Genomic DNA, 230,686 nt, shown 5'->3' with positions numbered 1-230,686 from the left:
GTACGTCGGGCCAGACCGCCTGCGTTTTGACTTCTCCCATTTTGGGCAAGTAACAAAAGAAGAGCTGGAGCAGATCGAACAAATCGTCAACGAAAAAATTTGGAACGGCATCGATGTGAAGACCGGCTACCATAACCTGCAGGAAGCGAAAGACATGGGAGCGATGGCATTATTCGGTGAAAAATACGGCGACGTTGTGCGCGTGGTTGAAATTGGCCGTTATTCACTTGAACTTTGCGGCGGTGTCCATGTCGTCAATACGTCGGAAATCGGCGTCTTCAAGATTGTGTCGGAAAGCGGCATTGGTGCCGGCATCCGCCGCATCGAAGCGGTCACTGGCAAAGGGGCTTATGAGAACTTCAAAGACAGCGAGCGGACGCTTGAAGAAGCAGCTAGCCTGTTGAAATCTTCTCCTAAAGACCTTGTCCAGAAAGTCCAGACGTTCCAACAGGAAATGAAAGGGCTGCAGCGTGAAAACGAATCACTGATGGCGAAAATTTCGAATGCCCAGTCTTCTGAATTATTAAGTTCCGCACGCCAAGTCGGCGATATTACAGTGCTTTCTACGAAAGTGGAAGCGAAAGACAATAACCAGCTGCGCCAAATCATGGATGACTTGAAGCAGAAATTTGAAAAGGCAGTTATCGTTCTTGGTGCGACAGATGGAGAAAAAGTGATGCTGATTGCTGGTGTCACAAAAGATTTGGCAGGCGGGAACTATCATGCTGGACAAATCGTCAAACACGTAGCAGAACAGTGCGGAGGCAAGGGCGGCGGCCGTCCGGATATGGCGATGGCAGGCGCGAAAAACCCGGAAAAACTGGACGAAGCCTTGGAATCTGTCTACAACTTGCTCAAATAGGTTTAATAAATACCCAAAATCGTTTATAATATAATTCAGACAGCGAGAGCGGTTTTCTCCTATCTAGATCCGAAAGCGAGGTGCTTGTCGTGAGTTCATTTGATCAAACTATGAAATTCAATCCGTCTGATGAATCGATGGAGCAGGAAGTGAAGCAAGTGATGCTTCAAGTCCATGCTGCACTCGAGGAAAAAGGCTATAACCCGATCAATCAGATTGTCGGATATTTATTATCAGGTGATCCGGCTTATATTCCTCGCCATCAGGATGCACGCAATATGATCCGCAAACTCGAACGGGATGAAATTCTGGAAGAGCTTGTAAAGTTCTATATCAAAAAGAATAATGAGGAATAAGCATGAGAACAATGGGACTGGATGTCGGTTCAAAAACAATCGGAGTTGCCATCAGTGATGCGCTTGGCTGGACAGCCCAAGGCATCGAGACGGTGAAAATCAACGAGTCTGCGGGAGATTTTGGATTAGCGCGCTTAGGCGAATTAATCAAGTCATACGAAGTCACCCAAGTCGTGGTCGGTTATCCGAAAAACATGAACAATTCAATTGGTCCGCGAGCCGAAGCGTCGGAAAAGTTTGCAGCATTGCTTGAAGAAGCGTATGATATACCGGTGGTCCTTTGGGATGAACGTCTGACGACAATGGCAGCGGAAAAGATGCTGATTTCAGCTGACGTCAGCCGGAAAAACCGCAAAAAAGTGATCGACAAGATGGCAGCGGTCATGATTTTGCAAGGCTATCTTGATTTTAAAAAATAATGAGGTGACGCAAATGGAACACGGACAAGAACACATTACAGTCGTTGATGAAAACGGCAACGAGCAGCTTTTTGAAGTACTATTCACATTTGAATCAGAAGAATTCGGGAAATCGTACGTATTGTATTACCCGGTAGGCGCTGAAGAAGATGAGGATGGCGAAATTGAAATCCAAGCTTCTTCATTCACTGAAAATGAAGACACAGACGGCAAAATTGCCGGCGGCGAATTACGCCCTGTTGAAACTGATGCCGAGTGGGACATGATCGAAGAAATGCTGAACACGTTCCTTGAGGAAGAAGAAGAGAACGAAGAGCTTTAATTTAATGGAGTAAGGGCGGAATTGAAAGCAGATTCCGCCTTTTTCTTTTGTCAGGAATTAGGTATACTGATAATGTGAAACTTCATCCAATGAGGCTTATTTACCTCCAGCGGGAGTTAAATCAACCAATCGGGTTTTTATGACCAGTAGCTATTTCCATCCGAAAGGCTTACTGGCCATTGAAACGGGATAAAGCAAAAAGCTAAGGGGGGGAACCCGTGGACAAGCAGTCGAAGAAAGATATCATGTTCGAACGGATGAGTGAAAAGAAAAAAGAAGTGAAAATTGTCCGTCGAATTGTGTTCATCATCACATTGGTCCTATTGATCGTAGTGGGCATTGCAGGGTTTCAAGCCTATAACTATGTGACGAATGCACTGAAACCGGTAGATCCGGATTCGGAAAAAGTGGTGAACATTGAAGTGCCGATCGGCTCAAATCTGGACAGCATCTCCGCATTGCTGGAAGAAAACGGATTGATCGCCGATGCACGCATCTACAAGTATTATGTGAAATTTAAAAATCAAGCTGATTTCCAAGCCGGGACATATGGGCTGTTGCCTTCAATGACGCTTGATGAAATTACCGAAAGCCTGAAAACCGGGAAAGTTTACCGCGAACCGCTTTTCAATATTACAGTGCCAGAAGGCTTGACAATCGACCAGATTGCTGAAAATGTCATAGCCAAAAAGACGAAATTCACAGCAGAAGAATTTTTGGCAAAAGTACAGGATCCGCAATACATTGATGAATTGATGGTCAAGCATCCTACTTTGCTGACGGATGAAATCAAAGGCGAAAATGTCCGCTATGCTTTAGAAGGATATTTATTCCCTGCGACTTACGCGTTTTATGAAGAAGATCCTTCTTTGGAATTAATTATAGAGCAAATGCTTGAGGCGACAGAGGCAAATGTCGTACAATATCAAGCGGTACTTGAAGAGATGGGGAAAACGCCGCACTGGCTTCTGACCTTCGCTTCATTGCTTGAAGAAGAAGCGACAGCACAGTCTGACCGGCAGACGATTGCCAGCGTGTTTTATAACCGCCTGGAAGCGGATATGCCGCTGCAGACAGACCCTACGGTCATTTATGCGATGGGCGAACACAAAAAGCGCTTATTTAACAAAGACTATCAATTCGAGCATCCTTACAGTACCTATACCAACAAAGGATTGCCTCCTGGCCCGATTGCTTCTGCTGGAGCGTCATCTATCCAGGCAGTACTAGATCCAGCGGATACGAAATATATGTATTTCCTGGCAGATTCCACTGGGAAAAATCATTTTGCCATAACGTATGAAGAGCATTTGGCGAACCGCGATAAATATATCGGCCAATAAAGTGAAACTGTAACCAGCGGGAGTATCATCCCCGCTGGTGAACAGCAGAACATAGGCTAAGAACGCCGCGTCCTGCGGCAACGCCTATGTGACCGACATCCTATCGGCCTCAATCGGGCTTTTACGGACAGTGGTTTTCCGTTCGAAGAAGCGGAAACCTTACTGACCCGTTAAAGCGGGATAAAGTGAAACTCCCGCTGCTATGACGCAGTGATGAAGAACCGCAAAAGCACGGTGAATAAAACAAGAAGGAAGCGGTCTCGCTTTCCTTCTTGTTTTATGTTAGTATAGGAAGTAATTTTTGCGGCAGGTAAAAAGGAGCTTTTGGAAATGGAAGATCAAGATCGACTGCCGAAGACATTAGCGGCAATAAAAAGCTACGCGGAAGAGCATCACGTTCCGATTATGGAAGAGAAAGGCATTAGCGAGCTTGTTGAACTTTTACAGAGCCAGCAGCCAAAATCGATTCTGGAAATTGGTGCAGCAATTGGATTTTCCGCTATCAAGATGGCTTCTGAATTGCCGGATTGCCAGATTGATACCATCGAACGCGATGATGGCCGGTATAGTAAAGCCGTGGAATTCATCGGACAATCCGGTCTGGAAAAACGAATACGGATTTTTCACGGAGATGCGCTTGAGCTGGATCTGGATATTCTGGAACCGGCATATGACGCTATTTTTATAGATGCCGCTAAAGGCCAGTACGAGCGGTTTTTTGAAAAATACGAACCTCTTTTGTCTGAACGGGGAACCGTTTATTGTGACAATATGCATATGCATGGTTTGGCAGAACAGGAAATACAGGATGTTCCGAGAAGAAAACGGACGATGATCCGGAACTTAAGAAAATTTAAAGAACGAATGTTAAATCATCCATCTTATGAAACGACGCTGCTGTCTGCCGGAGATGGAATCATGATTTGCAGAAAAAAGACGCAGGAAAAATAATGAAGTTTGCAAGGAGCTTGAAAGAATGTCTAAAAACCGTCCGGTCGTAATCGGAATCGCAGGTGGTTCGGGCTCAGGTAAAACGAGCGTTACGAATTCCATTTATGAAGTATTCAAGGATCACTCAGTAGTAGTGATCGAACAGGATTATTACTATAAAGACCAAAGTCATTTAGCGTTTGAAGAACGTTTGAAAACCAACTATGACCATCCGCTGGCGTTTGATACAGATTTACTGATTGAACATATCAATAAGCTGCTGCAGCGGCAGCCAATCGAAAAACCGGTTTATAATTATGCGTTACATACGCGTTCAGATGAAAAGGTGCTGATTGAACCGAAAGACGTCATCATCCTAGAAGGAATCCTGGTTCTTGATGACCAGCGCCTCCGTGATTTGATGGATATCAAATTATTTGTGGACACGGATGCAGATTTGCGCATCATCCGCCGTTTGCTGCGGGATATTAATGAGCGTGGACGGACCATTGATTCCGTCATTGAGCAATATTTGAAAGTTGTGCGCCCTATGCATAACCAGTTTATAGAGCCGACCAAACGATATGCCGATGTGATCATTCCAGAAGGCGGGCAAAATGAAGTAGCAATCGATTTAATGGTTACAAAAATTAAAACAATTCTTGAATAGATTGACAGTTTATAATATGATGAGACCAGACTGACGGAGGTTTCCAAAAATCATCCAAAGTCAGCAGTTTAAGGAGTGGGGAATAATGGCGAACGAAAAACAATTTCCAATGACAGCTGCAGGAAAGCAGAAGTTGGAGGAAGAACTGGATTTCTTAAAAACTGTAAAACGGAAAGAAGTCGTTGAGCGGATTAAAATAGCTCGCAGTTTTGGGGATTTATCCGAGAACTCTGAGTATGATTCGGCTAAAGAAGATCAAGCATTTGTCGAAGGCCGTATTTCTACTTTGGAATCGATGATCCGAAATGCAGTTATCATAAATGAAAATGAATTAGATAAAGATATCGTCCGTTTAGGGACAACTGTAACTTTTGTAGAAGTCCCGGACGGCGAAGAAGAATCATATACAATTGTCGGATCAGCAGAAGCGGATCCTCTTGAAGGCCGCATTTCCAATGATTCGCCTATTGCCAAAAGCATGATTGGACGTACAATTGGCGAAAACGTTAAAGTTCTGACTCCAGGTGGCGAAATGGAAATTAAGATCGTTTCAATTACCTGATTTGGACAGCCATTCTTTGTGAGAATGGCTGTTTTTTTAAAAAAGGCCGAAATGAAACATTTCTTTTGTTAAAACGTCAAATTTGTAACATAGCATTATGCTAAAATAATTTGAAGAGGGGGCAAGAATATGAATGATGAAAAAAAACCTTATCCTTCTCGTTTGAATAAAAAGAACCGGTCGAATTCCATTCTTAATATGATGATTGGGTTGGTATTTACATTAATTCTAATAACCGGGGCTTTTATCTTCCTGGATAATGGCGAACAAAACGCCCAAGAGCCGGAATCTGTGCAAATCACCACAGACACTGAACAGCAAACGAGTGGAGAAGAAAGCAATACAGAAAAAGCAGACGCCACGGAAGATGCAGGACAGGATTCTGAAGCTCAAGAAGAAGAAACAGATGAAGCAGCTGAAAATGAAGATGAAAAAACATCAGAAGCTGAAAAAACAAAAGAAGGCAAAGTAACAGTCGGCGGCAAGATTACACGCGAAGCGTCAAATGATCCCATCGTGGCAGAATCGGTCATCAATACGAGCTGGGAGCCAATCGGTACAACTCAAACCGGCGATCATGTGTCAATTTATGAAAAAGATTCAGTTGACTGGAATGAAAAAATCAAAGCTATTACATATGCGACAGGTTTAGCTGAAGACAATATGTATGTTATGATGATAAAAAATGGCGGTGGCCCTCAAAAGTCGATTGGTGTTGTCCAGTCTAAAGATCAATCTCAAAAATACCGTGTCCATTTAGAATGGATTGACGGCAAAGGCTGGAAACCCGTGAAAATGGATGTATTGAAAACACTGGAAGGCGCCTATTAATAAGGCGTCTTTTTTTTGAATAAAATTCATTGGCGAGAGGAAGTTGGAAAAATGAAAATTGGTGTAATTGGTGCAATGGAAGAAGAAGTGGAATTATTAAGAGGAAGCTTGGAAAATGCCCAAAATGAAGAAATTGCAAATTGCGAATTTACTTCAGGTACATACAAAGGCCAGGAAGTCGTTCTGTTGAAGAGCGGCATCGGCAAAGTAAATGCGGCAATGTCGACAACTCTTCTTCTTCAGCAATTTAAACCGGATATCGTGATCAATACCGGATCTGCCGGAGGATTCGACCAAGACCTTGAAGTCGGCGCTATTGTGATTTCAGACGAAGTCCGCCACCACGATGTTGACGTAACGGTCTTCGGGTATGAAATGGGCCAAGTGCCGCAATTGCCTGCCGCATTCCGTTCAGATGAAAATTTGATATCCATTGCAGTTAAAGCAGTTGAGGAATTGGGAGAACATCCCTATGCAGTCGGATTGATTGCTACCGGAGATTCCTTTATGAACGATGCAGAGCGTGTGGAGAAAGTGCGTGGATTCTTTCCGGACATGAAGGCATCCGAAATGGAAGCTGCTGCAGTTGCACAGGTATGCCATCAATTTAATGTGCCATTTGTGGTGATCCGGGCGTTATCTGATATTGCCGGCAAAGAATCGAATATTTCCTTCGACGAATTTTTGCCAGTGGCTGCGAAACATTCTACAGAAATTGTTTTAAACGTTGTAGAACGTTTGGCTGCCAAATAAAAAAGCTGGAAGCGTTGTATCCAACGCTTCCAGCTTTTATACTTTTCGAAGAGTAAAAGTGCTGATCATTAATAAAGAACAAATAATAAAAAGAAACATATAAGCAACAGGCGGAATTACTGAAATACCGAAATAAGATAAAGTTACGACAGTTCCGGCTGCTGTTATCGGCAAGCCGATAAAGAAACCGGTTGTTTCAGAGATATTGAAGCGTGCAAGACGGAAAGCGCCGCTGGCGATATAGATGACCGTGAACACCATGCCGGTTACTCCGAAATCAACCAGCACAAGCTCATAAATTAAAATGGCCGGTGCTATACCAAACGATATGATGTCGCTCATGGAATCCAATTGTTTACCGAGTTCCGATTCCTGGTTAAGTTTCCTGGCAACCATGCCATCAAAACGATCCAAAAATGCGGCAATAAAAATAAATAGCACACTATAGCTGTAAAACTCGTTGAGTGCCGCCATTAAGGAAGCGCCGCCGAAAGCCATATTGCCTATTGTCAGCACGTTTGCTGCCTGTGATCTTAATTTTTTAATTGTGTGATCCATTCGTTCCAATATCAGCAATGGAAGACACTCCTTTTTTTTGTAAACTTCTTCACTTCATTATACTGTGAAAGAACAAAAAATGGTAGACTATTTTAAGCAATGGAGGTGTCTGTGTGAAAAAAAAGCTTTATCAGAGATCGATTGAACTAACAAACGGGCCGATTACATCAGGCTTGATACGTTCTTTCGCCCAATCTGCTGCAAGCAGATGGGTGATTCCAAATTATATCAAAACTTACAAAATACCAACGGCCGATATTGAAAATCAATTGAATTCTTTTCCGACGCTGCATGATTTCTTTATCCGAAAGCTGAAAGCGGAAAGCAGGCCGACCGCCGGCGTACCAGTGGTTTCCCCAGTAGATGGCAAAATAGAGATTTCAGGGGATATGCATGAAGGAATTCGCTTTCTCGTGAAAAATCAGCAATATTCGTTGACTGATCTGCTGGGCCATCGTGGGCTCGCTGAGGCGTATCAAAATGGCAAATATATTGTGCTTTACCTTTCACCAGCGGATTATCACCGAATTCATAGCCCCGCATCCGGGAATATCCTCAAACAATATGTGCTGGGAAAAAAATCTTATCCCGTCAACGGACCAGGGCTTCTGTATGGCAAATCTCCGATCAGCGGCAATTACCGTATGATTACGGAACTTGAAACGGCTTTTGGCAATATGCTTGTTGTGAAGGTTGGCGCGATGTTCATCAATTCCATTGAGCTGACTAACAATCAGAAAGCATGGGAAAAAGGCGATGAAGTGGCTTATTTCAGTTTTGGCTCTACCGTGGTCCTGTTCTTTGAAGAAAACCGCATCGATTTTTGTGAAAATGTGAAAGGCGGAGAACAGATCAAGGTGGGAGAAGCCCTAGCACGTATGGTATAATCAATAGAATTAAGTTCGGAAAACGGGAGTGGTTTGTGATGTATCGATATTTTATACCGAGTCAGTACGTAAAGAGTGTTTTTGACATTTCCCCTGAAACGCTGATTGAAAAAGGAATCCGGGGAATTATTACAGATTTAGACAATACATTGGTTGAATGGGACCGTCCAGATGCGACCCCGAAATTGATTGATTGGCTGAGATCCATGAAAGTTGCGGGAATCCAAGTGATTATCGTATCGAATAATAACGAATTGCGGGTTAAATCATTTGCAGATCCGCTCGGTATCCCTTTTATTTTCCAAGCGCGCAAACCGATGGGCCGGGCATTCCGCAAAGCGCTAAAGCTGATGAATGTTAAGCGTGACCAAGTTGTAGTGATCGGCGATCAAATGATGACTGATATTTTCGGCGGAAATTTGAACAAATTGCACACGATCCTGGTTTTGCCTGTCGCCCAATCAGACGGGTTTTTCACTCGCTTTAACCGATTAATGGAACGCCGTATCATGAAGAAGTTAAAAGAAAAAGGACAATTGACATGGGAGGAAGAAAATTGAACGAAATGCCAACATGCATCGGCTGCGGAGCCCAGATTCAAACAGATCGGCCAGGGGAACTTGGTTACGCACCGGTATCATCATTAGATAAAGAAGAAATTATTTGTCAGCGCTGCTTCCGGTTGAAAAATTACAACGAACTACAGCCGGTATCTCTTACCGACGACGATTTTTTAAGAATTTTAAACGGGCTAGGGGAACGCAAAGGGCTGATTGTGAAAATCGTCGATATTTTCGATTTCAACGGCAGCTGGATTCCAGGGCTTCACCGATTTGTAGGCCAAAACGACATTTTATTGATTGCCAACAAGGCAGACCTTTTGCCGAAATCGGTCAAACAGTCCAAGCTCATCAACTGGATGAAACAAGAAGCGAAAAAACTTGGACTAAAGCCGGTTGATGTATTGACGGTAAGTGCGCACAAAGGAACCGGCGTCTTAGAAGCGATGCAGGCGATAGACCTCTACCGCAAAGGCGAAGACGTCTACGTGGTAGGTTCAACGAATGTCGGGAAATCGACTTTCATCAACCGTATCATTAAACAAGCGACCGGCCAGTCGGATATCATCACCACTTCCCATTTCCCTGGAACGACACTCGATATGATTGAGATACCGTTGGATGATGAAAAATCACTTTACGACACGCCAGGGATTATTAATCATCATCAATTAGCGCATCATTTGCACTCTTCGGAGCTGAAAATGATTATGCCGAAAAAAGAGCTGAAGCCGCGGGTATTCCAATTGAACGCAGAACAGTCCCTGTTCATCGGTGGCCTTGCCCGTTTTGACTTTATCCAGGGAGACCGCTCTTCGTTCACGGTTCATGTAGCGAACGACCTGCAAATTCATCGGACCAAATTGGAAAATGCGGATGCACTGTACGAACAGCACCTTGGCGGAATGCTGGCACCGCCTACAGCGGAGTACAAAGACGACTTTCCAGAGTTAGTACGTCGCGAATTTCGGGTAAAAGAAGGTAAGACAGATATTGTCTACTCAGGCTTAGGCTGGATTACTGTACAGCATCCGAACGTAGTCATCGCTGCTTATGCTCCTAGAGGAGTAGAAGTGTTTTTAAGACCATCACTGATCTAGGGGGATTTTGATGAAGAAATGGTACGCGGTCATCGGCGACCCGATTGCGCATTCCCTGTCGCCGTTCATGCATGATTTTTGGTTTGAAGAACATGGAATTGACGCCACATATATACCGGTTCATGTCCAGCCTTTTGAACTGGAAAATGCTTTCAATGCAATGAAGACTTTAGGGGTCAGCGGCTTTAATATTACGTTACCGCATAAACAGTCCATCATTCCTTTTTTGAACAAACTTGATGAAACCGCCGTCGTGATGAATGCGGTCAATACGGTTACGTTCAACGGACGCCAATATATCGGCTGGAATACTGATGGGGATGGTTTTGTGCGTTCCTTGTCTGCACAGCCCATTACCCTTAATGAAAATATATTGATCATTGGAGCAGGCGGAGCTGCAAGAGGCATTGCTTTTGCTTTAAAACGCGCCAATTTCAAAAATGTTACCATCACCAACCGAACGTATCGTCGGGCAAAGGAACTGGCGGAAGCGTCCGGCAGTTCTGCTTTGACTTTGAAAGATGCAGAAATGACGCTCGCGGACTACAGCATCATCATCCAGACCACTTCAGTCGGCTTAGCGAAAGATGAGGCTCTTCCAATTTCATTGGAAAACTTAAGCACGGGATCCCTTGTAGCGGATATTATTTATAATCCGCTGGAAACTCCCTTTTTGAAAGCGGCACAAGAAAAAAATTGTACGGTATTGAACGGTGTCGGAATGTTCGTCTATCAAGGCGCCATCGCTTTTGAAAAATGGACCGGCATTAAACCGGACACTGAAAAAATGATTGAAATCATTACAGATAAATTAGGAGGCAATTATGTTAACAGGTAAACAAAAACGCTTTTTGCGAAGCGAAGCTCATCATCTAGATCCAATTTTTCAAGTCGGTAAAGGCGGAGTCAGCGGAACTATGCTGCGCCAGATCGAAGAAGCGTTAGAAGCAAGGGAATTAGTGAAAATCAGCATTTTGCAAAATAACGAAGACAATAAACACGATGTCGCCAACCAGCTGGCCGAAGGCACTTACGCGGAACTTGTCCAATTGATTGGCCACACAGTGGTTCTATATAAGCCATCAGTAAACAATAAAAGAATTGAGTTGCCGGTAAAAAGATGAAAAAAGTCGGGATTTTAGGCGGGACATTTAATCCTCCTCATCTCGGCCATCTTATTATGGCCAATGAAGCGCTCCATGCCACAGGGCTGGATGAAGTCCGCTTTATGCCCAATTACATTGCTCCTCATAAAGAAGTCAGCGGCGCAACTGCAGCTCATCGCCTTGAAATGACGCGGCTTGCCGTCAATGGACATGATAAGTTTTTGGTTGAGGATTTTGAGATCAAGCAAGGCGGCGTTTCCTATACGTTCGATACAGTGAAAAAGCTGATTCAACGGGAACCGGATACCGATTTCTATTTCATTATTGGCGGGGACAGCATTGAAGGGCTGCCGACTTGGTACCGGATCGACGACTTAGCGAAAATCATCCGGTTCATCGGCATCAGGCGTCCAGGTTATTTGCACGATACCATGTACCCTGTACTGTTAATCGACTCGCCAGAATTGCATCTATCGTCGACAATGCTCAGAGACCGCGTGGCAGAAGGTGGAACCATTTCTTTTTTAGTGCCGGAAAAAGTGGAAGCTTTTATTCGAAAGGAGCGGTTATATGGATCAAAGCATGATGATTGAGAAAGTGAAAGAACGGCTGCCTGAAAATCGCTATAATCACGTGAGAGGGGTAGTCGAAACGGCCATCGCCTTGGCAGAAAAATTCAATGTGCCGGTAGATAAAGCGCGGGTCGCTGCTATTTTGCACGATGTCGCGAAGTTTTCAGACCGGGAATGGATGAAATCGATCATCATTTCCGAGAACATGGATCCGTTACTGCTCGAATACCACGCAGAATTATGGCATGCCCCTGTAGGAGCTTACGTCGCCCGGACAGAATTCGGCATTGAAGATGAAGATGTACTGAACGCCATCAAGTACCATACGACCGGCCGGCCAGGCATGTCAGATCTGGAAAAAATCATTTATATTGCTGATCTTATCGAACCGAACCGCAAATTTTCAGGAGTTGAAGAATTGCGACAATTACCAGAACAGGGATTGGATGTTATGATGGAAGCCAGCGTTAAACATACCATTGAGTTCCTGGTATCAAAAAATCAACCGGTTTATCCGGATTCACTGAAGTGTTACCAATACTTCGTGCAACAGAAAGGGAAAGTGAAAGAATGAATAAACAAACTTTATTACAAATGGCATACAATGCTGCCGAGGATAAAAAAGCAGAGGACATCGTTGTCTTGAATATGGAAGGCATTTCATTGCTTGCTGACTATTTTATTATTTGCAGCGGTAATTCTGATCGCCAAGTGCAAGCAATTGCCAGAGAACTGATCGACCAATCCAACAAAGCCGGCAATACGGTGAAAAGCGTTGAAGGATTTGATGCAGCACGCTGGATTTTAGTCGATTTAGGAGACGTTGTCGCTCACGTATTCCATAAAGATGAGCGTTCTTATTATAATTTAGAGCGCCTCTGGAGAGAAGCGCCGACAATGGAAATATGAGATATGGAAAATTTGCATCAGTTTATGATGAACTGATGGAAGATATTCCGTATGAAAAATGGGTGGAATGGGTTGCTTCCCATATCCAATCCGGAAGAATTCTGGACTTGGCATGCGGGACAGGAACCCTTTCCCAGCTTTTCAGCGAAGTGGGATTTGAAGTGACAGCGAGCGATTTATCAGAGGAAATGCTGACAATTGCCAGCCAACGCTTCGGGGAAGCAGGCCAGCACATTCCAGTGCTGCAGCTGTCCATGGACAATCTGGAAGGGCTCTCCGGATTTGATGCTGTGACGATTGCGATCGATTCACTTAACTATCTGGAGACGGAAAAACAAGTGCAGCAGACATTCAAAGAAGTGTTCGATGCTTTGAATGAAGGCGGGCATTTTTTCTTTGACATTCATTCTGTTTATAAAGTGGACCATGTTTATATGGATGGCCCATTTGTTTTTGATGGGGAAGATGTCGCCTATATTTGGCACACCGAGCCTGGAGATCACGCACACAGCATTGTCCACGACATCACGTTTTTCATTCAGCAAGGCCAGTTGTTTGAACGCTTCGAGGAAACACATGAGCAACGCACTTTTGAAGTTGCTGACTATGTGGCTTGGCTTGAAGCGGCTGGATTTTCGGTGGAATCAGTCACTGCCGACTTTACCGGTGAAGCACCGGATGAAGAAAGCGAACGGATTTTTTTCCATGCAAAGAAAAAAGAAAACTAAATCAATCCAAAAGCTGTCCGCAATTTTGCGGACAGCTTTCTTATTTCAGAATCGTTTTCGATTGACAAGCAAGTTTCCTTGGAAACTTGCATAGACAAAAAACTTCAGTTAATGTACAATTCAGACAGCTTCTTATCTAATTGCTTTCTGAAGAAAAGAGGAATGTCCGCTGAATTTTTCAGAACTTCGAAGCAAACTTGGCTGGCTGCTGATTCCAGCCGTGGCCATTGTCTTATTGCTTGTTTATTTTTTATTTCCTCAACAAGAACCAGATTCTGATCTGGAAACATCTCTTGAGTTAATCCAAGCTGAACCCCCTCAGCAGACGGAAACCCCCACCCAAAATCCTGTTCCAACAGATTTGATGGTCGACATAAAAGGCCAAGTTGCAAAGCCCGGAGTATATGAATTGCCTGCAGATTCCCGAATAAAAGACGCCATCGAAGCAGCTGGCGGTTTTTTGGTCACGGCAGAATCGAAAGCCATTAATCTGGCCATGAAAGTTCAAGATGAAATGGTGATTTATGTACCGGAAGTCGGAGAAGAAGTTGTTTTACCGGCGGCTCAGGCAGGCGCTGCTACTTCTGCCGGGGCTGCAGCAGCATTGGTGAACTTAAATACCGCTACAGAAACAGAGTTAATGACATTATCCGGAATCGGCCCCTCCAAAGCGGCTGCCATCATCGCTTACCGGACGGAAAATGGCAATTTCCAGAAAATCGAAGATTTAAAGAATGTCACGGGCATTGGCGATAAAACCTTTGAAAAATTGAAGGACAGCATTACGGTAAACTGAAAGGCAGATGAGTCAAACGGACGGTTGACGAATATTTCCTCTCTGCTACACTTATTTTAGACGAAATAGCAGGAGGCAATTAGATGAAGCGAATAACTTGGGATCAATTCTTCATGGCGCAAAGCCATTTACTGGCACTCAGAAGCACCTGTACCCGGCTTGCCGTAGGCGCTACCATTGTGCGGGACCGGCGGATTATGGCAGGCGGCTATAACGGATCCATTTCCGGCGGCGATCATTGTATTGACAAAGGCTGTTACGTGGTCGACGGGCATTGCGTCCGTACCATCCATGCGGAGATGAATGCTCTTTTGCAATGTGCCAAATACGGCGTAAGCGTCAATGGCGCTGATATGTACGTCAGCCATTTCCCGTGTCTGCAATGCTCGAAATCGATTATCCAAGCAGGGATTTCCCGTCTTTATTATGCAGCGGACTATAAAAACCATGCTTATGCCATCGAATTGTTTGAACAGGCTGGAGTCGAAGTGGTCCAAGTCATTTTCGATGAACGGAAAATTGACTTTTTAAGTGCTGAAAAAGCAAACCTATACATGGAAATGCTGGAGACATTGCGGGAAAAAGGCGGCACCGAAGAAGAATTGGCCTATTACACTAAGCGGGTGGATCAATTATTCGGAGAAGTCGAAGTTTAAACGACAATAGTTGGATTTATATAGCAACGGCAATCGCAATTGCCACTTTTGCAGCGCATGATACACCGGTTCAGCTCGTGTTCATGGCGCTGCTTTTTTGTTGGATGGGCTGGAAAAGAGAGTCGTATTCGCACATGGCGATTATCGCTTTAATTGCCATGAGTTGTTTTGCATGGCAGGATTTGCGGATGCAGGATGCATTTGATTACTCAAAGCCTTATGCAGGTGAATTAACGTTTAATGGGAATTATGTGATCGACGGTGACGGCTTAAGAGGGTTTGCCCGTCTGGCAGATGGCACAGTCGTTTACGCAAAATACCAGCTGAAATCTCCGGAAGAAAAAGAAGCCATGGAAGAAAAACTGTATGAATCCAAGCTTTATATTGAAGGGGTTTTCGAAGAGCCGTCTCCGCCTTCCCATGAATACTCTTTTGATATGCAAAAGTATTTGGACCATAATGAATCACGCTATATTTTAGCCATCCAGACGGTCAATGCGGTAAAATCGGCCCCGACAGTAATCAGCAAGCTGTATGAGCGCAGACAATGGCTTAAACGGCATATACAAGCTGCTTTTCCTCCATCTTTAACCGCCGAAGCGGAAGCATTGCTGATCGGTGAGCAGGAAAATATGACAATTGAAGACCGCCAGATGTATCAGACGCTTGGAATCACCCATTTATTTGCCATTTCGGGTCTCCACGTCGCCATTATAGTCGGTATCGGTTATTTTATACTGATTCGCCTGCGAATACGGAAAGAAACGGCTTTATTGCTGTTATTGGCCATTTTGCCGATGTATGGGGTGCTTGCTGGAGGCGCGCCCTCGGTTCTGAGATCAATCCTTATGGTGAGCGTGGTGATGGCTCTTCGGCTTTTTCATATCCGACTGGCGATTGCGCATATTTTATTGGCCAGCTTTGTCTTGTTCATTTTGTGGGATCCCTTCATCATGTATGATATCGGCTTTCAATTGTCATACGGAGCTTCTTTTGGCATCATATACTCGAAGCCTTTTCTAAGCGGGGAAGGGACAGCCGTTAAAAAAGGGCTGATCATTACTGCCATTTCACAGTTGACTCTTTATCCTTTGCTGCTGCATCATTTTTATGAAATTTCATTGTCGGCTTTCCTCGTAAACAGCTTTTTTGTGCCCCTTTACACCTTATTCATTTTACCGGTGAATCTGATTTTGCTCGGCTTGACGTTTCTGTTTCAGCCCGCAGCCGAATTCTTTTTTTATTTCTATGTGCCGATTCGGGGCTTTATCGAAACAGTCATGCAGTGGCTTTCGGGGCTGCCTTACCAAATGTGGAATCCTGGGAAACCCGGTCCTGTAGCAATAGTGGTTCTATTTGTTAGTGTGTTCACTTTTTACATTCTGGCAGAAAGCGGTTTTCGCCTATGGAAATTGCTGGTGTTATTGGTCCCGGCGCTTTGCTTTAGTGCATTGCCTTATTTCGATCCGACTCTTAAAGTCACTTTTTTGGATGTCGGCCAAGGCGACAGTGCTGTGATTGAACTGCCTTATCGCAGTGGAGTTTATGTCATAGACAGTGGCGGTCTGCTTCGCTTTGATACGGAAGCATTCAGAAAACGAAACAAGCCGTATGAAGTCGGCAGACAAATAGTGGCTCCATATTTAAAAGGCAATGGCATTTCGAAAATCGATATTCTGGTGCTAAGCCATGCGGATGCTGATCATGCAGAAGGTGCAGAAGAATTGTTTCCGCTCTTTAAAATTGAGCAATTGCATTTATCGCCCGGCTCAGCGGCTACAGACATCATGCAAGCACTCGCGCCTTTTGCAGGAGAAGCGCCAGTGCTGTTTCCTGGGAAGGGGTCGGGATGGCAGGAGAGGGGCGTCAGCTTCCGCTATTTATCACCGAAGGATGCTGAATATGAAGGCAATAATGATTCGCTGGTGTTATTGATGGAGAGCGGGGGTTTCCGTGTATTATTTACAGGAGATCTGGAAGCGGCCGGAGAACATGACCTAGTGACAAGCTACGGCAACAGCCTGGCAGCTTTAAGCGTTTTAAAAGTCGGCCACCATGGCAGCAAGACTTCCAGCAGCCAAGAATTTCTGTCTCTCGTACGGCCTGGGGTGTCCATTTTTTCAACCGGCATTGATAACCGTTACGGCCATCCCAGCGAAGAAGTAGTAAAGCGCTTTGGTGAATTGGGGCTGCCGACTTTAAATACGGCAGAAACAGGAACCATCGAATTCGAATATCGTGACAGGAACTTGCAATTTCAGACCATGCGTTAAAATAAAAAAAAGTTCCTGCCAGTAAGCGGGAACCTTTTTTTCTATTTAGCGAGCTACAAATTGCACTACTGCCGCAATAATAAAGATAGCTGCAAAAAATACGAATGATACTACAAATCCCATTCCTGCGTCGATAGCGTCGTTACGCTTCGACTGTACATTCTGTTCAAATTCATTCATTGCTATCCCTCCTAATTCCTCCTTATTATAAGCGAATGAAAGTTAAAAATCTAGATTGAACTGAATATTATCGGCTGATATTCAAGGCCGACACAAAAATGTCGAAATACCAAACAGCAGTAAAATCCGATATAGTAGAGAGAGGAGGTGCGTTTCATGATCACTTCAGTATGGAAAGCCATTCGCAACGGACAAATAGACCCTGTCTATGTCATAACCGGAACGGAAAGTTATTTTATTGAGAAAACCCTGGATCTGTTAAAGTCAAAGATGACGGATGGAGAACCGGAATTCATCAATTTTGATTTGGAAGAGGTCCCGGTCGATTATGTGATAGAAGAAGCGGATACTATTCCGTTTTTTAGCGACAGAAAATTGATCATCGCTAAAAACGCTTCTTTCTTAAAAGCAGCTGAACGCGGAAAAGAAAAAATCGACCATAATTTAAAAGCCCTGGAAGCTTGGCTGGAAAATCCGCCTTCAAGTTCTGTCACGATTTTTGTAGCACCCTATGAAAAGCTGGATGAGCGCAAGAAAATCACCAAACTGGTCAAGCAGCACGCAGTAATGGTGGAAGCAAAAGCTTTGCAGGCCAATGATTTGGAGGTTTGGGTGCAGCATGAAGCGAAAAGTTTCGGGAAGCATATCGAGAAGCTGGCAGCACAGCGTTTGATTGAAATCGCCGGCACTAATTTAACGTTATTGTCTTCCGAAATAGAAAAAATGTCTCTTTATCTTGGCTCGGAGGAAGAAATTACGGAAAGGCTGATTGAGCAAATGACCGCGCGGACTCTTGAGCAGGATGCTTTTAAAATGCTTCAGGCTTATTTGGACGGAAATATCAGTGAAGCCCTGAGTGTTTATTACGATTTGATCCGCCAAAAAGAAGAGCCGGTCGCATTGACTGCGTTGCTTGCTTCACAAATCCGCTTTATGGTGCACGTCTATTATCTGCAAAAGAAAGGCTATCACGCCCAGCAGATTTCCAAACAATTAAAAGCGCACCCGTACCGGGTAAAACTTCTGGTCGAAAAGCGCCAGCAAATTTCCGAACAGCGTTTGCTCGAAGTGCTCAACGATTTGGCGGAAATCGATCTGCAGCTGAAAACTCAAAGCGGCAACCGCGAACGGATTCTGGAATTCTTTTTGATGAAACGGAAACAGGGAAGGAAAACGAATACGCCGGTCTAGCGGCAAGAGGGGATTTATTAGTTTCAAGCGATCACTTAGCTTTTTAGATTGTGGGGAATCTTTTGTTATATAAATTGAATTAAAGAATTATCCTTTTATCTGCCGCTAGGACCGCTTTGGGCAGGGCCAAGACTAGCGTTTCTGCATTGCACCTGCATCGCTGTGCTAATTCGGTGCATGAAAAAACGCCGCTACGCTAGCTTCGAGACATGAAAGTGCCTTGCAGCGCTGAGCGCTTCGTCGCAAACACTTGTCATCACAATCCTCGGCTTTTAAAACATGTGCTCCTGCGCAAGCTCGTCGCAAAGCTATCGGCCGAAATGATTCGGCCGATAGCTTGGCAACTGTTTAGCGGAATATCATAGAGTGATGAAAAATAATTGTCTCCAACTTATTAAGAACAAACCAAAAACATGATAACAAAGTAAAAAGGCCGATTCCATTAAGGAATCGGCCTTTTGCGTTTTACGCTTGTTTTTTCATCAAGCGAGATTTTTTGCGAGCTGCAGTGTTCTTGTGGATAAGACCTTTAGAAGCCGCTTTTTCCACTTGTTTGATTGCCGCTTTTACTGTATCGCTAGCGTTTTCTTCGTTGTTCAAAAGAGCTTGGTCAGCTTTTCTGACAGCAGAACGCATAGTCGATCTCACGTGTGAGTTTTGAGCGTTTTTCGTTTCATTCGTGCGGACACGTTTGATAGCAGATTTAATGTTTGGCATGTATTTCACCTCCTAGACAAATAGGAACAGAGATGGAATCATCTCAACTCTTTTATGTCTCTATACAACATCAGTTATTTTATCAAATCATGGAAAAGAATGCAATAGATATGTGCAAAGAAGTTTCCCTTGACAGTGAAACGATTTAAACAGCCCACGATTGCTCATTAGAAGCGGTGCTGTTATAATTCAGAGTAGTTTATATAGGAGTGAAGAGAATGAATCATGAGGAACGATTAACACGTCAAAGCAAAATACGCAACTTTTCCATTATTGCGCACATTGACCACGGAAAGTCTACGCTTGCCGACCGTATATTAGAAAAAACAGAAGCTCTGACTTCCCGGGAAATGAAAGCTCAATCTTTGGATTCAATGGACCTTGAACGGGAACGCGGCATCACAATCAAATTGAATGCCGTTCAACTGCACTATAAAGCAAAAGACGGAGAAACGTATATTATGCATTTGATCGACACTCCGGGACACGTCGATTTCACATATGAAGTATCCCGCAGCTTGGCAGCCTGTGAAGGCGCTGTCCTAGTCGTTGATGCGGCGCAAGGCATTGAAGCGCAGACATTGGCAAACGTGTATTTGGCGCTGGACAACGAACTTGAAATTCTTCCGGTCATCAATAAAATCGATTTACCGGCTGCTGATCCGGAGCGGGTAAGAGGCGAAATTGAAGAAGTGATCGGTTTGGATGCTTCTGAAGCCGTTCTTGCCTCTGCAAAAGCAGGCATCGGCATTGAAGAAATCCTGGAACAGGTTGTCGAAAAAGTTCCTGCACCGACCGGTGATCCAAGTGCACCTTTAAAAGCATTGATTTTTGATTCGTTATACGATCCATATCGCGGCGTAGTCGCGTATATCCGGATTGTAGAAGGAACTGTTAAACCGGGTGACCGCATCAAAATGATGTCTTCCGGCAAAGAGTTTGACGTGATTGAAGCGGGAGTTTTTACACCGCACACTGCACTTCAGGAAGAATTGACTGTTGGGGATGTTGGCTTTATAACAGCGGCCATCAAAAACGTCGGAGATTCTACCGTCGGTGATACCATCACACTGGCTAACAACCCGGCGACTGAAGCTTTGCCAGGATACCGCCGTTTAAACCCAATGGTGTATTGTGGGTTATACCCGATTGATACGTCTAAATACAATGATCTTCGGGATGCACTGGAAAAATTGGAACTCAATGACGCCGCTCTTCAATTTGAACCGGAATCTTCCCAGGCGCTTGGCTTCGGCTACCGCTGTGGGTTCCTTGGATTGTTGCATATGGAAATCATCCAGGAACGGATTGAACGCGAATTCAAAATTGATTTGATTACAACGGCGCCAAGCGTTATCTATGATGTGCATATGACGGACGGCGAAGTCCGGAAGATCGATAACCCCGCGTTGATGCCGGATGCTCAAAAAATCGAAAAAGTAGAAGAGCCGTATGTGAAAGCCTCCGTAATGGTTCCCAATGATTACGTTGGAGCAGTTATGGAAATCTGCCAGAAAAAACGCGGGAACTTCCTGACGATGGACTATATCGACGCAACTCGCGTCAACATCATCTACGAATTGCCGCTGGCTGAAATTGTCTATGATTTCTTTGATCAGCTGAAATCCGGCACGAAAGGCTATGCTTCGTTCGACTACGAGTTGATTGGCTATAAAGAATCCAGATTGGTCAAGATGGATATTCTTTTAAACAGCGAACAAGTAGATGCGCTTAGTTTCATCGTTCATAGAGACTTTGCCTATGAACGCGGAAAAGCCATCGTTGATAAATTGAGAACTTTAATTCCTCGCCAGCAGTTTGAAGTTCCAATCCAAGCTGCGATCGGACAGAAAATCGTTGCGCGCCAAACCATCAGTGCGATGCGCAAAAACGTTCTTGCTAAATGTTATGGTGGAGACATTTCCCGTAAACGGAAACTTCTTGATAAGCAAAAAGAAGGTAAGAAGCGCATGAAACAAGTAGGTTCAGTAGAAGTTCCTCAGGAAGCATTTATGGCCATCCTGAAAATGGATGACCAATCAAAATAAACAAAAAGAGGAGGCCTATTTTGCGCCTCCTTTTCTTATTAGAAAGAAGGAATAGTATGGTTAAAGGATTGTATATCCATATCCCATTCTGCCATCAGATTTGCCATTATTGTGATTTCAATAAAGTGTTTTTCAAAGATCAGCCGGTGGATGCCTATATCGATTCTCTCGGCAAAGAACTGGCACTATGGAAACAAGAAGGGGCATTGGATCAGCCGCTTGAAACCATTTTTCTTGGCGGCGGGACACCCACATCCCTGACTCCGGAACAATTGCAGAAATTGCTCGATTACATTCATCAATATGTGCCGATGTCTGAGAACCTGGAATGGACATCAGAAGCAAATCCCGATGAATTGACGAAAGAAAAAATGGAGGTCTTGTTCAAAGGCGGCGTCAACCGCCTTTCAATGGGCGTCCAGTCATTTGATGCCGATCTTTTGAAACGCTTGGGCCGTACCCATAGTAATGGAGACGTCAAAAGAGCGGTGGAAGAAGCGCGGGAAGTCGGCTTCACGAATTTGAGCTTTGATTTGATGTATGGTTTGCCTGGCCAGACGATGGCGCAATGGGAAGATACATTAGAACAGGCATTTGAATTTGGCCTGCCGCATTTCTCCGCTTACTCGTTGATCATCGAGCCGAAGACCGTCTTTTACAACTTGATGACGAAAGGAAAGCTCAATACCGTAACCGAAGACTTGGAAGCGGATATGTATGAAAAATTAATGCATGAAATGGAAGCCAGGGGCCTTCAGCAATATGAAATATCCAATTTTGGCCGTCCCGGTTTCGAGTCGCGCCATAATCTCTTGTATTGGGATAACGCTGAATACATCGGAGTCGGCGCTGGAGCCCATGGCTACGTGAATGGCGTCCGTTATTCAAACCATGGGCCATTGAAAAAATACATGGCGCCGCTGGATGCAGGCGTCCGTCCAATTTTGAATACGCATGATGTACCGGTCAACGAAAAGATGGAAGAAGAGATGTTCCTCGGCTTACGCAAGACAGCGGGTGTTTCCATCAGCGGCTTTCAGGACAAGTTCCAACAATCGCTGGAACAGGTATATGGAGCAATTCTGGCTAAGGAAGTGGCCAATGAAAACTTGGCTATTGAAGGCGATAGAGTGAAGTTGACAAAAAAAGGTCGTTTTGTCGGCAACGAAGTGTTTGAGCAATTTCTTCTAGGCTAATTGAAGGGGAAAGCGGGCATCCGGTCTGATAGGTAAATAAGTCTATACAAAAAAATGCGCATCCGTTGACAAGGGAAATGGAATTTGTTAATTTTAATGTAGTATTAGCACTCACCTATACAGAGTGCTAACAGAGGTGATGATCATGTTAACAGAACGGCAGTTACTCATTCTAAAAGTGACAGTAGATGATTATATTCAATCAGCTCAGCCGGTCGGATCGAACCAACTATCAAAAAAATCCGAACTTCCATTTAGTCCGGCAACGATTCGTAATGAAATGGCTGACTTAGAAGGACTGGGATTTTTGGAAAAAACCCATACTTCATCCGGGCGCATCCCTTCTGAAAAAGGGTACCGCTATTATGTTGACCATATGCTGACGCCGCGGCCGCTTCCGAAACAGGACATCCAGCAGCTTCGGTCCATTTTCGCAGATAAAATTGCGGAAACCGAAGAAGTCATCAAAAGGTCTGCGATGATTCTGTCTGAACTGACGAACTATACGGCCATTTTGCTTGGACCGGATGTCCGGAAGCACACAGTGAAGAAATTGTCGATTGTTCCATTGACCATGGATACTGCAGTAGCCATCATCGTCACTGACAATGGCCATGTGGAAAATCGGGTCTTCACGATTCCTGAGGGACTTGATCCTGCAGATATTGAGAAGATGGTTAATATTTTGAATGACCGTCTTGTTGGAGTGTCGCTGAATGACCTGCATCTGCGGTTGGAACAAGAAACTTTGACTGTTTTCAAACAGCATGTCAACCGTTATGGAGAACTGTTTTCCACTTTCAGGAAAGCGGTCATTTCCCCTCATGAGGACAATGTCTATTACGGCGGCAAGCTGAACATTCTGAAACAGCCTGATTTCCATGATCTCCATAAAATCAGGGATTTGATGAATGTCATGGAAGAATCCAAGCATATCCCGATGATTCTGCCGGTTGGCAGCCAAGGTCTCCATATTCGGATAGGCTCTGAAAACGCTCTTTCAGCAATGGAAGACTGCAGCGTCATCACCGTTTCATACGATATTGGAGAAGAACAGACGGGTTCAATCGCCATAGTAGGTCCAAAACGCATGGATTATAAGCGTGTCGTTACCTTATTGGATACACTGAGCGGCGAATTATCGAAAGAATTGACCCGTATGGTCCGGGGTAAGTGAAATAAAGGAGGAACAGATTTGTCTAAAGAAAAAGAGCCACAACAAACTGAAGATATTGTAACCGAAGTGGAAGTGGACGAGGAGTTTCAGGCGCAAACAGATCCTGAAACGGAAACTGCCAGAAGGCAAGCGTCTGAAGAAGCCACGGAAGCGCAAGTTGATGAAACGGCTGCTCTCCGTGAACAATTAGAAGCGGAACAAAATAAGTATCTTCGTCTATTGGCGGATTATGATAATTTTAAGCGCCGCGTCCAAAAAGACAAACAAGATGCAGAGAAATTCCGTGCTCAATCGCTTTTAACGGATATATTGCCGGTATTGGATAATTTTGACCGTGCGCTTGCCGTTGAAACGAAAAGCGAAGAAGCGGCTTCAATTCTGAAAGGGCTGGAAATGGTCCGGAATAACTTGCTGGAAGCTGTTAAACGCGAAGGCCTTGAAGAAGTCAAAGCGCTCGGAGAACCTTTCGACCCGAACTTCCACCAAGCAGTCATGCAAGAAAAAGACGAAAGTGCCAAGTCTGGTTCCGTGTTAATGGAACTGCAAAAAGGGTATACCCTTAAAGGCAGAGTGCTTCGTCCGTCAATGGTAAAAGTTAACGAATAATCAGGTAATGGAGGAATTTAAATGAGCAAAATTATTGGTATTGACTTAGGAACAACAAACTCAGCTGTCGCAATTTTAGAAGGCGGCGAACCAAAAATCATTCCAAATCCAGAAGGCAACCGTACAACACCTTCTGTCGTGGCATTTAAAAACGGCGAACGCCAAGTCGGCGAAGTTGCAAAACGCCAATCCATCACAAACCCGAATACAATCCAATCGGTTAAACGCCTAATGGGGACACAGGAAAAAGTAAGTGCTGAAGGCAAGGACTACACGCCTCAGGAAGTTTCTGCAATGATCCTTCAATATCTTAAAGGCTATGCCGAAGAATACTTAGGTGAAAAAGTAACGAGAGCGGTTATCACAGTTCCTGCTTACTTTAACGATGCACAACGCCAAGCGACAAAAGATGCTGGGCGCATCGCTGGACTTGAAGTGGAACGCATCATTAACGAGCCGACTGCAGCTGCACTTGCATACGGCCTGGATAAAACAGAAACTGACGAAACTATCCTTGTTTATGACCTTGGCGGCGGTACGTTCGACGTTTCCATCCTTGAACTTGGCGATGGCGTATTTGAAGTGAAATCAACTGCCGGCGACAACCGTCTGGGCGGAGATGACTTTGATAAACTCGTCATCGATTACTTGGTACAGGAATTCAAAAAAGACAACGGCATTGACTTGTCAAAAGACAAAATGGCAACTCAGCGCTTGAAAGATGCTGCTGAAAAAGCGAAGAAAGACCTTTCAGGCGTTGCTTCTACACAAATTTCGTTGCCATTCATCACTGCAGGAGAAGCTGGACCGCTTCACTTGGAAGTGACATTGACTCGGGCGAAATTCGACGAATTGACTCACTCTCTAGTTGAGCGTACATTGGGCCCAACTCGTCAGGCGATTAAAGATGCAGGCATTTCGCCTTCTGAACTTGACCGTGTCATCTTAGTGGGTGGTTCAACTCGCATCCCGGCTGTACAAGATGCAGTTAAGAAAGAAACTGGCAAAGACCCGCATAAAGGCGTTAACCCGGATGAAGTCGTAGCAATGGGAGCAGCAGTACAAGGCGCTGTCTTGACTGGTGACGTGAAAGACGTTGTTCTTCTTGACGTAACTCCACTATCGCTTGGTATTGAAACAATGGGCGGCGTGTTCACGAAATTGATCGAACGCAATACGACAATCCCGACTTCAAAATCACAAACGTTCTCAACTGCGGCTGATAACCAGCCAGCTGTAGATATCCATGTACTTCAAGGGGAGCGTCCGATGGCAGCAGCCAACAAAACGCTTGGACGTTTCCAATTGTCGGATATTCCACCGGCACCACGAGGCATTCCGCAAATCGAAGTGACATTCGATATCGATAAAAACGGTATTGTCAGCGTTAAAGCGAAAGACCTTGGAACACAAAAAGAACAGACAATCACAATTCAATCCAACACATCATTGTCTGAAGATGAAATCGAACGCATGATCAAAGAAGCGGAAGAAAATGCAGAAGCGGATGCGAAAGTGAAAGAAGAAGTTGAACTTCGCAACGAAGCGGACCAAGCTGTCTTCCAAACAGATAAAACGATCAAAGACCTTGGCGAAGTTGTAACTGATGAAGAAAAAAGCCAAGCTGAAGAAGCACGCGATGAATTGAAAGCTGCTCTGGAAAGCGACAGCATTGATACAATCCGTGAGAAAAAAGATAAATTGAACGAAATTCTTCAAGGATTGGCGATGAAAGCTTATGAGCAAGCTGCCCAAGCCCAGCAGGGAGCTGAAGGCGGCCCAACTGGTGGAGCTCCTGGAAGCGACGATATCGTAGACGCTGAATATGAAGAAGTAAAAGACGATAAATAAGCAGGAACCGAAAAAGTCAAAGCAAAGCAACATGCTTTGGCTTTTTCCCGCGTAAAAATGGTTTTTGTTTGGATGGTTTAAACGGTTTTATAATAGTGGATTTTTGTCTAGACTCCAGCGCCCAGATCCTTGGGTCATAAGCCACTCTGGTGTGTCCAGTCTCCAGTGCCTAGCTCTTCTGGACATAAGTGAGACCAGCTGTGTGGCAAATAGCGCCACTTCGCTGGTCTTCCTTATGCCTGTCAGAGCTGAACAGGCACTTCCGCATTTCGAGACTGTGTGGCTGAAAACACGCCACTTCGCCAAAGTGACTTATGCCCGTCGAATCTACATGGGCGCTTCCGCTTTTCTTAGAGTCTTTGCAAGCCTATTCTAAACCGTGTACAATTACAGTTGACTGTAAGAGGGAGAGTGACCTATGAACAAGCGAGATTATTATGAAGTGCTCGGTGTATCCAAGACCGCTTCTAAAGAAGAAATCAAAAAAGCTTACCGGACATTGTCAAAACAATTCCATCCGGATATCAATAAAGCAGCAGATGCTTCAGAGAAATTCCAGGAAGTAAAAGAAGCATATGAAGTATTGAGCGACGACCAAAAAAGAGCGCAATACGATCAGTTTGGCCATCAAGATCCAAACCAAGGATTTGGCGGTTTTGGTGCGGGTGGCGCTGATGGTTTCGGGTTTGAAGATATTTTCAGCACATTTTTCGGTGGCGGCACGAGACGCCGTGATCCGAATGCGCCAAGAAAAGGCGACGATCTGCAATACTCCATGACGATCGATTTTATGGATGCAGTTTTTGGGAAAGAAGCAGAAGTGGAAATTCCGAAAGACGAAACTTGCGGAACTTGCCATGGTTCAGGTGCAAAACCAGGAACCAAACCGAAAAGATGTCCGCATTGTGAAGGTTCTGGCCAGTTGAATGTTACCCAAGATACGCCATTTGGACGCATGGTCAACCGACGTGCCTGCCATTATTGCCAAGGTACAGGACAGATCATCGAAGAAAAATGTGCAACTTGCCGCGGTGAAGGCACAGTGCGCAAAATCAAAAAAATCAAAGTCACCATTCCGGCCGGTGTGGATGATGGCCAGCAACTGCGCGTCAGCGGACAAGGCGGTCCAGGAGTCAACGGCGGACCGGCAGGAGATTTATATGTAGTATTCCGTATAAAACCGCATAAGACATTTGAACGCGAAGGCGATGATATTTATCTCGATTTGCCGATCACGTTTGCCCAAGCGGCACTCGGCGACGAAATCGAAGTGCCGACTGTATCCGGTAAAGTGAAGTTGAAGATCCCAGCTGGAACGCAGAGCGGAGCCCGTTTCCGATTAAAAGGAAAAGGTGTCAAAAACGTCCATGGCTATGGAGTAGGCGATCAGCATATCATCGTGCGAGTGAAGACGCCGACGAAATTGAACGAAAAACAGAAACAGCTGCTCCGTGAATTTGCTGAAATCAGTGGAGATATTCCAGAAGAGCAAGGCAGTTCGCTGTTTGATAAGATCAAACGAACAATCAAAGGTGAGTAAAGGAGCCGGTTTTAAATGAAATGGTCAGAACTAGCGATCCGTACAACAAACGAAGCGATTGAACCTGTATCGAATATTTTGCATGAAGCAGGGGCTAGCGGCGTCGTGATAGAAGACTCGGAAGATTTGACGAAAGAACGTGAAGACCAGTTTGGAGAAATTTATTCGCTGGATCCAGATGATTTTCCGAATGAAGGAGTTATTTTAAAGGCGTATTTGCCCGTCAATAGCTTTTTGGGAGAAACGGTTGAAGCGATTAAATTGGCCATCAGTAATTTGGTGAAATTTGATATCAATATAGGATCCAACGTAGTGACAATCAGTGAAGTGAACGAAGAAGAATGGGCGACAGCATGGAAAAAATACTATCACCCAGTTAAAATTTCACAGCGCTTTACGGTTGTTCCGACTTGGGAAACTTATGAACCGGTATCAAGTGATGAATTGATCATCGAATTAGATCCAGGCATGGCATTTGGGACTGGCACTCACCCGACTACGGTGATGAGTCTTCAAGCGCTGGAAAAAACGGTTATTCCCGGACAACGCGTCATTGATGTTGGGACAGGATCGGGCGTATTGGCAATCGGTGCCGCCTTGCTGGGAGCGAAAGAAGTTCATGCTCTTGATTTGGATGAAGTTGCCGTGCGTTCTGCCCGCATCAATGTCAAACTGAATAAATTACAGGACAAAATCAATGTCGTCCAAGGGAATCTGCTGGATACGATTGATGAGCCAGGCGATGTAGTGGTAGCTAATATTTTGGCTGAAATCATCATTTCCTTCACGGACGATGCGTTCAATGTAGTTAAGCCAGGCGGCCACTATATTACTTCAGGCATTATTTCAGCAAAGAAAAATGATGTGAAAGAAGCACTGGAAGCATCAGGTTTTATCGTCGAAGACGTCATGATGATGGAAGACTGGGTAACGATCATATCAAAAAAACCGGAATAACGGGGTGCAGAGATGCAGAGATATTTTATTGAAGGCAAAGTACCCGAAAATCATAAAGTGACCATAACTGGCGATGATGCGAAGCACATCGCCAAAGTTATGCGTCAAGGTGAAGGGGATCAGTTAATTGTAGTGGCAGATGGAAAAGCGTTTCTTTCGACGATTCTTTCTGCAGAATTTGATGTAGACGTCCAAATTGAAACGGAAATCGAAGCAGAAGTGGAAATGCCGAAACAAGTGACGATTGCTTGCGGATTGCCAAAAGGCGATAAACTTGAATTGATTGCGCAAAAATCAACCGAGCTCGGTATGTATGCGTTGATCCCTTTTGCGGCAGAGCGTTCAATTGTTAAATGGGATGGCTCGAAAAGCGAAAAGAAACGCGCGCGGCTGCAGAAAATTGCCAAAGAGGCAGCTGAACAATCCCACCGGACCCATATCCCTGAAATACATAATACACAAACCTTCAAGCAGTTGATGGAAACGGCAAAAGGATTTGATGCCATCGTCGTAGCGTATGAAGAAGAAGCGCGCGAACAAAGCCGGAGGCGGTTTGCTGAAACCTTAAAATCATTGTATGATAAAGACTCAATCTTATTAGTGTTCGGCCCGGAAGGCGGGATTTCAGAAAAGGAAGTATCGCTTTTAAAAGAAAGCGGCGCTTTGTTCACATCACTGGGCCCTCGGATTTTACGGACCGAAACAGCTCCGTTATATGCATTATCTGCAATGTCCTATGAATTCGAATGAAAGAGGTGGGCACTTATGTCAACGGTAGCGTTCCATACCTTAGGCTGTAAAGTGAATCATTATGAAACTGAAGCAATCTGGCAATTGTTCAAAGAACAAGGCTATGAGCGCAGCGAGTTTGATCATCATTCTGATGTTTATGTCATTAATACGTGCACTGTAACCAATACAGGAGACAAAAAAAGCCGCCAAGTCATCCGACGGGCTGTCCGGCAAAATCCAGATGCTGTCATCTGCGTAACTGGATGCTACGCGCAGACTTCACCTGCAGAAATAATGGCGATTCCCGGAGTGGACATCGTCGTCGGAACACAGGATCGCACCAAGCTGATCGGTTATATCGAACAGTATAAGCAAGAACGGAAACCGATCAATGCTGTTGGCAACATCATGAAAAATCGTGTGTACGAAGAACTTGATGTACCGTCGTTCACTGATCATACGCGTGCATCATTGAAGATCCAGGAAGGCTGCAATAATTTTTGCACATTTTGCATCATCCCTTGGGCGCGTGGGCTTATGCGGTCGCGGGACCCGAAAGAAGTCGTCCGCCAGGCTCAGCAGCTTGTTGACGCAGGGTATTTGGAAATCGTTTTGACTGGCATCCATACGGGCGGCTACGGGGAAGATTTGAAAAACTACAATCTTGCCCAGCTCCTGCGCGACTTGGAAACGCAAGTCAAAGGGCTGAAGCGGCTGCGCATTTCATCCATTGAAGCGAGCCAGCTGACGGATGAAGTGATTGACGTGCTGCGCGATTCAAAAATCGTCGTCCGCCATTTGCATATTCCAATTCAATCCGGATCGAACACGGTCTTAAAACGGATGAGACGGAAATACACAATGGAATTCTTCGCTGACCGGCTGATTCAGCTTCGCAAAGCGCTTCCTGATCTGGCCATTACATCCGATGTCATCGTCGGCTTCCCAGGAGAAACAGAAGAGGAATTTATGGAAACGTTTAATTTCATCAACAGCCACAAGTTTTCAGAACTTCATGTTTTCCCTTATTCGAAGCGCACCGGCACTCCGGCAGCACGGATGGAAGACCAAATCGATGAAAATATTAAAAATGAACGCGTCCATCGGTTGATCGCCTTGAATGATCAACTGGCAAAAGAATACGCATCCCATTTTGAAGGCGAATTGCTGGAAATCATTCCGGAAGAGCGGTTCAAAGAGGATCCGGACAGCGGCTTGCTGGAAGGCTATACCGATAATTATTTAAGAGTGGTCATCCCAGGCGATGAGTCATTGATCGGCAAAATCGTCAAAGTAAAAATTACAAAAGCCGGTTATCCATACAACGAAGGGCAATTTGTCCGCGTCATGGAAGAGCTGGCCGTTTAATCAACTTATAATCAGAATGGAGTTTCTCAACATGGCAAACATTGCATCTTATATCGATCACACTTTATTAAAACCTGAATCTACAAAAGAACAAATCGTTCAAATCTGCAAAGAAGCGGCAGAATACAATTTCGCCTCAGTTTGTGTAAATCCGGCATGGGTCGCAACAGCGGCAAAAGAATTAGCAGACAGCACAGTAAAAGTGTGCACAGTGATCGGTTTCCCGCTTGGCGCTTCCACTACAGAAACAAAAGCATTTGAAACAACGGACGCCATTTCCAAAGGTGCAGGCGAAATCGATATGGTGATCAACATCGGCGCTTTGAAAAGCGGCGATACGGAATTGGTCAAAAACGACATCGTGGCAGTAGTAGAAGCGGCAAAAGGCAAGGCGATCGTTAAAGTCATCATCGAAACCAGTTTATTGACTGATGAAGAAAAAGTGACAGCTTCGCGCCTTTCAAAAGAAGCAGGAGCAGATTTTGTTAAAACTTCCACTGGATTTTCTACAGGCGGAGCAACAGTAGCGGATGTGAAATTGATGCGCGAGACCGTCGGACCGGACCTTGGAGTAAAAGCTTCTGGCGGAGTAAGAAGCCTGGAAGATGTAGAGGCAATGATCGAAGCGGGCGCTACGCGCATCGGCGCAAGTTCGGGTGTTCAGATCATGCAGGGGCTAACTTCAAATTCGGATTATTAACTGTTGACCTATACGAGGTTATACGGTATAATTTTTTAGTATATAACACTAGTTGTTATGTGCTTCAACGTGTGTTCGGAGGGAGGGAAAAAGAGATGACAAAAACAACTGTTCGTAAAAACGAATCAATTGAAGATGCTCTTCGCCGCTTCAAACGCACTGTTTCTAAATCCGGAACAATGCAAGAGGTAAGAAAGCGCGAGTATTATGATAAGCCAAGCGTAAAACGCAAATTGAAATCAGAAGCTGCGCGTAAACGTAAATTTTAATTGACTTTACTTTAAATCGACTTTTAAAAAATATGAACGACAGCTAGAACCGGCTATACGAGAAATCGTACAGCCGGTTTTTTATTGTTCAAATAGCGGCATAAGATGAACTAAGAATTTATTTCAGCAAATATTCCGCAAAGCAGCTCAGATTGCTGCGGGCGGATGCCAAGCCCCTTCGCACAGGAGTCCTGTCAACAGCGGCCGAAGCAGTATATGAAAAAAACGTCCTTTCAATCAACTCATATATAATACTAGGCATCATTGGTTTTCCAGCTGGCCGGCTGCGAAAAAATCCCTGGATGACATCGGGCTCAAATGTGTCGATCGTATGCAGGCACATAAAGTCTTTAATGAAAAATGTAAGCGCATTCTTTCTTTAATGGAAAAAAATCATTTATAATAAAAAGAGCGAGTATTTATGAAACCATTTGCTTAGTCATCCGTAAATAAAGTACCAGTAAAAACGAAAGGAGAGATTCCTTTGCGCAGCCTTAAGGGTTTTATAGCTTTCGGACTTTTGCTTTTGTCATTTTTGCTGCTGATACCCGCCATCCATGCGGCAGGAAGCACAGTTTATGTAATGCCCATAAAAGCGGAAGTCGAAAGAGGGTTACAGGCTTTTATCGAACGGGGTATTGAAGAAGCGGAGGCAGCCGATGCGGAAGCCATCATATTCGAAATTGATACCCCAGGCGGCTTCGTCAATGCAGCTGACGGCATTGCAAGGATGCTGAATGAGACTCCGATTGAAACCATCGCTTTTATCAATCAAGATGCCTTATCGGCAGGCGCGTATCTGGCTTTATACAATGACGAAATTTACATGCATCCGAATGGCCGGATGGGTGCTGCACAAGTAATTGACCAAGCGGGCAATGCGGCAGCTGATAAAGCGAATAGTGCCTGGCTGTCGGCGATGGAAAGTGCAGCTGTTTCTTCCGGACGGGATCCGCAGTATGCATTGGCAATGGCGAATGCCGATATTGATTTGCCGGAATATCAAGCCGGTGAAGGCCAATTGCTGACGCTAAGTGCCAACGAAGCTGAACAAGTCGGTTATTCAGAAGGGACTGTTTCTTCGCTTGAGGAATTGCTGGCATTGAAAAATCTCGATGAAGCTGAAGTCGTCAATGTCAATGAAACTTTCGCAGAAAAATTGGCGAGATTTCTTACCAACCCATTTGTTGTGCCGGTATTGCTGTCGATTGCCGGTCTTGGATTGCTGCTGGAAATGTTCACGCCGGGCCTTGGGATACCAGGGCTGCTCGGGCTCTCCTCGTTATTATTGTTCTTTTACGGGCATCTGGTCGCAGGTCTGGCAGGATATGAATCGATTGTGTTATTGATTATCGGTTTTGCTCTGTTGGCTGCTGAACTTATTGTGCCGAGTGGTATAATAGGATTTTTAGGGCTTGCCGCTATACTCGGCAGTGTGCTCTTGGCAGGAGGAGATTTGAAGACCACTGCCATAGCAATACTCATTGCATTAATTGTAGCTACAGCAGGGATGGTGATCATATTGAAATTTTTCGGCAAACGGCTTCACTTATTCAAACGGATTATTTTGACTGATGCCACGGATACGGCAAGCGGCTATGTCTCTGCTGTCAACCGTCCGGAACTGGTAGGGCAGATTGCTGTAACTGCAACCGCTCTTCGTCCATCCGGTACCATCAAACTGAATGATGAACGGATTGATGCCGTGTCAGATGGCCGTTTCGTGGATTTGGGTAAAAGCGTTAAAATCATTAAAGTAGAAGGTTCTCGTATCGTTGTTCGGGAAATTGACCAAGAAGGGGAGGAATAAGAAATGGGAATTGAAACACTTGGATTAGGCGCTGCAATAATCGCCATCATCGTCGTATTGGCAATTTTCTTCACGTTTGTTCCAATTACGCTTTGGATATCCGCTTTAGCGGCTGGCGTGCGATTAAGTATTTTTACATTGGTTGGGATGCGGCTGCGCCGCGTAATTCCGTCGCGGATTGTAAACCCGCTGATTAAGGCTTCAAAAGCGGGGCTGACAGTAACCATTAACCAACTAGAAAGCCATTATCTTGCAGGAGGGAACGTCGATCGCGTCGTTAACGCTTTGATTGCAGCTCACCGAGCAAATATCGAGCTGCCGTTTGAACGCGCAGCTGCGATTGATTTGGCGGGGCGTGACGTATTAGAAGCGGTTCAGATGTCCGTTAACCCGAAAGTCATTGAGACGCCATTTATAGCCGGTGTGGCAATGAACGGGATTGAAGTGAAAGCGAAAGCCCGCATTACGGTCCGGGCCAATATCGACCGGCTGGTCGGTGGTGCCGGTGAAGCAACAATCGTTGCCCGTGTTGGCGAAGGGATCGTTTCGACACTCGGTTCCAGTACAAGCCACGCGACAGTGCTTGAAAATCCGGATTTGATTTCTCAAACAGTTTTGGCGAAAGGGCTGGATTCCGGTACGGCATTTGAAATCCTGTCGATCGATATTGCGGATGTTGATATCGGCAAGAATATCGGTGCAGAGCTTCAGACTGAACAAGCGGAAGCGGACAAAAAGATCGCTCAGGCAAAAGCCGAAGAACGCCGTGCAATGGCTGTTGCAAGCGAACAGGAAATGAAAGCGAAAGTTGTGGAAATGAGAGCGAAAGTTGTGGAAGCGGAAGCAGAAGTGCCGCTCGCGATGTCAGAAGCCCTTCGCTCCGGTAATATTGGCGTCATGGATTACGTGAACTATAAGAATGTCCAAGCCGATACCGGCATGAGAGATTCAATTGCCCGTACAGGTGCCGAAAAAGCAGACGTTAAGTAAAGCCGGGCAGTAAAGGGAGGTTTTAAGCATGGAAGCTCTCATATTTGGTTTGATTGTGATGGCGATCGGAGCCTTTTTCAATAATAAAAAAGGCGGGGAAAGTTCTGATGCGCCTGCTAAACCCCAAATGCCTGGAAGAGAGGCCGGACAAAGGACTTTCAAACGGGCTGAGGATTATGCAAGAGAAGTATACGGGGAATTGCAGACCCAGATGAAAGAGCATCCGGAACGCACTCAGCAGGTCAAAAACGCTATTGAAAAAGCTGCTGAGAAAGCCCCGGTCAAGAAAGTACAGAAACAAGCAAAAGAAATGGTGTCTCCGGGCCGATTGTCAACGCATAATCCGTTGCCTCTTGTGAAAGAAAAAGAAAGCGAGAGCGAAGATTTGCTGCGGCTTGATGCAAATGACGTGCAGCGGGGGATTATATTGGCGGAAATTTTGTCTCCACCAAAATCTAAGAGATAAAATAAAACCGGTCAGCCGATGCTGTCCGGTTTTATTTTACATAAATATATTATGTAATCTAAATGCGCATAAAATGTTTTACAACTATTCACACTTAATGATACAGTGAATTTATAGTAAATTTGCGATTCCAAGGAGCGAGTACATGACAGAAAACCAATTACTTGAACTTCATGTGAAAGACCCGAATGAAGCGGTGATGCTGCTCGGGATATCTGATAGTCACATGACATTGATTGAAGAAGCATTCCAAATTCAAATAATTACTCGCGGTGATGTGATACGGTTGTCTGGCTCAGATGAAGGCAAACAAATCGGGAAACTGCTGATTGAACAAATGTTGAGAGTGATCCGTAAGGGGATTAATATTGACCAGCGGGATATCGTTTCTGCCATCGAAATGGCGCGAGCTGGCACTATTGAATATTTTGCTGAACTTTATGACGAAGAAGTTGCCCGCAACGCCAACGGCAAAGCGATTCGTGCTAAAACGATTGGGCAACGCCATTACATTCATGCGGTACGCAGCAAAGATCTGGTATTCGGAATCGGTCCAGCCGGGACAGGCAAAACTTATTTAGCGGTAGTTATGGCCGTGCAAGCCTTGAAAAATGGCCAAGTGAAGAAAATCATTTTGACGCGGCCAGCAGTAGAAGCCGGAGAAAGTCTTGGGTTTCTTCCAGGGGATTTAAAAGAAAAAGTGGATCCGTACCTGCGCCCCTTATACGATGCGCTGCATGACGTATTAGGATTGGAACAGACGAATCGCTTAATTGAACGCGGAACAATAGAAATAGCACCTTTGGCTTATATGAGAGGCCGTACGCTGGATGAAGCATTTGTCATTTTGGACGAAGCACAGAACACAACGAAAGCACAGATGAAGATGTTTTTGACCCGTCTGGGTTTTGGTTCGAAAATGATTATTACTGGAGACAAAACGCAAATCGATTTGCCTCGCGGTGCTGAATCCGGTCTGATTGCAGCAGAGACCATCTTGCAGAAAGTCCGCGGCATCCATTTCCAGTACTTGGAGCGCGGAGACGTTGTGCGACATCCGCTTGTGGCGAAAATTATTGAAGCTTATGAAGACCAGCCTTCTTAACGGCTGGTTTTTCTGTTTCAATAATGTAAATATTGGTAATTAATTTCAATAAATTTGAAATTGTCCGTGAAATACCTACTTATTATTGATATGATAGAAGTACTAGAAGTGGGGTGTTTCGATGCAAAAACGGGCAAAACAGCTTTATAATAAGGCCGGCTATAAAGTATTGGCTACGGTATTTATCTTTTTGATCGGCATCATCATATATGCTTTTTTATACAGCACAGTAAGGAATGAAACCCATTCCATTAACCTTTTCCAGCTTTCTGATGAAACGATCCGATCTGCAAAAACAGTAGAAGACCCAATCAAAACAGAGGAAGAGCGGCAACGGGCGGCAGCTGAAGTTCAGCCTAGTTACCAATTCAATGATGCCATTGCCAGCAATCAGACGGCTGTCATTAATTCATTGTTTGGCTATGTCATTGAAGCGAAACAGCCGACTGATAAAAAAACTGAGAAAAAACCGGAGCTTACCAAGATGGTTGATACGCTGCGTGAAAATTTAAGACTGATGGAAACCAGCGACAATGGGCTTAGACTGACTGATGAAATGCTGCAGGCCATATTGCTGCTGCCTGAAGATACTTTGCTTAAAGTCGAAAAAATTTTAACAAGTATTGTAGAAAGAGAATTGAAAGAACCGATCAGAGAGGATAGCGTTTCAGTTATCCGCAGCAAAGTCGAACAGCAATTAAGGGAAAATCAAACCATCCCGGCCTCTGTTCTTCAAGCGATGATTACCATTGGCCGTTTTAGCATTGTTCCGAATGAAGTGGTCAATGAAGCATTGACTAAAGCGCAGATTGAACAGGCAAAAGCCAGTGTAGAACCGACACGAATCTTGCAGGGCCAAGTGCTTGTTCAAGAAGGGCAAGTGGTGGATAAAGAAGTATACCGGCAGCTTGAACTGGCAGGGATGACCGAAGAACAGCAGGATTACAAACCTTTTATCGGTTTGTTAATGTTCGTCTTAATTGTGCTGGGAATACTGATGGTCGTCACTCACAAGGGAAACGCTGCTGACCAGAAAAAAACGACTGCGCTTCTCGTCATTATGGCAGTTCTCGCCATTTCCTTGACCATTATGAAGTTGTTGAGTGCTGTTAGCGGCAATTTTGACGTGATGATCGCTTTTCTATTTCCAACAGCTTTAGCAGGGATGATAACCCGGATGCTCTTGAATGAACGGACGGCGGTTTATATAACATTTCTAGTGGGGGCCGTCGGTGGGATGATGCTGCATGAGGGAAGTGCGGCAACGCTTCAGATGGATATCGCGTTATATATTCTTTTCAGCGGACTGACTGGGGTTTACATGATTGAGCAGGCCGACCGGCGAACCAGGCTTTTGCAGACAAGCCTAGCTGTCGCAGTGGTCAACGTCTTTTTTATCGGATTTTATCTGCTCATTGGCCAAAGCCAATACGATTGGGCGGAAATCGGTTTTTACTTGACGGCTGCTGTAATTTCCGGCCTTTTATCTGGAGCTATGACTATTGGGCTGCTGCCGTTTTTTGAATCGGCTTTCGGGTTATTGTCGACCATGAAACTGATTGAGCTTTCCAATCCGAATCATCCATTGTTAAAGAAAATCCTCACCGAAACTCCGGGAACGTACCACCATAGCGTGATGGTAGCGAATTTGGCGGATGCTTCATGCGAGGCGATTGGCGCAAATGGCTTGCTTGCGCGTGTCGGCTGCTATTACCATGATATCGGCAAGACAAAGCAGCCGCAGTTTTTCATTGAAAACCAAGTGAATATTAACAATCCACATGATACATTGCCTGTAGAAACAAGCAGTGCCATTATCTTGGCACATGGCATATACGGGGCGGAACTGTTGAAAAAGCATAAAATGCCGAAAGAAATTGTAGATGTGGCAGCTCAGCATCACGGCACCAGCCTACTGAAGTTTTTCTATCATAAAGCAAAGGAAAAGAATCCGGACCTTGAAGAGTCTTCATTTCGATATAGCGGACCTAAGCCGCAGACGAAGGAAATTGCAATTATTTCAATAGCCGACAGCATTGAAGCGGCGGTACGGTCAATGAAAGAACCAACATCAGAAAAAATAAAAAAATTGGTGGACGCGATTGTAGAGGATAAACTTAAAGATGGGCAATTTGATGAATGCGATTTAACGATGAAAGAACTGAAAACAGTAAAGCACATCATGTGTGAAACGCTAAATGGCATTTTCCATACGCGCATTGAATATCCGAAAGAAATAAGTTAAAAGGAGGAAATCGCGATGATGTCGATTGATTTGATGGATGAGACAGCTACATTAAGCGACAATGAGCTGCAATTTGTTGAACGAATATTGCAGCAAGCTGCCAAAGCAGAAAAAATTGGAGCTGCTGAAGTTTCAGTGACGTTTGTTACAAACGAGATGATCCAAGGCATTAATAAAGAATACCGGGGCAAGGATACCCCGACTGATGTAATCTCATTTGCAATGGAGGAAATGGGCGAAGGGGAAGTGGAAATCGTTGGATCGATGGAACCGCGCATGCTTGGTGACATCATCATTTCCATTGACCGGACCAAAGAACAGGCCGCTGATTATGGCCATTCGTTCGAACGGGAACTGGGCTTTTTGGCAGTCCATGGCTTTTTGCATTTGCTGGGCTATGACCATATGAATAAAGAAGATGAGAAGGAAATGTTTTCAAAACAAGAAGAAATTCTTTCTTCGCTCGGAATTACCCGGGACAATTATGAAGGCGAATAGATTTTTTAATTCGTTCAAGTTTGCAGTTCAAGGAATTGGGGCATCATGGAAAAAAGAGCAGAATATGCGGATCCATGTGTTGGCGGCCATAGTGGTCATAATAGCTGGCGCCTTGAGCGGGCTGTCAAAGGGCGAATGGATTATCATTATTTTATTGATCGGTGGAATGATTGCTTTGGAAGTCATGAACTCCGCTATTGAACGGGTTGTGGATCTGGCGTCACCAGCAATTCATCCGCTGGCAAAAGAAGCGAAAGACATGGCGGCGGGTGCTGTTTTGGTATTTGCCGCTGCAAGTGCTATAATTGGGTTACTAATCTTTATACCAAAATGGTTTTAACTTACAGAGGTGATTCGTAATGGAGAAAGAACAATTGATGGAAGAAGCAAAAACAGCACGCGAACGGGCATATGTGCCTTATTCGAAATTTAAGGTCGGAGCGGCGCTTCTTACGGCTGACGGCAAAGTATATCATGGCTGCAATATCGAGAATGCCGGCTATTCCATGACCAACTGCGCAGAGCGCACAGCGATGTTTAAAGCGGTTTCAGAAGGCGATAGAAAATTCACGGCACTTGCAGTCGTGGCAGAAACAAAAGGGCCGGTTTCACCGTGTGGCGCTTGCCGCCAAGTAATCGCGGAATTCTGTGCACCGGATATGCCAGTCTATTTAACAAATTTAAATGGTGACGTCCAGGAAACGACAGTCAGTGAACTGTTGCCGGGCGCGTTTTCAACGGAGGATTTAGAATATGCAGCTAGAAAATAACGGCTTTAAATCAGGATTTATTTCCATTATCGGCCGTCCGAATGTCGGCAAATCGACATTTTTAAACCGTGTAGTCGGCCAGAAAATCGCCATTATGAGCGATAAGCCGCAAACAACGAGAAACAAAGTGCAGGGGGTTGTCACGACAAATGACAGCCAGATGGTTTTCATCGATACACCCGGCATCAACGAGCCTCGCCATAAATTAGGCGATTTTATGCTGAAAGTGGCGAAAAACACCTTCCGCGAAGTGGACGTCCTGTTGTTTGTCGCGAGCGCAGATGACCGCATTGGCAAACAGGACCGTTTTGTCCTGGATATGCTGAAAGGCATCGACGTGCCGGTCTTTTTGGTATTGAACAAAATTGACCAGGTCCATCCAGACAATCTGCCAAAAATCATCGAAGGCTACCGCAACGAATTTGATTTCAAAGAAGCGATCCCAATTTCGGCGCTGCAAGGCAATAATGTAGAAAACCTGCTGGCAAAAATTACGGAATACTTGCCAGAAGGGCCTCAATATTATCCGGCCGACCAAGTGACGGACCATCCGGAACGATTTATCATTTCCGAGCTGATCCGTGAAAAGGCATTGCATTTGACGCGTGAAGAAATTCCGCATTCGATTGCGGTGGTTATTGAAAAAATTGCACCGGACAGCGACAACAAAGACATGATCCGTGTTCAGGCGACCATCATGGTTGAACGCGATTCCCAAAAAGGCATTGTCATCGGTAAAAAAGGTGCCTTGCTAAAAGAAATCGGCTCCCGTGCACGGGCAGATATTGAGAATCTGCTTGGTTCGAAAGTGTATTTGGAGCTATGGGTTAAAGTCCAGAAGGATTGGCGCAATAAAGCGATGCACTTGCGTGATTTCGGTTTTAGAGACGACGAATACTAAGGAGTCGGTTTCATGCTGAATCAATTGGAAGGTATTGTGATCCGGACACAGGCTTACGGGGAAAACAATAAAATTGTCACTTTGTTCACACGTGAAGCCGGCAAAATTACTTGCATGGCAAGAGGGGCTAAAAAGCCATCGAGCCGCTTGGCAGCAGTGACGCAGCAGTTTACGCATGGCAGCTATTCAATCTTCAAAGGCAAAGGCATGGGGACGCTGCAAAGCGGCGATCCGCTGGAGTCGCTCCGGCATATCCGGGAAGATATCATGAAAACTGCCTATGCCAGCTATATTGTCGAACTGATTGACCGGCTCACGGAGCAGGATGAACCGCAGCCGGCGATTTATGACATGCTGTTCCAAGCATTGCATGCCATCGAGGAAGGCTACGACCCGGAAGCAATTTCATTGTTTGTGGAATGGAAGATGCTGCCGAATGCCGGCTTGACGCCGACATTGCATCAATGTGCAAATTGCGGAGCGACAGATGGGGAGTTTGCTTTCTCTTTCCAGGAACTCGGATTTTTATGCCATCGCTGTTTCCATATCGACCGCTATATCATCCGGCTGAGTCCGGCACTCGTAAAATTGATCCGCACATTTTATTTTGTGCCGATTGAGCGTGTCGGCTCACTGAAACTGAAAAAGGAATCTAAAACGCTGCTGAAAGGGATTGTCCGGACGGTTTACGAAGAACAAGCCGGCATTCGCTTGAAATCACGTAAATTCCTGGAACAGCTGGAACGAACACCGGAATTTCTGCCTAAAAAGACAGTAGAAGACCCGCAACAGGATGAAATCACCTGAGCGGGTCTTTTTTTATTTCCAATTATTTCATTTACTATCCTTGGGATGCAGCATACTGTCCGTTTGAATTGAAATACTGTCCCAAGAGCTAAAATACTGTCCGGAATCAGCAAAATACTGTCCGGAACAAATTTTTAGCTTTCCTAACGAAAAAGCCGCAGCATCTTTGGATGCTGCGGCTTCTATATTATAATTTAAAACTCAATCTGTTTAGCAACATAAGCTTGAACGTCGCCGATCGGCATACGGATTTGCTCCATTGAATCGCGGTGGCGCACTGTTACTTGGCCATCTTCCACGGAATCAAAATCGTATGTGATACAGAACGGTGTGCCGATTTCATCCTGGCGGCGGTAGCGCTTGCCGATTGACTGGGATTCATCATAATCCACCATGAAATGCTTGGACAGCTCAGCGAATACTTCAGTCGCGCCGTCAGCTAACTTTTTCGATAATGGAAGAACCGCTGCTTTATAAGGTGCCAGTGCCGGGTGGAATCTCATGACAGTGCGTTTATCGTCGTTTTCAAGTTCTTCTTCATCGTATGCATCCACTAAGAAGGCAAGTGTCACGCGGTCAGCTCCTAGGGAAGGCTCGATGCAATAAGGAACATAACGCTCATTTGTAATCGGATCGATGTAATTGAAATCTTCGCCGGAATGCTCCATATGGCGCTTCAAGTCAAAGTCCGTACGGTCAGCGATGCCCCAAAGCTCGCCCCAGCCGAATGGGAATTTGTATTCGATGTCCACGGTGGCATTCGAGTAATGGGACAATTCATCTTTGTCGTGTTCGCGAAGGCGCATATTGTCTTCAGTCATATTCAACTCAAGCAGCCAGTTTTTGCAGAAGTCGCGCCAGTAAGCGTACCATTCCAAATCTTCTCCCGGCTTGCAGAAAAATTCCAGTTCCATTTGCTCGAATTCACGCGTGCGGAACGTAAAGTTGCCCGGAGTGATTTCATTGCGGAAGCTTTTGCCGATTTGGGCGATGCCGAACGGCATTTTTTTGCGCATCGAACGCTGTACATTTTTATAGTTGACGAAAATCCCTTGAGCTGTTTCCGGACGCAGGAAGATTTCGTTTGTTGAAGCTTCAGTAACACCTTGGAAAGTTTTGAACATCAAATTGAATTGGCGGATCTCTGTAAAGTCCTGAGCGCCGCAAGTCGGGCATTTGACTTCATGTTCTTGAATCAATTCAGCCATGCGGTCAAAAGACAAACCGTCGACGATCATTTCGATGCCTTTAGCATCCAATGCATCTTCGATCAGTTTATCAGCGCGGTGGCGCGTTTTGCAGCTTTTGCAGTCGATCATCGGGTCATTGAAGTTGCCCACATGGCCTGAAGCGACCCATGTTTTCGGGTTCATCAAAATGGCAGCATCAAGCCCCACGTTGTGGACCGATTCCTGCACGAATTTTTTCCACCAAGCTTTTTTAATATTGTTTTTCAGTTCGACACCAAGTGGGCCATAATCCCACGTGTTTGCCAAGCCCCCATAGATTTCAGAGCCTGGGAAAACAAATCCTCTGTGTTTTGCTAACGATACTACTTCTTCCATTGACATATAAAAACCTCCATAAAATAAAAAATCGTACACGTCCCGGACATAATGTCCGAGGACGAGTACGTTATGACCCGCGGTTCCACCCCGATTGGCTGCATATTGCAACCCGCTTAAAAGAAACTGACTCCAGAGTGCCTTTTCCTGTCCATACGGGCTTCCACTATCCCCGTTCGCTAAAGTAACAGTACTTATTTCTCCATCATTGTCTAATATTCGATTCGTTAGTATTGTAACATGGCAATCTTTTCTTCGCAATATAGCGGTAATTAGTATATAATAATCATCATTGAGTATAACATATTTTGAGGCGGTGAGTCCGATCGAACTCAATAAGCGACAAGAAGAGATTTTGCGAATCGTCAAAGGCAATGGCCCGATTACGGGCGAACAGATTGCTGACCGTTTGCATTTGACAAGAGCAACACTAAGACCCGATTTAGCCATCCTGACTATGGCCGGCTTTTTAGATGCCCGCCCCCGTGTTGGCTATTTTTATTCTGGAAAAAAACCAGGCCAGGATATTTCGGATACGATGAACAATATGAAAGTGAAAGACTTTCAATCGATTCCCGTTGTGGTACGAGAAGATGTCAGCGTCTATGACGCCATCAGCCAAATGTTTTTGGATGATGTCGGAACATTATTTGTCGTCGACAAAAACTCCTTTTTGACAGGAGTGCTGTCACGCAAAGACTTGCTTCGGACCAGCCTGGGCAACCAGGACTTGACCACCATCCCTGTACATATTATTATGACCCGGATGCCGAATATCACCTATTGTGTAAAAAACGAATCGTTGATTCAAGCGGCACATCGCTTGATTAATCAGCAGATTGACGCTTTGCCAGTAGTAGATGAACAACCCGAAGGATTCAAAGTGGTCGGCCGTTTAACTAAAACGAATATCACCCGGGCATTTTTATCTTTGTCGGAAAGCCATGAATTGTGAGGTGCATAGAATTGAAACAGCTTCGCTTGTTTATCGTCTCCGATTCAGTTGGAGAGACTGGTGAGCTTGTCGCAAAAGCGGCAATCAGCCAGTATTTGTATGCGGATCAAAATGCCGTCTTAAAACGGTTTCCCTATATCGATTCCGTCGAGCACCTGCAGGAAATCATCAAATTGGCTGCACAGCAAAAAGCATTTATTGTTTATACATTGGTATCTCGGGAATTGAGAAGCTATATTCTCACGGAAACCGAGAAACGCAACGTGACAGCTGTTGATTTGATGGGTCCCTTGATGGATGCATTGGAGAAAGAATTGGATTCGGTGCCGCTTGAAGAAGCAGGATTGGTCCGGAAATTGGATGACGACTATTTCAAAAAAGTGGAAGCGATTGAATTTGCAGTGAAGTATGATGATGGCCGGGATCCACGAGGCATTCTGATGGCTGACATTGTGTTGGTCGGCATATCGAGAACTTCGAAAACCCCATTATCCCAGTATTTAGCCCATAAACGGCTAAAAGTGGCCAACGTGCCGCTTGTACCGGAAGTGGATCCGCCGGAAGAGCTGTTTAAAGTTGATCCTGCCAAATGTTTCGGCTTGGTCATTTCTCCAGAAAAATTGAATCATATTCGAAAAGAGCGTTTGATTGCTTTAGGTTTAAATGACGACGCAAATTATGCTAAAATAAATCGAATACACGAAGAAATAAATCATTTTCAAAAAGTGGTCAGCAAAATCGGCTGTGAAGTTGTTGATGTGACAAACCGTGCAGTCGAAGAAACGGCCAACCTTATTTTAAATAAATTAAAATGATGGCGTTTGAAAAACCACCTGAAAAGGCGGTTTTTCTATTTTTAAATGTGGATTTTTCGACACAAACGTTTTATAATGAAGAATTGTGGATAAATTAAATTAAGGTCTATTTATTTGGCTCCATCTTTTTATGAAAAGATGAAGGAATTCGCCTGAATGTCACGAATTAAGTATGTTAAGCAGAAAAAGATGGTGATAAAGTGTCGAATCGAGTTCCTGAAAAAGTGATTGAACAAATCCGGTCAACGGCAGATATTGTTGATATAGTCGGTGAGTATGTCCAATTGACAAAAAGAGGCCGCAATTGGTTTGGCCTGTGTCCGTTTCATGGAGAAAGCACACCGTCATTTTCCGTCACTTCCGATAAACAGATTTTTCATTGTTTCGGATGCGGCGCCGGTGGCAACGTCATAACATTTCTTATGGATATTGAAAACATTACATTTCAGGATGCTTTATCTAGGCTCGGAAGCCGCGCCGGCATTGAAGTGGAAGTAAATACTAATGCTTCGTCGGAAGGGTCATCTGCGCTTTCAAAAAGCGATCAACAATTGATCATGATGCATGAATTTGCAGCCGACATGTACCACCACATTTTATTGAATACGGAAGAAGGACAAGCCGCTCTGGATTATTTGGAGAACAGGGGATTTACTCGGGAAATGATCGAGAAATACCGCATCGGTTGGTCGCTTCCTGAGTGGAATTACATGGCCACGGCTTTGCAAAGAAAAGGATATAGCGAGGAAGAACTGACAGCAAGCGGATTAGTGATTCAGCGGGAGCAGGGAAATGGCTATTTTGACCGCTTCCGAGGGCGAATCATATTCCCGATCATGAACGAAAATGGCAAGGTCATCGCGTTTTCGGGAAGGATTCTTGAAAACACAAAACAAGAAGCCAAATATATGAACAGCCCGGAATCACCGATTTTTCAAAAAAGCCAAGTGTTGTACAATGTCCACCAAGCCCGCAACGCGATCCGGAAAAACCGGAAAATCGTCCTTTTTGAAGGCTTTATGGATGTTATTGCTGCCGGCAAAGCAGGAGTTGACAATGCTCTTGCAACGATGGGGACATCATTGACTGCCCAGCATATAAGAGCAATGAAACGCTTTGCCCAGGAAATCGTCATTTGTTTTGATGGAGACGATGCTGGTTGGGAAGCGGCCAAAAAAGCCGCAATTGCGCTTAATGAAGAAAATTTCAAAGTGGAAGTTGCCGTGCTTCCAGGTAAGATGGATCCTGATGATTATGTTCGGGAACATGGCAATGACGCTTTTCGGGATCAGATTGTTGGCAAACCGCATGCTTTTATAGCGTTTGCGATGATGCATGCCCGCAGACATAAAAATTTTCAATATGAAAATGATCTACTGCAATACATTCAAGAAGTGCTACAATTGCTAGCCGGGCGTTCGTCGCCGATTGAACGGGATTTATACATCAAGCAATTATCAAATGAAACCGGTTTGTCAGAAGAAGCGATTCTCCAGCAATACCGAAAACTCGAAAATAAAACAATTGAACGCAGCCGTCCGGAAAGAGTTGCTAAAACAGTAAAACGTGAACCTAAACGGGTCACTTCACTGCATAGAGCTGAACGGCTGCTGTTCTCTCATGCCCTAGCTGATCGTGAAGTCATGAAGAAACTGGCTGATGTCCCATCCGGAATGCCTTTTATCAGTGAAGAGTTTCAAGCTCTTTATGTTCAGCTGCTCGGTTTCTATGAAGAATGGGATAAAGCAGACTTCCATAAATTCCTGGAAACTCTCCAGGATGCCGAACTCCGGAAACTGGTTTTAGAGACTACCCTCTCCGAACGCGATCCGGAACATGGCGATGAAGAAATTGCTGACTGCATCAAGCATCTTGAAAAACACCGTGTTGAGCAGCAGATAAGTTTAAAAATCCAGCAATCAAAAGAAGCGGAAAAACAGCATGATATAAAGCGTGCTTTACTTCTTGCACAAGAAGTGATTGCTTTACGGAAATCATTGTAAGTTAATTCCGGTTTTAAAAGGAGGAAGTCGTATGGCTGAGAAATCAGAACGCCAAAACGAAGTTGAAGCAAGCAACGTTTCATTAAGTTCAGAAGGTCCAGAAGTGTCAGTAGAGGAAGCAAAGCGCCAATTAATAGAAGCAGGTAAAAAAACCGGTGAACTTAACTACGAACAGATAGCCGATAAATTAGCGGTTTTTGAAATGGAATCCGATCAAGTAGAGGAATTTATCGATCAGCTTGAAGGCCATGGCATAGAACTTGAAAGAAAATCAGATGATGAAGAGCATTTGGACCGCCTTATGAAGCCTACTGAAGAAAAGTTTGATTTAAATGACTTGAGTGTTCCTCCTGGCGTTAAAATCAACGATCCGGTTCGGATGTACTTAAAGGAAATTGGCCGTGTCGATCTTTTGAAAGCGGAAGAAGAAGTCCGTTTAGCAAAACTGATTGAACAAGGCGACGAAGAAGCGAAAAAACGCCTTGCAGAAGCCAACTTGCGTCTCGTCGTCAGTATTGCAAAACGTTATGTCGGACGTGGGATGCTGTTCCTTGATTTGATTCAGGAAGGCAATATGGGCTTGATCAAAGCCGTTGAAAAATTCGATTACTCCAAAGGATTTAAATTCAGCACATACGCCACTTGGTGGATTCGCCAGGCAATTACGCGAGCAATTGCCGACCAGGCACGGACAATCCGTATTCCGGTGCATATGGTTGAAACCATCAATAAATTGATCCGTGTCCAGCGCCAATTGCTCCAGGATCTAGGCCGTGAGCCGTCTCCGGAAGAGATCGGGGAAGAAATGGATTTATTGCCTGAAAAAGTTCGGGAAATCCTTAAGATTGCCCAAGAACCGGTATCTCTGGAAACTCCGATCGGGGAAGAAGACGATTCACATCTTGGCGACTTTATCGAAGATTCGGATGCGCAATCACCATCTGATCACGCTGCCTATGAATTGTTGAAAGAGCAGCTTGAAGATGTGCTCGATACGTTGACAGATCGTGAAGAAAACGTGCTTCGTCTGCGCTTCGGACTAGATGATGGACGTACGCGCACACTTGAAGAAGTGGGGAAAGTGTTTGGTGTGACCCGTGAACGGATTCGCCAAATCGAAGCAAAAGCGCTTCGCAAGCTTCGCCACCCTTCACGCAGCAAACGCTTGAAAGACTTTTTGGAATAAAAAAGAGCAGTTATACCGTTCCTGTGTTCGTCACGGGAACGGTTTTTTATGTTTTTGGGGTTTTCAGTTGAGTTTGTCTAAATTTTTCCTATATAATGAATATTGAAAGCGCATTCAAAACAAAGGGGATGTAGTGAGATGAATTTTGACTTGACGCAAGAACAGCAGATGATTAAAAAGACAATTAAGGAATTTGCCGATAAGGTCGTCGCTCCTGGAGCGATTCACCGTGACCGGACAAATGAATTTCCGAAAGAAATCTTCAAACAGCTTTCCGACATGGGGATGATGGGATTGCCGTTTGACGAAAAATATGGCGGAGCAGGAGCGGACACCACCAGTTTCGCAATCGTTACAGAAGAATTGAGCCGCGCTTGTGCTTCAACGGGCATTACGTATTCGGCCCATATTTCTCTTGGCGGCGCACCGCTGAATTTATTCGGGACAGAAGAGCAGAAGGAAAAATATTTGACGCCGATCTGCACCGGCGAATCGTTCGGAGCTTTCGGATTAACGGAGCCAAATGCAGGATCGGATGCCGGCGGTACAGAAACCCGTGCAATCGAAGACGGCGATGACTGGGTCATTAATGGGTCCAAAGTATATATCACGAATGCCAGCTATGCGAAGCATTTAGCCATTACGGCAATAACGGGAATTGAAAACGGCAAAAAAGAAATCAGCGCCATTATCGTTCCAACAGATGCTGAAGGGTTCACCATCATTGATAATTACGAGAAAATGGGACTTCACGCTTCGAATACAACTGAATTGGTTTTGGAGAATGTCCGAGTGCCAAAGGAAAACCTTCTAGGCAAGCGCGGTGAAGGCTTTAAGCAGTTCATGGTAACTTTGGACGGAGGACGCATCGGAATCGCTGCAATGGCAGTTGGAATCGCTCAGGCAGCATACAACAAAGCATTAAATTATTCGAAAGAGCGCAAACAGTTCGGCAAGCCGTTATCCGAATTCCAAGTGACGCAGTTCAAATTGGCTGATATGGCATTGAAAATCGAATTGGCCCGCAATATGGTCTATAAAGCGGCATGGCTAAAAGATCAGGGCCGGCCATTTACAAAAGAAGCCTCAATGGCAAAACTCTATGCTTCTGAGATTTCAATGGAAGTGGCTGACGAAGCCATTCAAATCCATGGAGGATATGGCTATATGAAAGAATATGAAGTGGAGCGTTATATGCGGGACGCTAAACTGCTGGAAATCGGTGAAGGTACATCTGAAATTCAGCGCATGGTCATCGCTAGGCAAATCGGCTGTTAAATTGCTGAATTTGTCACAATCGCTTAAAAGTTACCCGATATTGCTTTTCGTTTTGTAAATAATACAGTACAATAATGAATGATACGAACAATATCATAAAGCAGAACTTAAAGAGGGAGGGGTAACGGATGCAAAAAAATGCAATTGTACCTTATATCTTAATCATGGCGTTCGGTATTGGTCTGATTTTCTTCTTATCATTGGAAGGCGTCAATAACGAAGCACAAATTGCTGAAGAGAATGCAGAAGAAGAAGGCGCAGGCGGAGAAGCACAAGGCGAAGACGGTGGCAGCACTGAATCAGCTGAGTTCGATCCCGAAGCACAAGCACAACAAAGCTGTGTATCTTGCCACGGTTCAAGCTATGAAGGCGGAGTAGGACCATCATTGGTTGATACTCAATTGGACCAAGCAGCACTTGAAGATATTATTGCAAATGGTAAAGGCGCAATGCCAGGTGGTCTTGTTGAAGGCGAGAACATCCCAGCTATGGCTGAGTGGATACTTTCGCTCGAATAGTATTAAAAACCCTTAGTTCACCAGAGCTAAGGGTTTTTCTTTAGATGCCGCGCTCGAGCGCTTGTGCTTTCCATGTCCAGCTGCAATGGCCGGATTCTTGGGGCATAAGCCGTTTCAGCTGCTGGCTGTCGAACCTTAAGGGCCATTTCCGCTTTTCTAAGTTAGGGGGATTTTAATGAATGCTCAACAATTATCAATTCGGCTGACCCGGGTAGCAAGCCATGTACCGAAAGATTCGGTGGTCGCGGATATCGGCAGTGACCATGCGTATTTGCCGTGCTACTTGGTTTCACAAGGGTTCGCTGAGCGGGCTGTTGCCGGAGAAGTCGTAAAAGGGCCGTACGAATCAGCAAAAAAACAAGTGATCCAGGAACAATTGGAGGATAAAATTGCCGTCAGGCTGGCAAGTGGATTAGAAGCGATCTACCCAGAAGATGGAATAACCGCCGTGACGATTGCCGGTATGGGCGGACCTTTGATCGTTTCTATCCTGGAACAGGGAAAAGACCGTTTATCAGGAATCCGTCGTTTAATCCTTCAGCCGAATGTCCATGCGATGGCAATCCGGGAATGGGCGGCTGCCAACCAGTGGGCGATTATTGAAGAAGAAATTATCAAAGAAAATAATAAAATTTACGAAATTATCGTACTTGAACCAAGCAGTCAGCCGGTAACTTTTACACCAGCACAACTGTTGATGGGCCCCATGCTCATGACAGAAAGACACGAAGCTTTCAAGGAAAAATGGCAAAGAGAAAGCGCGCAATGGAAAAATATTATCGCATCGGTAGAATCGACTGAACAGACGCTGGAAATTGTGGAAAAGAAACATGAACTGGTGAATAAAATACAACTAGTTGAAGAGGTGCTGAATCGTGAAAATTCCTAATGGCCAGCAAATCATCGAAGAGTTTGAGAAATGGTCACCGAAGTTTCTGGCGATGGAAGGTGACCCAATCGGGTTGCACGTTGGAACGCTGAATAAAAAAGTCGAACATGTACTGGTGACACTTGATGTCAATGAACAAGTGGTAGACGAAGCCATTGCCAAAGGGGCGGGGTTGATTATTGCTCATCATCCGCCGATTTATCGACCGATGAAAAACCTGCAGACGGATTATCCGCAGGGTCGCATGATTGAAAAGCTGATCAAACATGATATTGCGGTATACGCTGCACATACCAATCTGGATGTCGCCAAAGGCGGCGTCAATGATTTATTGGCAGAGGCACTGGGCCTTGCGGAAACCAAAGTGCTGGTCCCTACATACGAAGCGGAACTGGTCAAAATCGCGGTGTTCGTGCCGGAAAGCCACGAAGAACAAGTGCGCGAGGCACTTGGGAAAGCTGGAGCCGGAGCAATCGGCGACTATGAATCCTGCAGCTATACGATGTCGGGTACCGGCAGATTCCGTCCGACAGCCGCTGCCGATCCGTATATTGGTGAAGCGGGCAAAATGGAAGTCACAGCAGAATCGAAAATTGAAGTGGTCATCCGGAAATACGAAAAAGACCGTGCCATCAAAGCAATGATTGCTGCGCATCCATACGAAGAAGTGGCTTATGATGTGTTTACGCTGGAGAACAAAGAAGAAGCGATGGGCCTTGGGCGAGTCGGGACATTGCCGGAAGAAATGAGCTTGGAAGAGTTTACGGAGTTTGTAAAAGAACGGCTCGAAGTACCGGCAGCGCGAGTTGTGGGGGACCTTTCGAAAAAAGTCCGGAAAGTCGCGGTTCTTGGCGGAGACGGCAATAAATACGTCCAGGCAGCCAAGCGTTCAGGTGCCGATGTCTATGTGACAGGAGATTTGTATTTCCATGTCGCCCAGGATGCGGAAGCGATGGATCTGGCTGTAGTCGATCCGGGACATCATGTTGAGAAAGTGATGATCAAAGGCGTCGTCAACCATATGTCGAAGCTGCAGAACTGGCAATGCGAATTCTTGGCTTCGGAAGTGGATACAGAGCCTTTCCGATTCAGATAAAATAAATAAAAAACGAGGGCACCTACTAAGGAATAGTAACGGTGCTCTCGTTTTTTATATTGTCCAAGAATTGTTGAGCTTCTTTAGGAGATTTCAAAATAATGATTTCTTTTTTCCCTTGGAATTGTTCGAGCTTTTTCATGACACCGGGCCGTTTGTCAATCGGATACATCCACACCCATTTTAAAAAATTGAAATTAAAGCGTTCTTCACAGCCAGTGGCCATATCGGGCCGCTGCTGGTTGCGATATCGAACCATGCGCAATAGTACACGATACAGGCAAATCGAACGGGGAAAGTCCAAGAAAATGATACAGTCAGCGGCCCGAAGACGGATATCAAGAGTTCCGTTATAGTTGCCGTCGATAATCCATTGATCTTTGGCGATCAATTGGTGCTGGATCATCTTTTGCTGTTCTTTTGTAACAGCTTCCCAATCAGGTTTCCATAACACAGCGTCGAGATGGAATACTTCGATGGACAGCTTTTCGCCAAGTTTTTTTGAAAGAGTCGATTTGCCGGAGCCTCCGGAACCGATAACCGCAATTTTTTTCATCCTATCCACTCCATATCAAAGATGTAATGTACAGAAAAACCGCGAGACTTTTCTAAAGCTCACGGTTTACTTGTCGTCGGAGGCAGGGACAATTATTGTATAGTTTTGTCTTTAAGTATATGCCGGTTTCGGCAATATACTAGAGTCTAATTAATCATTGATTGGATACGGTTCAATGCGCTCAGAAGGTTTAGGGTGCTTGATTTTCGGCAAGATTTTGTTGAGTGGTACACTGCGTGCCAAATCATGTGTCGTTGGATCTTCCGGATCGTATTTATCAAGGAAGGTCATTACTTCTTTGACAATCGGCGTCGGAGTTGATGCACCGGCGGTAATCGCTACCGTTTCGATGCCTTCCAGCCATTCCAGTTTCAGCTCTGATAAGTCGGAAATCCGGTAAGCGGGAGTGCCGGCGATATCTTGTGAAACTTGAGCCAGCCGGTTTGAGTTATTGCTCATTGGGTCTCCGATGACAATCAGCAAATCAGCATCGGTAGCTTGTGTAGCGACCGCTTCTTGCCGTACTTGAGTGGCCAGGCAAATTTCTTTATGGACTTCTGAATGCGGGAATTTCTCTTTCAGACGCTTCATCATATCGACAACGTCCCATTGGCTCATCGTTGTCTGGTTCGTCACAATGATTTTTTCGGAATCAAGTTCCAGTTTATTGACGTCTTCCACCGTTTCGACTAAATGGACCATATCGGGAGCTACTCCGATTGCGCCTTCCGGTTCCGGATGGCCGCTTTTGCCGATATAGACGATCTGATAGCCTTCGGCTGTTTTTTCCCGGATCAAATCATGAGTGACCGTTACGTCCGGGCACGTTGCATCAATGGATACAAGGCCTTTCCGCTTTGCCAGTTCACGCACTTGCGGCGAAACGCCGTGCGCTGTGAAAATGACGGTTCCCGATTCGACTTTCTCCAGGATTTCAAGCCGGTTTTTGCCGTCCAATGTGATGATGCCGTCTTCTTCGAACGCATCCGTCACGTGTTTATTGTGCACAATCATTCCTAGTATATAAATAGGGCGAGGCAAAGTTTCGTCCATTGCCGCATTTTTTGCAATAACCATTGCGTCAACCACTCCATAGCAGTACCCTCTTGGAGATATTTTCATTACTTTCATAACCGCACTCCTTTCAAAAACATACTTTCATTATAACGGAGACGGCCCAGCTTTACAAAAGTTGCAATACGGAAAAGTCAATTTCATGCTATAATGTCAAGAGCATAAGGAGGGGATTCAATCCCATGACAAAATTTAGCGATTATAAATTGAAGCCGTTTATACTAGAAGCGGTAGAAAAACTAGGATTTACAGAACCGACACCGATTCAAAAAGAAATCATGCCCCATATATTGAAAGGCAGTTCAGCAATCGGGCAATCCCATACAGGCACAGGGAAGACACATAGTTTCATCATCCCGATAGCGGAACGCATCGATACGAGCAAACAGGAAGTGCAGGCGGTTATTTGCGCGCCGACACGCGAACTGGGAACTCAAATTTACGCAGAAATGATGAAGCTTGTTGAAGGATCGGACATCGAAGTGAAAAGCTTTATTGGCGGTACAGACAAGCAACGCTCCATCAATAAGTTAAAAACACAACCGCATATCGTCATTGGCACACCGGGACGTTTGAGAGATTTAGTAAAAGAAAACGCGCTTTTGGTCCACACTGGCAAAATCCTCGTAGTAGATGAAGCGGATTTAGCTTTTGACCTCGGATTTATCGAAGAAATCGACCAAGTGGCAGGCAAGATGCAAGACAAACTGGAGATGTATGTTTTCTCGGCAACGATTCCTGAGAAATTAAAACCGTTCCTGAAAAAATACATGGAATCTCCAGTACACATCAAAATTGGGGACAAACGCCCGACGGCTGAAGGACTGGATTTCTATTTGGTGCCGGCACGAAGCAAACGAAAAGTGGAGCGGCTGAAAGAAATCATGGGAATCATCAATCCGTATTTGGCCATCATTTTTGTCAATACGAAGACCAACGCCGATTACGTAGCAGAAGAACTTGGAAAAGCAGGCATCCGTGTAGGGCGAGTGCACGGCGACCTTGCTCCGCGTGAGCGCGTGAAAATGATGAAACAAATCCGCGATTTGGAGTATCAGTATATCGTTGCAACAGATTTAGCGGCACGCGGAATCGATATCCAAGGTGTCAGCCACGTCATCAATTACGAGCTGCCGGAAGACCTGGAATTCTTTATTCACCGTGTGGGCCGTACCGCCCGTGCAGGCATGAAAGGCCTGGCTATTACAATTTTTAATCCGGAAGAAGAAGATGCTATCGTCCGCGTTGAAAAAATGGGCATTCCGTTCCAGCAAAAAGACATCGTTAAAGGCGAATTTGTCGATTTGAAAGAACGCCACAGCCGCAAAACCCGTGTTAGAACACAAAACGAAGCAGATGCTAAGGCGAAGACAATGGTTCATAAGCCGAAAGCGGTTAAACCGGGCTATAAAAAGAAAATGAAGTGGAAAATGGATGAAATCAAAAAAGTGGAACGCCGTAAAAACCGCAAAAAGTAAGGAGTTTTTTTCATGTTATTAGGTTCACATGTGTCAATGAGTGGCAAGAAAATGCTGCTGGCAGCCAGTGAAGAAGCGAGCTCTTATGGAGCCAACACTTTCATGATCTATACAGGAGCACCACAGAATACGCGCCGTAAACCGATTGAAGAGCTGAATATAGAAGCCGGGCAAGCACATATGGCGGCCAATAATTTATCAAATATTGTCGTCCATGCCCCGTACATCATCAACTTGGCCAATTCGGTAAAACCGGAAACGTTTGAGCTGGCCGTTGAATTTCTGCAAAAAGAAATCGAACGCACTGCAGCAATCGGTGCAAAACAGATTGTTTTGCACCCAGGTGCGCATGTTGGAGCAGGAGTCGACGTTGGCATCAATAAAATCATTGAAGGCTTGAACGAAGTGCTGACGCAGGATTTTCCGGTCAATATTGCATTAGAGACTATGGCTGGAAAAGGCACTGAATGCGGCCGCAGCTTTGAGGAGATTGCCGCCATCATCAACGGCGTAACCCATAACGAGCGGCTGTCGGTTTGTTTCGATACTTGTCATACGCATGATGCCGGTTATCATATCAAAGAAGATTTTGACGGAGTACTGGCGGAGTTTGACCGTATTGTCGGCATTGAACGACTGCAAGTGCTGCATATCAACGACAGCAAAAACATCCGCGGGGCTGGAAAAGACCGCCACGAAAATATCGGGTTCGGTGAAATTGGCTTTGAAGCGTTGAATGGGATTGTCCACCATCCCGATTTGATGCATGTGCCAAAAATCCTGGAAACGCCTTATGTCGGCGCCGATGCGAAAAATAAAAAGCCGCCTTATGCATTTGAAATTGAAATGTTCAAAAGAGGGGTATTCACGCCTGGCGTGATAGAAGATATGAAAGCTCCGCTTTAATAGTAGAGTGTAATGACTGCAGAGGCCCATTGGCCCCTGCAGTCTTTCTCTTTTCTGGGGAGTTATAACTGTTATTCACAATGCTCATTGAGAGGATGAATGGCTGTAAAATTCCAGGCGCAATGAGTGAAATCGGGAGTAATCGAGTTTTTTCTATTTACAATGTGCCTGAAGTCATCTATACTTTTCTAATGGTTGTAAATCGTAATCATTATTAATTAGAAAAGAGGCGGCTTTATGGACGCGCCATTAATCAATATCAAAGATATCAGTTTTGAATATGAACAGACAAAAGCTCTGGAGAACATTTCACTCAAAGTGGAAAAAGGGGACTTTTTGGCAATCTTAGGACCGAACGGTTCCGGAAAATCCACGCTACTGAAAATCATGCTTGGATTGATCAAACCGACAAAAGGCAGTATTGAACTGTTCGGTGTAGATTCGAAAAATTTTAAAAACCGCGAATGGATCGGATATGTTTCGCAAAAGTCGAATTCCTTTAATTCAGGATTCCCAGCGACAGTTGAAGAAATAGTGGCAGGCGGCCTTGCGAAAAAGACCGGTTTGTTTCACCGGCTGCCGAAAAATTACAAAGAAGAAGTCCATCAAGCTTTAGTGGCGGTCGGCATGGAAGCTTTCACTGGCCGGAGCGTCAGTGAATTGTCCGGAGGGCAGCAGCAGCGGATCTTTATCGCCCGTGCTCTTGTCGCCAAGCCGAAAGTGCTGATCCTGGATGAGCCGACTGTCGGCATCGACCATCAGAACGTCCAGTCATTTTACAATATGCTGGCGTCGCTGAACCGCGATAAAAACATCACGCTTGTTTTAGTGACGCATGATGTTGATACAGTGACAGATAAGATTACGCATGTCGCGTGCTTAAACCAGACCATCCATTTCCACGGATTTAAAGATCAGCTCCATACAATGAGCGACGCTCAGCGAGAAGCATGGTATGGCCATTCCGTCCGGAAAATTCACCATATCGGGGGAGTCCATAATCATGATTAATGCTATTTTTACGTATGAGTTTCTGCAAAACGCTTTTGCAGCGGGAATAATTATCGGCGTAATTGCACCACTCCTCGGTGTTTTCATCGTAGTGCGCCGGTTGTCACTGATTGCTGATGCATTAAGCCATGTGACGTTAGCGGGAATCGCAGGAAGTTTGTATTTGAGCCAAAGCGTCGCCGCGTTTGCTTTATTGAATCCATTATTCCTTGGGATTGCAGCGTCGGTCGGCGGTTCAATTTTGATTGAGCGGCTGAGAAGTTTGTATAAGCATTACGAAGAGCTTGCCATTCCAATCATTCTTTCTGCCGGAATCGGATTCGGAGCCATTTTTATTTCATTGGCACAAGGTTTTTCGAATGATCTGTTCGGCTACCTTTTTGGTTCGGTTTCTGCGGTCAGCAGGGAAGACCTGCTGATCGTCACCGGCATCGCAGTTGTCGTGCTGCTATTCATCCTCTTGTTTTTTAAAGAATTATTTGTCTTGTCATTTGACGATGAATACGCAAAAGCTTCCGGCCTGCCGGCTAAATGGATCCATTTTCTTTTTATGATCGTGACCGCACTTGTCATTGCCGGTTCGATGCGGATCGTGGGAATTTTATTGGTTTCGTCATTGATGACCATTCCTGTAGCTGCCGCGATGCGCGTTTCGAAAAGCTTTAAACAGACCATATGGCTATCGATTCTATTTGGTGAAATTTCGGTCATTACCGGACTTGTAACAGCTTTCTATTTTAATTTGGCACCTGGAGGCACCATTGTTGTAACATCGATTTTATTGCTGTTAATCGTCATTGGCTATAAAAAGATCACTGTTTCAATGAAAAAGGGGGCAGTCGCATGAACATTTCAAAAGCATGGGAAATATTAAAGGAAAACGGCTATAAAGAAACATCCAAGCGGTCGCAAATTTTGGAGCTTTTTGCAAATGATGAACGCTATTTGACCGCTCGCGATCTTTTGGACGTGATGCAAAAAGATTACCCGAGCATGAGTTTTGATACGGTGTACCGCAATCTGGCAACTTTCGTTTCGCTTGGCATTCTGGAAGAAACGGAATTGTCCGGAGAACGCCATTTCCGCATGCAATGCGAAAGTGATCATCATCACCACCATTTCATCTGCATGGACTGCGGCAAAATCAAAGAAATTCCGGTATGCCCGATGGATATGCTGGGCGCTGCACTTCCTGCCTATGAAATTGCTAATCATAAATTTGAAATCTACGGGAAATGCCCGGAGTGTAAGTGAGGAAAGTGAAGGTGCCTATGTAGTCCCGACAAGCGCTGGAGGGATTGCAGTAAATGGCAGGTTTTAGCCATTTGCTGTAAGGCCGAAGCGACCTCGAGGGACTAGGCACCGTAACTGGACAGAAAAGCGGAAACGGCCGTTCAGCTCCGACTGGTATAAGACGAATCGGCGAAGTGGCTTCATTACAGCCACACAGCCAGACGGCTTATAACCCGAGGAGCTGGCCGTTGCAGCTGGACAAAGGAAAGCGAAAACGCAAGCAGAATTTCTTCTGCTTGCGTTTTTATTTTCTTTCGAAAAATGGTGAACGCAAATAAAATCATTTAAGCGCAAATAAATCGGCATCTCCATGAAAGCGAACCGGGAAAAGAGGGAGGTAGCCGCAAAAAAAGCCAACAGCAATCTTTGCTGTTGGCTTTCTATTTTATTATTTCATGCCCAAGCTGTTTTGAAGAGCAAATTCGTTCTTTACCCATTGTTCCGCTTCGAGCCAGTTGTAAACGCGGATGACGTTTTTCGGAATCGGCTGGCGGTTGTATGGAGTATCAAAAAGCAAGACTGGAATATCCAGCTCTTCTGAAATTTCCACAGCATTATCGTGCTTGTCTTCGAAAAACAGATGCACATTATGTCTCTTTGCCGTTTCAATTTTTTTATGTGTGCCGATCAACTCGATATGGTCGTAAGCAATAGCGTGTTCTGCAAACCAATCGATTGTGATGTCCCGGACGTTTTCACCGCGTGCCGAAATAAAATACAGTTCGTACTGGTCTTTCCATTTGTCGAGTATGCTTTTAGCGTTTTCCGATACCGGGGAAGCGGCGTAAATTTTCGCTTCCGAATCACGGAACCAGTTGTAAAACTCACCTTGCGGCAAATGGGGAAGGGCTGCAGTCAAATCGTATTCTTTTATATCGTCTAGCGTTAATGTACTATTGAATGCTTCATTGATATGTGGAATCAGCGACGTCGGAGACGTTACTGTTCCATCGATATCGATGCCAAAACGGTATCTCATAGTTTCACAACCTTATGCTTGTTGTTCAAGAGCTTCTTGTTCTGCTTTTTCCGCTGCTTGTTTGTCGAAATATTCTTGTGCAAGTTTATCAATTTCCACTTTCAGTTCATCTACCATTGTTTCTTCAGGCACTTTTCGCACCGTTTTGCCGTGCATGAACAGCAATCCTTCGCCGCGGGCACCTGCAATGCCGATATCCGCTTCGCGTGCTTCGCCCGGTCCGTTTACCGCACAGCCGAGTACTGCCACTTTGATTGGTGCTTTGATATGGGAGATGTATTCTTCCACTTCGTTGGCGATGCTGATTAAATCGATTTCGATGCGTCCGCAAGTCGGGCAGGATATCAAGGTAGCTGCGTTTGAGGACAAGCCGAATACCTTCAATAGTTCGCGTGCGACTTTTATTTCTTCAACAGGGTCAGCGCTTAAAGAAATACGTAATGTGTTGCCGAGCCCTTTTGCCAGAAGGGCGCCAAGGCCGGCAGAGCTTTTTACCGTACCGGTGAACAATGTGCCGGATTCAGTAATTCCTAAGTGAAGTGGATAATCAAAAGCTTTGGAAGCTTTTTCATACGCTTCGATTGCCAAGCTGACATCCGAAGCTTTCATTGAAACGATGATATCGTGGAAGTCCAGATCTTCAAGGATTTTAATGTGATGAAGGGCACTTTCGACCATGCCGTCTGCTGTCGGGTAGCCGTATTTTTCAAGAATTTTGCGTTCAAGTGAACCGGCGTTTACGCCGATGCGAATCGGGATGCCTTTTGCTTTCGCAGCATTGACGACCGCTTCCACTTTCTCGCGGCGTCCAATATTGCCCGGATTGATGCGGATTTTGTCCGCTCCCTGCTCGATTGCAATCAAAGCCAATTTATAATCAAAATGGATATCAACAACAAGAGGGATGTTAATGCGTTTTTTAATTTCTCCGATAGAGTAAGCAGCACGCTCATCCGGACAAGCTACACGGACGATTTGGCAGCCTGCTTCTTCGAGACGCAGGATTTCTGCAACTGTCGCTTCCACATCATGGGTTTTTGTTGTTGCCATACTTTGAATGAATAATTCATTGCTTCCGCCAACTGTCAGGTCTCCGACTTTAACGGGGCGTGTTTTCGTACGGTGAATACTTTCACTCATTAAAATTCTCTCCTTTTTGGGATGGTTGCCGTTTTCGGCCAGTTCCCATTTCTTCAACTAGTTCAAATGCTAGTTAGTTCAATTGCCTATTGCCATTTTAGCAGTGTCTTGATATAAAAGACAAGAAAGACGGTTATGCCGGCTTGTTTTTCGCTGGCGGCTGCTTCGGATAAAAATTGGTAGCCAGATGCAAATAGAGGACTGTCAGCAGGCTCAGGGCTGACGTAACCCATATCGAAACGCCGAAAAAGCTGAATGCGAACGATAATAGCGTCGGAAGGGTGACCGCTAATGCGGTTGTGCGCCAAAGATGGCGATACTCGCCTTTTCGTTTTTTCAAGCGGACAAATGCCACACCGATCAACGCAAAAAGACTGATTTTTACGAAATGATAAAGTGTCGTTGAGACAAATAGAAATACAAAGGCAAAAGGATACAGCAAAAACTGAATTTCTTTAACGAAATCCAAAAGACCTTCCATATCACTGGCTGTATCGCCCAGACCTGTTGCCAGCTCAATAAATGATACAAGGGTCATCAACAGAATTACCATAAAAACAAAACGAAGAATTTTACCGATGGTCATAATACGGACGGCTGCCTGTTTTTTAGGTTCCATCAAACTTGCTTTAAATAATTGAAATAAGTTCACAGCAATCTTCCTTTCAAGCTATAAGAGTATCGTAACATGCAAAAGCTGTTAAAAAAGAACGCTTTGTTACGGGATTGTAAATTTTTCTTAAAGCTATTTACAAGTTCTTATCATAGTCTTCATAATAGGTTAGGTGTGAAATTGTATATTTAGGAGTTGAATGAATATCGTGGAAACGAACTGGCAAGAAATGCTCTTTACCTTCTTTGGAGGGTTGGGTATCTTCCTATTTTCAATCAAGTACATGGGAGATGCATTGCAAAAGGCGGCAGGTGACAAGCTGCGTAGTATTTTGGATCGCTTTACGACCAATCCGTTCATGGGAGTACTCGTCGGTATTATCGTAACTGTTTTAATCCAGTCGAGTTCGGGTACGACCGTTATTGTTGTCGGCCTAGTAAGTGCAGGATTTATGACGCTTCGCCAAGCAATCGGCGTTATCATGGGAGCGAATATCGGTACAACCGTTACAGCGTTTATCATCGGCTTGGATGTCGGTGCTTACGCCTTGCCTATTATGGCACTTGGTGCCCTTTTGATTTTCTTCTTCAAGAAAAATCAGATCCAGAATTTTGGACAAGTAATTTTTGGATTCGGAGGCTTATTTTTCGGACTGGAACTTATGAGTGATGGAATGAAGCCACTGCGGGAATCAGCGACATTTATCGACTTAACCATCAGTTTGAGTGAATTGCCAATCCTGGGTGTGGTTGTCGGAACGGTATTTACGTTAATCGTTCAGAGTTCCAGTGCGACAGTCGCGATATTGCAAGGTCTGTATGATGAGAATATCTTGTCTTTAGGAGCTTCATTGCCAGTATTATTTGGTGATAACATCGGAACCACTATTACTGCAGTTCTAGCTTCATTAGGAGCATCGATTGCGGCACGCCGTGCTGCAGCAGTACACGTTCTGTTCAATGTGGTTGGATCCGTTATTTTCTTGATTCTGTTGACGCCATTCACTGCTTATGTAGCGTGGATTGCAGAAGTGCTGAATCTGGAACCGAAAATGCAGATTGCATTCGCCCACGGTACATTTAACGTAGCCAATACGATTATTCAATTCCCGTTAATTGGGCTTTGGGCATACCTGGTTACTAAAGTGATTCCTGGCCAGGATGTGACAATCGAATTTAAGCCAAAGCATTTGGATGTTCATTTCATTGAACAGTCTCCTTCAATTGCACTTGGCCAAGCAAAAGAAGAAGTACTTCGGATGGGCGCTTTTTCTGTCCAAGGACTTCAGGAAACGTATGAATACTTAAAAACAAAGAGCAAGAAACATGCGGAAACAGGATATCAAATAGAAGATGCCATAAATAATCTGGATCAGAAAATTACAGATTACTTAGTGTTAATTTCAGCAGAATCCCTTTCAGCAGCGGATTCCACACGCCATACAATGCTCATGGAAACGGTCCGCGACATTGAACGAATAGGCGATCATTTTGAGAATATTATCGAATTGATCGACTACCAGGAAAATAACCGCGTGAAAATAACTGAGGATGCGATGGACGACTTGGCTGAAATGTTCACATTGACCATCGCAACGGTGGAAAAAGCACTGAGTGCTTTGGACACCAACAGCCATGAGCTGGCGAGAGAAGTAGCAGCACAAGAAGATTTGATCGACAAAATGGAACGCAAATTCCGTAAAAGACATATTATGCGCGTGAACGAAGGCCAATGCTCTGCACAAGCAGGAATAGTCTTTGTTGACATGATCAGCAATTTGGAACGCATCGGCGATCATTCAGTGAATATTGCTGAAGCAATCCTCGGCAACCGCTCGTAAAAAGAAACGTCCAATGGGGAAGACACCACCATCCATTGACTGTTTTTAAGCGGGATATATGTTACTCCCTTTCATCGCTTTACATTTTTTAAAATGTAGGGCACGATGAAAGGGAGTTTTTATTTAGGAGGCTGAAAAATGGAAGTGATCGGCTGGATTGTCATTTTACTGTTTTTTGTCATTGGCTTTATTGGCCTGGTGTATCCGATTATACCGGCAGTGCTATTTATATTCGGCGGATTTCTGATGTATGGCTTATTTTTTGACTTTAGCGACTTGCCTTGGTGGTTCTGGGTAATTCAATCGCTGTTTGTCATTCTGTTGTTTGGCGCAGATGCATTGGCGAACGCTTTCGGGGTCAAAAAGTTCGGCGGTTCAAAAGCCGGGCTATGGGGAAGCACGATCGGGTTGATCATAGGCCCGTTCGTCATTCCGATTGTCGGCATATTAGTCGGCCCGTTTTTGGGAGCTATCATCGCGGAACTGATTTTCAATCGATCGACTATCAAACAATCGATCAGATCTGGGATTGGATCGGTTGTTGGGTTCATCACCTCTGTTTTTACAAAAGGAATTATCCAGATTGTAATGGTCACCTTATTCTTTTTCCTGGTTTAAATCAGTCAAAAGGCTGATTAAAGTATCAAGGTGTGCATATTAATTGTAACGCTTTGAAAACTTTGTTACGCTAAGAAAGTAGAACAATAGACTCAAGGAGGAATTTGATTATGGCATATGAATTACCAGAATTACCTTACGCGTATGACGCACTTGAACCACACATCGACAAAGAAACGATGAACATTCATCACACGAAACACCACAACACATATGTAACGAACGTAAATGCGGCATTAGAAGGCCACGAAGACCTAGCTTCAAAATCAATTGAAGAATTGATTTCTGATCTGCAGGCTGTTCCTGAAGACATTCGTACAGCAGTGCGCAACAATGGCGGCGGGCACGCTAACCATTCATTGTTCTGGCAATTGCTTACTCCAAATGGCACTGGTGCTCCATCAGGCGCTCTTGCGGACGCAATTAACAGCAAGTTTGGCAGCTTTGATGAGTTCAAGACAAAATTCGAAAACGCTGGCAAAACACGTTTCGGTTCTGGCTGGGCATGGCTGGTTGTCAACAATGGCGAGTTGGAAGTAACTTCAACTGCTAACCAGGATTCTCCTTTAATGGAAGGGCAAACCCCAATCCTTGGCGTAGACGTTTGGGAGCATGCTTACTACTTGAAATATCAGAACAAACGCCCTGACTATCTTGCAGCATTCTGGAACGTAGTCAACTGGGAAGAAGTTTCTAAACGCTTCGAAGCAGCGAAATAATTAAACACATATGAAACTTTACACACACTTTTTCGTCTGAAAAAGTGTGTGTTTTTTTAGTTTCGATGATATACTTACAAATGGTTATTTTGGTGGAAGGAGTGCAACAATAATGAATACCCCCCAGAAAAGACGTGTTTCTCTGGCGAAAGCTAAATTAAAGTCACATACCGTCTTTCGGATGAATATCCTCTTTTTCTCCATCTTCCTTTTATTCTCGGTATTGATTCTGCGGCTCGGCTATCTGCAAATTGTAAAAGGCGAGGATTTCACCCGTGCATTGGCCAGAACAGAAGAAGTTCCGGTTAACACAAGTGTGCCAAGAGGCCGCATTTTTGACAGTGAAGGCCGTGTTCAAGTTGATAATAATCCAGTCAATGCCATTACATATACTAAGATGCAGACAACCAAGCAGGAAGAGATGCTGGAAGTTGCCTCTGAACTGGCAAAATTGATCGAGAAAGAACCCGATAAAGTGACCTTGCGAGACAAGCAAGACTTTTATATTATGCTGAACAATGAAGAAGCAACTGCAAAAGTGACAGATGAAGAAAGAAAAGCGATTGACGATGAAGACATCACTGAAAAAGAAAAACAGCGGAAATTGGATGCTTTAATCCGCGAAAAAATTACGGATGAAGAATTGAGTAGTTTGACACCGCAAGAGCTTGAGGTTTTAGCCATCTTCCGTGAAATGACTTCCGGTTATGCTTTATCTCCTCAAATCATCAAAAACGAGAATGTCACGGACGAAGAATTTGCGCGTGTTTCGGAACGCTTGACCGACCCGAAACTAAAAGGCGTTAATACGGTAACAGACTGGAAGCGCGTCAAATCCAGCGACTTGACGATTCTTGGAAGCACCACTACACCGGAGCAAGGGATTCCGGCTAGCAAATTGGACTATTACCTGGCAAGGGATTACTCCCGAAATGACCGCGTCGGCACCAGTTTTTTGGAGCAGGAATATGAAGCAGTCCTTCAAGGGCAAAAATCGATGGTCAAAAACATTACCGATGGCCGCGGGCGTGTAATTGATACTGTGCCTGTAGACGAAGGCAAGCCGGGGAAAGATCTCATCTTAACGATCGACAGTGAAATTCAAAGTGCCATGGAAAAAATTGTTGCAGACAAATTGCTTGAGTTAAAAAGCGGGCCAAATTCCCAATTGGTCAAAGATGCTTACCTAGTCATGATGGATCCAAAAAATGGTGATATTATTTCACTGGTGGGCAAAAGGCTGGGAACAGACCGTAACGGCAAAACAGTAGTCAACGATTATGCCTTCGGTGCATTTACAGCCAGCCATGAAATGGGTTCTACAATCAAAGGCGCCACCTTGCTTACTGGATATGCACAGGATGTTGTCGAACTTAACGAAGTGATGATAGATGAACCGTTGAAAATTGCGGGTACGGCTCAAAAGAACTCGGTATTCAATACGATGTTATTCAATCGCATTCCCATGAGCGATCTGCAGGCCATCGAACGTTCATCAAACGTATATATGTTTAAAATTGCGCTGCGCATTGCAGGTGCCACGTACGAATACAATAGAGGCATTAAAATTCCGGAAGAAAGTTTTACGACGATGCGAAATTCTTATGCCCAATTTGGTTTAGGCGTGAAGACCGGCATCGATTTGCCGAATGAAGCAACCGGCTATGCCGGTGGATCAACAAACGGCGGTTCTTTGCTTGATTTATCGATAGGGCAGTATGATACGTATACGCCGCTGCAACTGGCACAATACATTGCAACAATCGCCAACAACGGCTACCGGATGAAACCTCATCTTGTCAAGGAAATCCGCCAAGCTTCTGAAGATGGAATGACTTTGGGGCCGATTGAAACGACTATAGAGCCGCAAGTATTAAACCGGATCAACAATTCCCAAGAGGAAATAAACCAAGTTAAAGAAGGCATGAAACGGGTTTACTCGGGTGCAAATGGATCGGCAAGAGCCTATTTCAAGGATGCTGAGTATGAAGCAGCCGGAAAAACCGGAACAGCAGAGGTAACCTATTATGAGAAAGGGCACCCATTCCATGGGAAATATTCCATTAATATTGCGCATGTCGGCTTTGCCCCGTTTGATAATCCGGAAATTGCCTATGCTGTCGTTATTCCGTATGTCACAACCAGTTCCAGTACAGTGCCAAAAGCAAATAACGAAATTGCGCGGGCTGCAGCTGATAAATATTTTGAACTGACCAACGCGAAGATAAACGATTCTACAAGTGAAATACTGCCTCCTTATACGGCTACAGAAGTGGAAGAAGGCGAAGAACAATAATAGAAACGGAAACCGGGCTTTTACTGGTTTCCGTTTCTTTTTTTACGTCCGGGAAGGTCCCGGGTTTTCTATATGAGGATAGTAATAGAGAAAATTATTTCATAGGACCAAAGAATTCGGTTTCTGAAGAAAATCCAGTGTTGATGCAAAATTCAAGCAAGCTTTCCGGAAAATTTAACAGTGTTTTTTTGGAAAAATGGCCGATTTACAATTTCTTAACATTCACTTTATATGTTCTCAATAATTTCTCTCTATAGTAAAGAGTGTAAAGCAAACATACATTAGGAGGAACTGCGAAATGAGAATCTGGAAATACGCATTGGCATCAACTATCCTTGGGTCGGCTTTAGTTCTTGGAGCTTGCGGAAGCAACTCAGAAGAAACGTCATCACAAACTGCCGGAGAAGAATCTGCACAAATAGAAGGATCTGTCTCAGGTGACGGTTCATCGACAGTAGCTCCGATCATGGAAGGCATTGTTGAGGAGTACGCAGGAGCTCAGCCGAATGTTCAAGTGACAGTAGGTGTTTCAGGTACAGGTGGAGGATTTGAAAAATTCATCCAAGGAGAAACAGCTTTCTCAAATGCATCACGTCCTATTAAAGAAGAAGAAGCAGCCAAGCTTAAAGAAGCAGGTATTGATTATACAGAATTCCAATTGGCATATGACGGATTGACAGTTGTAGTCAGCCAGGAAAATGACTGGGTGGAAGATTTATCAGTCGAAGATTTGAAAAAACTATGGGTGGAAGACGGAACAACTAAAAAATGGTCAGATATCAACCCTAAATGGCCAGATGAAGAAGTTGTCTTCTATTCACCAGGAACTGACTCAGGAACTTTCGATTATTTCAACGAAGTCATTCTTGAAGACGAAGATTTAGTGAAATCAGCAACATTGTCGGAAGACGATAACGTCTTGGTGCAAGGAATCCAAGCAGATCCAAATGCCATCGGATTCTTCGGTTTTGCATATTACATGGCTAACCAGGATACGTTAAAAGCAGTTACGATCGGTGGAGTTGAGCCGACGAACGAAACAATTGAATCCGGGGAATACGCTCCATTGTCACGCCCGCTCTTCGTTTATGCGAACAATAAAGCTCTGACAGAAGATCCAGCAGCTTATGATTTCATGCAATACACTCTTGAAAACGCAGGAGAAATGGCAGAAGCAGTCGGTTATGTAGCTCTTTCTGAAGAGGATTATCAACAGAATTTAGCAGACCTAGAAGCATTGAAAAAATAATTTTTAAAGTTCAAGTCTAAGGGTGAGCAGCCGCTGCTCGCCTTTTGCGGTTGAAAGGGGATTCCATATGCGTCCATCGGTGCAAGAAATGATCGCGCAGTCGAAAGGTAAAAAGAACAAAAAAATAATTGAAAAAATCATACCGGTAATATTATTTTTGATTGCCTCAGTCTCCGTACTGACGACAATCGGTATTGTTTTGACATTGATTATCGAAACCATCACATTCTTTACACGCGTGCCAATCACCGATTTCTTATTCGGTACAACTTGGCTGCCATTCTCCAATAAAGAAGCCCAGTTTGGTATTTGGCCGTTAATCATCGGTACATTGAAAGTAACGTTGATCGCAGTAATTGTTGCAGTACCAATCGGCATCGGAGCTGCAATTTACCTGAGTGAATATGCCAGCGAGAATGTCCGCCGCATTGTGAAACCGGTCCTGGAAGTCCTGGCCGGAATTCCAACAATCGTTTATGGTTTCTTTGCATTAACGTTTGTGACACCGGTATTGCAGAGCTTTTTCCCAGAAATAAAGATCTTTAATGCCATATCACCGGGGATTGTGGTTGGGATTATGATCATTCCGATGATTGCTTCTTTATCTGAAGATGCAATGAGCTCTGTGCCGAAACAAATCCGTGAAGGTGCTTTAGCGATGGGCTCCACAAAGTTCGAAGTAGCGATGAAAGTGACATTGCCTGCAGCATTATCCGGAATTATGGCTTCCGTCGTACTTGCTATCTCCCGGGCAATCGGAGAAACAATGATCGTTTCCTTGGCAGCAGGATCTACGCCTAAGATGGACGGAGATTTTACCGGTTCCATCCAGACGATGACAGCTTATATTGTCCAAGTTTCAAAAGGGGATGCCGGGTATGGCACCACCATTTACTATTCCATTTACGCAGTAGGATTTACACTTTTCGTCTTTACGATGGCTATGAATATCCTCGCGGGATACGTTTCAAAACGTTTCAGAGAGGAGTATTAAGATGAGATATATTGATGAAAAAGTAGTCCTTAAACGAATGAACGGAAGAAATGCAGTTAATACGATATTCAAAGGCATTTTCATGTTGGCGACTTTAGTATCCTTATTGGTTCTGGCGATACTTCTTTACCGGATCGTCTCTCAAGGAGCCGGTCATTTGTCACTGGATTTCCTGACTAACTTTGCTTCCCGGTTCCCTGAAAAAGCAGGTATTAAAGCAGCATTGGTCGGTTCTTTATGGTTAATGGCTGTTGTAGCCCCAACATCGATCATTCTAGGCGTCGGATCTGCCATTTACTTGGAAGAATACGCAAAGAAAAACCGTATGACCGCTTTTATCCGCACGAACATTTCTAACTTGGCGGGTGTTCCTTCAGTGGTATTCGGTTTGCTCGGATTAACGATTTTTGTCCGTGCACTTTCGCTTGGCAATAGCGTTCTTGCTGCCGGATTTACAATGAGTTTGCTGATCTTGCCGGTCATCATTGTGGCTGCCCAGGAATCCATCCGTGCGATTCCTGGAGAATTGCGAGATGCCTCTTACGGAATGGGAGCCACTAAATGGCAAACCATCGTCAAAGTGATTTTACCAGCGGCGATTCCGGGTATACTAACAGGGAGTATCCTTGCTCTGTCTCGTGCAATCGGAGAAACAGCCCCATTGATCGTTATCGGCGTACCGGTCATCATTCAGTTCCTGCCTTCAGGAGTTATGGATACATTTACCGCTTTGCCAATGCAGATTTATGACTGGTCAAGCCGTCCGCAGCAGGAATTCCAAGTTGTAGCGGCCGCGGGAATCATCGTTTTGATGGTTGTCCTTCTGTTGATGAATACAGTAGCTGCTTTGATCAGAAACAAATATCAAAAACGTTATTAATCTTATTTATGCGGAAGGGGATTCACAATGACAACAGCAAGCATACAGAAAGCAAAGAACAGTTTAAACATTAAAGAGGCTGACAATAAAAAGTCTGTATATCTGACTAAACAATTAAACTTATGGTATGGTGAAAATCATGCGTTGAAAAATATTGACCTGGATATTAAAGAAAATGAAGTGACAGCGATTATCGGGCCATCCGGTTGCGGGAAATCCACTTATATCAAAACCTTAAACCGCATGGTGGAACTTGTGCCAACAGTGAAGACTTCCGGAGAAATTCTGTACCGCGACCGCAACATCTTTGATTCGGACTATGGAGTAGAAGAATTGCGGACAAGAGTCGGCATGGTTTTCCAAAAGCCGAATCCGTTCCCGAAATCAATTTATGACAATATCGCTTACGGACCACGGATCCACGGCATTAAAAACAAAAAGATTCTGGATGAAATCGTGGAAAAAAGTTTGCGCGGAGCAGCTATTTGGGATGAAGTCAAAGATCGTTTGACTGAAAATGCTTATAGTATATCAGGTGGACAGCAGCAGCGGATCTGTATCGCCCGTGCTTTGGCGATTGAACCGGATGTCATCTTGATGGATGAGCCGACATCAGCACTTGACCCGATCTCGACTTTGAAAGTGGAGGAATTGGTCCAGGAATTGAAGAAAGACTATAGCATCATCATCGTAACCCATAATATGCAGCAAGCAGCACGTATTTCAGACAAAACAGCATTCTTTTTAAATGGCGAAGTTATTGAGTACGATAAAACAGATACTATTTTCTCTAATCCAGCAGATAAACGCACGGAAGACTATATCTCTGGCCGCTTTGGCTAAGAAAGTGAGGGTTCTTTATGTCTGTACGCGAAAAGTTCGATTCTGAATTGCATAATGTAGAAGAACAATTGATTTCACTCAGTACGATGGCAGTCGCTGCCTTAACGAAATCCATCGAATCATTGTTGAACCACGATTTAGAAGCAGCACGAGAAGTGATTGAAGACGATCAAAAGATTAATGACTTGGAAGAAGAGATTAATGACCATGTCATTTTGACGATTGCTAAGCAATCTCCTGTGGCTACAGATTTAAGACGCTTGATCGTCTCAATAAAAGTGGCTACTGATATGGAACGGGTTGGCGACTACGCGGTCAATATCGCGAAAGAAACCATCCGCATAGGCAGTGATGAATTGTTGCCGCATATCCAGCAGATCAAGCAAATGCATGATTTGTCTACGGCGATGCTGTTGCAAGTTATTGAAGCTTTTGTAGAAGAAGATGTAGTCAAAGCAAAAGAAGTTGCTGAACTGGATGACCAAGTGGACCATTTATACGGGGAAGTCATTACAAAATTGATGAAAGCAAGTGTGGATCATCCTGAAAAACTCAGCCAAATCACACAGCTTGCCTTTATTTCCCGCTATATGGAACGCTCTGCTGACCATGCCACCAACATTGCAGAACAATTATTTTATCTGGTGCGCGGACAGCATTTCGATTTGAACAAGTAAAATGGTTTTCGGCGGCTAATCGGCGCCGGAAATTTTTTATTCCAGACCCTTAAAAGTTGGATACAAGCGGTAGACTTTACAGCAGAATGTGCTATAATAATTAAGTCGTATAGATCAACCGCTTATTTACAAATGATCTTTGAAAGAATTAGGAGGGATACCGATGCGTGTTAACATCACTTTAGCTTGTACAGAATGTAGCGAACGTAACTACAGCACTGTTAAAAATAAGCGCAACAACCCTGAGCGTCTTGAAATGAAAAAATATTGCTCACGTGAAAAGAAAATGACTCTACACCGTGAAACAAAGTAATTCATTGACTGCCAAAACCTTGACGGGTTTTGGCTTTTTTCTTTATGCTTAAGATATGCCTTTTATTTTTTACATAAGCAAAACCCGCTAAAACGGCAACGAAGCAACTTGTGCGATCCAGCTTTTTGGAGGCATATGGGCAAGCCGGTTTATTACATAATTTATCGCTCCAAGTCCAAAATCCTGAAGGACTATTTGTTCTGCTGCTATTAAACAGGATAGCTCCACTCCTTACTTTACATCTTCGAAGTACACATAATTGCTTATTGAGTTGAACCAATGGTCTTCAGCTGCGGATTTCCCGCAAAACGGTTCTGCTGTTTTTATCCTTAATCTAAGGAAGCTATTATCAAAAAAACGTATTAATGATGCTCTCTTTTATAGAAGTTTATTCACCGCCGGCGCGTTTAAAGGCTGGACGGAGAAATAAGACGGCCGGTCTTTCCGGCTTATTGTGTAAGTCATGCCCTAAGCGAAAAAGGGGCATGCAGAGGATTATCCTTAGTTCAACTTACTTAATGAAAAGAAATTGCATTTTTTAATGCTATTGTATGAAAAGGCATTCAAGCAGACGAGAGGAGAACAATAAATGGATAAATCAATTCAGCGTAAAAATGTTTTAGATGAAATGAATAAAATGGATTACGAAGCACATCAGGAAAAATCCCGGCTTATAGTTGGCAGATTAATGGAAGATCCCGCTTTCATTAATGCCAAAACTGTTGGCGTGACGGTTTCTGCATTTCCGGAAGTGGACACCCATGAACTTATTAGACAATGCTGGAATGCCGGTAAAAAAGTGGCTGTTCCCAAATGCTTGCGAAAAAGCCGCCAAATGGATTTTTATATCATTACGGATTTTGAGCAGTTGGAAGTGGTCTATATGCATTTGCAAGAACCGAAAGTAGAAGAGACCGAGTACGTGAAGCCTGAAGACATTGATTTATTGATCGTGCCAGGCGTGGTGTTTTCGAAAACGGGTTACCGGATCGGCTTCGGAGGCGGTTATTATGACCGCTATTTAGTGGATTATGCGGGCCTGACCCGATCACTGGCATTCGATTTGCAGCTTGCAGACTCTGTTCCTGTAGAACTCCATGATATTCCAGTGGACGCCATACATACAGAAAGCCGGTTTATTGTAGCGGAGAAGGTGGGCAGATGAAGACATTATACGATGTGATGCAGCTGCTTAAGCGGTATGGCACTGTTATCTATACAGGAGATTACAAAGCGGACCTTGACCTGATGGAAGAAGAAATCCGGGAACTTTATCGCCTTCAGTTTATTAGTGCTAAGGAATTTTCTACAGCGATGCTGATTCTCCGCCAAAAGAAAAGTCGGTAATCGTAAGAAAATTCGGAAAAAGGAACCGTAAAGAGTTTCGTGCGTCTAATAATGGGTACACTTTATGTTGAGGAAACTATAAAAATATTACAAATTTGTGTAGTGGACATAAAGGATGATTTACGATATGGTAAATTATGATTTCGAAAAAGGAGGATGTAAAGGATGTTAAAAAAAGAATGGCCAAAACATTCTATCCTTGCAATCGCCATTATAGCTACTTGGCTAAAAACTTATATCACTTATAAAACTAGTTTTTCCATATCAATTGATAATGCATTGCAAGAATTTATTTTATTTATTAATCCATTAAGCATGCTCCTGTTCGCCTACGGCATTTCGATGTTCTTTAAAAGTGAAAAAGCAAAAAATCGGTATATTGTAGCAATAGCAATTATTTCTTCTATCATTCTTTACGCCAACGTGGCTTTTTACCGATTCTTTAGCGACTTTATCACATTGCCGGTATTGTTCCAAACAGACAATTTTGGAGATTTGGGATCGAGTGCATCCGAAAGTGTATTCCTGACAGACATTGTCTATTTTACTGACGTCCTTCTTATTTTGCTGGCTATGAAAATTGTCCGTACTGGACCTTCTGCATCAGTCGGTGCAGCGGCTCAGAGAAAAGCCTATTTCATCATCTCGGCAGCCGTGCTGTTCTTTAACTTGGGCCTCTCGGAAGCAGAACGTCCGCAATTGCTGACACGCAGTTTTGACCGTGAAATGCTTGTTAAAAACATCGGCATGTACAATTATCATCTATACGATATTTATATCCAATCAAAATCACAAGCCCAGCGAGCGCTCGCAAATGGCTCGGAATTGGTCGAAGTAAATAACCACATTCGTGCAAACCAGCCAGAGCCATCAGACGAAATGTTCGGAGCGGCAGAAGGCCGGAATTTGATTGTAGTTACACTTGAATCGCTGCAGTCCTTTACGATTAACGGTGAAATGAAAGGCGAGCCGATTACGCCTTTCCTAAGTGAATTGACAAAAGATGAAGATACAATTTATTTCCCTAACTTCTACCACCAGACAGGGCTTGGGAAAACTTCCGATTCAGAATTTATCCTAGAAAATTCTCTTTATCCTTTAAGCGGCGGGGCTGTATTCTTTACGCATAGCGGAAATACGTACAACTCGATGGCAGAAAGTCTAGGCAACAGCGGCTATCATACAGCAGTCCAGCACGCCAATACAAAGAGTTTTTGGAACCGTGATATGATGTACCAGTCCTTGAACATTGATCAATTCCTGGATGTGGAAAGTTATACGATTGAAGAAGGAGACGCTGTCAACTGGGGAATGAAAGACATTCCTTTCATGGAACAATCTGTGGAACAAATGTCTGAAATGCCGCAGCCCTTCTATACCCGTCTGCTGACGTTAACTAATCACCATCCGTTCTATTTGGATGAAGAAGATAAGATGATTGACGAGTTTGATTCCAGTTCAGGTACACTGAACCGCTATTTCCAGACGGCACGTTATTTGGATGAATCCATTAAAGTCCTGTTTGACGAATTAAAAGAAAAAGGCCTGTATGAAAACTCGGTTATTGTTATGTACGGGGACCATTATGGCATCTCTGAAAACCATAATGAAGCCATGGCACAATACCTTGGAAAAGAAATTACGCCTTATGAATCCGCTCAACTGCAGAAAGTCCCGTTCTTTGTCCATATTCCAGGATACGGTGAAGGGCATATAGATGAAGAAATCGGCGGACAGATTGATATTCGCCCGACCATCATGCATTTGATGGGCTTGGAAACTGGGAAAGATATCCAGTTTGGGGGAGACTTGTTCTCTAAAGAGCATGAAGAATTCGTCGTCTTCCGGGATGGCCGTTTTATTACTGATCAGCACGTATATGCTGGCAATACCTGCTACGACATTGAGACCGGCATAGAAGCCGATATGGCAGGCTGTGAGCCTTATATTGAGTCAGCACTGATCGAACTCGAGTATTCCGAGTCGATTATCAACGGTGACCTCCTGAGGTTCTATGATGAGAAAAATGGCCAGTTGATCCTTACTGAAGAAGAGCTGGAGAAACTTGAAAAAGAGCGTCAGCAACAACAAGAACTTGAATCAGAAATCCAGAAATAAAAAAAGGGTTCCGAAAAATTTCGGAACCCTTTTTATTTTGAAGAATGTGGAACTTTAAGGTGAACTTATGAAATCACTTATTAAAGGCTGATTCTGCCATTGAAGCCATTTGCTTAGTCCATAGCCGGAACGCGGTCAATAGAGGCGCTAAGCGAGAAAAAAGGCTATTAGAGCATGCCCCCGACAATAAAAAAAGCTGATGCACGAATGCATCAGCTTTTTTAGTGATTAGTGTAGGCTTGGCGGATAACCTTGCGTAATGATAGTCGCTACTGTGAAAGCACCGAAAATCAAAAACGTACCGAAATTAAAAATCAATCCTAAAAATTGTTTGTTTTTCAAGGTTTGCACAGTGCCTACTGCTGCTAAAATAGCAATCAGCCCAAAAATAACCATAAGTAAGTTCATCTATGACACTCCCTTCACCATTAACAGCCAGTGCCGTTGCGTTCTCTTTTATTGTAAAGAATTTGCCCATGTTTGTCGAGCTCTAAAAATGTCATTCCGTTGAACAGTTGGAATGCTATAATTTAAGAGAGGTGAACAGAATGTTGAAAATCAATCAAATGGAATTGGGGCCTGTCCAGACCAATTGCTATATCATTTCAAACAGCCAAAAAGAATGCCTGATTTTTGATCCAGGGGAAGAAAGCAAAAAAATCATCGACTTTCTGAAAAAGAAAGAGCTGGAGCCAATAGCAATTTTATTGACCCATGCCCATTTCGACCATATCGGTGCCATCGATGATTTAAGGGAAGCTTATCCAATTCCAGTGTATTTGCATCGCTTGGAAAAAGACTGGCTGGGAAAACCTAATTTGAATGGTTCCGGAAAGTACGGCATGCTGCCAGATTACCGGATGAAAGATGCGGATGTGTTGCTTGATCAAGAGAAAGTGCTGGAAATCAGTACCTTTAAAATGGATGTATTCCATACTCCCGGCCATTCTCCTGGGAGTGTGACGTATTCTTTCGGCGAAGAAGGGTTTGCGATTGTAGGGGACACATTGTTCCGGGGCAGCATCGGGCGCACCAATTTGATCGACGGCTCTGAGAAAAAGCTGTTGCAGTCAATTCATGATTCTCTGCTGACATTGCCGGAGCACATGATCCTTTACCCGGGACATGGACCGGAAACGACACCTGAACATGAAAAGATGAGCAATCCATTTTTGAACGGGTTTTAAGCAAGTAAAAAGGCGGCCATAGGGGCCGCCTTTTTTGTTTTGCAAAGTTGTTGATTAATGTCCAGCACCAGGAATATGGATGAACGTAGTGTAATAAGTAAAGCCGACGAAAAACACTGTCAAGTACGCACCAAAAATGTACATGTACATGCGCTCAGAAATATTTAAGAATCCAAGAAGTACAAAAAATCCAGTATTAGCAACCATTAGCAAGGCTACTTCTACCATATCGCCTACATAAAAAAGAACTGCAAAAATCCCAGTCCACCATCCCATTAATTTAAACATCTTGTCCATGGGTAATCCCTCCTTTGCCACAAAACAATAATCTCTTGTTTATTATATAGGAGATTAAGCGATTGTGTAAACTACGAGTTGGTCTTTCTTTGTGACAAACACGTGTATTGTTCCTTCAAGCTTAACAAAGTTTTCATTCTCCTACAAGGTGTTCTGGAAAAGCAGGTTCAAAAATGAGATTTGCCCCGAAAACCGGGGGTCAAATAATTATTTTGAGGGAAAGTATTCCAATTCTTAAACCCCCTGGGTATACTATGGGGGAACAAAAAGGCGGCTTTTGTTCAATTCAAAATGGAGGTGGCTATGCAAGAAATTATTGAACGCCGATGTGCCAGCCTGCTGCAGGATGCAGTGGAAAACAGTACGACCGATATCCATATCAAACCCGAACCTGCCTGCTACACGGTTTCTTACCGCTCGTTTCAATCTCTGCGGCAAGTGACAAAACTCCCCCTTGATCTTGGTGATCGCATGATTGCCTATTTCAAATATCTTTCCCTTTTAGATATGAGCGAAAAACGAAAACCCCAAACCGGTTCTTTCCATCTTCCAATTCAAAATCATCCTTATTATTTTAGAATATCAACTCTTCCTTCCGTTTTAACTAAAGAAAGCATTGTTATCCGCGTCATGGCTGATGAAGTCGCGGAGTCGATCCACCAGCTTGCCGCCTTCAGGGATTCCGCCCGCCTGCTGGAAAAATTGGCTGAAGCGCATCAAGGCCTGATTTTGTTGACTGGTCCGACCGGCTGTGGAAAGTCGACGACATTATACTCGCTTCTGAAGCATTGCAGCGAAAAATTAAACCGCAATATCATCACGCTTGAAGATCCGGTAGAACGGAAAAATCAATCCATTCTGCAAATTCAAGTCAACGAAAAAGCTGGCCTTAGTTATGCGGCAGGATTAAAGGCGATTTTGCGCCATGATCCCGATATTATCATGATCGGTGAAATCCGCGACGCTGATACAGCACAAATAGCGGTACGTGCGGCATTGACAGGGCATCTTGTGTTTTCAACGATTCATGCGCGGCATTCAGTAGGTTGTCTTCACCGGCTTCGTGATCTTGGCATTTCGTTCGAAGACATGGCTCAAACCTTAATTGCTGTTTCTGCACAGCGCATCATTCCGGTTTATCCCGACTTGCAGCAGCCGGAGACGGCGTACCGGGCGCTCTATGAAATCTTATACGGCGAACGCTTAAATGATGCCCTGCAATCCGCCAAGGAGCATAAGAGCTATTCTTTGCCTGAACATCTATCATTCGGCGGGCAAATAAGGGAAGGAGTAAAAATCGGTGCCATTGAATCATCGTTTGAAATCAAAGCGGATCCCTATTCGTGACCGTGAACATTTTCTTTCCCGGCTGGCCATCTTGATGAGGGAAGGATATCTGCTGCCAACCGCCTTGACTCTGTTATTGCCGATGCACACCAGCAAATTGGATGAAGCATTGTCCGGCATAACCTCAATCCTGAAAAGTGGCGGACACGCCGCTGAAATCTTAAAGTTTCTCGGCTTTAAAGATCCAGTGCTGTTTCCGGTTGAAATTGCAGAACACCATGGCCGGCTGGCAGAATCGATTGAAAGCATCGCTAAAAGTTTTGCGCGTACAGAACAAGTCCAGAAAAAGCTGAAGAATATCTTGATATATCCTGTTTCGCTTTTGCTATTTACATCTGCGCTGTTTTTATTTTTCCGCACGTCTTATGTGCCGAATTTAATGGAGTTGATGAATTCTCTCCAAACCGGTGAGAATTCCGGAAGCGTGCCCACCTATTTACTGAATTTGCCTGATTTGTTCATCGGGATATTCGCAGTTATCGGTGCGTTTTCGGCTGCTTTTTGGACATTGCTCAAAAAACAGGACGTGCACCGTCAGATCCGTTGGCTGCTCAACTTTCCGGTGCTCCGGAAATTTATGAAGCTGTACTGGTCCCATCTATTGGCAAGAGAGCTCGGCACACTTTTGCACAGCGGCATTTCGCTGCAGGAATCCCTTCATTTGCTGCAGCATCAAACTTACCATTCCATCATTCAATATATGGCGAGGTCCTGCCATGAAGAAGTGGTGACGGGCAATCTGTTGTCTACAGCCCTGTCCCGTCATGCTTTTTTCGCAGATGACATGACCTCGTTTGTCCAACATGGAGAAATGACGGGCTATTTGGGCAAAGAATTGATTCTTTACAGTGAAGTGCTGATGGAGCGCATGGAACAACAGACGTCCCGGCTGCTGCGCATTATTCAGCCATCCTTTTTTGTCATGATTGCCATTTGTATTGTCGGAGCCTATCTGGCGATTTTACTGCCCATGTACAATTTAGTCCATACTATCTAAGGAGGAAAATTATGCGTATTTTAAAAAGCCATAAAGGATTTACTTTGATTGAAATGTTGATTGTCATGCTCATCATCACGGTATTGATTGCCATCGCAATTCCGAATGTCACGAAACAGACGTCGTCCGTCGATGAAAAAGGATGCAAAGCGTTTGTGCATATGGTCCAAGGCCAAGTCGAGTCATATCGCATGGATGAGAAATCAGTTCCGACAATGGCAAATCTGGTGACAGGCGGGTATTTAAAAGCGAATGAAACCACATGTCCGAACGGTGACGCGGTGGAGATTTCGGTTGATGGAGTCGTATCATCAAAAGCCTCTTAAAGGAAAAGGGATTCACATTGATTGAAATGCTGCTCGTTCTGGCAGTGTTGATGACGGTTGTCGGCATTGCCATTCCTTCTTACCGGACATTTGAAATCGACAAAGAAGAAGATCGTTTTTTTGATTTGCTGCTCCGCGATATTTATTTTGCCCAAAGTGAAAGCTATCGAACCAAAGCTCCGGTCATGGTTGTATTTCGTGAGGCAGACCATGCCTATGAAGTCATTTGGAATCTTAAGAAAGGCTTGCCTCCACGGAAATTGCCGGAGTCGATACGGATTAAAAAAACGAGCAATATCAATGGCGTGTATTTTACCGCCAATGGTTCTGTATCAAGCGCAGGCACGATGCGTTTTTCAACAAGTACTGGAGAAAAGGCGATGGTGATCCATCTGGGAAAAGGAAGGGTGGTTTTTTCTGAATGAACAAGGATTTTCCTGGGCGGAAACAATGCTGAGCCTGTTTATGCTGTTTATGTTGTTCGGCACGTTGCTGCCTATGATGCATCAGTTGCAGCATTCTCTGCATTTGAAGAAAGAGCGGTTGATCGCTTATGAAACCTTGCATGAAGGTGCGAAAGAAATGCACTCGCTGAACATTTTGCAGGGAGAGAGGCGTGTGAACGGAGTGACTTACAGCTGGGAGATGGCTGACAAGCTTTGTGTCAGCTATCAAAATTATAAACAAACAAATGAAACGATATGCATCGAATAAAACGGCTTGATAACAAAGGGTTCGCGTTTCTTAATTCACTTTTTGAATTGCTGCTGCTCATGATTTTTTTACCGCTTATTGTGCTGTTTTTCAGTTATATGCTGACTTTCGGAAGAGAAACAGATGCCAAACTTGCGGAGTGGCATTTGTTCAGCGTGGATTTGCAAACATATCTGACAAGCATTGATTCGATTCAAACCATTAATAATGGGGGAGGGATCCGTATTGTTCAACAGGGCATTGAATACGATATTGAATCATTCGAATACTACGTGCGAAAGCAAAAGTTCAAGCAAGGACATGAGATCATGCTGACCAATGTAATGAAATGCCGTTTTGAAATCTCAGGGTCCAAGCTTTCCGTCCGGGCAGAATTTACAAATGGCATTGTTGAGGAGGCTGAATATGTGGTTACTCCTCCTTAAGTCCGATAAAGGCGCCTTGTATCCCACTTCTGCCGTCTTTTTCCTATCGGCTCTGCTCTTGCTTTCCCATGGATTGTCTGTCTATTCTATCCAATACAAAACATATGATGGATTGGAAAATATGCATAGACATGCTACGATACAACTACTAATGGTAATTGAGCAAAATAAAATGCCTGAGCAGTAGGGGAGTATTGGGTGGTAAGATGAAAAGAATATATTTAGTCGGATTTATGGGCTGCGGCAAAAGTGCGGTAGGCAGAAGGCTCAGTTTTTTATTGAAACTGCCCTTTTATGATATGGATAAGGAAATAGTCCGGCAGACCGGTAAAACAATACCGGAAATTTTTGAGCAATGCGGGGAAGCGTATTTTCGAGACCTGGAAACTCAGTTTTTGAAAAATCACAGCCATGATAATTGCATCATTTCTACCGGCGGTGGCGTGCCTTTGCGTGAAGTGAACCGCAAAATCATGCGCGAAACGGGATTAGTGCTCTTTTTAGATGCTCCTTTCAGGGAAATTTGGCGGAGGATCCACAAAGATGTTAACCGGCCGATTGTCAGAAATTCGACAAGGGAAGAAATAGAAGCCTTGTTCAAATCGCGCTACCGCCACTATAAAGCTGCTGCCCATATTACAATCCGAACGGAATTTCGTACCTTGCGGCAAATCACACAATATGCCGCTTTTCAAGTGAATCGGTTAAAAGGCGAACGATAAGAAGGGATACCGCGATATCGTTCGTATTTGTAATCGCAAAACAAAATTGATTGCGCTTCAAGTCTTTCAATGTTAGGATATAGTCAAAGTTATACTATTCTGTATAACGGTTTGGACCAAATGATTCGATTTGGGCGGATGATTGTACGGGGAGAGAACGCGAAAGCGTCGCCGAAGGAGCAAATAACAGGATGTTATGAATCTCTCAGGCAAAAAGACTCGTGCAGGACGCATCTCTGGAGAACGCTGCTGTGCAGCTACCAAAGAGGAAAGCCGTAAGGTAAACTTTCAGGTTCCAGGACAGAGATTTCCCTTTTTAAGGGGAATCTCTGTCTTTTTTTGTGGAATTTGATTATTGGAGGAGGAAAATGAATGAGTGAAATGACAGGGCAATTACAGCGTACACCTCTTTTTGAGGCATACTCGAAGTATGGCGGGAAGACAATCGATTTTGGCGGTTGGGAACTTCCGGTGCAATTTTCAAGCATCAAAGAAGAACATGAAGCAGTTCGGACAAAAGCTGGGCTTTTTGATGTTTCGCATATGGGCGAAATCATGGTGACGGGTTCTGGAAGCCTGGAGTTTTTGCAGTATCTGGTGTCCAATGATGTCTCTAAAATCAAAGACGGCCAAGCCCAATATTCGGCGATGTGCTATGAGAATGGCGGCGTTGTTGATGATTTGCTGGTTTATAAAATCAGTGATGAGCGCTATATGCTGGTTGTTAATGCATCTAATATCGAAAAGGATTTCCAATGGATGCAAGAGGCGGCATTTGGTGATGTCCAGCTTGATAACCAGTCCGATCAATTCGGTTTATTAGCTCTTCAAGGACCTTTGGCTGAAACGGTATTGCAGCGCTTAACTGAAGAAGACCTTACTGAAATCAAAGCTTTCCGCTTTAAAACGGATGTTTCAGTCGGCGGGTATCCAGTCATCGTTTCCCGGACCGGTTATACAGGGGAAGACGGTTTTGAAATTTACGCGGACGCGGAAGCTACAGTTGCGCTTTGGGACAAAATCTTATCCGAAGGCGAAAAAGACGGCGTTTTGCCATGTGGTCTGGGAGCACGGGATACCTTGCGCTTTGAAGCATGTCTGGCGTTATATGGACAAGAATTGTCTAAAGATATAACGCCGCTTGAAGCTGGCTTGAATTTCGTGGTGAAATTGAAGAAAGAGTCCGATTTCATCGGGAAGGAAGCTTTGGCCGCCCAGAAAGAAAACGGAGTACCTCGCAAGCTTGTCGGAATCGAAATGATTGATAAAGGCATCCCGCGCCACGGCTATCCGGTTTATGCAGATGGCAAACACATCGGGGAAGTTACGTCAGGCACACAGTCACCGACTCTTAAGAAGAATATCGGATTGGTTCTGGTTTCTACTGATTTTGCTGAACTTGGAACAGAAGTTGAAATTGAAATCCGCAATAAACGCCTGAAAGCGAAAATAGTTGAAACGCCGTTTTATAAACGCACTAAATAATCTTATTTGAAAAGGGGACCGCATTCCATGAAACATCGCTATCTACCCATGACGTCTCAAGACGAAAAAGACATGCTGGACGTAATCGGCATCGAGTCGATTGATGAATTATTTGCAGACATTCCTGAAAAAGTCCGTTTTAAAGGCGAATATAATATCAAAGCGGCCAAATCCGAATCTTCACTATTAAAGGAATTGGCGCAATTAGCAGCAAAAAACGCTGATTCAAACCGTTTTGCTTCGTTTTTGGGAGCAGGGGTTTACGACCATTACAAGCCGATCATTGTCGATCATGTCATTTCGCGTTCTGAATTCTACACGGCTTATACGCCTTACCAGCCGGAAATTTCCCAAGGAGAATTGCAGGCGATTTTTGAATTCCAGACGATGATCAGTGAACTGACTGGAATGGATCTTGCCAACTCTTCCATGTATGACGGTGGAACGGCATTGGCTGAAGCAGGGATGTTAGCTGCGGGGCATACTCGCCGCAAAAAAATCCTTGTGTCACGCGCTGTCCATCCGGAATCACGCGACGTAGTCCGCAGCTATGCTTTAGGGCAATCGATCGAAGTGGAAGAAATTCCATTGAAAGATGGCCATACAGATCTTGAAGCATTGAAAAACATGATCAATGATGATGTAGCGGCTGTTATGATCCAATATCCGAACTTCTTTGGACAAGTGGAAGACCTGGCTTCTTTTGAACCGGTTATCCATGAGGCAGGCGCATTGTTTGCGGTATCTGCCAATCCTTTGTCCCTGGGTGCATTGACTTCTCCAGGTGAACTTGGGGCCGATATCACAGTAGGGGATGCGCAGCCGTTCGGAATCGCAGAAGCTTTCGGCGGACCTCATTGCGGTTATTTTGCCGTAACTAAAAAGTTGATGAGAAAAGTTCCTGGCCGTTTAGTCGGGGAAACGGTTGATGAAGACGGTCGACGCGGTTTCGTATTGACATTGCAGGCGCGCGAACAGCATATCCGCCGTGATAAAGCGACTTCTAATATTTGTTCAAACCAAGCGTTGAATGCATTGGCTGCCTCTGTTGCCATGACAGCACTCGGAAAAGTCGGCACAAAGCATATAGCGGTACAAAACATCACTAAAACGTATTACATGAAACAGCAATTGAAAAAAGCAGGATTTGACATTGCGTTCGAAGGTGCTCATTTCAATGAAATCGTTGTGAAAACAAAAGCTCCGGTCAAAGAAGTCAATGCGGGATTGCTTGAAAAAGGTATTATCGGCGGCTATGATCTTGGCCGCAGTTACGAAGAATTAGAAGGACATATGCTTGTTGCTGTAACTGAGCAGCGCACAAAAGAAGAAATCGATGCATTCGTGCAGGAAGTTGCTGCATCAGTGCAGGAAATGGGGGCTACTCATGCATAAAGACAATCAACCGCTCATTTTTGAAATGACGAAAGAAGGCCGCATCGGCTATAGCCTGCCGGATCTTGACGTTCCGGAAATCGATTTGAACGACGTCTTGCCACAAGGCTTGATCCGCGAAAAAGCAGCTGAGCTGCCTGAAGTGTCGGAACTGGATATCATGCGCCATTACACGGCTTTATCAAAGCGTAACCACGGGGTCGATTCAGGTTTTTATCCGCTTGGCTCCTGCACGATGAAATACAACCCGAAAATCAACGAATCAGTTGCGCGGTTCCCTGGATTTGCGAATATCCACCCGCTGCAGGACGAATCAACTGTCCAAGGCGCAATGGAACTGTTATTCGATTTGCAGGAGCATTTGAAGGAAATCACGGGCATGGATGAAGTGACACTTCAACCAGCTGCCGGTGCACAAGGCGAGTGGACAGGCTTGATGATGATCCGTGCCTACCACGAGTCTAGAGGCGATCTCAACCGCACAAAAGTCATCGTTCCCGATTCTGCACACGGCACAAATCCAGCTTCTGCTACAGTTGCCGGCTTTGAGACGGTGACAGTAAAATCAAACGAACATGGCTTAGTGGACCTTGAAGACTTGAAACGCGTTGTCGGAAAAGATACGGCTGCCTTGATGCTGACCAATCCAAATACACTTGGCTTATTTGAAGAGCAGATTCTTGAAATGGCTGCCATTATCCACGAAGTCGGCGGCAAATTGTATTATGATGGCGCCAACTTGAACGCAGTTATGTCGAAAGCGCGCCCTGGAGACATGGGCTTTGACGTCGTGCATTTAAACTTGCACAAAACTTTCACTGGCCCACACGGCGGCGGCGGCCCTGGTTCAGGACCTGTAGGCGTTAAAAAGGATTTGATTCCTTACTTGCCGAAACCGGTTTTGGTGAAAACAGAAGAAGGGTTGACATTCGATTACAACCGCCCGGAATCCATTGGACGCGTCAAGCCATTCTATGGCAACTTTGGCATCAATGTGCGCGCTTATACGTATATCCGCTCCATGGGGCCGGACGGCTTAAAAGCTGTAACCGAATATGCTGTGTTAAACGCCAATTACATGATGCGCAGACTGGCACCACATTTCGACTTACCGTATGACCGCCATTGCAAACACGAATTTGTATTGAGCGGCCGCCGCCAGAAGAAACTCGGCGTGCGCACATTGGATATGGCCAAACGCCTGCTTGATTTCGGCTACCATCCGCCGACGATCTACTTCCCGTTAAATGTGGAAGAAGGCATGATGATCGAACCGACAGAAACCGAGTCAAAAGAAACCTTGGATGCGTTTATCGACGCGATGATCCAAATCGCTAAAGAAGTGGAAGACAATCCAGAAATCGTCCAGAATGCGCCGCATACGACGGTTATCAAACGGCTAGATGAAGCGCAGGCAGCCCGTAAGCCAGTGCTCCGCTACACGAAAGCTGAATAGAATAATGAAAAGCCCGCTTGAAAGTAATTACTTTCAAGCGGGCTTTTTTGTTTTGGCAATAGTTTTAAAATCCAATAGGCGAATCGGTTTCTTCCCAGTTGTTCTGCTCGGTCCGTTTGTTTTGCTTTTGGAGCTCGCGTATACGTTTCTCGTATCCTGAATCCCCTTCATAAAGCCAATTGAGGGCAGAGGACATATAAAGCTCATTGAGCTGTGAAATGGATAAGCCTTTTGTCAGTTTTGCCATTTCGTCGATTTCTTCTTCGGTGAAAATCGATTTGACATCAAGCTTCCGCAAATATTGCTTCCGCAGCTTTTTATCCGGCGCAGGAATTTCGTAAGCCCGGTCAAAACGCCCTGCACGATTGATTAATGCGGGGTCGATTCGTTCTGGATAATTCGTCGTTCCGATGATAAACAAGCCTTCGCGCGATTGTGTGCCGTCGAGCGTGTTGAGGAACACAGAGCGCATGAACTCCGGCATCGAATCGATATCTTCGATGACAAGAATGGCCGGAGCCAGCCTGGAGACGATGCCGAACACTTCCTGGACGGTGTAGCTATTTGTGTGTTCAGTAATCTGCCAGTAAACGACTGGCGCTTCAGTGGATCCGGTGATGGACTTGACCAGCGTCGTTTTGCCGTTGCCCGGTGAGCCATAAAGCAAAATGCCGCGTTTAAATGGCACACCGAAGTCTTTGAAAAACTGGCCGCCTTTTCTGAAAAATTCATCGATGGAACGGAATATGTCTTGTTTCACGCTTTCTTCGAGCATGACGTCTTGCCGGGAAACGATGGCCATCTCGCCGTAATTGCGCCGTTTGACGCCATCTTCAGCGTCTACCAGAAACGTGATGTTGTTCATCAGTGTCTGGCGCAGCATTTCATTTGTATCTTCGAGAAATTGGAAGGCGCCTTCAATGGACTTTGCAAAGCACTGAAATTCAGGCCAGCTATTGTCGGAGGTGGTGTAAAAAGGCAATTGCGTCAGCGCCACTTCATGCTTGGGAAAATAGATCAGCCGATTTTCAAAGGTCTCTTGGATCTTTAGGTTTCCACTATGCAAATCATCAGAGGTATTGCCGATTTTACCCATCGGACGTGCTTCGTATATGAAAGACAGTGTTTCATATACCAACTGGCCATTCTCCATCATATCAAGCAAGTATGTATAAAGCTGAGTGATGGTTTCAGTTATATCGATATGCATCCATGCCCCTGGCGACCGCTCGTCAAGCTGATCGAAAATACGTGCAGATACCGCGGCGACGTCAGCATAATGCGGCAAAGTTTCGCGGATTGTATGGTGATGCGGAAATAAGATCGTTGGTTTCATATCGGTCCCTCTTTTCATTTAATGGAGTTTGAATCAGGTAGAAAAAAAGTCTTTCCGATGTGGAAAGACTTATATTAGGCTGCTGAAGTTTCTGGAAAGTTTATTTATCCTGTCCATTTCACTATGCTTTGCGCTCAAGGCAGGCGTTTCCAGAGGGCGGTCCGGGAGAGTTTCCCCACCGGCTTCGAAAACATGGCGCTGCTGTTTCTGTATCGCGGGAGTCGCCGCCTTTTAAAAAGATTTTTAGTGTTGGTTCTTGCTCGCCGTATGTGGAGCAGAACGGCTCCGTTGGAATACCGGCTGCATAAATAAGTTAAAAATAGTCTCTCCTATATGGAAAGACTATTTAATATTATCCTTTTGATTTAATTTTTCCGGTCCATTGTTTGAACCCGCCTTGCAGCTGGTACAACTGAGTATAGCCTTTTTTCTTCAGGAACAATGCCACACGGCCGCTGCGCGCGCCGTTCTGGTCATACAGGTAAACCGGCTTGTCGGAACGGATTTCTTTGTAGCGCTGGCGCAATTGCGACTGAGGAATATTGCGCGCTCCTAAAATATGTCCGCCGGCAAATTCTTTTGGCTCCCGGACATCGATCAGCTGAGCTTTGCGATACCCTTCGATAAATTGTTCTTGTGTAAGATTTGTGACAGCTTTCTTAATCCGGAAATAAGAAATCAAACCGAATATAATGACGACGAGCAGTACGCCTATGGTGATATATAGAAAATCCAATGTTCTTCTTGCCCCTTTCTATTCTCTCTTTATTATAAAAGAAGGAGTGACGTTTGTTCAATGGCAATGTTACACTATTTAATGGATTTAGGGGGCGATCTTGTGAAAACTACGGAATGGTACTTTATAAATTCAGGGCGAAACAGCCCATCATTCAACATGGCAATGGACGAGGCATTATTGGATTGGCATAGCGAAGGGCTAATTCCGCCGGTAATCCGGTTTTATGGCTGGAATCCGGCTACCTTGTCGATCGGCTATTTTCAAAAAGTGGAAAAAGAAATCGATATGGATCAAGTCGGAGAGCTTGGACTCGGATTTGTCCGGCGTCCGACTGGCGGCAGGGGAGTGCTCCATGAGCACGAATTGACGTACAGCATCATCGTCAGTGAAGATTACCCGGAAATGCCGGAAACCGTTACACAAGCATATCGCGTGCTTAGTGAAGGCTTATTGAAAGGGTTTCAGAATCTTGGCCTTGATGCCTATTTTTCGGTTCCGGATACCGCTGAAAAGCGGGCGGATTTAAAGCAACCGAAAAGCGCTGTCTGTTTTGACTCTCCAAGCTGGTATGAAATGGTCGTTGAAGGAAAAAAAGTGGCCGGCAGTGCACAAACCCGCCAAAAAGGAGTCATCCTTCAGCATGGAGCCATCCTGCTGGATTTGGATATCGAAAAACTGCTATCCGTTTTCAAGTATCGCAAGCCGGAAATAAAAGAGGCGATGCGTGAGAAAATTCCTGAAAAAGCGGTTGCAATCAATTCTTTAAGAGATCAGCCTGTTTCGATTGAAGAATGCATAGAAGCTTTTAAGGCTGGTTTTCAGGAAGCTTTAGGCATCAGTTTGAAACCATACATATTGACCCAAGAACAGCTGGACTATATTAAAGCCGTTGAAGATAAAAAGTACGGCAATAATGAATGGAATTTTCGGACTTAAGGAGCCTTTTGGCTCATTTTCAAAACCGGGCCCACTGAAAAGCTTGATTCTATCGGTTTTATAATTGGTAAAAAATTCTGAGCAAAATTTTGTTATTTAAAAAAGTTTCAATATCTAGTATCATGGGAATTGTAATAATACTATATATAGTGTTTGACTCCATATAATACAAAGGAGGAATTGTCAAATGGTTTCTGTCACACAAACTCAATACACGCTTGATCCAAATTCTCTAAACGAAGATATCAAGGCATTCCCGCAAGTTCATGCGATTACTCCTGATATGAAAATTACGCACAAAGGGGTATCCCGTCTCGTAATGATTGACCGGTATTCTTTTAAAGATACGGAAAAAAAGACGCTTAAAGCCGGCGATTTCGTCGTTTTAACCGTTAAGGAAGATCCGAAATTCCCAGCTCGCGGCCTTGGATTTATCGTTTCAATCGATAAAGGGGCAAATACAGCGAAAATCTGGATTGAAGAAGATTATCGCAGTGCAATTGACAAGGAAAGCGAACAAGAAAGCGGAATCGTCAACCGTTCTTTAGATGTTATTGAAAAACCGCTCGAAGTTTATTACGAACAAATCGCAAAACGCAATGCAACCGGTCTGGCATCAGTGGAAACAACTCCGGAGAAACGCCAGCACTGGTTCCAAAAATTCTACGAACAGCTTGTCGGTCTGAAATTCATTCCAGCAGGACGAGTTTTGTACGGAGCGGGAGCAGATACAGATGTAACGTATTTCAACTGTTATGTCATGCCGTTTGTCGCGGATTCACGCGAAGGAATTTCGGATCATCGCAAACAAGTGATGGAAATCATGTCACGAGGCGGAGGCGTCGGAACAAACGGCTCAACTCTCCGTCCACGCAACACGCTGGCACGTGGCGTCAACGGCAAATCATCGGGTTCAGTTTCCTGGCTTGACGATATCGCCAAACTGACGCACCTTGTTGAACAAGGGGGTTCACGGCGCGGTGCACAAATGATCATGCTGGCGGACTGGCATCCGGATATTGCGGAATTTATCATTTCCAAAATGCAGAACCCGCGCATCTTGCGCTATTTGATTGAAAATTCACAAGATGAAACGATCAAAAAACTGGCGCATGATAAATTGAAATTCAAGCCCTTGACTGAACAGGAAGAAGCGATGTATCAGGGCATCCTGAACTACCGCGCAATTCCCGGAATGGGCGGCTTTAACGAAAAAATCATGCGTGACGCGGAAACAAAGCTGCGCGACGGCGGAACTTATTCAGTCCATAACGAAGAGTTCCTGACAGGCGCCAATATTTCGGTTACGCTGACAGATGATTTCATGCAAGCTGTCGAACAAGACGCCGATTTCGAACTGCGTTTCCCGGCAGTGGAATCTTACTCAAAAGAAGAAATGGCGATCTACAACGAACAATGGCACCAAATCGGCGATGTACGCGAATGGGAGAAATTGGGCCATAAAGTGCGCACGTACCGGACAATGAAAGCCCGCGAACTGTGGAACCTGATCAATGTCTGCGCCACTTATTCCGCTGAGCCCGGCATTTTCTTCATTGACAATGCCAATGAAAAAACCAATGCCAAAGCTTATGGACAAAAAGTTGTAGCGACCAACCCGTGCGGTGAGCAGCCGCTTGCTCCGTATTCCGTTTGCAACTTGGCAGCAGTCAACTTGGCGAGATTCGCAGACCCGGTGACGAAACAAGTCGATTTCCAAGCCTTGAAAGAAACTGTGCGCGTCGGGGTCCGGATGCAGGATAACGTCATCGACGCTACTCCTTACTTCCTTGAAGAAAACCGAGTGCAGGCTCTTGGGGAACGACGTGTCGGCCTTGGAGTCATGGGCCTTGCCGATCTTCTCATCTACTGCGATAAAGAATACGGTTCGCCGGAAGGCAATGAGCTGGTTGATGAAATCTTCAAGACGATTGCGATTGCAGCGTACGAGCAGTCCACGGATTTGGCAGTGGAACGCGGAAGCTTCCCGTTCCTGGTTGGCAATACAGAAGAAGAAACATCAGCACTCCGGAAAGCATTCACGGAAACCGGCTTTATGCAAGGCATGCCGGAAGAAGTGCGCCAAGGCATCCTGGAAAACGGCATCCGCAACTCACACTTATTGACAGTGGCACCGACAGGGTCAACCGGAACAATGGTCGGCGTTTCAACCGGTCTGGAACCTTATTATTCATTCACCTATTACCGCAGCGGCCGTCTCGGTAAATTTATCGAAGTAAAAGCAGATATCGTGCGCGAATATCTGAAAAACAATCCAGATACGGATGAAGAAAACCTGCCAAAAGCATTTGTGACTTCAATGGACTTAGCACCAGAAGCTCATGCTGATGTGCAGTGCATCATCCAGCGCTGGATCGACTCTTCCATCTCCAAAACAGTTAACGCACCACGCGGCTATACAGTAGAACAAGTAGAAGGCGTGTACGAACGCTTGTACAAAGGCGGAGCAAAAGGCGGCACGGTTTATGTCGATGGCAGCCGTGATTCGCAAGTATTGACGCTGAAAGCGGAAGAAAACACGTTTGAAGAAGAAAATCACCAAGCAGAAGTCAAAGGGAAACGCCCGATCGTCCTTATTGATACCATCCAGGATTTGCGTTCAACGAATGTAACAATCGGCTCGGAAGTGGGCAACACTTGCCCGGTCTGCCGAAAAGGAACCGTAGAAGAAATGGGTGGCTGCAATACATGCACCAATTGCAACGCTCAATTGAAATGCGGACTATAAGGTAATCAAAAACGCGACGGCTCCGGCCGCCGCGTTTTTTTATGCTTAATAATTTAGAGGAGAAGTCAATGCGTATAGAACATTGCACGAGAAAGCAAAGAATAAAACAAAACCCGTTTGATCCCATATTGATTTTCGCAACTCAAAAACACAAAAAGCCGCAAAAAGCTAATACATGTAAATTACTACATAAGGGTAATTTTAAAAAATCAAAAACCGGAACCAGGAAATAACAACGAAAAAGAAAATAAAAAGAAAAAGAATTTAAAAAACAAAACAGCTAATCAATTGAAGAAATTCCAATTATTCTTTTAATGGTTGCCCGATTTTTCCCGTGTGATAAAATAATGAAGAATGTGATTGAGAGGAGTGGGGAAATGAAGATATTGTGCCTGAATGGCCCAAACTTGAATCGCCTCGGAAAGCGTGAAAAAGAAGCATACGGTACTTTTACACTCGATGAGTTAGAAGCGGAATTGATGGAGTTTTCCGGGGAGAACGGCATCAATTTAATGTGCATGCAGTCGAACCACGAAGGTGAACTGATTGACTGGATCCACTTGGCTGCTGATGATGGCACAGAAGGCATTGTTTTAAATGCTGGCGCATTTACCCATACGAGCGTAGCCCTCAGAGATGCCATCGCTTCGATTCAGGTGCCTGTTATTGAAGTACATATCTCAAACGTTTATAAACGTGAGGAGTTCCGCCACCACTCCCATATCGCTCCAGTAGCAGCTGGACAGATAACGGGTTTTGGCCAGGACGTCTATAAATTGGCATTGCATGCACTGTTATTAAAACAAGCGAGAGGATGACCCCATTGAAACTTCAAAAATTGCGCACTGAAATGGAACAGCAGCAAATCGAAGCATTGCTGATCACAAGCCAGTACAATCTACGCTACATAACAGAATTTACAGGATCAGCCGGGCTGGCCCTCGTTACACAAGACAAAGCTTTTTTCGTGACAGATTTCCGCTACACAGAACAAGCTGGGAACCAAGTGAAAGAATTTGAAGTTGTCCAGGCCAAAACGAGTTTATTGGAAGAAGCTGCAGAGATTGCGAAGCAGTTGTCCTTGACATCACTGGCATTTGAACAGGATTATGTGACATATGCTTCTTATTTGGATTATCAGTCGAAGATGGAAGCGGAATTGAAACCGGTAAGCGGCCTCATTGAAAAAATCCGGATGATCAAAACACCTGAAGAAATCAGCATTTTAAAAGCGGCCGCTAAAATTGCCGATGATGCCTATGAGCATATTTGCAAATTTATCAAAGTCGGCCAGACAGAACTGGAAATTTCCAATGAACTTGAGTTTTTCATGAGAAAACAAGGTGCGGCATCTTCTTCTTTTCATATAATTGTCGCTTCCGGTGTACGTTCGGCTTTGCCGCATGGAGTGGCCACAGACAAAAGAATTGAACATGGAGATTTCATTACGCTGGATTACGGGGCTTTGTATAATGGCTATATTTCAGACATCACCCGGACTGTAGCCGTAGGTGACCCATCAGACAAGCTGAAAGAGATTTATCAGGTCGTCCTGGATGCGCAAGTAATGGCCGTTGAAAAAATCGGGCCGGGCATGACGGGAATCGAAGCTGATGCCATAGCACGTGATCATATCAAATCAAAAGGCTACGGTGAAGCTTTCGGCCACTCGACCGGCCATGGCATCGGACTTGAAGTGCATGAAGCCCCTGGGTTATCATTTAAATCGCAGACTGTTCTCGAACCGGGAATGGCGGTAACAGTGGAACCGGGGATTTATCTTCCGGGAATTGGCGGAGTTCGCATCGAAGATGATATACTGATAACTGAGTCAGGAAATGAACGATTAACTCACTCCACAAAAGAGCTGCGCATTTTATAACAAACGGAGGAACTAACATGATTTCAGTAAACGATTTTAAAACAGGTGTAACAATTGAAGTGGATGGCGACATTTGGCGCGTAATGGAATTCCAGCACGTAAAGCCAGGTAAAGGCGCTGCATTCGTCCGTACGAAACTTCGCAATCTGCGTTCAGGAAACGTCAACGAAAAAACGTTTCGCGCGGGTGAAAAAGTGGCGAAAGCACAAATCGACAACCGCAAAATGCAGTATTTGTATGCAAATGGCGATACACATGCATTCATGGATACAGAAACTTATGATCAAATCGAACTCCCAGAAAAAAGCATTGAATATGAATTGAAGTTCCTTCAGGAAAATATGGAAGTTCAAGTAATTCAATTCCAAGGAGAAGTATTAGGGGTTGAATTGCCGAACACTGTAGTGCTTGAAGTTGTTGCAACTGACCCGGGCATCAAAGGCGATACTGCCAGCGGTGGTTCAAAACCGGCTACGCTTTCAACGGGATTGACAGTGCAAGTGCCATTCTTCATCAATGAAGGCGACAAGCTGATCATCAACACAACAGATTCTTCATACGTTTCACGGGCACAATAAAAAAGAATTTCCGCTTAAACAGAGGGTGTTATCCCTGCTGTATGGAAATTCTGCACATTGGAATTAAACGGTTAGTTGATTACCCGCTTGGCAGACTGAAGCATCGAGACAGCCAAAGCGTGATAAAGAAAGTGGCCTCTTTCATAGAGGCCTATTTTTATAAATGTCAACTGGCTATTTCAAATTGATTTGAAAAAGTCTAAAATGAAGTAATGACTATGATATACATAAAGGGGAGTAGAGCGAATTGAAAATCCAAGAAATTCGAGAAATTATTAAACTGGTGGATAACTCATCTATCGACGAATTCAGCTATGAGGCTGATGGCGTTAAAGTGAAATTGAAAAAAAACAACGTATTTACTAACCCTGCAGTTGAGGCTCCAGCGGTACCAGTCCAGGCAGTACAGCCTGCTCCAGCACCTGCACCAGCACCGTCAGCCAAAGCAGAAGAACTGATTTCAGAAGAAACTCCAGAAATTCCTGCTGCACAAGATGAAAATCTACATAAAATCTTGTCGCCTATGGTCGGCACGTTCTATCAATCGCCGTCACCAGATGAAGCAGCATATGTTCAACAGGGATCAAAAGTTTCTGCTGATCAAGTGGTCTGCATCGTAGAAGCGATGAAGTTGTTCAATGAAATCGAAGCGGAAGTGGATGGGGAAATTGCTGAGATTCTCGTTAAAGATGGTCAGCTTGTCGAATATGGTCAGCCTCTATTCCTCGTGAAAACTAACTGAGGAGGGGAAACCGATGAAAAAAGTATTGATCGCAAACCGCGGTGAAATTGCAGTCCGGATCATCCGTGCCTGCAAAGAAATGGATATTGAAACAGTGGCTGTTTATTCCGAAGCAGATAAAGAAGCGCTTCATGTAGAACTGGCTGACGAAGCTTATTGCATCGGGCCAAAACTTTCCAAAGACAGCTATTTGAATTTCTCCAATATCATTTCAGTGGCAAAACTGACGAACTGTGATGGCATTCATCCGGGATATGGTTTCTTAGCTGAAAATGCAAGCTTTGCGGAACTATGCGAAGCCTGCGACATTATGTTTATCGGTCCGACGTCGGATGCGATTTCCAAGATGGGAACAAAAGATGTAGCCCGTGAAACCATGCGCAAAGCAGGGGTTCCTGTGGTTCCAGGTTCTACCGGAATTGTCGGAAGCGAAAAAGAAGGCCTTGAAATCGCAGAAGACATCGGTTTTCCAGTGATCATTAAAGCAACAGCTGGAGGCGGAGGAAAAGGAATACGCGTTGCCCGCGACCGTGAAGATTTCATTACCGGCCTCCGGATGACCCAAAAAGAAGCTGCGGCGGCTTTTGGCAATCCGGGTGTTTATATCGAAAAATTCATAGAAGATTTCCGCCACATTGAAATCCAGGTTCTGGCTGATTCCCATGGCAATGCCATCCATTTGGGCGAACGTGATTGTTCGATCCAGCGACGGATGCAGAAATTGGTGGAAGAAGCGCCGTCTCCGGCATTGTCTCCTGAGCTGCGTGCAGAAATGGGAGAGGCTGCTGTTAAAGCGGCTTTGGCAGTGGATTATCGCGGTGCAGGGACCGTCGAATTTATTTTTGATGCTGTTAACCAGAAATTTTATTTCATGGAAATGAATACACGAATCCAAGTTGAACATCCCGTAACAGAAATGATTACAGGAATCGACTTGATTCAACAGCAATTAAAAGTAGCTTCAGGCGAAGTTTTGGCCCACAAGCAAGAAGACGTTACATTCAAAGGCTGGTCGATAGAATGCCGCATCAATGCGGAAAACCCGGCCAAGAATTTCATGCCTTCTGCCGGAAAAGTGACGATGTATTTGCCGCCAGGCGGAATGGGAGTACGTGTTGATTCTGCTATGTATCCAGGGTACAGCATCCCTCCATACTATGATTCCATGGTAGCGAAATTGATCACTTTTGGGGACACGCGAGAACAGGCGGTAGCCAAGATGAAACGCGCTCTTGATGAATTTGTCGTTGAAGGCGTCCATACGACCATTCCGTTCCATTTGAAATTGATGGATCATGAAGTATTTAAATCAGGGGATTTCAATACGAAATTCCTTGAGAAGTACGATGTTTTAGAATCCTAAGGGAGGAATGACACCATGGCAGAAAAAACAGCACCCTATGTCCAAATGAAGCCCAACAACAAGCAGAATTTGGGGAATATCGAAGTAGCTCCCGAAGTTCTTGAAATCATTGCCAGCATTGCGGCAACTGACATCGAAGGAGTGGCCAGCATGCAGGGGAATTTCGCTTCCGGCGTTGCGGAGCGCCTTGGTAAAAAAGTTCATGGCAAAGGCGTCAAAACCGATCTTTCGGAAGAAGGATTGATGATTGATGTTTATTGTGTGATGGATTATGGCGTTTCCATTCCTCAAACCGCATTGAAAGTCCAAGAACAAGTACGGCAAACTCTTGAAAATATGACTTCTCTTCAGACACAGGAAGTAAATGTCCATATTACAGGAATCCATTTCGAACCTCATCATTCGGAAGAGTAAAATGCTGATACCGCCTGTTGAGCCTTTTTGGCTTAGCGGGCGGTATCTTCTATTTTTGCGCTGAATGGCTGGAGCGCTGCTCATTTTTGGACAAAAACACATTTGCGGCATGAATTATCTAAACATTTCAAACATGGAAGTTCGCCTGTATTACCTGTATAATGAGGGATAATTAGTGCGAAAAGGAGACCGGATATTATATGAAACGACATGAAGCACGCGAAAAGGCGCTCCAAACCTTATTTCAGGTTGATGGAACTGAGCTGACCATTGCAGAAGCCAGTGAGCATGTAATGGGGCTTGAGCGGGATAATTTTTATGAATTGCTTGTGGAAGGGACACATGCCAATCTGGAAGCAATTGATGAAAAGTTGAAAGGGCATCTGGAAAACTGGTCGCTTGAACGTTTGCCGAAAGTGGAACGGACAATCCTGCGAATGGCCGTATTTGAACTGGCTTTCATGGAAGATGCACCTGCCAGCGTTATTATGAACGAAGCGATTGAGCTCAGCAAAACTTTTGGAGATGACAAGTCAAGCCGATTTGTGAATGGCGTATTGTCTAAATTCACCGACGAACTAGCAAACTAAATTGGAGGAATTTTAATGACTGCGAAAACTATTGACGGGAAAGCAGTAAGCCTTAAAATTAAAGAGCAAGTAAAGACGCGAGTGGAAAAACTGAAAGAACAGGGAATCGTCCCCGGACTGGCCGTGGTGATAGTCGGTGAAGACTCGGCTTCCCATACATATGTCAAAAATAAGAAAAAAACCTGTGAGTCTTTGGGAATGCGCTCCGATTTGCATCAATTTCCGGATACTATGGAAGAAGCACAGCTGCTTTCAATCATTGATGATTTGAACAAAGACCCGAATATCCATGGGATTTTGGTGCAGCTTCCTTTGCCCGCACAAATCGATGAATTTAAAGTGATTTTGGCAATCGATCCGTCAAAAGATGTAGATGGTTTCCATCCGGTTTCCGTCGGCAATATGGTGATCGGCAAAGAAGCTTTTTTGCCTTGTACGCCTCACGGCATCATGAAATTGCTTGAGCATTATGGCATCAATCCTGCTGGAAAACACACGGTAGTTATAGGGCGCAGCAATATTGTCGGAAAACCGATCGGCCAATTGATGCTGCAGCAAGATGCCACGGTGACGTACTGCCACTCCAAAACAACCGACTTGGCCTCTTACACGAGACAGGCGGATATTTTGGTTTCTGCCATTGGCAAAGCCAAATTAATCGATCGCACATTCATCAAGCCGGGAGCCGTCGTGATCGATGTAGGCATGAACCGCGATGAAAACGGCAAATTATGCGGCGACGTGGATTTTGCGGACGTCCAGGAAACAGCTTCTTTCCTGACGCCGGTACCTGGAGGCGTTGGCCCGATGACGATTGCCATGCTGATGGAGAATACTGTACAGTCGGCTGAAAATGGCTTGTTGAAAGACAAAAACATAGAAACCATGTAAAATAAGTAGAAAAGAGGCTGTTTTTCGAAAGAAAGACAGCTTTTTAATTTTCAAGATTGGGGTTGAAACGTTGGCTACCGACCCGTATTTATCCGTAAAAGCGTTAACCAAATACATAAAAAAGAAATTCGATGCTGATCCACATTTGCGGGACGTATACGTCAAAGGCGAGTTATCGAATGTAAAGATTCATACGAGCGGCCATATTTATTTCACATTAAAGGACAATTCAGCCCGACTGCCAGCCGTTATGTTTTCAGCGAATGCACGATCGGTGAAATTCAAACCGGAAAGTGGAATGACGGTGCTGATTCGTGGTGACGTTACCGTTTACGAAGCTTCCGGACAATATCAGTTGTATGCGCAGTCGATGCAAGCTGATGGCATCGGTGATTATTATTTGGCTTTTGAGCAGCTCAAAGAAAAGCTGGCGAACGAAGGCCTGTTTAATGCTGTCCACAAAAAGCCGTTTCCTCGCTTCCCGCGTAAAATCGCTGTAGTAACAGCACCAACGGGAGCAGCAGTGCGCGATATTTGCATTACACTCCATCGCCGGTATCCACTTGCGAAGATTGTCATATACCCGACTCTTGTGCAAGGGGCCCAGGCAGTCCAGTCAATCGTCCAGTCGATCCAAGCCGCCAATAAGTCCGATTACGATGTCATGATTGTCGGGCGCGGAGGCGGCTCTATCGAAGATTTGTGGGCGTTCAACGAGGAAGCGGTCGCGCGGGCGATTTTCCAGTCCCGGATACCGATCATTTCAGCTGTTGGCCATGAGACCGACACGACCATCGCTGATTTTGTAGCAGATTTGCGAGCCGCTACACCGACAGCAGCAGCGGAGCTTGCCGTTCCGAGCAAAACAGAACTGCTTGAACGCTTGCTGAGCTACCGAACAGGCATGTACCGCATGGCTTCCAATGTGATAACCAAAGATAAAACAGCATTAAACCGTTTAACTTCCTCTATGCCGCTCGCTTATCCTGACCGCCTTTACCGGCCGTTTATTGAACGGGTCGAACGGGCTACTGAGTCTTTGCAGCGCGAAGTCATCCAAAATTACAGACGCTCCAGAGAACGCCATGCCAATATGGAAAAGCAGCTGGCCAACCGGAGTCCGGTAAATTTGATCAAACAGTCTTCTGTCGAGCTTGACCATCTGCAAATGCGCCTCGATGGGCTGATTAGCCAATCGTTAAGAAACCGGTCCCAACAATTATCGTCGGCGATGCGGACACTTGATGCCTTAAGCCCGTTGAAAATCATGGATCGTGGCTATACAATTGCGTATAAAGGCGACCAGGTTGTAAAAAGTGTGGCACAAGTTGAAGAAGGGGAAAAGCTGACGATTGCGATGAAAGATGGAAGCTTGTCAGCAACTGTAACTGAACGCATTTTAACGAGCAAAGGAGACAAATGAAATGGCTGAAAAAGAAATCATGTTCAATCAAGCGATGGAACAACTTGAAGAAATCGTGCGTCAATTAGAGCAAGGTGATGTACCGCTCGAAGAAGCGCTGACTTTATACCAAAAAGGGATGGAACTTTCAAAGGTCTGCCATGATAAACTGCAAAATGCGGAAAAACAATTAGTGACGATGATGAAAGACGGAAAAGAAGTGTCAGTGGACATAGAAACGGATGGTACTGCGAAATGAACTTAACTCAATTCCAAGCACATTATGAACCGTTAATCCAAAAAGAATTGTCTGATCTGATCCAGTCTTTGGCTATTCCGGCCTCATTAAAAGCTTCCATGGATTATTCCCTTCAAGCAGGAGGGAAAAGAATCCGCCCTATTCTGATGCTTGCTGTCCTTCATGAATTGAATGGCGAACATCCCGAAGCTTTGAAATTGGCTGCAGCCATCGAAATGATTCATACGTATTCACTGGTTCATGACGATTTGCCGAGCATGGACAATGACGATTTGCGGCGCGGCATGCCGACCAACCATAAAGTATTCGGCGAAGCAGTTGCCATACTGGCAGGGGATGCGCTGCTGACATACAGCTTCGGCATTGTGGCAAGGCTTCAGCATGTATCAAGCGACGATAAAATCCGTCTGATTGATTTGATGAGTGTTGCAGCAGGGGCTGAAGGCATGGTCGGCGGCCAAGTACTGGACATTGAAGGCGAAGAAAAGAAATTATCGCTCGAAGAACTGGAGCAGGTTCACCGCTTGAAAACAGGGGCGTTGCTGACTTACAGCATTCTGGCGGGAGCGATTTTAGGAAAGGCGTCTCCAGAAGAAATGCTCGCTCTCAACAAATTCGGCGAACATCTTGGCCTCGCTTTCCAGATTCAAGATGATATCCTTGATGTCACAGGAACTTCCCAGGAGTTAGGGAAAACAGCAGGGAAAGACGAAACAAGCGAGAAAAGTACGTATCCTAGCCTTTTGACTTTGCCAAAAGCGAAAGAAAAACTGGATCACCATGCGTCCGAAGCACTTGATGCCATTAAAATGCTCGAAGGTGAAAAAACCTTGCTGCATGAGTTGACAGCATTGATCGTAAAAAGAAAAAGCTGAATTTCGTCTCTCTAATTTGTACATTGGAGAGAGATTGCTATAATAGAAACAGACGATTTTATGGAAAAATTTTAAAAAAGGTGTGTGATGGAATGGATCTGCATACGATTACTAGTCCATCTTTCTTAAAAGAGCTGGACCAAAAACAGCTCGTTCGATTAAGTGAAGATATCCGGCAATTTTTAATAGAAAACCTCTCTCGGACAGGTGGCCATATCGGACCGAACCTTGGCGTTGTTGAACTGACTATCGCTTTACATAAGGTCTTTGACAGCCCTACTGATAAGTTTATCTGGGATGTGGGACATCAGTCTTATGTGCATAAAATTTTGACGGGCCGCGCCAGCCAGTTTGATACGCTGCGCCAGTTCAAAGGCTTATGCGGTTTCCCGAAACGCAACGAAAGTGACCACGATGTTTGGGAAACGGGACATAGTTCTACGTCATTGTCAGCGGCAATGGGGATGGCGGCTGCACGTGACATTAAAAAAGCCGACAACCACGTAATTCCGATTATTGGAGACGGCGCGCTGACAGGCGGTATGGCTTTTGAAGCACTCAACCACATCGGCCATGAAAAGACGAATATGATTGTCATATTGAATGACAACGAAATGTCGATTGCACCTAACGTCGGAGCCATGCACAGCATGCTTGGCAGAATGCGTACAGCGGGCAAATACAATAAAGTAAAAGATGATCTGGAATATTTATTGAAAAAAATTCCGGCAGTCGGTGGCAGATTGGCTTCCACAGCAGAACGATTGAAAGACAGCCTGAAATACCTTGTCGTTTCCGGCATGTTCTTTGAAGAGCTCGGATTCACCTATCTGGGACCAATTGACGGTCATGATTTAGAGGAATTGGAAGATAATCTGCGTTATGCCAAGAAAACCGAAGGTCCGGTCTTACTGCATGTCATCACCAAAAAAGGCAAAGGCTTTTTGCCTGCTGAAACCGACACAGTCGGCACTTGGCACGGAACCGGCCCTTATAAAACGGAGACGGGCGATTTGGTTAAATCGTCCAACACTGCACCTTCTTGGAGCGGTTTGGTTGCCGAGACCGTCCGGAAACTTGCCCGGACTGATGAACGCATCGTCGCAATTACACCGGCGATGCCGGTCGGATCGAAATTGGTCGGGTTCGCTTCTGAGTTCCCTGACCGCTTTTATGATGTCGGAATTGCAGAGCAGCATGCGGCTACGATGGCAGCCGGGCTTGCAACCCAGGACATGAAGCCATTTTTAGCGATTTATTCGACATTCCTTCAACGCGCCTATGATCAAGTGCTCCATGATATTTGCCGCCAGAATCTGAATGTCTTTATCGGCATTGACCGGGCAGGCCTTGTCGGAGCCGATGGCGAAACACATCAAGGGGTGTTTGATATCGCATTTCTCCGAAACTTGCCAAATATGGTCATCATGATGCCGAAAGACGAAAACGAAGGCCAACATATGGTGAAAACCGCGATTGATTATAACGGCGGCCCGATTGCCCTCCGTTATCCGAGAGGAAACGGTTTAGGCGTCCCGATGGACGATGAACTGAAAGCTTTGCCGATCGGGTCATGGGAAGTGCTTGAAAAAGGAACGGATGCCGTAATTCTGACATTCGGAACCACGATTCCAATGGCGCTTCATGCTGCAGAACAATTGCGTGAGGAAGGAATTCAAGCGGAAGTGGTCAATGCCCGATTTATCAAGCCGATGGATGTCAATATGCTGCATCAAATATTTGAGCGCAATATTCCAATCGTCACCATAGAAGAAGCGATTCTCCAAGGCGGCTTTGGCAGCAGTGTGCTGGAATTCGCTGAAGAAAACCAGTACCGGGGTGCTGTGATCGACCGGTTAGGAATTCCGGACCAGTTTATCGAACATGGCGATGTTGCTGAGTTAATGGATGAAATCCATTTGAATAGTGATGAAGTGGTGCGTGTCGTGAAAAAGCGTGTAAAGCCGGCTACTAAAGCGGAATCGACTGCATTATGAACAACAAACCGAAAAAAGAGCGGGTAGATATCCTGTTGGTGGAGCGCGGAATTTGTGATACACGCGAAAAAGCAAAACGCGCAATTATGGCAGGCATCATCTACTCCAATGAAGTGCGGATGGATCGTCCGGGGGAAAAAATCCCCGAAGACGCCCCGCTTCAAATGAAAGGCAATGATTTGAAGTACGTAAGCCGTGGAGGATTGAAGCTGGAAAAAGCATTGGCGGAATTCGACTTGTCGGTCGATGGCAAGCTGATGCTTGATATCGGTTCTTCAACTGGTGGATTCACTGATTGTGCACTTCAAAATGGTGCCAAACATTGTTACGCGCTTGATGTCGGCTATAATCAACTGGCCTGGAAAATTCGGCAAGATGAACGCGTCACTGTCATGGAACGCACCAACTTCCGCCATTCCAAGCCGGAAGATTTCACAGAAGGGCTGCCTGAATTCGCAACCATTGATGTCAGTTTCATATCGTTGCGCATCATCCTTCCCGTACTAAAGCAAATTTTGGTGCCAGGCGGCGATGTTATTGCTTTGGTAAAACCGCAATTTGAAGCGGGACGGGAATCCGTCGGAAAAAAAGGCATCATCAGAGATCCGAAAATTCATCGGGAAGTACTTGCCAAAGTGGCTGGCTTCGCTATTGAAGCCGGCTTCCATTTGAAAAATATGTCTTTTTCCCCCATTACCGGGGGGGAAGGCAATATCGAGTTTCTATTTCATCTTCAATCTGCCCATGAAGGAGAAGGCATTGCCCCTCTTTCAATAGAGCAAATAGCAGAAACAGTGAAAACGGCACATGAAAAACTTTAAACACATTCCACAAGGAATGTGTTTTCTTTTTCGGTCAGCTGTTCGGTTCTTATAGGACATAAGCCTGCTTATACTTTGTCAATTGATGAAAAGTACTCAGTGCTTGCCGGATATGACGGCCGCTTCCGCTTTTGATTGCTTGTTTTTAGTCCTATTAAAAGGTACGATATTAGATATATAGAATAATTATTCATTCTAGGAGGACTAAAAGTGAACAAAGGTCAACGCCATATAAAAATTCGTGATTTGATCTCCAACCGGGAAATTGAAACACAAGATGAACTGGTGGATTTATTGAAATCTGCCGGTTATGAAGTGACACAAGCTACTGTTTCACGTGATATAAAAGAATTGCACTTAGTGAAAGTCCCGTTGCAAGATGGGCGCTATAAATACAGTTTGCCGGCTGACCAGCGTTTCAATCCCATGCAAAAGCTGCACCGCGCTTTAACCGACGCATTCGTCAGCATTGATGGAGCCAGCCATTTTTTAATTATGAAGACATTGCCGGGCAATGCGCATGCCATCGGTTCTTTGATTGACCATTTGGATTGGGAAGAAATCCTTGGGACGATTTGCGGGGACGATACCTGCTTAATCATCTGCCGCGATACTGAACAGCGGGAAGTATTGAAACAACGATTGATTGAAATGCTATAAAAAGAGGTGGATGGGTATGCTGCGGGAACTGGATATACGCAATTTTGCCATTATTGAAGCGTTATCTGTCAGTTTTACAGAAGGGCTGACCGTGTTGACCGGTGAAACGGGTGCCGGAAAATCAATCATTATCGATGCTGTGCATTTATTGGCAGGAGGGCGCGGAAGCCAAGAGTTTATACGCCATGGCGCTAAAAGAGCGGAAATTGAAGGTCTTTTTTCCTTGGACAATAAGCAGCATCCGGTGTTTCGCAAATTGGATGAATTTGGCATCGAGGCCAGCGACGGCGATATTTTACTGCGCCGTGAGCTGAACGATAAAGGGAAAAATGTCTGCCGGATCAATGGCAAACTGGTGACAATTTCCATTTTGCGTGAAGTGGGTGCTGCATTGATCGATATTCATGGCCAGCATGAAACGCAGGAATTGATGGATGAAAAAAAGCATGTGTATTTGCTGGACCAATTTGCTGGCAAGTCGATTGCAAAAGCGAAAGAAAGTTATCTTCATACGTATGAAAAATACATGAAGTTGAAGCGGGAATTCGCCTCATACAACGAAAACGAACAGCAGATTGCCCAGCGAATTGACCTTTTGACTTTTCAGCTGCGGGAAATTGAAGCCGCTGAGCTGGTTGCGGGAGAAGAGGAAGAGCTGCTGCAAGAACGGAAAAAACTTCAAAATTTCAATAAAATCTATGAATCGGTTTCTGCGGCACATGAAGCGATTCAAGGAGAGTCGAAAGGCCTTGACTGGCTGGGGTCTGCCATGTCTGAATTAGAGCATGCGGCGTCGGTCGATGAGGAGTTCAGTATCCATTCCGAAACGCTTACAGGTGCTTTTTATCAGATACAGGACGTTTCCGCCGAAATCAAGCGTATAATAGACAATATGGAATTCGATCCTGCGAGACTCAATGAAATTGAACAGCGCCTTGCGCTGCTGCAATCGTTAAAGAGGAAATACGGTGCTTCTGTTGAAGACATTCTCCTATATTATGAGACGCAGGTGGATGAACTCGACCGTTTGATCAATCGCGATCAGCGATTGCAGCTTGATCAAGCAAAACTTAAGGAACTTACCGAAGACCTTCGCGTAGAAGCGGAAGAATTGACGCTTTTAAGAAAGAAAGCTGCAAAGGATTTGGGCAAAGCCATTATGGAGCAATTACAAGCGCTGCATATGGGGAAAGCGTCCTTTGAAGTCATTTTCAATGCGTTGCCGAATGGGCGTTTCGATCGCAATGGCCGGGATACTATCGCTTTTTATATTTCCACTAACCTTGGAGAACCACTGAAACCATTGATCAAAGTAGCATCAGGCGGAGAGCTTTCGAGGATGATGCTGGCGTTAAAAACCATTTTCTCAAAACACCAAGGCATCACGTCCATTATTTTCGATGAAGTGGATACGGGTGTCAGCGGACGGGTAGCCCAAGCGATAGCAGAAAAGATCGCCGCAATTTCCGTCCATTCCCAAGTGCTGTGCATTTCCCATTTGCCGCAAGTGGCGGCAATGGCAGATCAGCATTTATTTATTGAAAAAAACGTGGAAAATCAGCGGACCATAACGACTGTCCATGAACTGGACGGCCCTGAACGCACAGAAGAAATGAGCAGAATGCTATCCGGAGCAGAAATTACAGAATTGACATTGCAACATGCCGAAGAATTGCTGACGCTGGCACGCGACAGAAAACTGACGATGAGGTAATTTGCAAGAAGCAGTCAACAGGGGGAGTAAGTTGATGGATAAGATAAAAATTGCAATCGCAGACGATAATCGCGAATTGGTAAAGCTCATGAGTGATTATTTAAGCGGCCAATCGAATATGGAAATTGTCGCTGTCGCTTATAATGGCAAAACGTGTATTGAGATGCTGAAACAGCATCGAGTGGATGTGCTGGTCCTCGACATTATCATGCCTTATTTAGATGGCATTGCCGTTTTGGATGCCATTAAAGAAGATGAAGATTTGCGCGGGATAGAGGTCATAATGCTATCCGCTTTTGGACAGGAATCAATCATGAGCCAGGCGGCCCAGTATGGCGCATCCTATTTCATCATGAAGCCGTTTGAAACAGAACGGCTGGCCGTCCAGATCAATCATATAATGCAGAATCGGAAAGATGGCAAGAAACCGAAAAACAAGAAAGCCGAAATAGATGAACTGATTACCAATCTAATCAAAGAAATTGGAGTCCCGCCTCATATAAAAGGCTATACTTACTTGAAAGAAGCCGTTACATTAGTGCTGGAAAATCCTGATATTTTGAATAAAGTCACAAAAGAACTTTATCCTGGCATAGCAAAAAATCTTGATTCAACTCCGGCACGCGTCGAGCGTTCGATACGCCATGCAATTGAATTGGTCTGGAGCCGAAAAGAAACGCAGCATATATCAAAACTCTTTGGCTACAGCGAAGAGCATTTGGCTTCCAAACCCACCAATTCACAGTTTATCGCGATGGTTGCCGATAGCATTCGGATCGAATCTAAATTATAATGACTATAAAGAATCCTTGCATTGCAACTGACTTAAGAAACTAGCCATTGCCCTGATCACCAGTTGCGTGCAACCCTATATCTTCATGTAAACTGCCCAGTTGTTTCTTTGTATTGATGAAAAAACAAGAAGGGAAGAGATTTGCATGCACAAAAGATGGAGCGCACTTGTTGTTGGGGGCATATTGGTGTTAGGAGCGTGCGGACAAGAAGAAGCTCAGCCTGCTGAAGAGACAACGGATGTAGCGGATCATGAAATGGACAAAGGCGATCATGATGCGGACGGAAAAGCGGCAGAAGATCAACCGGAATCTTCGTCTGTCGAACCTGCTGAACCGCCCGAAGCGGCAAAAGGGGAAGCTTCTCCACTGTTGGCTCAAGGAGAAACGACCAGTTTTGTCTTTAATGAAGTCGGAGAGTTTCCGATTCATTGTGAGCCGCATCCCAATATGAAGATGAAAGTGGTAGTGGAAGAAGGCGCTTCGACTAGCGGAGAAGCGGCAGTGGAAATGGCGGATTTCGCTTTTGTGGAAGCCGAACTGACCGTGGCTCCAGGGACAGTTGTGACCTGGACAAACCAGGATACGGTCGAGCATAATGTGTTTTTTGAATAAGCAGTTGAATAAAGGGCCGGGTGTACTGTTGCCTGGCCTTTTTTATTTTTCAAAACATGATATCTAAACTGTACTCTAACACCAGAAAGAAGATGAGAAGATTGTCGGAAGTAACAGTATATGCCCATCGGGGAGCTTCCAAATACGCACTTGAAAATACTTGGAATGCTTTTTATAAAGCCTGCGAATTCAATGTGGGCATTGAATTGGATGTTCAAATCACCAAAGATGGAGTGGTTGTGGTTTTTCACGATGATAATTTAAAGAGGCTTGGAGGTAAAAAGTGCAAGATTCAAGACATAGCTTATGAAGAACTGAAAGAAATGAAAATCGGGAAAAGATGGACGCGGCGGTTTTCAGATGCTGAAATTCCCTTGGCGTATGAAGTGTTTCAATGGGCCAAGGAAAAACAGGTCCCTTTAAATGTAGAGATGAAAAATTCTTTTAGTGTACATCCGGAAGGGCCGAAAATTTTAGCGTCAATGCTTGAGGGACTAGAAGATTTCCATATCTCTTCTTTTAATCCCCATTTGCTGAAAGAAATGAAGCAGCTTATGCCAACGAGGGAAATGGCGCTGATCATCAAGAAAAGCATTCCACTGGAAGCTATTCAAAAAATGAAATGGATTGACAGCATTCATCTTCATCGGCGTTTGTATTCCCTGTCATTTCTTGAAGCGCTTCAAGGGATGAAAAAAACGATCCGGATTTATGGCATTATGGGTTCGGAAGCCGCTATGAAAAAAATAGCCCCTGAATTAAAAGGGATCATCACGGATTATCCTGAACGGATAATAAAAAAATTGCGCCTACCTGTCAAAAGGTAGACGCAATTTTTTATTCCATCATTAAATTTGTTGTTATTTCTGGAAGCGCTTGGAAACCGTCCCTTTTTTACGGTCCCGATTTAAAAGGAATCCGGCAAAAAACCCAATGCCCAGCACAACAAAAATAGTCCCTAACGTAAATTGAATCCATAAAGCTGGATAAGGCTCCAATAATTTATTAAATAAGGTATCGCGCATCAATTTAATGCCATACGCAGCCATGATACCAGGGATCAGCAAGATGATAAATGCGATTAAACGTCCCATGTTTCCACTCCTTCACCTCTATTGTTTCTAATTCATTTATAGTTGTCAAGAATCTTATCCTCAGGTACCCTTATAAAGATAACTGCAAAAAATTGCACATAATTTTCCGAAAGGTATGAAGCGAATTGCAAAATGTACTGATTATAGGCGGCGGAGCCGGAGGTTCTGTTATTCTGCAAATGCTGATGGAATCCGAATACTTAAAAGTCTTCGGAATCGCAGATATTAACTTGGACGCCCCTGCGGTTCAAAAAGCCAGAAAAAACGGCATTCCGGTTTCCCAGGACTTTCGGGATTTCAATAAAGACGAAGTGGATATGGTGGTCAATGTATCAGGCAGTGAAGAAGTGCAGCAAGAATTGCCGTTTCATTTTCCGAAAAAAACCGTCATTATTCCAGGCAGCATCGCTAATGTCCTCGTCAGATTAATGACAGAGAAACAGCATTTCATTTCTTTGTTAAGAGAAGAAAGCCATAAACAGAATATCATTTTTAATTCCATAGAAGAAGGAATGGTCGGCATCGACCGGAAGGGGCACATCAACTTCATCAATAAAAGTGCCGCCCGGATGCTGGAAGTGGAAGCAGAAACAACAATCGGAAGGCCAATCCATGAATATATCACGGCCAGTGAATTGCCGCGCATTTATGAGACCGGCAGGACGGAATTGAATCAGGAATTGGTTTTGCCGAACGGCTCGAAAATTGTCACCTCCCGGTTTCCGATGGTTGATGAACACGGTGAAACGATCGGCGCATTTGCTGTTTTTAAAGACATTACGGAAGTGGTGTCGCTTGCGGAACAAATCACCGATTTGAAAGAAGTGCAGACCATGCTGCAGGCGATTATCCAGTCGAGCGACGATGCCATTTCAGTCGTCGATGAGAAAGGCAATGGACTTTTGGTCAATCCCGCCTATACGCGGATTACCGGACTTCAAATGGAAGACGTCATCGGCATGCCGGCCTCGGCGGATATTTCAGAAGGGGAAAGCATGCACTTGAAAGCCCTGCAGACCCGCAAGCCATACCGGGGCGTCAATTTGAAAGTAGGGCCGGCGAGCCGGGAAGTCATCGTCAATGTCGCGCCGATCATTGTCGACAATAAATTGAAAGGCAGTGTTGGTGTTATCCACGATACGACGGAAATCCGTTCATTGATGAAAGAATTGGACCGTGCCCGGAGCATAATCCGGACCTTGGAATCGAAGTATACTTTTGACGACATTATCGGATTGAGCTCCGAAATGCAGCTCAGCCTGCAACAGGCGAAATTGGCCGCCCAGACGCTTGTAACCGTATTGCTTCGCGGGGAATCTGGAACAGGGAAAGAACTTTTTGCCCATGCCATCCATAGCGCCAGTGAGCGCAAGTACAATAAATTCGTGCGGGTGAACTGTGCCGCATTGACTGAAGAACTGCTCGACAGTGAGTTGTTCGGGTACGAAGAAGGCGCGATGCCGGGCATCAAAAGCGGCGGCAAAAAAGGCTTGTTTGAAGAAGCGAATAATGGCAGTATTTTCCTGGATGAAATCGGCGAACTGTCGCCAATGATTCAAAGCAAACTGCTGCGTGTGCTGCAGGAACATGAAACACTGCGGATCGGCGGGACGACACCGATCCCTATTAATGTCCGGGTCATCGCCTCTACCAATGCCAATATGGAAAAAGCATTGCTTGAAGGCACGTTCCGGGAAGATTTATATTACCGGCTAAACCGGATGCCGATCCTGATTCCGCCGCTCCGCAAAAGGAAGCAAGACATTCCGAGAATTGTCGACCGTCTGTTATTGAAATTGAATCAGGAGTACGGCCGGAACGTTGTCACGGTGACAGACAAAGCTTTGCAATTATTGCGGGTCTACGACTGGCCGGGCAATGTCAGAGAACTGGAGAACGTTTTAAGCCGGGCGATGATTTTCATGCAAATGAACGATAAAGTGCTGACTGAAGAACATATCCCGTTAAATATGATCAAAGCGCCAGAAGCGAAGCATGAAGTCACTTTTGAATCTTCAGTTCCCCTGCAGGAGCAGCTGGATACCATTGAGCGGGGGATACTCCATCATGCACTGAACCAATTTAAAGGCAATAAATCAAAAACAGCCAAACAGCTCGAAATTTCACTCCGGACACTTTATTACAAATTAGAAAAGTACGGGCTTTCGTAAGGGCTTTGCAAATTATTGCAGGGTTTTGCAAGAATTTGCAAAGTATTTCAGCTTGAAACTCCAATAAAGCGCTTACAAGCCTTATATATTAAGGGTTTATCTGTTTTAATTAAAAGGGAATGGGGTGACAAAAATGGCCACATTAATCGAATTAATGGATGAAATTTCTGTTGAAGCAGGCAATGCCGTTGCAGTTGCAGCAGCAGCTGATCTAGAAGTGCTTGAAGCCGTCAGTTTGGCGATTGAGCAGAATCTGGCCAGTTTCAGGTTGTATGATGATGAAGCCAAGCTGAAAGAAATGATCAGCACTAGCTTTCCGCATCTGATTAATCATCCAAAACTATTAATTTTTCACGTCAAAGGGGCTGCCCAGGCAGCCAAAGAAGCAGTCAAATCGGTTTATATGAATGATTCAAATGTTTTGATGAAAGGCCATATACCGACTGCCGTTCTATTAAAAGCGGTATTAAACCCTGATTACGGCTTGCGGACTGGAAATGTACTGTCCCATGTGGCGGCTTTTGAAATTGCAGGCTTTGACCGCCTGATTTTCATTACCGATGCCGGGATGAACATCAATCCGGATCTGCAGCAAAAAGCGCAGATTATACAAAATGCCGTTCAAGTCGCACGCTCTACAGGAGTCAGTATGCCGATCGTGGCTCCGCTTGCCGCAGTTGAAGTCATCAACCCGGCAATGCAAGCGACGCTTGACGCCGCCGCTTTAACGGCGATGAACAGGCGCGGCCAAATTACCGATTGCATCGTCGATGGCCCTCTAGCGCTCGACAATGCCATTTCACCAAGTGCCGCAAAACATAAAGGCATCCAAGGCGATACAGCAGGCAAGGCGGACATCTTGCTGGTGCCCAATATTGAAGCCGGCAACATCCTGTACAAATCATTAGTGTATTTTTCAAAGGCGAAAGTGGGAGGCATCATAGCTGGTGCAAAAGCACCGATTGTGTTGACATCCCGCGCAGACAGCGCCGAAAGCAAGTTGTTTTCGCTTGCTCTGGCAATTCGCTCATCCAACATTTAACGAGATAACTAGGAGGAAATGACAATGGGAATTTTTGAAAAAATGGAACAGCACGATTATGAGCAACTGGTATTTTGCCAAGATAAAACTTCAGGATTAAAAGCGATCATCTGTATCCACGATACAACACTTGGACCGGCACTTGGCGGCACTCGCATGTGGAATTACGCAACAGAAGAAGAAGCGATCGAAGATGCAATCCGCCTTGGCCGCGGAATGACCTATAAAAACGCTGCAGCAGGGCTTAACTTAGGCGGCGGCAAGACCGTTATTATCGGTGATCCATTGAAAGACAAAAACGAAGAAATGTTCCGCGCATTCGGCCGCTTTATCCAGGGCTTGAACGGCCGTTATATTACTGCGGAAGATGTAGGCACTACAGTTGCAGATATGGATTTGATCCACGAAGAAACTGATTTTGTCACAGGTATCTCACCAGCATTCGGTTCTTCAGGCAATCCGTCTCCTGTAACAGCTTACGGCGTTTACATCGGCATGAAAGCAGCTGCATTAGAAGCTTTCGGCGACGATTCGCTTGAAGGCAAAACAGTAGCAGTACAAGGTGTCGGAAACGTGGCTTATACCTTATGCAAACACCTTCATGAAGAAGGCGCTAAATTGATCGTGTCGGATATCAACCAAGAAGCAGTGCAGCGCGCAGTAAATGATTTCGGTGCAACGGCAGTTGAACCGAATGCCATCTACTCTCAAGAAGCTGATATTTTTGCTCCATGTGCGATGGGTGCCATCATCAACGACGATACAATTCCACAATTGAAAGTGAAAGTGGTAGCTGGATCTGCAAACAACCAATTGAAAGAAGAGCGCCATGGTGATGAATTGGAAGCCCGCGGCATCGTCTATGCTCCGGATTTCGTTATCAACTCAGGAGGCGTGATCAACGTTGCTGATGAATTGTACGGATACAATAACGAACGGGCGATGAAACGCGTTGAAACAATTTATGACAGCATCACGAAAATTTTCGAAATCTCTAAACGGGACGGCATTCCTAGCTACCAGGCAGCAGACCGCATGGCAGAAGAACGCATCGAACGTGTCAGCAAATCACGCAGCCAGTTCATGCGCAACGAACACAATATTTTAAGCAGAAGATTTTAAAAAGCAGAAAGAGCCGTTTAGCTTTGATAGTCATCAGGCGAAGCGGCGCTTTTTGCCGCTAGCAAGAAAAGCGGAAGCGGCCGTTAAGATTCGACAGACATAAGACGATCCGGCGAAGCGGCATGTTTTTAGCCGCACAGCTGGAGTGGCTTATGATCCGAGAATCTGGCCGCTGCAGCTGGACAAGAAAAGCACAAGCGCCCGCAAAGCCCCGACAAGCGCTGGAGGGATTGTCGGGAATGGCGTACTTTGCCATTATCGGAAGCCCGAAGCGACCTCGAGGGGCTGGGCGCTGGAGCTGGATAAGAAAAGCGCAGGCGCATGCGTATATGCAATGGGCACGATAGAAAACCTTAATTGGACTTTAGAAAGAACGGAGGGATCGCTGTGCAAGAACAGCTGCATCGCATTTTGGTCATTAACCCGGGTTCGACTTCGACTAAAATCGGCGTTTTTGACAACGATATCCTGATCATGGAAAAGACCATTCGCCATTCATCAGAATCGTTGGCCGAATTTTCTTCTATTATCGACCAATACAGTTTCCGCAAGCAGACAATCCTGGAAGCACTTGATGAAGAAGGCATGAATGTTTCAAATCTTTCTGCTGTATGCGGAAGAGGCGGGTTGCTGCGTCCGATTGAAGGCGGTACATACGCGGTAAATCAAACGATGTTAGACGATTTAAGAAAAGGGATTCTAGGGCAGCATGCCTCTAACCTTGGGGGCATCCTTGCATACGAAATTGCAGAAGCCTTGAATATTCCATCGTTTATCGTCGATCCGGTTGTGGTAGATGAACTCGACCCGATAGCCCGGATTTCCGGCTTTTCGCTGATTGAACGCAAATCGATTTTTCATGCATTGAATCAAAAAGCTGTCGCACGCCGTTATGCCAAAGAACTGGGGCGGGCATATGAAGATATGCGCCTGATTGTGACGCATATGGGCGGCGGAATTACAGTCGGTGTGCATTTGAATGGCCGTGTGGTGGAGGTCAATAATGGCCTGCACGGAGACGGACCCTTCAGTCCGGAACGAGCCGGGACTGTACCAGCCGGAGATTTGGTTGAATTATGTTTTTCAGGACAGTATTACCGCCATGAAATTATGAAAATGCTCGTAGGACAGGGTGGATTGGTCGGTTATTTAGGGACGAATGATGCGGTCAAAGTGGAAAAGCGGATCCAAAAAGGCGATTCGGAAGCTGAAAGCATTTATGATGCAATGGCTTATCAAGTGGCACGTGAAATTGGATCGGCCAGTACCGTATTGAAAGGGAAAGTGGATGCCATCATTTTGACTGGCGGCTTAGCTTATGGCAAAGACTTTGTTAAATCGATTTCAGACCGCGTCAATTGGATTGCAGATGTAGCTGTGATGCCGGGTGAAAACGAGCTGCAAGCCTTAGCTGAAGGAGCCGTCCGGGTATTGAATAAAGAAGAGCAAGCGAAGACCTATTCAGCAGGAAAATGATCAAAGGAGGTCGTCTTCATTTATGGCACAAAATTATGATGTAGTCATTATCGGAGGCGGAACGGGTGGCTATGTAGCCGCAATCCGTTCTGCTCAACTAGGTTTAAAAACGGCTATTGTCGAAAAAGGCAAACTCGGAGGCACTTGCCTTCACAAAGGCTGTATTCCGAGCAAAGCTTTGCTCCGCAGCGCAGAAGTTTACTCCGTCAGCAAACACCATGCAGCCGATTTCGGTGTGAATACAGGAGAAGTCTCTTTGGATTTCTCCCGGGTGCAGCAGCGGAAACAAGGTATCGTGGATCAATTGCATGCAGGTGTCCAAGGCTTGATGAAAAAAGGCAAGATTGATGTTTATGATGGCATCGGCCGCATTCTCGGCCCTTCGATTTTTTCGCCAAATGCAGGGACCGTGTCCGTAGAGATGACAAACGGGGAAGAAAACGAAATGCTGATTCCGCATAACGTCATCATCGCTACAGGTTCCCGCCCAAGAACGCTTCCAGGTTTGACGATTGACGGCAATTTTGTCATGAGTTCAGACGAAGCGCTTCAACTGGAAGAACTTCCAAAATCCATACTAATTGTCGGTGGCGGAGTCATCGGAATTGAATGGGCTTCCATGCTCAATGATTTCGGGGTAGACGTGACAGTAATCGAATATGCTGACCGCATCATTCCTACTGAAGACAAAGACGTATCAAAAGAAATGCAGAAATTGCTGGTGAAAAAAGGCGTCAAATTTGCCACAAGCGCTAAAGTGTTAGCGGATACGCTCCAAACAGGCGATAACGGCGTGACCATTCAAGCAGAACTCAAAGAAGGCACTGAAACGTTCAGCGCAGAGAAAATGCTGGTTTCTGTCGGGCGTCAGGCCAATATCGAAAACATCGGCTTGGAAAACACGGATATTGTTGTTGATAAAGGGTTTATTCAAGTGAAAAATACTTTCCAGACCAAAGAATCGCACATTTATGCGATTGGTGATGTGATTGGCGGACTGCAATTGGCGCACGTTGCATCCCATGAAGGGATTACGGCAGTTGAGCATATCAAAGGCAATAATCCGCATGCCATTGATTATGACCTGGTGTCGCGTTGCATTTATTCGAGTCCGGAAGCTGCAAGTGTCGGCATTACCGAACAGCAGGCTAAAGACAAAGGCTTTGATGTCAAAGTCGGCAAGTTCTCGTTTAAAGCCATCGGCAAAGCCCTTGTCTATGGAGAATCGGATGGCTTTGTAAAAATTGTCGCCGATAAAGAAACAAATGACATTCTTGGCGTCCATATGATTGGCCCGCACGTGACAGATATGATTTCAGAAGCCGGGCTTGCCATGGTTCTAGACGCTACACCGTGGGAAATCGCCGATACAATCCATCCGCATCCAACACTTTCGGAAGTAATGGGCGAAGCGGCGTTAGCGGTTGACGGCAAAGCGATTCACAGTTAAAGGAGGAATTTCAATGGTGGCAAAACACGAAGAAGTTGGCTTATCCAATGACGATTTGCTGAAAATGTACGAAACAATGTTAACGGCTCGCCGCGTCGATGAACGCATGTGGCTATTAAACCGTTCCGGGAAGATTCCGTTCGTTATTTCTTGTCAAGGGCAAGAAGCGGCTCAAGTTGGAGCTGCCTTCGCACTCGACAATACAAAAGACTATATTGCACCTTATTACCGTGACCTTGGTGTGGTCCTTCACTTTGGCATGACGCCAAAAGAATTGATGCTGTCAGCTTTTGCCAAAGCGGAAGATCCAAACTCCGGCGGCCGTCAGATGCCTGGGCATTTCGGCCAGAAGAAAAACCGTATTTTGACCGGCTCTTCGCCGGTTACGACGCAGTTGCCACACGCAGTCGGCGTAGCGCTTGCAGGGAAAATGAAAAAACAGGACTTCATCACTTTTACAACACTTGGTGAAGGTTCATCCAACCAAGGTGATTTCCATGAAGGCCTGAATTTTGCTGGTGTCCACAAGCTGCCGGTCATCACGATGGTGGAAAACAATAAATACGCGATTTCTGTTCCTTTTGAACGCCAAGTAGCGAGCAAAAACGTTTCAGACCGTGCGGCAAGCTACGGCATGCCAGGTGTGACAATCGACGGAAACGATCCAATCGAAGTTTACAGACATGTCAAAGAAGCGGCAGACCGCGCACGCCGCGGAGATGGCCCGAGCTTGATCGAAACAGTTTCTGAACGGATGACGGCCCACTCATCAGATGACGACCACCGTCAATACCGCTCAGCTGATGAACTGGCTGCCCAAAAAGAAAAAGACCCGATTTTGACATTCGGCGCTTATTTGAAAGAACACAATGTCATGGACGATCAATTGGAAAAAGAAATCAATGACCGCATCATGGTGATTGTCAATGAAGCGACGGATTATGCGGAAAATGCGCCTTATGCAGAACCTGAACATGCACTGAAATACGTCTATGCGGAAGGAGGAAACGAATAATGGCAGTTATGAATTATATTGATGCCATCACGCTTGCGATGAAAGAAGAAATGGAGCGTGACGAAAACGTTTTTGTTCTCGGCGAAGATGTCGGGAAAAAAGGCGGCGTATTCAAAGCGACACAAGGCCTTTACGACCAATTTGGTGAAGACCGCGTGGTGGACACACCGCTGGCAGAATCTGCGATTGCAGGTGTCGGCATCGGTGCAGCCATGTACGGACTTCGCCCGATTGCGGAATTCCAATTTGCCGATTTCATCATGCCTGCAGTCAACCAGATCATTTCGGAAGCTTCTCGCATCCGTTATCGTTCAAACAACGACTGGTCTTGCCCAATCGTTTTCCGCGCTCCATTCGGTGGCGGCGTCCACGGTGCCTTATACCATTCACAATCTGTGGAAGCGGTATTCGCAAACCAGCCGGGACTTAAAATCGTCATCCCATCAACCCCTTATGACGCAAAAGGGCTTTTAAAAGCGGCCATCCGCGATGAAGATCCGGTTATGTTTTTCGAACATAAACGCGCTTATCGCCTGATCAAAGGGGAAGTGCCGGAAGAAGATTATACGATCGAGATCGGCAAAGCTGATGTGAAACGTGAAGGAGACGACATCACCGTCATCACCTACGGACTAGCTGTGCATTTTGCTCTTCAAGCAGCGGAACGCCTTGCAGAAGACGGCATCTCTGCCCATATCCTCGATCTTCGCACCATCTATCCATTGGATAAAGAAGCGATTATCGAAGCAGCCAAAAAAACCGGTAAAGTTCTTTTGGTCACTGAAGACAATAAAGAAGGAAGCATCCTGGGAGAAGTTGCGGCGATCATCGCTGAAAACTGCCTATTTGATTTAGATGCCCCGATCCGCCGCCTCGCTGGCCCGGATGTTCCAGCCATGGCCTATGCGCCGACAATGGAGAAATACTTCATGATCAATCCGGACAAAGTCGAAAAAGCAATGCGGGATTTGGCGGAGTTTTAATCTAGAAAAGCGCAGGCGCCCATGTAGCCCCGACAAGCGCTGCAAGTCTGAAGCGACCACGAGGGGCTGGGCGCTGGAGCTAGACAATGTGAAAAGCGGTAGTAGTTGTATAGCAAGAAAAATTCTTCTTATACCGCTTCGAGCGCTTTGGGCATGGCTCTCACGATGAGCCGAGAAGACCACTCGTCTCATCGCTTCGCCTCGCCCGTGGACGCGCCTTCGCTGGAGAAGCTTTCTAGAAAAGAGAAAATCATTAAGATAGCTTTTTATTGGTTGTTCACTTAGATATGGAGCAAACAGCGGAGAAAACCGTACTGCTCCTGCGCAAGCTCGTCGCAAAGACTTAGCCTCGCAGGCTTGGCGCTCGCCCGCGGCAAGCGTAGCTGTTTTGCGGAATATCGAAAGCTGGAATATATTAGTTCCATCTATACGAAAAGAACGCACACCATCAAATCCAAGAGTCTCAAACGCAAGTAAATGCAGTTAAGGAGGAATCCCTTTGGCAATTGAAAATATTAAAATGCCTCAGTTAGGTGAAAGTGTAACTGAAGGAACCATTGAAAAATGGCTGGTTCAGCCCGGTGACCATGTCAATAAGTATGACCCATTGGCAGAAGTCAACACGGACAAAGTGACGGCTGAAGTCCCATCTTCATTTACAGGAACAATCAAGGAACTGATTGCTGCAGAAGGCGATACATTGGCTGTCGGCGAAATCGTCTGCACCATCGAAACCGAAGGCGGCGATGCGGCTCCGGCTGAAGACAATGAACCAGCAGAAGCTGGAAAAGAAAACATCATGCCTGCTGAAGATACAGAAGTGACAAAAGGGCTGAAAGGCGAAAAAGGTTCTTCGCAGCCGGTTCGCCCGGAAGGTTCAAAAGCCCGTTATTCACCAGCAGTTTTGCGTCTTGCACAAGAAAATGACATTGACTTGACTCAAGTACAGGGTTCTGGCAATGAAGGGCGCATTACACGCAAGGATCTTCTGGCTTTAATTGAAGGCGGCAACATCCCGAAAGCGGGAGAAGCAAAAGCTGCGGCTCCACAACAGACGCCAGCTGCTCCTCAAACTCAAGTTCAAGCGCAACCATCTCAGCCAGCACAACCGGCAGCGAAATCGGCACCAATCGAAAGCGCTCCGGGAGATATCGAAATTCCGGTCACCGGCGTGCGACGGGCAATTGCGGCAAATATGCTGAAGAGCAAGCATGAAGCGCCTCATGCCTGGATGATGATTGAAGTGGACGTGACGGACCTGGTGGCTTACCGTGATTCCATCAAAGGCGATTTCAAGAAAAAAGAAGGGTTTAATATCACGTATTTCGCGTTCTTCGTGAAAGCTGTTTCCCAAGCCTTGAAAGAATTCCCGATGATGAACTCGATGTGGGCAGGAGACAAAATCATACAGAAAAAAGACATCAATATTTCCATTGCGGTCGCTTCCGACAACGCGTTATTCGTTCCGGTCATCCGGAATTCGGATGAAAAATCCATCAAAGGAATCGGCAGAGACATCAACGATTTGGCATTGAAAGCCCGCAACGGAAAACTGGGCTCAGCAGATATGCAAGGCGGTACGTTTACAGTCAACAATACCGGATCGTTCGGTTCGGTCCAGTCGATGGGAATCATCAATCATCCGCAAGCGGCGATTGTCCAAGTTGAATCTATTGTCAAGCGTCCAGTTGTTATGAACAACGGCATGATTGCCGTACGGGACATGGTTAACCTTTGTTTATCACTGGACCACCGTGTGCTGGATGGCCTTGTCTGTGGACAATTCCTGGCGCGTGTCAAAGAGATTCTTGAAAACATGAACAAAGACAATACGTCTGTTTACTGATTAAAAGCTTGAAGTCTTTGGACTTCAAGCTTTTTTTGCTTTAATGTCCGTGGCTACTCGGGTAAAATGAAGACAGATATCCTTTGAGGAGGGAATAGTTTGACGATCGAATCGATGAAACAAACAAATTTTTCCGAACGTACATACGAAGAGTGGCGGGAAGCAGCTGAAAAAGCTTTAAAAGGCAAACCGTTCGAAAAGACTTTAAAAACACCTACCATTGAAGGACTTACGCTTGAACCCCTGTATACGAAAGAAATGCTGGACCGGCTTGACTCTTTTGTTCCATCCCAGACCATCGCCGTCCAAAACGGCAAAAGGCTGCCCGGCTGGTTTGTGGCGCAAGAAACCTATGCTGAAACAGCAGCTGACTACCTAGCCGCTATGAAAGACGACTTAGAGCGCGGCAATGAAATGATTGTCTATACCAGCAACCAGAATTTGTCCTGGTCCGATGAAGAACTGAAAAGCTTGGCGGAACTGATCGTCCACTATCCTTTGTATTTCCGTTTAAGTTCTGATGACAATGGCATTCTTCGCGTCTTCGATTTTATTGAAGAAGAGCAGCTTACTCATGTCCAGGGCGTCATTTACTCGGAAGCATCGGCAGTGGCACCTCAAAACGTCCGGACGCAATTGATCGATACAATTCCGGTCCATAATGCAGGCGGTACAATTGTCCATGAACTTGGAGTGGCGCTCAGCATTTTAGCGGAAACATTCAATAATGAAGACTTTCAAACAAAAGCCTCCGGCATCTGGGTGCGCTTTGCAGTGGATACGCAATTTTTCCAGGAAATCGCAAAACTCCGTGCCTTCCGCGTACTTTGGAACGCTTTTTGTTCAGCATATGGTGAAGCGGCACCCGTACTTCCGGTATTCACGGAAACTTCGGTTCGGTCTTACTCGAAATTAGATCCCTATGTCAATTTGCTGCGGGCAGGCAATGCCACTTTTTCAGCAGTGCTAGGCGGAACTAACGCCCATACGGTACATCCGCATGACTTTTTAACAGTTCCGGAAGAACAGAGCCGCCGGATTGCCCGCAATGTCCAATTGGTAATTAAAGAAGAAACGCATGTCTCTCATGTGCTGGATGCTTCAGCGGGTTCATATTTCATTGAAACCTTAACGAAAGAATTTGTAGACGCCGCATGGAGTTATTTTTTGGAGATTGAAGAAGCTGGAGGCTATTCGGAAGTGATTAAATCCGGCTGGCTGACAGATGATATCCAAGCGAAATGGGTTGAACGGAAAGAAAAAGTCGCCACACGCGAGCATTCATTGATCGGCACCAATGTCTATGCCAATCCTCAAGAGCCGATAAAAGAAGGAAAAGTCGATGACAGCCATCTTGTCTATATGACGGCAAAACGCCTGGCCGCTCCTTTTGAAAAGCTGCGGGCACAAAGCAAAGTAAAGACATTGAAAACAGCTGTCGTGCATCTGGGGCCATTAAAAACGGTGAAAAGCCAATCGGATTTTGTCCAAGGCTTTTTAGCTGTCGGCGGCATCGAGCCTTTGCTTAGCCCGGCTTTAACGACTGCACAGGAAATCAATCGTTTCCTGGCTGATCACGCCATTGATTATGCCGTGTTATGCGGACCGAAAGAAAAACTGGATGAAGTGGTTCCAGAATTGGAGACAACAGCCGTACTGGATGTTGCTGGCAGATACAGTAAAGACGAGATGAACCGATGGGCATCAAACGGTGTCTCAGATGTTATTTTCTCCGGCAAGCACATCACCTCAAAACTTGAGCAAATTCTGAGTCTTGGAAAGGAGGCCATCTGATATGGGGAAACCAGATTTCGCAAAAGTGGATTTAGAAAAATTGGAAATCAAGCACAACAAGGCAATCCACGAAGAGGTTTTCGAAACAAATGAAGGCATTGCGGTAAAGCCTGCCTATTCGGAACAAGATATCGCCTCCCTTCAGGAAAGTTATCCTGGATTCGCTCCGAACATCCGTGGCCCTTATCCGACAATGTATGTATCGCGTCCATGGACGGTTCGCCAATATGCCGGTTTCTCTACAGCGGAAGAAAGCAATGCGTTTTACCGCCGGAACTTGGCAATGGGCCAGAAAGGCCTGTCGGTTGCTTTTGACTTGGCAACTCACCGGGGTTATGACTCCGATCATCCGCGTGTCACAGGAGATGTCGGAAAAGCGGGTGTGGCGATTGACAGCGTCGAAGACATGAAAATTCTGTTTGACGGCATCCCGCTAGACCAAATGTCGGTATCCATGACAATGAACGGCGCTGTTGTGCCGGTCATGGCATTCTTTATCGTAGCTGCAGAAGAACAAGGGGTGTCGCCAGAACAATTGGCCGGAACGATTCAAAATGACATTTTAAAAGAGTATATGGTGAGAAACACATATATTTACCCGCCGGCCATGTCGATGCAGATCATTGCAGATATTTTCAAATATACGTCGGCAAAAATGCCGAAATTCAACTCAATTTCCATATCCGGCTACCATATCCAAGAGGCGGGAGCTACAGCTGATATCGAACTTGCTTATACATTAGCGGACGGACTGGAATATGTGCGAACCGGACTTGCAGCAGGGATCGATATCGATTCCTTTGCGCCGCGGCTGTCGTTTTTCTGGGGCATCGGCATGAATTACTTCATGGAAATCGCGAAAATGCGGGCAGCCCGGGAAATCTGGGCGAAAATGATGAAATCATTCGATCCGAAAAACGATAAATCATTAGCTCTCCGCACACATTCGCAGACGTCCGGCTGGAGCTTGACTGAACAAGATCCATTCAATAACGTGACACGCACATTGATTGAAGCGAATGCGGCTGCCATGGGCCATACGCAATCGCTGCACACCAATGCATTGGATGAAGCGATTGCCTTGCCTACCGATTTCTCTGCGCGCATTGCCCGCAACACGCAATTGTTCCTGCAGGAAGAAACGGGAATGACCAAAGTCATCGATCCATGGGGCGGGTCGTATTACGTGGAATCACTGACGAAAGAACTGACGGATAAAGCGTGGCAATTGATCGAAGAAGTGGAAGAGCTTGGCGGCATGGCGAAAGCGATTGAGACAGGCCTTCCGAAAATGCGCATCGAAGAAGCTGCAGCTAAAAAACAAGCGCAAATCGATTCGAACGAAGAAGTCATCATCGGCGTTAACCGTTACCGCCTCGACGAAGAAGACCCGATTGATATTTTGAATATCGACAATACTTTGGTTCGCAAAAAACAAGTAGAACGCCTCGAACGCATGAAAGCGTCACGCGATAATGATAAAGTGCAGGAAGCGCTCGCAAGGCTTGCGGCTGCCGCAAAAACCGGTGAAGAGAACATTCTGGAATGTGCTGTTGATGCAGCACGCTTGCGGGCGACGCTTGGTGAAATTTCGGATGCGATTGAAGAAGCATCTGGCCGGCATAAAGCGGTGATTCGTTCTGTCAGCGGGATTTACAGTGCCAATTTCTCGAATCAGCAGGAAATCGAAATTGTGAAAGAAATGACAGAGGACTTTATTGAAAATGAAGGCCGCCGGCCGCGCATCCTGATTGCGAAAATGGGGCAGGACGGCCATGACCGTGGAGCAAAAGTTATTGCGACGGCGTTCGCTGATCTTGGCTTTGATGTCGATATCGGTCCATTGTTCCAGACGCCAGCCGAGACAGCCCAGCAAGCGGTGGAAAATGATGTCCACGTTATCGGGGTCAGCTCGTTGGCAGCGGGGCATATGACGCTTGTGCCGGACTTATGGGCTGAATTGAAGAAAATCGGCCGGGAAGATATATTGATCGTTGTTGGCGGTGTAATACCGGCACAAGATTACGAGTTCCTGAGAAACAACGGAGCCAGTGCCATTTTCGGTCCGGGAACCGTCATTCCGGTAGCCGCACAAAAAGTCATCGAAGAAATTTATGCACGACTTGGATACGAGGAAGTGGCTGACTGATGGACCGAGAAATGGAGTCACGCCGGGTTATGGAAGGCGTCAAAGCTTCCCATGACGGAATGAGAGCAGCGCCACGGAAAAAATTCAGAAAGCCGCAGACTGAAACATTCAATTATGAGGACTTGGCTGAAGGGGTACAGAGTGGTTCACGTCTGCATTTAGGCAAAGCGATCACCTTGCTTGAAAGTTCAAATCCGGACCATAAGCAACATGGCCAGGAGCTGCTTAACCGCCTGCTTCCATTTACCGGGAACTCTATCCGGATCGGCATTACGGGAGTCCCGGGAGCTGGAAAAAGCACGTTTATCGAGACATTCGGCGAAATGCTCACCGGGCTTGGCCACCGGGTGGCAGTGCTGGCGATCGATCCAAGTTCCTCCATCACAGGCGGCAGCATCCTGGGGGATAAAACCCGTATGGAAAGCCTGGCCCGCAACCCGAAAGCCTTTATCCGGCCATCACCGACTGCCGGCACGCTCGGCGGTGTCCATAAGAAAACGCGTGAAACGATGCTGCTCTGCGAAGCGGCGGGCTACGATGTCATCCTTGTGGAAACGGTCGGAGTCGGCCAAAGCGAAACGCTGGTACGCGGCATGGTTGATATGTTCCTTCTGCTTGTGCTGACCGGAGCAGGAGACGAACTGCAAGGCATGAAAAAAGGGATACTGGAACTGGCGGATGCCATCATTGTCCATAAGGCGGACAGCCATAACACCGATTTGGCGAAAAAGACAGTGCGGGAATACAAGCAGATCCTGCATTTTCTCCAGCAGGCCACAGAAGGCTGGAAAACACAGGCATTGCCTGCTTCCTCGCTTGAGCATACAGGCATTTCCGAAATTTGGTCGATGGTTAAGGACTTTGAAGACAGCGTCAAGAAAAGCGGATACTGGAAAACCCGCCGCCAGAACCAGACCAAAGACTGGTTCCGTTCAATGATTACCGACGAACTGCTGAGCCGCTTTTTCGAAGATCAAGGGCGGAGGGAAAAAGTGAAAGTGCTGGAACAGAAAGTGCTGCAGGAAGACTTGACTGTTTCCCAGGCGATTTCAACTTTATTCGAGTAAGCTCTTTTGCAAGTCTTTTCAACACCTGATATGATAAAGAGAAACTATGACCATTGGGGATTATTTCCCAATGGTTGTTAGCTGAACCAATCGGACTTTTACGGATAGTGGATTCCCGCTTGAAGAAGTGGGAATCATACTGACCGTTAAAGTGGGATAAAAAAAGGAATCGATAAGGAGTGGTAGAAATGGCAATGGATTTTAATTTTCTGATGAATGATATCGCCAACCAAGCCCGCAAGGAAATGGTTGATGCTGGATATACTGAACTCAAAACACCTGAAGAGGTCAATGAAGCTTTTGCCCAGTCCGGCACCAGCCTCGTTATGATCAACTCGGTGTGCGGTTGTGCAGGCGGCATCGCCCGTCCGGCAGCATTGCATTCGGTACATTACGACAAACGCCCGGACCGTCTTTTGACAGTATTTGCCGGGCAGGACAAAGAAGCCACTGCGCAAGCACGCGAACTTTTTGGTGAAGACCATCTTCCTTCTTCTCCGTCATTCGTTCTTTTGAAAGACGGAAAAATGGTTGATGAAATTGGCAGACATGAAATTGAAGGGCATGACCCGATGTCTGTCATTACCCATATCCAGGAATTGTTTGAAGAGCATTGCAAAGAGATCTAAGCGGAATGCCCCTCAAAAAGGGGCATTTTTTTATGTTGTAAAAAAAGGAGCGGAATATGAAACTGAAAAGATTTTCAATCGGCTACCGGACCATGAAAACAGCAGCAGGTGTGGCAATCGCTATTTCTTTGGCGCAATTTTTTCAATTGGACTATTACGTATCGGCCGGCATCCTGACAATTTTATGCATACAGCCGACAAAAAAGAAATCGATCCGCGCCGCATTCTCCCGTTTGGTTGCCAGTTTGATCGGAATTTGCTATGCCTTTGTGTTTCTTGAAGGAATAGCCTATCATCCCGCCGTTATCGGCGTCATGATTTTGCTTTTCATTCCCGTCCTGGTTTCTTTAAGATTTTCAGACGGCTTTGTGTCGAGTTCGGTCATTTTGCTGCATATCTATGACTCCAAAAATCTGACGCTGGACCTTTTTCTGAATGAATTATCCTTGATGGCTGTTGGCTTCGGCACTGCATTAGCGGTTAATATGTATATGCCAAGCATCGAGCGGAATTTAAATGCGTACCGTTACGAGATTGAATCGCTGTATTCGTCTATTTTCCAAGAAATCGCCATTTATCTGCGTAAGGGCGATTCGGCTTGGACCGGGAAAGAATTGACGCAAAGTGCAGAGCTGCTGAAAAAAGCGAAGGCGCTGGCGTATCAAGATGTTGAAAACCATGTCACCCGGCTGGAAAACAAGTATTACCATTATTTCGATATGAGAGAGCAGCAGCTGGAAATCATTGAACGCATCTTGCCTCAAATCACGGCACTGCCTGTAATTGTCGGCCATTCCCATTTGGTGGCAGATTTTTTGGAGGATTTGGCCAGCCATGTCCATTCTGGGAATACGGCTTACCGCTATATCAGCAAACTGCAAGCGGTCAAAGACGATTTTGCCACCATGCCATTGCCCGATACCCACGAAAAGTTTTTGGCCATGGCCGCGCTTTATCAAGTGATTCAGGAAATGGAAGATTATTTGGAAATCAAGTCTTCTTATAAAGGGTTCACCAACAAAAAGACAGCGGAAATCAGTTGATTTCCGCTGTCTTTGTTATGTTGTATTCTTTTTATTAGATAACGAAGCTTAATCCCATCATCAAACTGGACAAAAGCATGATGCCGACCATGGCATAAACGACAATTTTACGGAATGCAGGATTACTCATGAATGTACGACTCCTTCATTTTCAATTGGATATAAAGAAATAATAACATAAATAGAAGGTAATTTGAAGTGCGGCGTTCCGTCATTTTCCAAATATTCAAGTAGAACTAGAGTTTTTACAGTCTAATGGGTACAATAAAAGAGAACTTATAAAAGGAAGTGAAAAGAATGAAAAAAGTCGACCATATTGGAATTGCAGTCCGGAATTTGAATGAGGTGCTTCCTTATTACACAGAAACGCTCGGCTGTCCTTTGCTGAAAATTGAAGACGTGGAGTCCCAAAAAGTGCGGGTAGCGTTTATTGATGCCGGAAATATCAAGTTGGAATTGCTTGAGCCAATGGATGATACTGGAGCAGTTGCCAAGTTTATCGAAAAGCGCGGCGAAGGCATCCATCACATCGCATTTGGTGTAGAGGATATTGAACAGCGTATGGCCGAGTTGCGTGAAAACGGTGTGAAACTGCTGAGCGAACATGCAAATCCGGGAGCTGGCGGCGCAATGGTTGCCTTTTTGCATCCTAAATCTTCAAATGGGGTATTATACGAACTTTGCGAAAAGCAATGATTGAGGAGTGGAGAAATGGATATTTACGAAAGAATCAATGAGTTGTATGACCGCAGACGCGAAATTGAACTCGGCGGCGGGGAAGAACGCATCAGAAAGCAGCATGAAAAAGGCAAACTGACTGCCCGTGAACGCATCGAGCTGTTAGTGGATGAAGGTTCTTTTGTGGAACTGAGCCCTTTCGTGGAACACCGGACGACAGATTTTGGAATGGCAAACGGACCTGGTGAAGGGGTAGTCACGGGTTACGGAAAAGTGGGTGGCCGTCCGATTTATCTGTTTTCACAGGATTTCACTGTTTTTGGTGGAGCGCTGGGTGAAATGCATGCCAAAAAAATAGCCAATGTCATGGATTTAGCAGCTAAGAACGGGGCTCCATTCATCGGCTTGAACGATTCAGACGGAGCCCGCATCCAGGAAGGCGTTTTGTCGCTTGATGGCTATGGCCATATTTTTTACCGGAACTCCATTTACTCGGGCGTGATTCCACAGATTTCCGTGATCATGGGACCATCAGCGGGCGGGGCTGTCTATTCGCCAGCCATTACCGATTTTGTGTTCATGGTCGATAAAACGAGCCAGATGTTCATCACCGGACCGAAAGTTATTGAAACGGTGACGGGAGAAAAGATCTCTTCCGAAGACCTTGGCGGATCGAAAGTACATACAGCAATCAGCGGAAATGCGCATTTCCGCTCGGATTCCGAAGAAGAAGTACTGAAAATGGTGCGCAGGCTGATCAGTTATCTGCCACAGAACAATCAGGAGATGCCGCCTCGCCTTGCAGCGGATGCAGCAGACGATTACCGACCGGATCTGGCTGACGTCGTGCCGTATGAAGCGATTCGCCCATACGATGTCCGGGCGGTCGTCGATCAAGTGGTCGATGACGGCAGTTTCATGGAAGTGCAGCCGGAATTTGCCCGCAATATTGTTGTTGGCTTGGCGCGCATTAAAGGCGAAACAGTTGGGCTGGTGTGCAATCAGCCTAAAGTGATGGCAGGCGGACTCGATATCGACTCTTCTGATAAAGCCGCCCGCTTTATCCGTTTCTGTGATTCCTTCAACATTCCATTGATCACTTTTGAAGATGTTACCGGCTTTTTCCCCGGCATCAAACAAGAGCATGGCGGAATCATCCGCCATGGAGCGAAAATCCTGTATGCCTACTCAGAAGCGACGGTTCCGAAAATGACAGTGATTTTGCGCAAAGCATACGGAGGAGCCTATGTGGCACTCAACTCCAAATCGATTGGGGCCGATTTGGTATTTTCATGGCCTAATGCCGAAATCGCCGTTATGGGCCCGCAAGGAGCAGCCAATATCATCTTTGCGCGCGAAATTGACGCAAGCGATAATCCGGAAGAAACACGGGCGGCGAAAATAGAGGAATACCGTGAAAAATTCGCCAACCCTTATGTGGCAGCAGCACGCGGAATGGTGGATGATGTAATCGATCCGCGGGAAACGCGCATTAAATTGATTCAAGCGCTGGAAATGATGCGCCATAAAAAAGAGACGCGCCCAGCTAAAAAACATGGCAATATGCCTTTATAAAAAGAGAGGTACCAATGATGAAGAAAGACCGATTATTGAACGAGTTTCTTGAATTGGTACAAATCGATTCAGAAACAAAAAATGAAGCAGAAATCGCAGGGGTGCTGAAACAGAAATTGGAAGACCTCGGCTTTTATGTAAGAGAAGACAATTCTTCTTTCCATAACGGACATGGCGCCAATAACTTGATTGCCACATTGCGGGGAGCCGCAATTTCAGCATCGCCGATTTATTTTACCGTGCATATGGATACAGTAACCCCTGGGAAAGGTGTGAAGCCTGAAATCCGGGACGGCTATGTGTATTCAGACGGCACCACGATTCTGGGTGCGGACGATAAAGCGGGAATTGCCGCTTTGTTTGAAATGGTCCGTTCGGTCCAGGAACAGGAAATCGAGCATGGCGATATCCAATTGGTGATCACTGCAGGGGAAGAAAGCGGGCTGGCCGGAGCCAAAGAACTGGATGCTTCGTTATTATTCGCTGAATACGGTTATGCCGTTGACAGTGATGGCAAAGTGGGTGGAATCGTTACAACAGCGCCTTACCAGGCAAAGTTATGGACGACCATCTATGGCAAGACAGCCCATGCCGGGGTAGCTCCTGAAAAAGGCGTTTCAGCAATCACAATTGCGGCCAAAGCCATTGCTAAAATGTCACTCGGACGCATCGATAAAGAAACGACGGCCAATATCGGCCGTTTTGAAGGCGGCCAAGCGACCAATATTGTGTGCGACGAAGTCCACATTCTGTCAGAAGCCCGGTCAATCCAGGAAGATAAATTGGCCGCTCAGACAGCCCATATGGAATCGGTATTTGAAGAAGTCGCTGAACGCATGGGCGGCAATGCCGTGACTGAAGTGAAACTGATGTATCCTGGGTTCCATTTTGATGAACATGAAAAAGTCGTGAAAATCGCCAAGCAAGCGGCAGCCAATATCGGCCTGGCGGCACCTGTCTTAACAAGCGGAGGCGGCAGTGATGCCAATATCTTCAACGGATTTGGCATTCCGACCGTCAATCTAAGTGTCGGCTATGAAGAAATCCACACGAAAAAAGAACGCATGCCAATCGAAGAACTTGAAAAACTGACCGAAATGCTGATTGAAATTGTCAGAGAGTCAGCTGTTTGATATAAAAGAAAAGACTGCAGGCATAGTCGGTTTTTCCGATAATGTCTGCAGTCTTTTTCTGTTTAAAGGCAATAAAAAATGTTGAAGATTTCGAACGGTTTCTATCCGGATTTTTCGGCTGGAATCGTATTTTCTCTTTTGCTGGTCGTATTTTATTCCTTGTGAATCGTATTTTCATGATAACTGGTCGTATTTTCAGCGTTACTGGTCGTATTTCAAAAATTGCGGAATATCAAACCGGCTTTATAGATAAAAGAGAAGAGCAACGCCACATTTCCAGCACGTTTCCAAGAGGCAGCCTCGCTTTTCGTATGTTAAACTGAAAGAAAAAGAAAGTGAAGCGATCTACATGGCAGGCCGAGTGATTTTCCATATTGATATGAATAGTTTTTACGCCTCGGTCGAGCAGTCGCATGATCCGACTTTAAAAGGCAAAGCGCTTGCCATTGCCGGCAATCCGAAAGAGCGGCGCGGCATTATTGTGACTTGTTCTTACGAGGCGCGGGCGCACGGCATTTATACGACGATGCAAGTGCACGAAGCCAAACGGAAATATCCGGAATTGATTCTCTTGCCGCCGAATTTCGAGCGCTACCGGGCTGCATCAAAAGCGATGTTCGACATTTTGCGGTCGTATACGGACCTTGTGGAACCGGTATCGATCGATGAAGGCTACGTTGATGTGACGGAATTGGCAAAAGAACGGCATGCGCTGGAGCTGGCGGAAGAAATCCAGCAGCGCATGAAATCGGAACTTGATTTGCCTTGCTCACTTGGCATTGCACCGAATAAGTTTTTGGCTAAAACGGCGTCCGATATGAAAAAACCGATGGGCATCACGATTCTGCGGAAGCGCGACATCCAGGAAAAGCTCTGGCCGCTTCCGGTTATCGAAATGCATGGCATCGGCGAAAGCACTGCAGAAAAATTAAAGCGGCTGTCGATTGCCACGATTGGCGATTTGGCCACGGCCAATACAGGCCTCTTAAAAGAGAAGATGGGCAAGAATGGCCTGCGCTTGCAGAATCGGGCAAATGGCCTTGATGACCGGATTGTGGATCCTGATTCGATTTACGATACAAAAAGCGTTGGGACTTCGACAACCTTGCCGGTCGATGAAACCGATGAAGAAAACTTGAAAGCGATTTTCCGGAAGTTAAGCGACAAAGTTGCCAACCGGCTCGAAGCGAAAGAGCTGGCCGGTCCCACTGTCAGCATCCAAACCCGCAGCTCGGAGTGGCAAAATCGCACCCGCAGCATTACGTTGAGAAACACTGTCTGGAAACGGGAGGATATATTCCGCAATGCTTGGCAATTGTTTACCAAGCATTGGAATGGTGAACCTCTCCGCCTTGTTGGCGTGACTGTATCGAATGTCGCGGATAAAGGGGAGATGACTGAACAGCTGTCCATCTTTAATTTTCAGGAGCACGCAAAAGAAGAGCCAATTCTGGATTTGATGTCCAAACTTGAAACGAAATTCGGTAAAAGCGTCATCATTCGGGGTGCCCACTTTAAAAAAGCGACATTCGAATCGGAAACCAGTTTCAGCAAAGATTTTAACTGCGACGAAGCAGCGAAGCGATGCAGGAGCAAAGATTTTTTGGATGACCATGACCACGAAAGAAAGTAGGGAGTTTATGCAGCTATTATTTCTCGGAACAGGAGCGGGTATGCCGTCAAAGCATCGCAATTCCAGTTCTCTCGCTCTAAAATTGCTAGAGGAACGTGGAACTTTTTGGCTGTTTGACTGCGGGGAAGCGACACAGCATCAGATGTTACATACCACATTAAAACCGCGCAAGATTGAAAAAGTTTTTATCACCCATCTGCATGGAGATCACATTTTCGGCTTGCCGGGACTGCTGGGCTCGCGCTCTTTCCAAGGAGGAGAGGAACCGCTCGACATCTACGGCCCCGCAGGCATCAAAGAACTTGTGGAAACTTTTCTGCGCCTCAGCCGGACGCATTTGACATATAACATCAATTTCCATGAACAGTTGGATGGCGTTATTTTTGAAGATGAAACGATGATGGTGGAAGCGGCGCTTCTTGATCACGTCATTCCTTCATATGGATTCCGCATTTCTCAAAAGCCGCTGCAGCCGAAGTTGAATATCGACAAAGCCACGGAATACGGCGTTCCCAAAGGCCCGTTGCTGGCTAAGCTGAAAGCAGGGGAAGACGTGGTTTTGGAAAACGGCCAAGTCGTCAAAAGCATGGATGTAACTGAACCTGCCCATCCGGGATTTATTGTCTCAATTCTTGGCGACACCCGTTTCTGCAAGGCCGCCATTGAGTTAAGCCGGGATGCGGATATCGTGGTACACGAAGCGACATTTGATGCGGAGACGAAAAAAATGGCGAGAGGCTATGGTCACTCGACCATTTATGATGCTGCTAAAACGGCCAGCCTGGCTGGAGCAAAGGCCTTGATTGCCAATCACATAAGCTCAAGGTTCTTGCCGGATGACGACAAAATACTGACCGAGCAGGTCCGCGGCATCCATCCGAACGTGTTTATCGCGCGCGATTTCGCAGAGTACGAATGGCATCAGCATAACCAGGAAGTAAGGAGAAAAATGGAAAGCCGTCGCTAAGCGATGGCTTTTTTTGGAGTTTCAAAATATTGTTATGTAAATAATAGAACATATGTTCCTTTTGTGATAAAATAAAGGTACAGCTGCATGAGGACGGTTTGGCCATTCCCAAGGAAAGGGGGTGGTGACATGACTATTTCAGAATCATTTGCTCTCGTCTTCACGAGCATCGGGTTAACGATCAGTGCAGTGACTTTGGTCGTCTACATGATTTTGGCCATGAACGAAAAAAAATAACCGTCCCTTGTGGTAGAGGAATGACGGTTATTTTCAAAGCCTAGTTTTCCAGCCAACCGCTCACGCGCGGCATGCAGCTGGCCGAATGCTTCGGCATTCGGTTTTTTTTTTGATAATTTCAGTATACTCAATTTGAAAAGATTTTCAAATATCTTTCTTTCTGCTGTTAGCTAGGCCGGCGCCCATGCCTTCTTTTTTATCTGGAACATGGATTTTCCAGCAATAGAGCAGAATTCTCCATAAAAATTTCTAAAAAATAATGGAAAATAAAAGAAATTATTTTACCAATAGAACACTTGTTCTAATTGTGATAAAATGATGATACAGCTGCAGGCGGAACTTGGCTATAAACGAAGAAAACAACCGTCCCTTGTGGTAGAGGAATGACGGTTGTTTTCAAAGCCAAGAATTCCAGCCAACCGCCCTAGGTGCGGCACGCAGCTGGCCGAATGCTCCGGCATTCGGTTTTTTTACGTTACTTTCAGTATACTAAATTTCGGACATTTTGCAACTGCCTTATATCCAGCCGCGTTCATAGGGCACTGGTGCTTCAATTTCGATGCCCAGTTCTTTTGCCGCGGTATAAGCCCAATACGGGTCCCGCAGCAATTCACGGGCCAGGAAAATCATATCTGCCCGTTCATTCTGCAAAATTTCCTCTGCATGGAGTGCGTGGGTGATCAAGCCGACCGCTCCTGTTGCAATTGGCGTTTTGCGTTTGATGGTTTCTGAAAAAGGCACCTGGTAGCCTGGATAGGATGGAATTTTTGCCGGCACCACAGCTCCGGAGCTGACATCCACTAAGTCCACACCTTGCTGTTTCATCCATTGCGTCATTTCCACATATTGTTCTGGCGTCATGCCGCCTTCTGCATAATCGTTGGCAGAAATACGGACAAACAAAGGCCCATCCCATACTTCATTGACTTCATCAATGACCTGGCGCAGGATTCGGTAACGGTTTTCTGCAGAGCCGCCGTATTCATCGGTGCGTTTATTGGTTAGCGGGGACAGGAATTGGTTGATTAAATAGCCATGCGCTGCGTGCAATTCAATCAAGTCAAAGCCCGCTTTTTTCGCACGTATTGCGCTTTCTTTAAAGGCTTGCACCGTTTCTTCAATTTCCTCCAGTGTCATGGCCCGAGGCGTCTGATATTTCTCGTTAAAAGCAATGGCACTTGGTGCCTGAATTGGGACTTCCAGATTCGCTTTGCGGCCGGCGTGTGCCAGCTGGATGCCGGTTTTTGCGCCATTCTGTTTCATCAGCCGGACGATTTCGGCGAGGCCTTCGATATGGCTGTCTTCCCAGATTCCTAAATCTCTCATGGAAATGCGGCCTTGCGGCTGTACAGCCGTCGCTTCCACAATAATTAGGCCTACTTGGCCGACTGCGCGCGTCGGATAATGTACGCGGTGCCAGTCGGTCACTTTGCCGTCTTCTTGATCGCTTTGGTACATGCACATAGGCGCCATGACAATGCGGTTTTTGAAGGTGGTGCTTTTGAAGGTAATGGGTTCAAATAACTTAGCCATAATAAGTTCCTCCCCTTAATTCTTAACGAGTAGATACTTATTATATCAGAGGACCTTACTCGAATTCTCTCCCTAGGGCTTGTGAACGGCTGGTGGCTTGCTTAATACATTCCCCGATGATCTGTTTGAAATTATTTTCTTCTAATGAAGCGATTCCGGCTGCAGTTGTACCGTTCGGACTGGTCACTTTTTTTCGCAGTTCAGCAAATTCAGCATGCTGCAACATATCGGAGGCCCCGGAAAATGTCTGGCGGACCAGTTTTTTCGAATCCTCAAGCGACAATCCGTTAGCGACTCCTGCTTCGGTCATAGCTTCTGCAAAATAATAAATAAATGCCGGGCCGCTGCCTGCGACTGCTGTGACGGCATCAAGCTGCGGTTCTTCAACAACGGTAACGCCGCCGATTGATGACAGCAAGTCTCTCAGTTCATATTGCTGCTCATGCGTCACTTGTTCGCTCCATGCCACGCCAGTCGCCGATTTGCCGATTTTAGCCGACGTGTTCGGCATGGCGCGCGCAACAGGCAGGTCGCCGACATATTTCTGAATAGTGCTGATGGACACCCCGGCTACAACCGATAAAATGACGGTGTCCGGAGACAGATCGTCTTGAATGCCGCAAAGTGCGGCTTTCACATCTTTGGGTTTCATGGCGAGCAAAGCAAAATCCGCGTTTTTTAATTCCGCCTTTTCTTTCTGGACGATATTGACCCCGTATTCATCACGCAAAAATTCCAGGCGCTCAATATCGGATTTATTCATTACGGAAATGTTTCCTGGCTTTAATATGCGTTTATTGATCCAGCCATGGATCATGGACTCCGCCATGGAACCTGCTCCGATACATACGATATTCATGTATACCACTTCCTTTTCTTCTATGTAATTTACCTTAGCTGTTAAAACCGGTGCGAAAATCCTTGAAACACTCGATGCTGTTTCTGCAACGCTTCGTTCGCTTCGGTGCATCAAAAAGAGCTGCTAATGGCAGGATGTGCCGTCACCGGAAGGCCTTCCAGCGCTTGCCGGGGCTTAACGGCCGCTTTCGCATTTCAATGTCCAGCTGCAGCGCCTAGTCCCTCGGGGTCTTAAGTCAACCCACCTGTACGGCAAAAACACGCCGTTTCGGTGTTCTGCCTTAAGCCTGTCGGGACTGGACAGGCGCTTTCGCTTTTCAATAAAAAAAAAGCGCATCCGTCCCTGCTTTTGCAAGGACGAAAACGCTTGGTTTCCGCGGTACCACCTAAATTTGCCGGCTTGCGGCACTTCTCGATATCCTTAACGCGGATAGACGGCCGTGTTTTCACGGCAGCTCAAAAGCAGGTTCGAGAAGGGAGCGGGGATGCGCATTTCAGCTGGAGCGCACTCTCTTGGCACCATCATCTTCTGTACTGATCTTTTTTCTTCGCTCATATATGTATCTGAATTATAGAGGTAGTTTCAATTGTTTGTCAAATGGTCTTTGCTGCGTGACGAAATTGGATTTTATCGGTATGATAGGTGAATAGCGATTCAGTTTTAGAGGAGATGGGAATATGAGTTTACATAAGATTATTATACCGACACCTTTTGCTGTAGGTGATGTGAATGCTTATTTGATTAAAGGGGATATGCTGACATTGATTGATGCCGGTCCAAAAACGCCGGAAGCATGGCTGGCACTGAAAGCCGGGTTGAAGGAAGCGAATGTTGAACCGAAAGATGTGGAACAGGTGGTGTTGACGCATCACCATCCCGACCATGCCGGTTGGGTAGATGGTTTTGACAATGCCCAATTATATGGACATCCCTATAATGATTTATGGCTGAGACGCGACCAGGCATTTTTGGATTACCACGATGCCTTTTATCTGGACCGCCTGAAAGAGGAAGGCGTTCCGGAAGAACTCTGGTTTTGGGTCAAGAAAATGAAGCGGCCATTGAATCTGATGGGCAACCGGGCGCTTGATAGAGAAATCAATGATGGCGACGCATTGCCAGGGCACCCAGGGTGGCATGCCATTGAAACCCTTGGACATGCTCAAAGCCATTTGTCTTATTGGAATCAGGAAAGCGGGGAGATGATTGGCGGAGATCATGTCATCGCAAAAGTTTCCTCAAATCCTTTGATCGAGCCTCCGCTTCATCCGGAAGAAGGCCGTCCGAAATCACTGCTTCAATATAATGCATCGCTTGAGCGTTTATTGAAAATGCCGATTGATGTGGTCTATAGCGGCCATGGGGAAGACGTCAGAAATGTCCATGAACTGGTCACAGTGCGGCTTGAAAAACAGCATCAACGCGCATTGAAAGTGCTGGATATGCTTGAAAACGAAGAAAAGACTGTCTATGATTTGACGAAAAACCTGTTCCCTTATGCTTATGAAAAAGAGCTTGGGCTCACCTTGTCGGAAACGATTGGGCAAATCGATTATTTGCTGGAGGATGGATTGATTACGGAGCGCATGGACGGCAACGGAATTTTCCATTACTTGAAAGCCTGACGTTGGCGGCCAATTTCTATTGCAACAAAGGCATAGAGCGGTTAAAATAAACCTGTTGGACTTTTCAAAAAATGAATGGCGCAATTATGATAAAACCGAAAAGGAATGGGGTATTTTGAAGAAATTGAGTATGTTGATGGCAAGTCTGTTATTTTTAGCAGCGTGTTCAAATGATAAAGCGGCTGAGCCGGCGGAAGAACCGAAAAAGCAGGACGCGGCAGTTGAAGAGCCAGACGCTGCAGCCGAAGAACAACAAGAACTGTCGGAAGAAGGGTTTATCACACAAGTGACAGCGGATCAGATTCTTGTGAACAATATTTATTTCACGATTCCGAAAGATGTCAAAGTCAATTTTGACAACGGAACTGAAACTACAGATGGCAAAATCGGAGATATCCGTACCGGCATGAAGGTCAGCGTTGATTATACAGGTCCATTAAAAGAGACATTCCCGATGGAAGCCGATGCGCAAACGGTGTCGATTTTAAATGATGAAGCATCAGCAGAGCAATCCGAAGCGCTTCTTGCCTACATCGAAGGCGAGCAATTGTCGAGTTTGGTCATTCTTGGCCAGCCGATTGTCCGGGACAATGAAATCGGATTTTTATTCAATAACATGATCGATGGAGAAATGGCTGAAGTGCGCGTCAATTTAGATACACATGAATATACAGTAGGTGGACAATAAAAGCAGCTGAGGCTGCTTTTTCTTTTTGTTAATTTGCAAATTAATTCACTTGCACTTATAAATATCCCGTGTTATTATGTGTATATTGACAGCATATAAATGCATAAAAATACATTGGGGGTTTTCATATTGAATAAAAAAATCGTTCTCGCATACTCAGGTGGATTAGATACATCGGTGGCCATCCCGTGGCTGAAAGGACAAGGCTACGACGTCGTCGCTGTTTGCCTGGATATCGGGGAAGGAAAAGATTTGAACTTCATTAAACAAAAAGCGCTTCAAGTTGGAGCGGTGGAAAGCTACATGATCGACGCAAGAGAAGAATTTGCCAACGAATATGCACTTATTTCTCTTCAAGCCCATACATTATATGAAGGCAAATATCCGCTTGTGTCGGCATTATCCCGTCCGCTTATTTCTAAAAAGCTGGTTGAGATTGCTGAAGAAACCGGTTCAACAGCAGTTGCTCACGGCTGCACAGGAAAAGGCAATGACCAAGTGCGTTTTGAAGTATCAATCAAATCATTGAACCCTAATCTAGAAGTTGTGGCTCCCGTCCGTGCTTGGGCGTGGTCACGTGATGAAGAAATCGCTTATGCAAAAGAAAACAATGTTCCGATTCCGGTGAATTTGGACAGCCCGTTCTCTATCGACCAAAACCTTTGGGGACGCGCCAACGAATGTGGCGTTCTGGAAGATCCGTGGGCAGCACCGCCGGAAGAAGCTTATGATGTAACGGCTGCTTTGGAAAACACACCGGACACTCCGGATATCGTTGAAATTGAATTTGTGAACGGCGTACCGGTTCAATTGAACGGCGTTTCTTATACATTCGCAAACTTGATTCTTGAATTGAACCATCTGGCTGGAAAACACGGCGTCGGCAGAATCGACCATGTCGAAAACCGTCTCGTCGGCATCAAATCCCGTGAAATCTACGAAGCTCCAGCCGCTATGACTTTGATTGCGGCACATAAAGAGCTGGAAGACATTACACTTGTGAAGGAAATGGCGCATTTCAAACCGGTCATTGAAAAGAAATTGACGGAATTGATTTATGAAGGCCTATGGTTCTCGCCGCTTCGTGTCGCTTTGGAATCATTCCTGAAAGAAACGCAAGTTTATGTCAACGGCACAGTGCGTGTTAAATTGTTCAAAGGACATGCCATCATCGAAGGGCGTAAATCACCAAACTCCCTATACAGCGAGCAGTTGGCGACTTATTCAACGGATGATACATTCAACCATGAATCAGCTGTCGGCTTTATCGAATTATGGGGCCTTCCGACAGTCGTCAATTCCATGGTCAATAGAAAAGAAGTCGTTGTTCCTGAAAACGTGAAAGTAGGGGTTAAATCATGACCAAACTGTGGGGCGGCCGTTTTCAAAAATCGGCCGAACAGTGGGTTGATGAGTTTGGAGCTTCCATTTCTTTTGACCAGAAACTGGTCCTGGAAGATTTAGAAGGCAGCACGGCACATGTCAAAATGCTTGGAGCTTGCCAGATTCTTTCAGAAGAAGAGACGGCTTTGATCTTATCGGGGCTCCAAACGCTGAAAGAAAAAGCGCAAGCCGGCGATTTGGAATTCAGCGTTTCGAACGAAGACATCCACTTAAACTTGGAAAAACATTTAATCGATGAAATCGGCCCGGTCGGCGGCAAACTCCATACAGCGAGAAGTCGCAATGACCAAGTTGCGACCGATATGCATCTTTATTTAAAAAACCGGGTAAAAGAAATAATAGAAGCGGTTACTGCGTTCCAGTCGGCCATCGTCGAGCAGGCGGAAGCCCATGTGGAAACTGTGGTGCCAGGCTATACCCATTTGCAGCGTGCACAGCCGATTTCATTTGGCCATCATTTGCTGACGTATTTTTGGATGCTTGAACGCGATAAAGAACGTTTGTCGGAATCGCTGAAACGCATCGACTTGTCGCCGCTTGGCGCCGGGGCGATGTCGGGCACGACTTTCCCGATTGACCGTGAATTGTCAGCCAGCTTCCTCGGGTTTTCCGGCGTTTACCAAAACAGCCTGGACGCCGTCAGTGACCGCGACTTTATCGTTGAATTTCTCAGCAATGCTTCAATGCTGATGATGCATATGTCCCGTTTTGCCGAAGAAATCATTCTTTGGTCAAGTGAAGAATTCCGCTTTATCGAACTGGATGATGCTTTCTCAACGGGCTCAAGCATCATGCCGCAGAAGAAAAACCCGGATATGGCCGAACTGATCCGCGGCAAGACCGGTCGCGTCTATGGCAACCTTTTCGGATTGCTTACGACGCTGAAAGGCCTGCCGCTTGCCTACAATAAAGATATGCAAGAAGACAAAGAAGGCATGTTTGATACGGTCCATACATTGATGGGGTCCTTGCCGATTTTTGAAGGCATGGTCCGTACGATGACAGTCCGCACCGATTCTATGGAAAAAGCTGTACATTCGGATTTTTCGAATGCCACAGAGCTCGCCGATTACTTGGCAGCAAAGGGTATGCCATTCCGCGAAGCGCATGACGTGACCGGAAAACTGGTGTTCACTTGCATCCAGCGCGGTTATTTCCTGAAAGACCTGCCGCTGTCGGATTTGCAGGAGGCCAGCCCGTTGATTGGCGAAGACATCTACGAAACCTTGAAGCCGAAAACTGCGGTAAAGCGCAGAAACTCGCTCGGGGGCACAGGATTTGATCAAGTAAAACATCAACTGGGACTTGCCAAGCAACTCATCGGGTAAAAAGTCCAATCATATAAGCCAGATGCGCTTGGTACCCGCATCTGGAAGCTAGAAGCCGATTTTCCTCTCCCCTAAGGAAAATCGGCTTTTACTATGGCAATTTTTACGTTTGGCAAATGCCTTAAGCCTTAGGGATCTTTTAGAATGAAGCTAAGATTTCCTTTATCCCACTTGGTGAATTTTAAGTTGAGCTGCTAGTTAAGACCGGTTTCCATTGAAATACTTTCCTTGCGGGCACCAATACTTTCCTTCCGAGCCTAAATACTTTCTTTTCACCTAGCAGGGCAACGAACCAAAATGCTTTGCAATGGTTTAATAGCAACAGAAAACGGTTATTGATTAAGAACAAGTGTTCGTATATGCTTATAGAAGGGAAAGAAAAGGGAGGCAAAAGTCATGTATGAGGAATTGGAAACACGGCCCATCATCTGCCTCGACATGCGCAGTTTCTATGCCAGTTGCGCTGCAATCGACCTAGGCCTCGATCCGTTGACCGCTTGCATTGCCGTAATCGGCAATCAGGAGCGGCGCGGCAGTGTGGTGCTGGCAGCGTCGCCGGTATTGAAGAAGGAGTTCGGGGTCAGGACCGGCACTCGGCTGTTTGAAATTCCGGATGATCCGCGCATCCAAAAAATCGAACCGAAAATGGGCTTCTTTTTAAAAGTGTCGATGGAAATTACCCGCTTGCTGAAAGAGTACGTGCCGGCTGAAGCAATCCACGTCTATAGCGTCGATGAAAGTTTTGTGGACTTGAGCGGCACCGGAAAATTATGGGGCACCCCCGAAGAAGTCATAGCACGCATCCAGGACGATATCATCCGCCAGTTTTGCCTGCCTTCCGCTATCGGCATGGGACCGAATATGCTGCTGGCGAAGCTGGCGCTCGATTTGGAAGCGAAAAAGGAAGGATTTGCAAAATGGACTTTTGCCGATGTGCCGGAAAAGTTATGGCCGGTTACGCCGCTCAGCAAAATGTGGGGCATCGGGGCACGGCTGGAGGCTACTTTGAATGGCATGGGAATTTTTTCAGTCGGTGACTTGGCGCATTGTGAACTCGCGCAGCTTGAAGCAAGTTTCGGCATTCTCGGCAATCAGCTTTATCATCATGCTTGGGGCATCGATTTGTCGGAACTCGGCGCGCCGCTTGTGGAAGGGCAAGTCAGTTATGGCAAAGGGCAGATCCTTTACCGTGATTACACCACGGCAAAGGATATTTCGGCGGTGCTGCTGGAAATGGCGGAAGATGTCGCCATGCGCGCCCGAACAGCCGGGAAAGCAGGACGCACGGTAACGCTTGCGGTCGGCTACAGCAAAAAAGCGTTTGGCGGTGGCTTTAACCGCTCACGGACCATTGAGGAAGCGACAAACGATACCTTGAAAATTTATGCTGTGTGCAAAGAATTGCTGTCGGAATTCTATGACGGCCGGCCGGCAAGAAGGCTTGCCCTTACGCTGACGAAATTGGAAGATGAAACATCGATGCAATTGAGCCTGTTTGAACAGCGGAAATGGCAGAACCGGAAATTAGGGGAAGCGATGGACCAATTGCGGGCAAAATATGGCCCGACTGCCGTACTGCGCGCGGTATCTTATACAGAAGCTGGCACGGCGCTCGAACGGGCAAATTTAATCGGCGGCCATAAAGCGGATGGCAGCATTGATGAACCGGAAGACTGAGATCCATCATTCAGAAAAAATCCGATTGAAAGCTCCGTTCCGATAAAGAACATTCCCCAGACAACCCGAATTTATTTCAAAACTCGAATTATTTCTATCTTTCCGTGAATAAGCTTGTTAAAATAAAAAAAGAATAAATCCATACATATACTCTAGACAGCAAGGGGAAAAAATTATGCGCGTTTTTTGGGAGTTGGGCTGGTTTTTCAAGGAAAGGAAAAAGCAATACATCAGCGGAGTTGTTTTGCTGTTGTTCGTGGCATTTCTTGGAGTGCTGCCGCCGCGCATCATCGGTTTTGTTGTCGATGAAATCAGCCAAGGCACTCTGACGCCTGCTTTTTTAGTGAAATGGCTGGGGGTTTTGGCGGCTTCAGCACTCCTCATGTATGCGCTGCGCTATGCATGGCGCCTGATGATCTTTGGCTCATCCATTCTTCTGGCAAGGAATCTGCGGGAGCGGCTGTTCCATCATTTTACGCAAATGTCACCGGCGTTTTACCAAAAGCGGCGGGTCGGCGACTTGATGGCCCATGCCACGAATGACTTGCAGGCCGTGCAGCAAACGGCAGGAGTCGGCGTTTTGACGCTGGTCGATTCCATTGCGACCGGGGGCTTTGTCATTGCGGCGATGGCCCTCACCGTCAATTGGAAATTGACGGTGATTGTGTTATTGCCGATGCCTTTGATGGCATATATGACCAATTATTACGGCAAACTGCTGCACGAACGGTTTCACGGAGCGCAAGAAGCGTTTTCAAGCTTAAATGACAAAACCCAGGAAAGCATCTCCGGCATGAAAGTCATTAAGACATTCGGCCAGGAACAACAGAATGTCGAAGATTTCAAGCGGTTGTCCGACCTTGTCGTCGATGAAAACATCCGCGTAGCACGTGTCGATTCGCTGTTTGACCCGACCATTTCCGCCATCATCGGCGTCTGTTATTTCCTGACGCTCGGCTTCGGCACTTATTTTGTCTTGAATGGGGAAATGACGATTGGCGATTTGGTGGCTTTCACGACGTATCTTGGCCTGTTGATCTGGCCAATGCTCGCTTTTGGCTGGCTCTTCAACATCGTTGAACGCGGACGGGCCTCTTATGACCGGATCCGCCAACTGCTCGCAGAACCGGTTGAAATTGATGACCGGGAAGATGCCGTTGATTTGCGGCCTCAGGGCAATATTGTCTTTTCACTGGAGCGATTCAGATTTACCGGCGATGATCGCGCGGCGCTGCAGGATGTTTATTTCACTTTGCGGCGCGGGGAGACACTTGGCATCGTCGGCAAGACCGGTTCCGGCAAATCCGCCATTTTACGTCTGTTGCTGCGGGAGTTTGATGATTATGATGGCGAAATCACATTCGGCGGAATTTCCGTCAACGATTATAAAAAACAGCGGCTCCGCGAGGCAATCGGCTACGTGCCGCAGGATCATTTCCTGTTTTCTACTACGGTGGCGGGCAATATTGCCTTTGCCCGGCCAGATGCCACGACCGACGAAGTGCACGCAGCGGCAAAGCTCGCCCATATCCATGAAGATATAGTGAATTTCACGGATGGCTACAACACCGTTGTCGGAGAGCGGGGCGTCTCGCTGTCCGGTGGGCAGAAACAACGGATTTTCATTGCCCGTGCATTGATGATGAGGCCGGAACTGTTGATATTGGACGATTCCTTGTCAGCAGTCGATGCGAAAACAGAAGAAGCGATTCTCGCTTCGTTGAGAAAAATGCGCACCGGTGAAACGACAATCATCACGTCGCACCGGCTCAGTGCCATCCAGCATGCCCATCAAATTCTGGTGATGCACGAAGGGACGGTCGCGGAAATCGGGACACATGAGCAGCTGATGAAGAAAAAAGGGCGTTATTATGAAATGTATGAGCTGCAGCAATTGGAAGCGCTCGTCGAGCAAGGAGGCGAAGCGTAATGGACAAACAAAAAGAATTGACCGGCAAAGACCAATGGATCGTCTTTAAACGGCTGCTGAAGTATTTGGGGCCGCATAAAAAAATGCTTGCAATCGCGATGTTTCTGCTGGTTTTGACTGTCGTTGGCGATGTGCTCGGCCCGGTGTTGATCAAGACCTTCATCGACGATTATTTGACGCCCGGCGTTTTTCCAACAGGGCCGATTGCCGGGCTGGCATTAGGGTATTTGTTTATCCAAGTATCCAACGTCATCATCAGTTATTTTCAATTGTTGAAATTCCAGGAAACGGCGCTGAAAATCATCCAGCAGCTGCGCATCGATGTATTTACAAAAGTCCAGCATCTCGGCATGCGCTATTTTGACCGGACACCTGCCGGCAGCATGGTTTCAAGGGTCACCAATGACACGGAAGCCATCAAGGACATGTTCGTCAGCGTACTGATCGGCTTTGTGCAAAGTGCGTTTTTGATTGTCGGGGTTTATATCGCCATGTTCTTCCTGAATGTCCGGCTCGCGCTCATTACGCTCTTGGTGCTGCCAATACTGGTATGGCTCATGTATCTGTACCGCAAATACAGTTCGGAATTTTACCAGGATCTGCGTGAACGGCTTGGCCAATTGAACGCCAAATTGTCGGAATCACTGCAAGGCATGGGCATGATCCAGGCGTTCGGGCAGGAAGCGCGGCTGCAGGATGAATTCAATGACATCAACAGCAAGCATTGGCAGGCAGGCAAGCGCAACATCAAGCTGGACGGCTTGCTGCTGCATCCGGCTATTGATTTGGTCTATGCGCTGGCATTGATCTTGCTGCTGAGTTATTTCGGTGTCACATCGTTCTCAAACACGGTGGAAGTCGGAGTGCTGTATGCCTTTGTGGCGTATATCAACCGCTTTTTCGAACCGGTCAACCAAGTGATGGAACGGCTGTCGATTTTCCAGCAAGCGATTGTCTCGGCATCCCGAGTGTTCGAATTGCTCGATGAACAAGATTTAGCGCCTTCACAAGCCGGAACAGCAGGCGAAATCACCGAAGGGAAAATCGAATTTTGCAATGTGACTTTTTCCTATGACGGCAAGACCGATGTCTTGAAAAACATTTCCTTCACGGCGATGCCTGGGCAGACAGTAGCGCTGGTGGGCCATACCGGCAGCGGGAAAAGTTCCATCATCAATTTGCTGATGCGGTTTTATGAATTTGAAGAAGGGGCTATTTTGATCGATGGGCAGTCGGTAAAAGATTTCCCGACACAAGAATTGCGCAGGAAAATGGGACTGGTGCTGCAAGATCCGTTCTTGTTTTACGGCACGATCGACAGCAACATCCGGCTCCATGACCAAGCCATGACAGACGGGGCGGTCCATGCCGCGGCGCAGTTTGTGCAAGCGGACCGCTTTATCAATGAACTGCCGCGCGGCTTCAAGCAGGAAGTCACGGAACGGGGGTCCACTTTCTCCAGCGGGCAGCGGCAACTCGTCGCTTTTGCGCGGACCATGGCCACCGATCCGAAAATCCTGGTGCTCGATGAAGCGACCGCCAACATTGATACAGAAACAGAAGTGGCGATTCAACTAGGCCTGGAACATATGAGGCAAGGGCGGACGACGATTGCCATCGCACACCGGCTCAGCACCATCCAAGATGCCGAACTGATTCTGGTGCTGCACCATGGGGAAATTGTCGAACGCGGCACACATCAGGAACTGCTGGCAAAACGGGGACTCTACCATAAGATGTATATGCTGCAAAACGGCATAGTGGAGTAACAGAAGGACGGCTGCGGCCGTCCTTTTTTTATGCCCAAAGGCATAAAGCGCTTTTCGAGGCAATACATGTAGAAAATTACATAAGGGAAGATAAAAAATACGGCAAGAAAGCAAGCAAGAGAAAAGGCTAAAAAACAGCTCGGTATGGCCATCCTGAAAAGCAAGGAGTAATCATAAAGTTGAAAGAGCATGCATTAATTTCTGGAAAGCTTGAAACGAAATGAAAAGGAGAAAAATCTGAAGAACATCCAAGAACTCATTGGAAATGCTCTTCAAAATTAAATGCAAAAAGCGCATTTTTATAATATATGTAGAAAACTACATAAGGTAATTTAATAAAAAATTCAAAACCGCCAACAACCAAGAACCGACAAAGAGGAAAAGGAAAAATGACGAAAAAAGAAGAAGGGCGCAACAGTGCCAGTGTCATTGACTGAGCGTACGGCCGGTGAGGCAAAACAGCTATTTCTACTTTTTGCATTGTCCACAAAGATGTCACAGGCAAAGGGGCGGTTATGTGAGAATAAATTTGGTAAGATAGGTAGAGCATAGTGAAAGGGTGACAATTGTGGCCGCTGATATAAATTTGTTTCTCGCGTTTGGTGCGGGATTTTTGAGTTTTATTTCACCTTGTACATTGCCGCTGTACCCGGCTTTTTTATCGTACATTACAGGGATGTCGATTGATGAACTCAAAAACGATAAAAAGGTCATGCGCAGAAGAGGCATGTACCATACATTATTTTTCTTATTAGGATTTTCAACCATCTTTATTGCTCTTGGATTCAGCACTTCTTTCTTTTACGAATGGTTTATCCGCTACGATGATTTGATTCGTCAATTAGGGGCAATTTTTATCGTCCTGTTCGGGCTGATGATAATCGAGGTGTTTACACCGAAGTTCTTGATGCAAGACCGAAAGCTTTCATTTAAAAACCGGCCTTCCGGTTTTCTTGGGACATTCGTTATCGGAATCGCTTTTGCGGCAGGATGGACCCCGTGTACGGGTCCGATTACGGCAGCCATTTATGCGCTTGCAGCAACAAATCCAGGATCCGGCATCTGGTATATGGTAGCTTATATTCTCGGTTTTGCCATTCCATTCTTTGTCTTGTCGTTCTTTGTGGCACAAACGGGCTGGCTTCGCAGAAACAGCCAAAAGATTATGACAGTCGGCGGCTATGTTATGATAGCGGTAGGAATATTGTTGTTCTTTGACGGGATGACGTATATCATCCAAATCCTGAGCCCGTTGTTCGGTGATTTCCAAGGGTTTTAATTGATGAGTAAGCAGGTGGAAGCATGAAAAACACATTATTAATAGAAGAAAGAAGCCAAAAAATAGAGTGCTTCGAGGTGAGCATACATGTTTGAGATGTTGGAGATGATTCCTTCCTGGGTCATGCTTTCGGCAACAACTGTCGGGGCGCTCGGTATGGGGATAATGGCTATGGTGGTGCGGACCAAATCCGCCAAAAAACCAGCCTCAGCCAAAAAAATCATTTTGCCGCCTTTATTTATGTCTACCGGTGCTTTGATGTTCGTCTTTCCATTTTTCCGGGTAGCGCCTATGCAAATCCTGGAAGCTCTAGCAGTCGGCATGCTGTTTTCAACGGTGCTGATCTGGACCTCGAAATTCGAAATTCGGGACGGAGACATTTATTTAAAACAATCCAAGGCATTTGTCTTTATCCTGATTGGCTTGCTGCTGATCCGCCTGATTGGAAAAGTTGTTTTGAGTTCGACGATCGATATCGGCGAACTGGGCGGCATGTTCTGGATTCTTGCCTTCGGCATGATTGTTCCGTGGCGATTGGCGATGTTCCTGCAATACAAAAAACTTCAAGAAAAAATAGAAAGCGCAGTTCCTCATTAAGGAACTGCGCTTTTAGTTTGACTTTAGAAGCCAGAATTCACTTTATCTCCTCGTAAAAGAAAAAACTGCAGGCGCCTCGGAATTTCCGAAGGGGCCTGCAGTCTAGCGTGCAGTTTCCATTCAAGGAACTGCGCGTTTTTATTTCTCGAAATATTGCTCGTAGGGATTGACGTCAATCTGCATTTCCGCCAGTTTTTTGCGGAGAAATTTATGGTCACGTTTCGGGGTAGCCTGGATATATCCCCGAATGATGTGCTCAAGCTTCATCTTCTTCGCTTTTTCTTCCAATAAAATCTGGCCGATTTTACCGGCGATTTTTTGTTTGGCGACAGGACGGAACAAATCCGGAACCGGCTGCACCAATTCATTCAGCATCGCTTTTTCTTCTGCTCCCCATAAATGGATGGTTTTATCTACATAGTACTCTTCCCAGTTCAAATCAGACAATCCGTCTTTCTTGGGCATCGACTTGAGAAATTTCCGGAACATGAAGTAGCCGCCTATTGCAAACAAGCCAACTAAGACCACGACCCAAAACAGGATAAACCATAGAAACCAGCCTTCAAGTGCCACTTTGTTCACCTCGTTTATTCTTACCTTCATCTATTATAGAAGGATTTTCGTAAAAGTTCATTAAAAATGTATCTTCTTTTTGCATTTGTGTCTATATAGCGAATGAAAGGAGGTGAGCAACATGGCAGCAAGCGAATTCAAGAACGCCAACATGCGGTGCACGTTTGACAACGGGTTGGATGACAAAGGCAAGACGAAGAAAAAAGTAAAAGCGTACCACAACGTACGGGAAACAGCTGCAGCTGATGGCATTTACGCAGTAGCGATTGTCTTGACGGATTTTGGCACGAAGGAGCTATTGTTCCTTGAAAAGCAATCCGGGTTGAACATCTACGCATAATGACAAAGGGGGAATAAGGAATGGCAAAAACATTGGAACTGGTCTTTGAAACAGCCGCAGGGAAAGAAGTGACGCTATCGGTTGAAGATCCGCGCGAAAACGTCACCCCGCTGGAATTGCAGACGGGCATGCAAACCATCATCACGCATAATATCTTTGAAGTGGAAGGCTCTGCACTGACCACGGCAAAAGCTGCCCGCATCGTGGAGCGCAATGTAGTGGAGTACCAAGTGTAAAGGAATAAGGCAAGATGGGCTCTCCTGAATCAGGAGGGCCTTTTTAAATAGAAGCGAGGTGGAAAAAATGGATGAGTGGATGCGGTTGATCCAGGAAGTGGGCTTTCCGATCTTTGTGTCGTTTTATTTGATGCACCGGGTGGAAGCGAAGCTTGTGGCGATACACGACGCATTGATCACATTAAAGATTTCCTGACTTCACAGATTTGTGATAAAGGCGGACGGGCAACAGTTGTATTGGGATGAAGCTTTCGCTAAGATAAGGGGTATGGACGAATGGAGGAATACAGCATGAGATATATGAAAGCCGCTTTCCTCATGGGGCTGATTTTGATGCTTTCAGCTTGCGGCAGCGATCAGATTGAAGATTTTTCATACACAGACCATAGAGGAGAGACCGTTTCTCTTGAGAGCTTAAAAGGCACGCCGTGGCTCGCCACTTTCGTCTTCACGAATTGCGAAACGGTGTGTCCGCCAATGACCTTCAATATGGCAGGCATCCAGGAAGAATTGGTGAAACAAGGCATTGAAGATTACAAGATTGTCGCTTTCAGTGTGGATCCAAAAGAAGATACACCAGAGATAATGACAGAGTACCTGAAGAACTTTTCGGTTCCGGATGAATCGAAATGGCATTTGCTGACGGGTTACAGCCAGCAGGAAATTGCTGATTTTGCCGTAGACAATTTCAAAACTTTAGTCAAGGACGATCCGAACAGCAATCAAGTGATCCACGGAACATCTTTTTACTTGATGGATACAGAAGGAGCCATCGCCAATAACTACGATGGATTTACCGATGTGCCGGTAAAAGAAATCACCAAAGATTTGAAAGCGTTAATTGAAAAGTAAAAAACCCGGTCATTGACCGGGTTTTTCTTTTGCCAATAAATCGCGGATTTCCACGAGCAGCTCTTCTTTTTTATCCAAAACAGGCAGCTCTTCTTCAGCAGGTACATCTTTTTTTCGTTTTACTTTTGTAAACATACGAATTACCAAAAAGATGGAAAAGGCGATGATGAAAAAGTCGATGACCGATTGGGCAAACACGCCATATCTCAATTCGGCCCCTTGGAACGTATAGGTCCAGTCTTCCACGCTGAAACCACCCAGCAAAATTCCGACGGCTGGCATGATGATGTCTTCAACCAGAGAAGTCACGATTTTTCCGAACGCAGTCCCGATGACTACAGCAATGGCCAGGTCCAATACATTTCCCTTTAACGCAAATTTCTTAAAATCTTCCCACATGCTCGTCAACTCCTCTGTTCAAGTCTACAGAAAATATGGCCATAATCAAATGCAGATTTACTTGAAATTGTAAATTATATCCGATTCCTTCCCAGCAGTATACAGAAATCTACAATAAGATATGGTAAACTAGGGGAAATGAGCGATTAGGTGTGGAAAAAATGAAAAAAATGAAAAAAAGCAAACGGCTGAACCGTTTGAAATTGTGGTTTTTGGTTGTATTGTTTCCAGCGGCGGTTGTGTTGACCACACTTTTCATCGTGGTTTTTTATTTGTTCAACCCCATTACGGTTGTGAATACGCTGAAAGAAACACCCAAACAATTATTTGAAATTGAATTTCCTGAGGAAAATATTCCGCTTTATCAAGAAGCGGCAGATGAATACGGGATACCGTGGACCTTGCTAGCGGCGCATCATCGCATCGAAACGAAGTTTTCAACGATGGATCCGCTGCTGTCGCCGGTAGGGGCAGAAGGGCATCTTCAATTCATGCCTTGCACGTTTGTTGGCTGGAGCCATCCGACATGTTCTGGAAAAGGCCAGGGACAGATTCCGGAATCCGAGAAAACGGATCCGGCCGTCATTGCCAAATACGGGGGATACGGAGTGGACGGAAATAACGACGGCGTGGCCGATCCGTATAACCTCTCCGATGCCTTGTACAGCGCGGCTAATTATCTGTCCCAGAACGGGGCAGCCGAAGGGGATCTCGAAAGAGCGATTTTCCAGTATAACCACAGTGACAAATACGTAGAAGATATTTTGCATTATTACCATCAATACGAAGAACAGTTTCAGGCGCAATAAAAAAACCGGATCCTCGAGGGATCCGGTTTTGCTATTTTATTAAGTTCTTCTAGTTCTACCTTTACGCATAGATCCAAGAATAAGGCTTAATATAAACACTAGTACTAAAGCGCCGATCAATGCAGGGATTAAATAAACGCCCCAAATTTGCGGGCCCCAGTCGCCAAGCAGCAAGCTGCCTAGCCATGCGCCAACAATACCTGCGATGATGTTACCGATAATGCCGCCAGGAATGTCTTTACCAAGAATTAGACCTGCAAGCCAGCCTATGATACCACCCATAATCAAAAACAATAAGAAACTCATCCTGTCCAACTCCTTTTTTAGTAATGAATAAGTGCTACACTTAAGATATATCCTTAATCATGACTTTTGAAACATGGAGTTGAAAAAAATTATTTCACTGCAGCTCCCAAGGTATTTTTAAAATGGCGTAAGGCCCATTCATGGCCAGCCGGATCAAAGCTTGCCACAGCATCTTCATAGACTACAATTTTGAAGCCTTTGTTATAGGCGTCGACCGCTGTATGAAGCACGCAAATATCCGTACAAACCCCGGCAATATGCACTTCTTCTATGTTCCTTTCACGCAGCAGCATCTCCAGGTTGGTTCCGGCAAACGCACTGTAGCGGGTTTTGTCCATCCAGACAATGCTGTCTTTGTGTGCGTTATAAACTTCTTCCAGACGGCCGTATAAATTTCTTCCTGCTGTGCCTCTTATATTGTGTGGCGGGAAGAGCTTCGCTTCCGGATGAAAGCTGTTTTCAATTTCGTGCAAATCGACCGGCATCACCACGAAATCGTTGTTCTGTACAAATTCCTCGGTTAACGAGCAAATTTTCTGTTCAATGGCCTGGCCGGGCTTTCCGCAAGTCAAAGCCCCGTCATCTGCCACAAAATCGACTGTGTAATCCACTACCAATAACGCTTTTTTCATCATTCCGCCTCCTTATCTGTTCCTTTTAATCTAACCATAAAAAAATTGTGAAAAAAAGCGATATTGTATATTGTGAATTGAAATAATTTTCAGTATAATCTTCAAAAGGAGATGGTGGATATGGTATTCGAAAACACAGAAAAGTTGAATCGTCAGGCGTTATGGTTTGTCATCCTGCATACACTCATCATTTTTAACTTTGCACTCGACTTCGAAGTGTTTATGTGATCCATCATTTAAAATAACCTGCTCCCAATTTACGGGAGCAGGTTATTTTAATGGACGAATCTAATCGCGCTTTAAACGTGTCAAGGAGTCCTTCAGCATACGGGACGCCGAATCGAGCGAGACGCCCATAATCTGCTGGATTTCTTCCAGGTTTTTGTGTTCCACTGCATATAGATGGTGTACATAAGCAAAACGGATATCCCCCGATCGGATGGGCGTTCCAAGAAAGGCCGACAAGGAATCGGTGTAATCAGAAAGCGAACCCATTTTAAACATCGTGTATTCATCTTTTACTTTGGAGGAAAGCAGGTAAGGGGTATTGCGGAAAATAGCCCGTTCAATCCCTTCAAGCATAACTTGTATTTCCTTCCCCGTGAATTCGATATGGACCATATAGCCATCTTTCTTTTCAACGGTCAATTCCAGCACATCGCCGTGATCGGCGAAATCTTCCACTTCGATTGCTGCCATATCCCGCAGTCTCAGGCCCCTCATATACAACAGAAAAAGAATCTTCGCATTTAATGATAGTTGATCGGATTCCAGCACCGCCATCTTTTTAGCCAACAGCTCTTCGTAATTCACGTGAATGTCCGAAGGAGTCAAATCCAATTTTTGATTGAACTTGAATTTCGGCATAAAATCAACGGGAATCTTGCCGATTTGCCACATATAATCAAACCATTGGCGAATATAGATCAATTTGCGGTTTAACGTACTGTCTTTGATGCCCGTCGCATATTCTTCCTGCAGAAACTTTTGGATATCGATGGGGCGGATTTCATGGGGTTCCACTTGTTTTTTATATGTTTTCCGCAAGAATGCGAAAAGTGATCGAATTAATTGCACTTCGTGGACAACCGTATTTGGGCTAATGCCGTTTTTCAATCGATACTTTTCATAACCATAAGGCATAAAGCAGTTCCCCTCCTCCATATTTATCCTTAATTATACCATTAATCAAGGAAAATAGAACGTATCTTCCCTTATTTTAATCAATAGAAATGCTGTAAGGATGCGGGATTGAGTCCAAAAAGACCCGGTCATCCTTCGATCAAAAAATTACTAGCCAAGAAAGCTTTATTTGAATAGTTTAAGGGTATGCCATACTATAGAAGGCCGTTAAAATGGGGGATAGCTATGTTCAAAGACGAAAACGCAAAAATCAGAAACGCTGTACTGAAAGCCGTGGAAGGGGTGAATGATGAAACGCTCAATAGGAAGCCCTCTGCAGATGAGTGGTCACCGATGCAGATCCTCGATCATCTCCAGCTGATGGAAACCATGATTGCCAGAAGTCTTGCCAAACAATTGGCTAGCGGAAAATATGAAAAGGCAGTCAAGAAGCCGATTCAATTGACCGTCAGCCGCATGGTGAAAGTGGAGGCGCCGCATCATGTCGTGCCCTCTGCTGAATTTATTCCACTTGAAGACATGAAGAAGCGGCTGGAAGCTTCACGGGCTTTGCTTCACAAAGTTTATGACGGAGCGGCAGCAGAAGTATTAGAAGGAAAATCTATGCCCCATCCCGTTTTTGGCAAAGTGCCTCTGATTCAATGGTTTCCATTTATCGGCCTTCACGAAAAAAGGCATTTGAAACAGCTAAAAAAGACTTTGGAAAAACTGGAAACTGCAAAGGTTGAGTGATTCAAAAAACTTATTACAATCTATAATTTTAATGTAATTTACTTATGCTTCTCTTTTCGGTATGATGAAAGAGGAGAAAAGACTCTTACTCAGCCTTTTCAGAAGATTTAAAGGAGGAACATAATCATGGCAAAAAGCAGTTTGCACAACAGCCGTACTTCTTTTGAGCTAAATGGCAAAACGTATAACTATTATCGTTTAGCTGCATTAGAAGAAGCAGGAATCGCGAAAGTATCACGACTTCCTTACTCGATTAAAGTACTTTTAGAATCCGTATTGCGTCAGCATGACGGATACGTCATCAAAGACGAACACGTTGAAGAATTAGCAAAATGGGGCAAAAATGCCAACAAAGAAGCGGAAGTTCCATTCAAACCGTCACGCGTAATCCTTCAGGATTTCACGGGTGTACCGGTAGTCGTTGACTTGGCAGCCCTTCGTTCAGCAATGTCTGAACTTGGCGGAGACCCGAACAAGATCAATCCGGATGTGCCGGTTGACTTGGTTGTTGACCACTCGGTCCAAGTAGACAGCTACGGTTCGAACGAATCTTTGAAAATCAACACGAAACTAGAGTTTGAGCGCAACGCAGAGCGCTACCAGTTCCTAAACTGGGCACAAAAAGCATATGACAACTACCGTGCTGTTCCACCGGAAACAGGAATTGTTCACCAAGTAAACCTTGAGTACTTGGCAAGTGTTGTCCATGCGATCCAAAATGAAGACGGAACGTTTGAAGCTTACCCGGATACACTGGTCGGTACGGATTCTCACACAACGATGATCAACGGCCTGGGTGTACTTGGATGGGGCGTCGGCGGTATCGAAGCGGAAGCGGGCATGCTTGGCCAACCTTCATTCTTCCCGATTCCAGAAGTTATCGGCGTTAAATTGACCAACGCATTGCCAAACGGTGCTACTGCAACTGACTTGGCTTTGAAAATCACGCAAGTACTTCGCCAAAAAGGCGTTGTTGGTAAATTCGTTGAGTTCTACGGGGCCGGTGTTACGACATTGCCGCTTGCTGACCGTTCAACGATTGCTAACATGGCTCCTGAATACGGCGCAACTTGCGGTTTCTTCCCGGTTGACGAAGAAGCACTTGATTACTTGCGTTTGACTGGCCGTGAAGACAGCCACATTGAAGTCGTGAAAGCATACTTGCAAGCGAACGACATGTTCTTCGATGCAGACAAAGATCCTGTTTATACAGATACCATCGAGCTTGATCTTTCGACAATCGAACCAAACTTGTCAGGCCCGAAACGTCCGCAGGATTTGATTCCTTTGTCTGAAATGAAGACGGAATTCAACAAAGCGGTAACGGCTCCTGAAGGCCCGCACGGTTTCGCTCTTAGCGAAGAAGAAATCAACAAAACAGCGACTGTTAACTTTAAAGACGGTTCAACAGCGGTTATGAAGACCGGTGCAATCGGTATCGCAGCGATCACTTCATGTACAAATACTTCAAACCCATACGTTATGCTTGGCGCTGGCCTTGTTGCGAAAAAAGCAGCTGAAAAAGGTCTAATGCCACCGGCTTACGTTAAAACTTCTTTGGCGCCAGGTTCAAAAGTTGTTACCGGCTACCTGCAGCAGAGCGGCCTTCTTGAATACTTGGAGCAAATCCGCTTCAACTTGGTAGGTTACGGCTGTACAACATGTATCGGTAACTCTGGTCCAATGCTTCCTGAAATCGAAGATGCGATTTTAGACAGCGACTTATTGGTAACTTCTGTCCTTTCCGGTAACCGTAACTTTGAAGGGCGTATCCACCCGCTTGTAAAAGCGAACTACTTGGCTTCACCGCCATTGGTTGTTGCTTATGCACTGGCAGGAACGGTTGATATCGATCTTCAAAACGACCCGATCGGGCAAGACAAAGAAGGCAATAACGTTTACTTAAGCGATATCTGGCCAACAACTGAAGAAGTCAACGAAGTTGTGAAGAGCACAGTGACGCCTGAATTGTTCCGCAAAGAATATGCACGTGTGTTTGATGAAAACCAAACATGGAATGCAATTGAAACGAATGACGATTCCCTATATGCGTTTGACGAAGAGTCAACTTATATTCAGAACCCGCCATTCTTCCAAGGGCTTTCTGTAGAACCACAACCGATCCAGTCTCTTGATAACTTGCGCGTAGTCGCGAAATTCGCAGATTCGATCACAACGGACCACATTTCACCAGCTGGCGCCATCGGCAAAGATACTCCAGCAGGTAAATACTTGCGTGAAAAAGGCGTAGAACCACGCAACTTCAACTCTTACGGTTCTCGCCGCGGTAACCACGAAGTAATGATGCGCGGAACGTTCGCGAACATCCGTATCCGTAACCAAGTGGCACCAGGCACAACCGGCGGTTACACAACTTACTGGCCGACTGGTGAAATCTTGCCGATCTATGATGCTGCCATGAAATATCAAGACCGTGGAACTGGCCTTGTTGTTCTTGCTGGTAAAGACTACGGAATGGGCTCTTCACGTGACTGGGCTGCCAAAGGTACATTCTTGCTTGGCATCAAGACCGTTATCGCTGAAAGCTATGAGCGTATCCACCGTTCGAACCTTGTGATGATGGGTGTTCTTCCGTTGCAATTCGTAAACGGACAAAACGCTGACTCACTTGGCTTGACTGGACGCGAAACCATTTCTGTGAACTTGACAGACGACGTGAAACCACGTGACGTTCTGACAGTTACAGCCACTGCTGAAGACGGTACCGTAACAGAATTCAATGCGCTTGTGCGTTTTGACTCTGAAGTTGAAGTTGACTACTACCGCCACGGTGGTATCCTTCAAATGGTATTGAGAAGAAAATTAGTAGAAGCTTAAGAAAAGCGGAAAGAGCCGCTTAGCAATAAAAGCAATAAAAACCATTACGGTCAGCCATCCCTTGAACCAGGATGTTTGATCTGTACAAACGAACCAATCCCTTACACTTAAATAAGGCTGCCAAAAGGCAGCCTTATTTTTTATTTATAAAGGGATTTTCTGTATACTTACATAGAGGTGAAAGTGAAAATGCATATAAGCGAGAAAGAAATTGAAATCCGCTACGCGGAAACAGACCAAATGGGCGTGGTGTATCACGCTAATTATATTATCTGGCTGGAAATCGGCCGCACCAAATTAATTGAAGACCTTGGCTTTACCTACGCCGGCATGGAAAGTGAAGGATATCTATCTCCGGTGACCGATATTTCGATCCAGTACAAAGCGGCGCTCCGCTACGGCCAGAAAGCGATCGTCCGCACATGGGTGGAAGGCCACGGCCGTCTCCGTACCACGTATGGTTATGAAATTCTCCATGAAGACGGAACGATTGCCGCGACTGCGACATCCGAACACGTTTTGGTCAAAAAAGAGTCATTCCGTCCGGTTTCGTTGCAGAAAATCTATCCGGAATGGCATGAGAAATACGAAGAAATCAAGAAGCAGGTTCCAGATGGCGTTCGGAATTAAACGGGATGAGCTAAACCGCTGGAAGCAGGATGTCGAAGACGGGCAAATCGCGTTTCTCACGCATTACTGGATTGACGACCGCTTTCCAGGCTGTTCGACGGTCACGAAAGTAGGCTGCAGTGATTTGACAAAGTTGGAGCAGTGGGGGAAGCAATATGGCTTGAAAGCCGAGTGGATGGATTTGCGCGGGGACTATCCCCATTTTGATTTGTTCGGTGACCGCCAGCGCCGGATCTTGGCAGCTGAAGGCATGATCGAGCAGTTAAACCGCTTTGATCTACACTAAAGGAATAAGGTACTTACCAGACTGCCGGCAGAAGTAAAGGTGCCGGCAGTTTTTTTTCGTGGAGCTGGCCAAGATCCCGGCAATTGACGGCCTTACGATTCCAGGAAATTCTCAATATACTCTTGTAATTCTGCTTTGATGTCTTCCAAGGACTCATCAAGCAGCTCTCCTATGCCTTGGCTGAGCGGGAAATTCTGATTGACTGGAAAACCGAAAAAATAGCGTTCACACGTCCAGATCGGGATGGTTTGCAAGTCGATCAACTCTTCGTTTTCATCACTAATGCTAACGACAAGAGAAGAACGATAGTCTGGCTGGAAAGGATCGTACCCATCTTTTTCGACGCCGGCATCCAGAATCATATAGTTTTGCAGGAATGCCGGCTGGTAACGGAGAAGCCATTTTTCAAGATACCTCTGCAATTCCGTTTCAATATGCTCAATCTGTCTTTTCAATTCGTCCGTAAATTCTTTTTGTGGAATTCGCATTCGGGCTGCCTTCTTTCAAAAAGATTGATTTGTTCCAACTTCATTTAGAGTGAAACTGATTAGCTTTACTGAAGTAAACCGGAAAAGTCCCCCCATACCCTTAAACCAAGGCAGTGAATAGACAAAAAAACACTGCCGAAGCAGTGCGGGCCAATTTCGATATGAAGTGGTAAATGTGAATCATGCACTTTCTTTCTCATAAGAATAATCCAGTTCCTGCAAATCATCGTTGACCGTGACATGCAGATCGTGGCCATCAAAAAACCAGGCGTCACTTTGCTCGACGTAATAAGTCACTTCGTCCTGTTCAACCGCTGCCGCTGCCTCTCCAGGCTCGTCCTTGGTGACACCAAGCGAGAATCCGGGCTGAAGCTGGCTTGAGCCGCCATAGCGGACATAAAAACGGACCGCTTCTCCAGCTGTAACTTCCATTTCCTCTTGAAACCACTTGAATGCGTCTTGACTGATTTTGATCTTCACTCTATGCACGCCCTTTCCCTGACATTACCATTTGATTTTGGGTTCCGTACCTGCTTTAATTCGTGCAATGTTTGCCCGGTGGCGATAAATGATGAATGTCGCCAAGATGACGATGACCGCCAGGAATAAATAATCTCCTGTATAGATGGCGTATATGGTGGTATAAATAACAGCAACTACAGCCAAAATGATGGAAGAAAGCGACACCATCTTGGTGATTTTCAGCGTGATGAGCAGTGCAGCTACCGCCACTAAAAAGAGGGGCCATTGATAACCAAGCAGGATGCCGCCGGACGTTGCCACCGCTTTTCCGCCTTTGAATTTCGCGAAAACCGGGAACATATGGCCGACTACGGCAATGACACCGAAAACCAAGGGATGTATATTGGTATCCATATAAAGCGGAATCAATGTCGCTGCTGTCCCTTTCAGTATATCCAGTACGGTTACGACGATTCCGGCTTTGGCGCCCAATGTCCGGAACGTGTTGGTAGCGCCCAGGTTGCCGCTTCCTTTTGTCCGGATGTCCGTTTTGTAAAAAATTTTCCCAATCCACAAAGCGGAAGGAATTGAGCCGAGCAAATAAGCTAAAAGTACTGGAAGAAATGTATCCATTTTGAACTCCTTTGAACCATACTATTTATGCTTTCAGTTTAACACGAAGCGAGTTCTTTGGACAATATGTGTCTGTTTGTTCACCATACCAAAGGAAATCATGTATGATAGAATAAAAAGGACAGGTGATTCTTGTGAACAATCCAAGCCGTGAAGAAATCAAAAAAATCCTTGATTCTGCAAAAACAATCGCAGTTGTGGGGTTAAGCCCCAATCCGAACCGGACTTCCTATATGGTATCTGAAGCCATGCAAAAAGCCGGCTACCGCATTATCCCCGTGAATCCTGCAGCTGACGAAGTATTAGGTGAGAAGAGCTATGCTTCACTGACTGATATTCCACACCCTGTTGATATCGTCAATATCTTCAGACGCAGTGAATTTTTGCCGGAACTGGCAAAAGAATTCGTTCAAATCGACTGTCCGGTGTTTTGGACACAATTGAATGTTGTGGATGAAAATGTGTTTAACGACTTGAATGATGCCGGTTACACGGTCATCATGGACCGCTGCATCAAAGTGGAACACGCCATCCTAAAATAAGACCGTATGCGGTATGAAGGGCGCCCAGCGCTCTTTTTCTATGATTATTGACAGATGGACGCGTTAACAGTACGATTATAAGAAGAAGAAAGTACGAACAGATGTTTGTTGGAGGGAACTTAATGGCAAAAACAAAAAACACGGCATACAACGAAGAAGCGATTCAAGTACTCGAAGGCCTAGATGCCGTTAGAAAACGCCCGGGTATGTACATTGGCTCGACCGACACTAGAGGGCTTCACCATTTGGTCTATGAAATTGTCGATAACTCCGTCGATGAAGCGCTTGCCGGATTCGGTGACCGCATCACGGTCACGATCCATGAAAACAATAGCATCAGCGTCCGGGACTACGGCCGGGGCATGCCTACGGGAATGCACCGCAGCGGCAAGCCGACGCCTGAAGTCATCTTGACCGTGCTGCATGCCGGCGGCAAATTCGGGCAAGGCGGCTACAAGACAAGCGGCGGACTTCACGGAGTCGGCGCTTCTGTGGTCAACGCCTTATCCAAATTCCTGGAAGTGACCATTTTCCGCGACGGCAAAAAATACCGCCAGCGCTTTGAAAACGGCGGCAAGCCGGTCACGACGCTCGAAGAAATCGGTTCAACGAAAGAAAGCGGCACCATCATCCATTTCCTGCCGGATGATACGATTTTTTCGACCACCAAATACAATTATGAGACGCTCAGTGAACGTTTGCGGGAATCCGCGTTCCTGTTGAAAGGCTTGAAAATCGAGCTGATCGACAAACGGACTGATACGGAAGAAACGTTCTTTTTCGAAACGGGGATTGAGGCGTTCGCCGCATATTTGAACGAAGAAAAAGATGTGTTGCATCCAGTGGCCTATATCGAAGGGCAGCAAGACGAAATGGAAGTGGAATTCGCGTTCCAATTCAACGACGGCTATTCCGAGACGATTTTATCGTTCGTCAACAACGTCCGCACACGTGACGGCGGGACACACGAAACCGGTGCCAAAGCAGCCATGACGCGTGTATTCAACGATTATGCACGAAAAATCAACTTGCTGAAAGACAAAGACAAAAACTTGGAAGGCTCGGATATCCGCGAAGGATTGGCCGCAATCGTATCCGTCCGCATTCCGGAAGGGCTTTTGCAGTTTGAAGGCCAGACGAAAAGCAAGCTCGGCACCAGTGAAGCGAGAAGCATCGTCGATTCGGTCGTTTCCCAGAAACTGATGTACTTTATGGAAGAAAATGCGGAACTCAGTGCATCGCTGGTCCGCAAAGCCATCCGCGCATCCCAGGCACGATTGGCTGCCCGGAAAGCCCGTGAAGACGCGCGAAACGGCAAGAAACGGAAAAAATCGGACGTCTTGCTGTCCGGCAAATTGACGCCGGCGCAGTCCCGGAACGCTTCGAAAAACGAATTGTACCTGGTCGAGGGGGACTCGGCCGGCGGTTCGGCGAAGCAAGGGCGCGACCGCACCTTCCAGGCGATTTTGCCGCTCCGCGGGAAAGTCGTCAATACCGAAAAAGCGAAATTGGAAGACATCATGAAAAACGAGGAAATCTCGACGATCATCCACGCCATCGGCGGAGGGGTATCGGCTGATTTTTCCATCGATGACATTGCCTACAACAAAATCATCATCATGACCGATGCCGATACGGACGGCGCGCATATCCAAGTGCTGCTGCTGACGTTCTTCTACCGCTACATGAAGCCGCTGATTGAAGCGGGCAAGGTGTTTATCGCCCTGCCGCCGCTTTATAAAGTGTCCAAAGGCGTGGGCAAGAAAGAAGTCATCGATTACGCTTGGACTGAAGCGGATCTTGAAGCATCGACGAAAAAAGTCGGCAAAGGCTATATGCTGCAGCGCTATAAAGGGCTCGGGGAGATGAATGCGGACCAGTTATGGGAAACGACCATGAACCCGGAAACCCGCACATTGATCCGCGTGACGATTGAAGACGGCGCCCGCGCTGAACGCAGAATCACGACCTTGATGGGCGATAAAGTGGAACCGCGCCGCAAATGGATTGAAAACAACGTCGACTTCGGAATGGAAGAAGACGGCAATATTTTAGAAAATGATTTGATTCATGCTGAGGAGGAAGTTGTATGACACAAACCGAACGTTTTCAAGATCTGCCCTTAGAAGAAGTCATCGGCGATCGGTTTGGGCGTTACAGTAAGTACATCATCCAAGACCGTGCACTTCCGGACGCGCGCGACGGGCTGAAGCCCGTTCAGCGCCGGATTTTGTATGCGATGTATAAAGAAGGCAATACGAACGACAAAGCGTTCCGGAAATCGGCTAAAACCGTCGGTAACGTCATCGGTAACTACCATCCGCACGGCGACAGTTCCGTATACGAAGCGATGGTACGGTTGAGCCAGGACTGGAAAATCCGCCATATGCTGATTGAAATGCACGGCAATAACGGGTCGATGGACGGCGATTCGCCGGCAGCGATGCGTTATACCGAAGCACGGCTGTCCGCGATTTCCGGTGAATTGCTGCGCGACATTGACAAACGCACAGTGGAATTCATCCCGAACTTCGACGATTCCGATATGGAGCCGACAGTGCTTCCGGCCGGATTCCCGAATTTACTGGTCAATGGCTCTACCGGGATTTCCGCTGGTTATGCCACCGATATCCCTCCGCATGCCCTGCATGAAGTGCTTGATGCGGTGCTGATGCGCATGGATAAGCCGGAAGCGACAGTGGACGAATTGATGACGGTCATCAAAGGCCCGGATTTCCCGACGGGCGGCATCATCCAAGGCGTCGATGGCATCAAAAAAGCCTACGAAACCGGCAAAGGGAAAATTGTCGTCCGCTCCAAAGCGGAAGTGGAGCCGCTCAAAGGCGGAAAAGAGCAAATCGTCATTACGGAAATTCCGTTCGAAGTCAATAAAGCGACGATGATCAAGAAAATCGATGACCACCGTTTTGACCGGAAATTGGAAGGCATCTCGGAAGTGCGTGATGAATCGGACAGAACCGGTCTGCGCATTGTCATTGAACTGAAAAAAGACGTGGATGCCAATGGCATTTTAAATTATTTATTCAAAAATACGGATCTTCAAGTGAGCTATAACTTCAATATGGTCGCTATCTACAAACGCCGCCCGACGATGATGACGCTGCCGTCATTGCTTGATGCGTACATTACCCACCGCAAGGAAATCATTACGAAACGGTCGGAGTATGATTTGCAAAAGGCCAATGACCGCATGCACATCGTGGATGGCTTGATAAAAGCCTTATCGATTCTGGATGAAGTGATCAAGACCATCCGGGCATCAAAAGACAAACGGGATGCGAAAAACAATTTGATCACCGCTTTCGCTTTTTCTGAAGCGCAAGCAGAAGCGATTGTTTCTTTGCAATTATACCGATTAACAAATACCGACATCACCGACTTGAGAAATGAAGCGGCGAGCCTGAAAAAACTGATCGACGAATTGACCGGCATTTTAACCAGTGCAACAAAACTGAAAAATGTCATCAAGAAAGAGCTGGCTGCCGTACGCAAACAATTTGCTGAGCCGCGCCGCTCTGCCATTGAAGAAAAAATCCAGGAAATCACCATTACCCGTGAAGTCATGATTCCAAGTGAAGATGTGGTTGTAACGGTGACAAAAGAAGGGTATGTGAAACGCACCAGCCCGCGTTCCCATGCCGCGTCAAATGGCCAGGACTTCGCCATGAAAGATACGGACCACCTGCTGTTTGAAGGCAATTTGAATACCCAGAACACGATTTTGATCTTTACTACGAATGGGAACTTTGTGTATCAGCCGGTTAACGAATTGCCGGACATCAAATGGAAAGACCTTGGCCAGCATTTATCGAGCATCGTGCAGCTCGAACCGAACGAGTCGGTTTTGGCTGTGTATCCGTTTGAGAACTTTGAGGCAGATGCCAGCATTTTGACGGTTTCCAAACACGGCTTAGTGAAACGTTCCGCCTTAAAAGATTATCAAGTGCAGCGCTATTCGAAGACGATCAAGACGATGAACTTGAAAAATGGCGATACGATGATTTTTGCAGGGCTCGTGACCAACGAAACGGAGCTGTTCATTGCCACTAACCAGGCATACGCCGTCCGCTTCCCGATGGAAGAAGTGCCGATTACCGGCTTGCGTACAGCGGGCGTTAAAGGCGTGAACTTGAAAGAAGGGGACTTTGCCGTCTCTGCGATCATGCTTGATTCGGAAGAAAAGCAGGATCTGATTCTGGTGACTCAGCGCGGAGCCGCCAAGAAAATGAAGCTGCAGGAATTCGAAACAGGCAGCCGGGCAAAACGCGGTGTCGTGATGCTGCGCGAATTGAAAGCTAACCCTCACCGTGTAGTGGCGGTGGTCAGCACGACTGGAAAAGAAGAAGAAATACTGATTGAAACGGCGAAAGGCGTCCGGTTGACGCTAGCTGTCAACACCTTAAAGCCGGTTGACCGTTATTCGAACGGCTCATTCGTCCTTGATGAAGGAACGGACGGCACACCGGTCACCGTTTACCGATTAGAGAAAAAAGAATAAGAGACATTCGTAACTCCTGATAGGGAAGTGCATAGACTGCAGACAGCTTGAATTTCTCAAGCTTGCCTGCAGTCTTTTTTATTGTGCAAAAGTTGCCTGGGCACTGAATGGGCTTGGATTTAAGTGAATACAATTTACTAATAAGCAAGTTCTTATATATTTAATAAATAAATTATGTAAACATAAAAACAGGTATACAAAAATTATCGATCGCTCCAGTTTTCGCTAATATAAGTAATATCTTATATTATAAATAAATTAATTATGTAAACAAAATATTAATAATTACCCTTTTGTTATAATGAATTTAACAAGCGGTGCGCGCCGCAATTTGATTTCAGTCAATGCATGATAGATAACGTAAAACAACCAATAGGAGGGGGAGAATGAAGGAACAAATTCGAACATATTTTGAGGGGCTGGAGTCACCCGACAAAGAAATTCAATACCAATCTTATAACAACATTATGGCGATTACACAAAAAGAAGTGGACTGGGCTTATGCAGTTTGGGATGACTTAATGGAAAGCCTGACCGATTCAAACAATCATAAAAGATCGCGGGCAGCACAGTTCCTATCTCAATTAGCCATCAGCGATCCGAAGAACAGGGTAGTGGCCGATTTTCCTGCGCTATGGGCAGTTACTAAAGATCCGAAATTCGTCACAGCCAGACATGCGCTACAGTCCATTTGGCGAGTCGGGTTAGCTGGGGACGAGCAGATGGGGCTCGTTGTAGCTCACTTTGCGGAGCGTTTTAAAAATTGTACAGCAGAAAAAAACTATACATTGATCCGGTTTGATATCATCCAAGGCTTAAGAAAATTATTCGATGAAACCGGAAAAGCGGAAATCAAGGAAACCGCGCTCGGCTTAGTGGAGTTGGAAGCAGACAGCAAATATAAAAAGAAATACGCAGCCGTCTGGAGAACAGCTTAAAGAGTTAACGGCTTTGGCAAAATTTGCGGATGATTCTTTCGCATGGCAGAGTGACGGAAAGTTAGCTCGATCTAAAAGATTGAAATTCGAGGGGGCACACAGTGAGAAGATCGACATTGCTTAGCTTTTTACTCATCTTAATTTCTTTTGGTGTATATTTTCGAATGATCGCCCCGCTGCTGGAATCCCATAGATGGCTGGCATTCCTTGTTTTCCTGCTGATATGGATGGCAGTCAGTTCCTTTCATCAAGCCATAGCGGGGCGATTTGAGGTTCTGGATAAGCGGCTTGATCCACAACTCAGTGTCTGGCTCGTATGCGGCTTATTGATTTTTATTCCGTTGCTGATCGTTTCACTGGGTTAGTAATTCCTGCTATTGCATACTTGCTTATAAATTGAGAAAAAACGCTTTTCCAAATGGAATCGCGTTTTTTTATGTTTATCGAATTGGAAAACTGATATTGATTCATGACTGCTGTGCAACATCAGATAGATGTAAAGAATTTTCGTTGGAAGCCGCCTGATAAAGTTCAACTCAACTGCAGCACGCTGACCCGGATCCAGCTGGTGTAAGGATTTGCACCGGAATTGGACGGCTTGAGCAGACGCCGGTCTCCGGCAGCTTCAACTCCACCCGTTTTGCCGCTTCGGTGTCGCCGCTTAAGTGCGCCACAACTGACCGGACTTGTTCGTAACCGGTCGCCATCAGAAATGTCGGAGCCCGGCCATAGCTTTTCACACCGACGATATAGAAATCTTTCTCCGGCTGCCGCAGTTGCTGTTCCCCGTGCGGCCGGACCGTTCCGCAGCTATGCACGTTCGGATCGATCAGCGGAGCAAGCGCCGGTACGCTTTCAAGCGCCGGGTCGAAACTGTAGCGAATTTCACGAAGAAAGGAAAAATCCGGTTTGGAGCCGGTATTCGCAATGATTTCATCAAATGGGCCGAGTTCCACGGAGCCGCCGTTTTGATTGGCGATCAAGGTGATGGAGCCATTGTCCTTCGTTTTGTAAGAGTCGATGGTTGTGGACGCATGGGCTTCAATGTCTCCATTTGCGATGATACTGCCCACGCGGCTGCCAAGCGCTCCGCGTTCCGGCAGCTGATCGTTGCTTCCGCCGCCAAGTGCACTTGCCGCATTTGGCCGGCGGAAGAGCCAGGAAATCGCAGTAGCTGGAGAATCGTTTTTAACCGCCACCAAATCGAGAAGAGAGTTTAAAGCGGAATGTCCGCTTCCCACAACCGCAACACGTTTATGTTCAAAACGCTTGCGTTCGGATCCGAGAAGATCCGGAATGCCGTAATGGATATGCGCATTGGCCGGTTCAGGCATGCCCCCTGAAACAAGGGGATTCGGCTGCTGCCAAGTCCCGGTCGCATCGATCACCGCTCTGGCAAGGAAAGTGCGGAGACCATCGTCTTGCTGCACCACCAGTTCAAATGGGCGCGCATGGCGGCCTTCCGTTTTGACTTTATCAAAGCCTTTTCGACCGACGTGGAGCACTCGGCTGGTCAAGTGAATAAACGGCTTGAGCTCCGGCAATCGGCCAAGCGGCTGCAAGTACTGCTCTATAATATCCCGCCCATAAGGGAGCCGGTTGGGGTCGGGAAGGGGGACGCCGTGTTTTTCCATCAATTCTTTTGCCGCTTCGTCCATATTGTACTGCCAAGGCGAAAACAAACGGACATGGCCGTAATCCAGAAAATTGGTGCCGAGCTGTACTCCTGATTCGACTAACAGAAAAGATTGGCCCCGTTTCACCAATTGCGCAGCGGCGGCCATGCCAACCGGGCCTCCACCGATAATGGCGACCGGTAATCGAGTTGTTTCCATAACCATCACTCCTTCATCAATTTTTTTTGATTAATCGTTTTAAAGAAAAGCCATCCCGGTTAACAAGATGGATGGATGATGCGGCAGATTTCATTGGACAAGAGCCGGTCCATTTCCTGGCTGTTCAAGGAGTAATAACTCCAAGTTCCGCGGGTTTCCTTATGCAGCAGTTCGGCATTCAGCAAAATCTTCAAGTGATAGGAAAGTTTCGATTGCGGAATGTCCATTTCCTCCACCAAGTCGCACACGCAGACAGAACCTTTCGTGCAAATCATATTAAGCAGCTCCAGCCGCTTCGGATCAGCCAGCGCCTTGAACTTTTGGGCATAGAGATCGAAGTCCCGAGCGGAAGCGACCTGTTCAATGCCAGCACTCATAACTACCCCTGCTTTCTATTAATCAAATTTATTTGATTTAATCATACATGGAATTAAACAAAAACACAATCGTTTTCAGAAAATTAACTGAATACGTTGAATGTAATAAAAAGAAAGGATAAGGTAAGAAAAGAAAGAGCTGATTTTATGGAACACCACAGAAGCATGGAGGTGGAATATGAAAGACAAAGTACAAGAAGTCTATAACCAGCTGGCCGACTATTATGCCAACGAAGCAGACCAAACAAGCCTTTACAATACCGAATACGAACGGCCGGCCATGCTGGCGCAAATGCCGCCGGGCTTAAAGAACCTTAGCGTTCTGGATGCCGGCTGTGCCGCCGGCTGGTATACCGAGCAATTGGTGAAACGCGGAGCCCGTGTAACCGCGGTTGATCTGAGTCCCGAGATGGTCAATGTGGCCAAGAAGCGGATGGGGGACCAAGCGAATGTGCTGTGCGCCGACTTGGCAGCGGACTTGCCGTTTGAGGACCGCTCTTTTGATTGGGTCATCAGTTCATTGACACTCCATTACCTGCAGGACTGGAGCACAACGTTTCAGGAATTCAAACGGATCCTGAAGCCGGGAGGTAGGCTGCTGTTTTCGGTCCACCATCCATTTACGGATATCGGGCTGCTGCCAGAAGCCAATTATTTTTCCACCGAGTTGATCACCGATCACTGGGAAAAGTCAGGGAAGGCTTATGAAGTCCTCTTTTACCGCCGGCCGCTTAGCGTTATTTTGAATCAAACGCTTGAACACTTTTCCGTCCAGGAAATCATCGAACCGAAGCCGACGCTGAAATTTAAAGAGTTGGCCCCTGAAAGTTACGGGCGGTTGATGAAAAAACCTAATTTCTTGATCATCAAAGCAGCCGTCAAGTGAAGAAGAAACAGCTCCCGGACAGTATTTCTTGGAAAGCGGACAGTATTGTGATTGAAACGGACAGTATTTCCCTTTTTGGATCGTTTGACTAAAAAAAGGCGCTCACTAAGAGGGGCATCTCTTCGCGAACGCCTTCATGACAAGCTTATTTCACAATCCCGATCGCAAATCCATCATAGCCTTTGCTGCCGACCGTCTGCATGACCGTGCCATCGATCAGCGTTTCATCCGCCATCAGTTCCATGAAGTCGCGCATCGCTTTGCCGTTTGGATCCTCGGTATCTAGAACACGGCCGCCGCGGACGACATTGTCGGCAATGATGACCGTGCCCGGCCGGGAATATTCGATGGACCATTTAAAATACTCAGGATAACTCGGTTTATCGGCGTCAATGAAGATCAAATCGAAATGCGTCCAGCCTTTTGATTTGAGCGACGGCAAGGTGTCGATTGCCGCTCCTTCGATCACTTCGATTTTTTCGGACAATCCAGCGTTGTGGATATTTTCACGCGCCACTTTGGCATGGGCATTTTTGTACTCAAGCGTCACAAGGCGGCCGTCTTCCGGCAATGCGCGTCCCATCCAGATGCTGCTATAGCCGCCGAGTGTTCCGATTTCCAGAACATTTTTGGCGTTAGCCAGTTTCACCATCAGTTTCAGAAACTTCCCTTGATTTGGAGACACATCGATTCCCGGCAAGCCGGAGTCGAAGTTGTTTTGGTGCACCGCTTCCATCACAGGATCTGAATTGTGAAGCTTTTCCGAGAAATAATCATCCACATCGTTCCAAATTTTTTCTTTCATAAAGGCCTCCTGATTTTTAGACTTAAGCATTTCAAAACGGAAAGCAGCTGAATGGCTGTCTTTTTTGCCTCGCTTCATAAATCAAGCAGTAAGAGGATAAAAGAAAAAGCTGCTCAAAACAAATCCGATACAGTTACTATATATTAATTTTTCTGATAAATAAAACAGCCACTGGTTCAGCCGGAAAACTTATGCGGAAACGTGATTTTAAGGATGGTTCCTAATTGGGCTCGTCCATTCAATCTGGAGTATTCTTGGGTTTATAAAAGCTTGTTAGAAGGAATAAAGAAAAAACAATTCATCGGCTGCTGGCAGTTCCGGAACAGTAGATAAGAAACACACGGAATAAATAGCGGGAGGAGAGATCTAATGCCACACATCAAACAAGTCGCTCTTGTCACAGGCGCGAATCGGGGTATTGGCTATGAGTTGGTGAAACAACTGGCATTGAACGGCTTCAAAGTCATTTTGACCAGCCGGGATGCTGAAAAAGGCCAGAAAGCCGCTCAAAAACTTCAGGAATCAAACCTGGATGTTTCGTTCGTAGTGATGGATGTCGAAGAAAAGGAAAGCATTCGCCAAGCAGCAAGCGCGATAAATGAGCAATTCGGCAGATTGGATGTATTGGTCAACAATGCGGGCATCTATTTGGACGAGCGTGAAAAGTTATTGACCATGGACCCTGCCATTCTGGAAAAAACGATGACGACAAACTTTTTCGGGGCATACTATGTGATGCATTTCTTTCTGCCGCTGATGAAAAAGCATGGCTATGGAAGAATCATCAATATTTCTTCAGGCTATGGAGAACTGCGAGAGATGGCTGTTCCGGGAGTAGGCGCCTACAAACTCTCCAAACTTGCTTTAAACGGATTGACGCAATTGGCCGCTGCAGAGATCAAAGGAGATATCAAGGTTAATGCAGCCTGTCCAGGCTGGGTAAGTACAGATATGGGGGGACCTTCGGCTCCGAGAACCCCTAAGCAGGCAGCCTCGTCCATCCTGTGGCTATCGACGATCGGCCCGGATGGTCCCAATGGAGGGTTCTTCCGGAATGGCAGACAAATCGACTGGTAACCGGCAAGTGGCACGGTATTCTTTATTCGGTGACTTAGACTTAAGGCAGTTAACGGGTATCACCTATCCAATGGAAGCGTGAAAAGAGGGCGATTTGGCAGCTGGAGTCCATGCAGTGCTTGGTGTAGTCAGCGGTTTAGCAAGTAATCATCAGAAACCGCTATTAAAATAAGAGGAGAAAAATGATGGCTGCAACAGATAAAGAAGTGGAGATTCATTATATAGCGAACGACAGTATGAGGAAATCAAGCGATGGAAATGCGATGGCAGGCTTTATGAACAAGAAGGCCATTGAGCAGGCCAGGGAATTCCATAAGAGCTTCCCCGAGTATAACGTAACGCCCCTTCACAGTTTAGCCGGGTTGTCGAAGCATTTAAAAGTCCGCAACATATGGGTAAAAGACGAATCTTACCGTTTCGGCCTTAACGCTTTTAAAGTGTTGGGCGGTTCCTATGCACTTGGCAAATACCTGGCAGAAAAATTGAATGTCGATATTACAGAATTATCGTTTCAAAAATTAAGAAGTAACGAAGTGAAAAAGCAACTTGGAGACATCACTTTCGTGACAGCAACGGATGGCAATCACGGACGAGGCATTGCTTGGGCCGCAAACCAGCTCGGACAAAAATCAGTCGTCTTCATGCCGAAAGGGTCTTCGCCAATAAGAGTGGACCATATACGGAAAGAAGGCGCGGAAGCCTTTGTGACCGAACTGAATTATGACGACACCGTCAAGCTGGCCAGCCGGATGGCGCAAGAAAATAGCTGGGTGTTGGTGCAGGACACGGCTTGGGAAGGCTATGAAAAGATTCCGACTTGGATCATGCAAGGCTATGGGACGCTCATGGACGAAGCGTTGGAACAGATGGCCGAAACCGGCGTTGACCGGCCGACTCATGTGTTTTTGCAAGCCGGTGTCGGCTCGTTCGCCGGCAGCATGCTCGGCTGCCTGGTGGAAAAGTATGGCGATGAACGGCCGGTTACAGTGATTGTCGAACCGGACCAAGCGGCATGTTTATACAAATCGATAAGGATAGGAGATGGAAAACCGCATGCAGTAACCGGGGCTTTAGATACGATTATGGCCGGATTGGCTTGCGGGGAACCCAGTACCGCTTCGTGGGGCGTTTTAAAAGAGTATGCGGAGTTCTTTGTTTCGTGTCCGGATTCTGTGGCAGCGCGGGGCATGCGGATTCTCGCCAACCCATTAAGCTCTGACCCTCGCATCATCTCAGGCGAATCCGGTGCAGTCGGAATGGGATTGCTTAGTTTATTGGCTGAAAATGCAAACCTTAGTGAAATGAAAAAAGAGTTGAAGTTGAACCGGAATTCCAAAGTTCTGATCATCAGCACAGAAGGGGATACGGATCCCGACCATTTTAGAAAAGTGGTGTGGGCCGGTGCCTATCCGACTGTGTAATGGTAAGACGAAAAAGAATGAAGAAAAAGTTAAGTTTGCCTTTTGCTGCTTATAGAAGAGGTGCCACTAAACAAAGAAATTTTCTATAAAGCTGACTGTGAGGCGAAAACCGGACATTGTACCGCGTTTCTGCCGGTTCTTGCATCCAAAGAAAAACACTTCTCGCTGACTTCTTGGCATTTCCATGCCTGATTCGCAGCGAAAAGTGTTTTATTTCGTGATGTTTTCAGGATGGGACCCATCAGCCGGCTGTAAGGAATGCGGATTAATGGAGTATGATCATCTAATTCTCAACACGCAGCTGTTCATTCGTAAAGTGGGCATCGATGCCGGGCAGGATAAAAGGAATCGCTGATTTGATGAAGTCTTCCGGCGCAACGTTCTTTGAGTTTCTTTTCCACTCCACAGAAGCGCCGTAAATTCCCCAGCTCAACATCACCGCCGCCACTTTAAGCGCTTGCTCTTCTTCAGCCGGCCGCTGTTTCACCAGCATCTTATAGAAGATATTTTCAAGCTGCTCCCGGATGATCCGAGCGATGGTATCTTCGTAGCCTCTATGGCATCGGGTGGATAAGGACAATTGGAAATTGGTGATGGCTTTGAAAACGTGGACCAGCGCTTCTGCATTCAAGGCGTTGTTCTGATAATACTCAGCGCCCAAATTGACGGACCATACTTCCAATAAAGCCTTTTCCAGTAAATCGTAGATATCGTCAAAATGATAATAGAAAGTCGCACGGTTGATCATCGCCTTGGAGGTAATATCCTTTACGGTGATGTCTTTGAATTCCTTTTCTCCTGAGAGGTCAATGAACGAATCCATGATGACTCTGCGCGTGCGCAAAACCCGGGGATCTGTTTTTGATTGCGTCATGTTTTCTTCACCTACTTTTCATACAGTTTCTCATATGTGTTGCATAAGCGACAAATCTGCCTATCTATTGGTATGGGTTAAATCCATTATGGCTTAAGATGGATTTGTAAGGCAAATAAAACAGAGCCGCTTAGAAAATACAATCTTTATTTAAAAAAAGAAATGAGGGAAAAGAATTGAAAAACAATAACAACATGATGTGTGATTTAGAAACAGGTGTATGCGGAGTGGCAGGAGAAGAAGAAATGGAGATCATTGATTTGAATCAGCCAAAAAAATCGATTACCTTGTATTATGTAACAGATCCAATCTGTTCGCATTGCTGGGCCATCGAACCGGTGCTTCGCCGTTTCACCGAGCAATACGGCGACCATTTCAAATTTCAAACGGTAATGGGCGGATTGCTGGAAAAATGGCATGACGGACCGATCGACCCGGCAAACGGAATCTACAAACCAGCCGACGTTGCGGGCCATTGGAGAGAAGTCGGGGAACACTCAAGAATGCCGATTGACGGGTCGTTGATGATTGATAACCCAGTCCAGTCATCGTATCCGCCTTCCCGCGTGTTCAAAGTGATCCAGGAAAAACATGATGAAGCAAAAGCCAATGAATATCTGCGCCGTGCACGAGAAGCCCTTTTCGCTTTCAATCAAAACATTTCAGATCAAGCGGTCCTAATTGACATCGTCAATAAAATGGGCCTTGACGGAGAAGCCATTGTAGCGGAAGCGGAGCAGCCACGCGGCCAGCAATTACTGAATGAAGACTTCAGCCTGGCGAGAAGCATAGGCGCGAGAGGTTTCCCGACGATTATCATGGTCAACGAAGAAAACAAAGGCGTGAAACTTGTCGGAGGCCGTCCATTTGAGTCTTATGTCGATGGCTTGAAACAGGTCCTGAACCAAGAAGAACTGCAAGCCAAGCAGCAGCCGTCGCTTTCACGCTTGCTTGAAAAAGAAGAACTGCTGTTTTCCAAAGAAATTGAAGTCATGTACGATGTGGATTCAACCGGGATCAATGCCTTTATTGAAAAAGAACTTTCACCAGGCCGCTATGAAGCGAAGGAAATCCTGGGAGAATCTTATTTTACAGCGATCAAATAACGAGGAGGAAAAGAACATGGCTTTTATCGCACAAGTGGATTTCAAAATGGATGGACCTTTCGGAGATGAAATGGCAGTTGGATTTTCCGAATTAGCGAAAAGCATCAACGAAGAACAAGGGTTCATCTGGAAAATCTGGACAGAAAGCCCCGAAACTAAGGAAGCCGGAGGAATCTACCTTTTCGAAACAAAAGAAGCAGCGGAAAAATACGTGGAAATGCACACGAAGAGACTCGCCGGTTTTGGCATAACGGGTGTAAACGCCAAAATCTTTGCGGTGAATTCGAAACTTACTGAGATTAATAGCGGTCCAGTGAAATAATAGCGAATGTAAAATATCTTTTGTAAAAAAGCAATAAGAAACACGGATGATATAAACTGAAATCTATGTACTGACAGAAGTTACATGAAAGCAGGATTGCCAGTAAGAAAAAAGAGAAAGCGGCTGAATTTAAGAACTCATTTGTTCGTAAAAGTACAAGTGAAATAGCGAACGTTCGTAAAGTGTTTTAGGACCTTTACGAACGTTTTTATTTTGGGCTTTTGTATGGTTTTGGAGCGTTCGTTAATGTGTACTTTTACGAACGCTTTTATCTTCAAAGCTAAAGAACACTTACTATCAAGCTATTAAGCAGTTCACTAAATCAAGCTCAGTTCAAGTTCAACGAATGATATGAGTTGTTTTTTCTATTAATAAAGAGTAACATGTATACCATTGAATCGAGAAGGGAGGTAAAGGTCTTGGAAACTGTATTTATGAAAGCAATGTTGTTAAAAGGATATTGGCTACTTGAGGATGTGCTTACTATGGGACAAGTCTGCCCTTTTTTAAGCCAACTTCATACTAAAACAGTGACCAAAGGCATTTAACCTCCTTATTTATACAACTCATGATAAAACGCAGTCCTGTGAATCTTTACTAATCACAGGACTATTTTATTTTAAGGCGCCGGGTCTATCTCGGCGCCTTTTTTGTGTTGGAGTAAAAAAAGCTGAGGGGTTAATCAGAAAAAATTCATAATAAATTTAGAATAAAGAAGGTTAAAAAATGTTATTGCAAATGAACAGTATAAGTAAAAGCTACGGAGTAGAAACAGTGCTTTCAAATATTTCAATGAAAATTGAACCGGGAGAACGCATTGGCTTAGTAGGGGTCAATGGTGCAGGGAAAACAACCTTATTAAAAATTATTGCAAAAGAAATTCCCTATGATAGTGGCGAACTATATGTAGGAAGGGAAACAAGGATCGGATATTTGCGGCAGAATAGCGGACTGAACTTCGGAAACACGATAGAGGCCGAAATGCGAAGTGTTTTTTCTAATTTGATAGAGACTGAACAAGAGCTTCGATCGTTGGAGGCAAAAATGGGTGAACCGGCTCTGTTGGACGATCCTGAGCAATTTGAAAAAACCTTGAATCGGTACACTGAAAAATCGGAGTGGTTCATACAGAATGGCGGCTATGAATTTGAAGCGAAAATCCGAAGCATTCTGAACGGAATGGGATTCGTGGAGACTTCACAAGAGACCCTGATCGATCATATGAGCGGTGGCGAAAAAACAAGGCTGGCGTTAGCCAAAATATTGCTGCAACAACCAAACTTTCTCATATTGGATGAGCCGACAAACCATTTGGATTTCGCTACACTGGCTTGGTTGGAAGGCTATCTGCAATCCTATCCAGGTGCCATTTTAGTGGTTTCCCACGACCGTTATTTCTTGGATTCACTTGTTACCGTGATTTATGAAGTGGAACGAACAACAGCGACTCGTTATACAGGGAACTACTCAAAATTTGTGGAGACGAAGGAAAAAGAGCGGGAGCTTCAGAAAGAAAAATATGTGGCACAGCAAAATCAACTGGAACAGATGGAAGATTATGTGCGCCGAAACATTGCCGGCGCCACCTCTTCAAAAAGTGCAAAAAACAAACGGAAACAAATTGAGCGGCTGGAACGAATTGAAAAACCTACTGAAGAGCTAAAGCGTACAAGCATGTCCTTTTCAGTAAACAGAGCATCTCACAAAGAAGTTTTGCGAGTGAAAGACGTAGCGATAGACATTGTCGTAGAAGACGATGAAAAACCACTGTTAAAAGATATTAATTTCCAACTGTTTCGTGGCGATAAAGTTGCCTTGGTTGGTGCCAATGGAATTGGGAAGTCAACGCTGGTCAAGACGTTACTTGGGAAGTTTACGCAAAAAAGTGGAACAGTTGCCTGGGGCGATCGGGTGGAAATTGGTTATTATGATCAAGAACAGGGTGATTTGCAGCCGAACAACACGATTTTAAACGAAGTATGGGGAGGTTTCCCGCATATTGATGAACCAAAAGTACGCGCGGTATTAGGGAACTTTCTTTTCTCTGGCGAAGATGTATTTAAACCGATTTCTGCTCTCAGCGGTGGTGAAAAAGCGCGTGTGGCCTTGTCAAAGCTGATGCTGAAGCAAGCCAATGTGTTGGTAATGGACGAGCCGACCAACCACCTGGATTTATTCAGTAAAGGTATTTTAGAAGACGCGATTGCAAATTACGACGGGACACTGTTTTTTATTTCTCATGACCGGTACTTCCTGAATAAATTAGCTGGCAAGGTGTTGGAGCTGACGCCAACAGGAGCGAATATGCACCTCGGGAATTATGATGACTTTAGCAGAAGAGCCTGATTCTTCCGGAGCAGGATCCCGCTTTCAATGTCTTTGTTTTCGAACGTGGAGTTAGTCTTCTTTTGGCCAGGCAATTGAACTTGTCTCCGGAGCTATTACCAATTGCAGTTCACTTTCGCAGAAGGGGTGAGGTATATGTAAATTAATTTTTATAAACTTCATCTCATTAATTTCCAGGCTTATGTTTGGATGAGATGAAAATCTATTATTGTAATGAATTGCCGTAAGGAAGAAGATGCAAGTCATATAAAAGGAGCGAATATACTTATGAAAATTAAAGCTGCAGTCACCCCGGAAACAGGAAAAGTTTTTGAAATCAAGGACGTTGAATTGTCTGAACTTGGTTCGAAAGATGTGTTGATAAAAGTAATGGCCTCCGGAATTTGCCATACGGATGTTTCTGGAAGAGACACAGGCATGGTCAATCCGCCCTCAGTTCTTGGGCATGAAGGCGCTGGAATCGTGGAAGAGGTCGGGTCTGAAGTTAGTGGCCTGCAAAAAGGAGATCATGTGGTTGTCTCCTATGCAAGTTGCGGCGAATGCGATCATTGTGTAGGCAACCACCCTTCCCATTGCCGGCATTATGGTGAACTGAATTTAAATAGCCATATCGATCAAGACACCAATCAATTGGTTGCCAGATTCTTTGGCCAATCTTCATTTGCAACATATTCACTTGTTAATCAAAGAAACGTTGTGAAAATTGATCCGGACATGGACTTAGCTTTAGCAGCTCCACTAGGTTGCGGCTTACAAACAGGAGCTAGCTCTGTTCAGAATGTGCTCAAGCCGGAAGCGGGCAGTTCGATTGCGGTATTTGGAGTCGGAGCCGTTGGATTAAGTGCAATCATGGCGGCTAAAATTGCCGGTTGCGAAAACATTATTGCGGTTGACCTCCATGAGAACCGCTTGGAACTCGCTGAAGAGTTGGGGGCCACAGCGACAATAAAAAGTGGCAAAGATGTCGATATTGCTGAAAAGATCAAAGAAATTACGGGGGCAGGGGTGCAGCATGCGTTTGATACGACTGGAGTCAACATGGTCATCGAACAAGCCGTCGCCTCGTTAGATATTTTCGGAAAACTGGTTACGGTCGTTACGGACGGCAGTCTGACTATCCCTTTTGCCGCCTTGGCCCTAAAAGGGAACAGTATTATCGGAACCAGCCAAGGCGATGCCATTCCGCAAACATTCATTCCGGAAATGATTTCTTACTATAAAAATGGACAATTTCCATTTGACCGGATGGTGAAATTCTATGAATTCGAGGACATCAATAAGGCCTTTGAGGAATCAGAGAATGGGTCGGTTATCAAACCGGTTTTAAAAATGAATCACTAAATTCTGAATGTACGAAATGGAAATGGGAAATGCACCTTTCAAGCAGTGTAAAGCTGTTTGAAAGGTGCTTTCTTTTACTCTTCGGTATTCATTAATGCAACACTAGTAAAAACTTATATAATAGAAATTAGTTCCTGTGCGTGAATAAAGGGCGATATTGAAGTGGACTTAAATTGGTTTACATATCATGAATTATCAGAAGGTGCTTGAATAAAAAAGGGAGAGAGTACGCTGGAAAAACAGCTCTTCTCTCCTTTTTGATTCGGAAACGTGTACTTTTATGAACACTCTACTTCAGGGTTATTGCAATGGACGGGGGGCTGATTTTTAGTACTCTGTTTTTCAATAAAGATTTCTTCTTCACCTATTGAAAGAGATTACTTCAAAAGTTAATATAATGAGTTGCATAATTTACTCCTTAATATTATTAATATTCTTAATAATTTCGGTAAAATACAGGTGATATACATAAAGAAGGAGGAAGCGATAATGTTGCAGCCTACTAATTAAGAAGTTAATGAAGAAGATAATGAAGAAATTAAAAAGTTAAATCATACATTAGATAAAGTAATTGAGGGAGAAACTAAAGCAAAAAGGTTTCCGACACCTCTTGCAGAAATTAGACAGTAATCCTATTAGGTCTTTGAGCCATTCACTGAAATAAGTGTTATTTATCTCCCCAATAAATGCTTTATATTTGGTTTTCTTAATGTAAATTATCGGTATAAAATGACAGCTTATCATCCTGTAGCACATTTTTGATGGCCAAAAATCGTTATAAAGTTGCGTTAATCCAGCTTGACTAAGATCAATTAAACTATTGAGATAACTATTGTCTATCAAGAGCTGAATGATCAATTTTCTTCTAGTTGATTTGAAGCTTTTTCTGTAAAAATTCAATCCATTTGCGGGTGGCCAGCGATAGATAGCTGTCTTTTTTCCACGCGATGCCGATTTCCCAAGTCACTTGAGGGGCGACAATTGGCATCACTTCAATGCCTTTATGTTTAACGGTGATTTTTGTCAGGGTGCTTTCGGGTAAGATGGCAATGCCCATGTTAAATGACAGCAGCTCCAAAATAAATTTCCACTGGGAAGTCTCGCAAATGATCTCCGGTTCAAAGCCGAGTTGTTGGGTTTGCCGCATAATCATTTGATAGACATCGAATTCTTCACGGAACATAATGTACTTTTCCTTTTTCAAGTCACTCCAAGTTACTGATTCCCTGTGGGCAAGTTTATGGCTTTTGTGTACCAAAAGCTTAAGGTCGCCTTCCAAAAAAGGGAATGACTCCAAAACTTCATCAGTCGGCAAACTAGCAACTACCAAATCCAATTCTGCATTGAGCATGGCCTTCTTCAAATTAACTGCGCTGTCTTCCACGAATGTAATATTGATGTTCGGATACAAACTGTAAAACTCCGCCATGATTTCCGTGATGATTTCGGTTCCTACAGAAGTGAAAATGCCCATTTTTATGGACCCATTCAGCCCACTTTTGATATCAGCCAATTCTTCGTGGAAATTTGACAGTGAGTTTGAAATGTTCTTGCTGTAATCGAACAGCAAGCGGCCAGCATCTGTCAGTTCAAGTTTCCGCGTAGTTCGGATGAGTAGTTTCATATCCAGTTCTTTTTCAAGATCTTTCACGACATTGCTGATGGTCGGCTGGGAAACAAATAAGTGCTCTGCTGCTTTCGAAAAACTGCCGTGTTTCACAATTTCCGAAAAATATTGAATCTGTCTTAATTCCATTAGTTCGCCTCACTTATTAATTTCGCAAATAAATGTTATAAAATTTATGTATTATTATTATAAAACATTGCGGATTATAATGGTAATGAAAAGGTCAGACTTCTTCAAAGGTCTTAGGGTATACAAAATAAAAGTTTAGTAAAAAGGAGAATATTTATCGTGGGTACAATCGGCATATTAATTGCGATTGCTTTAATCGTCACTTTAGCAGTGAAAGGTTATAGCATCGTGTTCATAGCACCCTTAGCTTCAATTGTGGTGATTGTAACAAACGGCATGGATTTCTTTCCTTCCTTAGTAGGAAATGAAAGTTCGTTTATGACCGGATTAGCAGGGTTTATAATAAATTACTTTGCAGTATTTTTATTGGGAGCCATTTTAGCGCAGTATATTGAGAAGAGTGGGGCAGCCCAATCAATCGCGCAAAAAGTATTATCCATTACAGGAACGCAAAAACCTTTTTCTGTATTGGTTGCCATTTTAGTAATAAGCGGAATTTTAACATACGGCGGAATCAGTTTGTTTGTTGTATTGTTTGTTGTAATTCCATTATCGAAACCGTTATTTAAAGAGCTTAATATCGGATGGAACTTAGTGGTTATTCCGATATTTGTAGGAATCGGAACGTTTACCATGACGATGATGCCGGGCACTCCTTCCATTCAAAACGTTGTCCCAACAAAATACTTAGGGACGACATTAATGGCTGCACCATTAATGGGGATTGCCGCATCACTGGTCGCAATCACTGTCGGAATTGTCTATATGAGATATGCGTTGAAACAGAGCATTGCAGCCGGCAATACATTTGCTCCTTACGAAGATGAAAAGGAAGAGTCACTTGCTTTGAAAGAAAACATTCCTTCTTTCATCGTAAGTATCTTACCGATCCTCCTATTAATCGTCATTATCTTTATAGGCAGTGCGATGAAAGTGGATAACATCGTATTGATCGGCTTGGGTGCTGCAATTTTGGCTGCAGCGGTACTGTTTCATCGATACATTCCTTCGCACAAAACAGCACTTAGCCTAGGTGCGAATGGGTCTATTACCCCTATCTTCTTTACGTCCTCGGCAGTTGCATTTGGTGTGGTGATTACAATGGCGCCCGGATTCAAAGTGATTTCAGATGCCATTTTGGGAATTCCCGGAAATCCATTAATCAGCTTAACGATTGCTTCAGCCGCACTTGGAGCAATTACGGGTTCATCATCAGGTGGCCTCGGAATTGCGATGGAAGCTTTTGCACAGACTTATTTGGATATGGGTGTGAATCCTGATGCCATGCACCGCATTTCTGCCATTGCATCGTCAGTCTTGACCGGATTGCCACATGCGGGTGCGGTTTTATCACTGTTCGCATTGGCGGGATTGAATCATAAAAATTCATTTAAATATGCATTTGTGAGCATGACATTGCCAATCTTGATTGCATTGATTGTGGCATTGGCAATGGGTATTGCACTTTATTAACAAATTCACTGGGGAGAAAGTTTTGAGTCTCTCTCCAGTGTAAATGATAAATATAAGAAAAGAATATAAAAATGGAGGGTACTAATGATGAAAACAAATCGTACAGTATTGATCACGGGTGCTGCGCAAGGTATCGGTTATGCAATCGCAGAAGAATTCATTGCCATTGGTGACTTCGTAGCCATCTTTGACATTAATGAAGAAGCAGCTATCGCAGCAGCAGAAAAATTAGGCAATGCAAAAGGCTACAAAGTAAACGTCGCTGACGAAACTTCAGTTAAAACGGCCATCGATACCGTGATTGCTGAACGTGGATCTGTAGACGTTGTTGTCAACAACGCAGGTCTACAGTTCATCTCGAAAACAGAAGATTTCCCAGTAGAAAAGTGGGATTTATTAAACGATGTGATCTTAAAAGGGACATTCTTAATGACGAAACACTCTTTAAAATCTATGCAAGCTCAAAACTTCGGTCGCATCATCAACATCGTATCTGCTCACGGACGTATTCCTGATGCTTATAAATCAGCTTACTGTGCTGCTAAAGCAGGACAGACTGGTTTTACTAAAGTTGTCGCTTTAGAAAACGCGACAAACGGCATCACTTGCAACGCAATTGAGCCAGGTCCAGTACGCACTGAGTTGATCGAAAAACAAATTCCGGTATTAGCTGAAAAAGACGGCACTACTGAAGAAGAAGCAGTAGCACACCATATCTTAGGTAAACAATGGATGAAACGTCTACTTGAACCATCTGAAATCGGCAAGACTGCTGTCTTCTTAGCTTCAGAAGGTGCTGCTGCTATTACAGGTGAATCGATTCCTGTAACTGGCGGAATGTAAGACTTTATAATTTAAACCAAAAAGGCGCACAGTGAGAATAATTACTGTGCGCCTTTTTGCTTGTCTATTTTACTTCGATTCATACAGAAAAAGGGAAACCATGAAACTTTAAAGTTTTAAACTCTCTTAATAGAAAAGGTTTTATCTTGTAATAATATAAGTGCGTACGTTCAATCGCCTCTTGTATATATAAAGTTAACAAATGAAGGATATAAAAATATTTATTACTATTATAAACCGCTTTAGCATACAATAAAAAAATATACAAAATGCAAAAAAAATATATGACTTCAAGGAAAATTTAATAAAGAAACTTTTAAGGAATAGAATTCAAAAAAGAAATGGTTGTGGACATTTGAAGTTTGGCATCTTATCACGTAATGGACGATGCGGCCAATAAAACGTATCCAAGGGAGAAAACGGTTTTATCATGTCTCATTCGGAAAACTTCATGTCAAAGTATATATGGAGGCCTTTTTGATATTTCATTCCCGTCCGTTATAGTAGATAGCAAAACACAAAAAACGAGTTTTGTCTGGAACTGTGCCATAACCAATTAAAGCATACCCAGCCTTGACTTAAAGAGGAGATAATTATGGAAATCATACAACCGCTGGGTATTTTGCTGGCGATACTTGTTATTATTGGTCTGGCGATGAAAGGCTACAGCATTCTGGTTGTGGCTCCGTTAGCTTCCGTCATTGTCATTGTGACGAACGGAATGGATATTTTCCCGGCGCTGATTGGGCAGGAAAACTCATTTATGACGGGACTGGCCGGTTTTGTAGTCAACTTCTTCGTTGTGTTTCTTTTGGGGGCCGTTTTGGCCAAATACATGGAAGCCAGTGGCGCTGCCCAATCCATCGCCAAAAAGATTCTGGAGAAGACGGGAACAGAAAAACCGTTTCCTGTCTTGGTCGCTTTGTTCATCATCACGTCGGTCCTCACCTATGGGGGCATCAGCTTATTCGTGGTGATTTTCGTTCTTGTCCCGCTCGCGAAACCGCTGTTTAAAGAATTGGATATTGCTTGGAACTTGATTTCGATTCCGATCATGCTTGGTCTCGGAACCTTTACAATGACCATGATGCCGGGGACGCCGTCCATTCAAAACGTCATTCCGACGACTTATTTGGGGACAACCTTAACGGCAGCGCCGCTGCTCGGGATTATCGGTACAGTGGTAGCCATCGCTTTTGGTCTATGGTATATGCACCGAACGCTGAACAAGAGTCTCGCAAAAGGGGAAACGTTCGGTGACTTTGACGTCAAAGACACCAATGAAGCGGTGAAAACTGACATTCCCTCTTTTTTGATGAGCATTTTGCCGATTGTTATCTTGATCGCCATCATCTTGACCGGCAGCGCGTTGGCAATACCGAATATCATTCTAATCGGCTTGACGGCTGCTATTGCGGTTTCAGCCATTGCGTTCAATAAATTCATCCCTGTGCAAAAAGCAGTCCTCAACGAAGGGGCAGCTGGATCCGTGATGCCGGTAATCGTCACTGCAGCAGCGGTGGCATTCGGAGTGGTCATTACACAGGCTCCGGGTTTCACGTATATTTCCGAAATGATTTTAGGCATTCCGGGCAATCCGTTGGTCAGCCTCTCCGCTGCCGCCGGAATCTTTAGTATTGTAACCGGATCTTCATCAGGTGCCATCGGCATTGTAATGGAAGCCTTCTCGCAAGACTATTTGGCAATGGGAATCGATGCCGCTGTCATCCACAGAGTGACCGCAATCGCTTCATCGGTATTCACCATCATGCCGCATACTGGCGTCGTGCTGACGTTCTTTGCCTTGACCGGCCTAACGCATAAAAACGGATTGAAATACATGTTCATTGTCATGACCGTCAGTAATTTGCTCGCATTGGCCGCCGTCATCCTGGCATCGATCTTGTTATATTGAAACGCTATTTAGAAATACTTTAAAAGGGTATAACAATGATTAAAATTAGAGATTTTAGAGATGTATTCCTTACTTCTGACAGTGCAGGTGCACCATCACAGGAGAAGAAATCGGCACAGCAGGCGGAATCTAAACAAGCCACTATCCATTTCCAGGTTTAATAGAACACAAGAGAAACCCCAGAGGTTGGTCATCAACCTCTGGGGTTTTTTCGTTTTTATTCAGTTTTTCATTGAGAGGCCCTTTATGAGAGGAGGAGGAAATCAATTATAAATCTTTTATTTTATTAGAAAGATGAATACCAGCTTCTTCAATTATTCGGACGTTTGCTTGGATCTGTTTTTTCGTACCGATGATTTCTAAGGCAGCTATTGTTTCGTTTTTATGGTTTTTCACTGGTACAGCAAGAGAGGAAATGCCATAGCGGTTATCGCCGTGGCTTTCAATGTAACCGGTTGAATGCAATTGAGCGTGCAGTTTTGCAACAGTTGCTTGTTCTTGAATAAGTTCCGGGATATCGGTATCCCTTTTACTTAATAACAATACTTTTCCAGCGCTGGAATCAAGAAAAGAACATTGTTTTCCAGTGTAATAAAACTTGCTGAAAAGGGGATTGTCTACTTCAATCGCATTTAGATAAAAAGTAGACTCTTGAAAAATAATAGCTAGTGCGGATGATAAATTCGTCCTCGAGGAAATTTGTTTTAGGATGTCTTGTGACAGCTGGAATAGTTCCGAGTTATTAAGGGTTACAGACTCTAATACACGAAGGGAAATACCCAGCCGGTATTTATTGGAAAGAGAGTCTTTGACAACAAATCCTTCTGAGCGCAAAGTTGTCAGCAAGCGATGCACTGTACTTGGGGCAATCGATAATTTTTCTGCTAATTCATTCAATTTGTATTCAGGTTTCTCAACTGTAAAAATATTCATCAGCCGAAGGGCATTTTCCAGCGAAGAGTACTTCTCTTTTTGCATGCTTATTTACCTCTCAGTTCTTGGCATATACCCAAGTTTTCGGGAAATCGTATTACCGTATTTTATCAAATCGTCTATATGTCCCTGTGTAATTATTTTATCACTTGGTCCGGTTATTGAAATGGCTGCAATTACGCTTTCAGAGAAATCCATTATCGGGGCAGCGATACTTGTAAGGCCATCTGATAATTCATCGGTACTTATCGAATATCCGTTTTTCACAATCCAGTCTAAATCTTTTTTTAATTCTTCGACCGTTTTTACTGTTTTGGAACCGAATTGCTCAAAGCCATTGTCATGTATTTTTTTTAATAGATCTTGCTGTATTGTCGCAGGTTTGAAAGCTAGTAATACTTTTCCGCAACCTGTGCAATAGGCAGGATTTCGTTTTCCGATATGTGAGGCCAATCGAGTAGAAAACACACTGTCGAGTTTATCCAGATATAAAACATTTGTTTCTTCTAATATTCCAATATGAATGTTTTCGTTGTACTTTTCCAACAATTTTAATAAGACTGGCCGTGCCTCTTTGTAGATTTCCATTGTGGTGGTCAATACGCCGGATACCCGCACAATCGACAACCCGAGTCGATATTTTTTAGAAAGAGGATTTTTTTCCAAATAACCATACGCTGTTAAGGTATTGATCAGTCTTTGCGCATGGCTGATGTTTAGGGATTTTTCTTTTGCCAGTTCCGTTAAGCTCCATTCTGGAGAATGATTGGTGAAAAGCTGCAGAAGCTGCATCGCGTTTTTGACTGTATGTATGACGTATTTTTCGTCTACATTTTGTACGGTATGCAGGATGTATTTTTCCTCCATGCTACTCTTCCTCCTTTTTTGGCGAACCAGTTAATAGTAACGATTTTACTATACCTTGGATGAAATTGTTATACGCCTATAAAAATTGCATGGCGAGAAAGAGGCGCAATCATTAGCCTGATCTACATTGCTTTTAACAAAATTTTAGATTAATTAATCCTTTTTATGTCACATAGCAGAATAAGGTTATTTATAGATGACAAAGTAGTGTGCTACTATGAAGCCTATATAAAAACAGAAGATTCGAAAAGGGGTGTATATTTGGGCACTTTAAACGAAAAGCGCAGGTTAAAAAGGAGGAAGATCACTAAATTAGGTTTTTAAGCTATAGGTTAACATTTGCAAAAGATGTCAGCGCTTACATGGAACGGCACTATAAAACAAGATTGAGCAATTGATTTTTTGTACATTTTAATGCAAGGAAACAAAAGGGGAATTGTTTGTCACACAAGTGGATTCAATGATATGCCAACCGTTATAAAGCATAGAGCGATTTACCTTGAATGTTAAAAAGGGGAGATGAATTAATATGACTGTAATCAACCAATCCATTGAAAGCACCACCATTAAAAAAACGATGTTGCGCATATTGCCGTTCACGTTTATCTGTTACATCATCGCGTATCTGGATCGCGTAAATTTAGGCTTTGCTGCCTTGGAAATGAATGCAGATCTTGCATTAACTGCTGAAGTTTTTGGTCTGTTATCCGGCGTTTTCTTTATTGGATATTTCTTATTCGAAGTGCCGAGCAATCTGATCATGCACAAAGTAGGGGCAAAGCTTTGGATTGCCCGCATCATGATTACATGGGGAATCATCACGGTAGCTACAGGCTTCGTACAATCAGCTGCACATTTGTATCTGGCACGCTTTTTACTCGGGATTGCTGAGGCAGGTTTTTTCCCGGGTGTGATTCTTTACTTCACATATTGGTTCAGAAGCAAAGAAAGAGGTCGTGCTTCCTCATCTTTAATCATGGCTTTGCCGATCGGGATGATTATAGGGGCTCCGTTGTCAACTTGGATTATGGACAATATTGCCTGGAGCGGACTTGCAGGCTGGAGATGGTTGTTTATTCTGGAAGGAATTCCAGCGGTCATATTAGGGGTAATCGCGCTGTTTTACTTGAAAAACCGTCCGAGAGATGCCAAATGGTTAACGGATGAAGAAAAAGATTGGCTTGAAAATGAATTGGATAAAGAACGTCAGCACAGCCTTGCCGTAAATAAAGCGTCCAAGTCAGAAATGATCAAAGATTCGAAGGTATGGAAATTAGCTCTGATCTATTTTGCCAACTATTCCGCCATGTACGGTCTTGGCTTCTTTCTTCCAAGCATTATTAAGTCTTTTTCCACAAGTTCAACGAATCTGGAAATTGGCTGGTTATCCATTATACCGGCAATCATCGGTATTCCGGCAATGCTGCTGTTTGGATGGAGTTCCGATAAGCGAAATGAGCACAAGAAGCACTTGATCGTAAGTTTCCTCATTGCGGCAGTCGGTTTTATCGGGTGCGGGTTTGCTGATAGTACGGTGATGCTGCTTGCAGCACTTGCCTTTGCTGCAATTGGGCTCTATGGCTTTTGTGGTGCCTTCTTCTCCTTTATGACCTTGTTTTTCACGGAATCTACAGCACCGGCGGGAATCGCAATGGTCAATGCATTAGCGAGTTTAGGCGGCTTTATTGGACCCATGATTTTTGGGCAATTAGCTGTTTCAAGTGGGATGTTCTTGCTTGCTTCTTTAGCTGTTCTTGCTTGCGTGGTCCTGCTGACGTTTAAACAAGCTGGATTAAGGGTGGAAAATAATAATCTCCATACCGAAAAAATACCGGTTGCTCAAAATAAAATATAGAAACTTGATTAAAGTGTGAAGTTAAAAGCATAGCCAACTAGCTGTGCTGCAATGAACAATTCCATAAAAAAGAATGCCGAATCATTTTGAACTGCTTGTAAAAAGGATATTTAAAACTAGATGAAGGTGGGAATTTAAAATGGAAAAATTGATCATCACAGTAGCGACTACAGGAGATTTTGCAACGAAGGAGCATACGCCGTACTTGCCGACCACGCCGCAGGAAATTGCCGATTCCATTTATGAATCGTGGCAGGCAGGGGCCGCCATCGCCCATATTCACGTCCGGGACGAAGAGGGGATCCCTGCGTTGGATTTGGAGAAATACCAGGAAGTCCGGAGGCTCGTCGAGGAAAAGGGCTGCGATATCATCATCAATTTCACGACGGCCGGCGGCGAACTGAGTGATGTGACGAAACGCTTTCCAGTGGTGGCGCTGCAGCCGGAACTCGCATCGTACGATGCCGGATCGTTCAATATCGGGCCCAAAGTCTTCATCCACACGCACGGCATGCTGGAACAGCTGGCGGAAAGCATGCTGGAGCATGACGTGAAGCCTGAGCTGGAAGTGTTTGATGTCGGCATGATTGCGAATGCGATGCGCATCGCAAAACAAGGGCTGATCAAACCGCCGTTCTTCTTCCAATTCGTCTTGGGCGCCCAGGGAGGGATTCCAGCAACGCCTGAAAATTTGATGTTCATGAAGAATAGCATCCCGGAAGGGGCAATCTGGTCCGCCATTGGCGCCAGCAAAGACCAGTTGATGATCAACACGATGACCATTCTGCTGGGCGGCCATGTCCGTGTCGGAATGGAAGATGCGGTGTATTTCAAAAAAGGCGAACTCGCGACATCGAATGCCCAGTTCGTGAAGCGGATTGTGGAACTGGCGAACACACTTGGCCGCGAAGTGGCCACTCCGGATGAAGCCAGAGAAATACTGGGCTTGAAAGTAAAGAGTCCCGTAAACAGGTAAGAAGGTTAAGAATTGAAGGAGAAGGGAGTTATTGACCATGATTGTCGAATATTCGTTTAAGGTACGATGGGGAGATACGGATGCGGCCGGCATCGTCTTTTACCCAAATTTTTATAAGTGGATGGATGAAGCCACCCATGAATTTTTAGCTGGCATCGGGTTCTCCACCACCCGATTGATGGCGGAGCAGCAAACTGCTACGCCCTTACTCGAAGCGAATTGCCAATTCAAGAGACCACTTCTTTTTGAGGATGACGTCACGCTTCGCAGTGAAGTGGTGGACATGAAAGAAAAGGTCTTTACATTGAGTCACACGTTCTTTAAAGGGGAACAGCTGGTCGCCGAAGGCTACGAAGTGCGCGCGTGGACGTCGTTCCAAGGTAAACCGAAAGCGTATCCGATTCCGGAGCAAGTACGGGAGAAGATGTTGGCTGACAATGGGGAAATTGTAAGAAAGTAAGCATAGAGTGAAAAAGGGTGTCCTCAACTCATTTTGGACACCCTTTTTCAAAATCAGCAATAAAAGCTGAAATTCGTTTTACCTACATACGGACAATTAATTATAGAAGAAAAATTTTATCTTTGAAATGATTAATGTTTAAACGATTCAAAGAGGGAGGCATTTTTGTGAGCTATAAGAAGGTAATGAACTCATTTGAAGAAGCGGTACAAGATATCCGAAATGGTTCTACATTAGTAGTTGGCGGATTTGGATTGAGCGGGATTCCAGAAAAAGCGATTCAGGCGCTACGGGAGCAAGGGACGAAAGATTTAACAGTTGTCAGCAATAATTGCGGAGTGGACGATTGGGGTCTTGGGTTATTATTGGAGAACCGACAAATCAAAAAAATGGTCGCTTCGTATGTTGGTGAGAACAAATTGTTTGAACAGCAATTTTTAAGTGGGGAATTGGAAGTTGAATTGACTCCGCAGGGGACGCTGGCGGAACGGCTAAGAGCAGGTGGTGCAGGCATCCCTGGATTTTATACAGCAACAGGTGTCGGAACACCGATTGCGGAAGGCAAAGAAGTGAAAGAGTTTGATGGGAAGACTTATCTGCTGGAACGCGGAATCGTCGGAGACTTTGCACTGGTCAAAGCCTGGAAGGCAGATACGCTCGGGAATTTGGTATACCGGAAAACATCGCGTAATTTCAATCCCCTTGCCGCAATGGCCGGGAAAATCACCATTGCCGAAGTAGAAGAAATTGTCGAAGCAGGAGAACTGGATCCTAACGAAATCCATACACCGGGTATCTATGTACAACGCTTATTGCTTGGAACAAATTATCAGAAACGCATTGAGCGACGGACAGTCGTACAAGCCTAATAGTTCAAAGAATGGAGGGACTCGTCATGAAAGACATGCGACTTAAAATTGTAAAAAGAGCGGTTCAGGAAATTGAGGATGGCATGAACGTCAATCTCGGAATCGGTATGCCCACGCTCGTCGCGAATGAGATACCAAAAGATTTCAACGTCCTGCTGCAATCCGAAAACGGCCTATTGGGAATCGGGCCATATCCGGTAAAGGGCCAAGAAGATGCGGATTTGATCAATGCAGGGAAAGAAACGATTACCACTGTCCCGGGAGCTTCCTTTTTCGATAGTGCGGAATCATTTGCGATGATCCGCGGGGGCCATATTGACTTGGCCATCTTAGGCGGCATGGAAGTATCCGAACAAGGCGATTTGGCGAATTGGATGATTCCCGGGAAAATGGTGAAAGGCATGGGCGGTGCGATGGATCTTGTGAACGGAGCCAAGCGGCTGGTCGTCATCATGGACCATGTGAATAAGCATGGTGAATCGAAAATTAAAAAAGAATGCACTTTGCCGCTTACCGGGGCACAAGTGGTGGACCGGTTAATCACGGATCTGGCGGTTTTTGACTTCACGCCTGAAGGAATGGTTCTTATTGAAACCCAGAATAATGTAACGGTTGAGGAAGTAAGAGAAAAAACAGAAGCACAATTTTCAGTTTCGTCAGAACTTATAGCAGGCCATTTTAGCAGCTAAATTGCATTAATTTTAAGTGCTATTATGCATATCGAACTTTAGAACCCAACTATCTTTACGTGCAGATAGTTGGGTTTCTTATTTATCCTGCTTGTACTGGCATTCCACCAGATAAAAACGTGCTGCCATCTCTCCAACAAGAAGCTAGTGTAAATTTGTACTGAAGAAAATCGTAGTTAACAACACGGAATGCGTGTACTGACAAATTTATGTTTAGTATGTTAACATGAAATTGTACCGAACGGTAGGTACAAACATTCGTTAAGAATAGCCGTGATAAGGAAATAGTTTTCAAATAGTAAAGGTTCTCTTCACCGTTAAAAACTAATAAAGGCAATGAAACGGTACATGTTACGAATAGAGGAGTGAATAATGTGCCAAGTAGAAAGAGTGCTGATGATATTCCGATCAAACGCTTTGCTGAATGGTTACAGATTCCAGTGATGGGTGTAAGGCTGTAAAAGCTACACAGCATTTTGTAAAGGAATTAGAAGGAGATTGAAAGTGAAATACAAATGTGACTGGATAGGTGTATAAATATGTCTAAAAAGCAAGAAATAATCGCTACTGCTAGAGAGGTCATTCATTCGAAAGGTTATCAGGCAACTTCAATAAGCGACATTCTCCAGGCCGCTCAAATTGGAAAAGGGCAATTTTATCATTATTTTTCTGCTAAGCACGATCTTGGACTCGCGGTGGTCGAAGATATCATCCGAGATTGGAATGAAAATTTGCTTGTGGGCATTCTTCGAACAACAGACGAACCTAAAGCAAAGTTAAATAAAATGCTTGATTGGGCGATCAATTCCCATGCCAATATGGAAAAGAAACAAGGATGCCCAATGGGGAACTTGGCCATTGAAATGAGTGAACATGATGAAATGTTCCGTATGAAAATTCAAGCCTTCTTTGAACGTTGGGTAGTAGCAGTAGAAGCAACTTTAGACGAAATGATCATGCAAAATCAACTGGATTCTGCCATCGACACTAAAAAGAATGCGCAAGCGATGATTGCAATGCTAGAAGGAGGAATTTTGTTAATGAAAAATCAACAAGACATCCAACCCTTGATCAATGTGACTGATGTGATTCGTCAACAATATAAGCTTAGTTAATGAAATGAAGGCTGACAGGATTGAAAGATTAAGTTTTCAATGTACCGGTCGGTAGGTACAGAAATGCCTGAAGGATACAATAGAGGCAATAATATTACTTTAATTGGATGAAGGAGCTTGATGAAAATGAATAAAAAAAATGAAGAAATGACGGGGAATTCCGTCCCTAAACAGACTGCGAAAAACATGTCGCTGGATACTGGCCAAATCTCAGCCGTTGACTCTCATCCACGCAAGCGCATCTCGGTACTCGGCACAGAGATCAGCTACGTGGACACCGGTGCCGGAGATCCCATCGTTTTCCTGCATGGCAACCCCACATCGTCTTATCTGTGGCGAAATGTGATCTCCCATGTCTCCGATATCGGCCGTTGCCTTGCACCGGATTTGGTGGGCATGGGAGAATCCGGCCCAGCCCCTGACGGTGGCTACCGTTTTGCGGATCACGTGCGCTACCTCGACGCTTGGTTTGATGCGCTGGGACTGGACAGCAATGTGACTCTCGTAGTACATGACTGGGGTGGAGATCTCGGACACCACTGGGCACAGCGGCATCCCGACAGAATCAAAGCGATTGCCTACATGGAAACGCATGTCCAGCCGATGACACTGACCGATTTCCCTGAAGTTTTCGGTGCCATCCGTTCGAAAGAGGGTGAGCAGCTGGTTCTGGAAGGGAATCTCTTCATCGAGGGTGTCCTGCCACAGAGTGTGATGCGGACCCTTACCGAAGAGGAGATGGACACTTACCGGGCGCCTTACCCTACGCCGGATTCGCGGAAGCCGACCTTAGTATGGCCCCGTGAATTGCCGATTGACGGCCATCCAGCGGATGTAGTGGAGGTTGTCGAGTCCTTTGGAGCATGGCTTGCCCAGAGCTCTGTACCGAAGCTATTGGTGATTGGAGATCCTGGAGTGGTGCTGCGTGGCAGCGCGCTTGAGTTTGCCCGCAGTTGGCCGAACCAACGAGAAGTTACCGTGCGCGGAAGCCACTTCCTCCAGGAAGATTCGCCCCACGAGATTGGCACTGCCCTGCGCGACTTCTTGCTCGATTTGCCTAAGGATTCTCGTTCCTAAGGAATCAGTACGCAGAGCTGCATTTTACACAGCTGAAGAAAAAGGAGGGGAAAAGGCTCTGTTTGGGCATTTTCCCTTCCTTTTGTCCATTTTCGCATAGTTCATATTTACATGATTTCTCTGGCTTACTGAGTTATAGGTGAAGGGGAATGGGAGAGGGTGAATAGTCCATGTTGTAAATCAGGTTTAGGCATAAACAATTCTCCTTATACATTTCGTCGTTAAATTGGAAAAACCGGATTTCCTGAAGGGGAACCGGTTTTTGGTTGTTGGCAACCTATTAAAGATCGTATTTTATCGCGCCAAACCACTTGACCAAATCTGGATCACGATGATTTACGATTAGATTTTCACCTGTATCTAGTGTGCTAATTTGCTTTATATCAGCAGCATCAAGTTCGAAATCGAAAATATCGATGTTTTCAATTATACGATCTTTGTTAACAGACTTCGGAATCACCACAATCGCTCTTTGAACAAGCCAACGCAAAATGATTTGTGCGATGCTTTTTTCGTATTTATGTGCCAGCTGAAGTAACGTTTCGTTTTCGAAAATATTGTTTTTGCCTTCAGCCAGGGGACCCCATGACTCAATTTGGACATTAAATTCTTTCATAATCTTCTGGCTTTCAATTTGTTGCGTAAAGGGATGAGTTTCTACTTGATTAACCGCTGGGACAATTTCATTGTGTTGAATCAGGTCAATTAAACGGTCCGGATAGAAGTTGCTCACACCGATAGCCCGAATTTTCCCTTCTTTATATAACTCCTCTAACGCTCTCCAAGATCCATAGTAATCTCCTAATGGCTGGTGAACGAGATATAAGTCTAAATAATCCAACTGAAGTTTTTTTAAAGATTTTTCAAATGCTTCTTTTGCTTCTTTATATCCTTGCTCTTGAATGATCAATTTAGTTGTTATAAAGAGTTCTTCTCTTGGAACTCCGCTTCGTTTGATTGCTTTGCCAACTGCTTCTTCATTCAAATAGGCTGAAGCTGTATCAATTAAACGGTAGCCTGCTTCAATTGCATCACTAACTGCTTGTTCGCAAAGTGCTGCATCCTCTATCTGAAATACACCAAAACCAAGTATAGGCATCTCTACTCCATTGTTTAAAACTACTTTTTGCATGTTTATTCCTCCTAAAGTAAGTATATCCAAGCAGCCTACTGTAAATCCGTACCTATCAGCGATCATCAGAATTTACAGCTTCTACTCTATAGACTATGATTACCTTAACACCTTCGCGTAACACGAAGGCAAGAGATTTAAATCAACTTTAGAAAAAAATAAGGAGTGGTCAAGATGTACACAGTGAAAGAGGTATCTAGACTATTGGGCCTGACCGAGCATGCCGTCCGTTTCTACACGGACAAAGGTTTGGTTCCGACCCTTCAGCGCGATAAAAACAATAATCGCCTCTTCGATAAGGAATCCATCAACTGGCTGACGGGTGTAAAACACTTGAAACAATCCGGCATGTCAGTAGAGGATATCAAACGGTACGTGGATTTGTGTTTGGAAGGCCGTTCTACGATGCAAGAGCGCTACGAGATCATCATGAAACAGCAGGAGATTGCACAAGCGCAGTTAGAGGAAGCCCAACAGAGAGCCGAATACATGAAAAATAAGGCAAACCACTACCTCGATATCATTAATGGGGTCATCCCGGATGACACGAATCCAGGAGAATGGGAGTCCATAAATGCCAACCCTAGTTTAACTAAAAGGATCGGTTGATAAGTTAAAGATTCTCATACCGATATCATTTTTAAGAATTAAATAAGGGAAAGAGTTAACATTTAAAGATATGTCAGAAGTTGCTTAAAATATAAAAGAGGGAAGAGGCGGTGGTGCTTTAATCAACTTCTTTTCTCTTTTTTGTATTCAGGTATATTCGCAAATTGTTAAGTTATTCTTTGGCTGCTATAGAAGGAAAAGGTTAAAGCGACGCGAGAAAAGAGAAGAGGTTCTATTGAAAACTTGTACAGGACTCCTAAAACAAGAGAAGAGTTAGTTTACATATCATCAGATTATGAGAAGTTACTAATATATCAAAGGAGAAAGGGGTAATAGTATGTTTGTAGCTGATAAGATAGGTGCTCCGCCAGAATTGTTAGCGATGTCTGCTTACTACGACCAAGTAATCGGCAGCCCAATAACTTTTTTAAAAGCATTAAGATTGTTCTCGCAAAATAAAGGTTACTCAGTAGACTATCATACCGCTGAACTTTCTCTTGAGATGCATCCTTTAGAGGATGATTACTTTCCAGACGGTGTGAGATTTTCAGTATATGTTTCCCATGCTTATGAAGAAGAAGTAATTGTTAGCTACAAGGTTTTTTATAATTATCTTTCAAAAGTATGCACCCTTTATCTTGAGATGCACCGCCGGGATTCGCAGGAAGTGAAAAAAATATTGAGCGTCATCAAATTTAATTTAAATCTTAATTAAGTCTAATAAATTATGATAGCTCGAAGGACGAGGAGGAACTTGCAAAAAGTTTCCTCTTTTTTGTCCAATACAGTGTACTTTTACGAACGGTTTTTAGTGAGAAATACTTTATCAAACTTCTATCTATAAAAATAAAGAATGGTAAAATAAGTATAAAAAACGTTCATCAAAGTAGAATAATACAAGCACAAACTACTTTCTACAATTGTACTTCCCGCAATTTCTTTGCCACAGCGAAATAAACATAAAAATGAAAATTAAGGTGAATTGTTGAGTGACACACCCATATGAAAAATATGAAAACACAGAGCTATGGAGAAAAATAGATCATTTAATAGAGGAGCTGGTTGAAAATCAGGATATTGAAGAAACAACAAAAAGAGAATATATCGTTGGATACATCTGCAAAAAGCTAATAAAAACCCAAGAACCAAAATAATATAGCAAATCAAGAATTTGAATGTAACATAAGTGCAGTTAAGTTACATTCAATTTTTATTCAGAGGAGGAGAATTATTATTCTTAAAATAATTAGGACTATTTTAAATATAGTTGTAGTTGTATTTGCAGTCTATGTGCTATTGAGCCAGAATTTCACCTTATTGCCTTACGTAATGCTTACAATGGGGATTTTTATGTTGGTAGCAGGCTTTGAAAAAATTCAAAAGAATAGAAAAGAATTTTGGGGGTATATGTGTATCCTTATTTCTTTGTTTATTTTTTTTGTTTCGGTACAAGGATTGATAATGAACGCTTAAGATTTTTTTATAAGCGAATGTAACTTATTGTGAATTAAGTTACATTCAAAAGATCGCAGAAAGACAATTACGTATCGAATTATTGAGAAACCATTAGGAGGCAAAAAGCTTGAACGCATTAACTGTTCTAGGATTCGCTTGGATTTCCTTCTTCATTTATAAATGGTACTTCAAGCCTGTGAAAACCATTGGAAATGTAATTTCCCGAGGATTCTATCTCAGTCTGATCGGGATGAAAAAAAAGGAAAGGGATCTCTATTTACGGTCTTTAAATGAAATGGAATTGACTCCAGGAGAAAAAACGGACCTCCGTTTCATTTTAGGGATATGGTTTGTCAAAAACGGGGAATGTGTTAAAGCCACTTCGTTTTTTGACCTGGCTTTTCGTAATTATGAAGAAGTCTTTTATTATAAAAAAGAGTTTAATCTCGTGCTGGACTCCTATTTGGCGTGCAGGAAAACAAACGAAGCAAGAGAGTGGCTTTACTTTTTTCTAGAACGAAAAAAGTTTGATCAGAAATTTACAAAGCTTGAAAAGAAGTATGCCTTTTTACTTTAAAAATGTCTTTCATTTCAGTTTGTCCGAAAGAAAGTATCGTATTGCAAAATATTTTCGTACTTAGAAGAGTTTTATTTAAAGCATTAGGTAAAATTTTATGGTGTTTATTTCTTTTTGAGTTCTTGATCATATACTGTGAAGCTACGGCTGCAATCAAACCAGTCAGCATGATAGAGAGGCTAAAAGGAGATTCCCCATCGAAAATAAAAGAGAATCCGCCTACAGCAAGCAAAGCAACCGCAAAAGCTCTAATGAGTTTCAAAAGTATTAAAGGCATAATTCACCACTCCATCCAAAATAATTAATGACAAAGAGTAGTCCAACCCGCTCCGCAAGCCACACTCCCCCAAGGGGTAACTAGAAATCCTGCGATTCCACAATATAAGACACCAGCCCACTCACAGTTAAGAGAATTCCATAGGTCTGTTTCACCTAGGGGATGCCACATAACCAGAACTGACTCCTCCTGAGTCTCCTCTTGTTTCAATTTTTCATCTAAATCAACCGTTTTTCCAGTTAGGTAGTTTGAAACTTCTGCATGGTCTCCGACATATTGTATTTTAGCCATATCGATTAATTTCTTTCGGTCCACGTCATAAAAGACAATTAAGGCCCAGCCTTCATCCATTCCCTCAAATTCAAAAACCGAAGCGTGTACATTGAACTTTTCATAAATTTTACCGAAATATTGAGTAGTAACATGAGTATCCTTTAAATCTTTATGGTTAACGCCTTCTATCAACTTATTAACCTTAATTTTGCTGATTCAACGAATATTGTCGCCAATTGCCTTTTCAACAGTAATCTCATATTGAGCTTCGGGGTTTTCCATCTTAAATTTATAAAGAGCGTTTTTTTCAACTTAAAAGCACTGTGGTTTCCGGTGTTGCATGTAAAGCCTGCAACTTTCAGTTCTTAATTGATCAATCGTAATTCTAGAACCATTATCGCTTATGGAAGACTGCAGGCTTCGTATAAAATCGAATTCCTTTCTGTATGCAAAAGTGTACTTTTACGTACGGTTTTACTTTAAAAAATAGTAATCAAAAAATATAAAAAGAGAAAAGGAAATAAAGGGAAATTTACATAATTATAGAATTAAATATTATAGAAACCATATTAAAGAAATACAGGGGGACATTATGGGTTATATTGAAAATTTACGAAAAGTGGTTGGTCATCAACCGCTAATATTAGTTGGTGTTGCAGTAGCGGTAGTGAATGAAATGGGAGAATTTTTATTGCAGAAACGAGTGGATGGAAAATGGGGAATGCCTGGTGGATTTATCGAACTCGGAGAATCTACTGAAGAAGCTGGTAGAAGAGAAGTACTCGAAGAAACAGGAATTCAAGTTGGCAAATTAAAATTAGTTGGGGTTTTTTCAGGAAAAGAATATTATGTTAAATTGCCCAATGGAGATGAATTTTACCCGGTAACCACAGCATATGTGACAAACGAAATAAAAGGCGGTTCTTTAAAGGTGGATGGTATAGAAACAACAGAAGCGAGGTTTTTCCAAGCAAATGAACTACCTTCGGAACTGAATCCATTGATCAAAAACCTTATTAAACAGTATTCATTTTCTTTTTCATCAAATCAGTAAACAGTAATATCTTTTGAAATGAAATACACAAATCAATGCTAGATACTAGAACGTAAAATAGAAAAAATCAGTATTAATAAGAGTTTACATATCACCACGTAAGTTACATTCAAAATGTGTATTTATCAATATAAGGAAGAAATTGAGTATCTTCAGTGGCTGAAAGAGAAAACAACTGATTATCCAGATGGCTTCGTTGACGTTGAAGAAGATGGAGAATTGATTGGCCAACTCGAATTATCGATTCGAGAATATGAAGGGAAACGTAGTGGCTATGTAAATCTCTATTATTTGGTTATTGAAAATCGAGGAAAAGGTAAAGGGAAAGAGTTGCACGCTTATGCAAAAGAATTTTTCAAAATCGACGTGTAAAAGAATTTCATTTACGGGTAGCGCCAACTAATATCCCAGCCATCAAGTTTTATCATAAGCTTGGCATGTAAGAATTAGGTCCGGAAGTTGATGGGAAATTAATCCGGATGAAGGGAAGTATATAAGAGAGTGTTTTCATATCTGAATTAAAGGTTTGGTTTTTTTGCATAGTTGAGAGTGCACGTGGTGGAAGGAAGGCTTTTCTACGTCTTATTAATCCTTTAAACAGACAGAGGTGAACAAATGTATTTAGAACTTCTATTTGGCTTTATCGTACTTTTAGTTCTGCTTGGATTTTATACAATAAACTTATACATACCTCAAAAGAGAAAAATAAAATATTTTATCTCTTTCTGCTTCTTTATCGCTGGCTTAATGGGCTGGATGTATATTTGGTTTGGAAATGGATGGTTAATAGCAGGTATTGTTAGTTCTGCATTTTTACTATTAGCAGTATTCTCATTCGTTATTGCATTTAGTTTAGATTTTATAGCTGACAAAAGATTAAAGCACTTCAAGTAACTGATTTTATTGTTAAAAATGAATGTAACTTATTAGCAATCAAGTTACATTCAGATCAAATTTGTAAAAGCTTTTATCGACTTGCAGCACTGGGAAACTCTTTGGTAATTCATCAGGAAATATACTTGTAAATCCATTTTTTTCGTAAAATCGATGGGCAGCTAGAAATTGCGGAGTCGTTCCGAGATAAATTGCTTGAACTGATTTTTCTTCGGCCCATTTAATGGCACTTTCTAATAAAAGACTAGCCGTTTTAAATGTTGATCCTCGAAACTCTTTGTCTACAAACATCTTTCGTAATGCTACTTGGTTCCCTCCGATATCCAAAAGGCTGATCGTACCAACCACTTTGTCGTTATAAATAGCTATCCAAAAGTTGCCATTGCCTGTCTGATAAAAATCTTCGATGGCAAACAAGTCGGGTTGATCGTCTTTTGTTATTGGAATGTTATATTCTTTTTGTTGTATTTGAAGAATTAGATCGACCACTTGAATCTGATGTTCATTACCGTATTCTTTTACCACTGGACTATTATTCATAATTTACTCCCCCAATAAAATAGTTTCATTTTGTTTCTAAATCGTGTGATTTTATTGTACCAATTTATTCCATAGAGTTTTCAAAAGACTAGTCCATAAGATTTTAGAGTCAAAATTGTGAAGTCCATAGCTTACTTATCAAAACTTATCGAGGGAAGGAGCTTCATCCTTCTCTTTTTCGTTCGTTTAAGCCTACTTTTACGAATGGTTATATTTTCGGAATTATCTAGAGCGATTATATTAGGCTATGTTGGAGAAGGACATGAATTTGAAGAATAAATCTGAAGAATTTACCTTCTTCTATTTAGAATTAATATGTATTTTTTTGAGTTTACTGTCAATCTCCATTAATAAGCTAAAGATGATAGATAGTAAAGTAACTATGATTAAGCCCACGGATATTATTAAACCGTCATTATAATCTGTTAATCCAAATGCCCCTAAGATAAAAAAGAATACGATACTCAGAAATAAAGTTATTAATGCGCTAGCGAAATACTTCATAAATTCATCTCCTTCTTAAATTATCTAATTGTTCTTACTAGATGAATTAATTATATATCTAAGATTAAATTATGTATAACTCGATTTATCGGAAGTGTACTTTTACGAACACTTATACCTAGATTTGAATATATTTGATGAGTGACTAGAGTGTCCTGAAATAGTTGGGTGAAAGCAGAGCATTCAGCAAAAAGTAAACAGTAGCGAGAAAAAGTTGGAGATAAAATGTAACATATACATTCTTTATTGCAATTTATATGTTGCATTTTATTGGTGGAGGTTAGTTGATGAATAATCAAGTAAAAGTTGGGCGTGTAAAAGTGGGAATGACACAACAAGAACTAGCTGATGCAGTTGGGATTACGAGGCAAACAGTAAGTTTAATCGAAAAAGGGAAATACAATCCATCATTGAAGCTGTGCCTGCAAATTTGCTATGTGGTAAATGCCGGATTGGATGAAATCTTTTGGGTGGAAAAGGAGGACTTCGAATGAAAAAGATAACCGATGAACGCCTAATTTTAAGAAATCTACAGCACATCAGGAGTGCCTATTTCGTACAGACTTTTGGTATTCTGTTGATACTGGGCTATGAACTTATTAGAGGTGGCCTGGAAGGTATGCGAGGCAATCCAGTGTGGGCCGTGTTTATGGTTACGACGATTGTCTATGCGTATTTGTCGATGAGTACAAGTGTAGAACACGAGACAGAAAATCGGAGTCCGAAAAAATCGTTGATGATTGGTTTGGTCGTCCTTACTGTTATAGCAGCAGGAGTGACAGTTTTCACCTCGATTACTCCAGGATTCGACTGGCTGGATGATCTTATGATCGGCGGAATTTTATTTGTCTGCGGCGTCATTCCGTTCATCTACCTTTATCGATTAAGGGTTAAGAGAGCAATGGAACTAGAAGACAAATAATGAATGTAACTTAAGTGCAGTTAAGTTACATTCAGAAATAAAAAGAAGAACCCCTCAAAATCGAAGGATTCCTTCTCTAAAAAGATGTGAAGTTTTGAAAAAGTGAAATAGTCAAAATTACAGTTGATAAAGTACCTAGAGCTGTAAAAGTTATTATATTTCGGTTGTTTTGCTTTTCTGAAGGTTTACTAAGTTCATAGATTACTGAAATCCAGATAGGTATCGATACTAGAGGAATAATGCTCATAGTCATATTCAACATCTCATTTTTGGAATATTTTAACTTAATTACTACCTTAACATAAAAACCCATTTTTCGGAGTTCTACATCCGATAAATTTTAAAGGTTTTTATTTAGAAGTGAATGTAACTTAATAGTAAGTAAGTTACATTCAGATTCCTAATTCCAATAGACTTTGAAGAGCAAGAAGAGAAAGTGAATTTGCTAGAAAAAATGTTACATTCAAAAGTCTGTTCTGTAAGGTTTTAAAATCGTAATTTCGAATGGATAAGAGTTTACCTATCATGAATTTATCGGTAGGGAAGAAGCTAAATAAGCTTTTTCCCTTTTTTGGGGTTTGTGTAAGTATATTTTTACGAACGGATTGAAAAGTATTGAATGCATTGGAATACAACCAGACAGAAAAACGCTGCCTAAAGGCAGCGTCAATAAATATCTTCATTCATCTTGGTAAGCAAGTCATCCTTATCCAGAAATCGCATCTTCTCAATTTTTCCTTCTTTAGAAGCAATGGCTTCACCTTCGAACGAATACGGTTGGACTTCTCCTTTTGTGTTTTTGTAGTCCACTTGGAAAGTAAATTGATACTTTTTCGGATTATTTTCGTTCTGGCCGATCTTAATATTCGACGCTGTCAGGTTATAGTCGCCATCAAAACCACTGTACATAAAAGCAGGTGTGGCATTTAAAAAATTGTCATAGCCATTTTCTGTGAAATAAGCAGCATAGGTCTCCGCCATATAGTTCATATAATTTTTCCATACCGGTGTTTTCTGTAGCGTATCAAACTCTTCTTGAGTTGTCGCATTGCTTTGAGCTTCCATAGCAGCTTCCCATAATTCTTTATACTTTTCGTCTGGCCCGTTGAATTCCTCTTCAATGACAGCTTGAATGGTTTCTTTGCTTTTTTCGGCATCTACCTCTTCGCTTCCTGACAAGGCAGGTTCTTCCTCCGGGGTATTTCCTGTTCCTGTTGTTAACCCACCATCTTCTTGAAGGATGTTTTGCGAAAGGAAAATGATTCCGGCCACTAAAAGGATCGAGCACAGGACTAAACTGGAGGTGAATTTAAAGCCCTTGAAAAACCGGGTTTTGGATTCCTGTTTATCCAAGTTCGATAAAATCCGAGAGTGCAGCCTTGCTTTATGATTCTGGCTCCAAATGATATCCTGATCCAATTGTTTCCACTGATTGTCTAATGCCGTATGAGTGCCATCAGTTTTTTTCATGGATAATTCCCTCCTTGTTTAACTGTTTTTCCAATGTGGAAAGGGCTCGGGAAAGGGTGTTTTTCACTTTACTTTCGGACCAATTTAAAATTTCTCCGGTTTCTTGTATACTGAACTCCCTTATTTTTCTCAGGATGATGACTTCACGATATGGACTTTTTAGCTGGCTTAATGCCTGATAAAGTTCTGTGGAATCCTCTCTAATCTCCACTATTCCTTCAGGTACACTGCTTGTACTTTTTCCGAGTAATACCAGCTCCTTTAACAGCTCCAGGGGCTTTTGCTTACGAATATAATCAATGGTAAGATTGTGGGCAATGCGAAAAAGCCAGGTTTTCGGATTTGCCTTTCGTTCAAAGCTGTCATAATACCGGAATGCTTTAATAAACGTCTCTTGTGTTAAATCCTCCGCCTGTTGATGATCACGGACCATCAGCAAGATATACCTGAATATGGAATCACCATGCTGCTGATACCACTCAGTGATTTCGCTTTTTCTCTCGCTGGTCAAGGAATCTCGCCCCCTCATTTATGGTTTCTACTTGTTAGACGTAATTAAAAAACAAAAGTCGTGTTTTTGGAATTTATTTTCATTTTTCTCACGTGTAAGCAAAGTATACAAGAAGAATAGGTTTACATATGAGGGATTATCAGAAGTTGTTTACATACAAAGGAATAGAAGATGCTAATCAAATCGCATCTTCTATCCCTTTTCGTCTGGAAAAGTGTACTTTTACGAACGCTTTTTAAAATTATTAAACTTCGATTTTCATCAAATAAGTTTTAGCTCCAGAGAACATAAAGACTTTATACTTTAAAACTCTATAACTCTTTGAGTTACACTCGTTAAGACTTTAGTAGATTCAATTACGTTATCTTCAAATTCCAAACTGTGGTTTGTATCTTTGATTATCTCTAGTTGTAAATGAGGATTTTTTTGCAGCATTTCTACTTTTTCGCTATTATAATTCGGATCTTGATCACCAATGAAACACAGAGTATTTTCTTTGTTGTTTAGCAACGAATGATAGACATCGTCTCGTTGCCATAACGGTGTAAACCAGATTGATTTTGCTGAATGGAAAGAGGGAGATGTTAAAAGGTGAGCCATAGGGATGGTTCCGATTGATTTTGCAACGAAATAGAACTTTGTATAATGATTTTCAATTAGTATCTCATCAATGACTGCCCTGACATCTTCAGTAATATCCTCTTCACTTAATGAAGCCAGCACTTCTTCTGAGTAATGGTAGTTCGCTTGCAGCACATCAATTCCTCTACTAAATAAAGCTTGGGTTGTGTAATGGAGGAGTGGTGCCTGTGAAGTATAGTCAAGGCCTGGTAAAATAATTGCCAACTCTGTGCTTTTCACTTCGTGCTTGTAAAAAGAGTATGGGATATTGCGGTTATGAGAATTTACACTGCTTTTTATTATTGCCATTTTTCCACCCCATAATAGATTTTACTAATTATACCGTGAGTTTAAATTTTCAATTTTTTCAAGTTTTCTTCGTCTGAAAAGAAAATCCACTACCAAGATAAGTATAATATTCAAATCCAACTCGATTTACATATCAATGGTTATCAGAAGTAATAGGTATTCTAATAGCAATACACAAAGGAGAAAGCCTTGCTGATCAGCCTTGCTTTCTCCTTTTGTCTGTGCATCTGTACTTTTACGAACGCTTATAATGACTTTAATCTTATATTTAGGAAATAGAGGAAAGGTAAATTATGTTAAACTTATAATAGTCAGAAAATTTTTATATTAAATGAGTCTAAGGGAAATAGGCTAATATAGCGATTTAGGATTGAGGAAGACTCTAATTCAAGATCATTACAAAAATGATTACTTTGTTTGATTATGGAGTTGTTTAGATGGTTAATGGCATAGTTAAAAAAATGCCATCAACGCAAAGCAGAAAATCCACTTAACAAAGAGGAGGAGTGGTTATGATGAATTCAGGAATGATGGATAGCTTAATTTTGAGCGTTCCAATTATTGTTTTAGCCTTTGCTTGTGTCGGGATTGTTTGGAGCGTTTTGAAAAAAAGAAAATACTTAATTGGATTTGTATTCCTTCTCTTAGGCGCAGGAATTCATTACGGGGGTCTGTACGTAGGAAAATGGGAAGGAATGGGCATATCTTTATTCTTTGGTGGGGGAATGGTTCTTCTTGGTATATTAACTCTGCTAATTATCTTTGTTTATTCTAAGTTGATGGCAGCTAATTAAACAAACTGGGCTTTAGTGGAAGAAGCCCAATAGAAAAAAGAAGAACTTCCATGAAATTGGAGTTCTTTTTCGTTTGTAATATCACCACTTTATCGGAAGACAAGAAATTCGAGTAGAACTTTCTTGTCTTTTTAGTTTGCAGAAATGCACATTTAAGAACGCTTCAAAAATGGATCACTCAGTTTGAATATGCTAAAAGAAATTTTTTGATTTTATTGTTCTTCAAAATAATACCTTGCATTATTAAGTACTAATATTTATAGTAAAATGGGAGGTGAGCGAAGTGGAGGTGAATAAAGAGGTTTTAAAAGGGCATATTGACACGTTGATTCTGTCTTTATTGCAGAACAAGGATATGTACGGCTATGAATTAGCCAAAGTAGTAAGAGAAAAAAGTGAAAACCAGTTTGAATTAAAGGAAGGTACGCTTTATCTGTCGTTAAAGCGATTAGAAAAAAATAAATGGATTGAATCCTACTGGGGCGATGAACAAGGGCCAGGAGGAAGACGAAAATATTACAGACTGACGCCGTTAGGTGAAGAAGGTTTTGAAGAAAAGCAAAAAGAATGGCAGTTTTTAAAAAAAATAATCGATTCATTTTTGGAAAGGAGTAAAAGCAAGTGAAACAAATAGACAATTTTGTGGATTCGTTATACGAGAGTGTAAGTGGCAAAGAGGCAAAAGAATTGAAAGAAGAAATGCGGACCCATCTATTGGAAGCGGTTCACGATTTGAAACAAGAAGGGAAATCAGAAGAAGAAGCGATAAAGATAGCCATCGAACGCTTTGGAGATGACAGTCTGAGAACAAATGGGGAAGCAAAGAATTCCAAGCATCAACGGAATTTCCTTAAATACCTCTTTCGTTTGGCGCTATTCACCCTTTTGCTGGCAGCTATTTCATTTCTGTGGGTGGATAAGGCATCGGATGCATACCGTCAATCCGTGGAAACGGCAGGTCTTGACATCATTGCTATTGCTGATAGTGATGGAAATGCAGTGATTGATGAAAAAGAAAACGAACAAATAGCCGCCGTAATTGAACAATTCAATGAAAAATACGAGACGCTGATTTTTGCCAGTTTGTTTTACGAAGAAGAAGTCGATGGGAAAGGACCAATAGAGCCGGAGGTTCTTAATCGGGACTTTACAGAAGCCGAGTATCTTTTTCCGGAAAATGCGACGGAAGAACCTCTACACAGTGGCATATTAAGTTTTGGTGAAAAAGGATGGTTAGTGAAAATGAGTTTCTTTGATCATCAAAGAGAAAAATATCACTTGATCCCTGTGGCGTTTTTCACTCTTTCAATTGCCCTTTTGGTTATCTACACTATTTTTAAAATCTACCATCGCAAAACTTTGAAATTGCATTAAAGCAGTGTTTTTATGACGATCTAAGAACCTTTTTCAATCTGAAAAACGGTTATACATACCGTATTTGCTATTGCACTTATCAATAAACACGATGATTTGGGATGGAAAAGAGCTGAAGATTAGAACCGCAACTGAAAAACACAAGCTTGCATTCAAATCGCATGAAAAAAGCCGATTTATACGTTTGAAGAAAACGAAAGAAGCTGAAGATGCTAGAAAAATAAGCAAGGAAGTGCATCTTATGTCGACATATGACTGCATTATCGGAAGACAAGAAACTTTAGTAAGAGTTTCTTGTCTTTTTCGTTTGAGTGTACTTTTACGAACGGTTAGTTTAAAAAACTAATAAATTCAGTAAACCTCTATTGGTGATGCACATATTCTTGTAGTAATACTTACAAAAATTGTATAATTATAAACGTAATAAAAAGAAAATTATGAAAAATTGGAGGGTTTGAAATGTGGGAGCAAAGAATGATTGAGACGGAGAGAGGGCCTTTTGAAATCTTTGAAAAAGGAGAAGGAGAACCTTTAGCGGTGACCCATCTTTATAGTGAATTCAATAAACGCGGGAACTCGATGGCCAACCCATTTACTTCCTATTATCGAGTCTATTTGATCAACCTTAGGGGAGCTGGTAAATCTGTTAAAGCAACTACTAATGAGGAATACAGGATGGATGAAACTTTAATGGATATTGAGGCGATAAGAAAATCACTCAATTATAAGAGATGGACTTTTGCCGGACATTCTACTGGTGGGATGCTGGCGCTCAAGTATGCCATTAATCATCCGTCTTCCTTAACGAAAATCATTGCCGGTGGAGCTGCAGCAAGCTATGAATATGGTAGCGATGAGAACAGCATCTATTGCAGCAAAAATCCCAATTTCAATCGAATCGTTGAAATTATGGAAATGTTGAATGAGCCAGAAACTCCAACTGAAATCCGACAAAAAATTGGCTATGAGTGGGCATTAATGTCTTATCTCTCGGAGGAAAAACTTAAAGCAGCCATGAAGAAGCCGAATAGCGGTAAAACAGTCGGACCTCGTTTAGATTATTTCAGCAAGATGGAATATCCTACCTATGATATACGAGAGCAGTTAAAAGAAGTTCAGATTCCTAGTTTTATCTATTCAGGAAAATTTGATGCCCAATGCCCTTTGAAATTCGGAGAAGAAATTGCACAATTAATCCCAAATGCTAAGCTGACTGTGTTTGAAGAAAGCAATCACAATCCTTTTTCTGAAGAAGAAGATAAATTCAATGAATTCGTTAAAGAAACCTTAGAAGTGAATCGCTTACCAAGAAGAATAAAAGAATAATATTAGATTACATATCTGGAATTATCAGAAGTAGCTTGAATGTAAAGGAGAGAAGTGGGACGAATGAAGCACAACTTTTCTCTTTTTGTCTGCAAGAGTGTATTTTTACGAGCGCTCTATAAGATTAAGCATAGAGAATAGGCCGTTAGATTTTCTTTATCAAAAGAAATACAGAAATTCCAGTAACAGAGCAACTGATGTCCTAAGTGACAGGTTAAAACAAGAAGGAGGGATGAATGATGACTTCCTACCAAATAAAGAAACTAAGAACCGAAGATTACTACAAATGCAGTAACATTTGGGAAATGGAAAAGAATCCAACAATGACTGAAGGTTTTTATGACGAAATAGTAAATGGAAACCGAATTACTTTTATTTATTTAGAGAATAACGAGTTTATAGGGGAAGGTTCTTTGGTTCTTCAAAACCATGATCCGGACTACACCATCCCGGGGAAACGAATTTATCTGTCTCGTATGATTGTTAAAGACGAGCATCGGAATCGTGGCATAGGTGGCATTCTTGTAGATTATTTGATTGATCATGCCAAAAAGCTTGGATATGAGGAAATCACACTCGGTGTAGACACAGATAACCTGAACGCATGGCATCTCTATGGTAAGAAAGGTTTTACAACGGTCTTATATCTTGGCGAAGATGGATACGGGGAATATGTAAAACTCCTCAAAAAACTAACTTAAAGTTTGTTTTTCATTTTTCGAACCAAATCTTCTCAGTAGAAGAACGAAGTTCACAAATCCTCATTTACCAGAAGCTGCTTGAAGGCGGAGGCGGTGGGAGGGAAGAGGCTGAACACAGGGAGTAATGTGCTCTGTTGCGACCGGTAAATGAGGACACTGCTTCTGCAAGGTGGAACAGCTAAGTCTTATAGGGTCCTGTTGATTTAATTTTCTAATAAAATCACCTTAAGGAATGACAAATGATGGAGGGTCGTCATGAGGACCAAAAAGATAGCTGAGGGGCTTTTGATTAGCTTGATCTTAAGCGGGATGGTCGGTTGTTCAAATGAATATCAAGTGGATTTCGTATTTGAAGGAATTATCCAAGAAAAACTCATCGAAGAAGAAACTCTTGTTGTAAAAGAAGAGGGCGGAGAAGATGCGGGCAGAAGAGAAGGGAATCGCTACGAGATACCCATCGAGGGTATAGGCAAATACAAGGTGGGCCAAAAGTTAAGAATAATCGTGTCGTCAAATACGGAGGCGGATATCTGGGATGTGGACCAGATGAAATTTTAAATAGAGACCGTGGAAAAGAAGAACGTTGACGCGGGCTTATAGGAAGATGCTTTTTTTCCTGTTCGAACGTTGAAAGATCTGCTCCAAAACGCAGCCCATTGACCGCCGGAGGAATGACCACGGGCAGAAGGAGAAGGGAAATGAACATCAGAAAAGCCACTTTTTTGGACGCAAGGGGAATAGCGCAAGTTCATGTGGATAGCTGGAGGACTACGTATCGAAACCTCGTTCCGGACGACTACTTGAAACAGCTGACATACGGTGCCAGGGAACAATTATGGCAACAGAATCTTGAAAATGGCGATGTCTTTGTCGCAGAAGACGAAGAGGGAGAAATCATCGGTTTTGCGGACGGCGGCAAAGAAAGGACGGGGAACTATGACAAGCTGGACGGTGAAGTCTATTCCATCTACATACGACAAGAGCATCAATCCCGAGGCGTCGGCAAATTGCTGCTAAAAGAAGTGGTCAACGGTTTGAAGAACCAAGGCCTGAATTCGATGCTCATCTGGGTGTTGAAGGAGAATCGCTCTTGCGGGTTTTATGAAAAGATGGGCGGCAAGGTGGTGGACAGCCAATCACTGGAAATCTCAGGCAAACGGTTGATCGAAGTCGCATATGGATGGGAAGACCTCGCCATAATAAAATGACTCATCCCTAAATTTCTAAAGAGTTGTGAATTAAGTTACATTCAACAGCTGATAAATTAGTAATATAATTTGAAGAAGCGGATTTTTATGAATTATTCTGCACTGCTTCAATACCAAGGCTATCTTTATTTGAATTCATTGTTTGAACCCGAAGACAACGCCTTTATCGTGGATATTGACTGTTGAAATACCTGGAACTCCAATTGGTGAGAATGATACTTTTTCGTCGTATGACGCCTTTGATGTGGATGAAACCCTCCACATTCTTCAAGTTGAATTTGATTGGTACATTGCTTATTCGGTTCTAAACGAGAGTTTCACTGCTTTGGACAAGTACGAGTTTTATGAAGGGCGAGGTTTTTCGCTTTATTCAAAATCCCGATACATTGACTTTATTGAGATCGAGACCACAGCTGACGAGGTGCGTCCTGGGCCATACAAACATTACGGAATAAATGCTTTAAATTACACGATTGATGTGATATCGACGGAACCTCTAAGGATTTCCGTCATACAAAGAGATGTTCAACAAAAGTAATTTGCCTAGATTTATATAAGGATTTCGAGTGTAACTTATTATAAATTAAGTTACATTCAGAACTCATATTTTAATGAAACCGAAGAGTTGCAAGAGAAAGTGAATTTGCTAGAAAAATAATACATTCAATTTGCTGTTCTGCAAGACCTTAAAAATGGATTTTCGAGAGCTATGTGTTTACATATCAGGAATTATTATGAAGAAAAGTTTGATTAGGCAAGATAAGAAAGCAGAGGAAACACACTCTTTTTTAAGAGCAGCCCTCTGCTTTTTATATCCTTTATTCTTTTTACAACGACTCCATTATGAAGGTTTTCTATCCGTCCGTTTCAGAAAAATAACGGTGAACAATGCTAGGACGCCAATCGTCACTGATAAAATAGTGAATTTAGCCGACAGGAAAGGGTCCCAGACCGGGGGTTGGAACAGGAAGACGTGTGGCCACGGCATGTATTCGCCCAGGGTCACCACTTCAAGAACCGTGAAAATGAGCACCACCGTAAGTGCAATCTCGATGTTCTTGATCCAGACAATCAGGGAGGTGCCTAAAAACAGATAAAACAGCAGCAGCAAAAAGAAATGGAGAAAGTTCACTAACGACAGGTCCTCAATGCCGTATTTCAGGACAAAAGCGGCACTTAGCAACAGGACGCCGACGGCATTCACGAAATAGTAGCGGATAAAGTCTACTGGGAATCGCTTGGCGTAATAAGGAACCAAGGTTTCCTGTGCGCCTTCCTCATACATTTCGCTTAGGCGGTACATGAGCCACCAACTGGAGAAGGGGATGAACACCCCTTGGATGATGATCAGGTTGTTGTAGATCCCGGTCTCTTCCCTTGGGAAGAAGAGAATGAAAATCAAGGCGATCATAAACACGAGGACCGGGACGAAAAAGGTCAAGCCCATCGTTTTCCGGTCAAATCGGAAGGATTGGTAAATGCTTTCCATGAAGTCTTTCATCGGCCCATTCCTTTGACGACAGCCAGATAGCCATCCACCAATCGGGGTTCGACGGATGTTGCACCGCTTTCGCTTTTCGTTGAAAAGACCCGAATGTTCATCCCGTTGCTTTCCTCTGTGATTTGCACCACTTCTTTTTGGTTCATGATGGCGTCCAAGTCGTTCGGCGCAACTTGGTATTCCCATACCTGTCCGCTGGCGTGAGCTTTCAGTTCTGCCGGCGAGCCTTCAAATAACACACGGCCTTCTTTCAACACGCCGATTTTCGTGCATAAAAATTCGATATCTTCCACAATGTGCGAGGATATGACGACGGTCCGTTCTGTTCCGAGATTGCGGAGAAGGTTCCGGAAGCGAATCCGTTCCTCGATGTCCAGCCCTGCCGTCGGTTCATCGAAAAGGAGAATTGAGGGGTTTCCCATCAGCAATTGGGCAATTCCTACCCGTTTCCGCATGCCGCCGGAAAGCTCGATCATCTTTTTGTTTTCGTGTCCCTGAAGATTCACTTGTTTGATGACTTGCCGGACTTTCAATTGCCGTTCTTGTTTGTTCATCATCCCTTGCAGCATCGCAATGTGGTCCAACGCTTCTTCCAAACCGATGTTGGGGTAGACCATGAAGTCCTGCGGCAAATAGCCAATCAACGTATTCTGTTTGACGTACTTGCCTTTGCGGTAATTTTCCCCGTTCATTTCCACCTGGCCGGCATTCAGGGAAATCAGGCTCGACAGGATTTTCATCAACGTCGTCTTCCCGGCGCCATTCGGGCCGATCAAGCCGTAGATCCCTTCTATCTGCAACGAGACATCCGACAGAATGTGATGCTTTTTCATCCGCTTCGACACGCCATTAATCGTTATCATCTTTTTCCTCCCTTGAATTCTTCTAGGAGCTGTGCGGGTTTTAGCCAGCTGCCGGACACCTGCTCCATTTCCGTGTACCACAGAACCAGAAATTCTTTTTGCTCGTTTTTCTTCAGTGAATAGAAGTCCGCGTAAATTTGGGCGATCACCGCTTGGATTTCCTCTGGGTGTTTCTCCATGACCGCAAAAGAAGGCACAATGGGTGGGCTGAAACCCGGATCCAATATGAGACCTGTTTCCTCTTGTAAAAGAAGTGTGAGCATTTCATTGAAGACCAGGATCTGTTCGGGTGACATCCCGATCCGTTCATCGTGATTCCACAGCACAGCATTCAGGTGAATGCCCGGGATCTCATGAGTAGCAGAACTGATATTCAAATGGTTGCCACTTAAGAACAGCAAATGATCGCTGCTCAAGTAACCGGTATACCATTCCTGCCGGAGTGCCAGCAACGCGATTTGGTCCGGTAATTTTTTATAATCCAAGTGGAACATTTCCAGCAATTCCTGATGGACGCGAGCCAAAGATGGTTCGAAAATCTTCCAATCGGCGGAAATGTCGGACCAGGAATTGGGATGGAGGACGGTTTGTTCACCCAATTCCGTCTCCGTCAGCATGCCGCCAAGTACGGTCACGCCGCCGGCCACTTCACCGCTGTAGCGGTTTTCCCCGTCTGCCGTCAGATTGGTGTAAAGCGGCAACTCGCCTTCCACAGTAAGGGTGTACGGAATCAGCTGATCCGTTTGGACGGAGAGAATGTCCACCCCTTCGCCGGTTATCGTGTCGAACGCGAAAGGTGCATGGCTCGTTTTGGCGGGAATCCAGCTGAATGCATTCGGCAGGAACAGGTAGTCTTCTGAGACTGGCACCAGCGCCGAATCGTTCAGGTCATAGGAGAACGTCATTATATCGTTTAAGCGCTCCGCATTCCGTTCCACCAAGACAAAATCGCCTTGAGTCGTAAACGGCAGAGGTTGTCCCTGTTGGTCCGTCACCTGGGTGACTTCAAACGCATGATAGAGGACGAAGCCAAGGGTCTTTGTCCGGATATCCGAGAGGGTCACGGTGGTTTGAGCCGTGACGGGACCATGGGCATCCAACTGGATGGCGTAATCCTCCACATGGTACTGCAGGTAGGCCGTCTCCATCTCGTCGTGTCCATCCTTGTAATAGTGGGCTTCCGCTTCCAAGTCCGCAAAGCTGAAGGCCAATTTGCCGCCGTTAAAAATGTGCGGGAAAAGGAGGGCATTTGCCAGGATCAGCGAAAGGGATAAGGCCGTCAGCGTCATTTTTTCCCGAACAGTCCGGGTGGTTTTCATCAACGTCAGGAAAATGAGAACCACAACCGCCACGATCCAAAAAACGATCTTCGCGTAAGCAGCGAGTGACACATTGTATCCCAGTAAATCGATGAAAGGGGAGTCGCTGCTCAACGGGCCGATATAGAGCAAGCTTTCCAGGTCCGAGAAGGCGATTTGATGGAAATACCGGTGAAAAAGGGTGGTGTTCATCGGACCAATCGCCAACCAGATGACGATCATGAAGACCAGCCCCAACTTGTTTTTGCCAAATAGCAGCGCCGTCAGGATCCCCAACCCAAAAGCCAACAGGAAAGGCAGGTACCAGTAAACGATCGTGTAGGAAGCGCTTTGCGTATAGAAAGATGAAAACGGGATGCCGGAAAGGTGGAAATAGCTGAAGAGCAGGACGACCTGCAATCCGATCGAAACAGCCGTAAACAAGGCATGGGAGCAGAATAAGGCGCCGATTTTCAGCAGCGTGACACGGAAAGCCCCGAGGAACAGGTTACTGGCGCCAAAGCGAAATTCGTTGGAGAAGGCCCGGTAAAAATAGACGATCAGCAGCAACAGGACGGCTTGCACAATCATCATCATCTCGCCGACAAAGCTGCCGTAACGCATATAGTCGAAGACTTCATTGCGATTGACCACAAAACGGGTCAGCAGCATCCCAACCATAAAGATTAGGGTTCCCATGTAGAAAGGGCTTTTCACTAATTGCTTGGAATAAAAGACAAAAAGGTTCAGGAATAACTTCATAACCAGGCGACACCTGCGCTTTCTTAGAAATCTACCGAAATGCAATGATTTATAGTCGGATGCTGGAAAGTGCCAATCGGTCCAGCAGCGATGAAGAGGTGACGATTCTAGTTGTTTTCAAAATTCTTCGCTTTAGTCCTGTTCTTCGCTTATTCTCTCTAGGTCTTATTCTCCTGCTTCACACTCTCTACATCATGTTGGTTATTGACGTAAAAATCAATATTTTTCTAAAAATGAGATAGAATAGGAAGTTGAAACGGACACTTTAAAATGTTCTAGCAGATAAATTGACCTTATGTTGATATGTATTTTGATTAATCTCTAGTTTGCCAATCCCCATTTATTTGAAGCTACTTGAATATGAAGGGTAAGAAGCGGACGATTCTCTCTTTATCATTTGTCACCTTAGGTGCTATTGCAAATGCACAATAGTTTTTATATAATTTATAATTATCTGTAAAAATATACGAAACGAGGTTTTGATTGGATATGATGACATTCATTAATCGCTGAATAATATTCAAGAAAATTTATATGATAAAAGGAAAGCTAAGGGCACACTCTTAGTTCTATTTTCCATCCCCTTTTACTTAGAGCGATTAGAAGACATTATATCTTTCAAAATCAAATTTGATGTTATTTGAGGTTATTTTTTAGCGGGGCAGATGAAGCATTGATCTATGAATCGTTGAAAGAGTCCCATGAAGAAAACAGGATGGATAAAGCACTGGGATTTATCCAGTCGGCGCAATTTATCGTCATGGTGGTCGTCCTCATCTTGGGTGCCATACTGGCAAAAGATTTAACCAATGAGCAGTTTGTGCTGCTGATTGCATTGGGCATCGTTTTTCAGTCCATTCAAATTGGTTTGCTGTTTTTCGTCAAAAACCCTGCCACTCAAGGCAACTACCGTGACAAACCTTTCAATCAAGTGAAAGAAGGGGTGCTAGCGATAAAGAGGACGCCCCAAGTATTATGGATGTTCTTGAATATTACGCTGGTCTTCATTCCGACGGCCGCGATATTTGATAATTTTGGTGACAAACTGCTCAGCGATGCGGAGTTACCCGTTTATTTGATGGGATTTGTCTTTGCGGGGCTCGCCATTTTCAGCTTTTTTATCTCCCGGTCGATCGGCTGGATCACGTCTCGTTTTTCCCGGATTACGGTATTGTATGTAACGGGTGGAATGGGTGTAGCGGGCTTGCTATTAGTTGCTTATTACCGGGAAACGCTCTGGATGTTACTCATCATTATGGTACTTCTTCGCTTTGTGCGCACGGTTCGCTATCCGATATACGCAAAGTTAGCCAACGACATCATTCCATCTCATGTAAGAGCCATCACGATCTCACTGCTGTCCATTATTGACTCGGTTTGTGACTTGATTATTTTCAGCAGCATAGCAGGAATAGCGGTGTTTGGATTTGAAAAAATGTTTTTAGCATGTGCTGCTGTCGCGTTAGTCGGAAGTTTACTTCCGATAAAACCTGTCACTGCACAAAGGGAATCGAAAATTAATATGCAGTTTCAAAGCAGGTAATTCGTTTGCATATCAGGAATTTCGAGAAACGGCATGAATACAAAGGGAGAGAAGAGGCTGTTCGAAGCCCATCTTCTCTCCCTTTGGTCTGTGAACCTGTACGTTTACGGATGCTTGCTGTTGTTAAAAATATAGATTCTACTTGGAAGGGAAAGAGAACATGTTAACCAATAAAGATTGCATGCTAAGTTACAAGAGTTCCACTGCCGAACTTGAAGCGAGCGGAACGGAAACTGCCATCGTATCGGTAGGGGCGACCGAACAATTCGGTCCTTACCTTCCGATGCATTTGGACACGTTGATTGCCGAGAAATATGCGGCGGCTTTCGGGGAAGCATTAAATGCCTATGTACTGCCGACCCTTCCTTTCAACACTTCCGAAGAACATGCAAACTGCAAAGGGACCATTACGGTCAGTCCGGCGGTCCTAACCGCCATGCTGGAGGAAATCATCGTGAATTTAGCCCGGCAAGGATTCAAGAAGTTTGTGTTGTGCAACGGTCACGGCGGAGCCTATTGGGAATCAGCGTTTGTAAAACAAATCAACTTTAAGTACCCTCATTTGGTTCTAATCACGACCCATCGCCATCTCGCTTGGGAAGAAGCTTTGCAGCACTCGGGATTGCAAGGCCTAGATGAAATGCATGCCGGCTTATTGTCTGTAAGTACAGCCATGTGGCTTTGCCCGGATTTAGTCGAATTAAAACCCATGGGGTCTGATGTGCCACGAGAGAACAAAAAATTTGCAGATTATATCTTCTGGGACAAATTAACGGAAGACGGGTGTTGGGGTAAATTTGAAGATGACAAATACACTTCAGCGCAGCTGGCTGAAATAGGAGAAAAATTTTGGACTTTTTATATCGGCAAGAGAAGCGAAAATTTGAAAACCATACTTGACGATGCATTTAGAAGGAAGATGTCGTAATAGCAGCTCAGTGCTTTTTAGACAGAATATGGAGTATAAAAGTTTACATATTGGTAGTTATCAGAAGGAGTAATTATTCTAACGTTACTTGAATTGTATTGTAAAAATATACGAAAAAATGTTGAAGATAACAATAACCAATCACACCTATGATTGATTTATTACTTGCTGTAAAAAAATTGAATTACAAGGAGCACGATGATGAAAGACCCGCGGATACAAAGGCTGGCTAACTTGTTGGTTAACCACTCCATTAAGGTGCAGCCAAACGAACATATACTGATACAAGCCGTCACAGAAATCGACATCGGGATGGTGAAAGCCCTGATCATTGAAATCCACAAAGCCGGTGGGTTTGTCCATACCGATCTACGGAATGCGGAGGTTACAAGACAGCTCGTTCTTGGGGGGACGAAAGAGCAGTTTGAAGTTCTAGCCGAATGGGAAATAGATCGCTTAAAGAAGATGGATGGCTACATCAATTTAAGAAGCCCCTTGAACTCCTCGGAGCTTTCGGATATCTCGAGCGATCAAATGGCGCTTTACGGGAAGACCTATGGTAAGTTGCAATCAGAAGCAATTTACACGAAAAAATGGGTGACGACAAGTCTTCCTAATGCTGCGATGGCGCAGGAAGCCAAAATGAGTACTGAAGCTTTTGAGGATTTTTACTTTGAAATCTGCACCTTTGATTATAAAAAGCTTTCGGAAGCCATGAATCCGTTGAAAGAATACATGGAAAAAACCAAACTGGTAGAAATCAAGGGACCGGAAACGGACCTTTCTTTTTCCGTTGAGGGAATCGGCGTCATCAAAGGCGATGGAATCGATAACATACCCGATGGGGAACTCTATACAGCTCCAATCAGGAATTCTGTAAATGGCCGGATTACCTTCAATACGCCATCTACCTTGCATGGAGTCGTATTCGAGAATATTTCCTTAACTTTTGAAAATGGAAAAGTCATAAAAGCGAGTGCCAATCATACGGAGAAATTGAATGACATCTTGAATACAGACGAAGGCGCACGCTATGTCGGTGAATTTGCCTTGGCCTTTAATCCGAAAGTACAATTTCCGATGAACAATACGTTATTTGATGAAAAAATTGATGGGAGCTTTCATCTGGCTTTAGGCAGTTGTTTTGATGAAGCGGATAATGGCAATCAATCAGCGATTCATTGGGATTTGATTTCGATACAGCGCGCGGACTATGGCGGAGGGGAAATTTATTTTGATGGCACGCTGATCCGGAAAGATGGTCACTTTGTGCTGCCACTTTTAAGTGGACTAAACCCAGAAAAACTCTTGGAAGAATAGAAACTACTGTACTGAATGACTAGTTCACATATCATGAATTAAAGGAAGTAAGAAAGATTGGTTTTTTTTCATCATATAGAAAACTATCGGAAAGGAACAGTTGATGGGTTATACCAAAAATAGGAAATATATAATAGAAAATAAATTTCATAAAAAGGAGGAACCGTATGCCTAAAATGGACAATATGTTAGCAATTCTATGGATGCTTCGTTCAGGTGAAAAAGTTACTGCAAAACAAATTTCAGAAAAGTTGGAGATGAACATAAGAACTGTGTATCGGTATATTGATACAATTTCAACAAGCGGCGTACCGATCATTTCAGAACCTGGACATAACGGTGGGTATACTTTATTGAACAATTTTATTGAGGCGCCTCTTTTTTTTGATTTTGAGGAGCAAACTTCCCTAGTTCACGCTGCTGTTTTTGCAGCAGAAGCCGGCTATTATGGCGGCGAAGCACTGAATAGGGCCATTTCAAAACTAAATAACTACTCCAATCAAGAACAGGAAACAAAGATAAATCAACATTTAACGAGTCTTGAAGTAATCAGCCGATCAGATTCATTTTCTATGGAACTTTTTTTGAAGGAGTTGGAGCAGGCCGTAGCTGACGGACACTCCGTAAAGATTCTTTATCTTAAAAGTGGCGCAAAGCAATTAAATGATAGATTGGTTGATCCGTACAGAATCATCTATTGGAATAATAAGTGGTATGTGATTGGATTTTGTCATCTTAGGAATGATATCCGTAGTTTTAGAGTAGATCGAATTGAAAGTCTTGTGCTAACCGAACATAGGTTTAACCGGCCAGATAATTTTTCAGCACGTGACTTTTTTATAAAAAATCTTCTTCCTACTCTAAAAGATAAGGAAGGGATTATTCCATTGGTTCTTACTGGGGATAAAAGTGTACTGGATGATATATGCCAACATTGGTTTTTAGGACATTATTTACAAGAACGGACTTCAAATCAAGCAATTTTTCTGCTTGAAAAAGATGTGATCCATACATATGTACCTTATTTACTTTTACCTTACAATAAAACCATTAAAGTAATTGAGCCAATATGTCTTAAGAAAAAACTTGTTGAAGTTCTGTCGGAATTAATTAAATTTTATGAAGTATGATACCTTCCCTGACGCTAGCTGTCAGGGAAGGTATTTTATAATTACAGTATCAATTGTGATTGGAGTGTTATTGGATGCAAACAAAAAAAGTTTTTCTATATGTATTTAATACAATGTCGGACTGGGAATATGGATATCTAATGGCTGAACTAAACTCAGGAAGATATTTCAAAAAAGATGTAGCACCTTTAAAAGTAATTACAATAGGAGCTAATAAAGAAATGATTACTACGATGGGAGGACTGAGCATAAAACCGGATATTTCCCTTGAAGAATGTACTCTTGAAAGCAAAGATCTTTTAATTTTACCGGGAGGAACTACTTGGAATGAAGAAATTCATCAACCTATGTTGGAAAGAATTGGCCAGGCTCTAAAGCTTGGCACTGTTGTTGCTGCAATTTGTGGTGCAATCGAGGGCCTCGCGAATATGGGATACTTAGATACCAGAAAGCATACAAGCAATAACTTGGAATATACTAAAATGGTCTGTCCAAATTACCAAGGAGAAAAGTTCTATGAGATGCAACCTGCGGTATCTGATGCGAATTTAGTTACTGCATCAGGAATAGCTCCACTAGAACTTGCAAGGGAAGTACTGAAAAAATTAGATGTCTTTACACCCGATGCATTACATTCATGGTACAACCTAAATAAGACTCATAAATCCGAATACTTCTTCCAGTTAATGAATTCAATAAATAAATGAAGCAACTGAAAAGCTCAATTTCTCTATGTTGATTTGTAGAGAATTGGGCTTTTTAATTTAGGATTTCCTTATCATTGTAAATCCGAATTTTCCTGACGCCACCCCATGTAGACCATAGTTAGTTAACATATGTGGGATTATCGGTAAGGAAGAGTCTTCATAGAAAGGCCCTTCCTTTTTTCGTTCGTTAAGTGAACTTCTACGAACGTTTTCATGTGTATGAAAACCGCATCAAATTTTTAGAATATTAGAAACAAAAAGTAGGCTGAATACGTTACTATCATGACGATGATTTTCCATTCTTTATAATAAGGAGGAAGAAGATGGATTCTTATCAATCGACGTATCAGGCAGGCAATGCCAACATTGGATGGAGTGCAGAAGTGCAGCGCTTGAAAATGCAAGCGATGATGGGATGGGTGAAGGAGTTCCGGAACCTGCAGTGGTTTGGCTTACAGGACGGGATGAGCATACTCGAAGTCGGCTGTGGTCCGGGCTTCGTCACGGAACAACTGGCCAAACGAATGCCGAGTAGTCCGATCACCGGACTGGATCTGGACGGGGATATGCTAAGACATGCGACAGGGTTGTTGGATGAACAAACGCAACAAAACGTAGAGTTTGTCCAAGCTTCGGTATATGATACCGGACTTCCGGACAGCAGCTATGATTTTGTCGTGGCCCGTATGCTCTTTCTTCATCTGCTCAAGCCGAATGAAGCAGTTCTCGAACTGCAGCGCGTATTGAAGCCAGGTGGAAAATTGGTCATTATCGATATCGATGATGGCATCTTTGGAATCGTTCAGCCGGACATTGACGGGTTCCAGTCCATCGCTCGAAAATTCACCGAGATGCAAGGCAAAGCCGGAGGAAACCGGCTCATTGGGCGTACCCTGCCACGCCTCTTGGAAAAAACGGGATTTACGGAAATCGAGTTGGAAACGGTGGCTGTCCATAGTGATCTGTCAGGAGTCGAAGGGTTTCAAATCCAATTTGATGCCAGTCGGTTCGAAGGCTTTTACCGGAATGGCATCTTGAGCGAGAGCGAATACTCGGCAATCCGAAATGTGGCGAATCAGTTGGTGGAAGATCCGGATGCCTATGCGATGATGATTTTTGTGATGGCGTGCGGAGTGAAAAGATAGAAGGCACCATGAGAAAAAAACTTGGGGTGCTTTCTGACAGCTTAGGGGGATATAATGAAAATATTTATTTTTGATATGGATGGCACACTGTTTCAAACCGATAAGATATTGGAACTGGCACTCAGCGATACATTTGTCCGGTTGAGAACGTTGAACCTATGGGATGCGGGGACGCCGATTGAGAAATACCGGCGAATCATGGGCGTTCCACTGTCGAAAGTTTGGGAGGAGCTATTGCCGAATCACTCACTTGAAATACGGGAAGATGCCAATGCCTATTTCCATGAACGGTTGATCCAGCACATTGAAAGTGGAAACGGGGCGTTGTATCCGAATGTGGAAAAGTTGTTTACGCACTTAAAGAGCGAAGGAAATGCCATCTACATAGCCAGTAATGGCTTAACTGCCTATTTGGCTGCCATTGTGGCATTCTACCGGCTGGACCAATGGGTGACCGAAACATTCAGCATTCAGCAAATTCCTTCCTTGGATAAAGGGGAACTGGTTCGAACAATCGTTGAGAAGTATGGGATTGAAGGCGGGGCTGTCATAGGTGATCGGTTATCCGATATTCATGCCGCAAAAAGGAATGGCTTAACGGCTGTCGGATGCCGGTTCGATTTTGCGCAGGAAGAGGAACTCGTCCAATCAGATTTCGTCATTGAGGATTTGGCCGAACTGATCGATCTGTTGCCTGTATTGCCTGTCTAATGTTTGATTCACCTAAAAATGGATGTAACGTTTCAATCTTTTTGCTTATGGCAGAATTTCAAAATAGAATAGCCAAACCTCTTAACATTTTGGAAAAAAGTTCATCTTAAAAAGAAATACAATGGAGGCGTAATTATGTGGTTCCTATTAGGACTTATCGCTATAGCAGCAACTTGTATAAATCTTTATCTGTATGCAACAGGCAAAGAGTATAAATTGGCGATGGCAATGGGGTTATCCTTTACAACACTGTCAGTTGTTGCAGATTATAGCATGGTGTCCAATTGGGTAAAGGCGGAAGATTGGTCTGCTTTATTAGATGTAGTGCCTACGATGGCAGCAGCGTTATGGGTTCTGGCGATACTGTCGATTTTGTTAAATCTAACTCCTATCTTTTTAGAACTGAAAAACAAAAACTAATTACCTATGGTGCCATCATTTATATAATTAGAGATGATCAGATAAATCGCTAAGTATAACTGACGAGGTGTTTTAGTTAAAGAAGCAAATGAAAATATAGAAAGGGGAGAGATGGCAAATCAAAGCTAATTTTTCTCTTTTTTTTTATGTGAAAGACTTTTGTATACGGTTATCCTAATTAACATCTATTCTTTTCATCAGTAAATCTTAAATAAAAATAGGGGGAGTTTTATTTTGAGTACGTTTATTTATATGGTTAGGCATGGCGAGTCGCCAAAGGAAGGAAATGAGAGAACAAGAGGGTTAACGGAAAAAGGTCAAACTGATGCTCAACAAGTCGCTGCAATATTGAAAGACGAAGAAATTGATGCTGTCATTTCAAGTCCATACTTACGTTCGATATTAACTATTGAAAAATTAGCTCAACAAATAGGGAAAGAAGTGTTGGTATTCGAAGAATTAAAAGAAAGAAAATTTTCCTCAGAAAATAAGCGAGTCTCCGATAAGGAATTGCTTCCCCTATTAGAGAAGTCGTTTTTAGAGCCGAATTACGCTTTAGAGGGAGGGGAATCAAATGTTGAGTGTCAAAAAAGAGCTGTGAAAGTATTAAAAGAATTGTTAAATACATACAAAGAGAAAAAAGTTGCAATAGGTACTCATGGAGCCGTAATGACGTTAATGATGGGCTTTTATGACCACAAATACGATTTAAATTTCTTACAGAATACATCTAAACCCGATATCTATAAAATGGAATTCGAAGGACATGAACTACTGAGTGTTCAAAGGTTATGGAGTGAAAGTATGGGAGCTGATCATTAGAGCTCCTTTACTGCATTTGCAGTAATCATCTAACTACAGTCTAAAAATTACAGAAAGGTGCGATGAAATGGGATTTTGGTATTTGTTATTACTCTTTATAGGCATTTCTTTTCTTGTAATAGGAGCTTTAAAGAAAGATGTTTTGCTTGCTACTAAAATTGTCATAATGCTGTTCGTGCTTGGAGTCTTCTTTATTGTGGGCTCACTATTTATGCTTATGCCCGGTAGTGATGAAATCATTTCTAAACTTTTAGAGCAAAATTAGTAAGAAGTAAGTTGAAATAAGGTTTACATGTCATGACGTTATCGGAAGGGAAGAATCTTTACATGAAGTTTCTTTCCTTTTTTGTTCGTCCAACTGTTCTTTTACAAACGCTTTAACAGAGTAAGATTATAGATATTTTTTCGATGTCAAAGGAACGTGAATTTCCAGTTCCACTATAGTGAGTGGAAATCATCTATTTTATACAGAAAATCTTATTCCGTTGATTCAAGTAATTTATATCAGCTGCTAATAATTATTTAGGAAGTGTTCTAATTTGCCAGTAAAGAGTAGAAAGCGAAGATTTCCAAGGCGGACAATGTGTTCATTGCAGAGACTATAGTGTCAACAAAAAGCATCTTCGATTAAATGCAGAAAATGAAGTGTAGGTTTTTTCGTCGAAACTTACAGGCGGGAAAAACGGCATGATTTCATAATGAAAATGGCGCAACAAGCAGGACTAATTTTCGAGAAATACTTTACTCCATACAGTCCGCAGTATGGAGTATGGCCAACTATTTATTATCTGCTTTCTGCCGAATCTCGGAATTCAAAGGATAAGGAAGTAAAATCCGGTAAATTGAAGAGAAACTTGTTAGCTTCAGGAGCTATTAACTCAAGAATGAACGGGTAGAGAAGGAGTAAAGAAGAAATGGAGGAATAGAAGTGGAAACGTTTTACTTTATAGCAGGGATTCTCTTGCTGACAGCAGGAATCCTAGATTTTTTATGGACTACACTGTGGGTAGACGGGGGAGCCGGTCCAATTACCGATCGGTTGACCACCGCAATGTGGAAGAGTTTGAAGAGATTGAGCAAAAAAATGCCGAAACTCCTCAGCCTTTCCGGCCCGCTCATCATCACGATGACCCTTATGTTGTGGATTTTAATGCTATGGATGGGCTGGACGCTCATATTTGCAGGAAGCGAAAGCTCCATATCGGATTCAACAGACAATGAACCGATTTCATGGGTGGAAAGGATTTACTACACCGGCTATATCATCATTACATTAGGAAATGGGGAATACAGCCCGAAGGAAGGGGGATGGCAATTGGCTTCTATCCTCGCCTCCGGAACCGGAATGCTGCTCATTACGATGAGTGTCACTTATATACTCTCCGTTCTCAATTCTGTAACCCAACAGCGGTCATTTGCCGACAGCATCTCGGCCATGGGGAAAAGCGGCGAAGAAATGGTTATCAATTCTTGGAATGGCAAAGACTTTCGAAATGTGGATCTGCTTCTCAATACATTTGCCTCACAATTGGCCAGTCTCGCAGTACAAAAAAAAGCGTATCCAATTCTCCAGTATTACTACAGTGAAAATTCCCAAAAAGCGATAGCACCGGCATTGGCACAACTGGATGATGCATTAACAATTTATCGATATGGCATTCCGAAAGAAAATGTGCCAAATCACTTGCTGCTGCAACAGGTTCGCTCGGGCATAGACAGCTATCTGAATACATTCCAGCCCGCTTCTGAAAGACCTGATGATGAATTACCGCCCCGTATCAGTCTAACTGTAATTCAGGCAGCCGATTTACCCACAACTGCCAATGAAGCTTTTGAGGCTGCAGTCGCTACTCTCGAAAAACGGCGAAGAAAATTACTGCGATTGATTCGAGAAGATGTCAGAGAATGGCCATCAGAAAAAAGAGAAAAGTAGAATACCGGCAAAGCATATATGAAAGCCGTTTTCGTTACTATGTTCAGTACTTTCACGCAGGTTATTCCTTTCATCGGCATTCCACTATGTCTGGTCTTGCGCCAAAAGCGGATAGGTTTTTATTTCCAAACAAGAAGTCGGTGATGACTAAAGTAAGTGATGGAATCAAAGATCCTAAAAAGATTTTGATCCAAAAAGAGGATACTTCTCTCCTAAAAAGAAAGGACGACAACTTTTATGATTCAGAAGACGAAATGCGACTTTGGCGATTCCACATCATTTTCCTGATAATAAACCGATCAAAAGCTACTGTCTAAGTACAGCGTGGTTTTGATTTCTTTACTGTAAGGAAAATATTCTCTTCAGCTCTTGAGACTAACAGGTAGACATTTAAAGGCTATTATCCCTGATTTCGGGTAAGTAAAAATAAGGATCAAATGAAGAGAGGATGTTGAATCGTGGGAAATACTACTTTAAACGCTTTAATCCTTAATTGTACTTTAAAAAAGAGCCCGGAAACCTCGAATACAGATGCACTCATTAATGAGGTCGTAAAGTATTTTGATTTGGAAGGGGTTTCCACAGAAATTGTTCGGCTGGCTGATTACAATATTGCACATGCCATGGCGATTGATGCAGGGGAAGGAGACGAGTGGCCCCAAATTTACGAGAAGATACTGGATGCGGATATCTTGATTATTGGAACGCCTATCTGGATGGGGGAAAAAAGCAGTTATGCCACCAAAGCCATTGAACGGATTTATGCAGCAAGCAGCGAAACCAACAAAAAAGGACAATACATTTACTATAACCGGGTTGGCGGAGCGATTGTGACCGGAAACGAAGATGGCGGAAAAGACAGTGCAAAATCCATCCTATATGCACTTTCTCATATGGGATTCATGGTGCCGCCAAACGCAGATACTTACTGGGTAGGGCCGGCTGGCCCCGGCCCTTCTTTTATTGAGGCAGAGGGAAATCAGAATGATTTCACCATGCAGCATGCAAAAATCATGGCCTATAATTTAATTCATTTTGCTAGACACTTTAAAATGAATCCGATACCTGCCGAAGGAAACATCATTGAACAACCCGATTAAAAAGTAATAGTTGAAAAGTAACATATTGTTAATTGAGTCCATTAAAAAAGCGTTTAAAAGGGGGAATGAGTTGTGCCGTCAGTTGTTGTAGAGGAATCGCTTCTCTTTATTATTCCATTCAAGGACATGGACCTCCGATCATTTTCATCATCCTTCTGTAAGGGAACATCAAGGTTTCATGCATCTGGATAGATTCGCGAGATTCTATCAAGTATCTTGCTCGATCTTCCCGGTCATGGAAAAGTTCAAAAAGAAAGAAGGAATTAAGCATTTCAAATTTGGCAGATAATCTATGTGAATTATTAAATGCTCTTATAGTAAAGAGAGCGGTATTGTGAGTTTCCTTCTTAATGGATATTAAAACTTTATGAATCTAAAGTTATTAAACTATAGTTTACGCAACATCACTTACAGAAGTAGTTGGCATATTAGAGGGAAGGAGAAGAATGCCTGACTTGCCGAATGGCGGAAAGGACCGCTTCTCAGAAATCGCCCGTCTTTTTATAGTCTGTAATAGGATGAACCGGAAAAGGCATTTTTCCGAAAATCAATAAAGGAGAAAGTGCCGAGTGCACTTTCTCCTTTTTCTACTTGTTCTTTTTATGAATTTCCACCGTTGCTGTTTTGTCCGCCTTTGCGGCCAGCTTCCTCTTTGCTCATCTTGCCTTCGCCGGAATAGTTTCCGCCGCTGTTGCTGTTCTGTCCGCCTTTTGATCCGATTTCTTCGTAGAATTCCTTGCCGTGGCTCTCAGATGTTGCTTGTCCGCCTTTTTGGCCAATCTCTTCGTAGAACTCTTGATCATGGTTTTGCGAAGTTGCTTCGCCGCCTAAGCGACCTGCTTCTTCTCGGCTCATTTTGTTATCATCGTTTTGGTTTGCCATGTCCAATTCCTCCTTAAATCGTAGTAGCTTACACCTCTTCGATTCCCGCTTACTTCTCTTCAAAACACCTTTTGAGCAGTTGTAAACAACTTGTAATATTTTCCACCTTCTATCAAGTGATTTTACTTGTCAAGCCAAGAGAAAGTTTTATGTAGCCCATCAAATTCTATCAAGGCCTGGCTTTTAATCCGTTTTATGCTCCAGCCGTTTCTGGCATTTTGAGACGGTCCCGGCATTTCGATTCCTATTTTTCCTCTGTGGGCTGGCTACTGCTCAAGCATAGCGAAAGCTGTTGCCAATCGCTCCGCAAAATCTTCTAGACGCTCCAACGATTCTATACATATACTGTCGAGGTGTGGGTTAACCCGTTGCTATTGCCGGTAATAGGGAGGAAATGTAACGCCGTGTTCGCTTAAAGCACAAAAGAAGGCCGGAAATTCTTCAGGAAGCAGGAAAATCTGTGCTTTATTTAAGGCAGTTCCATTCCGCTGGAGCTTTTCAAACGAAATATCGTGGTCAAATTTACAAGTGAAGCATCGATTGGCTGAAAGGATTTGCAACGTTCTTTTCTTTCTGACGATGATTTGTCCTGCCTGTTACTCAATGTCCGCATCTAAAAGACGAGCCACACTTTTCACTGCAGCCGCCAAGTCATTTTTTACTTTCTCCATAAGGTTTCCATCTTTCCGGTTTCGTTTCATAAACCTTCCAATATCAAAATTTCTCCATTTCCAAACGCCGTCAAATTAAATTGGAGTGCTGCAGATTCCAGCATTTTTCCAGAAAAGATTTTTGTTTCGGGTGTTGAACATAAAGCTCGCGGTTCGTGGAACTGCAGAACTTTTTCCATCATAAAACGGCCGATGCCTTCGTTGCGGAAAGAAGGGGGAACAGCGATATGTTGAACAGCGAAAAGCTGATCTGACAGTTCAATCCCGATCAATCCTACAAAATCGTCTTCCTGCTTCAACAGGTACAGCTACAAATCTGCATTCTCTTCGTATTCTTTTATTATTTGCTGCACTTGGTTTCTTTCGTATTCCTTAAACATAGACGACAACAAGTCCATGGCAATTTTTTCATAAGGTTTTTTGTATGGGGTTAGTACCATCGACAATTCCTCCTATATTCAAACCCTTGGTGCTTTTTCGGTATGGAGATGGCGAACACGCTTAAAAAGCAATCTAAACCAATGGCTCGAACCGCCAAACTTCAATTTTTAAGTGTTCCGAAAACGCAAAAATCCCGAAAAGAGCTTTACACTCTTTTCGGGGTTATCACCAGCGCTATTAGCTGGCCTACTTGAACGCATTCTATATTCCCGAGTCATGGGATAAACATTTTATTGAGCAAATAGTTGCCCAATTACACTTTTGTCGCTTGGATGGGTCAATGATACTGCCTGTGGTATACAAATTCAGGAAAATCGGTTTTCATCGTACACAACGGATTTTTATTTCCTATAAAGGGAAGTAAAATCGTCTGTCTTAGGAAAAATTTGTACAATTATTTGCGGCTTGGCGAATCCTGTTCCAAGACAAAAACGACATAGCCCACATCCTGGTCAAAATTCCAATCCATAAACGTTTCCTGGATTTTCTGCTTTAGTGCCTCTTGTAATCCGACTTTTTCAAGCAGGGTCCGCTCCAGCGGACGTTTGGCCAACTTTAAGACCTCAGTGTACCCTTCAGCGATCAAGGCCTTCTCGATCCCGACCAAAATATCCACCCGCTTCACGAGCAGCGTCCGGTTGCTGAGCCAATAGCTTTCAATCCGGCCCGGCTTTCGTTCCGCTTCTTCATGCACTTGTTCGATTTTCTGATGAAAGCGTTCTTTCTCTTGCTTATGTTGCCATGCCAGCTCTTCTTGTTCCGGCTTTTCTTCCATGATTCCGAGTAATAGCCCGGTCTCCAATTCAAGATTCCAATCGGCATATAGTTCCGTGAATTCCAACTTTGTTATGTTCCGAAGCTCTTCGAGAATGCGGGGTTTTAGGTCATTCAGTAACAAGTCTCTTGTTTCCAAGACCCGTTTCCGTTCATTTTGCTTAAGCAGGGTTTTCTCGATTGGGCTGATGACTCCCCTGAAGTGAATGGTGATGAAAGGCCGGGCAATCGTGACATAAACGGAAGTGGGGCCTTTCCCAAAATGGTTCCGCAGGATAGTTGAAACATACCCGCCTATTTCTGCTTGGATGGTTCTTTCTTTCGGCATAGCTAACAGCTCCTTCCCAGCCCAATGAGAGCCAGTCTTTTACTATAAGGATAAATTGTGTAATGGCGGTTTTAGGTTGGCCGCTTTTCCAGCATCAGGACCATGTAACTGAAGTCCTGTTGGAAATTCCAATCCACAAAGAGATCCTGGACTGGGCTGTTCAGCAACGATTCCAGGTTGAACAGCTTGGTGATCCGGTGTTCCAAGGGCCGCTTGGCCAAACGCAATTCTTCGATGACTCCGTTTTGAACCAGGTTTTTTTCGATATCCACAAGAATGCCGATGCGCTCAATCAACAGGATTTGGTCGCTCAACCAATAAAAAATTGTCTGATCCGGCTTCTTTTGGGTGCGAATGCTATTCAAGAGAATGATTTCCTTCAAGGTCTCCTGATCTACGGCTTCCGGCCAAGACCATTCGTCCGGCACCTGACCTTTTTCCAAAGGGATGATCAGCAATCCACTCTTTTTTTCTAAATTCCAATCGGCATACAACGCTGTCAGCGGCTGGCCGATGTATTCTTGAAGCCCCGTCAAGAGCTCAACCGTTAAAGAATGGAACATTAAGTCCCGCGTTTCAAGCACACGGTTCCATTCCCGGCGTTCCACGAACATCTTTTCAGCCGGCAATAGAAATCCTGCCAAGTGGATGAGAAGAAACGGGGGAGTCAGGATGACGGATACGTTATCCGGCTTCTCGCCGAAATGTTCTTCTAAAAATTGTTCAGCGTATTGAGAAATAAGGGTTCTGACATTCTGTTGGTGGGTCATTAGAGAAACTCCTTTCGAAACAAATTATAGGGGCATGTTACAGGCAGGAAGAATTAGTATGCTTCCCCAATCCCCGTTCCATTTAGCTGGCTGAACAGTGAAACCTTGCTTCGCCACATTTATGCTGCCTATATAAAAAAACGCCAAAAAGAAAAGTACTTTCTTTTTGGCGTTACTGCCAGCACTATTGTCTGGAATACCCTGCCCGCTTATATTTTTTTATACCCAAAAGGTTAGTGGCTTGTTTCAGTATTCTTGTACTATTGAAGAAACTATACCGTTTATTCTGAATGATGTAAAGAAAACCTCATTACTACTGCTTCTTAATCGATTTGCTTCCTTTTCTATTTTTGGCTATAAATTAACCGAAAAATTTAAGATTATAATGGAAAAAGGGGGAAAGTTTAAACTCCAATCTTCATCCTCGATAACGGCTTTTATGTTTCAACAGCGGGAATTTTATCCGCTTTTAATTTCCTTTTCGAACGCCGTCTTTATTTTCTGTGTAATCTTTGATAAAAAACCCATTCGTTTCAGACCATTCCGCATACAAAATATCTTGGACACTGGAATATCCTTCATTTCGCAATTCATCGTATAGCCATTCTTTTGATTTTCCAACATATTTCAAGATCTCTTCGTTAATTTTGCCGTCATCCACAAACAAAAAGTTCAGCGATTCATCGGCCGGTTCCAATTGGAGCATCTGCGGAGTGACATTTTCGAACTTTGAATATTTTCTTAAGCTAATGGTGCCGCCGGGTTCCAAATATAAGTCGCGGACTTCCCGCAAAGAAAAGACTCCATGTTCCCGAAGCATGGTTCGCAGTTGTTCCATTTCCAGGTGGTTGGCTTCCAGTTCCTTTATATTGAATTCGCCATTTTGGATCAGAATGGATGTCTCGCCTTTGAGGAAAACACGGATCCGGTCGTATTTCTTCGATAACCGTTCCATAACAAACAGCATGATTCCCCATAAAGCAACGGCATACCAAACATGAAGGGGATTAACCTGGTCATCGTAGATGCTTTCTTCCAAAATGCCTCCCAGAACAATCGAGTAAATGAAATCAAAAGGGGTAAGCTGGGACATCTCTTTTTTCCCGAGCAGGCGCGTCACAACCAGCAAGGCAATTAAACCGAAAAACAGCTTCAAAGCAATCTCCATGTACATCATTGCGTTCCCTCCTCCACTTATGGATCGGTGATTGTTCAATTCCTTAAATTAAAAAAAGATGAACTTGTGTTAGTTAAAATATTTATCAACCATACCCCTTTTATGCACTTTGTTAACCGATTGGATAACTGCCTATTTTTTAAGTGTGTCATCAAAAAAGTGACCTATGTCCATCGTGTAATGTGCCTATGGTCTTTTTATCCTGCCATTAAATGTGGGGGAGAAGTTCGATGTTGAAATGATATAAAGAGCCCGTACTAAAAAGATAGGAAAGAGTGTGAGAAGTAAGCGATAGGAGAAGCATTCCTTGAATGATGGGAACGGAGGAGAGCATTACAGAGGGCCTTTATAATGTAAGGCGAGTAAAACGATAGAACGCAAATATCTGTCATTAAGGCTTCAAACTGCAAAGAAATTGGCAAAACAAAATGTAGCGCTTTCATGAAGTGGAATCTGTAGCTGCATTTACTGGAATCTGGAGACAATTATTTATAAGTTTAGAACAGGACATTTTGGAAGGAACCAAGGATTTTTCATTTTCTTTCTGGTGCTCCTATTACACTATTTTTGTTGTTTTGGCTTTATCATTTTATAAAAGGAATATCTTATATCCCATGGCAGTATTCTTATATCTGGGAAAAACAGGTATATTTTTATCTTTGCTGATTTTGTTTACGTCATTTACGCCGTCACGTTCTGATTCCTAAAGAAGTAGAACTGACCGCTAAATAAGGGTAGTCTCTGCATACCAAGTCTTAATATTGAAATTGGAAATATTTTCAATGTAAAGCACTTTAATACTAAGAACTGAATGTAACTTGTTGTGAATTAAGTTACATTCAAATTCAGCGTTAAGGAAATTTATATGCTCTAGGTTACACTGCTTTTTTGTATTTTCGATACTTATAAACTAGCGAAATCAACATGCCTATAGTTACGATTATTGGTAAATAAAATTTAACGAATAAACCACCTTCATACATGTAAGCGGCAACATATAAAAACCCTAACGCCAATACACCTGTCCAAAGTGACCGAATAAATTTCTCTCTATCCGACAGATGCCAGTAAAAAAATTTCATGTTTATCGCCTCCTTTAAATATTTAAATAATCCTTAAACTTTTTAAGTCTTTTATTAATTAATATACTGTTTGATTTCCAACTAAGTTTCATTTTTTCAAAAAAGAGGAACTTTAACGAAAAGTTTGCAGAATTTTTAATGTAACTTATTAGCAATTAAGTTACATTAAAAACATTTATTCCATTGAACTTTGAAGAGGTGTAAGAGAAATTGAAGTTCATAGAGAAAATGTTACATTCAAAAGCTGTTCACTATAGTTTTAAAACTGAAAGTTGGAGTAGGTACGAATTTACATTTCAGGAATTATCAGAAGCAGTTTAAATACAAAGGGAGAGAAGAGTGCAAGAAATAGTCTTTGCTTCTCTCCTTTTTATTTTTGCAAGAATGCACTTTTATGATCGTTTGTTTAAAAGAAGTAGAACGAGAAAAACAATTAAAGGTGCCTGACGCTTCTGCAAGCCAAGCGGTTCTCACAACCGAAATTTTCTACACCGGGAAATTGTGCGGAAGCTTGATCACTTTTCGACATTGAATCATAGAGGGCAAAACGAATTCTAATGATCGGGCTCTCCTTTTTTTCTTAGTTTGAGCTCGGATCTACAGAAAATGACATCGGTAGTTAATTTATTCATGTTTAGCGAAGGGCATCCTGCAATAGCAATTGATGTACCTATTTGCTTTTAAAATAGTTTTGGGTGATGGTTTACCTAATTATCGATAAGCTAAATGGCTAGGTGCGATTCATCAGTTTTCTCTTCATCACAGTGAAAAACGTCCAACCAGTTGCTAAATCTATAAAGCAGCAATTTTTTTCAAATGAACGATTAAAATCTCTTTACATACTATAGGGGGGTATTGTATATTGTTTTTGTGAAGTTGTTAGATTACCTGGAAGCAAATTTGATTTCTTCGGAGCGGCTGAACCATAGCTTCATTTGATGAAGAGTGTGTTGTGGTAGGAATTAGAAGAGTTAGAGATGATCCCTCTCAAATCTGAAAACCTTGGAGAAATAAAAAGAAGTGAGGATTAACAGAAAAAATGCGAAGAATTTGCTTGTATGTTTGATGAATATTCTGCAGTGACTATGTCGAAAGCGTGGAGATGGTTCTTAGAGTAGTTGATTAGGATAAGGGGGTTGACAAATTTTTTCACGCTTCTATATACCCCTTAGCTGTATAGGGTATTC

The 230,686-nt window shown here is 44.2% G+C and carries 241 protein-coding genes, 1 pseudogene, 1 riboswitch and 1 other annotated feature (1 of these 244 only partly in view); of the genes and pseudogenes, 193 read left to right on the top strand and 49 right to left on the bottom strand.

From position 1 onward, the window contains the following. The 10 genes from alaS to mtnN form a co-directional block, all read left to right on the top strand. Positions 1–862, top strand: partial view of an alanine--tRNA ligase gene (gene alaS / locus AC3AQ9_RS06135; protein ID WP_488306839.1) — the final stretch only. It extends 1,763 nt beyond the left edge of the window; 862 of the gene's 2,625 nt are visible here — the last part of the coding sequence; its start codon lies beyond the left edge, outside the window; the stop codon is at positions 860–862. An 89-nt stretch (positions 863–951) separates the two neighbouring features. Next, a complete protein-coding gene (locus AC3AQ9_RS06130; protein ID WP_300992522.1) occupies positions 952–1,218 on the top strand; it encodes an IreB family regulatory phosphoprotein in 267 nt (88 codons plus the stop codon). Positions 1,219–1,220: 2 nt separating this feature from the next. Then, positions 1,221–1,637 carry a Holliday junction resolvase RuvX gene (gene ruvX, locus AC3AQ9_RS06125; RefSeq protein ID WP_488306541.1) on the top strand — a complete coding sequence of 139 codons (417 nt, stop codon included), beginning with the start codon at positions 1,221–1,223 and terminating at the stop codon, positions 1,635–1,637. 13 nt (positions 1,638–1,650) lie between these two features. Further along, positions 1,651–1,959: a DUF1292 domain-containing protein gene (locus tag AC3AQ9_RS06120; protein WP_488306540.1), complete on the top strand. Its 309-nt coding sequence runs from the start codon at positions 1,651–1,653 to the stop codon at positions 1,957–1,959. 218 nt (positions 1,960–2,177) lie between these two features. Beyond that, on the top strand, positions 2,178–3,302 hold the full coding sequence (gene mltG / locus AC3AQ9_RS06115; RefSeq protein ID WP_488306539.1) for an endolytic transglycosylase MltG: 1,125 nt from the start codon (positions 2,178–2,180) through the stop codon (positions 3,300–3,302). Positions 3,303–3,632: 330 nt separating this feature from the next. Then, positions 3,633–4,253 carry an O-methyltransferase gene (locus AC3AQ9_RS06110; RefSeq protein WP_488306538.1) on the top strand — a complete coding sequence of 207 codons (621 nt, stop codon included), beginning with the start codon at positions 3,633–3,635 and terminating at the stop codon, positions 4,251–4,253. A gap of 25 nt (positions 4,254–4,278) precedes the next feature. Continuing rightward, positions 4,279–4,902 carry a uridine kinase gene (gene udk / locus AC3AQ9_RS06105; RefSeq protein WP_488306537.1) on the top strand — a complete coding sequence of 208 codons (624 nt, stop codon included), beginning with the start codon at positions 4,279–4,281 and terminating at the stop codon, positions 4,900–4,902. A gap of 85 nt (positions 4,903–4,987) precedes the next feature. Further along, positions 4,988–5,464: a transcription elongation factor GreA gene (gene greA, locus AC3AQ9_RS06100; RefSeq protein ID WP_488306536.1), complete on the top strand. Its 477-nt coding sequence runs from the start codon at positions 4,988–4,990 to the stop codon at positions 5,462–5,464. A gap of 129 nt (positions 5,465–5,593) precedes the next feature. Further along, positions 5,594–6,295, top strand: coding sequence for a YrrS family protein (locus tag AC3AQ9_RS06095; RefSeq protein WP_488306535.1), 702 nt, complete (start codon positions 5,594–5,596; stop codon positions 6,293–6,295). A gap of 51 nt (positions 6,296–6,346) precedes the next feature. After that, on the top strand, positions 6,347–7,048 hold the full coding sequence (mtnN, locus tag AC3AQ9_RS06090; protein ID WP_488306534.1) for a 5'-methylthioadenosine/S-adenosylhomocysteine nucleosidase: 702 nt from the start codon (positions 6,347–6,349) through the stop codon (positions 7,046–7,048). A gap of 36 nt (positions 7,049–7,084) precedes the next feature. On the opposite strand, the gene pssA is transcribed toward mtnN, so the two are convergent. Continuing rightward, positions 7,085–7,624 carry a CDP-diacylglycerol--serine O-phosphatidyltransferase gene (gene pssA / locus AC3AQ9_RS06085; RefSeq protein WP_488306533.1) on the bottom strand — a complete coding sequence of 180 codons (540 nt, stop codon included), beginning with the start codon at positions 7,622–7,624 and terminating at the stop codon, positions 7,085–7,087. A 95-nt stretch (positions 7,625–7,719) separates the two neighbouring features. On the opposite strand from pssA, the gene AC3AQ9_RS06080 reads away from it, so the two are divergent. From AC3AQ9_RS06080 to AC3AQ9_RS06025, 12 genes are all read left to right on the top strand, one after another. Next, entirely contained in the window at positions 7,720–8,493 is a 774-nt protein-coding gene (locus AC3AQ9_RS06080) for a phosphatidylserine decarboxylase (RefSeq protein WP_488306532.1), read from the top strand. 38 nt (positions 8,494–8,531) lie between these two features. Next, positions 8,532–9,053 carry a YqeG family HAD IIIA-type phosphatase gene (locus AC3AQ9_RS06075; RefSeq protein ID WP_488306531.1) on the top strand — a complete coding sequence of 174 codons (522 nt, stop codon included), beginning with the start codon at positions 8,532–8,534 and terminating at the stop codon, positions 9,051–9,053. Next, on the top strand, positions 9,050–10,153 hold the full coding sequence (yqeH, locus tag AC3AQ9_RS06070) for a ribosome biogenesis GTPase YqeH (protein ID WP_488306530.1): 1,104 nt from the start codon (positions 9,050–9,052) through the stop codon (positions 10,151–10,153). The genes AC3AQ9_RS06075 and yqeH overlap by 4 nt, the downstream gene beginning before the upstream one ends. A gap of 10 nt (positions 10,154–10,163) precedes the next feature. Beyond that, positions 10,164–10,991 (top strand): shikimate dehydrogenase, encoded by an 828-nt coding sequence (gene aroE / locus AC3AQ9_RS06065; protein WP_488306529.1) that lies wholly within the window; start codon positions 10,164–10,166, stop codon positions 10,989–10,991. Further along, positions 10,978–11,277: a ribosome assembly RNA-binding protein YhbY gene (gene yhbY / locus AC3AQ9_RS06060; protein ID WP_488306528.1), complete on the top strand. Its 300-nt coding sequence runs from the start codon at positions 10,978–10,980 to the stop codon at positions 11,275–11,277. Before aroE ends, yhbY begins: the two co-directional genes overlap by 14 nt. Then, positions 11,274–11,852, top strand: coding sequence for a nicotinate-nucleotide adenylyltransferase (locus tag AC3AQ9_RS06055; protein WP_488306527.1), 579 nt, complete (start codon positions 11,274–11,276; stop codon positions 11,850–11,852). Before yhbY ends, AC3AQ9_RS06055 begins: the two co-directional genes overlap by 4 nt. Beyond that, positions 11,830–12,405, top strand: coding sequence for a bis(5'-nucleosyl)-tetraphosphatase (symmetrical) YqeK (yqeK, locus tag AC3AQ9_RS06050; RefSeq protein ID WP_488306526.1), 576 nt, complete (start codon positions 11,830–11,832; stop codon positions 12,403–12,405). The genes AC3AQ9_RS06055 and yqeK overlap by 23 nt, the downstream gene beginning before the upstream one ends. Continuing rightward, entirely contained in the window at positions 12,402–12,740 is a 339-nt protein-coding gene (rsfS, locus tag AC3AQ9_RS06045; RefSeq protein ID WP_488306525.1) for a ribosome silencing factor, read from the top strand. Before yqeK ends, rsfS begins: the two co-directional genes overlap by 4 nt. After that, complete coding sequence (locus tag AC3AQ9_RS06040) at positions 12,737–13,468, top strand: class I SAM-dependent DNA methyltransferase (protein WP_488306524.1); 732 nt, start codon at positions 12,737–12,739, stop codon at positions 13,466–13,468. The genes rsfS and AC3AQ9_RS06040 overlap by 4 nt, the downstream gene beginning before the upstream one ends. A gap of 220 nt (positions 13,469–13,688) precedes the next feature. After that, positions 13,689–14,264: a helix-hairpin-helix domain-containing protein gene (locus AC3AQ9_RS06035; RefSeq protein WP_488306523.1), complete on the top strand. Its 576-nt coding sequence runs from the start codon at positions 13,689–13,691 to the stop codon at positions 14,262–14,264. Between the two features lie 83 nt (positions 14,265–14,347). After that, positions 14,348–14,920 (top strand): ComE operon protein 2, encoded by a 573-nt coding sequence (locus tag AC3AQ9_RS06030; RefSeq protein WP_300992558.1) that lies wholly within the window; start codon positions 14,348–14,350, stop codon positions 14,918–14,920. A 134-nt stretch (positions 14,921–15,054) separates the two neighbouring features. After that, positions 15,055–17,193, top strand: coding sequence for a DNA internalization-related competence protein ComEC/Rec2 (locus tag AC3AQ9_RS06025; protein WP_488306522.1), 2,139 nt, complete (start codon positions 15,055–15,057; stop codon positions 17,191–17,193). Positions 17,194–17,238: 45 nt separating this feature from the next. On the opposite strand, the gene AC3AQ9_RS06020 is transcribed toward AC3AQ9_RS06025, so the two are convergent. Next, positions 17,239–17,373, bottom strand: a complete 135-nt coding sequence (locus AC3AQ9_RS06020; RefSeq protein ID WP_036806444.1) for a YqzM family protein — start codon at positions 17,371–17,373, stop codon at positions 17,239–17,241. 156 nt (positions 17,374–17,529) lie between these two features. Between AC3AQ9_RS06020 and holA the strand changes: the two genes are divergently transcribed. After that, positions 17,530–18,564, top strand: a complete 1,035-nt coding sequence (gene holA, locus AC3AQ9_RS06015; protein WP_488306521.1) for a DNA polymerase III subunit delta — start codon at positions 17,530–17,532, stop codon at positions 18,562–18,564. 465 nt (positions 18,565–19,029) lie between these two features. On the opposite strand, the gene rpsT is transcribed toward holA, so the two are convergent. Then, complete coding sequence (gene rpsT / locus AC3AQ9_RS06010; protein ID WP_488306520.1) at positions 19,030–19,281, bottom strand: 30S ribosomal protein S20; 252 nt, start codon at positions 19,279–19,281, stop codon at positions 19,030–19,032. Between the two features lie 218 nt (positions 19,282–19,499). Here rpsT and lepA point away from each other — a divergent pair, with 218 nt between their 5' ends. The 21 genes from lepA (at position 19,500) to recO (ending at position 41,317) form a co-directional block, all read left to right on the top strand. Further along, positions 19,500–21,329 carry a translation elongation factor 4 gene (gene lepA, locus AC3AQ9_RS06005; RefSeq protein ID WP_488306519.1) on the top strand — a complete coding sequence of 610 codons (1,830 nt, stop codon included), beginning with the start codon at positions 19,500–19,502 and terminating at the stop codon, positions 21,327–21,329. A gap of 56 nt (positions 21,330–21,385) precedes the next feature. Continuing rightward, positions 21,386–22,525, top strand: coding sequence for a radical SAM family heme chaperone HemW (gene hemW / locus AC3AQ9_RS06000; protein ID WP_488306518.1), 1,140 nt, complete (start codon positions 21,386–21,388; stop codon positions 22,523–22,525). Between the two features lie 145 nt (positions 22,526–22,670). Beyond that, the gene (gene hrcA / locus AC3AQ9_RS05995; protein ID WP_488306517.1) at positions 22,671–23,702 is read left to right on the top strand and encodes a heat-inducible transcriptional repressor HrcA; all 1,032 of its coding nucleotides are present in this window, start codon (positions 22,671–22,673) and stop codon (positions 23,700–23,702) included. A gap of 18 nt (positions 23,703–23,720) precedes the next feature. Next, a complete protein-coding gene (grpE, locus tag AC3AQ9_RS05990; protein WP_488306516.1) occupies positions 23,721–24,308 on the top strand; it encodes a nucleotide exchange factor GrpE in 588 nt (195 codons plus the stop codon). 21 nt (positions 24,309–24,329) lie between these two features. After that, the gene (gene dnaK, locus AC3AQ9_RS05985; RefSeq protein WP_488306515.1) at positions 24,330–26,159 is read left to right on the top strand and encodes a molecular chaperone DnaK; all 1,830 of its coding nucleotides are present in this window, start codon (positions 24,330–24,332) and stop codon (positions 26,157–26,159) included. A 418-nt stretch (positions 26,160–26,577) separates the two neighbouring features. Further along, complete coding sequence (gene dnaJ, locus AC3AQ9_RS05980; RefSeq protein WP_488306514.1) at positions 26,578–27,699, top strand: molecular chaperone DnaJ; 1,122 nt, start codon at positions 26,578–26,580, stop codon at positions 27,697–27,699. Between the two features lie 15 nt (positions 27,700–27,714). Beyond that, on the top strand, positions 27,715–28,656 hold the full coding sequence (gene prmA / locus AC3AQ9_RS05975) for a 50S ribosomal protein L11 methyltransferase (RefSeq protein ID WP_488306513.1): 942 nt from the start codon (positions 27,715–27,717) through the stop codon (positions 28,654–28,656). Positions 28,657–28,668: 12 nt separating this feature from the next. Further along, the gene (locus AC3AQ9_RS05970; protein WP_488306512.1) at positions 28,669–29,406 is read left to right on the top strand and encodes a 16S rRNA (uracil(1498)-N(3))-methyltransferase; all 738 of its coding nucleotides are present in this window, start codon (positions 28,669–28,671) and stop codon (positions 29,404–29,406) included. Between the two features lie 15 nt (positions 29,407–29,421). After that, positions 29,422–30,756, top strand: a complete 1,335-nt coding sequence (mtaB, locus tag AC3AQ9_RS05965) for a tRNA (N(6)-L-threonylcarbamoyladenosine(37)-C(2))-methylthiotransferase MtaB (protein ID WP_488306511.1) — start codon at positions 29,422–29,424, stop codon at positions 30,754–30,756. Positions 30,757–30,787: 31 nt separating this feature from the next. After that, positions 30,788–31,456: a deoxyribose-phosphate aldolase gene (deoC, locus tag AC3AQ9_RS05960; RefSeq protein ID WP_488306510.1), complete on the top strand. Its 669-nt coding sequence runs from the start codon at positions 30,788–30,790 to the stop codon at positions 31,454–31,456. Between the two features lie 95 nt (positions 31,457–31,551). Then, positions 31,552–31,725, top strand: a complete 174-nt coding sequence (gene rpsU, locus AC3AQ9_RS05955) for a 30S ribosomal protein S21 (protein WP_008431605.1) — start codon at positions 31,552–31,554, stop codon at positions 31,723–31,725. 484 nt (positions 31,726–32,209) lie between these two features. Next, the gene (locus tag AC3AQ9_RS05950) at positions 32,210–33,535 is read left to right on the top strand and encodes an NfeD family protein (protein WP_488306509.1); all 1,326 of its coding nucleotides are present in this window, start codon (positions 32,210–32,212) and stop codon (positions 33,533–33,535) included. Between the two features lie 3 nt (positions 33,536–33,538). Further along, the gene (gene floA / locus AC3AQ9_RS05945; RefSeq protein ID WP_488306508.1) at positions 33,539–34,525 is read left to right on the top strand and encodes a flotillin-like protein FloA; all 987 of its coding nucleotides are present in this window, start codon (positions 33,539–33,541) and stop codon (positions 34,523–34,525) included. Positions 34,526–34,553: 28 nt separating this feature from the next. Continuing rightward, a complete protein-coding gene (locus tag AC3AQ9_RS05940) occupies positions 34,554–34,991 on the top strand; it encodes a YqfB family membrane protein (protein WP_488306507.1) in 438 nt (145 codons plus the stop codon). A 145-nt stretch (positions 34,992–35,136) separates the two neighbouring features. Further along, a complete protein-coding gene (locus tag AC3AQ9_RS05935) occupies positions 35,137–36,096 on the top strand; it encodes a PhoH family protein (RefSeq protein WP_488306506.1) in 960 nt (319 codons plus the stop codon). 121 nt (positions 36,097–36,217) lie between these two features. Beyond that, the gene (locus AC3AQ9_RS05930; protein ID WP_488306505.1) at positions 36,218–38,341 is read left to right on the top strand and encodes an HD family phosphohydrolase; all 2,124 of its coding nucleotides are present in this window, start codon (positions 36,218–36,220) and stop codon (positions 38,339–38,341) included. Positions 38,342–38,356: 15 nt separating this feature from the next. Beyond that, complete coding sequence (gene ybeY, locus AC3AQ9_RS05925) at positions 38,357–38,839, top strand: rRNA maturation RNase YbeY (RefSeq protein WP_488306504.1); 483 nt, start codon at positions 38,357–38,359, stop codon at positions 38,837–38,839. Further along, complete coding sequence (locus AC3AQ9_RS05920) at positions 38,826–39,179, top strand: diacylglycerol kinase family protein (protein ID WP_488306503.1); 354 nt, start codon at positions 38,826–38,828, stop codon at positions 39,177–39,179. The genes ybeY and AC3AQ9_RS05920 overlap by 14 nt, the downstream gene beginning before the upstream one ends. Before the next feature lie 19 nt (positions 39,180–39,198). Further along, on the top strand, positions 39,199–39,609 hold the full coding sequence (locus AC3AQ9_RS05915; protein ID WP_300992600.1) for a cytidine deaminase: 411 nt from the start codon (positions 39,199–39,201) through the stop codon (positions 39,607–39,609). Beyond that, positions 39,593–40,510: a GTPase Era gene (gene era / locus AC3AQ9_RS05910; RefSeq protein ID WP_488306502.1), complete on the top strand. Its 918-nt coding sequence runs from the start codon at positions 39,593–39,595 to the stop codon at positions 40,508–40,510. Before AC3AQ9_RS05915 ends, era begins: the two co-directional genes overlap by 17 nt. Positions 40,511–40,522: 12 nt before the next feature. Further along, complete coding sequence (gene recO, locus AC3AQ9_RS05905; RefSeq protein WP_488306501.1) at positions 40,523–41,317, top strand: DNA repair protein RecO; 795 nt, start codon at positions 40,523–40,525, stop codon at positions 41,315–41,317. Between the two features lie 194 nt (positions 41,318–41,511). On the opposite strand, the gene AC3AQ9_RS05900 is transcribed toward recO, so the two are convergent. Beyond that, entirely contained in the window at positions 41,512–42,888 is a 1,377-nt protein-coding gene (locus AC3AQ9_RS05900) for a glycine--tRNA ligase (RefSeq protein ID WP_488306500.1), read from the bottom strand. A 310-nt stretch (positions 42,889–43,198) separates the two neighbouring features. Between AC3AQ9_RS05900 and ccpN the strand changes: the two genes are divergently transcribed. From ccpN to AC3AQ9_RS05860, 8 genes are all read left to right on the top strand, one after another. Continuing rightward, on the top strand, positions 43,199–43,837 hold the full coding sequence (ccpN, locus tag AC3AQ9_RS05895; protein WP_488306499.1) for a transcriptional regulator CcpN: 639 nt from the start codon (positions 43,199–43,201) through the stop codon (positions 43,835–43,837). Positions 43,838–43,848: 11 nt separating this feature from the next. Continuing rightward, positions 43,849–44,652, top strand: a complete 804-nt coding sequence (locus AC3AQ9_RS05890) for a pyruvate, water dikinase regulatory protein (RefSeq protein WP_488306498.1) — start codon at positions 43,849–43,851, stop codon at positions 44,650–44,652. 200 nt (positions 44,653–44,852) lie between these two features. Next, complete coding sequence (gene dnaG, locus AC3AQ9_RS05885) at positions 44,853–46,655, top strand: DNA primase (protein WP_488306497.1); 1,803 nt, start codon at positions 44,853–44,855, stop codon at positions 46,653–46,655. A 31-nt stretch (positions 46,656–46,686) separates the two neighbouring features. Further along, a complete protein-coding gene (rpoD, locus tag AC3AQ9_RS05880) occupies positions 46,687–47,841 on the top strand; it encodes an RNA polymerase sigma factor RpoD (RefSeq protein ID WP_488306496.1) in 1,155 nt (384 codons plus the stop codon). A gap of 138 nt (positions 47,842–47,979) precedes the next feature. After that, complete coding sequence (locus AC3AQ9_RS05875) at positions 47,980–49,119, top strand: acyl-CoA dehydrogenase (RefSeq protein ID WP_488306495.1); 1,140 nt, start codon at positions 47,980–47,982, stop codon at positions 49,117–49,119. Positions 49,120–49,247: 128 nt separating this feature from the next. Further along, positions 49,248–49,637 (top strand): cytochrome c550, encoded by a 390-nt coding sequence (gene cccA, locus AC3AQ9_RS05870; protein WP_488306494.1) that lies wholly within the window; start codon positions 49,248–49,250, stop codon positions 49,635–49,637. Between the two features lie 175 nt (positions 49,638–49,812). Then, positions 49,813–50,526, top strand: a complete 714-nt coding sequence (locus AC3AQ9_RS05865; RefSeq protein WP_488306493.1) for a tRNA (adenine(22)-N(1))-methyltransferase — start codon at positions 49,813–49,815, stop codon at positions 50,524–50,526. Continuing rightward, positions 50,513–51,622, top strand: coding sequence for a Nif3-like dinuclear metal center hexameric protein (locus tag AC3AQ9_RS05860; protein ID WP_488306492.1), 1,110 nt, complete (start codon positions 50,513–50,515; stop codon positions 51,620–51,622). Before AC3AQ9_RS05865 ends, AC3AQ9_RS05860 begins: the two co-directional genes overlap by 14 nt. A 25-nt stretch (positions 51,623–51,647) precedes the next feature. On the opposite strand, the gene AC3AQ9_RS05855 is transcribed toward AC3AQ9_RS05860, so the two are convergent. Both AC3AQ9_RS05855 and AC3AQ9_RS05850 read right to left on the bottom strand, forming a co-directional pair. Then, on the bottom strand, positions 51,648–52,178 hold the full coding sequence (locus tag AC3AQ9_RS05855; protein ID WP_488306491.1) for a DNA topology modulation protein: 531 nt from the start codon (positions 52,176–52,178) through the stop codon (positions 51,648–51,650). A 150-nt stretch (positions 52,179–52,328) separates the two neighbouring features. Continuing rightward, positions 52,329–53,309, bottom strand: coding sequence for a 4-hydroxy-3-methylbut-2-enyl diphosphate reductase (locus tag AC3AQ9_RS05850; protein WP_488306490.1), 981 nt, complete (start codon positions 53,307–53,309; stop codon positions 52,329–52,331). Positions 53,310–53,434: 125 nt separating this feature from the next. On the opposite strand from AC3AQ9_RS05850, the gene AC3AQ9_RS05845 reads away from it, so the two are divergent. The 5 genes from AC3AQ9_RS05845 (at position 53,435) to AC3AQ9_RS05825 (ending at position 57,901) form a co-directional block, all read left to right on the top strand. After that, the gene (locus AC3AQ9_RS05845) at positions 53,435–54,730 is read left to right on the top strand and encodes a DEAD/DEAH box helicase (RefSeq protein WP_488306489.1); all 1,296 of its coding nucleotides are present in this window, start codon (positions 53,435–53,437) and stop codon (positions 54,728–54,730) included. Between the two features lie 12 nt (positions 54,731–54,742). Then, positions 54,743–55,636: a deoxyribonuclease IV gene (locus tag AC3AQ9_RS05840; RefSeq protein WP_488306488.1), complete on the top strand. Its 894-nt coding sequence runs from the start codon at positions 54,743–54,745 to the stop codon at positions 55,634–55,636. A 237-nt stretch (positions 55,637–55,873) separates the two neighbouring features. Continuing rightward, the gene (locus AC3AQ9_RS05835; protein ID WP_488306487.1) at positions 55,874–56,647 is read left to right on the top strand and encodes a metal ABC transporter ATP-binding protein; all 774 of its coding nucleotides are present in this window, start codon (positions 55,874–55,876) and stop codon (positions 56,645–56,647) included. Continuing rightward, positions 56,640–57,494: a metal ABC transporter permease gene (locus AC3AQ9_RS05830; protein ID WP_488306486.1), complete on the top strand. Its 855-nt coding sequence runs from the start codon at positions 56,640–56,642 to the stop codon at positions 57,492–57,494. The genes AC3AQ9_RS05835 and AC3AQ9_RS05830 overlap by 8 nt, the downstream gene beginning before the upstream one ends. Next, positions 57,491–57,901, top strand: a complete 411-nt coding sequence (locus AC3AQ9_RS05825) for a Fur family transcriptional regulator (protein WP_488306485.1) — start codon at positions 57,491–57,493, stop codon at positions 57,899–57,901. The genes AC3AQ9_RS05830 and AC3AQ9_RS05825 overlap by 4 nt, the downstream gene beginning before the upstream one ends. Positions 57,902–58,328: 427 nt before the next feature. Here AC3AQ9_RS05825 and AC3AQ9_RS05820 read toward each other — a convergent pair whose 3' ends face one another. The 3 genes from AC3AQ9_RS05820 to AC3AQ9_RS05810 form a co-directional block, all read right to left on the bottom strand. Beyond that, complete coding sequence (locus tag AC3AQ9_RS05820) at positions 58,329–58,919, bottom strand: hypothetical protein (RefSeq protein ID WP_488306484.1); 591 nt, start codon at positions 58,917–58,919, stop codon at positions 58,329–58,331. Between the two features lie 12 nt (positions 58,920–58,931). Further along, positions 58,932–60,059 (bottom strand): flavodoxin-dependent (E)-4-hydroxy-3-methylbut-2-enyl-diphosphate synthase, encoded by a 1,128-nt coding sequence (ispG, locus tag AC3AQ9_RS05815; RefSeq protein WP_300992646.1) that lies wholly within the window; start codon positions 60,057–60,059, stop codon positions 58,932–58,934. A gap of 133 nt (positions 60,060–60,192) precedes the next feature. Then, on the bottom strand, positions 60,193–60,711 hold the full coding sequence (locus AC3AQ9_RS05810; protein WP_488306483.1) for a DUF1189 family protein: 519 nt from the start codon (positions 60,709–60,711) through the stop codon (positions 60,193–60,195). Positions 60,712–60,880: 169 nt separating this feature from the next. Here AC3AQ9_RS05810 and AC3AQ9_RS05805 point away from each other — a divergent pair, with 169 nt between their 5' ends. The 13 genes from AC3AQ9_RS05805 (at position 60,881) to AC3AQ9_RS05745 (ending at position 74,566) form a co-directional block, all read left to right on the top strand. Next, positions 60,881–62,512 (top strand): Na/Pi cotransporter family protein, encoded by a 1,632-nt coding sequence (locus AC3AQ9_RS05805; protein WP_488306838.1) that lies wholly within the window; start codon positions 60,881–60,883, stop codon positions 62,510–62,512. A 138-nt stretch (positions 62,513–62,650) separates the two neighbouring features. Then, a complete protein-coding gene (locus tag AC3AQ9_RS05800; protein WP_488306482.1) occupies positions 62,651–63,130 on the top strand; it encodes a DUF456 domain-containing protein in 480 nt (159 codons plus the stop codon). Positions 63,131–63,240: 110 nt separating this feature from the next. After that, entirely contained in the window at positions 63,241–63,849 is a 609-nt protein-coding gene (locus AC3AQ9_RS05795; RefSeq protein WP_488306481.1) for a superoxide dismutase, read from the top strand. 112 nt (positions 63,850–63,961) lie between these two features. Beyond that, positions 63,962–66,145, top strand: coding sequence for a peptidoglycan D,D-transpeptidase FtsI family protein (locus tag AC3AQ9_RS05790; RefSeq protein ID WP_488306480.1), 2,184 nt, complete (start codon positions 63,962–63,964; stop codon positions 66,143–66,145). A 298-nt stretch (positions 66,146–66,443) separates the two neighbouring features. Then, on the top strand, positions 66,444–67,394 hold the full coding sequence (locus AC3AQ9_RS05785; protein ID WP_488306479.1) for a PstS family phosphate ABC transporter substrate-binding protein: 951 nt from the start codon (positions 66,444–66,446) through the stop codon (positions 67,392–67,394). Between the two features lie 67 nt (positions 67,395–67,461). Continuing rightward, on the top strand, positions 67,462–68,388 hold the full coding sequence (pstC, locus tag AC3AQ9_RS05780) for a phosphate ABC transporter permease subunit PstC (protein WP_488306478.1): 927 nt from the start codon (positions 67,462–67,464) through the stop codon (positions 68,386–68,388). Position 68,389: 1 nt separating this feature from the next. Then, positions 68,390–69,268 (top strand): phosphate ABC transporter permease PstA, encoded by an 879-nt coding sequence (gene pstA, locus AC3AQ9_RS05775; protein WP_488306477.1) that lies wholly within the window; start codon positions 68,390–68,392, stop codon positions 69,266–69,268. 27 nt (positions 69,269–69,295) lie between these two features. Next, a complete protein-coding gene (gene pstB / locus AC3AQ9_RS05770) occupies positions 69,296–70,111 on the top strand; it encodes a phosphate ABC transporter ATP-binding protein PstB (RefSeq protein ID WP_488306476.1) in 816 nt (271 codons plus the stop codon). Between the two features lie 17 nt (positions 70,112–70,128). After that, positions 70,129–70,788 carry a phosphate signaling complex protein PhoU gene (phoU, locus tag AC3AQ9_RS05765; RefSeq protein WP_488306475.1) on the top strand — a complete coding sequence of 220 codons (660 nt, stop codon included), beginning with the start codon at positions 70,129–70,131 and terminating at the stop codon, positions 70,786–70,788. A gap of 163 nt (positions 70,789–70,951) precedes the next feature. Next, on the top strand, positions 70,952–71,101 hold the full coding sequence (gene rpmG / locus AC3AQ9_RS05760; RefSeq protein WP_036809376.1) for a 50S ribosomal protein L33: 150 nt from the start codon (positions 70,952–70,954) through the stop codon (positions 71,099–71,101). 589 nt (positions 71,102–71,690) lie between these two features. Then, positions 71,691–72,266, top strand: a complete 576-nt coding sequence (locus AC3AQ9_RS05755; protein ID WP_488306474.1) for a 5-formyltetrahydrofolate cyclo-ligase — start codon at positions 71,691–71,693, stop codon at positions 72,264–72,266. After that, the gene (locus tag AC3AQ9_RS05750) at positions 72,263–72,448 is read left to right on the top strand and encodes a YqgQ family protein (RefSeq protein WP_488306473.1); all 186 of its coding nucleotides are present in this window, start codon (positions 72,263–72,265) and stop codon (positions 72,446–72,448) included. The genes AC3AQ9_RS05755 and AC3AQ9_RS05750 overlap by 4 nt, the downstream gene beginning before the upstream one ends. A gap of 165 nt (positions 72,449–72,613) precedes the next feature. Continuing rightward, positions 72,614–74,566, top strand: coding sequence for an LTA synthase family protein (locus AC3AQ9_RS05745; protein ID WP_488306472.1), 1,953 nt, complete (start codon positions 72,614–72,616; stop codon positions 74,564–74,566). Positions 74,567–74,794: 228 nt separating this feature from the next. On the opposite strand, the gene AC3AQ9_RS05740 is transcribed toward AC3AQ9_RS05745, so the two are convergent. Next, positions 74,795–74,974 carry a DUF2759 domain-containing protein gene (locus AC3AQ9_RS05740; protein WP_300992679.1) on the bottom strand — a complete coding sequence of 60 codons (180 nt, stop codon included), beginning with the start codon at positions 74,972–74,974 and terminating at the stop codon, positions 74,795–74,797. A 140-nt stretch (positions 74,975–75,114) separates the two neighbouring features. Here AC3AQ9_RS05740 and AC3AQ9_RS05735 point away from each other — a divergent pair, with 140 nt between their 5' ends. Continuing rightward, positions 75,115–75,753, top strand: a complete 639-nt coding sequence (locus AC3AQ9_RS05735; protein ID WP_488306471.1) for an MBL fold metallo-hydrolase — start codon at positions 75,115–75,117, stop codon at positions 75,751–75,753. Positions 75,754–75,807: 54 nt separating this feature from the next. Here AC3AQ9_RS05735 and AC3AQ9_RS05730 read toward each other — a convergent pair whose 3' ends face one another. Continuing rightward, positions 75,808–76,050: a DUF2626 domain-containing protein gene (locus AC3AQ9_RS05730; RefSeq protein ID WP_300992684.1), complete on the bottom strand. Its 243-nt coding sequence runs from the start codon at positions 76,048–76,050 to the stop codon at positions 75,808–75,810. A 303-nt stretch (positions 76,051–76,353) separates the two neighbouring features. Here AC3AQ9_RS05730 and comGA point away from each other — a divergent pair, with 303 nt between their 5' ends. From comGA to gcvPB, 10 genes are all read left to right on the top strand, one after another. Beyond that, a complete protein-coding gene (gene comGA, locus AC3AQ9_RS05725) occupies positions 76,354–77,397 on the top strand; it encodes a competence type IV pilus ATPase ComGA (protein ID WP_488306470.1) in 1,044 nt (347 codons plus the stop codon). Further along, a complete protein-coding gene (gene comGB / locus AC3AQ9_RS05720) occupies positions 77,351–78,394 on the top strand; it encodes a competence type IV pilus assembly protein ComGB (protein WP_488306469.1) in 1,044 nt (347 codons plus the stop codon). Before comGA ends, comGB begins: the two co-directional genes overlap by 47 nt. Before the next feature lie 11 nt (positions 78,395–78,405). Beyond that, positions 78,406–78,720, top strand: coding sequence for a competence type IV pilus major pilin ComGC (comGC, locus tag AC3AQ9_RS05715; protein WP_488306468.1), 315 nt, complete (start codon positions 78,406–78,408; stop codon positions 78,718–78,720). Then, positions 78,702–79,145: a competence type IV pilus minor pilin ComGD gene (comGD, locus tag AC3AQ9_RS05710; protein ID WP_488306837.1), complete on the top strand. Its 444-nt coding sequence runs from the start codon at positions 78,702–78,704 to the stop codon at positions 79,143–79,145. Before comGC ends, comGD begins: the two co-directional genes overlap by 19 nt. Before the next feature lie 25 nt (positions 79,146–79,170). Then, positions 79,171–79,434, top strand: coding sequence for a hypothetical protein (locus tag AC3AQ9_RS05705; RefSeq protein ID WP_488306467.1), 264 nt, complete (start codon positions 79,171–79,173; stop codon positions 79,432–79,434). Next, positions 79,422–79,859, top strand: coding sequence for a competence type IV pilus minor pilin ComGF (comGF, locus tag AC3AQ9_RS05700; RefSeq protein WP_488306466.1), 438 nt, complete (start codon positions 79,422–79,424; stop codon positions 79,857–79,859). The genes AC3AQ9_RS05705 and comGF overlap by 13 nt, the downstream gene beginning before the upstream one ends. Positions 79,860–80,065: 206 nt before the next feature. After that, on the top strand, positions 80,066–80,581 hold the full coding sequence (locus tag AC3AQ9_RS05695; RefSeq protein ID WP_488306465.1) for a shikimate kinase: 516 nt from the start codon (positions 80,066–80,068) through the stop codon (positions 80,579–80,581). Positions 80,582–80,719: 138 nt separating this feature from the next. Continuing rightward, positions 80,720–80,812: riboswitch (glycine riboswitch) on the top strand. A 150-nt stretch (positions 80,813–80,962) separates the two neighbouring features. Further along, positions 80,963–82,066 (top strand): glycine cleavage system aminomethyltransferase GcvT, encoded by a 1,104-nt coding sequence (gene gcvT / locus AC3AQ9_RS05690; RefSeq protein ID WP_488306836.1) that lies wholly within the window; start codon positions 80,963–80,965, stop codon positions 82,064–82,066. A 27-nt stretch (positions 82,067–82,093) separates the two neighbouring features. Further along, a complete protein-coding gene (gene gcvPA / locus AC3AQ9_RS05685) occupies positions 82,094–83,461 on the top strand; it encodes an aminomethyl-transferring glycine dehydrogenase subunit GcvPA (protein ID WP_488306464.1) in 1,368 nt (455 codons plus the stop codon). Continuing rightward, positions 83,454–84,917 carry an aminomethyl-transferring glycine dehydrogenase subunit GcvPB gene (gcvPB, locus tag AC3AQ9_RS05680; RefSeq protein WP_488306463.1) on the top strand — a complete coding sequence of 488 codons (1,464 nt, stop codon included), beginning with the start codon at positions 83,454–83,456 and terminating at the stop codon, positions 84,915–84,917. Before gcvPA ends, gcvPB begins: the two co-directional genes overlap by 8 nt. A 64-nt stretch (positions 84,918–84,981) precedes the next feature. Here the strand turns inward: gcvPB and AC3AQ9_RS05675 are convergent, their stop codons facing one another. Together AC3AQ9_RS05675 and AC3AQ9_RS05670 are read right to left on the bottom strand one after the other, a co-directional pair. Next, positions 84,982–86,253, bottom strand: a complete 1,272-nt coding sequence (locus AC3AQ9_RS05675; protein WP_488306462.1) for an AAA family ATPase — start codon at positions 86,251–86,253, stop codon at positions 84,982–84,984. Between the two features lie 352 nt (positions 86,254–86,605). Further along, entirely contained in the window at positions 86,606–86,989 is a 384-nt protein-coding gene (locus AC3AQ9_RS05670; RefSeq protein WP_488306461.1) for a rhodanese-like domain-containing protein, read from the bottom strand. Between the two features lie 81 nt (positions 86,990–87,070). Between AC3AQ9_RS05670 and lipM the strand changes: the two genes are divergently transcribed. From lipM to AC3AQ9_RS05570, 20 genes are all read left to right on the top strand, one after another. Then, on the top strand, positions 87,071–87,928 hold the full coding sequence (lipM, locus tag AC3AQ9_RS05665) for an octanoyltransferase LipM (protein WP_488306835.1): 858 nt from the start codon (positions 87,071–87,073) through the stop codon (positions 87,926–87,928). Positions 87,929–88,115: 187 nt separating this feature from the next. Next, complete coding sequence (locus AC3AQ9_RS05660; RefSeq protein ID WP_488306460.1) at positions 88,116–90,677, top strand: vitamin B12-dependent ribonucleotide reductase; 2,562 nt, start codon at positions 88,116–88,118, stop codon at positions 90,675–90,677. A 377-nt stretch (positions 90,678–91,054) separates the two neighbouring features. Further along, positions 91,055–91,495 carry a type II 3-dehydroquinate dehydratase gene (gene aroQ, locus AC3AQ9_RS05655; protein ID WP_488306459.1) on the top strand — a complete coding sequence of 147 codons (441 nt, stop codon included), beginning with the start codon at positions 91,055–91,057 and terminating at the stop codon, positions 91,493–91,495. Beyond that, positions 91,492–92,559 (top strand): M24 family metallopeptidase, encoded by a 1,068-nt coding sequence (locus AC3AQ9_RS05650; protein ID WP_488306458.1) that lies wholly within the window; start codon positions 91,492–91,494, stop codon positions 92,557–92,559. The genes aroQ and AC3AQ9_RS05650 overlap by 4 nt, the downstream gene beginning before the upstream one ends. A gap of 17 nt (positions 92,560–92,576) precedes the next feature. Further along, positions 92,577–93,137 carry an elongation factor P gene (gene efp / locus AC3AQ9_RS05645; protein WP_488306457.1) on the top strand — a complete coding sequence of 187 codons (561 nt, stop codon included), beginning with the start codon at positions 92,577–92,579 and terminating at the stop codon, positions 93,135–93,137. Between the two features lie 247 nt (positions 93,138–93,384). After that, a complete protein-coding gene (accB, locus tag AC3AQ9_RS05640; protein WP_488306456.1) occupies positions 93,385–93,879 on the top strand; it encodes an acetyl-CoA carboxylase biotin carboxyl carrier protein in 495 nt (164 codons plus the stop codon). 13 nt (positions 93,880–93,892) lie between these two features. Further along, entirely contained in the window at positions 93,893–95,242 is a 1,350-nt protein-coding gene (gene accC, locus AC3AQ9_RS05635; RefSeq protein WP_488306455.1) for an acetyl-CoA carboxylase biotin carboxylase subunit, read from the top strand. Positions 95,243–95,257: 15 nt separating this feature from the next. Beyond that, positions 95,258–95,656 (top strand): Asp23/Gls24 family envelope stress response protein, encoded by a 399-nt coding sequence (locus AC3AQ9_RS05630; protein WP_488306454.1) that lies wholly within the window; start codon positions 95,258–95,260, stop codon positions 95,654–95,656. A gap of 200 nt (positions 95,657–95,856) precedes the next feature. Next, positions 95,857–96,246, top strand: coding sequence for a transcription antitermination factor NusB (nusB, locus tag AC3AQ9_RS05625; RefSeq protein ID WP_488306453.1), 390 nt, complete (start codon positions 95,857–95,859; stop codon positions 96,244–96,246). A 15-nt stretch (positions 96,247–96,261) separates the two neighbouring features. Further along, positions 96,262–97,137 (top strand): bifunctional methylenetetrahydrofolate dehydrogenase/methenyltetrahydrofolate cyclohydrolase FolD, encoded by an 876-nt coding sequence (gene folD / locus AC3AQ9_RS05620; protein ID WP_488306452.1) that lies wholly within the window; start codon positions 96,262–96,264, stop codon positions 97,135–97,137. Positions 97,138–97,207: 70 nt separating this feature from the next. Next, complete coding sequence (gene xseA / locus AC3AQ9_RS05615; RefSeq protein ID WP_488306451.1) at positions 97,208–98,560, top strand: exodeoxyribonuclease VII large subunit; 1,353 nt, start codon at positions 97,208–97,210, stop codon at positions 98,558–98,560. A gap of 1 nt (position 98,561) precedes the next feature. Next, positions 98,562–98,798 (top strand): exodeoxyribonuclease VII small subunit, encoded by a 237-nt coding sequence (xseB, locus tag AC3AQ9_RS05610; RefSeq protein ID WP_300992730.1) that lies wholly within the window; start codon positions 98,562–98,564, stop codon positions 98,796–98,798. Continuing rightward, positions 98,795–99,673, top strand: coding sequence for a polyprenyl synthetase family protein (locus tag AC3AQ9_RS05605; protein WP_488306450.1), 879 nt, complete (start codon positions 98,795–98,797; stop codon positions 99,671–99,673). Before xseB ends, AC3AQ9_RS05605 begins: the two co-directional genes overlap by 4 nt. A gap of 92 nt (positions 99,674–99,765) precedes the next feature. Next, positions 99,766–101,670: a 1-deoxy-D-xylulose-5-phosphate synthase gene (gene dxs / locus AC3AQ9_RS05600; protein WP_488306449.1), complete on the top strand. Its 1,905-nt coding sequence runs from the start codon at positions 99,766–99,768 to the stop codon at positions 101,668–101,670. Then, a complete protein-coding gene (locus AC3AQ9_RS05595; protein ID WP_488306448.1) occupies positions 101,667–102,491 on the top strand; it encodes a TlyA family RNA methyltransferase in 825 nt (274 codons plus the stop codon). Before dxs ends, AC3AQ9_RS05595 begins: the two co-directional genes overlap by 4 nt. A 210-nt stretch (positions 102,492–102,701) precedes the next feature. Next, the gene (ahrC, locus tag AC3AQ9_RS05590; protein WP_036809248.1) at positions 102,702–103,151 is read left to right on the top strand and encodes a transcriptional regulator AhrC/ArgR; all 450 of its coding nucleotides are present in this window, start codon (positions 102,702–102,704) and stop codon (positions 103,149–103,151) included. Positions 103,152–103,167: 16 nt separating this feature from the next. Then, entirely contained in the window at positions 103,168–104,865 is a 1,698-nt protein-coding gene (recN, locus tag AC3AQ9_RS05585; RefSeq protein WP_488306447.1) for a DNA repair protein RecN, read from the top strand. A gap of 34 nt (positions 104,866–104,899) precedes the next feature. Next, complete coding sequence (gene spo0A / locus AC3AQ9_RS05580) at positions 104,900–105,658, top strand: sporulation transcription factor Spo0A (protein WP_488306446.1); 759 nt, start codon at positions 104,900–104,902, stop codon at positions 105,656–105,658. Positions 105,659–105,803: 145 nt separating this feature from the next. Continuing rightward, positions 105,804–106,271 (top strand): plastocyanin/azurin family copper-binding protein, encoded by a 468-nt coding sequence (locus AC3AQ9_RS05575; RefSeq protein ID WP_488306445.1) that lies wholly within the window; start codon positions 105,804–105,806, stop codon positions 106,269–106,271. Between the two features lie 101 nt (positions 106,272–106,372). Then, entirely contained in the window at positions 106,373–107,098 is a 726-nt protein-coding gene (locus tag AC3AQ9_RS05570; RefSeq protein ID WP_488306444.1) for a glycerophosphodiester phosphodiesterase, read from the top strand. A gap of 33 nt (positions 107,099–107,131) precedes the next feature. Here the strand turns inward: AC3AQ9_RS05570 and AC3AQ9_RS05565 are convergent, their stop codons facing one another. Then, the gene (locus AC3AQ9_RS05565) at positions 107,132–107,365 is read right to left on the bottom strand and encodes a DUF2627 domain-containing protein (RefSeq protein WP_300992743.1); all 234 of its coding nucleotides are present in this window, start codon (positions 107,363–107,365) and stop codon (positions 107,132–107,134) included. A gap of 125 nt (positions 107,366–107,490) precedes the next feature. On the opposite strand from AC3AQ9_RS05565, the gene AC3AQ9_RS05560 reads away from it, so the two are divergent. The 15 genes and pseudogenes from AC3AQ9_RS05560 to AC3AQ9_RS05490 all read left to right on the top strand — a co-directional run bounded on the left by AC3AQ9_RS05560 (position 107,491) and on the right by AC3AQ9_RS05490 (position 125,152). Then, positions 107,491–109,536 carry a sigma 54-interacting transcriptional regulator gene (locus AC3AQ9_RS05560; RefSeq protein ID WP_488306443.1) on the top strand — a complete coding sequence of 682 codons (2,046 nt, stop codon included), beginning with the start codon at positions 107,491–107,493 and terminating at the stop codon, positions 109,534–109,536. Between the two features lie 133 nt (positions 109,537–109,669). Continuing rightward, positions 109,670–110,578 (top strand): phosphate butyryltransferase, encoded by a 909-nt coding sequence (gene yqiS / locus AC3AQ9_RS05555; RefSeq protein ID WP_488306442.1) that lies wholly within the window; start codon positions 109,670–109,672, stop codon positions 110,576–110,578. 18 nt (positions 110,579–110,596) lie between these two features. Further along, positions 110,597–111,700, top strand: a complete 1,104-nt coding sequence (locus tag AC3AQ9_RS05550; RefSeq protein WP_488306441.1) for a Leu/Phe/Val dehydrogenase — start codon at positions 110,597–110,599, stop codon at positions 111,698–111,700. A gap of 152 nt (positions 111,701–111,852) precedes the next feature. Next, positions 111,853–112,047 (top strand): hypothetical protein, encoded by a 195-nt coding sequence (locus tag AC3AQ9_RS05545; RefSeq protein WP_488306440.1) that lies wholly within the window; start codon positions 111,853–111,855, stop codon positions 112,045–112,047. A gap of 40 nt (positions 112,048–112,087) precedes the next feature. Continuing rightward, a complete protein-coding gene (gene buk / locus AC3AQ9_RS05540; protein ID WP_488306439.1) occupies positions 112,088–113,176 on the top strand; it encodes a butyrate kinase in 1,089 nt (362 codons plus the stop codon). A 22-nt stretch (positions 113,177–113,198) separates the two neighbouring features. Continuing rightward, positions 113,199–114,626, top strand: a complete 1,428-nt coding sequence (gene lpdA, locus AC3AQ9_RS05535) for a dihydrolipoyl dehydrogenase (protein ID WP_488306438.1) — start codon at positions 113,199–113,201, stop codon at positions 114,624–114,626. A 13-nt stretch (positions 114,627–114,639) separates the two neighbouring features. Beyond that, positions 114,640–115,641 carry a thiamine pyrophosphate-dependent dehydrogenase E1 component subunit alpha gene (locus AC3AQ9_RS05530; protein ID WP_488306437.1) on the top strand — a complete coding sequence of 334 codons (1,002 nt, stop codon included), beginning with the start codon at positions 114,640–114,642 and terminating at the stop codon, positions 115,639–115,641. Then, positions 115,641–116,624 carry an alpha-ketoacid dehydrogenase subunit beta gene (locus AC3AQ9_RS05525; RefSeq protein WP_488306436.1) on the top strand — a complete coding sequence of 328 codons (984 nt, stop codon included), beginning with the start codon at positions 115,641–115,643 and terminating at the stop codon, positions 116,622–116,624. Before AC3AQ9_RS05530 ends, AC3AQ9_RS05525 begins: the two co-directional genes overlap by 1 nt. A 499-nt stretch (positions 116,625–117,123) precedes the next feature. Then, positions 117,124–117,655 (top strand): annotated as a pseudogene (locus AC3AQ9_RS05520) (biotin/lipoyl-containing protein); the annotation flags it as partial. Further along, complete coding sequence (locus AC3AQ9_RS05515) at positions 117,637–118,470, top strand: dihydrolipoamide acetyltransferase family protein (RefSeq protein ID WP_488306834.1); 834 nt, start codon at positions 117,637–117,639, stop codon at positions 118,468–118,470. The pseudogene AC3AQ9_RS05520 and the gene AC3AQ9_RS05515, both read left to right, overlap by 19 nt. Before the next feature lie 99 nt (positions 118,471–118,569). Further along, positions 118,570–120,264: a methylmalonyl-CoA mutase family protein gene (locus AC3AQ9_RS05510; protein ID WP_488306435.1), complete on the top strand. Its 1,695-nt coding sequence runs from the start codon at positions 118,570–118,572 to the stop codon at positions 120,262–120,264. Position 120,265: 1 nt separating this feature from the next. After that, positions 120,266–122,413, top strand: coding sequence for a methylmalonyl-CoA mutase (scpA, locus tag AC3AQ9_RS05505; RefSeq protein ID WP_488306434.1), 2,148 nt, complete (start codon positions 120,266–120,268; stop codon positions 122,411–122,413). Next, positions 122,413–123,480: a methylmalonyl Co-A mutase-associated GTPase MeaB gene (gene meaB, locus AC3AQ9_RS05500; RefSeq protein ID WP_488306433.1), complete on the top strand. Its 1,068-nt coding sequence runs from the start codon at positions 122,413–122,415 to the stop codon at positions 123,478–123,480. The genes scpA and meaB overlap by 1 nt, the downstream gene beginning before the upstream one ends. Before the next feature lie 188 nt (positions 123,481–123,668). Further along, on the top strand, positions 123,669–124,109 hold the full coding sequence (locus tag AC3AQ9_RS05495; protein WP_488306432.1) for a BrxA/BrxB family bacilliredoxin: 441 nt from the start codon (positions 123,669–123,671) through the stop codon (positions 124,107–124,109). A 56-nt stretch (positions 124,110–124,165) separates the two neighbouring features. Further along, positions 124,166–125,152 carry an aromatic acid exporter family protein gene (locus AC3AQ9_RS05490; RefSeq protein WP_488306431.1) on the top strand — a complete coding sequence of 329 codons (987 nt, stop codon included), beginning with the start codon at positions 124,166–124,168 and terminating at the stop codon, positions 125,150–125,152. A 34-nt stretch (positions 125,153–125,186) separates the two neighbouring features. Here the strand turns inward: AC3AQ9_RS05490 and prli42 are convergent, their stop codons facing one another. Further along, positions 125,187–125,282 carry a stressosome-associated protein Prli42 gene (gene prli42 / locus AC3AQ9_RS05485; protein ID WP_488306430.1) on the bottom strand — a complete coding sequence of 32 codons (96 nt, stop codon included), beginning with the start codon at positions 125,280–125,282 and terminating at the stop codon, positions 125,187–125,189. A 167-nt stretch (positions 125,283–125,449) separates the two neighbouring features. Between prli42 and mce the strand changes: the two genes are divergently transcribed. From mce to rnz, 6 genes are read left to right on the top strand one after another with little or no spacing between them, the layout of a single operon-like run. After that, on the top strand, positions 125,450–125,848 hold the full coding sequence (mce, locus tag AC3AQ9_RS05480) for a methylmalonyl-CoA epimerase (RefSeq protein ID WP_488306429.1): 399 nt from the start codon (positions 125,450–125,452) through the stop codon (positions 125,846–125,848). Positions 125,849–125,863: 15 nt separating this feature from the next. Then, a complete protein-coding gene (locus AC3AQ9_RS05475; RefSeq protein WP_488306428.1) occupies positions 125,864–127,405 on the top strand; it encodes an acyl-CoA carboxylase subunit beta in 1,542 nt (513 codons plus the stop codon). Positions 127,406–127,422: 17 nt separating this feature from the next. Beyond that, the gene (locus AC3AQ9_RS05470) at positions 127,423–128,538 is read left to right on the top strand and encodes a M20/M25/M40 family metallo-hydrolase (RefSeq protein WP_488306833.1); all 1,116 of its coding nucleotides are present in this window, start codon (positions 127,423–127,425) and stop codon (positions 128,536–128,538) included. A 41-nt stretch (positions 128,539–128,579) separates the two neighbouring features. Continuing rightward, complete coding sequence (locus AC3AQ9_RS05465) at positions 128,580–128,861, top strand: hypothetical protein (RefSeq protein ID WP_488306427.1); 282 nt, start codon at positions 128,580–128,582, stop codon at positions 128,859–128,861. Positions 128,862–128,887: 26 nt separating this feature from the next. After that, positions 128,888–130,171 carry a DNA polymerase IV gene (locus tag AC3AQ9_RS05460; RefSeq protein ID WP_488306426.1) on the top strand — a complete coding sequence of 428 codons (1,284 nt, stop codon included), beginning with the start codon at positions 128,888–128,890 and terminating at the stop codon, positions 130,169–130,171. Positions 130,172–130,178: 7 nt separating this feature from the next. Further along, a complete protein-coding gene (rnz, locus tag AC3AQ9_RS05455; protein WP_488306425.1) occupies positions 130,179–131,138 on the top strand; it encodes a ribonuclease Z in 960 nt (319 codons plus the stop codon). 753 nt (positions 131,139–131,891) lie between these two features. Here rnz and namA read toward each other — a convergent pair. Both namA and proC read right to left on the bottom strand, forming a co-directional pair. Beyond that, positions 131,892–132,908 (bottom strand): NADPH dehydrogenase NamA, encoded by a 1,017-nt coding sequence (gene namA, locus AC3AQ9_RS05450; RefSeq protein ID WP_488306424.1) that lies wholly within the window; start codon positions 132,906–132,908, stop codon positions 131,892–131,894. A gap of 55 nt (positions 132,909–132,963) precedes the next feature. After that, the gene (gene proC, locus AC3AQ9_RS05445; RefSeq protein WP_488306423.1) at positions 132,964–133,767 is read right to left on the bottom strand and encodes a pyrroline-5-carboxylate reductase; all 804 of its coding nucleotides are present in this window, start codon (positions 133,765–133,767) and stop codon (positions 132,964–132,966) included. 349 nt (positions 133,768–134,116) lie between these two features. Next, positions 134,117–134,324 (bottom strand) — a binding site (T-box leader). A gap of 120 nt (positions 134,325–134,444) precedes the next feature. On the opposite strand from proC, the gene AC3AQ9_RS05440 reads away from it, so the two are divergent. The 9 genes from AC3AQ9_RS05440 to AC3AQ9_RS05400 all read left to right on the top strand — a co-directional run bounded on the left by AC3AQ9_RS05440 (position 134,445) and on the right by AC3AQ9_RS05400 (position 146,064). Next, positions 134,445–135,392: an MBL fold metallo-hydrolase gene (locus tag AC3AQ9_RS05440; protein WP_488306422.1), complete on the top strand. Its 948-nt coding sequence runs from the start codon at positions 134,445–134,447 to the stop codon at positions 135,390–135,392. A 115-nt stretch (positions 135,393–135,507) separates the two neighbouring features. Beyond that, positions 135,508–136,080 carry a DUF3221 domain-containing protein gene (locus AC3AQ9_RS05435; protein WP_488306421.1) on the top strand — a complete coding sequence of 191 codons (573 nt, stop codon included), beginning with the start codon at positions 135,508–135,510 and terminating at the stop codon, positions 136,078–136,080. A 129-nt stretch (positions 136,081–136,209) separates the two neighbouring features. Beyond that, a complete protein-coding gene (locus AC3AQ9_RS05430) occupies positions 136,210–137,442 on the top strand; it encodes an argininosuccinate synthase (protein ID WP_488306420.1) in 1,233 nt (410 codons plus the stop codon). Next, entirely contained in the window at positions 137,439–138,812 is a 1,374-nt protein-coding gene (gene argH, locus AC3AQ9_RS05425; RefSeq protein WP_488306419.1) for an argininosuccinate lyase, read from the top strand. The genes AC3AQ9_RS05430 and argH overlap by 4 nt, the downstream gene beginning before the upstream one ends. A gap of 396 nt (positions 138,813–139,208) precedes the next feature. Next, positions 139,209–140,489 carry a Y-family DNA polymerase gene (locus AC3AQ9_RS05420; protein ID WP_488306418.1) on the top strand — a complete coding sequence of 427 codons (1,281 nt, stop codon included), beginning with the start codon at positions 139,209–139,211 and terminating at the stop codon, positions 140,487–140,489. A 175-nt stretch (positions 140,490–140,664) separates the two neighbouring features. After that, on the top strand, positions 140,665–142,419 hold the full coding sequence (locus AC3AQ9_RS05415) for an ABC transporter ATP-binding protein (protein ID WP_488306417.1): 1,755 nt from the start codon (positions 140,665–140,667) through the stop codon (positions 142,417–142,419). Then, entirely contained in the window at positions 142,419–144,188 is a 1,770-nt protein-coding gene (locus AC3AQ9_RS05410) for an ABC transporter ATP-binding protein (RefSeq protein ID WP_488306416.1), read from the top strand. Before AC3AQ9_RS05415 ends, AC3AQ9_RS05410 begins: the two co-directional genes overlap by 1 nt. Positions 144,189–144,756: 568 nt before the next feature. After that, positions 144,757–145,467, top strand: a complete 711-nt coding sequence (locus AC3AQ9_RS05405) for a cytochrome c biogenesis CcdA family protein (RefSeq protein ID WP_488306415.1) — start codon at positions 144,757–144,759, stop codon at positions 145,465–145,467. Between the two features lie 96 nt (positions 145,468–145,563). Continuing rightward, complete coding sequence (locus AC3AQ9_RS05400; protein ID WP_488306832.1) at positions 145,564–146,064, top strand: CcdC family protein; 501 nt, start codon at positions 145,564–145,566, stop codon at positions 146,062–146,064. A gap of 138 nt (positions 146,065–146,202) precedes the next feature. Here AC3AQ9_RS05400 and AC3AQ9_RS05395 read toward each other — a convergent pair whose 3' ends face one another. Further along, a complete protein-coding gene (locus AC3AQ9_RS05395) occupies positions 146,203–146,637 on the bottom strand; it encodes a DUF2621 family protein (RefSeq protein WP_488306831.1) in 435 nt (144 codons plus the stop codon). 121 nt (positions 146,638–146,758) lie between these two features. On the opposite strand from AC3AQ9_RS05395, the gene AC3AQ9_RS05390 reads away from it, so the two are divergent. From AC3AQ9_RS05390 to AC3AQ9_RS05375, 4 genes are all read left to right on the top strand, one after another. Beyond that, positions 146,759–146,977, top strand: coding sequence for a DUF1659 domain-containing protein (locus AC3AQ9_RS05390; RefSeq protein ID WP_488306414.1), 219 nt, complete (start codon positions 146,759–146,761; stop codon positions 146,975–146,977). A gap of 20 nt (positions 146,978–146,997) precedes the next feature. Further along, a complete protein-coding gene (locus AC3AQ9_RS05385) occupies positions 146,998–147,213 on the top strand; it encodes a DUF2922 domain-containing protein (RefSeq protein WP_488306413.1) in 216 nt (71 codons plus the stop codon). A 67-nt stretch (positions 147,214–147,280) separates the two neighbouring features. Beyond that, positions 147,281–147,409, top strand: coding sequence for a YvrJ family protein (locus AC3AQ9_RS05380; protein WP_300992801.1), 129 nt, complete (start codon positions 147,281–147,283; stop codon positions 147,407–147,409). Between the two features lie 95 nt (positions 147,410–147,504). Continuing rightward, the gene (locus tag AC3AQ9_RS05375; RefSeq protein WP_488306412.1) at positions 147,505–148,065 is read left to right on the top strand and encodes an SCO family protein; all 561 of its coding nucleotides are present in this window, start codon (positions 147,505–147,507) and stop codon (positions 148,063–148,065) included. Positions 148,066–148,074: 9 nt separating this feature from the next. Here AC3AQ9_RS05375 and mscL read toward each other — a convergent pair whose 3' ends face one another. Beyond that, complete coding sequence (mscL, locus tag AC3AQ9_RS05370; protein WP_488306411.1) at positions 148,075–148,464, bottom strand: large conductance mechanosensitive channel protein MscL; 390 nt, start codon at positions 148,462–148,464, stop codon at positions 148,075–148,077. Between the two features lie 161 nt (positions 148,465–148,625). On the opposite strand from mscL, the gene AC3AQ9_RS05365 reads away from it, so the two are divergent. Continuing rightward, positions 148,626–149,273 carry a lytic transglycosylase domain-containing protein gene (locus AC3AQ9_RS05365; protein WP_488306410.1) on the top strand — a complete coding sequence of 216 codons (648 nt, stop codon included), beginning with the start codon at positions 148,626–148,628 and terminating at the stop codon, positions 149,271–149,273. Positions 149,274–149,312: 39 nt separating this feature from the next. On the opposite strand, the gene AC3AQ9_RS05360 is transcribed toward AC3AQ9_RS05365, so the two are convergent. From AC3AQ9_RS05360 to AC3AQ9_RS05350, 3 genes are all read right to left on the bottom strand, one after another. Further along, positions 149,313–149,579, bottom strand: coding sequence for a GlsB/YeaQ/YmgE family stress response membrane protein (locus AC3AQ9_RS05360; RefSeq protein ID WP_488306409.1), 267 nt, complete (start codon positions 149,577–149,579; stop codon positions 149,313–149,315). A gap of 89 nt (positions 149,580–149,668) precedes the next feature. Further along, entirely contained in the window at positions 149,669–150,211 is a 543-nt protein-coding gene (locus AC3AQ9_RS05355) for a cysteine hydrolase family protein (RefSeq protein WP_488306408.1), read from the bottom strand. Positions 150,212–150,499: 288 nt separating this feature from the next. Next, on the bottom strand, positions 150,500–151,354 hold the full coding sequence (locus tag AC3AQ9_RS05350) for a site-specific integrase (protein WP_488306407.1): 855 nt from the start codon (positions 151,352–151,354) through the stop codon (positions 150,500–150,502). Between the two features lie 225 nt (positions 151,355–151,579). Between AC3AQ9_RS05350 and AC3AQ9_RS05345 the strand changes: the two genes are divergently transcribed. The 4 genes from AC3AQ9_RS05345 (at position 151,580) to AC3AQ9_RS05330 (ending at position 155,840) form a co-directional block, all read left to right on the top strand. Beyond that, positions 151,580–152,086: a DinB family protein gene (locus tag AC3AQ9_RS05345; protein WP_488306406.1), complete on the top strand. Its 507-nt coding sequence runs from the start codon at positions 151,580–151,582 to the stop codon at positions 152,084–152,086. A 126-nt stretch (positions 152,087–152,212) separates the two neighbouring features. Beyond that, positions 152,213–154,924 (top strand): aconitate hydratase AcnA, encoded by a 2,712-nt coding sequence (acnA, locus tag AC3AQ9_RS05340; RefSeq protein WP_488306405.1) that lies wholly within the window; start codon positions 152,213–152,215, stop codon positions 154,922–154,924. Positions 154,925–155,113: 189 nt separating this feature from the next. Continuing rightward, positions 155,114–155,554 (top strand): acyl-CoA thioesterase, encoded by a 441-nt coding sequence (locus tag AC3AQ9_RS05335; RefSeq protein ID WP_488306404.1) that lies wholly within the window; start codon positions 155,114–155,116, stop codon positions 155,552–155,554. Then, a complete protein-coding gene (locus tag AC3AQ9_RS05330) occupies positions 155,538–155,840 on the top strand; it encodes a hypothetical protein (protein WP_488306403.1) in 303 nt (100 codons plus the stop codon). Before AC3AQ9_RS05335 ends, AC3AQ9_RS05330 begins: the two co-directional genes overlap by 17 nt. A gap of 92 nt (positions 155,841–155,932) precedes the next feature. Here the strand turns inward: AC3AQ9_RS05330 and AC3AQ9_RS05325 are convergent, their stop codons facing one another. The 3 genes from AC3AQ9_RS05325 to plsY form a co-directional block, all read right to left on the bottom strand. Continuing rightward, a complete protein-coding gene (locus AC3AQ9_RS05325) occupies positions 155,933–156,328 on the bottom strand; it encodes a hypothetical protein (protein ID WP_488306402.1) in 396 nt (131 codons plus the stop codon). Positions 156,329–156,508: 180 nt separating this feature from the next. After that, the gene (locus tag AC3AQ9_RS05320; protein WP_488306401.1) at positions 156,509–156,808 is read right to left on the bottom strand and encodes a HesB/YadR/YfhF family protein; all 300 of its coding nucleotides are present in this window, start codon (positions 156,806–156,808) and stop codon (positions 156,509–156,511) included. A gap of 24 nt (positions 156,809–156,832) precedes the next feature. Then, positions 156,833–157,423 carry a glycerol-3-phosphate 1-O-acyltransferase PlsY gene (gene plsY, locus AC3AQ9_RS05315; protein WP_488306400.1) on the bottom strand — a complete coding sequence of 197 codons (591 nt, stop codon included), beginning with the start codon at positions 157,421–157,423 and terminating at the stop codon, positions 156,833–156,835. A 134-nt stretch (positions 157,424–157,557) separates the two neighbouring features. Here plsY and AC3AQ9_RS05310 point away from each other — a divergent pair, with 134 nt between their 5' ends. The 5 genes from AC3AQ9_RS05310 (at position 157,558) to AC3AQ9_RS05290 (ending at position 163,787) form a co-directional block, all read left to right on the top strand. Beyond that, positions 157,558–157,965 carry a CoA-binding protein gene (locus tag AC3AQ9_RS05310; RefSeq protein ID WP_488306399.1) on the top strand — a complete coding sequence of 136 codons (408 nt, stop codon included), beginning with the start codon at positions 157,558–157,560 and terminating at the stop codon, positions 157,963–157,965. Between the two features lie 122 nt (positions 157,966–158,087). Then, complete coding sequence (gene parE / locus AC3AQ9_RS05305) at positions 158,088–160,058, top strand: DNA topoisomerase IV subunit B (protein ID WP_488306398.1); 1,971 nt, start codon at positions 158,088–158,090, stop codon at positions 160,056–160,058. Then, the gene (gene parC, locus AC3AQ9_RS05300; RefSeq protein WP_488306397.1) at positions 160,055–162,484 is read left to right on the top strand and encodes a DNA topoisomerase IV subunit A; all 2,430 of its coding nucleotides are present in this window, start codon (positions 160,055–160,057) and stop codon (positions 162,482–162,484) included. Before parE ends, parC begins: the two co-directional genes overlap by 4 nt. A 386-nt stretch (positions 162,485–162,870) precedes the next feature. Then, the gene (locus AC3AQ9_RS05295; RefSeq protein WP_488306396.1) at positions 162,871–163,422 is read left to right on the top strand and encodes a hypothetical protein; all 552 of its coding nucleotides are present in this window, start codon (positions 162,871–162,873) and stop codon (positions 163,420–163,422) included. 101 nt (positions 163,423–163,523) lie between these two features. After that, the gene (locus AC3AQ9_RS05290; protein ID WP_488306395.1) at positions 163,524–163,787 is read left to right on the top strand and encodes a hypothetical protein; all 264 of its coding nucleotides are present in this window, start codon (positions 163,524–163,526) and stop codon (positions 163,785–163,787) included. A gap of 171 nt (positions 163,788–163,958) precedes the next feature. Here AC3AQ9_RS05290 and AC3AQ9_RS05285 read toward each other — a convergent pair whose 3' ends face one another. Both AC3AQ9_RS05285 and AC3AQ9_RS05280 read right to left on the bottom strand, forming a co-directional pair. Next, positions 163,959–165,257, bottom strand: a complete 1,299-nt coding sequence (locus tag AC3AQ9_RS05285) for an NAD(P)-binding domain-containing protein (protein WP_488306394.1) — start codon at positions 165,255–165,257, stop codon at positions 163,959–163,961. 59 nt (positions 165,258–165,316) lie between these two features. Further along, the gene (locus AC3AQ9_RS05280; protein ID WP_488306393.1) at positions 165,317–165,634 is read right to left on the bottom strand and encodes an ArsR/SmtB family transcription factor; all 318 of its coding nucleotides are present in this window, start codon (positions 165,632–165,634) and stop codon (positions 165,317–165,319) included. 178 nt (positions 165,635–165,812) lie between these two features. Here AC3AQ9_RS05280 and AC3AQ9_RS05275 point away from each other — a divergent pair, with 178 nt between their 5' ends. Next, positions 165,813–166,520, top strand: a complete 708-nt coding sequence (locus AC3AQ9_RS05275; RefSeq protein ID WP_488306392.1) for a class I SAM-dependent methyltransferase — start codon at positions 165,813–165,815, stop codon at positions 166,518–166,520. 145 nt (positions 166,521–166,665) lie between these two features. On the opposite strand, the gene AC3AQ9_RS05270 is transcribed toward AC3AQ9_RS05275, so the two are convergent. Beyond that, positions 166,666–167,325: an O-methyltransferase gene (locus tag AC3AQ9_RS05270; protein ID WP_488306391.1), complete on the bottom strand. Its 660-nt coding sequence runs from the start codon at positions 167,323–167,325 to the stop codon at positions 166,666–166,668. Positions 167,326–167,694: 369 nt separating this feature from the next. Here AC3AQ9_RS05270 and AC3AQ9_RS05265 point away from each other — a divergent pair, with 369 nt between their 5' ends. Both AC3AQ9_RS05265 and dpaL read left to right on the top strand, forming a co-directional pair. Further along, positions 167,695–168,402: an SDR family oxidoreductase gene (locus AC3AQ9_RS05265; protein ID WP_488306390.1), complete on the top strand. Its 708-nt coding sequence runs from the start codon at positions 167,695–167,697 to the stop codon at positions 168,400–168,402. Positions 168,403–168,584: 182 nt separating this feature from the next. After that, entirely contained in the window at positions 168,585–169,823 is a 1,239-nt protein-coding gene (gene dpaL / locus AC3AQ9_RS05260) for a diaminopropionate ammonia-lyase (RefSeq protein WP_488306389.1), read from the top strand. Positions 169,824–170,106: 283 nt separating this feature from the next. Here the strand turns inward: dpaL and AC3AQ9_RS05255 are convergent, their stop codons facing one another. Then, positions 170,107–170,697: a TetR/AcrR family transcriptional regulator gene (locus AC3AQ9_RS05255; protein ID WP_488306388.1), complete on the bottom strand. Its 591-nt coding sequence runs from the start codon at positions 170,695–170,697 to the stop codon at positions 170,107–170,109. Positions 170,698–170,891: 194 nt separating this feature from the next. On the opposite strand from AC3AQ9_RS05255, the gene AC3AQ9_RS05250 reads away from it, so the two are divergent. The 5 genes from AC3AQ9_RS05250 to AC3AQ9_RS05230 all read left to right on the top strand — a co-directional run bounded on the left by AC3AQ9_RS05250 (position 170,892) and on the right by AC3AQ9_RS05230 (position 175,812). After that, a complete protein-coding gene (locus AC3AQ9_RS05250) occupies positions 170,892–171,803 on the top strand; it encodes a DsbA family protein (RefSeq protein WP_488306830.1) in 912 nt (303 codons plus the stop codon). A gap of 16 nt (positions 171,804–171,819) precedes the next feature. After that, a complete protein-coding gene (locus AC3AQ9_RS05245; RefSeq protein ID WP_488306387.1) occupies positions 171,820–172,125 on the top strand; it encodes a monooxygenase in 306 nt (101 codons plus the stop codon). Between the two features lie 419 nt (positions 172,126–172,544). Continuing rightward, positions 172,545–172,673, top strand: a complete 129-nt coding sequence (locus tag AC3AQ9_RS05240) for a hypothetical protein (protein ID WP_488306386.1) — start codon at positions 172,545–172,547, stop codon at positions 172,671–172,673. Between the two features lie 178 nt (positions 172,674–172,851). Further along, a complete protein-coding gene (locus AC3AQ9_RS05235; RefSeq protein WP_488306385.1) occupies positions 172,852–174,471 on the top strand; it encodes an ABC-F family ATP-binding cassette domain-containing protein in 1,620 nt (539 codons plus the stop codon). A 267-nt stretch (positions 174,472–174,738) separates the two neighbouring features. Continuing rightward, positions 174,739–175,812: an NAD(P)-dependent alcohol dehydrogenase gene (locus tag AC3AQ9_RS05230; RefSeq protein WP_488306384.1), complete on the top strand. Its 1,074-nt coding sequence runs from the start codon at positions 174,739–174,741 to the stop codon at positions 175,810–175,812. Between the two features lie 865 nt (positions 175,813–176,677). Here AC3AQ9_RS05230 and AC3AQ9_RS05225 read toward each other — a convergent pair. Then, complete coding sequence (locus AC3AQ9_RS05225; protein ID WP_488306383.1) at positions 176,678–177,568, bottom strand: LysR family transcriptional regulator; 891 nt, start codon at positions 177,566–177,568, stop codon at positions 176,678–176,680. Positions 177,569–177,727: 159 nt separating this feature from the next. Between AC3AQ9_RS05225 and AC3AQ9_RS05220 the strand changes: the two genes are divergently transcribed. The 4 genes from AC3AQ9_RS05220 (at position 177,728) to AC3AQ9_RS05205 (ending at position 181,960) form a co-directional block, all read left to right on the top strand. Next, complete coding sequence (locus AC3AQ9_RS05220; RefSeq protein ID WP_488306382.1) at positions 177,728–179,041, top strand: GntP family permease; 1,314 nt, start codon at positions 177,728–177,730, stop codon at positions 179,039–179,041. Positions 179,042–179,125: 84 nt separating this feature from the next. Beyond that, positions 179,126–179,884, top strand: a complete 759-nt coding sequence (locus tag AC3AQ9_RS05215) for a 3-hydroxybutyrate dehydrogenase (RefSeq protein WP_488306381.1) — start codon at positions 179,126–179,128, stop codon at positions 179,882–179,884. Positions 179,885–180,479: 595 nt separating this feature from the next. Beyond that, on the top strand, positions 180,480–181,799 hold the full coding sequence (locus AC3AQ9_RS05210) for a GntP family permease (protein WP_488306380.1): 1,320 nt from the start codon (positions 180,480–180,482) through the stop codon (positions 181,797–181,799). A gap of 35 nt (positions 181,800–181,834) precedes the next feature. Continuing rightward, positions 181,835–181,960 (top strand): hypothetical protein, encoded by a 126-nt coding sequence (locus tag AC3AQ9_RS05205; RefSeq protein ID WP_488306379.1) that lies wholly within the window; start codon positions 181,835–181,837, stop codon positions 181,958–181,960. A gap of 106 nt (positions 181,961–182,066) precedes the next feature. Here the strand turns inward: AC3AQ9_RS05205 and AC3AQ9_RS05200 are convergent, their stop codons facing one another. Then, complete coding sequence (locus AC3AQ9_RS05200) at positions 182,067–182,777, bottom strand: IclR family transcriptional regulator (protein ID WP_488306378.1); 711 nt, start codon at positions 182,775–182,777, stop codon at positions 182,067–182,069. A gap of 6 nt (positions 182,778–182,783) precedes the next feature. After that, positions 182,784–183,599, bottom strand: coding sequence for an IclR family transcriptional regulator (locus tag AC3AQ9_RS05195; RefSeq protein ID WP_488306377.1), 816 nt, complete (start codon positions 183,597–183,599; stop codon positions 182,784–182,786). 529 nt (positions 183,600–184,128) lie between these two features. Between AC3AQ9_RS05195 and AC3AQ9_RS05190 the strand changes: the two genes are divergently transcribed. The 7 genes from AC3AQ9_RS05190 (at position 184,129) to AC3AQ9_RS05160 (ending at position 190,640) form a co-directional block, all read left to right on the top strand. Beyond that, positions 184,129–185,454, top strand: a complete 1,326-nt coding sequence (locus AC3AQ9_RS05190; protein WP_488306376.1) for an MFS transporter — start codon at positions 184,129–184,131, stop codon at positions 185,452–185,454. Between the two features lie 139 nt (positions 185,455–185,593). Then, a complete protein-coding gene (locus AC3AQ9_RS05185) occupies positions 185,594–186,430 on the top strand; it encodes a beta-keto acid cleavage family enzyme (RefSeq protein WP_488306375.1) in 837 nt (278 codons plus the stop codon). Between the two features lie 40 nt (positions 186,431–186,470). Further along, positions 186,471–186,890, top strand: a complete 420-nt coding sequence (locus AC3AQ9_RS05180) for an acyl-CoA thioesterase (protein WP_488306829.1) — start codon at positions 186,471–186,473, stop codon at positions 186,888–186,890. Positions 186,891–187,075: 185 nt separating this feature from the next. Further along, complete coding sequence (locus tag AC3AQ9_RS05175) at positions 187,076–187,759, top strand: CoA transferase subunit A (protein WP_488306828.1); 684 nt, start codon at positions 187,076–187,078, stop codon at positions 187,757–187,759. A 26-nt stretch (positions 187,760–187,785) separates the two neighbouring features. Further along, positions 187,786–188,448, top strand: coding sequence for a CoA transferase subunit B (locus tag AC3AQ9_RS05170; protein ID WP_488306374.1), 663 nt, complete (start codon positions 187,786–187,788; stop codon positions 188,446–188,448). 539 nt (positions 188,449–188,987) lie between these two features. Continuing rightward, complete coding sequence (locus AC3AQ9_RS05165) at positions 188,988–189,563, top strand: TetR/AcrR family transcriptional regulator (RefSeq protein WP_488306373.1); 576 nt, start codon at positions 188,988–188,990, stop codon at positions 189,561–189,563. Positions 189,564–189,683: 120 nt separating this feature from the next. Next, the gene (locus AC3AQ9_RS05160; RefSeq protein ID WP_488306372.1) at positions 189,684–190,640 is read left to right on the top strand and encodes a haloalkane dehalogenase; all 957 of its coding nucleotides are present in this window, start codon (positions 189,684–189,686) and stop codon (positions 190,638–190,640) included. Positions 190,641–190,920: 280 nt separating this feature from the next. Here AC3AQ9_RS05160 and AC3AQ9_RS05155 read toward each other — a convergent pair whose 3' ends face one another. After that, the gene (locus AC3AQ9_RS05155) at positions 190,921–191,772 is read right to left on the bottom strand and encodes an aldo/keto reductase (protein WP_488306371.1); all 852 of its coding nucleotides are present in this window, start codon (positions 191,770–191,772) and stop codon (positions 190,921–190,923) included. Positions 191,773–191,946: 174 nt separating this feature from the next. Here AC3AQ9_RS05155 and AC3AQ9_RS05150 point away from each other — a divergent pair, with 174 nt between their 5' ends. The 4 genes from AC3AQ9_RS05150 to AC3AQ9_RS05135 all read left to right on the top strand — a co-directional run bounded on the left by AC3AQ9_RS05150 (position 191,947) and on the right by AC3AQ9_RS05135 (position 193,854). Further along, a complete protein-coding gene (locus AC3AQ9_RS05150; RefSeq protein ID WP_488306370.1) occupies positions 191,947–192,381 on the top strand; it encodes a MerR family transcriptional regulator in 435 nt (144 codons plus the stop codon). 337 nt (positions 192,382–192,718) lie between these two features. Then, positions 192,719–193,096: a ribonuclease toxin immunity protein CdiI gene (gene cdiI / locus AC3AQ9_RS05145; RefSeq protein ID WP_488306369.1), complete on the top strand. Its 378-nt coding sequence runs from the start codon at positions 192,719–192,721 to the stop codon at positions 193,094–193,096. A 274-nt stretch (positions 193,097–193,370) separates the two neighbouring features. Beyond that, complete coding sequence (locus AC3AQ9_RS05140) at positions 193,371–193,535, top strand: hypothetical protein (protein ID WP_488306368.1); 165 nt, start codon at positions 193,371–193,373, stop codon at positions 193,533–193,535. Between the two features lie 175 nt (positions 193,536–193,710). Further along, positions 193,711–193,854: a DUF3953 domain-containing protein gene (locus AC3AQ9_RS05135; RefSeq protein ID WP_488306827.1), complete on the top strand. Its 144-nt coding sequence runs from the start codon at positions 193,711–193,713 to the stop codon at positions 193,852–193,854. 521 nt (positions 193,855–194,375) lie between these two features. Here AC3AQ9_RS05135 and AC3AQ9_RS05130 read toward each other — a convergent pair. Next, positions 194,376–194,690 (bottom strand): hypothetical protein, encoded by a 315-nt coding sequence (locus tag AC3AQ9_RS05130; RefSeq protein ID WP_488306367.1) that lies wholly within the window; start codon positions 194,688–194,690, stop codon positions 194,376–194,378. A 24-nt stretch (positions 194,691–194,714) separates the two neighbouring features. Continuing rightward, on the bottom strand, positions 194,715–195,155 hold the full coding sequence (locus AC3AQ9_RS05125; protein ID WP_488306366.1) for a hypothetical protein: 441 nt from the start codon (positions 195,153–195,155) through the stop codon (positions 194,715–194,717). A gap of 400 nt (positions 195,156–195,555) precedes the next feature. Between AC3AQ9_RS05125 and AC3AQ9_RS05120 the strand changes: the two genes are divergently transcribed. The 3 genes from AC3AQ9_RS05120 (at position 195,556) to AC3AQ9_RS05110 (ending at position 196,911) form a co-directional block, all read left to right on the top strand. Then, positions 195,556–196,017: an NUDIX hydrolase gene (locus tag AC3AQ9_RS05120; RefSeq protein WP_488306365.1), complete on the top strand. Its 462-nt coding sequence runs from the start codon at positions 195,556–195,558 to the stop codon at positions 196,015–196,017. A 114-nt stretch (positions 196,018–196,131) separates the two neighbouring features. Next, a complete protein-coding gene (locus tag AC3AQ9_RS05115; RefSeq protein ID WP_488306364.1) occupies positions 196,132–196,389 on the top strand; it encodes a GNAT family N-acetyltransferase in 258 nt (85 codons plus the stop codon). A 243-nt stretch (positions 196,390–196,632) separates the two neighbouring features. Next, positions 196,633–196,911, top strand: a complete 279-nt coding sequence (locus AC3AQ9_RS05110; protein ID WP_488306363.1) for a hypothetical protein — start codon at positions 196,633–196,635, stop codon at positions 196,909–196,911. Between the two features lie 39 nt (positions 196,912–196,950). On the opposite strand, the gene AC3AQ9_RS05105 is transcribed toward AC3AQ9_RS05110, so the two are convergent. After that, positions 196,951–197,451: a GNAT family N-acetyltransferase gene (locus AC3AQ9_RS05105; protein WP_488306362.1), complete on the bottom strand. Its 501-nt coding sequence runs from the start codon at positions 197,449–197,451 to the stop codon at positions 196,951–196,953. Between the two features lie 791 nt (positions 197,452–198,242). On the opposite strand from AC3AQ9_RS05105, the gene AC3AQ9_RS05100 reads away from it, so the two are divergent. Beyond that, complete coding sequence (locus tag AC3AQ9_RS05100; protein WP_488306361.1) at positions 198,243–198,449, top strand: helix-turn-helix transcriptional regulator; 207 nt, start codon at positions 198,243–198,245, stop codon at positions 198,447–198,449. After that, positions 198,446–198,877: a hypothetical protein gene (locus AC3AQ9_RS05095; RefSeq protein WP_488306360.1), complete on the top strand. Its 432-nt coding sequence runs from the start codon at positions 198,446–198,448 to the stop codon at positions 198,875–198,877. Before AC3AQ9_RS05100 ends, AC3AQ9_RS05095 begins: the two co-directional genes overlap by 4 nt. A 666-nt stretch (positions 198,878–199,543) precedes the next feature. Here the strand turns inward: AC3AQ9_RS05095 and AC3AQ9_RS05090 are convergent. From AC3AQ9_RS05090 to AC3AQ9_RS05080, 3 genes are all read right to left on the bottom strand, one after another. Continuing rightward, positions 199,544–200,347 carry a hypothetical protein gene (locus AC3AQ9_RS05090; protein ID WP_488306359.1) on the bottom strand — a complete coding sequence of 268 codons (804 nt, stop codon included), beginning with the start codon at positions 200,345–200,347 and terminating at the stop codon, positions 199,544–199,546. Continuing rightward, the gene (locus AC3AQ9_RS05085) at positions 200,334–200,858 is read right to left on the bottom strand and encodes an RNA polymerase sigma factor (RefSeq protein WP_488306358.1); all 525 of its coding nucleotides are present in this window, start codon (positions 200,856–200,858) and stop codon (positions 200,334–200,336) included. Before AC3AQ9_RS05085 ends, AC3AQ9_RS05090 begins: the two co-directional genes overlap by 14 nt. A 303-nt stretch (positions 200,859–201,161) precedes the next feature. Continuing rightward, a complete protein-coding gene (locus tag AC3AQ9_RS05080; protein WP_488306357.1) occupies positions 201,162–201,788 on the bottom strand; it encodes an alpha/beta hydrolase in 627 nt (208 codons plus the stop codon). A gap of 512 nt (positions 201,789–202,300) precedes the next feature. Between AC3AQ9_RS05080 and AC3AQ9_RS05075 the strand changes: the two genes are divergently transcribed. From AC3AQ9_RS05075 to AC3AQ9_RS05045, 7 genes are all read left to right on the top strand, one after another. After that, positions 202,301–202,582 carry a hypothetical protein gene (locus tag AC3AQ9_RS05075; RefSeq protein WP_488306356.1) on the top strand — a complete coding sequence of 94 codons (282 nt, stop codon included), beginning with the start codon at positions 202,301–202,303 and terminating at the stop codon, positions 202,580–202,582. Between the two features lie 283 nt (positions 202,583–202,865). Next, positions 202,866–203,207, top strand: coding sequence for a PadR family transcriptional regulator (locus AC3AQ9_RS05070; RefSeq protein WP_488306355.1), 342 nt, complete (start codon positions 202,866–202,868; stop codon positions 203,205–203,207). Continuing rightward, positions 203,204–203,956 carry a permease prefix domain 1-containing protein gene (locus AC3AQ9_RS05065; RefSeq protein WP_488306354.1) on the top strand — a complete coding sequence of 251 codons (753 nt, stop codon included), beginning with the start codon at positions 203,204–203,206 and terminating at the stop codon, positions 203,954–203,956. Before AC3AQ9_RS05070 ends, AC3AQ9_RS05065 begins: the two co-directional genes overlap by 4 nt. A gap of 459 nt (positions 203,957–204,415) precedes the next feature. Continuing rightward, positions 204,416–205,282, top strand: a complete 867-nt coding sequence (locus tag AC3AQ9_RS05060) for an alpha/beta fold hydrolase (RefSeq protein ID WP_488306353.1) — start codon at positions 204,416–204,418, stop codon at positions 205,280–205,282. Positions 205,283–205,518: 236 nt separating this feature from the next. Beyond that, complete coding sequence (locus AC3AQ9_RS05055) at positions 205,519–205,983, top strand: GNAT family N-acetyltransferase (RefSeq protein WP_488306352.1); 465 nt, start codon at positions 205,519–205,521, stop codon at positions 205,981–205,983. 255 nt (positions 205,984–206,238) lie between these two features. Next, the gene (locus AC3AQ9_RS05050) at positions 206,239–206,541 is read left to right on the top strand and encodes a hypothetical protein (protein WP_488306351.1); all 303 of its coding nucleotides are present in this window, start codon (positions 206,239–206,241) and stop codon (positions 206,539–206,541) included. Positions 206,542–206,681: 140 nt separating this feature from the next. Further along, positions 206,682–207,191, top strand: coding sequence for a GNAT family N-acetyltransferase (locus AC3AQ9_RS05045; protein ID WP_488306350.1), 510 nt, complete (start codon positions 206,682–206,684; stop codon positions 207,189–207,191). An 841-nt stretch (positions 207,192–208,032) separates the two neighbouring features. Here AC3AQ9_RS05045 and AC3AQ9_RS05040 read toward each other — a convergent pair. From AC3AQ9_RS05040 to AC3AQ9_RS05030, 3 genes are read right to left on the bottom strand one after another with little or no spacing between them, the layout of a single operon-like run. Next, complete coding sequence (locus AC3AQ9_RS05040) at positions 208,033–208,692, bottom strand: hypothetical protein (RefSeq protein WP_488306349.1); 660 nt, start codon at positions 208,690–208,692, stop codon at positions 208,033–208,035. After that, the gene (locus AC3AQ9_RS05035; RefSeq protein ID WP_488306348.1) at positions 208,689–209,555 is read right to left on the bottom strand and encodes an ABC transporter ATP-binding protein; all 867 of its coding nucleotides are present in this window, start codon (positions 209,553–209,555) and stop codon (positions 208,689–208,691) included. Before AC3AQ9_RS05035 ends, AC3AQ9_RS05040 begins: the two co-directional genes overlap by 4 nt. Next, entirely contained in the window at positions 209,552–211,615 is a 2,064-nt protein-coding gene (locus AC3AQ9_RS05030; protein ID WP_488306347.1) for an ABC transporter permease, read from the bottom strand. The genes AC3AQ9_RS05035 and AC3AQ9_RS05030 overlap by 4 nt, the downstream gene beginning before the upstream one ends. Positions 211,616–212,255: 640 nt before the next feature. Here AC3AQ9_RS05030 and AC3AQ9_RS05025 point away from each other — a divergent pair. The 13 genes from AC3AQ9_RS05025 (at position 212,256) to AC3AQ9_RS04965 (ending at position 223,374) form a co-directional block, all read left to right on the top strand. Next, positions 212,256–213,158, top strand: a complete 903-nt coding sequence (locus AC3AQ9_RS05025; RefSeq protein ID WP_488306346.1) for an MFS transporter — start codon at positions 212,256–212,258, stop codon at positions 213,156–213,158. Between the two features lie 160 nt (positions 213,159–213,318). Beyond that, a complete protein-coding gene (locus tag AC3AQ9_RS05020) occupies positions 213,319–214,086 on the top strand; it encodes a creatininase family protein (RefSeq protein WP_488306345.1) in 768 nt (255 codons plus the stop codon). Between the two features lie 201 nt (positions 214,087–214,287). Further along, complete coding sequence (locus AC3AQ9_RS05015; RefSeq protein WP_488306344.1) at positions 214,288–215,406, top strand: aminopeptidase; 1,119 nt, start codon at positions 214,288–214,290, stop codon at positions 215,404–215,406. A gap of 167 nt (positions 215,407–215,573) precedes the next feature. After that, a complete protein-coding gene (locus AC3AQ9_RS05010; protein ID WP_488306343.1) occupies positions 215,574–216,536 on the top strand; it encodes a helix-turn-helix transcriptional regulator in 963 nt (320 codons plus the stop codon). 74 nt (positions 216,537–216,610) lie between these two features. Continuing rightward, positions 216,611–217,243 carry a type 1 glutamine amidotransferase family protein gene (locus AC3AQ9_RS05005; RefSeq protein WP_488306342.1) on the top strand — a complete coding sequence of 211 codons (633 nt, stop codon included), beginning with the start codon at positions 216,611–216,613 and terminating at the stop codon, positions 217,241–217,243. Between the two features lie 323 nt (positions 217,244–217,566). After that, positions 217,567–218,388, top strand: coding sequence for a class I SAM-dependent methyltransferase (locus tag AC3AQ9_RS05000; protein WP_488306341.1), 822 nt, complete (start codon positions 217,567–217,569; stop codon positions 218,386–218,388). Positions 218,389–218,439: 51 nt separating this feature from the next. Continuing rightward, positions 218,440–219,099 carry an HAD family hydrolase gene (locus tag AC3AQ9_RS04995; protein ID WP_488306826.1) on the top strand — a complete coding sequence of 220 codons (660 nt, stop codon included), beginning with the start codon at positions 218,440–218,442 and terminating at the stop codon, positions 219,097–219,099. A 135-nt stretch (positions 219,100–219,234) separates the two neighbouring features. Beyond that, positions 219,235–219,519, top strand: a complete 285-nt coding sequence (locus AC3AQ9_RS04990; protein ID WP_488306340.1) for a hypothetical protein — start codon at positions 219,235–219,237, stop codon at positions 219,517–219,519. A 234-nt stretch (positions 219,520–219,753) separates the two neighbouring features. After that, positions 219,754–220,341 carry a histidine phosphatase family protein gene (locus AC3AQ9_RS04985; RefSeq protein ID WP_488306339.1) on the top strand — a complete coding sequence of 196 codons (588 nt, stop codon included), beginning with the start codon at positions 219,754–219,756 and terminating at the stop codon, positions 220,339–220,341. Between the two features lie 67 nt (positions 220,342–220,408). Beyond that, entirely contained in the window at positions 220,409–220,606 is a 198-nt protein-coding gene (locus AC3AQ9_RS04980) for a hypothetical protein (RefSeq protein ID WP_488306338.1), read from the top strand. Between the two features lie 663 nt (positions 220,607–221,269). Next, on the top strand, positions 221,270–222,274 hold the full coding sequence (locus AC3AQ9_RS04975) for an ion channel (protein WP_488306337.1): 1,005 nt from the start codon (positions 221,270–221,272) through the stop codon (positions 222,272–222,274). After that, the gene (locus tag AC3AQ9_RS04970) at positions 222,247–222,591 is read left to right on the top strand and encodes a hypothetical protein (RefSeq protein ID WP_488306336.1); all 345 of its coding nucleotides are present in this window, start codon (positions 222,247–222,249) and stop codon (positions 222,589–222,591) included. Before AC3AQ9_RS04975 ends, AC3AQ9_RS04970 begins: the two co-directional genes overlap by 28 nt. Before the next feature lie 141 nt (positions 222,592–222,732). Then, positions 222,733–223,374, top strand: a complete 642-nt coding sequence (locus AC3AQ9_RS04965; RefSeq protein ID WP_488306335.1) for a flavodoxin family protein — start codon at positions 222,733–222,735, stop codon at positions 223,372–223,374. A 600-nt stretch (positions 223,375–223,974) separates the two neighbouring features. On the opposite strand, the gene AC3AQ9_RS04960 is transcribed toward AC3AQ9_RS04965, so the two are convergent. The 7 genes from AC3AQ9_RS04960 to AC3AQ9_RS04930 all read right to left on the bottom strand — a co-directional run bounded on the left by AC3AQ9_RS04960 (position 223,975) and on the right by AC3AQ9_RS04930 (position 229,499). Then, positions 223,975–224,256, bottom strand: a complete 282-nt coding sequence (locus AC3AQ9_RS04960; protein ID WP_488306334.1) for a KGG domain-containing protein — start codon at positions 224,254–224,256, stop codon at positions 223,975–223,977. A gap of 697 nt (positions 224,257–224,953) precedes the next feature. Further along, a complete protein-coding gene (locus AC3AQ9_RS04955) occupies positions 224,954–225,226 on the bottom strand; it encodes a GNAT family N-acetyltransferase (RefSeq protein WP_488306333.1) in 273 nt (90 codons plus the stop codon). Between the two features lie 9 nt (positions 225,227–225,235). Further along, complete coding sequence (locus tag AC3AQ9_RS04950; protein WP_488306332.1) at positions 225,236–225,367, bottom strand: hypothetical protein; 132 nt, start codon at positions 225,365–225,367, stop codon at positions 225,236–225,238. A 395-nt stretch (positions 225,368–225,762) separates the two neighbouring features. Beyond that, complete coding sequence (locus tag AC3AQ9_RS04945) at positions 225,763–226,470, bottom strand: Na-translocating system protein MpsC family protein (RefSeq protein ID WP_488306331.1); 708 nt, start codon at positions 226,468–226,470, stop codon at positions 225,763–225,765. A 71-nt stretch (positions 226,471–226,541) separates the two neighbouring features. Continuing rightward, positions 226,542–227,240, bottom strand: coding sequence for a Na-translocating system protein MpsC family protein (locus AC3AQ9_RS04940; RefSeq protein WP_488306330.1), 699 nt, complete (start codon positions 227,238–227,240; stop codon positions 226,542–226,544). A 469-nt stretch (positions 227,241–227,709) separates the two neighbouring features. Further along, a complete protein-coding gene (locus AC3AQ9_RS04935) occupies positions 227,710–228,417 on the bottom strand; it encodes a DUF421 domain-containing protein (protein WP_488306329.1) in 708 nt (235 codons plus the stop codon). 875 nt (positions 228,418–229,292) lie between these two features. Continuing rightward, entirely contained in the window at positions 229,293–229,499 is a 207-nt protein-coding gene (locus tag AC3AQ9_RS04930; RefSeq protein ID WP_488306328.1) for a hypothetical protein, read from the bottom strand. Between the last annotated feature and the right edge of the window lie 1,187 nt (positions 229,500–230,686).

The organism is Planococcus sp. VCh962 (assembly GCF_057748275.1).
Note: the sequence above shows the minus strand (reverse complement) of the source record. Positions and strands in the feature narration are given on the sequence as shown.

Excerpts from the sequence above, each read along its gene's own strand:
- AC3AQ9_RS05495 (WP_488306432.1), top strand. The coding sequence starts at position 123,669 with ATGGCAATGGATTTTAATTTTCTGATGAATGATATCGCCAACCAAGCC.
- AC3AQ9_RS04990 (WP_488306340.1), top strand. The coding sequence starts at position 219,235 with ATGTGGTTCCTATTAGGACTTATCGCTATAGCAGCAACTTGTATAAAT.
- AC3AQ9_RS05530 (WP_488306437.1), top strand. The coding sequence starts at position 114,640 with ATGGTGGCAAAACACGAAGAAGTTGGCTTATCCAATGACGATTTGCTG.
- AC3AQ9_RS05460 (WP_488306426.1), top strand. The coding sequence starts at position 128,888 with ATGGCAGGCCGAGTGATTTTCCATATTGATATGAATAGTTTTTACGCC.
- parE (WP_488306398.1), top strand. The coding sequence starts at position 158,088 with ATGGCAAAAACAAAAAACACGGCATACAACGAAGAAGCGATTCAAGTA.
- AC3AQ9_RS05015 (WP_488306344.1), top strand. The coding sequence starts at position 214,288 with ATGAAAGACCCGCGGATACAAAGGCTGGCTAACTTGTTGGTTAACCAC.
- rnz (WP_488306425.1), top strand. The coding sequence starts at position 130,179 with ATGCAGCTATTATTTCTCGGAACAGGAGCGGGTATGCCGTCAAAGCAT.
- parC (WP_488306397.1), top strand. The coding sequence starts at position 160,055 with ATGACACAAACCGAACGTTTTCAAGATCTGCCCTTAGAAGAAGTCATC.
- AC3AQ9_RS05365 (WP_488306410.1), top strand. The coding sequence starts at position 148,626 with ATGAAAAAAATGAAAAAAAGCAAACGGCTGAACCGTTTGAAATTGTGG.
- prli42 (WP_488306430.1), bottom strand. The coding sequence starts at position 125,282 with ATGAGTAATCCTGCATTCCGTAAAATTGTCGTTTATGCCATGGTCGGC.
- aroE (WP_488306529.1), top strand. The coding sequence starts at position 10,164 with ATGAAGAAATGGTACGCGGTCATCGGCGACCCGATTGCGCATTCCCTG.
- AC3AQ9_RS05120 (WP_488306365.1), top strand. The coding sequence starts at position 195,556 with ATGGGTTATATTGAAAATTTACGAAAAGTGGTTGGTCATCAACCGCTA.
- AC3AQ9_RS05575 (WP_488306445.1), top strand. The coding sequence starts at position 105,804 with ATGCACAAAAGATGGAGCGCACTTGTTGTTGGGGGCATATTGGTGTTA.
- AC3AQ9_RS05080 (WP_488306357.1), bottom strand. The coding sequence starts at position 201,788 with ATGGCAATAATAAAAAGCAGTGTAAATTCTCATAACCGCAATATCCCA.
- AC3AQ9_RS04935 (WP_488306329.1), bottom strand. The coding sequence starts at position 228,417 with ATGATGTACATGGAGATTGCTTTGAAGCTGTTTTTCGGTTTAATTGCC.
- AC3AQ9_RS05045 (WP_488306350.1), top strand. The coding sequence starts at position 206,682 with ATGAACATCAGAAAAGCCACTTTTTTGGACGCAAGGGGAATAGCGCAA.
- AC3AQ9_RS05470 (WP_488306833.1), top strand. The coding sequence starts at position 127,423 with ATGAAGAAAGACCGATTATTGAACGAGTTTCTTGAATTGGTACAAATC.
- AC3AQ9_RS05165 (WP_488306373.1), top strand. The coding sequence starts at position 188,988 with ATGTCTAAAAAGCAAGAAATAATCGCTACTGCTAGAGAGGTCATTCAT.
- AC3AQ9_RS05185 (WP_488306375.1), top strand. The coding sequence starts at position 185,594 with ATGGAAAAATTGATCATCACAGTAGCGACTACAGGAGATTTTGCAACG.
- yqiS (WP_488306442.1), top strand. The coding sequence starts at position 109,670 with ATGGCCACATTAATCGAATTAATGGATGAAATTTCTGTTGAAGCAGGC.
- AC3AQ9_RS04980 (WP_488306338.1), top strand. The coding sequence starts at position 220,409 with ATGGGATTTTGGTATTTGTTATTACTCTTTATAGGCATTTCTTTTCTT.
- AC3AQ9_RS05935 (WP_488306506.1), top strand. The coding sequence starts at position 35,137 with ATGACAGAAAACCAATTACTTGAACTTCATGTGAAAGACCCGAATGAA.
- cdiI (WP_488306369.1), top strand. The coding sequence starts at position 192,719 with ATGTTTGTAGCTGATAAGATAGGTGCTCCGCCAGAATTGTTAGCGATG.
- AC3AQ9_RS05695 (WP_488306465.1), top strand. The coding sequence starts at position 80,066 with ATGAAAAGAATATATTTAGTCGGATTTATGGGCTGCGGCAAAAGTGCG.
- AC3AQ9_RS05325 (WP_488306402.1), bottom strand. The coding sequence starts at position 156,328 with ATGCGAATTCCACAAAAAGAATTTACGGACGAATTGAAAAGACAGATT.
- AC3AQ9_RS05875 (WP_488306495.1), top strand. The coding sequence starts at position 47,980 with ATGAATTTTGACTTGACGCAAGAACAGCAGATGATTAAAAAGACAATT.
- AC3AQ9_RS05385 (WP_488306413.1), top strand. The coding sequence starts at position 146,998 with ATGGCAAAAACATTGGAACTGGTCTTTGAAACAGCCGCAGGGAAAGAA.
- AC3AQ9_RS05280 (WP_488306393.1), bottom strand. The coding sequence starts at position 165,634 with ATGAGTGCTGGCATTGAACAGGTCGCTTCCGCTCGGGACTTCGATCTC.
- namA (WP_488306424.1), bottom strand. The coding sequence starts at position 132,908 with ATGGCTAAGTTATTTGAACCCATTACCTTCAAAAGCACCACCTTCAAA.
- AC3AQ9_RS05265 (WP_488306390.1), top strand. The coding sequence starts at position 167,695 with ATGCCACACATCAAACAAGTCGCTCTTGTCACAGGCGCGAATCGGGGT.
- AC3AQ9_RS05000 (WP_488306341.1), top strand. The coding sequence starts at position 217,567 with ATGGATTCTTATCAATCGACGTATCAGGCAGGCAATGCCAACATTGGA.
- dnaJ (WP_488306514.1), top strand. The coding sequence starts at position 26,578 with ATGAACAAGCGAGATTATTATGAAGTGCTCGGTGTATCCAAGACCGCT.
- AC3AQ9_RS05030 (WP_488306347.1), bottom strand. The coding sequence starts at position 211,615 with ATGAAGTTATTCCTGAACCTTTTTGTCTTTTATTCCAAGCAATTAGTG.
- AC3AQ9_RS05350 (WP_488306407.1), bottom strand. The coding sequence starts at position 151,354 with ATGCCTTATGGTTATGAAAAGTATCGATTGAAAAACGGCATTAGCCCA.
- ybeY (WP_488306504.1), top strand. The coding sequence starts at position 38,357 with ATGATGTCGATTGATTTGATGGATGAGACAGCTACATTAAGCGACAAT.
- AC3AQ9_RS06040 (WP_488306524.1), top strand. The coding sequence starts at position 12,737 with ATGAGATATGGAAAATTTGCATCAGTTTATGATGAACTGATGGAAGAT.
- AC3AQ9_RS05605 (WP_488306450.1), top strand. The coding sequence starts at position 98,795 with ATGAACTTAACTCAATTCCAAGCACATTATGAACCGTTAATCCAAAAA.
- AC3AQ9_RS05940 (WP_488306507.1), top strand. The coding sequence starts at position 34,554 with ATGGAAGCTCTCATATTTGGTTTGATTGTGATGGCGATCGGAGCCTTT.
- argH (WP_488306419.1), top strand. The coding sequence starts at position 137,439 with ATGACCAAACTGTGGGGCGGCCGTTTTCAAAAATCGGCCGAACAGTGG.
- AC3AQ9_RS05750 (WP_488306473.1), top strand. The coding sequence starts at position 72,263 with ATGAAGACATTATACGATGTGATGCAGCTGCTTAAGCGGTATGGCACT.
- AC3AQ9_RS05475 (WP_488306428.1), top strand. The coding sequence starts at position 125,864 with ATGGATATTTACGAAAGAATCAATGAGTTGTATGACCGCAGACGCGAA.
- AC3AQ9_RS05205 (WP_488306379.1), top strand. The coding sequence starts at position 181,835 with ATGATTAAAATTAGAGATTTTAGAGATGTATTCCTTACTTCTGACAGT.
- AC3AQ9_RS05840 (WP_488306488.1), top strand. The coding sequence starts at position 54,743 with ATGTTATTAGGTTCACATGTGTCAATGAGTGGCAAGAAAATGCTGCTG.
- comGF (WP_488306466.1), top strand. The coding sequence starts at position 79,422 with ATGCATCGAATAAAACGGCTTGATAACAAAGGGTTCGCGTTTCTTAAT.
- AC3AQ9_RS04945 (WP_488306331.1), bottom strand. The coding sequence starts at position 226,470 with ATGCCGAAAGAAAGAACCATCCAAGCAGAAATAGGCGGGTATGTTTCA.
- AC3AQ9_RS05355 (WP_488306408.1), bottom strand. The coding sequence starts at position 150,211 with ATGAAAAAAGCGTTATTGGTAGTGGATTACACAGTCGATTTTGTGGCA.
- AC3AQ9_RS05855 (WP_488306491.1), bottom strand. The coding sequence starts at position 52,178 with ATGAAAAAAATTGCGGTTATCGGTTCCGGAGGCTCCGGCAAATCGACT.
- AC3AQ9_RS05275 (WP_488306392.1), top strand. The coding sequence starts at position 165,813 with ATGAAAGACAAAGTACAAGAAGTCTATAACCAGCTGGCCGACTATTAT.
- lpdA (WP_488306438.1), top strand. The coding sequence starts at position 113,199 with ATGGCACAAAATTATGATGTAGTCATTATCGGAGGCGGAACGGGTGGC.
- AC3AQ9_RS05060 (WP_488306353.1), top strand. The coding sequence starts at position 204,416 with ATGTGGGAGCAAAGAATGATTGAGACGGAGAGAGGGCCTTTTGAAATC.
- AC3AQ9_RS05410 (WP_488306416.1), top strand. The coding sequence starts at position 142,419 with ATGGACAAACAAAAAGAATTGACCGGCAAAGACCAATGGATCGTCTTT.
- AC3AQ9_RS06025 (WP_488306522.1), top strand. The coding sequence starts at position 15,055 with ATGGCGATTATCGCTTTAATTGCCATGAGTTGTTTTGCATGGCAGGAT.
- pstB (WP_488306476.1), top strand. The coding sequence starts at position 69,296 with ATGACAACAGCAAGCATACAGAAAGCAAAGAACAGTTTAAACATTAAA.
- gcvPA (WP_488306464.1), top strand. The coding sequence starts at position 82,094 with ATGAAACATCGCTATCTACCCATGACGTCTCAAGACGAAAAAGACATG.
- AC3AQ9_RS05155 (WP_488306371.1), bottom strand. The coding sequence starts at position 191,772 with ATGCAAAAAGTAGTTTTAAACAATGGAGTAGAGATGCCTATACTTGGT.
- AC3AQ9_RS05745 (WP_488306472.1), top strand. The coding sequence starts at position 72,614 with ATGTTAAAAAAAGAATGGCCAAAACATTCTATCCTTGCAATCGCCATT.
- AC3AQ9_RS05195 (WP_488306377.1), bottom strand. The coding sequence starts at position 183,599 with ATGGAGGAAAAATACATCCTGCATACCGTACAAAATGTAGACGAAAAA.
- AC3AQ9_RS05650 (WP_488306458.1), top strand. The coding sequence starts at position 91,492 with ATGACCCCATTGAAACTTCAAAAATTGCGCACTGAAATGGAACAGCAG.
- AC3AQ9_RS05150 (WP_488306370.1), top strand. The coding sequence starts at position 191,947 with ATGTACACAGTGAAAGAGGTATCTAGACTATTGGGCCTGACCGAGCAT.
- hemW (WP_488306518.1), top strand. The coding sequence starts at position 21,386 with ATGGTTAAAGGATTGTATATCCATATCCCATTCTGCCATCAGATTTGC.
- AC3AQ9_RS05285 (WP_488306394.1), bottom strand. The coding sequence starts at position 165,257 with ATGGAAACAACTCGATTACCGGTCGCCATTATCGGTGGAGGCCCGGTT.
- AC3AQ9_RS05135 (WP_488306827.1), top strand. The coding sequence starts at position 193,711 with ATGCTTACAATGGGGATTTTTATGTTGGTAGCAGGCTTTGAAAAAATT.
- AC3AQ9_RS05375 (WP_488306412.1), top strand. The coding sequence starts at position 147,505 with ATGAGATATATGAAAGCCGCTTTCCTCATGGGGCTGATTTTGATGCTT.
- AC3AQ9_RS05915 (WP_300992600.1), top strand. The coding sequence starts at position 39,199 with ATGGAGAAAGAACAATTGATGGAAGAAGCAAAAACAGCACGCGAACGG.
- comGC (WP_488306468.1), top strand. The coding sequence starts at position 78,406 with ATGCGTATTTTAAAAAGCCATAAAGGATTTACTTTGATTGAAATGTTG.
- AC3AQ9_RS05170 (WP_488306374.1), top strand. The coding sequence starts at position 187,786 with ATGAAAGACATGCGACTTAAAATTGTAAAAAGAGCGGTTCAGGAAATT.
- scpA (WP_488306434.1), top strand. The coding sequence starts at position 120,266 with ATGGGGAAACCAGATTTCGCAAAAGTGGATTTAGAAAAATTGGAAATC.
- AC3AQ9_RS05440 (WP_488306422.1), top strand. The coding sequence starts at position 134,445 with ATGAGTTTACATAAGATTATTATACCGACACCTTTTGCTGTAGGTGAT.
- AC3AQ9_RS05465 (WP_488306427.1), top strand. The coding sequence starts at position 128,580 with ATGTCTGCAGTCTTTTTCTGTTTAAAGGCAATAAAAAATGTTGAAGAT.
- AC3AQ9_RS05050 (WP_488306351.1), top strand. The coding sequence starts at position 206,239 with ATGAGGACCAAAAAGATAGCTGAGGGGCTTTTGATTAGCTTGATCTTA.
- prmA (WP_488306513.1), top strand. The coding sequence starts at position 27,715 with ATGAAATGGTCAGAACTAGCGATCCGTACAACAAACGAAGCGATTGAA.
- AC3AQ9_RS05800 (WP_488306482.1), top strand. The coding sequence starts at position 62,651 with ATGGAAGTGATCGGCTGGATTGTCATTTTACTGTTTTTTGTCATTGGC.
- cccA (WP_488306494.1), top strand. The coding sequence starts at position 49,248 with ATGCAAAAAAATGCAATTGTACCTTATATCTTAATCATGGCGTTCGGT.
- comGA (WP_488306470.1), top strand. The coding sequence starts at position 76,354 with ATGCAAGAAATTATTGAACGCCGATGTGCCAGCCTGCTGCAGGATGCA.
- rpsT (WP_488306520.1), bottom strand. The coding sequence starts at position 19,281 with ATGCCAAACATTAAATCTGCTATCAAACGTGTCCGCACGAATGAAACG.
- AC3AQ9_RS05295 (WP_488306396.1), top strand. The coding sequence starts at position 162,871 with ATGAAGGAACAAATTCGAACATATTTTGAGGGGCTGGAGTCACCCGAC.
- AC3AQ9_RS05735 (WP_488306471.1), top strand. The coding sequence starts at position 75,115 with ATGTTGAAAATCAATCAAATGGAATTGGGGCCTGTCCAGACCAATTGC.
- AC3AQ9_RS05400 (WP_488306832.1), top strand. The coding sequence starts at position 145,564 with ATGTTGGAGATGATTCCTTCCTGGGTCATGCTTTCGGCAACAACTGTC.
- AC3AQ9_RS05250 (WP_488306830.1), top strand. The coding sequence starts at position 170,892 with ATGATGTGTGATTTAGAAACAGGTGTATGCGGAGTGGCAGGAGAAGAA.
- AC3AQ9_RS04970 (WP_488306336.1), top strand. The coding sequence starts at position 222,247 with ATGGCCATCAGAAAAAAGAGAAAAGTAGAATACCGGCAAAGCATATAT.
- AC3AQ9_RS06120 (WP_488306540.1), top strand. The coding sequence starts at position 1,651 with ATGGAACACGGACAAGAACACATTACAGTCGTTGATGAAAACGGCAAC.
- AC3AQ9_RS05790 (WP_488306480.1), top strand. The coding sequence starts at position 63,962 with ATGAATACCCCCCAGAAAAGACGTGTTTCTCTGGCGAAAGCTAAATTA.
- AC3AQ9_RS05380 (WP_300992801.1), top strand. The coding sequence starts at position 147,281 with ATGGATGAGTGGATGCGGTTGATCCAGGAAGTGGGCTTTCCGATCTTT.
- plsY (WP_488306400.1), bottom strand. The coding sequence starts at position 157,423 with ATGGATACATTTCTTCCAGTACTTTTAGCTTATTTGCTCGGCTCAATT.
- AC3AQ9_RS05075 (WP_488306356.1), top strand. The coding sequence starts at position 202,301 with ATGATGAATTCAGGAATGATGGATAGCTTAATTTTGAGCGTTCCAATT.
- aroQ (WP_488306459.1), top strand. The coding sequence starts at position 91,055 with ATGAAGATATTGTGCCTGAATGGCCCAAACTTGAATCGCCTCGGAAAG.
- AC3AQ9_RS05825 (WP_488306485.1), top strand. The coding sequence starts at position 57,491 with ATGAACATTTCAAAAGCATGGGAAATATTAAAGGAAAACGGCTATAAA.
- mtnN (WP_488306534.1), top strand. The coding sequence starts at position 6,347 with ATGAAAATTGGTGTAATTGGTGCAATGGAAGAAGAAGTGGAATTATTA.
- mce (WP_488306429.1), top strand. The coding sequence starts at position 125,450 with ATGAAAAAAGTCGACCATATTGGAATTGCAGTCCGGAATTTGAATGAG.
- AC3AQ9_RS05785 (WP_488306479.1), top strand. The coding sequence starts at position 66,444 with ATGAGAATCTGGAAATACGCATTGGCATCAACTATCCTTGGGTCGGCT.
- spo0A (WP_488306446.1), top strand. The coding sequence starts at position 104,900 with ATGGATAAGATAAAAATTGCAATCGCAGACGATAATCGCGAATTGGTA.
- rpsU (WP_008431605.1), top strand. The coding sequence starts at position 31,552 with ATGACAAAAACAACTGTTCGTAAAAACGAATCAATTGAAGATGCTCTT.
- AC3AQ9_RS05490 (WP_488306431.1), top strand. The coding sequence starts at position 124,166 with ATGAAACTGAAAAGATTTTCAATCGGCTACCGGACCATGAAAACAGCA.
- AC3AQ9_RS05360 (WP_488306409.1), bottom strand. The coding sequence starts at position 149,579 with ATGAGTTTCTTATTGTTTTTGATTATGGGTGGTATCATAGGCTGGCTT.
- AC3AQ9_RS05660 (WP_488306460.1), top strand. The coding sequence starts at position 88,116 with ATGGTTTCTGTCACACAAACTCAATACACGCTTGATCCAAATTCTCTA.
- AC3AQ9_RS04950 (WP_488306332.1), bottom strand. The coding sequence starts at position 225,367 with ATGGTACTAACCCCATACAAAAAACCTTATGAAAAAATTGCCATGGAC.
- udk (WP_488306537.1), top strand. The coding sequence starts at position 4,279 with ATGTCTAAAAACCGTCCGGTCGTAATCGGAATCGCAGGTGGTTCGGGC.
- AC3AQ9_RS05900 (WP_488306500.1), bottom strand. The coding sequence starts at position 42,888 with ATGTCAATGGAAGAAGTAGTATCGTTAGCAAAACACAGAGGATTTGTT.
- holA (WP_488306521.1), top strand. The coding sequence starts at position 17,530 with ATGATCACTTCAGTATGGAAAGCCATTCGCAACGGACAAATAGACCCT.
- recO (WP_488306501.1), top strand. The coding sequence starts at position 40,523 with ATGCTGAATCAATTGGAAGGTATTGTGATCCGGACACAGGCTTACGGG.
- AC3AQ9_RS05865 (WP_488306493.1), top strand. The coding sequence starts at position 49,813 with ATGAATGCTCAACAATTATCAATTCGGCTGACCCGGGTAGCAAGCCAT.
- pstC (WP_488306478.1), top strand. The coding sequence starts at position 67,462 with ATGCGTCCATCGGTGCAAGAAATGATCGCGCAGTCGAAAGGTAAAAAG.
- meaB (WP_488306433.1), top strand. The coding sequence starts at position 122,413 with ATGGACCGAGAAATGGAGTCACGCCGGGTTATGGAAGGCGTCAAAGCT.
- deoC (WP_488306510.1), top strand. The coding sequence starts at position 30,788 with ATGGCAAACATTGCATCTTATATCGATCACACTTTATTAAAACCTGAA.
- yhbY (WP_488306528.1), top strand. The coding sequence starts at position 10,978 with ATGTTAACAGGTAAACAAAAACGCTTTTTGCGAAGCGAAGCTCATCAT.
- AC3AQ9_RS05175 (WP_488306828.1), top strand. The coding sequence starts at position 187,076 with ATGAACTCATTTGAAGAAGCGGTACAAGATATCCGAAATGGTTCTACA.
- AC3AQ9_RS05210 (WP_488306380.1), top strand. The coding sequence starts at position 180,480 with ATGGAAATCATACAACCGCTGGGTATTTTGCTGGCGATACTTGTTATT.
- mscL (WP_488306411.1), bottom strand. The coding sequence starts at position 148,464 with ATGTGGGAAGATTTTAAGAAATTTGCGTTAAAGGGAAATGTATTGGAC.
- AC3AQ9_RS05930 (WP_488306505.1), top strand. The coding sequence starts at position 36,218 with ATGCAAAAACGGGCAAAACAGCTTTATAATAAGGCCGGCTATAAAGTA.
- AC3AQ9_RS05830 (WP_488306486.1), top strand. The coding sequence starts at position 56,640 with ATGATTAATGCTATTTTTACGTATGAGTTTCTGCAAAACGCTTTTGCA.
- recN (WP_488306447.1), top strand. The coding sequence starts at position 103,168 with ATGCTGCGGGAACTGGATATACGCAATTTTGCCATTATTGAAGCGTTA.
- greA (WP_488306536.1), top strand. The coding sequence starts at position 4,988 with ATGGCGAACGAAAAACAATTTCCAATGACAGCTGCAGGAAAGCAGAAG.
- AC3AQ9_RS05920 (WP_488306503.1), top strand. The coding sequence starts at position 38,826 with ATGAAGGCGAATAGATTTTTTAATTCGTTCAAGTTTGCAGTTCAAGGA.
- rpmG (WP_036809376.1), top strand. The coding sequence starts at position 70,952 with ATGCGTGTTAACATCACTTTAGCTTGTACAGAATGTAGCGAACGTAAC.
- AC3AQ9_RS05755 (WP_488306474.1), top strand. The coding sequence starts at position 71,691 with ATGGATAAATCAATTCAGCGTAAAAATGTTTTAGATGAAATGAATAAA.
- AC3AQ9_RS05090 (WP_488306359.1), bottom strand. The coding sequence starts at position 200,347 with ATGAAAAAAACTGATGGCACTCATACGGCATTAGACAATCAGTGGAAA.
- AC3AQ9_RS05820 (WP_488306484.1), bottom strand. The coding sequence starts at position 58,919 with ATGAGATACCGTTTTGGCATCGATATCGATGGAACAGTAACGTCTCCG.
- lipM (WP_488306835.1), top strand. The coding sequence starts at position 87,071 with ATGGATTTAGGGGGCGATCTTGTGAAAACTACGGAATGGTACTTTATA.
- AC3AQ9_RS05630 (WP_488306454.1), top strand. The coding sequence starts at position 95,258 with ATGGCAGAAAAAACAGCACCCTATGTCCAAATGAAGCCCAACAACAAG.
- AC3AQ9_RS05740 (WP_300992679.1), bottom strand. The coding sequence starts at position 74,974 with ATGAACTTACTTATGGTTATTTTTGGGCTGATTGCTATTTTAGCAGCA.
- AC3AQ9_RS05420 (WP_488306418.1), top strand. The coding sequence starts at position 139,209 with ATGTATGAGGAATTGGAAACACGGCCCATCATCTGCCTCGACATGCGC.
- AC3AQ9_RS06075 (WP_488306531.1), top strand. The coding sequence starts at position 8,532 with ATGTATCGATATTTTATACCGAGTCAGTACGTAAAGAGTGTTTTTGAC.
- AC3AQ9_RS05335 (WP_488306404.1), top strand. The coding sequence starts at position 155,114 with ATGCATATAAGCGAGAAAGAAATTGAAATCCGCTACGCGGAAACAGAC.
- AC3AQ9_RS05245 (WP_488306387.1), top strand. The coding sequence starts at position 171,820 with ATGGCTTTTATCGCACAAGTGGATTTCAAAATGGATGGACCTTTCGGA.
- dxs (WP_488306449.1), top strand. The coding sequence starts at position 99,766 with ATGGATCTGCATACGATTACTAGTCCATCTTTCTTAAAAGAGCTGGAC.
- AC3AQ9_RS05055 (WP_488306352.1), top strand. The coding sequence starts at position 205,519 with ATGATGACTTCCTACCAAATAAAGAAACTAAGAACCGAAGATTACTAC.
- AC3AQ9_RS05545 (WP_488306440.1), top strand. The coding sequence starts at position 111,853 with ATGATCCGAGAATCTGGCCGCTGCAGCTGGACAAGAAAAGCACAAGCG.
- AC3AQ9_RS05100 (WP_488306361.1), top strand. The coding sequence starts at position 198,243 with ATGAATAATCAAGTAAAAGTTGGGCGTGTAAAAGTGGGAATGACACAA.
- AC3AQ9_RS05845 (WP_488306489.1), top strand. The coding sequence starts at position 53,435 with ATGACAAAATTTAGCGATTATAAATTGAAGCCGTTTATACTAGAAGCG.
- AC3AQ9_RS05525 (WP_488306436.1), top strand. The coding sequence starts at position 115,641 with ATGGCAGTTATGAATTATATTGATGCCATCACGCTTGCGATGAAAGAA.
- floA (WP_488306508.1), top strand. The coding sequence starts at position 33,539 with ATGGGAATTGAAACACTTGGATTAGGCGCTGCAATAATCGCCATCATC.
- AC3AQ9_RS05035 (WP_488306348.1), bottom strand. The coding sequence starts at position 209,555 with ATGATAACGATTAATGGCGTGTCGAAGCGGATGAAAAAGCATCACATT.
- AC3AQ9_RS06020 (WP_036806444.1), bottom strand. The coding sequence starts at position 17,373 with ATGAATGAATTTGAACAGAATGTACAGTCGAAGCGTAACGACGCTATC.
- AC3AQ9_RS06110 (WP_488306538.1), top strand. The coding sequence starts at position 3,633 with ATGGAAGATCAAGATCGACTGCCGAAGACATTAGCGGCAATAAAAAGC.
- gcvT (WP_488306836.1), top strand. The coding sequence starts at position 80,963 with ATGACAGGGCAATTACAGCGTACACCTCTTTTTGAGGCATACTCGAAG.
- AC3AQ9_RS05550 (WP_488306441.1), top strand. The coding sequence starts at position 110,597 with ATGACAATGGGAATTTTTGAAAAAATGGAACAGCACGATTATGAGCAA.
- hrcA (WP_488306517.1), top strand. The coding sequence starts at position 22,671 with ATGTTAACAGAACGGCAGTTACTCATTCTAAAAGTGACAGTAGATGAT.
- ruvX (WP_488306541.1), top strand. The coding sequence starts at position 1,221 with ATGAGAACAATGGGACTGGATGTCGGTTCAAAAACAATCGGAGTTGCC.
- lepA (WP_488306519.1), top strand. The coding sequence starts at position 19,500 with ATGAATCATGAGGAACGATTAACACGTCAAAGCAAAATACGCAACTTT.
- AC3AQ9_RS05105 (WP_488306362.1), bottom strand. The coding sequence starts at position 197,451 with ATGAATAATAGTCCAGTGGTAAAAGAATACGGTAATGAACATCAGATT.
- AC3AQ9_RS05595 (WP_488306448.1), top strand. The coding sequence starts at position 101,667 with ATGAACAACAAACCGAAAAAAGAGCGGGTAGATATCCTGTTGGTGGAG.
- AC3AQ9_RS04940 (WP_488306330.1), bottom strand. The coding sequence starts at position 227,240 with ATGACCCACCAACAGAATGTCAGAACCCTTATTTCTCAATACGCTGAA.
- AC3AQ9_RS05730 (WP_300992684.1), bottom strand. The coding sequence starts at position 76,050 with ATGGACAAGATGTTTAAATTAATGGGATGGTGGACTGGGATTTTTGCA.
- AC3AQ9_RS06095 (WP_488306535.1), top strand. The coding sequence starts at position 5,594 with ATGAATGATGAAAAAAAACCTTATCCTTCTCGTTTGAATAAAAAGAAC.
- folD (WP_488306452.1), top strand. The coding sequence starts at position 96,262 with ATGACTGCGAAAACTATTGACGGGAAAGCAGTAAGCCTTAAAATTAAA.
- AC3AQ9_RS05415 (WP_488306417.1), top strand. The coding sequence starts at position 140,665 with ATGCGCGTTTTTTGGGAGTTGGGCTGGTTTTTCAAGGAAAGGAAAAAG.
- AC3AQ9_RS05040 (WP_488306349.1), bottom strand. The coding sequence starts at position 208,692 with ATGAAAGACTTCATGGAAAGCATTTACCAATCCTTCCGATTTGACCGG.
- accC (WP_488306455.1), top strand. The coding sequence starts at position 93,893 with ATGAAAAAAGTATTGATCGCAAACCGCGGTGAAATTGCAGTCCGGATC.
- AC3AQ9_RS05235 (WP_488306385.1), top strand. The coding sequence starts at position 172,852 with ATGTTATTGCAAATGAACAGTATAAGTAAAAGCTACGGAGTAGAAACA.
- dnaK (WP_488306515.1), top strand. The coding sequence starts at position 24,330 with ATGAGCAAAATTATTGGTATTGACTTAGGAACAACAAACTCAGCTGTC.
- AC3AQ9_RS05230 (WP_488306384.1), top strand. The coding sequence starts at position 174,739 with ATGAAAATTAAAGCTGCAGTCACCCCGGAAACAGGAAAAGTTTTTGAA.
- AC3AQ9_RS05705 (WP_488306467.1), top strand. The coding sequence starts at position 79,171 with ATGCTGAGCCTGTTTATGCTGTTTATGTTGTTCGGCACGTTGCTGCCT.
- acnA (WP_488306405.1), top strand. The coding sequence starts at position 152,213 with ATGGCAAAAAGCAGTTTGCACAACAGCCGTACTTCTTTTGAGCTAAAT.
- AC3AQ9_RS05795 (WP_488306481.1), top strand. The coding sequence starts at position 63,241 with ATGGCATATGAATTACCAGAATTACCTTACGCGTATGACGCACTTGAA.
- xseB (WP_300992730.1), top strand. The coding sequence starts at position 98,562 with ATGGCTGAAAAAGAAATCATGTTCAATCAAGCGATGGAACAACTTGAA.
- AC3AQ9_RS05330 (WP_488306403.1), top strand. The coding sequence starts at position 155,538 with ATGGCGTTCGGAATTAAACGGGATGAGCTAAACCGCTGGAAGCAGGAT.
- AC3AQ9_RS04960 (WP_488306334.1), bottom strand. The coding sequence starts at position 224,256 with ATGGCAAACCAAAACGATGATAACAAAATGAGCCGAGAAGAAGCAGGT.
- mtaB (WP_488306511.1), top strand. The coding sequence starts at position 29,422 with ATGTCAACGGTAGCGTTCCATACCTTAGGCTGTAAAGTGAATCATTAT.
- AC3AQ9_RS05270 (WP_488306391.1), bottom strand. The coding sequence starts at position 167,325 with ATGAAAGAAAAAATTTGGAACGATGTGGATGATTATTTCTCGGAAAAG.
- rsfS (WP_488306525.1), top strand. The coding sequence starts at position 12,402 with ATGAATAAACAAACTTTATTACAAATGGCATACAATGCTGCCGAGGAT.
- AC3AQ9_RS05835 (WP_488306487.1), top strand. The coding sequence starts at position 55,874 with ATGGACGCGCCATTAATCAATATCAAAGATATCAGTTTTGAATATGAA.
- pstA (WP_488306477.1), top strand. The coding sequence starts at position 68,390 with ATGAGATATATTGATGAAAAAGTAGTCCTTAAACGAATGAACGGAAGA.
- AC3AQ9_RS05110 (WP_488306363.1), top strand. The coding sequence starts at position 196,633 with ATGTATTTAGAACTTCTATTTGGCTTTATCGTACTTTTAGTTCTGCTT.
- AC3AQ9_RS05345 (WP_488306406.1), top strand. The coding sequence starts at position 151,580 with ATGTTCAAAGACGAAAACGCAAAAATCAGAAACGCTGTACTGAAAGCC.
- AC3AQ9_RS05010 (WP_488306343.1), top strand. The coding sequence starts at position 215,574 with ATGCCTAAAATGGACAATATGTTAGCAATTCTATGGATGCTTCGTTCA.
- AC3AQ9_RS05020 (WP_488306345.1), top strand. The coding sequence starts at position 213,319 with ATGTTAACCAATAAAGATTGCATGCTAAGTTACAAGAGTTCCACTGCC.
- gcvPB (WP_488306463.1), top strand. The coding sequence starts at position 83,454 with ATGCATAAAGACAATCAACCGCTCATTTTTGAAATGACGAAAGAAGGC.
- AC3AQ9_RS05200 (WP_488306378.1), bottom strand. The coding sequence starts at position 182,777 with ATGCAAAAAGAGAAGTACTCTTCGCTGGAAAATGCCCTTCGGCTGATG.
- AC3AQ9_RS05675 (WP_488306462.1), bottom strand. The coding sequence starts at position 86,253 with ATGAAACCAACGATCTTATTTCCGCATCACCATACAATCCGCGAAACT.
- nusB (WP_488306453.1), top strand. The coding sequence starts at position 95,857 with ATGAAACGACATGAAGCACGCGAAAAGGCGCTCCAAACCTTATTTCAG.
- AC3AQ9_RS05130 (WP_488306367.1), bottom strand. The coding sequence starts at position 194,690 with ATGCCTTTAATACTTTTGAAACTCATTAGAGCTTTTGCGGTTGCTTTG.
- ispG (WP_300992646.1), bottom strand. The coding sequence starts at position 60,059 with ATGAGTGAAAGTATTCACCGTACGAAAACACGCCCCGTTAAAGTCGGA.
- yqeK (WP_488306526.1), top strand. The coding sequence starts at position 11,830 with ATGGATCAAAGCATGATGATTGAGAAAGTGAAAGAACGGCTGCCTGAA.
- AC3AQ9_RS06055 (WP_488306527.1), top strand. The coding sequence starts at position 11,274 with ATGAAAAAAGTCGGGATTTTAGGCGGGACATTTAATCCTCCTCATCTC.
- era (WP_488306502.1), top strand. The coding sequence starts at position 39,593 with ATGCAGCTAGAAAATAACGGCTTTAAATCAGGATTTATTTCCATTATC.
- AC3AQ9_RS05390 (WP_488306414.1), top strand. The coding sequence starts at position 146,759 with ATGGCAGCAAGCGAATTCAAGAACGCCAACATGCGGTGCACGTTTGAC.
- AC3AQ9_RS05115 (WP_488306364.1), top strand. The coding sequence starts at position 196,132 with ATGTGTATTTATCAATATAAGGAAGAAATTGAGTATCTTCAGTGGCTG.
- AC3AQ9_RS05970 (WP_488306512.1), top strand. The coding sequence starts at position 28,669 with ATGCAGAGATATTTTATTGAAGGCAAAGTACCCGAAAATCATAAAGTG.
- AC3AQ9_RS05225 (WP_488306383.1), bottom strand. The coding sequence starts at position 177,568 with ATGGAATTAAGACAGATTCAATATTTTTCGGAAATTGTGAAACACGGC.
- phoU (WP_488306475.1), top strand. The coding sequence starts at position 70,129 with ATGTCTGTACGCGAAAAGTTCGATTCTGAATTGCATAATGTAGAAGAA.
- AC3AQ9_RS05005 (WP_488306342.1), top strand. The coding sequence starts at position 216,611 with ATGCAAACAAAAAAAGTTTTTCTATATGTATTTAATACAATGTCGGAC.
- AC3AQ9_RS05160 (WP_488306372.1), top strand. The coding sequence starts at position 189,684 with ATGAAAATGAATAAAAAAAATGAAGAAATGACGGGGAATTCCGTCCCT.
- AC3AQ9_RS05565 (WP_300992743.1), bottom strand. The coding sequence starts at position 107,365 with ATGGGACGTTTAATCGCATTTATCATCTTGCTGATCCCTGGTATCATG.
- efp (WP_488306457.1), top strand. The coding sequence starts at position 92,577 with ATGATTTCAGTAAACGATTTTAAAACAGGTGTAACAATTGAAGTGGAT.
- AC3AQ9_RS05255 (WP_488306388.1), bottom strand. The coding sequence starts at position 170,697 with ATGACGCAATCAAAAACAGATCCCCGGGTTTTGCGCACGCGCAGAGTC.
- AC3AQ9_RS05215 (WP_488306381.1), top strand. The coding sequence starts at position 179,126 with ATGATGAAAACAAATCGTACAGTATTGATCACGGGTGCTGCGCAAGGT.
- rpoD (WP_488306496.1), top strand. The coding sequence starts at position 46,687 with ATGGCTGAGAAATCAGAACGCCAAAACGAAGTTGAAGCAAGCAACGTT.
- proC (WP_488306423.1), bottom strand. The coding sequence starts at position 133,767 with ATGAATATCGTATGTATCGGAGCAGGTTCCATGGCGGAGTCCATGATC.
- AC3AQ9_RS05850 (WP_488306490.1), bottom strand. The coding sequence starts at position 53,309 with ATGAAAGTAATGAAAATATCTCCAAGAGGGTACTGCTATGGAGTGGTT.
- AC3AQ9_RS06030 (WP_300992558.1), top strand. The coding sequence starts at position 14,348 with ATGAAGCGAATAACTTGGGATCAATTCTTCATGGCGCAAAGCCATTTA.
- dpaL (WP_488306389.1), top strand. The coding sequence starts at position 168,585 with ATGATGGCTGCAACAGATAAAGAAGTGGAGATTCATTATATAGCGAAC.
- AC3AQ9_RS05190 (WP_488306376.1), top strand. The coding sequence starts at position 184,129 with ATGACTGTAATCAACCAATCCATTGAAAGCACCACCATTAAAAAAACG.
- AC3AQ9_RS04930 (WP_488306328.1), bottom strand. The coding sequence starts at position 229,499 with ATGAAATTTTTTTACTGGCATCTGTCGGATAGAGAGAAATTTATTCGG.
- AC3AQ9_RS05095 (WP_488306360.1), top strand. The coding sequence starts at position 198,446 with ATGAAAAAGATAACCGATGAACGCCTAATTTTAAGAAATCTACAGCAC.